This is a genomic window from Vibrio sp. J2-4 (genome assembly GCF_021728155.1).
GTDB lineage: Bacteria > Pseudomonadota > Gammaproteobacteria > Enterobacterales > Vibrionaceae > Vibrio > Vibrio diabolicus.
This window is the reverse complement of the sequence record NZ_JAKKCN010000002.1, coordinates 346,029-576,714: the sequence shown is the minus strand read 5'-3', so window position 1 is coordinate 576,714 and position 230,686 is coordinate 346,029. Positions and strand designations below refer to the sequence as shown.

General features: G+C 44.8%; 226 protein-coding genes and 3 pseudogenes (2 of these 229 only partly in view). 87 read left to right on the top strand and 142 right to left on the bottom strand.

The window, feature by feature from the left end:
• The 26 genes from fliR to L3V32_RS07950 all read right to left on the bottom strand — a co-directional run.
• Nucleotides 1-267: the 5' portion of a flagellar biosynthetic protein FliR gene (gene fliR / locus L3V32_RS08075; RefSeq protein WP_005384463.1), read on the bottom strand. Its footprint begins 516 nt before the window's first position; 267 of the gene's 783 nt are visible here — the first part of the coding sequence; it begins with the start codon at nucleotides 265-267; the stop codon falls past the left edge of the window.
• An 8-nt stretch (nucleotides 268-275) separates the two neighbouring features.
• Nucleotides 276-545 (bottom strand): flagellar biosynthesis protein FliQ, encoded by a 270-nt coding sequence (fliQ, locus tag L3V32_RS08070; protein WP_012841532.1) that lies wholly within the window; start codon nucleotides 543-545, stop codon nucleotides 276-278.
• Nucleotides 546-569: 24 nt separating this feature from the next.
• Nucleotides 570-1,439, bottom strand: a complete 870-nt coding sequence (gene fliP / locus L3V32_RS08065; RefSeq protein ID WP_237284091.1) for a flagellar type III secretion system pore protein FliP — start codon at nucleotides 1,437-1,439, stop codon at nucleotides 570-572.
• Nucleotides 1,426-1,839, bottom strand: coding sequence for a flagellar biosynthetic protein FliO (gene fliO / locus L3V32_RS08060; RefSeq protein ID WP_237284090.1), 414 nt, complete (start codon nucleotides 1,837-1,839; stop codon nucleotides 1,426-1,428). Before fliO ends, fliP begins: the two co-directional genes overlap by 14 nt.
• A 1-nt stretch (nucleotide 1,840) precedes the next feature.
• Complete coding sequence (gene fliN / locus L3V32_RS08055; protein WP_012841530.1) at nucleotides 1,841-2,251, bottom strand: flagellar motor switch protein FliN; 411 nt, start codon at nucleotides 2,249-2,251, stop codon at nucleotides 1,841-1,843.
• Nucleotides 2,252-2,310: 59 nt separating this feature from the next.
• Nucleotides 2,311-3,357, bottom strand: a complete 1,047-nt coding sequence (fliM, locus tag L3V32_RS08050; RefSeq protein WP_006741703.1) for a flagellar motor switch protein FliM — start codon at nucleotides 3,355-3,357, stop codon at nucleotides 2,311-2,313.
• Nucleotides 3,358-3,364: 7 nt separating this feature from the next.
• Nucleotides 3,365-3,868, bottom strand: a complete 504-nt coding sequence (gene fliL / locus L3V32_RS08045) for a flagellar basal body-associated protein FliL (RefSeq protein ID WP_012841529.1) — start codon at nucleotides 3,866-3,868, stop codon at nucleotides 3,365-3,367.
• A gap of 85 nt (nucleotides 3,869-3,953) precedes the next feature.
• Nucleotides 3,954-5,837, bottom strand: coding sequence for a flagellar hook-length control protein FliK (locus L3V32_RS08040; RefSeq protein WP_237284089.1), 1,884 nt, complete (start codon nucleotides 5,835-5,837; stop codon nucleotides 3,954-3,956).
• A 183-nt stretch (nucleotides 5,838-6,020) separates the two neighbouring features.
• Nucleotides 6,021-6,464: a flagellar export protein FliJ gene (fliJ, locus tag L3V32_RS08035; protein WP_012841527.1), complete on the bottom strand. Its 444-nt coding sequence runs from the start codon at nucleotides 6,462-6,464 to the stop codon at nucleotides 6,021-6,023.
• Nucleotides 6,465-6,470: 6 nt separating this feature from the next.
• A complete protein-coding gene (fliI, locus tag L3V32_RS08030; protein WP_006741701.1) occupies nucleotides 6,471-7,790 on the bottom strand; it encodes a flagellar protein export ATPase FliI in 1,320 nt (439 codons plus the stop codon).
• Nucleotides 7,791-7,793: 3 nt separating this feature from the next.
• Nucleotides 7,794-8,594, bottom strand: coding sequence for a flagellar assembly protein FliH (gene fliH, locus L3V32_RS08025; protein WP_006741700.1), 801 nt, complete (start codon nucleotides 8,592-8,594; stop codon nucleotides 7,794-7,796).
• A gap of 71 nt (nucleotides 8,595-8,665) precedes the next feature.
• Nucleotides 8,666-9,721 carry a flagellar motor switch protein FliG gene (gene fliG / locus L3V32_RS08020; RefSeq protein WP_012841526.1) on the bottom strand — a complete coding sequence of 352 codons (1,056 nt, stop codon included), beginning with the start codon at nucleotides 9,719-9,721 and terminating at the stop codon, nucleotides 8,666-8,668.
• Entirely contained in the window at nucleotides 9,714-11,456 is a 1,743-nt protein-coding gene (fliF, locus tag L3V32_RS08015; RefSeq protein WP_006741698.1) for a flagellar basal-body MS-ring/collar protein FliF, read from the bottom strand. Before fliF ends, fliG begins: the two co-directional genes overlap by 8 nt.
• Nucleotides 11,457-11,470: 14 nt before the next feature.
• Complete coding sequence (fliE, locus tag L3V32_RS08010; RefSeq protein ID WP_012841525.1) at nucleotides 11,471-11,782, bottom strand: flagellar hook-basal body complex protein FliE; 312 nt, start codon at nucleotides 11,780-11,782, stop codon at nucleotides 11,471-11,473.
• 122 nt (nucleotides 11,783-11,904) lie between these two features.
• The gene (locus L3V32_RS08005; protein WP_237284088.1) at nucleotides 11,905-13,314 is read right to left on the bottom strand and encodes a sigma-54 dependent transcriptional regulator; all 1,410 of its coding nucleotides are present in this window, start codon (nucleotides 13,312-13,314) and stop codon (nucleotides 11,905-11,907) included.
• 36 nt (nucleotides 13,315-13,350) lie between these two features.
• Nucleotides 13,351-14,382: a PAS domain-containing sensor histidine kinase gene (locus L3V32_RS08000; protein WP_046875535.1), complete on the bottom strand. Its 1,032-nt coding sequence runs from the start codon at nucleotides 14,380-14,382 to the stop codon at nucleotides 13,351-13,353.
• Between the two features lie 196 nt (nucleotides 14,383-14,578).
• On the bottom strand, nucleotides 14,579-16,045 hold the full coding sequence (locus L3V32_RS07995; protein ID WP_237284087.1) for a sigma-54 dependent transcriptional regulator: 1,467 nt from the start codon (nucleotides 16,043-16,045) through the stop codon (nucleotides 14,579-14,581).
• A 289-nt stretch (nucleotides 16,046-16,334) separates the two neighbouring features.
• Nucleotides 16,335-16,745, bottom strand: coding sequence for a flagellar export chaperone FliS (gene fliS / locus L3V32_RS07990; RefSeq protein WP_012841524.1), 411 nt, complete (start codon nucleotides 16,743-16,745; stop codon nucleotides 16,335-16,337).
• A 12-nt stretch (nucleotides 16,746-16,757) separates the two neighbouring features.
• The gene (locus L3V32_RS07985; protein ID WP_046875534.1) at nucleotides 16,758-17,063 is read right to left on the bottom strand and encodes a flagellar protein FliT; all 306 of its coding nucleotides are present in this window, start codon (nucleotides 17,061-17,063) and stop codon (nucleotides 16,758-16,760) included.
• A 3-nt stretch (nucleotides 17,064-17,066) separates the two neighbouring features.
• Nucleotides 17,067-19,058, bottom strand: a complete 1,992-nt coding sequence (gene fliD, locus L3V32_RS07980) for a flagellar filament capping protein FliD (RefSeq protein WP_237284086.1) — start codon at nucleotides 19,056-19,058, stop codon at nucleotides 17,067-17,069.
• A 21-nt stretch (nucleotides 19,059-19,079) separates the two neighbouring features.
• Nucleotides 19,080-19,514: a flagellar protein FlaG gene (gene flaG / locus L3V32_RS07975; protein ID WP_047008849.1), complete on the bottom strand. Its 435-nt coding sequence runs from the start codon at nucleotides 19,512-19,514 to the stop codon at nucleotides 19,080-19,082.
• A 92-nt stretch (nucleotides 19,515-19,606) separates the two neighbouring features.
• Complete coding sequence (locus L3V32_RS07970) at nucleotides 19,607-20,737, bottom strand: flagellin (protein WP_006741693.1); 1,131 nt, start codon at nucleotides 20,735-20,737, stop codon at nucleotides 19,607-19,609.
• A 288-nt stretch (nucleotides 20,738-21,025) separates the two neighbouring features.
• Nucleotides 21,026-22,159: a flagellin gene (locus tag L3V32_RS07965; protein ID WP_005393103.1), complete on the bottom strand. Its 1,134-nt coding sequence runs from the start codon at nucleotides 22,157-22,159 to the stop codon at nucleotides 21,026-21,028.
• Nucleotides 22,160-22,422: 263 nt separating this feature from the next.
• Nucleotides 22,423-23,556, bottom strand: a complete 1,134-nt coding sequence (locus tag L3V32_RS07960; protein WP_237284085.1) for a flagellin — start codon at nucleotides 23,554-23,556, stop codon at nucleotides 22,423-22,425.
• Nucleotides 23,557-23,699: 143 nt separating this feature from the next.
• Nucleotides 23,700-24,602 (bottom strand): Dyp-type peroxidase, encoded by a 903-nt coding sequence (locus tag L3V32_RS07955; protein WP_139060391.1) that lies wholly within the window; start codon nucleotides 24,600-24,602, stop codon nucleotides 23,700-23,702.
• Nucleotides 24,603-24,647: 45 nt separating this feature from the next.
• Entirely contained in the window at nucleotides 24,648-25,133 is a 486-nt protein-coding gene (locus tag L3V32_RS07950; RefSeq protein ID WP_012841521.1) for a DUF2919 domain-containing protein, read from the bottom strand.
• Between the two features lie 143 nt (nucleotides 25,134-25,276).
• On the opposite strand from L3V32_RS07950, the gene L3V32_RS07945 reads away from it, so the two are divergent.
• Nucleotides 25,277-25,630 (top strand): DUF2956 domain-containing protein, encoded by a 354-nt coding sequence (locus tag L3V32_RS07945; protein WP_134647219.1) that lies wholly within the window; start codon nucleotides 25,277-25,279, stop codon nucleotides 25,628-25,630.
• Nucleotides 25,631-25,633: 3 nt separating this feature from the next.
• Nucleotides 25,634-25,966, top strand: a complete 333-nt coding sequence (locus L3V32_RS07940; protein WP_237284084.1) for a DUF4156 domain-containing protein — start codon at nucleotides 25,634-25,636, stop codon at nucleotides 25,964-25,966.
• 34 nt (nucleotides 25,967-26,000) lie between these two features.
• Here the strand turns inward: L3V32_RS07940 and L3V32_RS07935 are convergent, their stop codons facing one another.
• Complete coding sequence (locus L3V32_RS07935; RefSeq protein ID WP_005380433.1) at nucleotides 26,001-26,288, bottom strand: helix-turn-helix domain-containing protein; 288 nt, start codon at nucleotides 26,286-26,288, stop codon at nucleotides 26,001-26,003.
• 291 nt (nucleotides 26,289-26,579) lie between these two features.
• Between L3V32_RS07935 and L3V32_RS07930 the strand changes: the two genes are divergently transcribed.
• From L3V32_RS07930 to L3V32_RS07915, 4 genes are read left to right on the top strand one after another with little or no spacing between them, the layout of a single operon-like run.
• Nucleotides 26,580-26,930, top strand: coding sequence for an ArsC family reductase (locus L3V32_RS07930; RefSeq protein ID WP_005380431.1), 351 nt, complete (start codon nucleotides 26,580-26,582; stop codon nucleotides 26,928-26,930).
• 18 nt (nucleotides 26,931-26,948) lie between these two features.
• The gene (dapE, locus tag L3V32_RS07925) at nucleotides 26,949-28,085 is read left to right on the top strand and encodes a succinyl-diaminopimelate desuccinylase (RefSeq protein ID WP_237284083.1); all 1,137 of its coding nucleotides are present in this window, start codon (nucleotides 26,949-26,951) and stop codon (nucleotides 28,083-28,085) included.
• A gap of 14 nt (nucleotides 28,086-28,099) precedes the next feature.
• A complete protein-coding gene (locus tag L3V32_RS07920) occupies nucleotides 28,100-28,798 on the top strand; it encodes a M15 family metallopeptidase (protein ID WP_237284082.1) in 699 nt (232 codons plus the stop codon).
• Nucleotides 28,795-28,998, top strand: a complete 204-nt coding sequence (locus L3V32_RS07915) for a DUF2897 family protein (protein WP_012841517.1) — start codon at nucleotides 28,795-28,797, stop codon at nucleotides 28,996-28,998. The genes L3V32_RS07920 and L3V32_RS07915 overlap by 4 nt, the downstream gene beginning before the upstream one ends.
• A 106-nt stretch (nucleotides 28,999-29,104) precedes the next feature.
• Here the strand turns inward: L3V32_RS07915 and bamC are convergent, their stop codons facing one another.
• Together bamC and dapA are read right to left on the bottom strand one after the other, a co-directional pair.
• Nucleotides 29,105-30,124, bottom strand: a complete 1,020-nt coding sequence (gene bamC, locus L3V32_RS07910) for an outer membrane protein assembly factor BamC (protein WP_237284081.1) — start codon at nucleotides 30,122-30,124, stop codon at nucleotides 29,105-29,107.
• A gap of 80 nt (nucleotides 30,125-30,204) precedes the next feature.
• A complete protein-coding gene (gene dapA / locus L3V32_RS07905; RefSeq protein ID WP_012841516.1) occupies nucleotides 30,205-31,083 on the bottom strand; it encodes a 4-hydroxy-tetrahydrodipicolinate synthase in 879 nt (292 codons plus the stop codon).
• 477 nt (nucleotides 31,084-31,560) lie between these two features.
• Between dapA and L3V32_RS07900 the strand changes: the two genes are divergently transcribed.
• Nucleotides 31,561-32,103, top strand: a complete 543-nt coding sequence (locus L3V32_RS07900) for a glycine cleavage system protein R (protein WP_012841515.1) — start codon at nucleotides 31,561-31,563, stop codon at nucleotides 32,101-32,103.
• 16 nt (nucleotides 32,104-32,119) lie between these two features.
• Nucleotides 32,120-32,590, top strand: a complete 471-nt coding sequence (gene bcp, locus L3V32_RS07895; RefSeq protein ID WP_005380418.1) for a thioredoxin-dependent thiol peroxidase — start codon at nucleotides 32,120-32,122, stop codon at nucleotides 32,588-32,590.
• A 76-nt stretch (nucleotides 32,591-32,666) separates the two neighbouring features.
• On the opposite strand, the gene L3V32_RS07890 is transcribed toward bcp, so the two are convergent.
• Both L3V32_RS07890 and L3V32_RS07885 read right to left on the bottom strand, forming a co-directional pair.
• Entirely contained in the window at nucleotides 32,667-33,740 is a 1,074-nt protein-coding gene (locus L3V32_RS07890; protein WP_006741685.1) for an AI-2E family transporter, read from the bottom strand.
• Nucleotide 33,741: 1 nt separating this feature from the next.
• Nucleotides 33,742-33,978 carry a sulfurtransferase TusA family protein gene (locus L3V32_RS07885; RefSeq protein ID WP_046875522.1) on the bottom strand — a complete coding sequence of 79 codons (237 nt, stop codon included), beginning with the start codon at nucleotides 33,976-33,978 and terminating at the stop codon, nucleotides 33,742-33,744.
• A gap of 257 nt (nucleotides 33,979-34,235) precedes the next feature.
• On the opposite strand from L3V32_RS07885, the gene L3V32_RS07880 reads away from it, so the two are divergent.
• From L3V32_RS07880 to L3V32_RS07865, 4 genes are read left to right on the top strand one after another with little or no spacing between them, the layout of a single operon-like run.
• Nucleotides 34,236-35,687, top strand: a complete 1,452-nt coding sequence (locus tag L3V32_RS07880; protein ID WP_046875521.1) for a M48 family metallopeptidase — start codon at nucleotides 34,236-34,238, stop codon at nucleotides 35,685-35,687.
• A 16-nt stretch (nucleotides 35,688-35,703) separates the two neighbouring features.
• A complete protein-coding gene (gene arsC / locus L3V32_RS07875; protein WP_005380410.1) occupies nucleotides 35,704-36,054 on the top strand; it encodes an arsenate reductase (glutaredoxin) in 351 nt (116 codons plus the stop codon).
• Nucleotides 36,055-36,624: an NAD(P)H:quinone oxidoreductase gene (wrbA, locus tag L3V32_RS07870; RefSeq protein WP_012841512.1), complete on the top strand. Its 570-nt coding sequence runs from the start codon at nucleotides 36,055-36,057 to the stop codon at nucleotides 36,622-36,624.
• Between the two features lie 22 nt (nucleotides 36,625-36,646).
• A complete protein-coding gene (locus tag L3V32_RS07865) occupies nucleotides 36,647-37,087 on the top strand; it encodes a DUF2069 domain-containing protein (protein ID WP_012841511.1) in 441 nt (146 codons plus the stop codon).
• Nucleotides 37,088-37,227: 140 nt separating this feature from the next.
• On the opposite strand, the gene L3V32_RS07860 is transcribed toward L3V32_RS07865, so the two are convergent.
• Nucleotides 37,228-38,436, bottom strand: coding sequence for a DUF2066 domain-containing protein (locus tag L3V32_RS07860; protein WP_237284080.1), 1,209 nt, complete (start codon nucleotides 38,434-38,436; stop codon nucleotides 37,228-37,230).
• A gap of 365 nt (nucleotides 38,437-38,801) precedes the next feature.
• Here L3V32_RS07860 and L3V32_RS07855 point away from each other — a divergent pair, with 365 nt between their 5' ends.
• Nucleotides 38,802-40,055 carry a uracil-xanthine permease family protein gene (locus tag L3V32_RS07855; RefSeq protein ID WP_053809782.1) on the top strand — a complete coding sequence of 418 codons (1,254 nt, stop codon included), beginning with the start codon at nucleotides 38,802-38,804 and terminating at the stop codon, nucleotides 40,053-40,055.
• Nucleotides 40,056-40,176: 121 nt separating this feature from the next.
• On the opposite strand, the gene upp is transcribed toward L3V32_RS07855, so the two are convergent.
• Nucleotides 40,177-40,803 (bottom strand): uracil phosphoribosyltransferase, encoded by a 627-nt coding sequence (upp, locus tag L3V32_RS07850; RefSeq protein ID WP_041852906.1) that lies wholly within the window; start codon nucleotides 40,801-40,803, stop codon nucleotides 40,177-40,179.
• Nucleotides 40,804-40,982: 179 nt separating this feature from the next.
• Between upp and purM the strand changes: the two genes are divergently transcribed.
• Together purM and purN are read left to right on the top strand one after the other, a co-directional pair.
• The gene (purM, locus tag L3V32_RS07845; RefSeq protein WP_054867197.1) at nucleotides 40,983-42,023 is read left to right on the top strand and encodes a phosphoribosylformylglycinamidine cyclo-ligase; all 1,041 of its coding nucleotides are present in this window, start codon (nucleotides 40,983-40,985) and stop codon (nucleotides 42,021-42,023) included.
• A gap of 151 nt (nucleotides 42,024-42,174) precedes the next feature.
• Nucleotides 42,175-42,837 (top strand): phosphoribosylglycinamide formyltransferase, encoded by a 663-nt coding sequence (purN, locus tag L3V32_RS07840; protein ID WP_237284079.1) that lies wholly within the window; start codon nucleotides 42,175-42,177, stop codon nucleotides 42,835-42,837.
• A gap of 365 nt (nucleotides 42,838-43,202) precedes the next feature.
• On the opposite strand, the gene L3V32_RS07835 is transcribed toward purN, so the two are convergent.
• Together L3V32_RS07835 and lpcA are read right to left on the bottom strand one after the other, a co-directional pair.
• Nucleotides 43,203-44,048 (bottom strand): class II glutamine amidotransferase, encoded by an 846-nt coding sequence (locus L3V32_RS07835; protein WP_006741678.1) that lies wholly within the window; start codon nucleotides 44,046-44,048, stop codon nucleotides 43,203-43,205.
• A gap of 51 nt (nucleotides 44,049-44,099) precedes the next feature.
• On the bottom strand, nucleotides 44,100-44,675 hold the full coding sequence (lpcA, locus tag L3V32_RS07830; protein WP_005380392.1) for a D-sedoheptulose 7-phosphate isomerase: 576 nt from the start codon (nucleotides 44,673-44,675) through the stop codon (nucleotides 44,100-44,102).
• Nucleotides 44,676-45,050: 375 nt separating this feature from the next.
• On the opposite strand from lpcA, the gene fadE reads away from it, so the two are divergent.
• On the top strand, nucleotides 45,051-47,495 hold the full coding sequence (fadE, locus tag L3V32_RS07825; RefSeq protein ID WP_237284078.1) for an acyl-CoA dehydrogenase FadE: 2,445 nt from the start codon (nucleotides 45,051-45,053) through the stop codon (nucleotides 47,493-47,495).
• 210 nt (nucleotides 47,496-47,705) lie between these two features.
• On the top strand, nucleotides 47,706-49,481 hold the full coding sequence (locus tag L3V32_RS07820) for a SulP family inorganic anion transporter (protein WP_006741676.1): 1,776 nt from the start codon (nucleotides 47,706-47,708) through the stop codon (nucleotides 49,479-49,481).
• Nucleotides 49,482-49,554: 73 nt separating this feature from the next.
• On the opposite strand, the gene L3V32_RS07815 is transcribed toward L3V32_RS07820, so the two are convergent.
• From L3V32_RS07815 to dnaQ, 5 genes are all read right to left on the bottom strand, one after another.
• Entirely contained in the window at nucleotides 49,555-49,965 is a 411-nt protein-coding gene (locus L3V32_RS07815; protein ID WP_237284077.1) for a GNAT family N-acetyltransferase, read from the bottom strand.
• Nucleotides 49,966-50,048: 83 nt separating this feature from the next.
• Nucleotides 50,049-50,441 (bottom strand): DUF1353 domain-containing protein, encoded by a 393-nt coding sequence (locus L3V32_RS07810; protein ID WP_237284076.1) that lies wholly within the window; start codon nucleotides 50,439-50,441, stop codon nucleotides 50,049-50,051.
• A gap of 51 nt (nucleotides 50,442-50,492) precedes the next feature.
• Nucleotides 50,493-51,050, bottom strand: a complete 558-nt coding sequence (locus L3V32_RS07805; protein ID WP_237284075.1) for a hypothetical protein — start codon at nucleotides 51,048-51,050, stop codon at nucleotides 50,493-50,495.
• Between the two features lie 204 nt (nucleotides 51,051-51,254).
• Nucleotides 51,255-52,505, bottom strand: a complete 1,251-nt coding sequence (locus tag L3V32_RS07800; protein WP_237284074.1) for a TIGR03503 family protein — start codon at nucleotides 52,503-52,505, stop codon at nucleotides 51,255-51,257.
• Nucleotides 52,506-52,513: 8 nt separating this feature from the next.
• Nucleotides 52,514-53,236, bottom strand: coding sequence for a DNA polymerase III subunit epsilon (gene dnaQ, locus L3V32_RS07795; RefSeq protein WP_005380385.1), 723 nt, complete (start codon nucleotides 53,234-53,236; stop codon nucleotides 52,514-52,516).
• 59 nt (nucleotides 53,237-53,295) lie between these two features.
• On the opposite strand from dnaQ, the gene rnhA reads away from it, so the two are divergent.
• On the top strand, nucleotides 53,296-53,760 hold the full coding sequence (rnhA, locus tag L3V32_RS07790) for a ribonuclease HI (protein WP_012841509.1): 465 nt from the start codon (nucleotides 53,296-53,298) through the stop codon (nucleotides 53,758-53,760).
• Here the strand turns inward: rnhA and L3V32_RS07785 are convergent.
• Nucleotides 53,757-54,503, bottom strand: a complete 747-nt coding sequence (locus L3V32_RS07785; RefSeq protein ID WP_237284073.1) for a class I SAM-dependent methyltransferase — start codon at nucleotides 54,501-54,503, stop codon at nucleotides 53,757-53,759. The genes rnhA and L3V32_RS07785 overlap by 4 nt on opposite strands.
• A 37-nt stretch (nucleotides 54,504-54,540) precedes the next feature.
• Between L3V32_RS07785 and gloB the strand changes: the two genes are divergently transcribed.
• The 3 genes from gloB to L3V32_RS07770 all read left to right on the top strand — a co-directional run bounded on the left by gloB (nucleotide 54,541) and on the right by L3V32_RS07770 (nucleotide 57,821).
• Complete coding sequence (gene gloB, locus L3V32_RS07780) at nucleotides 54,541-55,299, top strand: hydroxyacylglutathione hydrolase (protein ID WP_237284072.1); 759 nt, start codon at nucleotides 54,541-54,543, stop codon at nucleotides 55,297-55,299.
• 255 nt (nucleotides 55,300-55,554) lie between these two features.
• Nucleotides 55,555-57,138, top strand: coding sequence for a LysM peptidoglycan-binding domain-containing protein (locus L3V32_RS07775; protein WP_237284071.1), 1,584 nt, complete (start codon nucleotides 55,555-55,557; stop codon nucleotides 57,136-57,138).
• Nucleotides 57,135-57,821 (top strand): YIP1 family protein, encoded by a 687-nt coding sequence (locus L3V32_RS07770; protein ID WP_053809793.1) that lies wholly within the window; start codon nucleotides 57,135-57,137, stop codon nucleotides 57,819-57,821. The genes L3V32_RS07775 and L3V32_RS07770 overlap by 4 nt, the downstream gene beginning before the upstream one ends.
• A gap of 1 nt (nucleotide 57,822) precedes the next feature.
• On the opposite strand, the gene L3V32_RS07765 is transcribed toward L3V32_RS07770, so the two are convergent.
• The 21 genes from L3V32_RS07765 to rpsB form a co-directional block, all read right to left on the bottom strand.
• Nucleotides 57,823-58,668: an endonuclease/exonuclease/phosphatase family protein gene (locus L3V32_RS07765; RefSeq protein ID WP_237284070.1), complete on the bottom strand. Its 846-nt coding sequence runs from the start codon at nucleotides 58,666-58,668 to the stop codon at nucleotides 57,823-57,825.
• Nucleotides 58,669-58,807: 139 nt separating this feature from the next.
• Nucleotides 58,808-59,146: a nitrogen regulatory protein P-II gene (gene glnB, locus L3V32_RS07760; RefSeq protein WP_005436810.1), complete on the bottom strand. Its 339-nt coding sequence runs from the start codon at nucleotides 59,144-59,146 to the stop codon at nucleotides 58,808-58,810.
• Nucleotides 59,147-59,333: 187 nt separating this feature from the next.
• On the bottom strand, nucleotides 59,334-59,648 hold the full coding sequence (locus tag L3V32_RS07755; protein WP_012841507.1) for a cytochrome c: 315 nt from the start codon (nucleotides 59,646-59,648) through the stop codon (nucleotides 59,334-59,336).
• Nucleotides 59,649-59,718: 70 nt separating this feature from the next.
• On the bottom strand, nucleotides 59,719-61,029 hold the full coding sequence (tilS, locus tag L3V32_RS07750; protein WP_203343333.1) for a tRNA lysidine(34) synthetase TilS: 1,311 nt from the start codon (nucleotides 61,027-61,029) through the stop codon (nucleotides 59,719-59,721).
• A gap of 106 nt (nucleotides 61,030-61,135) precedes the next feature.
• On the bottom strand, nucleotides 61,136-62,095 hold the full coding sequence (gene accA, locus L3V32_RS07745) for an acetyl-CoA carboxylase carboxyl transferase subunit alpha (protein WP_005380365.1): 960 nt from the start codon (nucleotides 62,093-62,095) through the stop codon (nucleotides 61,136-61,138).
• A gap of 46 nt (nucleotides 62,096-62,141) precedes the next feature.
• The gene (gene dnaE / locus L3V32_RS07740; protein WP_237284069.1) at nucleotides 62,142-65,621 is read right to left on the bottom strand and encodes a DNA polymerase III subunit alpha; all 3,480 of its coding nucleotides are present in this window, start codon (nucleotides 65,619-65,621) and stop codon (nucleotides 62,142-62,144) included.
• Nucleotides 65,622-65,702: 81 nt separating this feature from the next.
• Entirely contained in the window at nucleotides 65,703-66,338 is a 636-nt protein-coding gene (gene rnhB, locus L3V32_RS07735; RefSeq protein WP_005380361.1) for a ribonuclease HII, read from the bottom strand.
• A 9-nt stretch (nucleotides 66,339-66,347) separates the two neighbouring features.
• Nucleotides 66,348-67,487 (bottom strand): lipid-A-disaccharide synthase, encoded by a 1,140-nt coding sequence (gene lpxB, locus L3V32_RS07730; protein ID WP_006741666.1) that lies wholly within the window; start codon nucleotides 67,485-67,487, stop codon nucleotides 66,348-66,350.
• A 119-nt stretch (nucleotides 67,488-67,606) separates the two neighbouring features.
• Nucleotides 67,607-68,395: an acyl-ACP--UDP-N-acetylglucosamine O-acyltransferase gene (lpxA, locus tag L3V32_RS07725; RefSeq protein WP_005380357.1), complete on the bottom strand. Its 789-nt coding sequence runs from the start codon at nucleotides 68,393-68,395 to the stop codon at nucleotides 67,607-67,609.
• Nucleotide 68,396: 1 nt separating this feature from the next.
• Entirely contained in the window at nucleotides 68,397-68,849 is a 453-nt protein-coding gene (gene fabZ, locus L3V32_RS07720; RefSeq protein ID WP_005380349.1) for a 3-hydroxyacyl-ACP dehydratase FabZ, read from the bottom strand.
• A 232-nt stretch (nucleotides 68,850-69,081) separates the two neighbouring features.
• A complete protein-coding gene (gene lpxD / locus L3V32_RS07715) occupies nucleotides 69,082-70,113 on the bottom strand; it encodes a UDP-3-O-(3-hydroxymyristoyl)glucosamine N-acyltransferase (protein ID WP_065645509.1) in 1,032 nt (343 codons plus the stop codon).
• Nucleotides 70,114-70,119: 6 nt separating this feature from the next.
• Nucleotides 70,120-70,629 carry an OmpH family outer membrane protein gene (locus L3V32_RS07710; protein ID WP_046875560.1) on the bottom strand — a complete coding sequence of 170 codons (510 nt, stop codon included), beginning with the start codon at nucleotides 70,627-70,629 and terminating at the stop codon, nucleotides 70,120-70,122.
• A 13-nt stretch (nucleotides 70,630-70,642) separates the two neighbouring features.
• A complete protein-coding gene (gene bamA / locus L3V32_RS07705) occupies nucleotides 70,643-73,057 on the bottom strand; it encodes an outer membrane protein assembly factor BamA (RefSeq protein ID WP_006741664.1) in 2,415 nt (804 codons plus the stop codon).
• A 44-nt stretch (nucleotides 73,058-73,101) separates the two neighbouring features.
• Nucleotides 73,102-74,460 carry a sigma E protease regulator RseP gene (rseP, locus tag L3V32_RS07700; protein WP_085344093.1) on the bottom strand — a complete coding sequence of 453 codons (1,359 nt, stop codon included), beginning with the start codon at nucleotides 74,458-74,460 and terminating at the stop codon, nucleotides 73,102-73,104.
• The gene (gene ispC, locus L3V32_RS07695; protein WP_170903199.1) at nucleotides 74,460-75,665 is read right to left on the bottom strand and encodes a 1-deoxy-D-xylulose-5-phosphate reductoisomerase; all 1,206 of its coding nucleotides are present in this window, start codon (nucleotides 75,663-75,665) and stop codon (nucleotides 74,460-74,462) included. The genes rseP and ispC overlap by 1 nt, the downstream gene beginning before the upstream one ends.
• 50 nt (nucleotides 75,666-75,715) lie before the next feature.
• A complete protein-coding gene (locus tag L3V32_RS07690; RefSeq protein ID WP_048625888.1) occupies nucleotides 75,716-76,558 on the bottom strand; it encodes a phosphatidate cytidylyltransferase in 843 nt (280 codons plus the stop codon).
• Nucleotides 76,559-76,570: 12 nt separating this feature from the next.
• A complete protein-coding gene (locus L3V32_RS07685) occupies nucleotides 76,571-77,326 on the bottom strand; it encodes an isoprenyl transferase (RefSeq protein WP_006741661.1) in 756 nt (251 codons plus the stop codon).
• 96 nt (nucleotides 77,327-77,422) lie between these two features.
• Nucleotides 77,423-77,980, bottom strand: a complete 558-nt coding sequence (gene frr / locus L3V32_RS07680) for a ribosome recycling factor (protein WP_005380330.1) — start codon at nucleotides 77,978-77,980, stop codon at nucleotides 77,423-77,425.
• A 99-nt stretch (nucleotides 77,981-78,079) separates the two neighbouring features.
• Nucleotides 78,080-78,805, bottom strand: coding sequence for a UMP kinase (gene pyrH / locus L3V32_RS07675; RefSeq protein WP_005380329.1), 726 nt, complete (start codon nucleotides 78,803-78,805; stop codon nucleotides 78,080-78,082).
• A gap of 147 nt (nucleotides 78,806-78,952) precedes the next feature.
• On the bottom strand, nucleotides 78,953-79,798 hold the full coding sequence (gene tsf, locus L3V32_RS07670) for a translation elongation factor Ts (RefSeq protein WP_012841502.1): 846 nt from the start codon (nucleotides 79,796-79,798) through the stop codon (nucleotides 78,953-78,955).
• Between the two features lie 132 nt (nucleotides 79,799-79,930).
• Complete coding sequence (rpsB, locus tag L3V32_RS07665) at nucleotides 79,931-80,659, bottom strand: 30S ribosomal protein S2 (protein ID WP_012841501.1); 729 nt, start codon at nucleotides 80,657-80,659, stop codon at nucleotides 79,931-79,933.
• A gap of 384 nt (nucleotides 80,660-81,043) precedes the next feature.
• Here rpsB and map point away from each other — a divergent pair, with 384 nt between their 5' ends.
• From map to L3V32_RS07650, 3 genes are all read left to right on the top strand, one after another.
• The gene (gene map, locus L3V32_RS07660; protein ID WP_005380326.1) at nucleotides 81,044-81,922 is read left to right on the top strand and encodes a type I methionyl aminopeptidase; all 879 of its coding nucleotides are present in this window, start codon (nucleotides 81,044-81,046) and stop codon (nucleotides 81,920-81,922) included.
• Nucleotides 81,923-82,030: 108 nt separating this feature from the next.
• Nucleotides 82,031-84,655 carry a bifunctional uridylyltransferase/uridylyl-removing protein GlnD gene (gene glnD / locus L3V32_RS07655; protein WP_237284068.1) on the top strand — a complete coding sequence of 875 codons (2,625 nt, stop codon included), beginning with the start codon at nucleotides 82,031-82,033 and terminating at the stop codon, nucleotides 84,653-84,655.
• Nucleotides 84,656-84,797: 142 nt separating this feature from the next.
• Complete coding sequence (locus L3V32_RS07650; protein ID WP_005380322.1) at nucleotides 84,798-85,181, top strand: DUF3461 family protein; 384 nt, start codon at nucleotides 84,798-84,800, stop codon at nucleotides 85,179-85,181.
• A 91-nt stretch (nucleotides 85,182-85,272) separates the two neighbouring features.
• Here L3V32_RS07650 and truC read toward each other — a convergent pair whose 3' ends face one another.
• Together truC and L3V32_RS07640 are read right to left on the bottom strand one after the other, a co-directional pair.
• The gene (truC, locus tag L3V32_RS07645) at nucleotides 85,273-86,043 is read right to left on the bottom strand and encodes a tRNA pseudouridine(65) synthase TruC (protein ID WP_237284067.1); all 771 of its coding nucleotides are present in this window, start codon (nucleotides 86,041-86,043) and stop codon (nucleotides 85,273-85,275) included.
• A 4-nt stretch (nucleotides 86,044-86,047) separates the two neighbouring features.
• The gene (locus L3V32_RS07640) at nucleotides 86,048-86,362 is read right to left on the bottom strand and encodes a YqcC family protein (RefSeq protein WP_005391784.1); all 315 of its coding nucleotides are present in this window, start codon (nucleotides 86,360-86,362) and stop codon (nucleotides 86,048-86,050) included.
• 76 nt (nucleotides 86,363-86,438) lie between these two features.
• Here L3V32_RS07640 and L3V32_RS07635 point away from each other — a divergent pair, with 76 nt between their 5' ends.
• Complete coding sequence (locus tag L3V32_RS07635; protein WP_109169607.1) at nucleotides 86,439-87,476, top strand: DUF3549 family protein; 1,038 nt, start codon at nucleotides 86,439-86,441, stop codon at nucleotides 87,474-87,476.
• Between the two features lie 13 nt (nucleotides 87,477-87,489).
• Nucleotides 87,490-87,789, top strand: a complete 300-nt coding sequence (locus tag L3V32_RS07630; protein ID WP_012841498.1) for a DUF3301 domain-containing protein — start codon at nucleotides 87,490-87,492, stop codon at nucleotides 87,787-87,789.
• Here the strand turns inward: L3V32_RS07630 and L3V32_RS07625 are convergent.
• Nucleotides 87,749-88,234, bottom strand: a complete 486-nt coding sequence (locus tag L3V32_RS07625; protein WP_080936742.1) for a GNAT family N-acetyltransferase — start codon at nucleotides 88,232-88,234, stop codon at nucleotides 87,749-87,751. The genes L3V32_RS07630 and L3V32_RS07625 overlap by 41 nt on opposite strands.
• Before the next feature lie 935 nt (nucleotides 88,235-89,169).
• Between L3V32_RS07625 and L3V32_RS07620 the strand changes: the two genes are divergently transcribed.
• The 8 genes from L3V32_RS07620 to L3V32_RS07585 all read left to right on the top strand — a co-directional run bounded on the left by L3V32_RS07620 (nucleotide 89,170) and on the right by L3V32_RS07585 (nucleotide 96,334).
• Nucleotides 89,170-89,463, top strand: a complete 294-nt coding sequence (locus L3V32_RS07620; RefSeq protein ID WP_012841496.1) for a hypothetical protein — start codon at nucleotides 89,170-89,172, stop codon at nucleotides 89,461-89,463.
• Nucleotides 89,460-89,909, top strand: a complete 450-nt coding sequence (locus L3V32_RS07615; protein WP_012841495.1) for a YaiI/YqxD family protein — start codon at nucleotides 89,460-89,462, stop codon at nucleotides 89,907-89,909. The genes L3V32_RS07620 and L3V32_RS07615 overlap by 4 nt, the downstream gene beginning before the upstream one ends.
• 194 nt (nucleotides 89,910-90,103) lie before the next feature.
• On the top strand, nucleotides 90,104-91,093 hold the full coding sequence (locus L3V32_RS07610) for a ketoacyl-ACP synthase III (RefSeq protein ID WP_237284066.1): 990 nt from the start codon (nucleotides 90,104-90,106) through the stop codon (nucleotides 91,091-91,093).
• Nucleotides 91,090-92,076 carry an NAD(P)-dependent oxidoreductase gene (locus L3V32_RS07605; protein ID WP_237284065.1) on the top strand — a complete coding sequence of 329 codons (987 nt, stop codon included), beginning with the start codon at nucleotides 91,090-91,092 and terminating at the stop codon, nucleotides 92,074-92,076. Before L3V32_RS07610 ends, L3V32_RS07605 begins: the two co-directional genes overlap by 4 nt.
• The gene (locus tag L3V32_RS07600) at nucleotides 92,045-92,908 is read left to right on the top strand and encodes an MBL fold metallo-hydrolase (protein WP_237284064.1); all 864 of its coding nucleotides are present in this window, start codon (nucleotides 92,045-92,047) and stop codon (nucleotides 92,906-92,908) included. Before L3V32_RS07605 ends, L3V32_RS07600 begins: the two co-directional genes overlap by 32 nt.
• Entirely contained in the window at nucleotides 92,896-94,164 is a 1,269-nt protein-coding gene (locus L3V32_RS07595; protein ID WP_237284063.1) for a F390 synthetase-related protein, read from the top strand. Before L3V32_RS07600 ends, L3V32_RS07595 begins: the two co-directional genes overlap by 13 nt.
• Complete coding sequence (locus tag L3V32_RS07590; protein WP_006742539.1) at nucleotides 94,152-95,264, top strand: ATP-grasp domain-containing protein; 1,113 nt, start codon at nucleotides 94,152-94,154, stop codon at nucleotides 95,262-95,264. The genes L3V32_RS07595 and L3V32_RS07590 overlap by 13 nt, the downstream gene beginning before the upstream one ends.
• Complete coding sequence (locus tag L3V32_RS07585) at nucleotides 95,261-96,334, top strand: hypothetical protein (RefSeq protein WP_237284062.1); 1,074 nt, start codon at nucleotides 95,261-95,263, stop codon at nucleotides 96,332-96,334. The genes L3V32_RS07590 and L3V32_RS07585 overlap by 4 nt, the downstream gene beginning before the upstream one ends.
• A gap of 107 nt (nucleotides 96,335-96,441) precedes the next feature.
• On the opposite strand, the gene L3V32_RS07580 is transcribed toward L3V32_RS07585, so the two are convergent.
• From L3V32_RS07580 to L3V32_RS07570, 3 genes are all read right to left on the bottom strand, one after another.
• Nucleotides 96,442-98,028, bottom strand: a complete 1,587-nt coding sequence (locus L3V32_RS07580; protein ID WP_006742541.1) for an AbgT family transporter — start codon at nucleotides 98,026-98,028, stop codon at nucleotides 96,442-96,444.
• 230 nt (nucleotides 98,029-98,258) lie between these two features.
• Nucleotides 98,259-98,384: a type B 50S ribosomal protein L36 gene (gene ykgO / locus L3V32_RS07575; protein WP_074191703.1), complete on the bottom strand. Its 126-nt coding sequence runs from the start codon at nucleotides 98,382-98,384 to the stop codon at nucleotides 98,259-98,261.
• Nucleotides 98,385-98,387: 3 nt separating this feature from the next.
• On the bottom strand, nucleotides 98,388-98,648 hold the full coding sequence (locus L3V32_RS07570) for a type B 50S ribosomal protein L31 (protein WP_012841491.1): 261 nt from the start codon (nucleotides 98,646-98,648) through the stop codon (nucleotides 98,388-98,390).
• Between the two features lie 123 nt (nucleotides 98,649-98,771).
• On the opposite strand from L3V32_RS07570, the gene tsaA reads away from it, so the two are divergent.
• The 5 genes from tsaA to L3V32_RS07545 all read left to right on the top strand — a co-directional run bounded on the left by tsaA (nucleotide 98,772) and on the right by L3V32_RS07545 (nucleotide 102,647).
• Nucleotides 98,772-99,467 (top strand): tRNA (N6-threonylcarbamoyladenosine(37)-N6)-methyltransferase TrmO, encoded by a 696-nt coding sequence (gene tsaA / locus L3V32_RS07565; protein ID WP_047008891.1) that lies wholly within the window; start codon nucleotides 98,772-98,774, stop codon nucleotides 99,465-99,467.
• Nucleotides 99,468-99,578: 111 nt separating this feature from the next.
• Nucleotides 99,579-101,294, top strand: coding sequence for a proline--tRNA ligase (locus L3V32_RS07560; RefSeq protein ID WP_104974883.1), 1,716 nt, complete (start codon nucleotides 99,579-99,581; stop codon nucleotides 101,292-101,294).
• A 175-nt stretch (nucleotides 101,295-101,469) separates the two neighbouring features.
• Nucleotides 101,470-102,138, top strand: a complete 669-nt coding sequence (locus L3V32_RS07555) for a tellurite resistance TerB family protein (RefSeq protein WP_046874978.1) — start codon at nucleotides 101,470-101,472, stop codon at nucleotides 102,136-102,138.
• 111 nt (nucleotides 102,139-102,249) lie between these two features.
• Nucleotides 102,250-102,456 (top strand): YaeP family protein, encoded by a 207-nt coding sequence (locus L3V32_RS07550; RefSeq protein WP_005391765.1) that lies wholly within the window; start codon nucleotides 102,250-102,252, stop codon nucleotides 102,454-102,456.
• Nucleotides 102,456-102,647, top strand: coding sequence for a DUF4250 domain-containing protein (locus L3V32_RS07545; RefSeq protein ID WP_109169594.1), 192 nt, complete (start codon nucleotides 102,456-102,458; stop codon nucleotides 102,645-102,647). Before L3V32_RS07550 ends, L3V32_RS07545 begins: the two co-directional genes overlap by 1 nt.
• Before the next feature lie 105 nt (nucleotides 102,648-102,752).
• Here L3V32_RS07545 and L3V32_RS07540 read toward each other — a convergent pair whose 3' ends face one another.
• Complete coding sequence (locus L3V32_RS07540) at nucleotides 102,753-104,117, bottom strand: sodium-dependent transporter (RefSeq protein ID WP_012841489.1); 1,365 nt, start codon at nucleotides 104,115-104,117, stop codon at nucleotides 102,753-102,755.
• Nucleotides 104,118-104,493: 376 nt separating this feature from the next.
• Between L3V32_RS07540 and L3V32_RS07535 the strand changes: the two genes are divergently transcribed.
• Complete coding sequence (locus tag L3V32_RS07535; RefSeq protein WP_237284061.1) at nucleotides 104,494-107,040, top strand: Ig-like domain-containing protein; 2,547 nt, start codon at nucleotides 104,494-104,496, stop codon at nucleotides 107,038-107,040.
• A gap of 134 nt (nucleotides 107,041-107,174) precedes the next feature.
• Here the strand turns inward: L3V32_RS07535 and L3V32_RS07530 are convergent, their stop codons facing one another.
• Together L3V32_RS07530 and L3V32_RS07525 are read right to left on the bottom strand one after the other, a co-directional pair.
• Nucleotides 107,175-107,918: a YggN family protein gene (locus L3V32_RS07530; protein ID WP_237284060.1), complete on the bottom strand. Its 744-nt coding sequence runs from the start codon at nucleotides 107,916-107,918 to the stop codon at nucleotides 107,175-107,177.
• A gap of 61 nt (nucleotides 107,919-107,979) precedes the next feature.
• Nucleotides 107,980-108,459: a GreA/GreB family elongation factor gene (locus L3V32_RS07525; RefSeq protein WP_237284059.1), complete on the bottom strand. Its 480-nt coding sequence runs from the start codon at nucleotides 108,457-108,459 to the stop codon at nucleotides 107,980-107,982.
• 76 nt (nucleotides 108,460-108,535) lie between these two features.
• Between L3V32_RS07525 and L3V32_RS07520 the strand changes: the two genes are divergently transcribed.
• Nucleotides 108,536-110,461, top strand: a complete 1,926-nt coding sequence (locus L3V32_RS07520; RefSeq protein ID WP_046875121.1) for an ATP-dependent DNA helicase RecQ — start codon at nucleotides 108,536-108,538, stop codon at nucleotides 110,459-110,461.
• On the opposite strand, the pseudogene dinB (L3V32_RS07515) reads toward L3V32_RS07520, so the two are convergent.
• Nucleotides 110,458-111,459 (bottom strand): annotated as a pseudogene (dinB, locus tag L3V32_RS07515) (DNA polymerase IV). The gene L3V32_RS07520 and the pseudogene dinB (L3V32_RS07515) overlap by 4 nt on opposite strands.
• 180 nt (nucleotides 111,460-111,639) lie before the next feature.
• Nucleotides 111,640-112,689, bottom strand: a complete 1,050-nt coding sequence (gene dinB / locus L3V32_RS07510; RefSeq protein ID WP_140391630.1) for a DNA polymerase IV — start codon at nucleotides 112,687-112,689, stop codon at nucleotides 111,640-111,642.
• Nucleotides 112,690-112,959: 270 nt separating this feature from the next.
• Between dinB (L3V32_RS07510) and L3V32_RS07505 the strand changes: the two genes are divergently transcribed.
• Nucleotides 112,960-113,124 carry a hypothetical protein gene (locus L3V32_RS07505; protein ID WP_158111749.1) on the top strand — a complete coding sequence of 55 codons (165 nt, stop codon included), beginning with the start codon at nucleotides 112,960-112,962 and terminating at the stop codon, nucleotides 113,122-113,124.
• Between the two features lie 194 nt (nucleotides 113,125-113,318).
• Here the strand turns inward: L3V32_RS07505 and avs4 are convergent, their stop codons facing one another.
• On the bottom strand, nucleotides 113,319-118,034 hold the full coding sequence (avs4, locus tag L3V32_RS07500) for an AVAST type 4 anti-phage nuclease Avs4 (RefSeq protein ID WP_237284058.1): 4,716 nt from the start codon (nucleotides 118,032-118,034) through the stop codon (nucleotides 113,319-113,321).
• A 504-nt stretch (nucleotides 118,035-118,538) separates the two neighbouring features.
• Here avs4 and L3V32_RS07495 point away from each other — a divergent pair.
• From L3V32_RS07495 to L3V32_RS07485, 3 genes are all read left to right on the top strand, one after another.
• The gene (locus L3V32_RS07495; RefSeq protein ID WP_237284057.1) at nucleotides 118,539-121,085 is read left to right on the top strand and encodes an S-type pyocin domain-containing protein; all 2,547 of its coding nucleotides are present in this window, start codon (nucleotides 118,539-118,541) and stop codon (nucleotides 121,083-121,085) included.
• Nucleotides 121,086-121,087: 2 nt separating this feature from the next.
• A complete protein-coding gene (locus tag L3V32_RS07490; protein WP_169629046.1) occupies nucleotides 121,088-121,324 on the top strand; it encodes a hypothetical protein in 237 nt (78 codons plus the stop codon).
• A gap of 111 nt (nucleotides 121,325-121,435) precedes the next feature.
• Nucleotides 121,436-121,702: a hypothetical protein gene (locus tag L3V32_RS07485; RefSeq protein ID WP_237284056.1), complete on the top strand. Its 267-nt coding sequence runs from the start codon at nucleotides 121,436-121,438 to the stop codon at nucleotides 121,700-121,702.
• A 141-nt stretch (nucleotides 121,703-121,843) separates the two neighbouring features.
• Here the strand turns inward: L3V32_RS07485 and L3V32_RS07480 are convergent, their stop codons facing one another.
• Nucleotides 121,844-122,095: a hypothetical protein gene (locus tag L3V32_RS07480; RefSeq protein WP_130545431.1), complete on the bottom strand. Its 252-nt coding sequence runs from the start codon at nucleotides 122,093-122,095 to the stop codon at nucleotides 121,844-121,846.
• Between the two features lie 507 nt (nucleotides 122,096-122,602).
• Here L3V32_RS07480 and L3V32_RS07475 point away from each other — a divergent pair.
• Nucleotides 122,603-122,779 (top strand): hypothetical protein, encoded by a 177-nt coding sequence (locus L3V32_RS07475; protein WP_153904563.1) that lies wholly within the window; start codon nucleotides 122,603-122,605, stop codon nucleotides 122,777-122,779.
• A 1,120-nt stretch (nucleotides 122,780-123,899) separates the two neighbouring features.
• Here L3V32_RS07475 and L3V32_RS07470 read toward each other — a convergent pair.
• From L3V32_RS07470 to L3V32_RS07435, 8 genes are all read right to left on the bottom strand, one after another.
• The gene (locus L3V32_RS07470) at nucleotides 123,900-124,916 is read right to left on the bottom strand and encodes an IS110 family transposase (RefSeq protein WP_025612881.1); all 1,017 of its coding nucleotides are present in this window, start codon (nucleotides 124,914-124,916) and stop codon (nucleotides 123,900-123,902) included.
• A 591-nt stretch (nucleotides 124,917-125,507) separates the two neighbouring features.
• Nucleotides 125,508-126,614, bottom strand: coding sequence for a hypothetical protein (locus L3V32_RS07465; RefSeq protein WP_069545939.1), 1,107 nt, complete (start codon nucleotides 126,612-126,614; stop codon nucleotides 125,508-125,510).
• Nucleotides 126,615-127,123: 509 nt separating this feature from the next.
• Nucleotides 127,124-127,720, bottom strand: coding sequence for a tyrosine-type recombinase/integrase (locus L3V32_RS07460; protein ID WP_237284055.1), 597 nt, complete (start codon nucleotides 127,718-127,720; stop codon nucleotides 127,124-127,126).
• A 223-nt stretch (nucleotides 127,721-127,943) separates the two neighbouring features.
• On the bottom strand, nucleotides 127,944-128,366 hold the full coding sequence (locus L3V32_RS07455; protein ID WP_025816239.1) for a hypothetical protein: 423 nt from the start codon (nucleotides 128,364-128,366) through the stop codon (nucleotides 127,944-127,946).
• Between the two features lie 2 nt (nucleotides 128,367-128,368).
• A complete protein-coding gene (locus L3V32_RS07450; RefSeq protein ID WP_025816241.1) occupies nucleotides 128,369-129,280 on the bottom strand; it encodes a hypothetical protein in 912 nt (303 codons plus the stop codon).
• Between the two features lie 248 nt (nucleotides 129,281-129,528).
• Nucleotides 129,529-129,783, bottom strand: coding sequence for a hypothetical protein (locus tag L3V32_RS07445; RefSeq protein WP_237284054.1), 255 nt, complete (start codon nucleotides 129,781-129,783; stop codon nucleotides 129,529-129,531).
• A 32-nt stretch (nucleotides 129,784-129,815) separates the two neighbouring features.
• Complete coding sequence (locus L3V32_RS07440; protein WP_237284053.1) at nucleotides 129,816-130,247, bottom strand: hypothetical protein; 432 nt, start codon at nucleotides 130,245-130,247, stop codon at nucleotides 129,816-129,818.
• Between the two features lie 651 nt (nucleotides 130,248-130,898).
• Nucleotides 130,899-132,959: a P-loop ATPase, Sll1717 family gene (locus L3V32_RS07435; RefSeq protein ID WP_213868173.1), complete on the bottom strand. Its 2,061-nt coding sequence runs from the start codon at nucleotides 132,957-132,959 to the stop codon at nucleotides 130,899-130,901.
• Between the two features lie 699 nt (nucleotides 132,960-133,658).
• Here L3V32_RS07435 and L3V32_RS07430 point away from each other — a divergent pair.
• Nucleotides 133,659-134,990, top strand: a complete 1,332-nt coding sequence (locus tag L3V32_RS07430) for a Fic family protein (RefSeq protein ID WP_213868174.1) — start codon at nucleotides 133,659-133,661, stop codon at nucleotides 134,988-134,990.
• A gap of 65 nt (nucleotides 134,991-135,055) precedes the next feature.
• Here L3V32_RS07430 and L3V32_RS07425 read toward each other — a convergent pair whose 3' ends face one another.
• From L3V32_RS07425 to L3V32_RS07355, 15 genes are all read right to left on the bottom strand, one after another.
• On the bottom strand, nucleotides 135,056-135,553 hold the full coding sequence (locus L3V32_RS07425) for a hypothetical protein (protein WP_042522736.1): 498 nt from the start codon (nucleotides 135,551-135,553) through the stop codon (nucleotides 135,056-135,058).
• A gap of 13 nt (nucleotides 135,554-135,566) precedes the next feature.
• On the bottom strand, nucleotides 135,567-136,175 hold the full coding sequence (locus tag L3V32_RS07420; protein ID WP_213868175.1) for a hypothetical protein: 609 nt from the start codon (nucleotides 136,173-136,175) through the stop codon (nucleotides 135,567-135,569).
• A 9-nt stretch (nucleotides 136,176-136,184) separates the two neighbouring features.
• On the bottom strand, nucleotides 136,185-136,853 hold the full coding sequence (locus tag L3V32_RS07415) for a hypothetical protein (protein WP_213868176.1): 669 nt from the start codon (nucleotides 136,851-136,853) through the stop codon (nucleotides 136,185-136,187).
• Nucleotides 136,854-136,875: 22 nt separating this feature from the next.
• Nucleotides 136,876-138,450: a hypothetical protein gene (locus L3V32_RS07410; protein ID WP_213868177.1), complete on the bottom strand. Its 1,575-nt coding sequence runs from the start codon at nucleotides 138,448-138,450 to the stop codon at nucleotides 136,876-136,878.
• Entirely contained in the window at nucleotides 138,443-138,874 is a 432-nt protein-coding gene (locus tag L3V32_RS07405) for a DNA-directed RNA polymerase subunit alpha C-terminal domain-containing protein (RefSeq protein WP_054577210.1), read from the bottom strand. The genes L3V32_RS07410 and L3V32_RS07405 overlap by 8 nt, the downstream gene beginning before the upstream one ends.
• 46 nt (nucleotides 138,875-138,920) lie before the next feature.
• Entirely contained in the window at nucleotides 138,921-140,570 is a 1,650-nt protein-coding gene (locus L3V32_RS07400; RefSeq protein ID WP_237284052.1) for a hypothetical protein, read from the bottom strand.
• 282 nt (nucleotides 140,571-140,852) lie between these two features.
• Nucleotides 140,853-141,203: a hypothetical protein gene (locus L3V32_RS07395; protein WP_140203487.1), complete on the bottom strand. Its 351-nt coding sequence runs from the start codon at nucleotides 141,201-141,203 to the stop codon at nucleotides 140,853-140,855.
• Nucleotides 141,203-141,754 carry an N-acetylmuramoyl-L-alanine amidase gene (locus L3V32_RS07390; RefSeq protein ID WP_140203488.1) on the bottom strand — a complete coding sequence of 184 codons (552 nt, stop codon included), beginning with the start codon at nucleotides 141,752-141,754 and terminating at the stop codon, nucleotides 141,203-141,205. Before L3V32_RS07390 ends, L3V32_RS07395 begins: the two co-directional genes overlap by 1 nt.
• A gap of 233 nt (nucleotides 141,755-141,987) precedes the next feature.
• Complete coding sequence (locus L3V32_RS07385; RefSeq protein WP_155396901.1) at nucleotides 141,988-142,149, bottom strand: hypothetical protein; 162 nt, start codon at nucleotides 142,147-142,149, stop codon at nucleotides 141,988-141,990.
• A gap of 230 nt (nucleotides 142,150-142,379) precedes the next feature.
• Nucleotides 142,380-143,135 carry a hypothetical protein gene (locus L3V32_RS07380; RefSeq protein ID WP_237284051.1) on the bottom strand — a complete coding sequence of 252 codons (756 nt, stop codon included), beginning with the start codon at nucleotides 143,133-143,135 and terminating at the stop codon, nucleotides 142,380-142,382.
• A 9-nt stretch (nucleotides 143,136-143,144) separates the two neighbouring features.
• Entirely contained in the window at nucleotides 143,145-143,429 is a 285-nt protein-coding gene (locus tag L3V32_RS07375) for a PAAR domain-containing protein (RefSeq protein ID WP_042522745.1), read from the bottom strand.
• Nucleotides 143,430-143,435: 6 nt separating this feature from the next.
• Complete coding sequence (locus tag L3V32_RS07370; protein WP_140203490.1) at nucleotides 143,436-144,206, bottom strand: hypothetical protein; 771 nt, start codon at nucleotides 144,204-144,206, stop codon at nucleotides 143,436-143,438.
• Nucleotides 144,203-145,180 (bottom strand): hypothetical protein, encoded by a 978-nt coding sequence (locus tag L3V32_RS07365; RefSeq protein ID WP_237284050.1) that lies wholly within the window; start codon nucleotides 145,178-145,180, stop codon nucleotides 144,203-144,205. Before L3V32_RS07365 ends, L3V32_RS07370 begins: the two co-directional genes overlap by 4 nt.
• Nucleotides 145,173-145,934, bottom strand: a complete 762-nt coding sequence (locus L3V32_RS07360; protein ID WP_237284049.1) for a hypothetical protein — start codon at nucleotides 145,932-145,934, stop codon at nucleotides 145,173-145,175. The genes L3V32_RS07365 and L3V32_RS07360 overlap by 8 nt, the downstream gene beginning before the upstream one ends.
• Nucleotides 145,935-145,936: 2 nt before the next feature.
• Entirely contained in the window at nucleotides 145,937-146,476 is a 540-nt protein-coding gene (locus tag L3V32_RS07355; protein ID WP_237284048.1) for a hypothetical protein, read from the bottom strand.
• Nucleotides 146,477-147,046: 570 nt separating this feature from the next.
• Here L3V32_RS07355 and L3V32_RS07350 point away from each other — a divergent pair.
• The 11 genes and pseudogenes from L3V32_RS07350 (at nucleotide 147,047) to L3V32_RS07290 (ending at nucleotide 157,714) form a co-directional block, all read left to right on the top strand.
• Nucleotides 147,047-147,292 carry a hypothetical protein gene (locus L3V32_RS07350; RefSeq protein ID WP_140203494.1) on the top strand — a complete coding sequence of 82 codons (246 nt, stop codon included), beginning with the start codon at nucleotides 147,047-147,049 and terminating at the stop codon, nucleotides 147,290-147,292.
• A gap of 1,326 nt (nucleotides 147,293-148,618) precedes the next feature.
• On the top strand, nucleotides 148,619-148,963 hold the full coding sequence (locus L3V32_RS07345; protein WP_237284047.1) for a hypothetical protein: 345 nt from the start codon (nucleotides 148,619-148,621) through the stop codon (nucleotides 148,961-148,963).
• A gap of 64 nt (nucleotides 148,964-149,027) precedes the next feature.
• Nucleotides 149,028-149,438 (top strand): hypothetical protein, encoded by a 411-nt coding sequence (locus L3V32_RS07340; protein ID WP_042522752.1) that lies wholly within the window; start codon nucleotides 149,028-149,030, stop codon nucleotides 149,436-149,438.
• A gap of 427 nt (nucleotides 149,439-149,865) precedes the next feature.
• The gene (locus tag L3V32_RS07335; protein WP_237284046.1) at nucleotides 149,866-150,873 is read left to right on the top strand and encodes a DNA-processing protein DprA; all 1,008 of its coding nucleotides are present in this window, start codon (nucleotides 149,866-149,868) and stop codon (nucleotides 150,871-150,873) included.
• 10 nt (nucleotides 150,874-150,883) lie between these two features.
• Nucleotides 150,884-152,155: a phosphoribosyl transferase gene (locus L3V32_RS07330; protein ID WP_237284045.1), complete on the top strand. Its 1,272-nt coding sequence runs from the start codon at nucleotides 150,884-150,886 to the stop codon at nucleotides 152,153-152,155.
• A gap of 413 nt (nucleotides 152,156-152,568) precedes the next feature.
• The gene (locus tag L3V32_RS07325) at nucleotides 152,569-153,276 is read left to right on the top strand and encodes a hypothetical protein (protein ID WP_237284044.1); all 708 of its coding nucleotides are present in this window, start codon (nucleotides 152,569-152,571) and stop codon (nucleotides 153,274-153,276) included.
• A 142-nt stretch (nucleotides 153,277-153,418) separates the two neighbouring features.
• Nucleotides 153,419-154,600, top strand: a complete 1,182-nt coding sequence (locus L3V32_RS07315) for a DUF6161 domain-containing protein (protein WP_237284043.1) — start codon at nucleotides 153,419-153,421, stop codon at nucleotides 154,598-154,600.
• 269 nt (nucleotides 154,601-154,869) lie between these two features.
• Complete coding sequence (locus tag L3V32_RS07310) at nucleotides 154,870-155,379, top strand: DUF4145 domain-containing protein (RefSeq protein ID WP_203513269.1); 510 nt, start codon at nucleotides 154,870-154,872, stop codon at nucleotides 155,377-155,379.
• A gap of 155 nt (nucleotides 155,380-155,534) precedes the next feature.
• Nucleotides 155,535-156,398, top strand: a complete 864-nt coding sequence (locus L3V32_RS07300; protein ID WP_237284041.1) for a hypothetical protein — start codon at nucleotides 155,535-155,537, stop codon at nucleotides 156,396-156,398.
• Between the two features lie 160 nt (nucleotides 156,399-156,558).
• Nucleotides 156,559-156,864, top strand: a pseudogene (locus L3V32_RS07295) (IS3 family transposase); the annotation flags it as partial.
• A 370-nt stretch (nucleotides 156,865-157,234) separates the two neighbouring features.
• Nucleotides 157,235-157,714: an Hsp20 family protein gene (locus tag L3V32_RS07290; RefSeq protein ID WP_237284040.1), complete on the top strand. Its 480-nt coding sequence runs from the start codon at nucleotides 157,235-157,237 to the stop codon at nucleotides 157,712-157,714.
• 232 nt (nucleotides 157,715-157,946) lie between these two features.
• Here the strand turns inward: L3V32_RS07290 and L3V32_RS07285 are convergent, their stop codons facing one another.
• The 6 genes from L3V32_RS07285 to L3V32_RS07260 form a co-directional block, all read right to left on the bottom strand.
• A complete protein-coding gene (locus L3V32_RS07285) occupies nucleotides 157,947-158,456 on the bottom strand; it encodes a hypothetical protein (RefSeq protein ID WP_237284039.1) in 510 nt (169 codons plus the stop codon).
• Nucleotides 158,453-159,604, bottom strand: a complete 1,152-nt coding sequence (locus tag L3V32_RS07280) for a phage tail protein (protein ID WP_237284038.1) — start codon at nucleotides 159,602-159,604, stop codon at nucleotides 158,453-158,455. The genes L3V32_RS07285 and L3V32_RS07280 overlap by 4 nt, the downstream gene beginning before the upstream one ends.
• 3 nt (nucleotides 159,605-159,607) lie before the next feature.
• Nucleotides 159,608-159,931: a hypothetical protein gene (locus L3V32_RS07275; protein ID WP_024703879.1), complete on the bottom strand. Its 324-nt coding sequence runs from the start codon at nucleotides 159,929-159,931 to the stop codon at nucleotides 159,608-159,610.
• On the bottom strand, nucleotides 159,924-160,556 hold the full coding sequence (locus L3V32_RS07270; RefSeq protein WP_140203156.1) for a hypothetical protein: 633 nt from the start codon (nucleotides 160,554-160,556) through the stop codon (nucleotides 159,924-159,926). Before L3V32_RS07270 ends, L3V32_RS07275 begins: the two co-directional genes overlap by 8 nt.
• 724 nt (nucleotides 160,557-161,280) lie before the next feature.
• The gene (locus L3V32_RS07265; RefSeq protein WP_237284037.1) at nucleotides 161,281-161,814 is read right to left on the bottom strand and encodes a PadR family transcriptional regulator; all 534 of its coding nucleotides are present in this window, start codon (nucleotides 161,812-161,814) and stop codon (nucleotides 161,281-161,283) included.
• Nucleotides 161,815-161,830: 16 nt separating this feature from the next.
• Nucleotides 161,831-162,466, bottom strand: coding sequence for a hypothetical protein (locus L3V32_RS07260; protein WP_237284036.1), 636 nt, complete (start codon nucleotides 162,464-162,466; stop codon nucleotides 161,831-161,833).
• 262 nt (nucleotides 162,467-162,728) lie between these two features.
• Between L3V32_RS07260 and L3V32_RS07255 the strand changes: the two genes are divergently transcribed.
• From L3V32_RS07255 to L3V32_RS07195, 13 genes are all read left to right on the top strand, one after another.
• On the top strand, nucleotides 162,729-163,097 hold the full coding sequence (locus L3V32_RS07255; protein WP_180790734.1) for a hypothetical protein: 369 nt from the start codon (nucleotides 162,729-162,731) through the stop codon (nucleotides 163,095-163,097).
• Nucleotides 163,098-163,099: 2 nt separating this feature from the next.
• Nucleotides 163,100-163,354, top strand: coding sequence for a hypothetical protein (locus L3V32_RS07250; protein WP_140203153.1), 255 nt, complete (start codon nucleotides 163,100-163,102; stop codon nucleotides 163,352-163,354).
• Between the two features lie 137 nt (nucleotides 163,355-163,491).
• The gene (locus tag L3V32_RS07245) at nucleotides 163,492-164,418 is read left to right on the top strand and encodes a hypothetical protein (protein WP_237284035.1); all 927 of its coding nucleotides are present in this window, start codon (nucleotides 163,492-163,494) and stop codon (nucleotides 164,416-164,418) included.
• Between the two features lie 87 nt (nucleotides 164,419-164,505).
• A complete protein-coding gene (locus L3V32_RS07240) occupies nucleotides 164,506-165,045 on the top strand; it encodes an AlpA family transcriptional regulator (RefSeq protein WP_024703888.1) in 540 nt (179 codons plus the stop codon).
• A gap of 119 nt (nucleotides 165,046-165,164) precedes the next feature.
• Nucleotides 165,165-165,413, top strand: coding sequence for a hypothetical protein (locus L3V32_RS07235; protein WP_237284034.1), 249 nt, complete (start codon nucleotides 165,165-165,167; stop codon nucleotides 165,411-165,413).
• 13 nt (nucleotides 165,414-165,426) lie between these two features.
• A complete protein-coding gene (locus L3V32_RS07230; protein WP_081048945.1) occupies nucleotides 165,427-165,675 on the top strand; it encodes a hypothetical protein in 249 nt (82 codons plus the stop codon).
• Between the two features lie 219 nt (nucleotides 165,676-165,894).
• On the top strand, nucleotides 165,895-166,143 hold the full coding sequence (locus L3V32_RS07225; protein WP_213963505.1) for a hypothetical protein: 249 nt from the start codon (nucleotides 165,895-165,897) through the stop codon (nucleotides 166,141-166,143).
• Between the two features lie 185 nt (nucleotides 166,144-166,328).
• Nucleotides 166,329-167,075 (top strand): hypothetical protein, encoded by a 747-nt coding sequence (locus tag L3V32_RS07220; RefSeq protein WP_213963504.1) that lies wholly within the window; start codon nucleotides 166,329-166,331, stop codon nucleotides 167,073-167,075.
• Nucleotides 167,076-167,087: 12 nt separating this feature from the next.
• Nucleotides 167,088-167,774, top strand: a complete 687-nt coding sequence (locus L3V32_RS07215) for a glycosyltransferase family 25 protein (RefSeq protein ID WP_213963503.1) — start codon at nucleotides 167,088-167,090, stop codon at nucleotides 167,772-167,774.
• Nucleotides 167,775-167,796: 22 nt separating this feature from the next.
• Nucleotides 167,797-168,156, top strand: a complete 360-nt coding sequence (locus tag L3V32_RS07210) for an ASCH domain-containing protein (RefSeq protein ID WP_045608339.1) — start codon at nucleotides 167,797-167,799, stop codon at nucleotides 168,154-168,156.
• 9 nt (nucleotides 168,157-168,165) lie between these two features.
• Nucleotides 168,166-168,408, top strand: a complete 243-nt coding sequence (locus L3V32_RS07205) for a hypothetical protein (protein WP_213963502.1) — start codon at nucleotides 168,166-168,168, stop codon at nucleotides 168,406-168,408.
• Nucleotides 168,409-168,476: 68 nt separating this feature from the next.
• Nucleotides 168,477-168,899, top strand: a complete 423-nt coding sequence (locus tag L3V32_RS07200) for a hypothetical protein (protein ID WP_213963501.1) — start codon at nucleotides 168,477-168,479, stop codon at nucleotides 168,897-168,899.
• A 177-nt stretch (nucleotides 168,900-169,076) separates the two neighbouring features.
• Nucleotides 169,077-169,499, top strand: a complete 423-nt coding sequence (locus L3V32_RS07195; RefSeq protein ID WP_213963500.1) for a hypothetical protein — start codon at nucleotides 169,077-169,079, stop codon at nucleotides 169,497-169,499.
• A gap of 201 nt (nucleotides 169,500-169,700) precedes the next feature.
• Here the strand turns inward: L3V32_RS07195 and L3V32_RS07190 are convergent, their stop codons facing one another.
• On the bottom strand, nucleotides 169,701-169,934 hold the full coding sequence (locus L3V32_RS07190; protein ID WP_213963499.1) for a ParD-like family protein: 234 nt from the start codon (nucleotides 169,932-169,934) through the stop codon (nucleotides 169,701-169,703).
• Nucleotides 169,935-170,170: 236 nt separating this feature from the next.
• Here L3V32_RS07190 and L3V32_RS07185 point away from each other — a divergent pair, with 236 nt between their 5' ends.
• Nucleotides 170,171-170,968, top strand: coding sequence for a hypothetical protein (locus tag L3V32_RS07185; RefSeq protein ID WP_064369710.1), 798 nt, complete (start codon nucleotides 170,171-170,173; stop codon nucleotides 170,966-170,968).
• 485 nt (nucleotides 170,969-171,453) lie between these two features.
• Nucleotides 171,454-171,768: a hypothetical protein gene (locus tag L3V32_RS07180; protein ID WP_237284032.1), complete on the top strand. Its 315-nt coding sequence runs from the start codon at nucleotides 171,454-171,456 to the stop codon at nucleotides 171,766-171,768.
• 628 nt (nucleotides 171,769-172,396) lie between these two features.
• Here the strand turns inward: L3V32_RS07180 and L3V32_RS07175 are convergent.
• Genes L3V32_RS07175 through L3V32_RS07165 form a run of 3 tightly spaced genes read right to left on the bottom strand, consistent with a single transcriptional unit; the run spans nucleotide 172,397 to nucleotide 176,281 of the window.
• Nucleotides 172,397-174,154, bottom strand: coding sequence for a GGDEF domain-containing response regulator (locus tag L3V32_RS07175; protein ID WP_213967112.1), 1,758 nt, complete (start codon nucleotides 174,152-174,154; stop codon nucleotides 172,397-172,399).
• A gap of 16 nt (nucleotides 174,155-174,170) precedes the next feature.
• On the bottom strand, nucleotides 174,171-174,599 hold the full coding sequence (locus L3V32_RS07170; RefSeq protein WP_140203496.1) for a response regulator: 429 nt from the start codon (nucleotides 174,597-174,599) through the stop codon (nucleotides 174,171-174,173).
• Nucleotides 174,596-176,281, bottom strand: a complete 1,686-nt coding sequence (locus tag L3V32_RS07165; protein ID WP_237284031.1) for a CHASE domain-containing protein — start codon at nucleotides 176,279-176,281, stop codon at nucleotides 174,596-174,598. The genes L3V32_RS07170 and L3V32_RS07165 overlap by 4 nt, the downstream gene beginning before the upstream one ends.
• Before the next feature lie 810 nt (nucleotides 176,282-177,091).
• On the opposite strand from L3V32_RS07165, the gene L3V32_RS07160 reads away from it, so the two are divergent.
• Nucleotides 177,092-177,496, top strand: a complete 405-nt coding sequence (locus L3V32_RS07160; RefSeq protein WP_237284030.1) for an EAL domain-containing protein — start codon at nucleotides 177,092-177,094, stop codon at nucleotides 177,494-177,496.
• 259 nt (nucleotides 177,497-177,755) lie between these two features.
• Here the strand turns inward: L3V32_RS07160 and L3V32_RS07155 are convergent, their stop codons facing one another.
• Nucleotides 177,756-179,099, bottom strand: a complete 1,344-nt coding sequence (locus L3V32_RS07155; protein WP_054868429.1) for a sigma-54-dependent Fis family transcriptional regulator — start codon at nucleotides 179,097-179,099, stop codon at nucleotides 177,756-177,758.
• Between the two features lie 498 nt (nucleotides 179,100-179,597).
• A pseudogene (locus L3V32_RS26225) lies at nucleotides 179,598-180,240 on the bottom strand (IS4 family transposase); the annotation flags it as partial.
• Nucleotides 180,241-180,902: 662 nt separating this feature from the next.
• Between L3V32_RS26225 and L3V32_RS07145 the strand changes: the two are divergent.
• The gene (locus tag L3V32_RS07145) at nucleotides 180,903-181,739 is read left to right on the top strand and encodes a hypothetical protein (protein ID WP_213963496.1); all 837 of its coding nucleotides are present in this window, start codon (nucleotides 180,903-180,905) and stop codon (nucleotides 181,737-181,739) included.
• 878 nt (nucleotides 181,740-182,617) lie between these two features.
• On the opposite strand, the gene L3V32_RS07140 is transcribed toward L3V32_RS07145, so the two are convergent.
• The 3 genes from L3V32_RS07140 to L3V32_RS07130 all read right to left on the bottom strand — a co-directional run bounded on the left by L3V32_RS07140 (nucleotide 182,618) and on the right by L3V32_RS07130 (nucleotide 184,535).
• Entirely contained in the window at nucleotides 182,618-183,139 is a 522-nt protein-coding gene (locus L3V32_RS07140) for a Fe3+-citrate ABC transporter substrate-binding protein (protein WP_212668980.1), read from the bottom strand.
• 308 nt (nucleotides 183,140-183,447) lie between these two features.
• On the bottom strand, nucleotides 183,448-184,077 hold the full coding sequence (locus tag L3V32_RS07135) for a tyrosine-type recombinase/integrase (RefSeq protein ID WP_054866453.1): 630 nt from the start codon (nucleotides 184,075-184,077) through the stop codon (nucleotides 183,448-183,450).
• Nucleotides 184,077-184,535: a hypothetical protein gene (locus L3V32_RS07130; protein ID WP_064369724.1), complete on the bottom strand. Its 459-nt coding sequence runs from the start codon at nucleotides 184,533-184,535 to the stop codon at nucleotides 184,077-184,079. Before L3V32_RS07130 ends, L3V32_RS07135 begins: the two co-directional genes overlap by 1 nt.
• Before the next feature lie 1,044 nt (nucleotides 184,536-185,579).
• Between L3V32_RS07130 and L3V32_RS07125 the strand changes: the two genes are divergently transcribed.
• Entirely contained in the window at nucleotides 185,580-186,467 is an 888-nt protein-coding gene (locus tag L3V32_RS07125) for a hypothetical protein (RefSeq protein ID WP_017634088.1), read from the top strand.
• Nucleotides 186,468-186,575: 108 nt separating this feature from the next.
• Here the strand turns inward: L3V32_RS07125 and L3V32_RS07120 are convergent, their stop codons facing one another.
• Together L3V32_RS07120 and L3V32_RS07115 are read right to left on the bottom strand one after the other, a co-directional pair.
• Nucleotides 186,576-188,072 carry a hypothetical protein gene (locus tag L3V32_RS07120; RefSeq protein WP_017634087.1) on the bottom strand — a complete coding sequence of 499 codons (1,497 nt, stop codon included), beginning with the start codon at nucleotides 188,070-188,072 and terminating at the stop codon, nucleotides 186,576-186,578.
• The gene (locus L3V32_RS07115) at nucleotides 188,065-189,459 is read right to left on the bottom strand and encodes a hypothetical protein (RefSeq protein WP_213967110.1); all 1,395 of its coding nucleotides are present in this window, start codon (nucleotides 189,457-189,459) and stop codon (nucleotides 188,065-188,067) included. Before L3V32_RS07115 ends, L3V32_RS07120 begins: the two co-directional genes overlap by 8 nt.
• Before the next feature lie 309 nt (nucleotides 189,460-189,768).
• On the opposite strand from L3V32_RS07115, the gene L3V32_RS07110 reads away from it, so the two are divergent.
• Together L3V32_RS07110 and L3V32_RS07105 are read left to right on the top strand one after the other, a co-directional pair.
• Entirely contained in the window at nucleotides 189,769-190,164 is a 396-nt protein-coding gene (locus L3V32_RS07110; protein WP_213963493.1) for a hypothetical protein, read from the top strand.
• The gene (locus L3V32_RS07105; protein WP_213963492.1) at nucleotides 190,161-190,676 is read left to right on the top strand and encodes a metal-dependent hydrolase; all 516 of its coding nucleotides are present in this window, start codon (nucleotides 190,161-190,163) and stop codon (nucleotides 190,674-190,676) included. The genes L3V32_RS07110 and L3V32_RS07105 overlap by 4 nt, the downstream gene beginning before the upstream one ends.
• A gap of 414 nt (nucleotides 190,677-191,090) precedes the next feature.
• Here the strand turns inward: L3V32_RS07105 and L3V32_RS07100 are convergent, their stop codons facing one another.
• From L3V32_RS07100 to L3V32_RS07050, 11 genes are all read right to left on the bottom strand, one after another.
• Nucleotides 191,091-191,279, bottom strand: coding sequence for a hypothetical protein (locus L3V32_RS07100; RefSeq protein ID WP_213963491.1), 189 nt, complete (start codon nucleotides 191,277-191,279; stop codon nucleotides 191,091-191,093).
• A 244-nt stretch (nucleotides 191,280-191,523) separates the two neighbouring features.
• Entirely contained in the window at nucleotides 191,524-191,790 is a 267-nt protein-coding gene (locus L3V32_RS07095) for a hypothetical protein (protein WP_237284029.1), read from the bottom strand.
• Nucleotides 191,783-192,268, bottom strand: a complete 486-nt coding sequence (locus L3V32_RS07090; protein WP_237284028.1) for a hypothetical protein — start codon at nucleotides 192,266-192,268, stop codon at nucleotides 191,783-191,785. Before L3V32_RS07090 ends, L3V32_RS07095 begins: the two co-directional genes overlap by 8 nt.
• A gap of 14 nt (nucleotides 192,269-192,282) precedes the next feature.
• Nucleotides 192,283-192,921, bottom strand: a complete 639-nt coding sequence (locus L3V32_RS07085; RefSeq protein WP_025558929.1) for a DNA N-6-adenine-methyltransferase — start codon at nucleotides 192,919-192,921, stop codon at nucleotides 192,283-192,285.
• On the bottom strand, nucleotides 192,899-193,141 hold the full coding sequence (locus tag L3V32_RS07080; RefSeq protein ID WP_017634081.1) for a hypothetical protein: 243 nt from the start codon (nucleotides 193,139-193,141) through the stop codon (nucleotides 192,899-192,901). The genes L3V32_RS07085 and L3V32_RS07080 overlap by 23 nt, the downstream gene beginning before the upstream one ends.
• Complete coding sequence (locus tag L3V32_RS07075; RefSeq protein ID WP_158159308.1) at nucleotides 193,134-193,430, bottom strand: HU family DNA-binding protein; 297 nt, start codon at nucleotides 193,428-193,430, stop codon at nucleotides 193,134-193,136. Before L3V32_RS07075 ends, L3V32_RS07080 begins: the two co-directional genes overlap by 8 nt.
• The gene (locus tag L3V32_RS07070) at nucleotides 193,430-193,753 is read right to left on the bottom strand and encodes an HU family DNA-binding protein (protein WP_052484255.1); all 324 of its coding nucleotides are present in this window, start codon (nucleotides 193,751-193,753) and stop codon (nucleotides 193,430-193,432) included. Before L3V32_RS07070 ends, L3V32_RS07075 begins: the two co-directional genes overlap by 1 nt.
• Nucleotides 193,732-194,001, bottom strand: a complete 270-nt coding sequence (locus tag L3V32_RS07065; protein WP_213963489.1) for a hypothetical protein — start codon at nucleotides 193,999-194,001, stop codon at nucleotides 193,732-193,734. Before L3V32_RS07065 ends, L3V32_RS07070 begins: the two co-directional genes overlap by 22 nt.
• Before the next feature lie 118 nt (nucleotides 194,002-194,119).
• Nucleotides 194,120-194,818, bottom strand: coding sequence for a hypothetical protein (locus tag L3V32_RS07060; RefSeq protein WP_017634077.1), 699 nt, complete (start codon nucleotides 194,816-194,818; stop codon nucleotides 194,120-194,122).
• A 26-nt stretch (nucleotides 194,819-194,844) separates the two neighbouring features.
• Entirely contained in the window at nucleotides 194,845-195,573 is a 729-nt protein-coding gene (locus tag L3V32_RS07055) for a VRR-NUC domain-containing protein (protein ID WP_237284027.1), read from the bottom strand.
• Between the two features lie 2 nt (nucleotides 195,574-195,575).
• A complete protein-coding gene (locus tag L3V32_RS07050; RefSeq protein WP_237284026.1) occupies nucleotides 195,576-196,040 on the bottom strand; it encodes a hypothetical protein in 465 nt (154 codons plus the stop codon).
• A gap of 525 nt (nucleotides 196,041-196,565) precedes the next feature.
• Here L3V32_RS07050 and L3V32_RS07045 point away from each other — a divergent pair.
• On the top strand, nucleotides 196,566-196,835 hold the full coding sequence (locus L3V32_RS07045; protein WP_024703886.1) for a hypothetical protein: 270 nt from the start codon (nucleotides 196,566-196,568) through the stop codon (nucleotides 196,833-196,835).
• 68 nt (nucleotides 196,836-196,903) lie between these two features.
• Nucleotides 196,904-197,998, top strand: coding sequence for an RNA-guided endonuclease TnpB family protein (locus L3V32_RS07040; RefSeq protein ID WP_213868156.1), 1,095 nt, complete (start codon nucleotides 196,904-196,906; stop codon nucleotides 197,996-197,998).
• 160 nt (nucleotides 197,999-198,158) lie between these two features.
• Here L3V32_RS07040 and L3V32_RS07035 read toward each other — a convergent pair whose 3' ends face one another.
• The 3 genes from L3V32_RS07035 to L3V32_RS07025 are packed head-to-tail and all read right to left on the bottom strand — an operon-like array spanning nucleotide 198,159 to nucleotide 199,413.
• The gene (locus L3V32_RS07035) at nucleotides 198,159-198,698 is read right to left on the bottom strand and encodes a single-stranded DNA-binding protein (RefSeq protein WP_213868157.1); all 540 of its coding nucleotides are present in this window, start codon (nucleotides 198,696-198,698) and stop codon (nucleotides 198,159-198,161) included.
• A gap of 3 nt (nucleotides 198,699-198,701) precedes the next feature.
• Nucleotides 198,702-199,004 (bottom strand): helix-turn-helix domain-containing protein, encoded by a 303-nt coding sequence (locus tag L3V32_RS07030; RefSeq protein ID WP_017634072.1) that lies wholly within the window; start codon nucleotides 199,002-199,004, stop codon nucleotides 198,702-198,704.
• A complete protein-coding gene (locus tag L3V32_RS07025) occupies nucleotides 198,979-199,413 on the bottom strand; it encodes a hypothetical protein (protein WP_237284025.1) in 435 nt (144 codons plus the stop codon). Before L3V32_RS07025 ends, L3V32_RS07030 begins: the two co-directional genes overlap by 26 nt.
• 136 nt (nucleotides 199,414-199,549) lie before the next feature.
• On the opposite strand from L3V32_RS07025, the gene L3V32_RS07020 reads away from it, so the two are divergent.
• Entirely contained in the window at nucleotides 199,550-199,783 is a 234-nt protein-coding gene (locus L3V32_RS07020; protein WP_206954369.1) for a hypothetical protein, read from the top strand.
• A 1,875-nt stretch (nucleotides 199,784-201,658) separates the two neighbouring features.
• Here L3V32_RS07020 and L3V32_RS07015 read toward each other — a convergent pair.
• A complete protein-coding gene (locus L3V32_RS07015; protein WP_054577229.1) occupies nucleotides 201,659-202,735 on the bottom strand; it encodes a replication initiation protein in 1,077 nt (358 codons plus the stop codon).
• An 89-nt stretch (nucleotides 202,736-202,824) separates the two neighbouring features.
• Nucleotides 202,825-203,742, bottom strand: a complete 918-nt coding sequence (locus tag L3V32_RS07010; protein ID WP_213868159.1) for a hypothetical protein — start codon at nucleotides 203,740-203,742, stop codon at nucleotides 202,825-202,827.
• Nucleotides 203,743-204,287: 545 nt separating this feature from the next.
• Here L3V32_RS07010 and L3V32_RS07005 point away from each other — a divergent pair.
• Entirely contained in the window at nucleotides 204,288-204,644 is a 357-nt protein-coding gene (locus L3V32_RS07005) for a hypothetical protein (protein WP_237284024.1), read from the top strand.
• Between the two features lie 91 nt (nucleotides 204,645-204,735).
• On the opposite strand, the gene L3V32_RS07000 is transcribed toward L3V32_RS07005, so the two are convergent.
• Nucleotides 204,736-205,689, bottom strand: a complete 954-nt coding sequence (locus tag L3V32_RS07000) for a hypothetical protein (protein ID WP_050550055.1) — start codon at nucleotides 205,687-205,689, stop codon at nucleotides 204,736-204,738.
• Between the two features lie 13 nt (nucleotides 205,690-205,702).
• A complete protein-coding gene (locus L3V32_RS06995; protein ID WP_050550056.1) occupies nucleotides 205,703-207,376 on the bottom strand; it encodes a portal protein in 1,674 nt (557 codons plus the stop codon).
• A 381-nt stretch (nucleotides 207,377-207,757) separates the two neighbouring features.
• Between L3V32_RS06995 and L3V32_RS06990 the strand changes: the two genes are divergently transcribed.
• From L3V32_RS06990 to L3V32_RS06970, 5 genes are all read left to right on the top strand, one after another.
• Nucleotides 207,758-214,477: an SNF2-related protein gene (locus tag L3V32_RS06990; protein WP_237284023.1), complete on the top strand. Its 6,720-nt coding sequence runs from the start codon at nucleotides 207,758-207,760 to the stop codon at nucleotides 214,475-214,477.
• 55 nt (nucleotides 214,478-214,532) lie between these two features.
• The gene (locus L3V32_RS06985; protein WP_054579116.1) at nucleotides 214,533-214,958 is read left to right on the top strand and encodes a hypothetical protein; all 426 of its coding nucleotides are present in this window, start codon (nucleotides 214,533-214,535) and stop codon (nucleotides 214,956-214,958) included.
• A gap of 574 nt (nucleotides 214,959-215,532) precedes the next feature.
• Nucleotides 215,533-215,772, top strand: a complete 240-nt coding sequence (locus tag L3V32_RS06980; protein WP_017634062.1) for a hypothetical protein — start codon at nucleotides 215,533-215,535, stop codon at nucleotides 215,770-215,772.
• A 3-nt stretch (nucleotides 215,773-215,775) separates the two neighbouring features.
• Nucleotides 215,776-216,549 (top strand): ParA family protein, encoded by a 774-nt coding sequence (locus L3V32_RS06975; protein WP_213868161.1) that lies wholly within the window; start codon nucleotides 215,776-215,778, stop codon nucleotides 216,547-216,549.
• A complete protein-coding gene (locus tag L3V32_RS06970) occupies nucleotides 216,546-217,463 on the top strand; it encodes a ParB/RepB/Spo0J family partition protein (protein ID WP_158159315.1) in 918 nt (305 codons plus the stop codon). Before L3V32_RS06975 ends, L3V32_RS06970 begins: the two co-directional genes overlap by 4 nt.
• 21 nt (nucleotides 217,464-217,484) lie before the next feature.
• Here the strand turns inward: L3V32_RS06970 and L3V32_RS06965 are convergent, their stop codons facing one another.
• The 9 genes from L3V32_RS06965 to L3V32_RS06925 all read right to left on the bottom strand — a co-directional run.
• Nucleotides 217,485-217,817 carry a hypothetical protein gene (locus L3V32_RS06965; RefSeq protein ID WP_079878982.1) on the bottom strand — a complete coding sequence of 111 codons (333 nt, stop codon included), beginning with the start codon at nucleotides 217,815-217,817 and terminating at the stop codon, nucleotides 217,485-217,487.
• 92 nt (nucleotides 217,818-217,909) lie between these two features.
• The gene (locus tag L3V32_RS06960) at nucleotides 217,910-219,355 is read right to left on the bottom strand and encodes a hypothetical protein (protein WP_213962029.1); all 1,446 of its coding nucleotides are present in this window, start codon (nucleotides 219,353-219,355) and stop codon (nucleotides 217,910-217,912) included.
• Nucleotides 219,356-219,719: 364 nt separating this feature from the next.
• Nucleotides 219,720-220,403, bottom strand: coding sequence for a hypothetical protein (locus L3V32_RS06955; RefSeq protein WP_176311782.1), 684 nt, complete (start codon nucleotides 220,401-220,403; stop codon nucleotides 219,720-219,722).
• A 68-nt stretch (nucleotides 220,404-220,471) separates the two neighbouring features.
• Entirely contained in the window at nucleotides 220,472-225,265 is a 4,794-nt protein-coding gene (locus L3V32_RS06950; protein WP_213868163.1) for a hypothetical protein, read from the bottom strand.
• Nucleotides 225,262-225,888 carry a hypothetical protein gene (locus tag L3V32_RS06945; protein ID WP_213868164.1) on the bottom strand — a complete coding sequence of 209 codons (627 nt, stop codon included), beginning with the start codon at nucleotides 225,886-225,888 and terminating at the stop codon, nucleotides 225,262-225,264. Before L3V32_RS06945 ends, L3V32_RS06950 begins: the two co-directional genes overlap by 4 nt.
• A complete protein-coding gene (locus tag L3V32_RS06940) occupies nucleotides 225,881-226,294 on the bottom strand; it encodes a hypothetical protein (RefSeq protein WP_136976912.1) in 414 nt (137 codons plus the stop codon). Before L3V32_RS06940 ends, L3V32_RS06945 begins: the two co-directional genes overlap by 8 nt.
• The gene (locus L3V32_RS06935) at nucleotides 226,291-226,614 is read right to left on the bottom strand and encodes a hypothetical protein (RefSeq protein WP_017634052.1); all 324 of its coding nucleotides are present in this window, start codon (nucleotides 226,612-226,614) and stop codon (nucleotides 226,291-226,293) included. The genes L3V32_RS06940 and L3V32_RS06935 overlap by 4 nt, the downstream gene beginning before the upstream one ends.
• Before the next feature lie 400 nt (nucleotides 226,615-227,014).
• On the bottom strand, nucleotides 227,015-229,642 hold the full coding sequence (locus L3V32_RS06930; protein ID WP_237284022.1) for a hypothetical protein: 2,628 nt from the start codon (nucleotides 229,640-229,642) through the stop codon (nucleotides 227,015-227,017).
• A gap of 90 nt (nucleotides 229,643-229,732) precedes the next feature.
• Nucleotides 229,733-230,686, bottom strand: the 3' portion of a protein-coding gene (locus L3V32_RS06925; protein ID WP_136976915.1) for a hypothetical protein. The gene runs 165 nt beyond the window's last position; only the last 954 of its 1,119 coding nucleotides appear in the window; its start codon lies beyond the right edge, outside the window; it ends in the stop codon at nucleotides 229,733-229,735.

Below are 230,686 nucleotides of genomic sequence, written 5' to 3'. Positions count from 1 at the left end.
AGTGACCATGCCCATCGCAATACCGATGATCATTTGCTCGGCAATGGTCATAAAACCCCGAAACGAGAGCAACTCAATGTCTTGAGGCACTGCAGGGATCGCTGGCATGACTGCAAAAGTGATGGCTAACCCGAGGTAAAGGCGGATTCGTGGTGAGACAAATCGAGCCCCAGTTACCGTCATCACCATCAGCATGGAAGAGATACGAACGTAGGGCCAGAAATAGTTTGCGATCCAATCTAAGACAACGCTAGTGGGGTACTCCATAGGCGCCTCTAATAAAGCACCTGAGGTAAGCGCTCAATCAAGCCATAGAAATATTCCATCAACATTTGCGTCATCCAGTGACCAAATAGCATTAGAGCCAAAAGAGTGACTATCAAACGCGGCAAGAAGCTCAATGTTTGCTCGTTGATGGAAGTCGCAGCTTGGAAAATCGCAACAATAAGGCCGATAAGCAAACTTGGGATGATAATGGCGCAGACCATGATAAGCACCATCCAAAGTGCTTCACGGAAAAGCTCGACAAACATTTCTGGTGTCATGTCTTATCCTCTATCTGCGCTTATCTAAAGGGCAAAACTGCCCGCGAGTGTCGAAAGTATCAAGTTCCAACCATCGACCAATACGAACAGCATCAACTTGAACGGCAACGAAACAATCATTGGTGACAACATCATCATACCCATTGCCATCAGTACCGACGCTACCACGAGGTCAATAATCAAAAACGGCAAGAAGAGCATAAAGCCAATCTGGAATGCAGTTTTTAGCTCCGAGGTGATGAAAGCAGGAATCAACACCGCCATCGACACGTCTTCTGGATTCTCGACTTGCTCTCCAGACATGTTAACGAACGTCTCCAAATCTTTGATTCGAGTCTGCTTAAGCATGAACGCTTTCATTGGCGCTTGTGCAGCATCAAATGCTTCTCGAGCCGTGACTTTCTCGTTCAAATAAGGCTGAACGGCTTTATCGTTGATTTCGTTCAGGACGGGAGACATAACAAAGAAGGTCAAAAACAGCGCTATACCAATGATGACCTGATTAGACGGCGTTTGTTGCAAACCCATTGCCTGACGCAATATCGACATCACCACAACAATTCGAGTAAACGACGTCATTAAAATCACCATGGCTGGCAAGAAGCCAAGCATGGTCATTAACGCTAAAATTTGCAGTGTAACCGAGTAATCTTCACTGCCATCTGGGTTCGTGGTCATGGTAAACGCAGGGATGCCACCACCACTAGAAACGGACATAGCACGACTGGCGCCAGTATCACTTTGCATCGCCTGAACAGTGACGCTACTTCCATCGGCCAAGTTGTCAGGCAGAGCAGACTCCTCTGCCTCAGCAAACGAAAATGAAGAAAACAGCACGCCGACGAAAAGCAACAACGTGCTCAGGAGCAAACGAATCGGGTTACCCTTTGTCATGTTTTTTGATCAGTTGGCTAAATTGAGTCGCAAAAGCATTGGTCGCCAACTCTTCCTCTTTCAGTGGCTTATCTAACTTGGCTAACGTTTGGATTGATTGGCTGGTAATTCCAACCAAAAACTGCTCTTCACCCACTTGAACTACGGCGATTCTTTCTTTGGTGCCCACTGGCAACTGACTCACAATACGCAAGCCTTTTTGTTGTCCCATCGCCGGCACTTGCATACGTTTAAGTAGCCAAGCCAACAAAAGAATCACGCCGATCACAAGCACAAGCGAGCCCAGTGTCGTCGCAAGATCCAGATTATTTGGTGCGGCAGCAAATGCATAAGGAGCACTCAGCATTAAGCCCAGTGCTCCAGTGATTTGCTTCAATCGCGTTTTGATTGAGCGGCTCATCTTAACGTAGCTTCTTAATTCGTTCAGTTTGGCTGATCACATCTGTCAAACGGATACCAAACTTATCGTTCACGACCACGACTTCGCCATGCGCAATCAGTGTACCGTTGACTAATACGTCCAATGACTCGCCCGCTAGACGATCCAACTCAACAACCGAGCCTTGGTTCAATTGCAACAAGTTCCGAATGCTGATTTGTGAACGACCGACTTCCATCGAAATCGTCACCGGAATATCCATGATGGTGTCGAGTTTACGGCGCTCATCTTCGGTAATTGGGCTTGAAGTGTCTTTTAGCTCTTCCAGTGGCGCGGCCAATACTTCATCTACGTCAACAGAAGGTGCAGACGGGTCTTCGCCAAGAGCGGCTGCCCATTCATCTGCTAGCTTTTGATCGTCACTTGGTTCCATTTTTCTATCCTGTGTTAAGCCTTATTTAATGCCAAAGCATGTCTGTTCAATAAGGTATCTTAATCGTCTATATCGTCTTCATTCTCAAGCTCAGACATGATGTCTTTGCCCAAGAAAGCTAAATCTGTTTTGACTACATGGGGGCGCTCAATTTCCTCAGAAATTTGCACCGCTAATTTGTCTTCCGAACGGCCCATTTTTACGCGATAGGTCGGCAGGTCTTCTACAAACATGGTCGCATGTTCTGGCATTTCAATCGGGATGATGTCACCCGGTTGCAATTCCATGAGGTCACGCAAAGAGATGTCTTTTTCAAGCAAGTTAACGCGGAAGTTAACCGGACAATCCATAATCTCTTCACGTAATGCTGAGCTCCAACGGACGTCTGTCTCCATCTTGTCGGACTGAACACCTGCATCCAACAGTTCACGAATCGGCTCAACCATGGAGTAAGGCATAACGACATGAAAATCGCCGCCGCCACCATCGACCTCAATGTGGAAAGAACTCACGACAATCACTTCTGTCGGGCTGACAATGTTAGCCATACTTGGGTTAACTTCAGAGTCGAGATATTCGAACTCCACCCCCATCACTGGCGACCACGCTTCTTTGTAGTCTTCAAATACAATCTTCAGCAGCAGCTGAATGATGCGGCGTTCCGTTGGGGTAAATTCGCGCCCTTCGATTTTGGCATGGAATCGACCATCCCCACCAAAGAAGTTTTCTACCAGAATAAAGACTAAGCGAGCCTCCATGGTGATCAACGCTGTACCTTTTAACGGACGAAAACGCACCATGTTCAAACTGGTTGGCACGTACAATGTGTTTTGGTATTCGCCAAACTTCATCATCTGCACGCCATTGATCGACACTTCTGCCGTTTTACGCAGCATATTAAACAGACTAATACGCATGTGTCGTGCAAAGCGCTCGTTGATAAGTTCGAGCGTCGGCATTCGACCACGTACAATCCTGTCTTGCGACGAGAAATCAAAATTGACGGCACCTTCGTTGTCGTTTTCTATCGGTTCATCGACGTCATCAACATCGTCAACCCCGTGCAATAGCGCATCAATTTCGTCTTGGCTTAATAGATCGGTCACGTTTTACCTATTGAATAACAAAATCTGTAAACAGTACTTTTTCAATCACTGGCTTACCGACCGCAGCGTTTAGCGCTGCTTTGATATCTTCGGAAGCACGATCGCGCAATTCCACTCGTCCCGTTGGAGAACGCAACTGATCAACCGTCGCCGAAGCAAACGTTGATAACAAAGAGCTCTCAATCAGTGGCGAATGGTACCGCGCCAACTCTTCATTCTCTGCGCCGCGAACCATTAACTGCGCTTTAATTTGTACCAGTCTGTCGCGACGGTCCCCAGTAACGTTAAATACAAATGCCTGAGGAAGATTCACGTAGGCAATGGGCGAGGCATCAGATGCCTTCGCTTGAACCTGTTGAGACGCTTCAGCCTGAGCTGGTTCATCAGAGCCCATGAGAAAGAACGCTGCTGCACCACCGCCAAGTAGCAATACCACAACAGCGATTATGATGATAAGTAACTTACCTTTTCCTTTCGGCGCATCGGCCCCTTGTAACTGTTCTTCTGCCATTGTTGTCTCTTATTATTCTTTTAGGTTACCGAGATGCTTAAGGAAGTCGTTTGGTAACCTTGTATTATTGCCTTTAAACGGCCTGTTATGCGTAAAAGCTAATTCCATCACGCTTTGAAGCCACATTCAAATCCAGATTGACGTCAGCATCAAAGCTCTCTTCTGGTTGTCCAGAAAAACCGCTGCCTTGAGCGCTTTGACCATGTTGCTCAGCAGTATACCTACCTTGCTGCTGCCCGCTGTTTTGTTGCTGAACAGAAGAATCAGCCAGTTGCATGCCCTGCTGCGCCAACATCTCTCTCAAGCGAGGAAGTGTCTGTTCAATGATGTCACGCGCTTGCGGGTTGTTCACCGTAAAATGCACATTAGCCACATCGTTGTTCATCGTCATACGAATTTGCATACGACCTAATTCTGGTGGATCAAGACGAATATCGAGGTTTTTTAGGTTCTTCGACATCATCATTTGCACTTTTTCCGCCACTTGCTCATTGGCTAGCTCTTTGGTCAGTTGCAACGGAAGCTGAGCTTGCTGCGCGGCATCAATACGCGCTTGTTGCTGCACGTTTGTTCCTTGTTGACCCGCCATCGCCTGAAGCTGCCCTGCTAAACCATGTTGAAGTTCTGGTTTATCTTGCTTATCCGCTGTCGCTTTAAGTGCACCAGCAGCCAATGCGGCATTCACAACTTTCTGGTTAATCTCTCCATCCTTCACGCCTTGAAGCGCAGTCGGCAAATGAGCTGCGGCCAACGCATCTGGCATCGGAGATAATGCGACTTTATCTGTACTCTGAACAGCTTGTGGCTGAGCTGATTGAGTCGTCAAATGAAGGGCTTGCTGAGACATCCCCATAGGTGTAGCCTGGCGAGCCAAATGCTGTTGTCCTTGCTGCTCGGCGAGAACCTGTTTAACGTCAGTAGGAAGCGCAACAAACTGGGCAAGATCTTGCTCAGGAATATCGGCAATGACCGTCCCTTTTTTCAACCCTTCTATGATCTCAGTTTCTTGCTGAGTCAGTGGTTTTCCCTGCGCCAGCTTGGTATCTATGAGTTCGAGTTCATCCAAGGAAACACGCTGAAGCACATCAATTTTAGAGCCATCCAAACCCACCTCCAGTGGCGATAGTTCATTGGCAACGTCACCACTGACCATGCCCTTCTCGGTTGGGTGACTGACTTGTTTAGCCATACCTTGCCAAGTAGCAAACTCAGACGAGAGCTTATCGACATCGATAGGTTGACCATTCTTATCTAAAATTGGCTCTAAGCCTTGCCCAGCCATTGCCTGCACTTGTTCAAGCGATTGAGCTAACGGCATGTCATTCAAAGCAAGTTCATCAATGTCTGTTGTTTGCCCGTTGAACGAGTGTTCTAAACCCGCTCGTTGAGGCAAAACTTTGCCACTATCGATGGATGCATTATTCGCTTTCAAGGTTTGATTCGCTTGTTCAATACGACCAAGCAGCTGTTGTCCTTCACCCATCGCGCTTTTTGCGCCATTAGCAACTGAAGGGGTGTTAGAGAGTGAACCTACTTTCTCAGAGACATCAGCATCATTTTGCGAGTGCGCGCCTTGTTTGGCTTCCAGTAGGCTTGCTTCATCACTTTGAATGGTGTTCGCATGCTCTGTCAGCATGTCGCCAGAGCGGCTTTGCTCTTGAATAGCAGTATCTTGGCTTTCTTGCGCCAGCAACTCTTTGGCGTCGTTACTGCTCGCTTGAGCCACATCTGTGACCGCTTCTTGACTATCAGCTTTGCCAGACGAAAGCTTGTTAATCTCGGCACTGTTTTGGTCTTCACCGTTTAGTGATTTCGTTGCTACTTTTTCTGACTTTTGTGAACCTGAAAATGCATCCGTCAAGGTTTCCAAAAATCCCTTGTTCTCCGCGTTTTCTGTAGGTGCTTGTGCGGCAGAGTCAGACACTGACGTCTTGCTCGTCGCAGAAACATTGGACAAATTCACATTCATATAGAAATTCTCATTATCAGCAGCTTCGAGCGCTAGGCCGCTGCTAAATTGCACACAGTGGCAAATTTAGGTTATTGGGATGATCATCTACAAAGATATTTGCAAAAATTACGCCAATAACAAGCTCATTGCTGCAGTGACAAAACGAGTGTTATAAGTGGAAGCAACATCAACTTTTAAACATTAAAAAGGCTTCGCTCGACGGCTGTAAAGCAACGTTGAAAACTCGTCCATTTGCTTTTGTTCCCGTTTGGCTTCCGCAAGCTGTTTCTCTTTCTCACGCTTTTCGATCATCCACTCATAGGATTTACGTTCTTTGCGTACTGTTAACCAGTATTCTTGACAGTTCTCTACCTGTTCTTTGAAATGACTTTCCGCTTGTTTCTGCTTAGATAACGTTTCGTCTAGCTGAGTGAGAAAGCGATTTAAATGCCCATATTCGCTTGCTGTTAAGCCTGCCTGCCCACGGTCGATAAGCTGTTGGCAATAATCAAGGCGATACTTTTCGATTTGCTCAACCTGACGGTAATAATCTTCAAGTTCAGAACGCGCTTTGTTCAGCGCAAGTACGGCCTGATCTTCACGCTCTTTAGTCTGCTCAAGTAGGAACTCCATCGCATTGTTCATGCGCTATCACCCGCCCAAAATGTTTCTAAGCATGTTGACGCACATATCGTATGGCACCGATTCTTTCATGCTCTGCTGTAAGTATTCGTCTAACTTTGGCTTCAATGTAAACGCGCCATCGATAGCAGGATCGGTGCCCGGCTTGTACGCCCCAATCGAGACCAAATCTTGGTTCTTGCGGCAAATCGACAAGACCTGACGTACAGCTTTCGACATCAGAACATGTTCTTCAGTGGTGATTTGCGGCATAACACGGCTAACCGACTTTTCGACGTCAATCGCAGGATAATGGCCTGCATCCGCCATTTCACGGGACAGCACAATGTGACCATCAAGAATTGCCCGCGATGCATCCGCAATCGGGTCTTGTAAATCATCGCCCTCGGTCAACACGGTAAAGAACGCCGTAATTGAGCCTTGTTCGGCGCTTCCGTTACCCGCACGCTCAACCAAAGCAGGTAGCTTGGCGAACACAGATGGCGGATAGCCTTTTGTCGCTGGCGGCTCACCAACAGAAAGGGCGATTTCACGCTGTGCTTGCGCAAAACGCGTCAAGGAATCCATCAATAACAGAACGTCCAAACCTTGATCGCGAAAGTACTCGGCAATGGTTAAGGCGGTTTGACAGCCTTTCAAACGCATCAATGGTGATGCATCGGCAGGCGCAGCCACCACGACAGAGCGACGTCGTCCATCCTCACCTAAAATCTCTTCGATAAACTCTTTAACTTCGCGTCCACGCTCACCTATCAGACCGACCACAACAACTTGTGCGGTTGTACCTCGTGTCATCATGCCAAGCGTGACCGATTTACCCACACCAGAGCCGGCAAACAGACCGATACGCTGACCTTTACCTACCGTCAATAATCCGTTAATCGCTTTCAAGCCCACATCAAGTGGCTCTGAAATTGGCTTTCGAGCCAGCGGGTTGATTGGCTCAGCATTAAAAGAGGCGCGATGATCGGTATACAACGGGCCAAGTCCATCAAGCGGATTACCAACCCCGTCAATCACGCGGCCAAGCAACTCCATGCCAACAGGCAAGCCAGCGTCACTGGTTAATGGCGTCACTCTAGCGCCAGGCAAAATGCCCGTAATTTGCTCGCTTGGCATCAAAAATAGGTTATCACCTGAAAAACCGACGACCTCGGCTTCCATCTGACCGGACATGGTTTCCACTAAGCATAAACTGCCAATTGGCGCGCGACAGCCTGTCGCTTCCAACGTTAACCCAACCACTCGAACCAGTTTGCCAGAGGCAACTGGGCGCGTCGTTAAGCCTTCAACTTTGTAGTTTCTTAAACGGTCAGCCAATGCTTGCATGGATTACTCACCCTCTTGATGACGGTTTGCACCACAAAAACTGTGCAACACGCTTTTGACGCGCTCTTCCATACGGTAGTTAATGCTTGATTCACCTGCCTCAATCTGGACGTCGCCTCGATTGAGTGATGGCTCAGCAACCAACGTCCAGTTGCGGCAATCAAGGTCTTCTTCGCCGTAAGCTGAGCGAATAATCGCAACGTCTTCTGGATTCAGGTGCAAGGTAATGGGATGACCTGATATTGGCAGCGCTTCAACCGACTGCTTAACCGTGTCCAAAATAATTTGAGGGTTGGTTTGTACTTCGACATGCACGACTTCTTTTACTAAACAGAGCACCATGTCTACCAGCTGCTTTTCAACCTGAGCATTCATTAGCTCTAACGGCTGAGCAAACTGGTTCGCTAAGTTCATAAAGGTTTCAACTTGCTGCTGAATATATTCTTGACCTGCGGTCACGCCTTCGGCTTTTCCAAGCTCCAGCCCTTCAGCATGGCCCGCTTGCAGGCCTTCTTCTTTGCCTTTGTCGTAACCTTGCTTAAAGCCGGCTTCTTGACCTTGATACAAACCTTCCTGATAAGCGCCTTGCTTGATCAGCTCTATCTGCTCTTCGGTTAGCTCAAGTGCTTGCTCTTCTTCTGGCTCTTCAAGATTCGGTACCCAACCCGGGTCATAGTTAAACGCGGTTTGTTTTGCTTGCTTGGCTTTGGGCTCGCCGTAATCAGGCAACCCCCAACGTTGTGGTTCGATCATCGAATCATCTTCATCAGGACGGATAAATCCACGTTTTCTTTCGCCAGCCATGGGTTACCTATTATGTATTCGATTAAGAAGTGAGGGTGCCCCGCAATAGGATAATCGCGGAGCAATAGAGATTATAAGAATTCGTCCGCACCGCCAGACAACATGAGTTCGCCTGCATCGGCCATGCGACGAGCGATCGCTAGGATTTCTTTCTGTGCCGCTTCGACATCCGCCACGCGAACTGGCGGCATCGCTTCGATGTCATCACGCATCATCTCAGCCGCTCGTTTCGACATGTTCTTAAATACCTTCTCACGCAGAGAATCGTCGGCACCTTTAAGTGCTTTTTGCAACACGTCTTGTGGTACATCACGCAGCAGTTTCTGAATACCTTGGTCGTCTACTTCGACTAAGTTTTCGAAGACAAACATCAAGTCTTGAATTTGCGTCGCCATGTCTTCGTCTTGATCGCGAATCTGTTCCATCAACAAACCTTCGACGTTGTTGTCTAGATAGTTCATGATCTCCGCTGCCGCTTTCAGGCCGCCAATCTTGGCTGCTTGAGCGCCAGCTTGACCCGCGAACTGTTTCTCCATGATTTCGTTCAGCTCTGCCAGTGCCGATGGCTGAACTTCTTCAAGGTTGGCAATACGCATCATCAGATCCAAACGCACGCGCTCAGGGAACTGAGACAAAATCTCCGCGGATTGGTCTGCTTCTAAATAAGACAATACGATGGTTTGGATCTGCGGGTGTTCGTTGACAATGATGCTCGCCACTTGTCGTGGGTCCATCCATTTCAGCGAATCCAAGCCTTTTGAACCCGTACCAAGCAGGATCTGGTCAACCAAGTTGTTGGCTTTGTCTTCACCAAGAGCTGCCACCAGCGCATTACGCATGAAGTCTTCGCTGCCCATGCCGATGTTGGTGTATTTCTGGATGTCCTCCAAAAACGCACGGTGAACGGCTGACACCTTGTCTTGGCTGAGATCTTTCGCCTTAGCCATCGCACTACCCACACGCTGGACCTGTTTTGGCTCTAGGTGACGAATAATGCCAGCGGCATCTTGTTCATTGAGGCTCAGTAGCAAAATTGCTGCTTTTTCTTCGCCAGTAATGGTTGAGACATCCAGCTCAACTGGCATTCCCGCGGCGTTGTCATCTTGAGGTACGATATCGTTAGCCATTGTCATTCATCCAGTTTTTCACTACTTGAGCAGCAAGTTCAGGTTCATTCGCAACCAGAGCGCGAACCGCTTTCAATACATCTTCATCTTTATGAAGGTTTGGCAAATCAATACTTGAACCAAACTCAAACAGTTCGCTGCTTTCAATGTCGCTGCCAATCAGGCTAGTTTCACCATCCGCGCCAATCGGCAAGCCGTCTGGTCCGTACATTTCGTCTTCGTCATCACTGGTAGGGTTAAGCAATTTCTTCATTGCTGGGCGAACCAGAACCAACACAACAACGATGATCACTAATGCACTTGCGAACCAACGAACCCAGTCACTGAAGTTAGGATGCTCCCAAATTGGTGGTTCTTCCAGCTGTTCAGCCTCAGGCTCTGCAAACTTCACACTCAGTACATTCAACAAATCACCACGGCCTTGGTCAAAACCGACCGTACCAATTAAGACTTGGCGAATAGCATTAATTTCCGATTCGGACATCGGGGTATAGGTCACTTCTCCCGTATCTGGGTTGACCTGACGACGGTCCTTAATCGCAACAGAAACCGTCTGACGAGCAACCGTCCCCGTCTGCTTACGCTCATGGCTGATGGTGGTATCAAGCTCAAAGTTACGCGTGGATTCTTTACGCACCGAACCCTGTCCCATGACAGAACCGTCTTTCATCTGAGCCACATCTTGCGGAATAGAGGCATCCGCTGGAGGCTGATTACTTAACGCCCCCGGAATACCCGCTACCATATTGCCGTTATTGTAATCTTCTAATGCGTACTCACTGCGGGTTGCAGGGGTATTGGGATCAAAGCGTTTGCGAGTTTGTTCAACCGCGCTGAAATCCATTTGGATATCGACCTGCGCCGTGTAGTTGCCATAACCTAAAATAGGTAATAGCACTGAATCAATTTTTTCACGCAGCGCTTGTTCCTGGCTACGCTCTAATTCTTGCTCTTTGCGTCGCGCAGCAGAAGCAGGGTCTTGAGAGCCTGAACTGAGCAAACGACCATGCTGATCTGTGACGGTAATGCGGGAAGTTTTCATTCCCGGAACGGCACTCGCCACCATGTCTACGATAGAATCAACTTCTTGCTGTTTGAGGTTTGTGCCAGTCGACAGTGTCAAAAATACGGACGCAGATGCTTCTTGATTGTGACGTACAAACACACTGTGCTTTGGCAGCGCCAATAAGACTCGTGCTTTACGAACTTGCTTCATTTCCTCAATCGCTTGAGCCAATTGACGTTCTCGACTGAGTTTAAGGCGCTCTTGCTCTAAACGTTGTGATACGCCAAAGCCCATATCTTGCAGCAAAATATCATCGCCCGCCTCTGTGGCTTGGTTTACGCCCGAGCGAACCATGCCAAGTTTGATCGAGTTGTATTCGCTCGATTCAACAGAAATGGTATTACCATCAAGCTTGTAATTGATTTTTTGCTGGTCCAGGTAATCCAGAACGGGGATTAACTCTTCGGTCTCATACGCTCCAAGCGGGCGCATCTCCGGCTCTTTGACCCAAAAGAACAGCATCACGATCAATGCAACACAGATGGATATTGACAGCACAAGTACAACTTGACGAAGTAAATCAAGGTCACCCACTGCCATATCAAATTTTGACGCACTGCGTTCCTCTAGATCTGGATTTTGACTCTCCACATCTACGTCGGAACTTGCTACCAGTGCACCATCTGAGCCGCCTTCAGTGACGGTTAAATCTGTAGACTTGTCTGCCACACTTATTACCTAAATTACACTGGCATGTTCATGAGGTCTTTATACGCCTCAACGAGTTTATTGCGAATTTGAACCGTCGCATCAAAAGCGACACTAGACTTGTTACGAGCAATCATAACGTCAGAAAGGGAAACATCGGCATCACCACGATCAAAACGGGTTTGTAAATCACCGGATGCTTTTTGAAGTGTGTTCACGTTATTGATGGCTTTAGTTAGGAGATCATTAAAATCTGCTCCAACTTTCGCCCCACTTGCAGTAGGAGCAGTATTGGTTGCTTCTACCATCATGGCGCGCATTTCTGCCTGAATACCATCAACTTTCATTAGCACCTCTAAGCCAAAAGATTGACTATTAACAAAACTGATTATTAACACAGCAATTAACGTGCCATAAGACATTAGTTAGCGGTTTGCTTACACTTTTTGTCTTATGGCGATTGCACATGTTAATTTGGGATATCTATACCAGCATCACGCATTTTGGCAAGTTTGTAGCGCAAGGTTCGTGGGCTTATGCCCAGTTTCTCCGCCATTTCTTTGCGTCGGCCATTACACTCCACCAAGGTTTCCAAAATAATGGCGTATTCTTGGTCACGCAGCTCGCTGCCCAAGCCTTCCCCGCCAGATACCGGACGGTTCACACTCTCAGGTTGAGCGACTGGCTTAACATTAGGTACAACCATCTCTGCATTTTGAACCACATGCTGCAAGCTGTTGGCATCTTGCCAATCCACCCCTTCTAGTAAGATGTGCTCAGCGTCGATATCACCATTCTCACTTAAGATAAGAGCTCGTTGCACCACGTTATCCAGCTCACGAACGTTACCTGGCCAAGGGTATTGCAGCAGTTTTTCTACCGCAACGGCTGAAAATTGAGGCACTGGCATCCCCACCTTGCTGCAATGACGCTCAGCAAGATGCTTGGCAAGTGGCGCAATATCGCCTTTGCGTTCGTTCAGTGCTGGCCACGCAATTGGGAACACATTCAGGCGGTAGTATAAATCTTCACGGAAGTTGCCTTCTGAGACGTACTGCTTGAGATCACGGTTACTGGTCGCGAGCACGCGTACATCCAGCTTGATGCTCTTACGACTGCCAAGGCGCTCCACTTCACGCTCTTGCAAAACACGTAATAGTTTCGCTTGCAGGTTTAAGTCCATTTCGCTGATTTCATCCAGCAAGATTGTGCCGCCTTGTGCTTGTTCAAACTTACCCGGACACGCTTGAACCGCACCAGTGAACGCGCCTTTCTCGTAACCAAATAGTGTCGCTTCCAGCATGTTGTCTGGAATCGCCGCACAGTTGATAGCAACGAATGGACCATCTTTACGGTTTGATGCGTTGTGAATATAACGCGACATCACTTCTTTACCTGAGCCACTCGGACCTAGCACCATAACATTCGCATCTGTACGTGCCACTTTATCGGCCAAAGCAAGTAGTCGCAGACTTTTTTCATCAGCCACGACCGCGTCACCATTGTCATCGCTTTTGATCGGTGCATATCGACTGACCATGTTCAGCAATACTTCTGGTGCAAATGGTTTCGCCATGTAGTCAATCGCGCCGTCTTTCATTGCCGACACGGCATCCTCAATGTTGGCGTACGCCGTCATTAACAGTACTGGTAAGTTAGGCCAATTCTGCTTGATGTTTTTGAGCAGAGCCAACCCGCCCATACCTGCCATTTGCACGTCAGAAACGACGATATCGACAGTATTCGATTTGAGTTTTAGTAGTGCGTCTTCCGCACAGTCAGCTTCTAACCACTCATACCCTGCCAGAGCCAGAGTATCCACTAGGGCTTCACGAAGACCTTCATCGTCTTCTACGATCAGCACTTTGCTTTGCGCCATTCTGATTCTCCAGTAATTGTTATTACCAGAAGCTGCTTACTGCGCTTCTGGTTGCACTCGCTCTAGCGGAATGCACATGGTAAAGCAGGCTCCATCACCCTGCTCTGAAATAAGTTCCAATCGACCGTCATGGGCACGGCAAACCATTTGAACAACAGCCAGCCCTAACCCGGTTCCTTGAGAACGCGTGGTAAAAAATGGCTCCATAATTTTGGCTTGTAGTTCTTCAGGTACACCCGGTCCGCTGTCTTGCACTGAAATGCGCAACTCGCCATTTACCGGGCGGAAAAAAATATCGACTTGCGACTCTTTACCAGACATCTGAATCGCATTCATGACAAGGTTGCTCAACGCGGATGCAATCGCATTCGCATTGCCTAGCAACTCAGTTTGTTCTTCTTCCACTTCTAGGCAGTAATCAATACCGTTATTTTTTAGCGCGGTTTCGACCATCGGCTGATATTCCGCCACCAACTGAGCAATCGTAAATGGCTTAATGACTTTATTATCACCACCTTTAGCAAAAAGCAGCATATCATTAACCTGCTTTTCCAAATCGTGCAGTCGATCCATTAATTTGGTTTGAAAGCGATCCCTTGTCGCTGGTGGAAGGTTTGGCGCTCCCAAATTGGATGCATATAGCATAGCGCTCGATAGCGGCGTTCTTACCTGATGAGCAAGCGACGCTACCATACGCCCTAACGATGACAAGCGTTGTAAATCACTCACACGAGCTTGAAGTAAGCGAGTTTCGGTTAAATCGGTAATCAGGATCAATTGACCTGTCGTAGAAGCCGAAATGGCTAATCGAACTTTACGACCATTCCGCAGGGAAACTTCGTGACCATCATCCTCACGAGGATCAAACACCGCCTGAATAATGTTGAACCATTTTTCATTAACCAGTGGAATCTCAAGAATTCGGTGCGCCTCTGGGTTTGCTTCACGCACTATGCCGTACGTGTCGAGCAGAATCACTCCGGCAGGCATCACATCAAGCACCTGCTTATAGCGCTCAACCTGATTTTCTACGGAATCTAAATGGGATTGGTTGGTGTTGTTATCCATTACTGCCTGTCGAAATATCGCCGCTAAAACTAAAATAGCTTGGTAAGCAATTAGCGTACCAAGCTATTTTTTATATTTATCATGACGTTAAGTCATCGACAATAAGTTGACACCCTCAGATAACGGTTTTTGGTGTCAGAAAAACGATGCTAAATAGCCCAAATGATTTAGATATCGTCTTAAATCTCAACGTTGCCTAGCGTTGTAAGTTGTACTTACGCATTTTTTCCACCAACGTTGTACGTCGCATACCCAGCATATCAGCGGCTCGTGCCACGACCCCACCTTGTGCTTCTAACGCTTGGCTGATCATATTAACTTCTAAATCAGCCAACAGCTCTTTCAGATTTACACCTTCAGGCGGCAGCGCTTGCGGAGCGTTCATGCTGTGGTCAAGATCGTCTTGATCATCAAAACTAAAGTCTTCTGAGAAGATGTCTTGGAACACATCACGCTCTTGTTCTTCAACCGAAATAAACGGATTACTTTCTGGTTGGAACTCCGGGATATCACTGTAGCGATATTTGGTTGGTAAGTGGTTTACATCGACCAAGCTATTTGGGTAAAGAATGATCATTCGCTCAACAAGGTTGGCTAACTCACGCACGTTACCCGGCCAGTTGTGCTCCATCAGTGAATTGATCGCACGAGGGGTAAAACAGATAGGCTGGCCACCCTCCGCCTCCAGACGCGTCATCAACTCTTGCAGCAGCAATGGAATATCTTGTTTGCGCTCTTTCAGCGCAGGCATCTCGATTGGAAACACGTTCAAACGATAGAACAAGTCTTCTCGGAACGTGCCTTCTTCAATCATACTTTCTAGATTACGGTGTGTTGCCGCGACAACTCGAACATTGACCTTGATGGTGCTATTGCCACCCACACGTTCGAAACAGCGCTCTTGTAATACGCGAAGTAGCTTCACTTGCATCGACATCGGCATATCGCCAATCTCATCAAGAAAGATCGTGCCACCGTCTGCGAGCTCAAATCGACCTTTACGTGCTGTTAACGCACCAGTAAACGCGCCTTTTTCGTGGCCAAACAATTCACTTTCTAGAAGCTCCGGTGGAATGGCACCACAGTTAATGGGCACAAAGGCACCACAGCTGTACGACGAATGATAGTGAATGTTACGCGCAACGACTTCTTTACCGGTACCAGATTCACCCAAGATCAACACGTTTGCCTCAGTGTCTGAGACTTGCTCGATCAGGTGACGAACTTCTTGAATACCTCTGCTTTGACCAACTAAGCTGCGAAAAAGCGTGTTTTTTCGTGCACTGGCAACGACATTGACCCCTTTTCGACCCAGAAAATCTTTGCAGTGGCGTAACGCCTCACTAAGCTGTGGGTAATTAAGAGGTAGTTCTAGCTCACCTACAAAATTTGGAAGATCATCCACGGGCAACGGAAATCGGCCCATGACTAAAAGTGGGATGTGGTAGGCGCTGTTTAAATGAGAGATAACCGTATTCGCCGCTTGACCTGCTGGAATGTTACCAACAATACAGCACGACCATACGCTAGACCAATCAACATCGCTGAGCTGATCAGAACTGACCGCTTCGCAATTTTCTCCAACAAATTCCAATATATTGCTTAAATTTAAACGACTTGATGCGTCATCATCAATTACAAGCAGCTTTGCCAAACCTTGCATAAGTAAGAATGATTGCCTTTATTTTAGGTGCGTTGCGGCCAAACCTTGATTTGCGCAATTGGGTGCTAAAAGAAGGCAGAACCACCACACTCAATTTACGATAGACAAAATAGGAAAATCAGCAACAAAAAAAGCCATTAGGGCTACTAATGGCTTCTATTTTATTTGAATATAAAAATAAGGCAACCAAGCAATAAAGAGGTGTGAGCTTGATAGAAACTTTGCTACACAACTCGTTGCGCAATTGACAAATATATTCCTCTAATATCTTAACGCGTTGTTTTGGTTATTAAATACCGACTTCAGCTGCTGTAAGATTATGAAACTCTGTAGGGATTTGGTCCCAAGCGGATTTGATCTCACGGATAATGTCGATAACGTCGTCGATCAGTTGAGGATCATTTTGATGGTTAGCAGCTGAAATTTGCGTGATCATAAACTCATAGAGTGAATCTAAGTTTGAAGCAATATCACCACCGTCATCCATCGATAGACAGCTACGTAGCGCAATGATGATGTCTAGCGCTTTACCTAAACGCTCACCTTTTGCTGGAATATTGCCTGCTTGCATGGCCGCTTTACCTTGAATAAGGCGCTCAATCGCACCAGCCATAAGCATTTGAATGACTTTGTGCGGAGAAGCCGCGCTTAGCTGGCTGTCGACTGATACCTTTTTGTATGCTTGCAAAGAACCGCGCATAGTAATCCTCTTTTAAATAAATTTTTTGTACTGCTGAAGCGAACGCTGGCCATAACGAAACTTATGAAGTTCTTTTCCGACCTTTGACGTTTCCGATTGCATCAGCTCGACAATTCTTTTGGTACGAGTAAGCAACGCTTGCCACTCTGCATCCTGCTTAACCAAAGGATTTTGATGAATAATTGGTAACAGGTTCTGCAATAACCGTTCCCTGATATCGACCAAGTGAAGAATTTCTTCAGTATTAAAGTCGACTTTTTCCAATTCTTGCGTAATTAGTTGATCTATATCACTAATATCTATGAGTTCTTTTTGCATTTATTAACCCAACGCACTCATTAAGGCACCTAACTGACCTTGCATTTTGCCAGTCGCATCTTGCATGGCGGTAAACTTCGCGTGAGTGCGCTTTTCTAGGCTTTCCATGCGGCGATCTAATGCCGCTTGATCATCACTCAAACGATAATTTTGTTCTGTGAGACTTTTTTCTCGAGTACGAATGCTGCCTGTAATGCCTGTAATACCATGAATCGCGTCTTCGACTCGTTTAGCAAAACCTGTGTTGCCACCGAAGAACTTTTCTAGCTCGTTGAAGTTGTTGTTCAACTGACGATCCAACATGTCATAGTTGATTTCTAAGGTACCTTGACGCGTGGTAGTAATGCCAAATTCAGTTAATGACTTTAGGTTTTCAGGCGCTTTATCAATTTGAGTGGAAAATACCGATTTTAATCGTGAGTCTGCGCTGCGTACGGTACTGTCACCCGACAACGGTCCTTTTTGACCAGTGACCGGATCCACACTCGCCAACGCTTGAGACGTTTGATAAAACGAGTTGTACGCCGCAACAAAGTTTTCGATGTCGTTACGCACACTCTGACGGTCGTATTCCACGCCAATTTCAGCAGGCGGCTTGTTCGGTTCTGATTTGCCTTTAAGTGTTAAATCAACACCTTCTATGGCATCTTCAATCACATTGTTGTGACTAGATAGCTTTGCTACTCCATCAAGCAGAACTTCTGAATCTTGCCCTGCTTGTACCTCTGTCATACCAAGGTATTCTTCAAAAGCAGATTGCGCTTTTGCGATTTTCGCTTCTGCTTCATCAATTTTTTCTAAACGTTCACGCTCTTGAGGATCCAGCTTAGCGCGATGAATTTGTTTCGCTTGCTCTTCGGTCAATTCACCACGTTCAACTTTTGCGTCTAGCGCTTGTTTTTCACTCGCAATTTTTTGCTCAATTTCAGCTTTTTCTTGCTCAAGAAGCTGCTTGGCCTCTTTCGTCGTAACGTAAGAGTCGGTTAATGTGCCTGATGCCGCATTGCTCCAACCCGGAACATCTGGTGCCTTCTCTATTGCTTTCTCGTCGAGTTCTAGCTCTGGCTCTTCATAAGAATCCAGCAAAGTGCCTGACGCAGTTTCTGTCCACCCTGGAATTCGGTCTTCAGGGCGCAAACTCGCGCGTCGGTTGGCTTCATCAATCGCTTCCTGCCCAGCTTTAGCGGCTTCTGCACCCGCAGCAGAGATTGGCTCTTGGGAGCCATCATCTTGTCCATTTTCTGCCGCTTTTTGCTCTTCTGGAGGTAGAGGATTGCCGTTTGCATCCAGTTCTACTGGTTGCTCTGGGAATTGAAGAGGACCTAACACTTCTTCCGCCGCTGAACGAGCTTCTTCAAGCGCGTTAACACGGTCTTCAAGTGTTTGATATTCGAAATACTTTAGAGGGTTGCCTTTGTCGGCCTCCACACTGACTCTGATTTGATGATCCTTACCAGAGAGATTTGAGGCAAGGATAAGGCGTGGTCCTTCAACGTCGTTAATGAGAGATGCTCGAACACCGGGGTTGTCTTTTGAGCCATTGATGCCGCGTACGACATCTGCGAGCTTGGAGCTCGAACGAGCGTTCACGTTGAAGGTGTCATCACCAAGCGAAATCTGCAGCTTACCAGGGCCAAACTTTGCGTCTTCTGGCAGTACGTCAGAAGCGACTTTGTGGCTCTGGGCAAGCTGCAACACATCGATAGCATATTTGCCAGCGATAGCATCTGTAGTTGCAGTAGCAGATACGATATTGTCGTCTGTCGTTTCAACAGTACGAACGGCAAACGCTTTCTCTTGACGAAAGTTCGCCATGAGATTTTTCATCGTATCCAGTGATTCTCTGAGTCGCCCGTAGGCACTGATACTGGCATTAATTGTCGTGCGCTCGTTGTCAATGCGTTGCTGCTTTGGTACGCGTTCGGCATCCACAATTTTGCTGACCATGGAATTGATATCCATGCCGCCAGACATCCCCAAAGGGCCTAAACTCATCAAATCACCTCTAAAAACGACTTACACTTTTTCAGTCAACAACCCGCTGTTGGCTGTGTGCTCAGCTAGGCGACGCAATACCACTAGCATTTCTTCATCAGGAATTTGACGAATCACGTCGCCCGTTTTGGCTTCGTAAATCGTCACCACATCTCTCCCGGATTCCTCATCCACTCGAAACGCGACTCCTTTGTTTATGGATGTCACAAACTCATTCATTTGCGCGACCAATTTTTCACGTTCTTCTTTGTTCAGCTCTTGACGGCTTTCTGCCATCTCGATCGCTGCTTGAACAGAGAAGTCGTATTCGGTGTCTTTCGCTTTTTGCGGCGAAACCTCACCATTTGAATTTGCTGGGCTAGACGTGCCTATATCATTGCCATTTTTATTTGCAAACTTTGTGCCACTTGGCGTGCCGTAAGGCTGGATGTTCGATGCGTAGGAGGATATATCCATTACAATCTCCCTTCCACCTTATGGGCTAACGATAGAATCTATCGCTTTGGTGCCCCAGCACTAAGGTGTTTACCTCAGGCTGGGTCAACCACTTAGCCCAACAAGCTTAGCGCTGCAGATGGAGACTGCTTCGCTTGAGCCAGGATTGAAGTACTTGCTTGCTGAAGAATTTGCGACTTAGTCATCGCAGTGGTTTCTTTCGCGTAATCAGTATCTTTAATACGGCTGTTAGACGCATTAACGTTCTCGTTAATGTTGTCTAGGTTGCTGATTGCGTGGTTGAAGCGGTTTTGGAAAGCACCAAGTGACGCGCGTTGGCTGTCTACTGACTTAAGCGCACCGTCGATAACAGCCACGGCTTCTTGAGAGCCTGCTACTGTTGTTACGTCGATGTCTTTCACTGTTACGTCTTTCGGGCCGCCAAAGCCGATCTCGTCCGCTAGGTTGCCAGAGAACTCAACATCACCTTGAACTTTTTGAGAAGAAGCAAATACTTGTAGCTTGCCATCTTCACCAACAGACGCTTTTACATCATCGTTTTGACCGTTAATGTACGTTGCTAGCTGCTCAATGTCGTCGCCTTGTTTTGCGCTGATCGATAGCTCTTTCTCTTCACCTTGTTTGTTGGTGTAGCTCATTTTGAACTCAGTTTTCTCACCAACAGTCCAAGATGCATCTTTACCCTCTTCTGCTGCGTAGCTCTTGCCACCCATTGCAGAAGTGTCTGAGCGCAAGCTACCCATAGAAAGCATCACTGCTTCACCTGAATCTGCACCGATTTGGAAAGATTGCGTACCGTATGTACCGTTCAGCAACTTGTTACCACCGAAAGAGGTAGTTTCAGCAATACGGTTTAGCTCGTCATTTAGCGCTGTTACTTCTTCTTGGATCGCAACACGTTCTGCTTTTGAGTTAGAACCGTTCGCAGATTGAAGCGATAGGTCACGCATACGTTGTAGGATGTTGGTAGATTCATTCATTGCACCTTCAGCAACCTGTGCAATAGAAATACCGTCGTTTGCGTTTTTCACCGCCATGTCTAGGCCACGGCTTTGTGCATTCAAGCGGTTTGAAATCTGTAGACCTGCAGCATCGTCTTTCGCGCTATTGATTTTATAACCCGAAGACAAACGCTCCATTGATTTTTGTTGACCGTCAGCTGCCTGGTTTAGGTAACGCTGTGCAGTCATCGCAGAAACGTTAGTATTAACGTTAATCGCCATAATTGATCTCCTTAAGGCTTTAGTGAATGTACCGTCGTGTCTCTCACCTCACTTAGGTACATCTCATTTCTCTCAGTCCCTTTAACGGCGACCGATGAATATCCTTTAGAAGAAATTTTCAATTTTTTGCGATTATTTTCTTTGGCTTACTGAAATGTGATGAAGCTCTAATGTCGTGATTCGCAGAAATTCTGAGTCTCCAAAAGACAGAAAAAAACCCAGCCGAAGCTGGGTTTACTCGCTCATCTCTCACCACGAGCCAATGAGGTTCTCGTCTTAGGTTTGAAATTAACCTAGCAGACTTAGCGCTGAGTTTGGCGCTTGTTTCGCTTGCGCAAGGATTGAGCTTGACGCTTGCGATAGAATTTGTGACTTGGTCATTTGAGTCGTTTCTTTCGCGAAGTCAGTATCTTTGATACGGCTCTTCGACGCGTTCACGTTCTCGTTGATGTTGTCCAAGTTGCTGATTGCATGGTTGAAACGGTTCTGGAATGCACCCAGCTCTGCGCGGTGGCTGTCTACGTATTTCAGTGCCGCATCGATGATAGCAACAGATTCCTGTGCGCCACCAACTGAGGTTACGTCGATAGTATCTACCGTTACTTTTTTACCTTCGCCCAAACCCAGCTCGCCAGATAGGCCGCCTGAAAACTCGACTTCGCCTTCGACTTTGTTGTTGCCAGCAAAGATTTGCAGTTTACCGTCTTGGTCTACTGAGGCTTTCACTAGGTCAGTTTGACCGTTAATGTAAGTCGCAAGCTCTTCGATATCGTCACCCGCTTTTGCGCTGATGTTGATTTCTTGCTCTTGACCGTAGCTGTCCGTTAGGTTGATTTTTAGGTCGTTCTTACCTTCAGCAACATTCCAGTCTTTACCTTTACCACTTTCAGCTTGGTAGCTCACACCGCCCATCATTTTGTTGTCTGAACGCATGTCTTTTAGCTCAAGCATCACGGCTTCACCGTTATCCGCACCGATTTGGAACGATTTCGCACCGTGTGTGCCGTTTAGTAGCTTGTTACCACCGAAAGAAGTGGTTTCTGCGATACGGTTTAGTTCGTCGTTTAGCGCGGTCACTTCTTCTTGAATCGCCACACGCTCTGATTTCGAGTTTGAACCGTTTGCTGATTGCAGAGACAAATCACGCATACGTTGAAGAATGTTAGTGGTCTCGTTCATTGCACCTTCAGCGGTTTGTGCAATTGAGATACCGTCGTTCGCGTTGCGAACCGCCACATCCAGGCCACGGCTTTGTACGTTCAAACGGTTCGAAATTTGTAGACCCGCAGCGTCATCTTTTGCGCTGTTGATTTTGAAACCCGAAGACAAACGCTCCATAGAAGTTTGTTGAGCTGAGTTTGCGTTGTTTAGGTAACGCTGAGCGGTCATCGCTGATACGTTAGTGTTTACATTCACTGCCATGGTGATTTCTCCAATTGATTTTCCGGTATAGCGGTTTCCGACGTCTCGGAAAACCAAGTAGTTCTCTCAAAGTTACTTTTATTAACGGCGCTCAAACTGATTTCTTTAGGGAATTTTTTGGATTTTTTTGGAAAAAGTTCGTTTGGAGAAGGAATCGTGATGAAGCAGATAAAAAAGCAAAAAAACGTCAAATTTTCGCTAAAGCTTCTTTTCGAGTTGTCGATACAGGCAGGTTTTACGTTAAATTCGAGCGAGATCGATCATTAGCCAAGTAAGGTTAATGCTAGGTTGGGCGCTTGTTTTGCTTGTGCAAGAATAGAAGTACTGACCTGCTGCAAGATCTGCTGCTTCACCATTTGCGTGGTTTCTTTCGCGTAGTCAGTGTCTTGGATACGACTGTTGGAAGCGGCTAAATTTTCGTGGATGTTATCGAGATTATTGATCGCGTGATTAAAGCGGTTTTGATACGCGCCTAACTCAGCACGATGGCTATCAACGTACTTCATCGCAGTATCTAGGACGGCCACGGCTTGTTGCGCACCACCGACAGACGTAATGTCGATGTTATCAACCGCATCGTAACCTTTTAGCTGTAACCCCAGTTCACTCGCTAAGTCACCTGAAAACGATAAAGTGCCTGAAGTTTCTTCTCCAGCCATAAATAGCTGTAACTGACCTTCTTCATTCACCGATGCCGTGACTTTGTCAGTTTGACCATTGATATAAGTCGCAAGCTCTTCGATATCATCGCCAGCTTTGGCATTAATTTGAATGGTTTCCGTCTCACCAAAACGATTCGTAAATGACATACTAAGATCATTCGCACCGTCTTTTACTTTCCAATCAGAGCTTGCACGTCCGTTTGCAATGTAACTAAAGCCGCCCATATCAATGCCATCACTGCGCATCGACTTTAATTCAACTTGCACAGCTTCACCTGACGCTGCACCGATTTGAAATGCCGACTTACCAAAGCTGCCATTGAGCAGTTTACGCCCACCAAAGGAGGTCGTTTCTGCAATACGACTTAACTCATCATTTAAAGCAGAAACTTCTTCTTGCAGTGCAGTGCGCTCCGCTTTGCTGTTTGAACCGTTAGCAGATTGAAGCGACAAATCACGCATACGTTGCATGATGTTAGTCACTTCATTCATCGCCCCTTCGGCGGTTTGCATTATAGAAATGCCGTCGTTCGCGTTACGTACCGCGACATCCAAACCACGCATTTGCGATTGCAGACGGTTGGAGATTTGCAGACCCGCAGCGTCATCCTTTGCGCTGTTAATACGCTTCCCTGAAGACAAACGCTCCATGGATTGGTTCAGCATGTCAGTTGCACTGGTCAAATGACGCTGTGCGACAAGTGCTGCAACATTGGTATTAACGGTGATCGCCACGAATAAAGGGTCCTAAAATTAAGGCTTTGAGTATTTATCGACCAAGTAACAGAAAAGTTTAGTGTTTTTTGAAAAGAGATTGGAATAGAAATAGAAAACAAAAGCCCTCCAATTGGAGGGCTTAAGAAATAAAGTCTGAGAACTTACTTGATGGCTAGCTCTGCTAGCATTTCTTGTGATGGAGCGAAGAAGTACGCACCAGTTACCGCTTTTGTGAAACGAAGCATTTGGTCTGTTTTACCATCTGTCACGCCGTACATACTTTCTAGCATCACTTTAATGTTATGAAGTGTATTGCAGTAAGAAATAAACAGCAGGCCATGAGGCCCTGTTACCGTCCCGTATGGCAAGCTATGACGAACAATCTTGAGACCTTTTCCTTCTTCTTTAATATCAACGCGACCAACGTGTGATGCAGCAGGAACGTCTTCTAGCTCGATAGAGTCTGGTTTGGTACGACCAATCACTTTTTCTTGCGCTTTGACATTCAAGCGATTCCAAGCGGCAAGGTTATGTTCGAAGCGTTGAGCCATGACATAACTACCTCCAGCAAATGGGCCCTCTTTTACTAGAGCCACATCAGCGCGAGCCTCCCCTTTCGGGTTTTCTGTCCCATCAATAAAGTCTGTCATATCACGAGCATCAAGGTAACGGTACCCATACGTTTCGTCCACAATGGTGACATCTTGTGCCGTCTCTTCTAGAAACTTACGCAGAACATAAAAGTGCAAGTCGTGACGAGTAGAGTGACAGTGAATCAGCACATCAACATCCGTTGCAGGCGCTACGATGTCTCCTTCGCCAAGTTGAGTAAAATCAATAAGCTCTTCTGGCGCGTCTACATTGAGGTGTTGCCAAAACGATTTTGTGAATGCGATAGAAAGGGTCAGCGCCGCGCCTGGCTGGGTAATATTTAACTCTTCCACTAACTTTGGTAGTGCTTTCAGCTTATCCAATACGTTTTCACGGTTTTGGTTCACTTTAAGTTGAGTGTACAGTGCAAATGGCCCTGCTTCTGGCACGATCGCCGTTTGAGCTTGTGACATTGAGGTTTCCTCTATACTTTGCCCCGGTGTGGGAAGTTATTGTTTTTAATTCTTCGAAGGCTGTTCTTCATTGCGCTCCAATTGTGGCACATGAAAACAGTCTTTTACCCATCTTCCATTTAGAAGATAGATCATAAACCAAGCTAATAAGGTAATGGTAAGGGCGTTTGCCCAGTTGAATACACCATGTTCCAGATACACATGATACATGGTCTGAGCCAGTTGGATACCGCACAAGATCAAAGTGATCTCTCGACCATAGCGAGTAATTCTGTTTACCCATCCTCTATCGGGGTGACGGAGCCCCATCAACCACATGAGAAGCAGGCTTGGAATGCCCATAGCCAAACCCAAATACAGCGTACTTGAGTCTGGATAAACAATAGCGAGTAGCTTACTGCCACTATCACGACTTACGCCTGCCATCGCAAACACAACCCATGAACGTACAAGAAACATCCATCCAAACCATAAAATAATCGGCGCTTTTAAAAATCCATGGGCGTCATATTGGTCAAACGAGTAGCGCACAACATCTTCTTCTTAATGTGATAAAACGCCACTTTAACCTATCATTTCAGAGTTGCAAGCCAGCAAAGATGAGAACTAAAGTTCATTTCATCATCTTACACAGGTAAACTAAACAAAGATTTACAATGACGTTGATGAGAAACATGAAAAAAAGAACTCCAGCTACCCCAGCGCCTTCTCAAGAAACTCAAGCCGAAGCGATGAGAATTGCCAAATCCACACAGAAGCCGGGGCAAACCAAAGAGCAAACCAAGCTGATCGCTCAAGGTATCGAAAAAGGCATCGCTCAATATAAGAAGCAGCAAAAAGAGCGCAATCGTCAAGCCGATAAAGCGAAGAAAAAACAGCAACGTGAAAAGCAACGTCAGCATGAAGAAGCTATCGAACAAGACAACATCACCGACGATGCGCCAAACCATGCATCAAGCAAACTGCCTTGGATACTGCTCGCTCTGAGCTGGATTGGCTTTGCTGCTTACATAGTATTGGGGAAATAGCTGATGAGACGCCTGTTACTTGGACTTTCTGTCGTACTTCTCTCTGGTTGCACGATGCCTTCTCACCTTACTCATGCTCAAAGTCAAGATGTTCATATTCGCATTGACGCTCAGTTCAACCCTGAACGATGCGAATACAAAGGCGAAGTCACCGGAAGCGAGGGTCATTGGTATAACTACATTTTCATGACCAATGACGCGATGATGCAAGGTGCGATGAATGATTTAAAAAACAATGCAGCGGCTATCGATGCGGACACCGTTTTTATGGTCTCCCCACAAGATTTTATCACCTCATTTAGCGTGCTGGGCTCCGCTTACCGCTGCAATGGATGACGCCTGAATATGAAAAAAGCCAGCAATTGCTGGCTTATGCACGAAATCCAAGACTGCTAGCGATATCTCTCTCCCGCTCTAGAACCCATTGGCTATCAAAAGGCCCCCAATCTGAAAGTTGATAATAGCCGTCATTATGACGTCGGCCATCTTGAACGAATATGAGTTCAATGCCGATCCCAGGTAACGCCTTGAGTACATCTTGAATTGTACGACGAGGCCACCCCGTTTTTTCGATCAACTTTGGCACATTCGGCCTTTCTAGGTTTTCCACCAACAAGGCCAAATATAGCCGCCTTGCAAAAACAGGACTCAATTCCATTGACACCTCCTAAAATTGTGCTGATTCATTATTTCGTTTTTGCTCAGCGAGGTGTTGCGTTTGATCAATAACTCGACTTTTCCATTTGATTTAGACGAATTTTTATTCGATTTATAGCGCATTCATCGTAAATAAGTTATGTGACATTAGTTATCTCAATCTATCTGAAAATATTTTCCACCGCATTTTGTCAGTTTGATTGCTTCTTGATAGGATGCTTTAACAGCCCAAATCACTTAAGTGCGTCTTAACCGCGCCAGTGAAAAATAGAACAAAGAAAAAGGAAACACTATGTCGATTACCATGTTTGGTATTCCCAACTGCGATACGATCAAAAAAGCCAAGAAATGGTTAGAAGCCGAGGATATTGCTTACGACTTCCATGACTACCGCAAGCAAGGCATTGATGCAGAAATGGTAAGTGAATTTTGTCGCGCTTTAGGTTGGGAACAGGTGCTCAACAAACGTGGCACAACCTACCGCCAATTAGCGCAAGAGCAGAAAGACACACTTAACGAGGAAAACGCCATCGCTCTTTTGGTAGAAAACCCTGCGATGATTAAACGCCCAATTTTAAAAGTGAATGATCAACTTCATATCGGTTTTAAAGCTGATCAATACGCTAGCATTTTCAACTCTTAAATAAAGGAATACTCAAGGATGACAGACAGTCCAGTATTGGCACTTGCTAAAGATCTGATCAGTAGACAGTCCGTAACGCCGGAAGACGCAGGTTGTCAGGATTTGATGATCGAGCGCTTAAAAGCACTCGGGTTTGAAATTGAAGTGATGGTATTTGAAGACACCACAAACTTCTGGGCTCGACGTGGTTCAGAAGCGCCGCTATTTGCGTTTGCTGGCCACACCGATGTGGTACCTGCTGGCAAACTGGAGCACTGGGATACACATCCGTTTGAACCAACTATTGTTGATGGTTACCTACACGGTCGCGGTGCAGCGGACATGAAAGGGTCGCTAGCTGCTATGGTTGTTGCTGTCGAACGCTTCATTGCAGAGAACCCAGACCACAAAGGCTCAATCGGCTTTCTAATTACGTCGGATGAAGAAGGACCATTTATCAATGGTACCGTTCGTGTTGTAGAAACGTTGATGGCACGTGGCGAAAATATCGACATGTGTATCGTCGGTGAACCATCCAGCACCGAAGTGGTTGGCGATGTGGTGAAAAATGGACGTCGCGGCTCTATCACTGGCGATTTGACGGTAAAAGGAACACAAGGCCACGTGGCCTATCCTCACCTAGCCAATAACCCTGTGCACGAGTCTCTACTCGCGATTTATGAACTCGCAACAACCGAGTGGGACAAAGGAAATGATTATTTCCCACCAACCAGCTTCCAGATCCCGAACGTATCGGCTGGCACTGGTGCGTCTAACGTCATTCCTGGCGAGTTCCATGTTCAGTTCAACCTACGTTTTAGTACTGAGCTTAACAATGACGCAATTGTTCAGCGTGTTACCGAAACATTGGACAAGCATGAGCTGGACTACGATCTAAAATGGACATTCAACGGCGACCCATTCCTGACCGATACAGGCGCGCTGCTAGATGCGGTTGTTGCTGCTGTTGCCGACGTGAATGATACGAAGCCAGCCCTACTTACAACTGGCGGTACGTCTGATGGTCGCTTTATCGCTCGAATGGGTGGTCAAGTCGTAGAGTTAGGCCCTGTTAATGCTACGATTCATAAAGTGAACGAATGCGTGAAAGTGGACGATCTAGAAAAGTTGACTGACATGTACGAGAACACGTTGAAACACCTGTTAGTGAAGTAATCAGCGAGAACACCATGACACCAGAGCAACTCACCGGCACCACAGATTCTCATCTGCAATCCACTTTAGTGGGTCAAAAAGCGTTTCTACTCCACCCTGAAGTAGCTGACGATCTGCTAAAGATGATTGAAGCGGCAACAGAAGCAGGTTTTAAAATGGAAATCGCCAGTGGTTTTCGTGACTTCAACCGCCAAAAAGCGATCTGGAACGGGAAGTTTTCTGGTGAGTTGCCAATTCTCGACGTCAACTCCCGCCCTTTAAACAAAGCAGAGTTAAATGACGAAGAGAAGTTGATGGCCATTTTGCGCTGGTCGGCACTGCCTGGAGGAAGTCGTCATCATTGGGGTTGCGATTTTGATGTCTATGCGCGCAATTTATTGCCTACTGACACCAAACTCAAGCTGGAGCCTTGGGAGTACCTTGAAGGCCACCAGCAAGCGTTCTACCAATGGTTAAAAGCCAACCTTGGTCGATTCGGCTTCTTCTTCCCTTATCAGCAAGATTTAGGTGGCGTTTCGATTGAGCCTTGGCACATCAGCCACCGCACTGTCGGGCAACAGTGCCTCGCGCAATTGACGCCTGATGTACTCAGAAGCCAGTTGATTCAGCAGAATCAGACCGACAACATTGCAGGGATTGACGTCATACTGAATAATTTAGATAACGTCGTTGCCAAATTTATTCACAATATCACGCCGCCGGAGGCTCTATGATAGAAATACTCACCAATCCTTGGGTCATTATCATTGTAGTGTTGAGCGTGGTCATTGGTAACATTGCCGCACTCAAATACACCGCAAAAATGAAGTTTGGTCAGATGGATAAAAGCCGTAAGAACGATTTAGATAAGCTGAACACGTTGGATAAACAGCGCTCCGCTGACGAGGAGAGCAACAAAGACGAGCCTCGTTAGTTAAACACCTACTTTATCCCGACACGCCGAATATAAGCATCAAAAAAGGGACCACTGGGTCCCTTTTCAATTATTGTGTAAACGTATCGCGTTAAGTTCGCTTTGGTTACTGCCTCACCGTCGCAGCCAATACAGGCGCTAGTGATTTCAAAAACTCTTCTTCTACTGGCTTACCAGAGGAATCCGTAATATTGATAGACGTACGGTTGCCTAAATCGCCAAGTAAGAATGTGTACTTACCAGCGTCTAACTCCACTGGTTTAACGCCGATATCGTTCCAGAATTCATCATCCGGAGACGCATATTTCGCAGTGATTGTGCCCTGAGACTGGCTACGCTCTTCAATCTTAAAGCCCATCTTAGGTAGAATATTAGGCAGACGTTGCCAAAGCATGTTGTATTGCGCGCGCGCGACAATCACAGGAAGCCCACTACGGTCTTTACCCATTGTAATTGGGATCTGTTTAACCAACTCTTGCGCTTTACGTTGTGCTTCTTCACGTACTTCTTGATCGTAGCGAGCGGTTACCAAGTTCGTCATGAACACATTGTAGCGCTCACGGTTGGTCGCCGTTACTTCTTTCACTTGATTGCCTTCACGCCAGTCAATAAGACTAACTTTAAAGCCGTGTCGACCATTTGCTTCAGCACGTACGATCTCATATCGGCTACCAATTTCCAGCTCTTCGTCTGGCGAATCCCACGTCACCCAACCCGTCTCGATGCGAGAATCTGTTTGGCTTTCAACTGGAATCTCGTTGGCCGCGACCATGTTTTGTACCGTTTGCCAAACTTTATCTAGTTCATCTTTACGAAGTAGCCAAAGTGTCACTTCACCATCACTACTGCGGTCCAGACGTGCACCAGGAATAAGCTCTAGGACTTGTTGAGGTGGACGAATGTCGACATCTTTACCTACACCACCAGCATAGTTACCCTGAGGGATCTCATAGTTCGGATAAAACTGTGGCTGTGCGCCTTGTGGGACATTCCACTCACCCAAATTGGGGGAGTTCAAATACTCGAAGTCATCTTTTGCTTGACGACGTTGATTGGCACCACCTGAACAGGCAGTCAATACGAATACAGCTAATGAACTTAACACTAACTGGCTTGAAAGCTTCATCTATACTCCTAAAACACCGAGGGCGCTTTGGCCCCCAGTATGAACTTCAATCCTAGTAACTCAATCTTAATAGCTCAATTTTAATAAATACCGGCGTCGGTTAACGCCTGTTCAACGATCGGCTGCGATTTTTCAGAAAGTGTGGTTAAAGGAAGACGCAAACCACCTTCTTCAATTAAACCAAGCTTTTGCGCTGCCCATTTTACTGGGATAGGGCTTGCTTCAATGAAAAGGTTTTTGTGTAGAGTCATCAAGCGTTGGTTAATCGCTTCTGCTTCTTCGTACTTACCTTCACTTGCCAAATGGAACATGTCTGCCATGTCTTTAGCTGCAATATTGTTCGTTACCGAGATAACACCATTGCCGCCAAGTTTCACAAAATCGAGCCCCGTCGCATCATCGCCACTTAGTAAGATAAAATCTTCGCCACAAAGTTCACGATGAATTGCAATTCGGTCCAAATCGCCCGTTGCATCTTTTAAAGCCACGATATTATCAAGCTTTGACAAGCGTGCCACTGTTTCTGGCTGCATATCAACAGCAGTACGGCCTGGTACGTTGTATAAAATTAGAGGCACATCACTCGCTTCAGCAATTGCCTTGTAGTGCAAGAACAAACCTTCTTGAGTTGGTTTGTTGTAATACGGTGTCACACTCAGGAAGCCAGCAATACCAGAATCAGCCAGTAATTTGCTAAATGTTACTGCCTCGTGGGTTGCATTTGCACCCGTGCCAGCAATCACAGGGATGCGACCGTCGGCAAACTCAACAGTTTTATTAACGACCTTTACATGCTCTTCAATGGTCAGTGTCGCTGACTCACCTGTTGTGCCTACTGCCACAATACCGTCTGTACCCGCTTCAACGTGGTACTCTACTAGCTTTTGCAGACTGTCAAAGTCTACTTCGCCATCTGCTTTGAATGGCGTAATCAGCGCTACGATACTTCCTGAAAACATGTTTATCTCCCTCATTTAACTCTTTCTGCATGGTACTGTAATGCGATTGAAAAACACAAGAGCGTAAACTCGCTTACAAAGTACAAATGAATGAATAATTATCAGTTGTTAGAGGTCTAGCAACTTAATTGCTCTATTTGGTTTGATTAGCGGCAATATTGATAATCGTGTTGGGCTTTCGAGTGACTTTAGAATCTATCAGTGATTTGGAAAATACTGAAGTGCACAAGCCAGGAAAATATACTCTTTGGTCGTGCTCACCAAGTCAGACCTGAGTGAATAAAAAGACCAAACAACACGCAAGCACATCATGCAAACGTTTTATTCCCCCAACTCCCTCGTTTACTGCTTGCCTCCAATCGTTCACCTCAAGAGCCAACCTGCTTTTTTGTAAACTAAAAAAAGAACTGACTCGATATTTCTCCGCAATATCTGTGCTAACATCTCTCTATTGAAGAAAGGACAAGAAGCTCATTTATGAAGCAACATCTGGTACTTACAGCAGTTGGAACGGACCGTCCAGGCATTTGTAACCAAGTCGTACACCTCGTTACTCAAGCCGGTTGTAACATAGTCGATAGCCGTATCGCTATCTTTGGAAGTGAATTTACCCTGATCATGCTCCTAACTGGGAACGCCAGCAGCGTGACTCGAGTTGAAACACAATTACCCCTGCTTGGCCAAGAGCATGACCTGATTACGATTATGAAGCGTACGTCGGCGCACGAATTGCTCGACAACAGCTACACAATGGAAGTGTTTATTGAGTCTGAAGACCGCCCAGGTCTGACTGAAAAGTTTACTAAGTTCTTCGCGGATCAACAGATTGGTTTGGACTCTCTTAGCGCCCAAACTATCAGTAAGTCAAAAATTCAACTTGATGCCGACCAATTCCACATTGCGATTACCGCATCAGTAAGTGCGGATTGTAACTTAATGCAATTACAAGAAGATTTCGATGAACTTTGTCAGTCGCTCAACGTACAAGGTTCTCTGAATTTCATTAAAAACACACTATAAAGTAAAGGAAATCACCATGAATACGCTGACAGCAGGCTCGCCAGCGCCAGCCTTCTCTTTGCTCGACCAAGACGGAAATACCGTTTCTCTCGAAGACTTTAAAGGCAAGAAAGTACTTTTCTACTTTTACCCTAAGGCGATGACGCCGGGTTGTACTACACAAGCAAAAGGTCTGCGTGACATCAAAGCTGAATTAGATGCGCACAACGTGGTTGTACTTGGCGTAAGCATCGACCCTGTAAAACGCCTAGGCAAATTCATCGAGCGTGATGATTTAAACTTCACCCTGCTTTCAGACGAAGATCATGCCGTTGCAGACCAATTTGGCGTTTGGGGCGAAAAGAAATTCATGGGTAAAGTATACGATGGTCTTCACCGCATTAGCTTCCTGATCAATGAAGAAGGCGTGATTGAACACGTGTTCAACAAGTTCAAAACCAAAGATCACCACGAAGTGGTATTAAATTACCTGAACGAAAACGCATAAGCGCGATCCGTTCTCAAATAACAAAAAGCCCAGCAAACTGCTGGGCTTTCTTTTGAGCATCGTACTTTGGTAACGCCTACTCTTGTTCGACTGGTTCGTTTTCTTCCGTACTCGGTAAGGCATGCCATACGGCTTTAACTAGTGTCGCCAACGGAATGGCGAAGAATACGCCCCAAAAACCCCACAAGCCACCGAAGACTAACACTGCCACAATGATGGCAACTGGGTGTAGATTTACCGCCTCAGAAAACAGAACAGGAACCAACACATTACCATCCAGCGCTTGGATAATACCGTAAGCAAGCAGCAACCAATAAAACGGAGGCGCAAGACCCCATTGGAACAGACCAACGATGGCGACAGGCACAGTTACAGCTGCCGCGCCGATATAAGGAATTAACACCGATAGACCGACTGCTACGGCAAGCAGCGCCGAATAGCGAAGATCTAAAATGGCAAAAGTTACGTAGCTCACGCCACCCACGATTAAAATCTCGAGCACTTTACCGCGAATGTAATTAGAGATCTGCTCGTTCATTTCATGCCAAACTTTATTCGCGAGTTTACGGTTTTTCGGCAAAACACCACTCGCGATTCTTAGCATCTCTTCTTTGTCTTTCAGTAAGAAGAAGATAAGTAGTGGCACTAAAATCAGGTATACCGCTAGCGTCGCAATACTGACTAATGACGCAAGTGAGCCTTTTACTACACTCTCACCAAGTCCCAACGCTTGGTTTTTGGCATTTGTCACCACGGTTTCTACAATTTCTAAGTTTGCTAACTCAGGATGACGTTCTGGTAGCGTGACAATAAACTTTTGTAACCCGTTGTACATGTTTGGAATATCGTTAATTAGATTACCGACCTGAGTCCAAATCGTCGGAACCAAACCAAACAAAGCGATCAACATCAATCCGACGAACATTAAGATCACGATGATGACCGACAAAGTGCGCGGCACGCCCATGCGACACATTTTTACGACTGGCCATTCAAGTAAATAAGCCAAAACGATCGCGACAAGCAATGGCGCAATCAAATGCCCAAAGAAGTAAATGGTGATAAAACCAAACAGCAAGATCGCGACGAGACTTACTGCATGAGGGTCTGAGAAACGTCGTTTATACCAACGACTAACCATTTCAAACATCTTATGCGGATTCCTTATTGAATACAGTCAATGTGTAGTGCTCTGATGTAGATTGGCAATCAACTGAGTACCCTTGGGCACTGAGATAGTTCACAATGTCTCGTTTAGAGCTGTTATCCACCACTTGAATAACAAGTTGATGATACTGCTGCGTTTCTCCTTGAAAGACTTCAGCAGCGTGACGCTTTGCAAGTAACAGTGCCATAGGGCAACGTTGTTCACGCAAATCAAGTAACATGGATTCCATTGTATTGCTCTGCACTTATGATAGGGTTGTATTGTAACGGCTTTTTGAGCTGGTGCTAGCACTTCTGACATGATTTAACCACATGCTGAAATGACTCGGATATAAAATAATTTACGAAACCAATTCATTTATTTCCGGTCTTATTGCTAGCTTATATCCTCTCGGATAACCAAAACGCATGTGGCGCTGTTGAGAGGTTCTCAGCCTCTAACCACATGCTTATGTATTTTGGAGAACCTTTTAAACGTATGTTAAAACGCACTCGCTCGCTAGTTTGCTTATGTCTTGCAGCTGCAATCAGTTCGCCGACAACTTATGCCAATAGCATTGACTTGCCAGACATTGGCACGGCTGCTGGTGGCACGCTCTCAATAGACCAAGAGTTGATTTACGGCGACGCCTATATGCGTATGCTCAGAGCCAGTAAACCTATCGTTAATGATCCTGTTATCAATGAGTATATTGACGCTCTCGGGCACAGATTAGTAGCCAATGCGAACGATGTGAAAACGCCGTTTCACTTCTTTATGATTCGCGACCGCAATATTAACGCGTTCGCGTTTTTTGGTGGTTACGTAGCGTTGCACTCTGGGTTGTTTCTTCATGCGCGTTCAGAAAGTGAGTTGGCCTCTGTTGTTGCTCACGAGATTGCGCACGTCACACAACGCCACCTTGCGCGCAGCATGGAAGAGCAAGCACGTCGCTCTCCGGCCACATTAGCTGCACTCGCTGGCGCATTACTGCTTTCGATTGCCTCACCAGAAGCGGGGATGGCTGCAATTACGGCGGCAACCGCAGGTAACATGCAAAGCCAAATCAACTACACTCGCGCAAATGAGAAAGAAGCGGACCGCTTTGGTATTTCGACACTGGCAAAAGCTGGTTTTGATGTTCAAGCAATGCCACGTTTTTTTGGCCGTCTTGCAGATGAATATCGTTATGCGAGTAAACCGCCGCCAATGCTACTGACTCACCCACTACCTGAAGATCGAATTACTGATAGCCGTGCACGAGCAAGGACCTATCCACCAATGCGAGTTGTGCCTTCGATAGACTATCACCTAGCGCGTGCGCGCATTGTGGCTCGTTACGCTGGCATTGATGGACAAGCTGCTTTGGGCTGGTTTGAGCGAACTCAAAAGAAAGCCTCTGCGGACATCACACCTGCTTTTGACTATGGGCGAGCACTCGTACATTTAGACAGCAAACGCTTGTCTCAAGCGGAACCTATTTTGAAAAAGTTGCTGGAGCAGGACCCAAGTAACCCGTTCTACCTGGATGCTATGACGGATTTATATATCGAGAAGAAGCAGCCAGAAAAAGCAACCGATATGCTCCGTAAGGCGTTATCTCGGAACCCTCAAAATAAAGTATTGACCATTAACTATGCCAACGCGCTACTTGAGGACAATAAAAACGATCAAGCCACGCGAGTCCTTCAAAGATACACTCATGATTATCCTGAAGATACAAATGGCTGGCACCTAATATCGAAGAGCTACCACGCGCTAGGACGTAGTGATGAAGAGTTGGCTGCGCGAGCGGAAATTTTGGCGTTGCGAGCAAACTGGAATAAAGCGATTCAATATTATAGTGAAGCAAGTAAAATGGCCAAGTTGGGCAGCTTAGAGCAAGCTCGATACGATGCCCGTATTGACCAACTCATGATCCAAAGAGATCGATTCATGGCATTACAATAACGAAATGGAGAAAACCATGTCAGTCGTGATTTATCACAACCCTCGTTGCTCAAAGAGTCGTCAAACACTTGAACTGCTTGAGCAAAATGGTGTTACACCGGAAGTCGTCAAATACCTAGACACACCACTTAACGTAGATGAGCTAAAAGCGCTGTACGCACAGCTTGGCTTTTCATCTGTACGTGAAATGATGCGCACCAAAGAAAGCGAATACAAAGAACTTGGCCTAGGCGAAGACTCTGTTAGCGATGAGCAATTGTTCGAAGCAATGGCGAAAAATCCAAAATTATTTGAGCGTCCGGTGGTAGTTGCCAACGGCAAAGCGAAAATTGGTCGACCACCAGAGCAAGTGTTGGATATTCTATAAATGGATTGCCAGATCCTTATTTTGTATTTCAGCCGTCACGGCTCGACAAAACAACTGGCAAGACAGATAGCAAGAGGAGTCGAATCGACTCCTCAATGCCAAGCAATTTTGCGTACAGTTGAAGAATTGTCACCTCACTCACACTCCCCTTCTGATCCAATTGTTACTCTAGAGGAACTGAAAACGTGCGACGGTCTAGCGTTTGGCAGTCCCGTCTGGTTTGGCAACATGGCTGCGCCTTTAAAGCACTTCTGGGATCAGACTACATCTTTATGGGTCAGTGGTGACTTAATCGATAAGCCAGCTTGTGTCTTTACCTCTTCCTCTTCGATGCATGGTGGTCAAGAAACAACGTTACAAAGCATGATGACCCCTTTGTTGCATCACGGGATGATGGTTTTGGGCATTCCTTATGCCGAACCAGAGTTACACACTACGCAGTCCGGAGGCACTCCGTATGGCGCCAGCAGTGTAGGCCATGAGGCAACCCTCAGCAGTGAAGAGATTCGTCTGGCACAACAACTAGGCAAAAGGCTGGCAACTGCAGCGTTAAAACTAAAAGTCTGTTAGTAAAATCAAGGATAGTTAATCGATGTCTGACTCTTTAGACCAAACACCACTCGGTACACAGGCTAAAACCTATCGTTACCTAGCTTTATTTGGCAACTTAGCCTTATTAGCCTGGGTCGCAATTTGGCAGCTTGCGTTGTCCCCTCACCCTCACCTTAGCAGCACAACACTTGCTATTGCTTGGTGTATTCCGCTATTACTTCCGTTGCCTGGTATTTTGGCTGGTAAGCCTTACACTCATGCTTGGGCTAACTTTGTTCTTATGCTGTATTTCTTGCATGCGCTGACCATCCTTTATGTGGATGGTGGAGAACGTTGGCTTGCGGCAGTAGAGTTGCTCCTGACTTCACTCGGTTTCGCTGGCAATATTTTGTTTGCTAGAGCGAGAGGCAAAGAGCTAGGTCTTAAGTTGAAGCGCCTCTCTCAAGTAGAAAAAGAAGAAAAAGCGAAATTCAATAAATAACGCCAATCGCAATCAATCACTGAGCATTGGTTCGAATACGAATTTAGAAAACAAAAAGAGTCGCTATTGCGACTCTTTTTTACGCTTACCACATTGGTGTTTGATCCTTGCGCTTTACGCCTGGAAAGCTATCAATGCGATTACGATGCCGAGCGCCACTCGTAGATCAAGTCATACTGTTCTCGGACAGGCTCCACAATCATAGGCTGAGTTGGTTGCGTTTCGTCCTTTGCTTCCGCCGCGATATCCGCAGGCACTTCAGACTGCACTTTTTCTACCATAGCTGTATCTTTAGCTTCATTCATCGGAGCAATTGGCTCTGCTTCTTGAGTTAAAGCTGGGGCATCAACTTCACCCAAAGGATCTTCAAAAACCATTAATTGAGAAATAGAAGAAGCTTCTTTCTCAAAAGCTTGTTGAGATGCCAAAAGATGGATGTTGAGCGTCAGCTCATCACCTTGGACACGCTTAATTTCCGTACCCGCAACCGAATTAAGTTGTTTTAACGCATTCTCTAAACGGAAGAAGTCCGTGGCAGACGTTACATTAAGGACTTTCACCGCCAACGCTTTTGAAGATTTTCCAGATACTACCACTGCGCTCTTACTCGCGTAGTAGTCAGCGATGCCATCAACCATCTCAGCAATGGCATTGGCGCCTGATGCTGAACCGTTACGCGGAGAGCGTTGTGCTTCAACAATTCTCATTGGTGATTGATCGTATAACGTCCAGCGAATTTGTTCACCTTGAGCGCGCACAACTAAAACGGCATCCGCTGGGTAGCGCTGGCTCGCTTGGCCAATTGGCTCAATAAAGCCGCCCCAAAGATCAGAAACATTAACACCAGTTACATCATCAAAATCACCAACCGGGATCGTGATCGGCAAGCCTCTCGATTTCGCAGCACTGCGAAGTGCTACAGCGTTTGAAGAGTCGGAATGCTCCCAAGCAATATTACGATCGTATCCCTGTTCTTCCACCATCCAAACCAAAATATTGGCACGATTTGACGACCAAGATGGCAATTGAGCTTGTGTTAAAAGCGAGCTGATTTGGTCGCTGTTAAACAACATTTTTAAGCTCGCTTTTCCATCAACCTGCCCATAGCTCAGTTGGGAAATGTAACGCGCACTTGAACCAAGTGCCTTTTTTATCACTGGATTGCTTAAAGAGGATTGAGAACCGGTCGCTCGAACAATCACATCCTGCATACCTTGTTGACGAGCCAGAGACTCACCGTCGTTCTGCTCACTGTCGATAACCACTTCGGCACGATAGATATCCACCTGAGTTAATGCATATACTGGTAGGGACAACCAACCTATCAGTAAGAGAGCTAAATAGCGCATAGTTTTTATAATCCTCTGAACAAGAACCCGAATAATAAGCAACTATCAAATCTTGAGCAAGGTAAGTACTGAGTAAATTGTCTGTATTATGACCAGCTTTGTTAACTCGGGCCTCAACCAGCGCTTCAGTGCTATTTTTTATAATAAACTCATTGCTTATTAAGCTATCTCAACGAGTTAGACAGTTCATTTTTCTTCGTCACGCAAGACTCGCAAAAGAGACCAATTTGCAAGCAACTAACTCTCAAAAGTGCTATTTATGGGAAAGATTCAATCGAAAGTTTGATCCATGCAACGTTGCAAACGATTGCAGGATGATAGTATTCGCCGGATTTGTCTGCGTATCTTGAAAATAGGGAATTATTATGAAAAACGCGTTACAAGGCGCTCAAATGCTCTTTGTCGCTTTTGGTGCTTTGGTGCTTGTGCCGCTGCTAACTGGCCTTGATCCAAATGTCGCCCTCTTTGGTGCCGGTGTCGGTACTCTCCTCTTCCAATTAATGACTAAACGTTCTGTTCCCATCTTCCTTGCCTCTTCTTTTGCGTTTATTGCTCCTATTATGTTCGGTATCCAAACTTGGGGTATCGGCGCAACGATGGGCGGCTTAATGGCAGCGGGCCTGGTTTATGTGGCTCTAGGGGCGATGATCAAAGTGCGTGGTGTTGGATTTATCCATAAAATTCTCCCGCCTGTTGTCGTTGGCCCTGTGATCATGGTGATTGGTCTTGGCCTTGCTCCAACAGCAGTGAACATGGCGGTAGGTAAAACCGGTGATGGTGCTGCACAGCTTGTTAATGGTGATGCTGCGATCATCATCTCGGCGGTCTCACTGCTCACAACCATTGTACTAAGCGTGTTTGCAAAAGGCTTTTTGAAGCTCGTTCCAATTGTCGGTGGTATTCTTGCAGGTTACTCTGTTTCTCTATTCTACGGGGTGGTTGATTTCACTCCAGTAGCACAAGCGGCTTGGCTAGCTATGCCAAATTTCACCGCGCCAGAGTTCAACATAAACGCAATCTTGTTCATGATTCCTGTCGCTATCGCACCAGCAGTAGAGCACGTAGGTGACATGCTTGCTATCTCAAACGTTACAGGTAAAAACTACCTGAAAAAACCTGGCCTTCATCGCACAATCGCAGGTGACGGGGTGGCAACTATCGCAGCCTCGATGGTGGGTGCTCCACCAAACACCACTTACAGTGAAGTAACAGGAGCGGTAATGCTAACCAAAGCATTTAACCCTGTGATCATGACTTGGGCTGCGATCACTGCAATCGTACTTGCATTGGTAGGTAAGCTAGGCGCGGTTCTTCAAACGATTCCAGTACCTGTCATGGGCGGTATCATGATTCTGCTGTTCGGCTCTATCGCCACGGTAGGCCTCAACACACTGATCAAGAATAACGTTGATTTACATAAGTCTCGTAACCTAGTGATCGTTGCCGTAACACTTGTATTTGGTATTGGCGGTATGGCTTTCGGTATTGGTGAGTTCAGCCTACAAGGTGTGAGCCTATGCGGTATCGTGGCAATTATTCTTAACCTTGTGCTACCAAACGATTTAGGTGAAAACCACGTTGTAGATAACGCACAAATGGAAGAAGAGAACGCGAAATAGTGCGTCTGCGCTGCTTTACTGAGTGGCGCATTTTATTCTTCTCGTATTATAGATATAAAAAAGGCTTGGTTTTCACCAAGCCTTTGTTTTTTCTGTTCAGTCGTAGTAATACATTAAAGAATTACTTAGTACCGAAGATCTTATCACCTGCATCACCTAGACCCGGTACGATGTAGCCTTTGTCATTTAGCTTCTCATCGATGGCCGCAGTGTATAGCTCCACATCTGGGTGTGCTTTTTCTAGCGCTTCAATACCTTCTGGTGCAGCAACAAGTACCAACACTTTGATTTGGTTACAACCTTTCTCTTTTAGAAGATCAATCGTAGCAATCATAGAACCACCCGTTGCAAGCATTGGGTCAACAACAAGCGCAATACGCTCATCGATGTTAGAAGCAAGCTTGTTGAAGTAAGGAACTGGCTCAAGTGTTTCTTCATCACGGTAAATACCAACAACACTGATACGTGCGCTTGGCATGTGCTCAAGAACACCGTCCATCATGCCTAGACCTGCACGTAGGATTGGTACTACGGTTACTTTTTTACCTTTAATTTGGTCTACTTCTACCGGACCGTTCCAACCATCAATGGTCACTTTTTCTGTTTCAAAGTCTGACGTTGCTTCGTAAGTAAGTAGGCTACCGACCTCAGTCGCTAACTCACGAAAACGTTTTGTGCTGATGTCACCTTCTCTCATTAGACCAATTTTATGTTTTACTAGAGGGTGCTTTACTTCAACAACTTTCATGTCCATCTCCGGCTATAGTTGGCAATATTTAAACAAACCTTCAGATTATACATGATTTTTACAGGGATATCAGGATAAATCACTAAAGAAAAAAACAGACGCAAACGTTTGCTATCTATGTTTAAGCACTGTTAGAATAGCGCCGTTTTCATATCCAACTTAATACCGAGGACTTCCCTGTGAGTGGTAACAACTCTTCTCTTAGCTATAAAGACGCTGGTGTAGATATTGATGCAGGCAACGCGCTTGTGGATCGTATTAAGGGTGCGGTAAAACGTACTCGTCGCCCTGAAGTTATGGGTGGTATCGGTGGTTTTGGCGCGCTATGCGAATTGCCAACCAAATACAAACAACCTGTACTGGTTTCTGGTACTGATGGCGTAGGTACTAAGCTTCGCCTAGCACTGGATATGAACAAGCACGACACTATCGGCATCGATCTTGTTGCGATGTGTGTAAATGATCTTATCGTGCAAGGCGCAGAGCCACTGTTCTTCCTAGATTATTACGCAACAGGCAAACTAGACGTTGATACCGCAGCGGATGTTGTTTCAGGTATCGCTGAAGGGTGTGTTCAAGCAGGTTGCGCCCTAATTGGTGGCGAAACTGCGGAGATGCCTGGCATGTATGAAGGCGAAGACTACGACGTAGCTGGTTTCTGTGTTGGCGTAGTAGAAAAAGAAGACGTGATTGACGGCACGAAAGTCGCTGCTGGTGATGCACTTATCGCTGTTGGCTCAAGCGGCCCACACTCAAACGGTTACTCCCTTATCCGTAAAATCCTAGAAGTATCTGGCGCAGATAAGAACGAAGAACTAGCAGGTCGCACTATCGGTGAGCACCTACTAGAACCAACGAAGATTTACATCAAATCAGCACTTAAGATGATTGAGAAACACGACATCCATGCGATTTCTCATATCACTGGTGGTGGTTTCTGGGAAAACATCCCACGTGTGCTGCCTGAAGGCACAAAAGCAGTTATCGATGGTAACAGCTGGGAATGGCCAGTGATCTTCAAGTGGCTACAAGAGAAAGGCAACGTCGACACACACGAAATGTACCGTACGTTCAACTGTGGTGTGGGTCTAATCGTTGCACTACCTAAAGACCAAGCGGAAGCCGCGGTTGCTCTTCTTCAAGAAGAAGGTGAAAACGCATGGGTTATTGGTCAAATCGCGCAAGCTGAAGCGAACGAAGAGCAAGTTGAAATCCAATAATTTGCAAATCGAGCTCACAAGATAAAAAGAATGAGGACACTAGATGACTAGGTCCTCATTTTGCTATCTAGAACAATAAAAACCATTCTATTAGTAGGTAGTTTAGAAGCTACATAACTCCAACCTACAATACCAAGGCACTCTCGACATCATGAAAAACCATACCCTAAAAAACATTGTGGTCCTCATCTCGGGTAACGGAAGTAACCTGCAAGCTATCTTGGAAGCTTGCGAAGACAGCATGCCAAACGCACGAGTGGCAGCCGTGTTCTCTAACAAAGCCGATGCTTTTGGTTTAGAACGTGCAAAAAAGTTTGATGTAGACGGTCACTTTGTCGACCCTAAAGCATTCGATTCACGTGAAAGCTTTGATGCAGAGCTAATGAGTCAAATCGATGAATACCAACCAGACGTGATTATTCTGGCGGGCTACATGCGTATTCTGAGCAGCGAGTTTGTTTCTCATTACATGGGTAAGATGATCAATATCCACCCTTCTCTTCTACCAAAATATCCTGGGCTACACACACACCAGAGAGCAATTGATGCTGGCGATAAAGAACATGGTACGAGTGTGCACTTTGTAACGGAAGAGCTTGATGGTGGCCCTGTCATACTGCAAGCAAAAGTTCCGGTATTCGAAGACGATAATGCTAGTGTACTTGCAGCGCGTGTTCAGGCTCAGGAGCACCGAATCTACCCTATGGTGGCTAAGTGGCTGGTAGACGAGCGGTTGATCATGAAGGATGGTAAAGCCTATTTAGATGGCGCAGAGCTTGGCACACACGGCTACGCCTCCGATGAGTCGTCCTGAATACCAAACTCCAAACACAAAAGAGCAGCCTGAGAGCTGCCTTTTGTTATTTTGAAACATATAAACTTGATTCAAGAAAGCCGTAGTGAGACTAGAAACCTAAAACCCAACATTCTAAAAAATCCCATAACCACTTGAGTAACACGACACTCGGAAAGTAGATTCTGAGTCTGGTTCGTTCCTCACCGTTCAGAATAACGTGGTGTTTTATGAGAAATTTCTATCAGTTACATCTTTCCAGCAAGCCTTAGCGAGACTAGGAAGCTAGAAAGTATGAGAGTTCACCAGTATCCGCCCTCGGTTGAAAACGTATAAAAATAAAGCTCGCGATTAAGCGAGCTTTACGAGTTGTTCCGAATTAACCGCTATTCTAACGGCTCAGTTGGCGCCTGATTGCCCGGTTTCGCCGCTGCAAACGGCACATTCACCAGTTCAGAGGCATTGTTTTTCACTAGTTCACCTAGGTGAAACAAGCCGTACTCGCCAGGTTTCATCCGCTGCCAAGCTTCGTTACCCGTTAAAGGTTGAGTCGCGATCACAGAAACAATGTCATGTGGCGTTGTTTCTTCTTGGAAGTTAATTTCCACATCTTCATCAAGCAAAGCGGCTTTACCAAACGGTGCGCGTCTTGTGATCCAATACAAATGATTGGTGCAATACGTCATTACATACTCACCATCACTCAGAAGCATGTTAAATACACCCTTCTCTCTTAGCTCATCACAACATTTAGCAACATATAAGAATACCGATTCCATATCCTTTGGTGGCTCAGGATATCGATCTTCCATTTGCTTCAACAACCAGCAAAATGCCAGTTCACTATCTGTCTCACCGACAGGTCGATGTCGGCCCGTATGCAAGTCTTGGTAGCCAGAGAGCTGACCGTTGTGCGCAAACGTCCAATACCTCCCCCACAGCTCACGTGTAAAAGGGTGAGTATTTTCTAAATTAACGCCGCCACGATTCGCCTGTCGGATATGGCTAACGACAGCGCGACTTTTGATGGGATAATTTTGCACTAACTCTGCAATTTGCGACTCACAACTTGGCTTGGGATCTTTGAAAGTTCGAAAACCTTTCCCTTCGTAGAAGGTAATTCCCCATCCGTCACGGTGTGGGCCAGTTCGACCTCCACGCTGCATGAGCCCGGTAAAACTGAAACAAATATCCGTCGGAACATTAGCGCTCATACCGAGCAATTCACACATGATTAAAAAAACTCCCTAACAACACAGCTCGAAAAGGTGGCTGTGAAACGACTATTCCATCTCTTTTTCAATCAACTGAATGATGATATGAATAATCTTAATATGAATTTCCTGAATACGATCCGCATAACCAAAGTGTGGCACGCGGATTTCAATATCGGCAAGCCCTGCCATTTTGCCGCCATCTTTGCCTGTTAGCGCAATCGTCTTCATGCCTTTCGCTTGCGCCGCTTCAATCGCTTTCAGGATGTTACCTGAGTTACCTGAAGTCGACAGACCAAACAGTACGTCACCTTTTCGACCAACGGCTTCTACATAACGGGAAAACACGAAGTCATAACCAAAGTCATTACTCACGCAAGAAAGGTGGCTTGGATCTGAAATAGCAATACCAGCATAGCCAGGACGGTTTTCTCGGTAACGGCCTGTTAACTCTTCGGCAAAGTGCATCGAATCACAGTGAGAACCACCGTTACCACATGACAGTACTTTACCATCTTGCTTGAATGAGTCAGCAATCATTTTCGCCGCTGCTTCGATTTGCGCAATGTTATGGTCATCGCTTAAAAATTTGTTGAGCACTTCAGCAGCTTCGTTTAATTCACTTCTAATCAGATCATGGTACATAAGACGTTCTCTTTATTATTTCGGCTTCAGTCAGTCCTAGATTCACTGAGCAAATTGTTCTGATACCAATTTGGTATCGGACATTTCATAAACCTGAACTCGGGTTTGATTACTCTGAGTTTACCCACAAACGAGAATTAGTGTCGATAGTGAACCAACAGATTTAGATTGGTGATGGTAATAAACTTGTCAACTTGCTCATGAAACCATCACTCAAATCGCACTTTAGAACTTTAACTCTACTTAGATCACTTTTTATCCAATCTTATGTTTTACATTTCCTTAATATTTTGATTACACTTAAACCAACTGGTTAGACCTCTTACCTAACATACAGACGTACAACACTTATAAAGTCTGAAAAGGAAAATACATATGGACATCTTGCTCTCAATCATCACGATGACGGTCGTGCTAGGCATTACGCTCTACCACCGCATGTCTCTCGTGAAATCTATTAGTTTACTCACAGCAGCTATGTTAGCGCTCACAGTAATAGGCGCGGTTGGCGTTACTGGTTGGGCTATTTACGTTCTTGCTGCCGCTGTATCCGCGGTTCCTGGCGTACGTCAGTCTTTGATAAGCCGCAAAGCATTAGCGCTTTTCAAGAAAGTGCTGCCAGCTATGTCTCAAACCGAAAAAGAAGCGTTAGACGCAGGTACCGTCTGGTGGGAAGCCGAGCTATTTAAAGGCAAACCAGAGTGGCAAAAGCTTCACGCAATTCAAGCACCTAAATTAAGTGCAGAAGAACAAGCCTTTTTAGACGGTCCAGTGAATGAAGTGTGTGCCATGGTGAGCGATTTCCAAGTGACTCACGAACTCGCGGACTTACCGCCAGAAGTATGGCAATACCTGAAAGATCACAAATTCTTCGCCATGATCATTAAGAAAAAGTACGGTGGTCTTGAGTTCTCAGCATACGCTCAATCACTAGTACTACAAAAACTAACGGGTGTTTCTGGCGTTCTATCGTCTACCGTTGGTGTTCCTAACTCTTTGGGTCCTGGTGAGCTACTGCAACACTACGGTACTGAAGATCAGAAAAACCATTACTTACCGCGCCTAGCTGAAGGTAAGGAAATCCCTTGTTTCGCCCTAACAAGTCCAGAAGCGGGCTCTGACGCTGGATCTATTCCAGATTACGGTGTGGTCTGTAAAGGCGAATGGGAAGGAAAAGAAGTACTGGGTATGCGCCTGACTTGGAACAAGCGCTACATCACCCTAGCGCCAGTCGCAACGGTACTAGGTTTAGCATTTAAACTTCGCGATCCTGAAGGTTTGCTAGGCGACAAAGAAGATCTTGGCATCACTTGTGCGCTTATCCCAACTGATGTCAAAGGTGTTGAGATTGGTAACCGACACTTCCCGCTCAATGTGCCATTCCAAAATGGTCCAACGAGCGGTAAAGACATCTTTGTTCCTATCGATTTCATTATCGGTGGTGAAAAAATGGCGGGCCAAGGTTGGCGTATGCTGGTTGAGTGTTTGTCGGTTGGACGTGGTATCACACTACCTTCAAACTCAACAGGTGGCATCAAAACTGCCGCAATGGCCACAGGTGCTTACTCACGCATTCGTCGCCAGTTCAAACAGCCAATCGGCCACATGGAAGGGGTTGAAGAGCCATTAGCGCGTCTAGGTGGTAACGCCTACGTAATGGACGCGGCAAGCAACTTAACCGTGGCAGGTATCGACCTAGGTGAAAAACCTTCGGTTATCTCAGCTATCGTGAAGTACCACTGTACTCATCGCGGTCAGCAAAGCATCATCGACGCAATGGACATCGTAGGCGGTAAAGGGATCTGTATGGGACCTTCTAACTTCCTAGCGCGTGGTTACCAAGGTGCACCAATCGCGGTAACGGTTGAGGGTGCAAACATCCTAACTCGTTCAATGATCATCTTTGGTCAAGGTGCGATTCGTTGTCACCCTTACGTTCTTGAAGAAATGAACGCCGCGTACTCTGATGCCAGTGACTCTGTAGAGAAGTTTGATAAAGCGCTTGCTGGTCACGTGAGCTTTACCATGAGTAACCTCGTACGCAGTATCTGGTTTGGTTTAAGCGACGGTTTAGGTTCTTCATCACCAACCAAAGATGCAACCAAGCGTTACTACCAACAATTGAACCGTTACAGTGCAAACCTTGCTCTGCTATCGGATATCTCAATGGCAGTGCTAGGTGGCTCTTTGAAGCGTAAAGAGCGTCTATCAGCGCGTCTTGGTGACATTCTAAGCCAGCTATATTTAAGCTCTGCGGCGTTGAAACGTTTCGAGCAAGATGGCCGCCCAGTCGAAGATTTACCATTAGTACACTGGGGTCTACAAGACAGTTTGAAACAAGCGGAAGTGGCGGTAGACGAATTCTTAGCAAACTTCCCGAACAAAGTGATTGGTCGTGCACTGCGCGTGTTAATCATGCCATTCGGTCGTGTACGCAAAGCGCCAAGCGATAAACTAGACAGCAAAGTGGCGCGCATTCTACAAACGCCTAGTGCAACGCGCTCACGCATTGGTCGCGGTCAGTACCTTGAACCAACCGAGCACAACGCAGCAGGTAAGATTGAGCTTGCCCTGTCTGTGATTCTTCAAGCTGAGCCTGTGTTTGACAAGGTATGTAAAGCGCAAGGTAAACGCCGTCCATTTATGCGTTTGGATATGATTGCTCAAGAAGGTCTAGAGCAAGGCTTTATCACGCAAGAAGAAGCCGACCTACTAAGAGAAGCTGAACAGCATCGTCTGGATACAATCAACGTTGACGACTTCGAGCCGGAATTGCTCGCCGCAAAGCCGCTATACCCTCAGATGGATAGCGTTGCCTAACTCTCTAATCTGAAACCATAAAACGGGAGTGACAACTCCCGTTTTTTATTGCTACCAGAATAGCGTTCATAATACCTCACACCACGAAGAACCTCTGCGCAAGCGCAATAAAATCCACGCACTCCGACCCTTCCCCCGATTTCCAGTGATAACTAACTCACAGACGTTCCAAGCAAGCGGTGTATACTTTTAAGTAACTCACTCACATATATGGTAAATCCGTTGGCTAAAATATTATTCGCACAGTGGTTCCCAGGGCTTGTTCAGCTTAAGCATTATCAAAAAGAATGGTTTGTTAACGACTTTAGAGCCGCCTTTTCTGTTGTCGCGGTTGCCCTGCCAGTCGCCATTGCTTATGCACAGCTAACCGGTGTATCCGCAATTGTCGGTCTGTACTCGTGTGTACTGCCAATGTTGGTATACGCCATGATGGGCACATCTCGACAACTCATTGTCGGACCTGATGCAGCAACCTGTGCAGTGATTGCCGCCGTTGTTACGCCGCTTGCCGCGGGTGATCCTACAAAACATTGGCAGTTAGTCATGACCATGACAGCGATGACTGGTATTTGGTGTGTACTGGCCAGTCGTTTCAAGTTAGGGGTGTTTGCAGACTTCCTTTCTCGCCCGATTCTTTTGGGTCTACTCAACGGTGTCGCTCTCACAATTATCGTTGGTCAGTTTGCCAAAGTGGTCGGTTTGAAATACGAACAACGTTATTTGCTGGAACGCTTATGGGAAGCTCCACAACGATTAACCGAGCTTCATTGGCCTACCGTAACTCTGAGTATCGTGACGGTTGTCGTTTATTTACTCACCAAACGCTACCGACCAACTTGGCCTGCTGCCATGCTGGCGATACTCGTGACTACCGCGTCAGTTTGGTTTTTCCATTTACAAGAGATGGGCGTATCCGTAGTTGGGCTCACTCAAGGTGGTTTCCCTCAGTTTCAAACGCCGGAGTTTGAGCTAGGTGAAGTTCGTGAGCTAGTGGTCCCGGCGCTCAACCTTGCGATTGTCAGCTTTGTTAGCATGATGCTCACCGCGCGCAGTTTCGCCGCTAAAAACGGTTATGATATTGATGCAAATAAAGAGTTTCAGGCGTTGGGCTTTGCCAACATTGCCTCAGCTTTTTCGCAAGGTTTCGCGATAAGCGGCGCTGACTCACGCACAGCGGTAAATGATGCAAATGGCGGTAAATCTCAATTAGTTTCGATTGTCGCCGCAATCACCATTGCCATTATTGCGGTATTTATTTATGAGCCTTTACAGTTTATTCCCATCGCATCACTTGGTGTCGTGTTGATCATCGCATCCTTGTCTCTGCTCGATCTCAAAGCCATTTGGAAATTAAAATCTCGTGACAAAGATGCGTTCTATCTAGCAATCATCACTTTTATTTCTGTTTTGATCGTAGGCGTAATACCGGGGATCACTTTAGCGGTACTGCTAGGGCTATTTCAATTTTTACGTATTGTCATGCGACCGAGTGATCAGCTACTTGGCTTGGATGAAAAAGGCACCATTCGGACCATCGACGACTCAGGAAAAGCTTCGCCTATTCCTGGAATGGTGATTTACCGCTTTAACTCGCCGCTGACTTACTTCAACGCACCTTACTTTAAACGCCGAGTGTTAGAGCAAGTAGAACATCACAAAGACGCAAGTTGCGTTGTCATCGACGCCGTATCGAGCTTTACTCACTTGGATCTCAGTGTGATGGCAACACTGTCAGATATTCACAATACTTTAAAAAAGAGAGGCGTACGCTTAATCCTCGCAGGAAGGAAACGACGCTTACGGCAATGGTGTGAGCTTACTGGTATCAGCACCAGTGAAGGAGGCATCTTACTGCGAGCCGATATGTACCTTGCCATTAAACTTAGTGGCTGTTACATCAGTGCTGTGGGTGAGGGACAAATTCCTACTGTTCAAAAAGAGCCTGATTTAGAGCAGCCACCCAAACCAATTCCAGAAGTGGCTTAAGTAGAAATTTAATATAGAAAACAGGAAATTAAACTCCTGTTTTCTATTGCTTATTTGCACAGCTGAATACGTGTTACACCTTCGGCTTAAACTTTTTTGTCATCCCTTGGCTTTTAGGAGCCACCAGCCTATAACCAAGCTTTTTGTAAAAGACCGGCTCATCAGCAATCATAGAAACGTAAGAGCCTTCAAGTGCAACAGAAGAAAGATAACCGTCGATGTATTCCATGACTTTTCTACCTAACCCGTTACCTTGATAATCAGGGTCAACGGCAACGTCGACAATTTCGAAGTTACACGCCCCGTCACCAACAATCCGACCCATTGCAATGAGCTTTCCTTCATCCCGGACAGATACGCCATATAACGAATTGGGTAGACCAATTTCAGCAGCTTTCAACGATTTGGGTGATAGCCCGGCTTTGACGCGCATATCACAGTATTCTTTCGGGCTTGGCACGTGCTCTTCATATCTTATTGTCATTATGTACGACTCCTTTGTATCACCTTGGAGCTTACATAACCAAACTGTATAAATAAACAGTTAAAATTGGAAAGATGTTCCCATTAAGCACACAAAATGTCGGGTCTCGAAAAGAAGCCACCGACAACTCTGACGCCATAATAGATATAAGTCGCTCTGAAGCTAGACATTCCTTTTTCTAAACATATTTCTCTCAGCAACATATCCGCATGCTTTCGAGCACTTTGTGGCAACACCTCTTCCCTCATGAGTTGGTAAAGAGCATCATGAACTAAAGAAGCTTTCATAATGTTTTTTGTGTCTAATGCTGGCCCACTCGCTCCATCCCATGCGTAGCCCTTTTTAATCGTTAACACGCCTTGTTTGGACAAACTAAGAAAAGGGCTGTCATACACCTGACTCACTGAAATGCGAGTCTCAATCTTTTCTTCAGAGTGGAGAGTGTATTTGTACTTCTGACGCTTTTTGTATTTCATAACCTAACAGCCTAGCTAACTTCAGTGGGAGGAACGGAGATGACTCTCAAATTAGAGTTTCTCAGAGAGTTTTTTCAAGTAGGACTTAGCAAGCTCATGGTTATCTCTACTCAACCACTTAATACAATCAAAGAGTTCCCAGATCAGGCCTTGATCACCACTGGTATAAACTGGGAAATCTTCATGCTTTGGCGCAGGTTCATCAGTAACCATGCCCGCAGTCACATCAGCTTTATCAAATAAAGTCTTAAATGGCTTAGAAAGTTTGAAGGGCTCACAGAGATCTAAACAATGAATCTCTGCACTGGTTAGGTCATTAAAAATGTATTTTTTGAAACACGCATTTTCGTTGTGCTCTCCCTCAAGGCGATAAAAAATATCTTTATTAGCTTCAAAGTGGGTAAAGCAAGGCTCTAAGGCTTTATGGAAGTTATTTTGAGTAAAGACAACAATATCAGCATCCGAAATGCGGTCACCTTTTCCTGATGACAATGAACCAAGCAATACCGCAGCAACAACGTCTTTTTCAGAATAAAAGGCATCATAAGCAGACTCAACCAAGGCCTTTTGTCGTGGTAGATGTTCTAGTTCTAACGCTCCAATTGTCATAACTCACTCCGTAGATACGCACTAAAATCAAGTCGAAACGTAAAGAGTATCATGCGAGCTTTATTATGATTAATCAACGTTAAATCATGGTGTTACTTTAAAATAAAATGATTAATGACCATGAGAAACATCAAATTCTGTCTCAAACTTAAACTGAAAAAAAACGGAGCCGATTGGCTCCGTTTCTAGGTTTATGTGTTACTACTATTTCTTTGGCACTTCTAACTGCATCTCTGGCATGGCATCGCGCTTCGCTTTAATTTTGCGCCAGACTATCCATGCAATGATCACAATCAGCAGCATTATCACGTTACCCACCGCGATAATAATCATGCTGCGCTTACGCTCAGCCTCCCGCTCAGCAATAATTTGCTTTTCCATTTCAATACGGCGCTGCTCGGCTAATTCAGCTTCTTTTGCAATTCGAGCGGCTTCTAGATCAACTTCATCAACAACACTGAAGGTTTGCTCTGGAATAGGAAACACCAGTGGACGTTGCGTCGCAAAATCAGTGGCAAAGATCTCGCCGCGCCATGCGTATTTACCAAGCTCAGCGTCGTTATTGAGGTTCAGCGTGGTTCTCATTCCATCTTTAGAAACCTGGCCTTGGCTGTAGCTAACAAAGCCATCAGGTGCATCTTGTTCCACCGTGACTGCGATTGAGCCTGGCGCGATCATACCTTGCTCACCACTCACCACCAATTGGTGTGGTTTGTCAGGATTGCGCGCCTGAATAAAAGTACGAGAAATTGGGTTCGGATAAACCAAGATGACTTGCTCTTGCGCTCGTAAGAATACGCCATTACCAGAGGTGATTCGCGCACGGTACTTACCGGGCTCAACGTCTATTGGTAGTTGGACAGTGAACACACCATCTCCTGCTTTTTCATCCAAGCCGCGGCCATCATCAGCAAACTCACCCACAACCATCGGCACTGGACGTGCTTCTTTGATCAACTCATCTTCATTTTCGACAAACTTGGTAAATGTCACGCGCAGATTCACGCGGTCAAGGAAGTCGCGCAGTACAAGAGGTTTGTCGTCGGAGGTTAGGCGAGCTGTAAACTTAAGCGCTTCCCCATTATATAATCGGTTTGGGAACACATCCGTGCTGAGCTTTAAGTGAGAAATTAAGCGGATGTTATTTTTAGGAGTGACTTTCCCCACAGCCTGCCATGGGCCTGGCATAGGGTTGTCAACGGAGATAATATCGAGTGAGGCTTCTTGGTACCAACGTACATTGTCGTAGGCGTCCCAAGCATAGTACTTTTTACCGTCAGGGCGGACTAAAACAACTGGCTGAGAACTTTGCTCACGATAAACTAAAAAAGTGATCTGCTCGATGGTTGGATCCACTCGAAAGCGATTGTCTAACAAAGACATAGCAGATTCACTCGATGCACTCGAGAGACTACTCCATATCGCTAAAAACGCGACCAACAAAGCCCTCAGCATAGCTTCTCCTATTGATGCCAAATACAGTCGTTCACCAACTCTAATCTTTTTTGGTGAGCTTCTAGTTCATCGGCACTTGCGCGCAAAACCTTTAGCGCTTTTCTTCCTTCAATACGGCGAATGGTTTCTACCCCACCCTCTTGTTTATTCGCGTTAAATTCTAGACTCGTTTGACCACCCGTCATAAAGAGGTAAACGTCGGCTAGAATCTCCGCATCGAGCAAAGCTCCGTGGAGTGTACGGTGCGAGTTATCAATACCGTAGCGTTCACATAAGATATCAAGGTTGTTTCGCTTGCCAGGGAAGATTTTCTTCGCCATAGCAAGGGTATCGGTCACCTTGCAGTAGTCGTCCGTTTTGCCGATGTTAGGATCGAGCATGCCAAACTCGTAATCCATAAAGCCCGTATCGAAGGGCGCATTGTGGGCAACAAGTTCGGCGCCTTTAATAAACTCAAGAAACTCTTGGTGCACGCTCGCGTATTCCGGCTTATCAACCAAGAATTCATCCGTAATACCGTGAACTTCAACCGCTTCTGGTTGGATTTCACGATCGGGTTTTAAATAAACGTGGAAGTGACGACCAGTCAGCTTACGGTTGATGATCTCCACGGCACCGATTTCAATAATGCGGTGTCCCATGTAGTGAGGACCACCCTCGCGGTTCATACCTGTGGTTTCGGTATCGAGAACGACAATGCGGTTATATTCAGAATTGCTGCTGGTATTCATAAGGTTATGTATGTCAGACTATGCTTTATTAAATGTTTCGGCTAATAGTACCAAAAAATATGACCAAACACGTTGAGATTTTCACTGACGGTTCTTGTTTAGGTAACCCAGGACCAGGTGGTTACGGCATTGTATTGCGTTACAAAGACGTAGAAAAGACGCTTTCCAAAGGCTACACGTTAACCACCAACAACCGCATGGAAATGTTGGCGGCTGTCGTCGCGCTGCAGACGTTAAAACAACCTTGCAAAGTCACTTTAACGACTGACAGTCAATATGTGCGCCAAGGTATTACTCAGTGGATCCATAACTGGAAGAAGCGTGGCTGGAAAACAGCGGATAAAAAACCCGTGAAGAATGCCGATCTATGGCAAGCTCTAGACAAAGAAACCGCACGCCATCAAGTTGAATGGCACTGGGTAAAAGGCCACGCTGGTCATCGTGAGAATGAAATTTGTGATGAGCTAGCCCGTACCGCCGCAGAAAACCCAACCGAGGAAGATACTGGTTACCAACCCTCTTAACGAGATTCTTTCCTCATAGTATTGCCCTCTCGATTCATCACCCCTAGTGGTGTGAGCTTTTTCTTCAAACGCCAATGCGGTTTGATAGGCTTGAGAGGGTATGTTCGTTTCCGTGCCACAATGTAATACAAACTCCCTGCAGGTGACGCCCAATCACCGAGACTGTTTTCCAACCATGTCCACATTGTGCGGTAGCGCTTCATCGGAAACAGCGCGTAACGATCGCAATGAATCACTTGATAATTAAGTAACCCTAACCAGTCGTTGATGCGGTTCGACGTAAACATTCGTCCACTCCAAGGCAAATTATGTTTACGCCAAGGAAGAAAACTCGCTAATCCAGTCAAACTTAGTGGGTTAAATCCAGTGATTATCAAATAACCATCATCCATCATCACTCTATCGACTTCCCGTAGCAAACGGTGTGGATCACTTGCATAGTCGAGCTGATGAGCGAGAATCACAACATCAAAGCTTTTTTCCAAAAAGGGCAATTCGTAACCATCTGCAATCACATTATGCAACGGGTTCTGGATATCTACGTTGACTTGGTGTTGAATGTTACAATTACAGCTGGTTAGCTCACAGCTCAACCCGCCCAGTTTGAGCATATGGTAACCGAAGAGTTTCGGACACCATTCATCAAGTCGGGTCTGGATTGACTCAAGCACCCACGGACCGTTGTTCATTGCTGACCAAGTCGACGGGTGTGGTATAGTTTTGTTGCTGAGTGCTGGTTTCATTAACCACCTGACTAAAATGGGTGACGGAGAACGAATCGTGTTAGAGATCAAAAGCATACCCGCATTTAATGATAATTACATCTGGCTGATACAAAATAGCGATAAACGTTGCGCAGTCGTTGATCCGGGCGATGCGAAGCCAGTGTTAGAATACTTGCAGGCTAACGAATTAACTTTAGAAGCGATTTTAATTACGCACCACCACAACGATCACATTGGTGGCGTTCCAGACTTAGTGCGTGCCTTTCCTGAAGTCGCCGTTGTGGGCCCGAAATCTGAACCAATTCCAACCCTAACCACCCCCATGGAAGAAGGCGACAAACTGGAGTTATTTGGCGAAATCTTTTTGGTGCTAGGTTTACCAGGCCATACCTTAGGTCATATCGGTTACGTTGGAGACGGAAAACTGTTTTGCGGTGACGTGTTGTTTTCCGCAGGCTGCGGTCGTGTTTTTGAAGGTACGCCAGAGCAAATGTTTGAGTCACTAAACAAGCTAACGTCTCTACCAGAAGAAACTCAAGTCTTCTGCGCGCATGAATACACCGCGAGTAACGTGGCGTTTGCTTTAGCGGTTGAGCCTGATAATGAGCAGCTCCGTCAATATCGCGATGATGTAAACCGACTGCGAGCTCTAAACATTCCGACACTTCCAACAACAATACGCAAAGAAAAGTGGATTAATCCGTTCTTGCGAACCACCAATCCTGACGTGGTTCAATCTGTTGCTAGTCGCATTAAAAATAGCGATCCATGCTCGGTTTTTACTGCTTTGCGTGAGTGGAAGAACGAATTTTAACCATTTTCTGCTTGTAAGTTTGCAAGACCCCAGTATTATCAGGGGCTGATTTTTCGAGAAGCGCCACTGGCGCTTCTCTTACGTTTGGGGTTGATATAAATCTATTTGAATTTCTCCCCATTGCATAATTTAGAAGCTCTTTGCCTCTATTAATTAGTTAGTGTTTAAAAGATGTCTATTATCTTGCGACTGCCACGCACATTGTGTTGCGCGACAGGCAGGTGAAGATAAAAAGGCCCTAAATAGGCTGAATCCATGCGTTTGAAGTATACCTGGGCGTTGGCGTTGTTATTATCTGGCTGTCAATTGACTCAGTCAGACTCAACGTCTTCTACACCAGAAGCCAATAAATCTGAGCAGACTGCAAAACAAAATGCAGCGAAGGCTCAACCGGGCAACACATCGTCTTTAGCAAAAAAATCCGCTAACGACGCGCCTAAAGTTCTTTCCCCTCAGGAACAAGAAGATGTATGGCAACGTATCGCCATGCAACTTGAAATGGATATCCCAAACCATAAGAAAGTGGACTACTACCGTACGTGGTATCTAAAGCACCCGAATCACCTTTACACGGTGTCTAAGCGTGCGACTCCTTTTCTATACATGATCACAAAACGTATCGAAGAGCGTGGACTTCCAATGGAGCTTGCTTTGCTTCCTGTGGTGGAAAGCTCATTCGATGCCTTTGCCTACTCACACGGTAGTGCAGCTGGATTGTGGCAATTTGTCCCTGGCACCGGAAAGATGATGGGACTAGAGCAAAACTACTGGTATGACGGTCGCCGAGATGTGGCAGCAGCAACGGATGCCGCGCTGGACTACCTTGTACAACTAAACGAGCGTTTTGATGGTAGCTGGGAGCATGCAATTGCCGCTTACAATAGTGGTGGTGGCCGTGTTTCTAGCGCAATTCGTAAGAATAAAAAGCTCGGTAAACCTATCGATTTCTTCTCATTGGACTTACCAAAAGAGACCAGCAGTTACGTTCCTAAGCTGCTAGCTTTGGCTGACGTCATCGCAAACCAAGACAAGTACGGACTTAATATTCCTGCGATTCCAAACAAACCTGTTCTAACGCTTGTCGATCCGAAAGAACAGCTTGATCTGGCCATTGCAGCAGATTATGCCGGCATTGGTGTGAAAGAGTTACAAAGTTACAACCCTGCATACAACCAATGGTCAACTGCGCCTGAAGGGCCGCACCAACTTTTGATTCCGGTAGAGAAAAAAGAGGCTTTTCTCACTAAGGTGGAGAAAAACCGTGGTAAAGGGATGAAGGTCGCTCGCTACAAGGTGAAGTCTGGTGACTCTTTAAGTGTGCTAGCTAATAAATACGGCACAACCACAAAAGTGATTCGACGTGCAAACGGTCTGTCGAATAACAATATTCGTATTGGCCAATACCTACTGATTCCGACGTCAACAAAAGACGATGCGAAATACGCACTAACGGCACAAAATCGATTAAGCAAGACTCAATCACGTGCTCGTGGACAACTCAAGCTCACTCATGTCGTTCAGTCTGGAGAAAGTTTGTGGTCAATCGCACGTGAAAATAAAGTGTCGTATAAATCGTTAGCAAAATGGAATGGCATGGGCCCTAAAGATCCATTGCGTGTGGGTCAAAAGCTCGTGATTTGGAAGGACTCAGACAAAGGTGCTGTGATCCGTACCGTTTTCTACAACGTTCGCTCCGGTGACACCATTAGCGGCATTGCAAGCAAGTTCAAAGTAAAAACAAACGACATCGTAAAATGGAACTCGCTACACAAGAAAAAATACTTACAACCAGGTCAAAAACTTAAGTTGTACGTTGACGTAACGAAGGTAAGTGTATGAACCCATCAAGCAACCCACTTGTGATGCTGTTGGACATTTTTCGTTCTCCAACATCTTGCTTTCTAGCGCTTTACCAACGCGGCGGATGGGGATGGCAACCGTTCATCTTCTTGATGCTTAGTCCGTTTTTATTCTGGGGCGCTTACTTTTCGAATGTCGATTTCACGTGGCTTAGTGACCAACTAGCCGCGCAGTTTCAGCAAATCGACCCAAAGCAGATTGAGCTATTAGAGCCAAACACGCTAATGGCAAGTGCGATCATCAATGATGTATTCAACCGCTTTGCCACCTTACTGTTGCTTGCGCTTTGGTTCTTTCTTGCAACGAAGGCAAGCAAGCAACAATATGGTTACTGGAAGTGGTTTGCCGCGTCGTGTGCAATCTTATTCCCAGCAGTATTGGGCGATATCGCAAGCTACGCGAGCCTATTGCTCAAGCATGGCCAGGTGATGACTTACGCAGCAGATTTAAACAGCCTCAATGGTCTATTAAAACTGCCGCTTACCAGTGAGTGGTCTCAGTTCGCTAGCTCATTGCCTTTGCTTCTACCTTGGTACATTGTACTCGGCTACGGTGTTGTGCTTACTTGGACTGAGTTTGAACGTGGGCAAGCCTTGGTGATTGCAAGCCTGCCATGGGTATTCTTCTACGTTATTTGGGCGCTTTATATTGTGGTGACCTAAGCTAGTCATCTAACGTAAATGACAGTAACAATGGGTTATGATCGGAAGCGTCGCTCTGCGGCGCTTTCGCGTATTTGAGGGTCAGTCCTCGGTAAAATACGTGATCCAACGGTAATCCCGTTATAAACTGGACTCGATAATCAGGCGAGAACGTCACTTCTTGCAAGTCCGCGGCTTTTAAGGCCTGTCGCATCGCATTAACGCGAGATTCACTCCAACTATTGAAGTCTCCAGCGAATAGGATCGGCCCTGTATGATGCTTTAAAAGCATTTCAAGAGCCGTTAACTGAGAGACATACTCTTGCGTGCCAACCGTGAAGTTAATCGCATGTACATTCACCACAGCGAGTCTCTCGCCATTGCTTAATTGATATTGGCTGTATAGTGCAGACTTGGGTAAACGCAGCCAAGGCTCTTTAGACGTATAAGCACAGGCTTTTTCTGGTTGCCCTTGAGCGATACTAATCACACCCGCACCGCTGCCCAGCGCCTTAAAGGCACTCACTTGGTTGCTGACCCAGTTGCCATCCACCAACCATTGCTTAAAAGATGGTGTCATGCTGGCTTCTTGCAATAACAGCAGCTGCTTATCAGCAGAGAATTCATTGAGTGCGCTTTGCCAATTAGTTCGGCTCTGTTTGTAGATATTCCAGACAAGTACATTGATTTCACCGCCCTGATCCAGAGCTTTTGAGCCGCTAAATTCGATACACCTAATATCCTGCGTCAGCTCTGAGCCTGTTTGAGTAATGATTTGCGGCTGATCTGGTACGGTGAAAATAACCTGGAAGCCGACCAATACCGCCATAATAAGAAAAGCTAACGCCAGAAAAAAACGCTTAAACATACGACAAACCTGAATATACGCACCCTAAAACTGGAACAACCAACCTCGGGTTATTTGATTTCACTGAAAGTAAAAAACAAAAAAGGAGCCACTTGGCTCCCTTTTAGCATAATAAATACGAGACAGGTAACAAGAAACCTTAGATCGCGTCTTCGTCTTCTTCACCAGTACGGATACGAACCACACGCTCAACATCAGTAACAAAGATTTTACCATCACCAATTTTGCCGGTTTGCGCGGTTTCAATGATCGTCTCTACGCATTTATCAGCCACATCTTCCGTTACAACGATTTCGAGCTTCACTTTAGGCAGAAAGTCCACCATGTACTCTGCACCACGGTAAAGCTCGGTGTGACCTTTTTGGCGACCAAAGCCTTTCACTTCAGAGACGGTCATCCCTGTAATGCCAACTTCAGCTAGCGCTTCTCGAACATCATCCAATTTAAATGGCTTGATAATCGCTTCAATTTTTTTCATGTTCATCCCTTAAGCTTCAATCGATTGCGCTTATTATCGTTTAGCGTTTCGCAACATTCAATGTTTGTCTCTGATCCACCAGCGAAAATCCAGATTGAGCAAATTAACATGGCGAATATCGTGAGTTGATAAAACCCCAATGAGGACAGCTCAATGCCCAATCGTCCAAGCTTTTTCAGACTCGCGTTTACTTCAAACTTGCGTAGTAAGCCGCTAGATTTGCGATATCTTCATCAGACAACAGTGAAGCTTGAGCTTGCATAACAGCAGCAAGACCACCTGTTCGCTCTTTGTTTTTATAGGCTTTAATTGAGCTGATAATGTATTGCTCGTTTTGCCCTTTCAGGTTTGGGTAACCCGGAATGACAGCAATGCCGTCGGCGCCATGACACGCAGCGCATACTCCTGCCTTTGCTTGACCTGCTGTGGCATCTCCCGCTGCTAGAGCCTGCCCACTGAGCATGGTTAGCGCCACCATTGCACCCATGATTGTTTTCTTCATTGCTTCACCTAATCAATTATTATTTAAGGATTTTTATATTTTATAATCGACATTGTGGCATGAATTTTCATTACCTGCGCCAAATAAGTTCACAATCTTGACCATTAAACGCCTGATCAACGAACAGATCTGCCACAGCAACGACTCGGTCTTGATACATCAAAATCGGAATTTGACGACGCAGCCAGCTTGGCACATTGTATTCTTGGAATAATTTCTTCAGTTTTCGACTGTGATTACGCGTGGTTGGATGCGCTGATAAGCCTTCCGGATTGAAGGTCACGCGAAGCAATTCTGGCTGACTCGGAAGCGCAATCGTTGCGTTACTAGAACTCGTCGTTAAGGTCAGTTCCCCTAGCCGCTCTGGAAGCGATAAAACGGTATCGACTTGAATCGTACTTTGCCACTCAGTGACGTCAGCGATTTCTGTTACCCAGTAGAGACGATTTCGAAAACGGCGCACTTCACCTTGTTTAAGTTGTAGTTTGGGGTTGGCATCTTGCTGAGCTAATGCGACTTCATTCCAGATAAGATTGAGTTGTACCTGAGTCGGCATACTAGTATTAAGCTTAGCCAGCCACATACGAATCAAGCGCGCACGCGCTAATTCACTGTGCTTAGCCAGTTCTTTAATACTTAAACTTAGATCCGTTTGTAAAGCGCGTTCAAACACCGCGCTCAATAGTTCATCCAATAGCGCTTCTTGTTGAGCACATAAGCTTGCACTGCGCTGAACCGCTTGATGGATACTAGGCCAGCGACCAGACAATTCAGGGATAACACAATGACGAAGAAAGTTACGATCATAACGAGTATCTTGGTTGCTTTCGTCTTCCACCCACTCCAAACCTAATTTAGTAGCCGCGTCTTCGATGGTCTTCCGCTTGATAGTAAGCAATGGTCGAACTAGGGATCCACCAGAAAACGGCATACTCTCCGCCATCGAAGATAACCCTTTTGGCCCGCTGCCTCGCTTAAGAGCAAGGAGAAATGTCTCTAGTTGATCATCAGCATGTTGGCCGGTCAACAGTATATCGCCTTCTTGAATGTACTTAGTTAAGGCTTGATAGCGAGCTTCACGAGCAAGAAGTTCAATACTTTCACCATTGCTGATGTCTAAGCTCACTCGCTCAATCGAGCATGATATGCCCACTTGTTTTGCCCAAAGTAAGCATTTATCGGCCCAATCATCGGCATTCGAGCTCAAACCATGGTGCACATACACAGCGTGACACTCTATCGAATGCGCTTGTTGATAGCGACTGAGTAATTCGAGTAAAAGACGTGAATCCACTCCTCCGCTAAACGCCAAGACAACCTTAGTGCCTGATTGATAGTAGCGGCCGAGAACTTGAGCAAAATGCGGGTAAAGCGATTCCATAAGCGATCCGATAGGTACAAAAAAGGGCTGGACTCTCATCCAACCCTTTCTATTTTAACTGTTATCACTTGAGATATCAGCTAACGCTTAATAGCAATCACCGAAATTAACAGTAACCGTAGCTCATTAGGCGCTGGTAACGACGTTCACGTAGCGTCTCTTCATCCAATTGCTCTAGATCTTCTAGTTGACGAAGTAGTGTCGCTTTCATATTCGCTGCCATTTGAACATGATCGCGATGAGCGCCGCCTAGTGGCTCTTCAATGATTTCGTCGATCAGTTCAAGCTCTTTAAGACGAGGAGCAGTTAGACCCATCGCTTCTGCCGCTTGCGGCGCTTTGTCAGAATCACGCCATAGGATTGAAGCACAACCTTCAGGAGAGATTACTGAGTACGTAGAGTACTGAAGCATGTTCACGTAGTCGCCTACACCAATTGCTAGTGCGCCGCCTGAACCACCTTCACCAACAACGTTACAGATTACTGGCACTTTAAGACCAGACATCACTTTTAGGTTTTTCGCGATAGCTTCAGATTGACCACGTTCTTCTGCGCCCACACCTGGATACGCGCCAGCCGTGTCGATAAATGTGATGATTGGCATATTGAAACGCTCTGCCATTTCCATCAAGCGTAGCGCTTTGCGGTAGCCTTCTGGTTTTGGCATACCAAAGTTACGTTTCACTTTCTCTTTGGTTTCCCGACCTTTTTGATGACCGATGATCATCACAGGACGGCCTTCAAGGCGAGCCATGCCACCCACAATCGCTTTGTCGTCTGCAAACGCGCGGTCACCCGCTAATTCATCAAACTCCTCAAAAGCGTGTTGGATGTAATCCAGCGTGTAAGGACGTAGTGGGTGACGAGCCAGTTGAGCTGTTTCCCATGCGCCTAGGTCGCTGAAGGTTTTTTTCTTCAGCTCTAAGCTTTTCTTCTCAAGCTGTTCGATTTCTTTATCCAGGTCAATCGCAGAATCACCACCGTGGCGAGAGACATCACGTAGTGCTTCAATTTTCGCTTCTAGTTCTGCAATTGGCTTTTCAAATTCAAGAAAGTTTAGGCTCATCTATGAATCCTTGTTTACTCAGCGCCTAACATATTGCGCTGAATTTTTAGTTAAATTCGAGTTCTACCTGGCTTTTGCCAAGTAACTGTTTTAAATCGTCGAGTAATGTATCACTTGGCGTTACTCGCCACTCGGTGCCCAATGTTAACCGCGCTCTGGCGTCGGCACGCTGGTAGTATACATTGACGGGTACGGTTCCGGCTTTGTGCGGTTCTAAAATACGGCTGAACTGCTCAAAAAACTGATCGTTGATCTGAGTTGTATCTATCGATACCGACAAACCACGAGCGTATTTTTCGCGCGCACTGCCGAGATCCATAACTTCACGCGCCGACATTTTAAGGCCACCGTTGAAGTCATCAAAGCTGACCTGTCCAGAAACGACCAAAATTCTGTCTTTTTCGAGAAGTTCAGCGTATCGATCCAGTGCATCTGAGAACAACATCACTTCCATACGACCACTTCGGTCATCCAGTGTCATAATACCAATCCGTGTACCACGCTTGGTCGTCATTACACGAGCGGCAATAACCAGGCCAGCCACCGTGACAGATTGGTCGCGACGCGTAGGTGTTGCGTCTTTTAGTCGACAACTGGTGTATTTGTTTAGTTCCTTTACGTAGGCGTTAATTGGGTGCCCTGTCAAATATAGACCTAGGGTATCACGCTCGCCCTCTAACCACACTTTTTCTGGCCAAGGCGGAACCTGCGTATACTTATGCTCTACTTCTTCAGGCGCATCCGTTAGCACACCAAACATATCCGTTTGACCAAACGCCTCAGCTTGGTGATGTTGACTTGCTGCTTTTACCGCATCATTGAGTGACGCCATCATCGCCGCGCGGTGTGGGCCTAGTCGATCCAACGCGCCCGCGTAAATCAGCTTCTCTATCACTCGTTTATTGACGCGTTTTAGATCAACTCGAGCACAGAAATCAAATAGGTCTTTAAAGTGACCACCTTTATTTCTCGCCTCAAGAATCGCATCGATAGGACCTTCACCTACCCCTTTTATCGCACCAATACCGTAAACAATTGCGCCATTTTCATCAACATTAAAGCGATATAGGCCAGAGTTGATGTCTGGTGGCAGCACGGTGAGCTTCATACGGAAACACTCATCGACCAAGCCAACGACTTTTTCCGTGTTATCCATATCGGCTGTCATTACCGCAGCCATAAATTCGGCAGGATAATGTGTTTTCAGCCAAAGAGTCTGATAAGAAACCAATGCATAAGCAGCAGAGTGTGATTTGTTAAAGCCATAACCGGCGAACTTCTCTACCAAGTCGAAGATTTTCATCGCCAACTCGCCATCGATACCGTTCTTTATCGCACCTTCTTCAAAGATAGCACGTTGTTTTGCCATCTCTTCTGGCTTTTTCTTACCCATTGCACGGCGGAGCATGTCCGCACCACCTAGCGTGTAACCCGCTAAGATCTGCGCAATCTGCATTACCTGCTCTTGGTACAGGATGATGCCGTAGGTTGGATCAAGCGTCTCTTTTAGCGACTCGTGTTGCCACTTTTCATCTGGATAAGAGATCGCTTCTCGACCATGTTTACGGTCGATAAAGTTATCTACCATGCCCGATTGCAAAGGACCCGGACGGAAGAGTGCTACCAATGCGATAATGTCTTCGAAACAGTCTGGCTGAAGTCGTTTGATCAGCTCTTTCATGCCCCGAGATTCAAGCTGGAATACTGCTGTCGTTTCAGAGTTTTGCAACAAACGGAAAGAGGCAGGATCTTCTAACGGTATGGATTCAATTTGAACCGGTTCTTTACCTTCTCGCTCTAGACGTGGGTTAATCAGCCCTAACGCCCAATCAATAATGGTTAAGGTACGTAAACCCAAGAAGTCAAACTTAACTAGGCCAGCGGTCTCAACATCGTTTTTATCAAATTGAGTAACCGGAAAGTGACCTTCAGCGTCTGCATAAATTGGTGCAAAATCGGTAATTGTTGTAGGTGAAATTACAACGCCACCAGCGTGTTTACCGGCGTTTCGCGTACAACCTTCCAAAATATGACACATGTCGATGAGTTCTTTAACTTCCTCATCGGCCTCATACAATTCAGGTAGCGCAGGTTCAGCTTTAAACGCCTTATCTAGCGTCATGCCTGGATCAGGCGGGATCAGCTTTGAAATACGATCAACAAAACCAAATGGATGACCCAATACGCGGCCAACGTCACGGATTACCGCTTTTGCCGCCATGGTACCAAACGTGATGATCTGAGACACCGCGTCGCGACCGTACATTTCCGCAACGTGGTCAATAACCTGGTCACGTTTATCCATACAGAAATCGACGTCGAAATCGGGCATCGAGACACGTTCTGGGTTCAAGAAACGTTCGAACAGTAAGTCGTATTCTAATGGATCCAGGTCGGTGATTTTTAATGCGTAAGCCACCAAAGAGCCGGCACCGGAACCACGTCCAGGACCTACAGGAATTCCATTATCTTTTGACCACTGGATGAACTCCATTACGATCAAGAAGTAACCAGGGAATCCCATTTGGTTGATAACATCTAGCTCTATCTGAAGACGTTCATCATATTCAGGGCGACGACGTTTCCTCTCTTCCTCATCTGGAAATAGGAACTCTAAACGCTCTTCCAAGCCCTCTCGGGATTTCATGACTAAGAACTCAGTCTCTTTCATCCCTTCAGTTGGGAAGGCTGGTAGGAAGTACTCCCCTAAGCGCACAGTCACGTTACAACGCTTCGCTATCTCGACACTGTTTTCTAACGCTTCAGGAATATCAGCAAACAGCTCGCACATTTCTTCTTCTGTACGAAGATATTGCTGCGGACTGTAGTTTTTTGGCCTACGCGGATCTTCTAATGTGTAACCATCGTGAATCGCTACGCGTATTTCATGAGCATCAAATAGGTCTGGACTCAGGAATACAACTTCATTGGTCGCCACTACTGGCAAGTCTTGCTGCTCTGCCAATTCAACTGCAAAGTGAAGATAAGTCTCTTCATCTGGACGACCGGTACGAAGTAACTCAAGATAAAAGCGATCTGGAAAATGCTGTTTATAAAAATCAACACACCCTTGCACTATTTGACGGTTGCCTTTCAAAAGGCCGCGACCAATTTCCCCGCTTTTACCGCCGGATAATACAATCAGGCCTTCAGACATTTCAGCCAACCAGGCTTTATCAATCACCGGGTGGTGTTGAACATGTCCACGTAAGTACGCTTTTGATATCAATAACGTCAGGTTCTTATAACCTACATTATCCGCCGCAAGCAAAGTCACTTGTGTCAGCTCTTCACCAAACTCGTCCGACTGCATTTTAAAGTCAGCACCAATGATCGGTTTAACACCACTGCCATGCGCCGTACCGTAAAACTTCACCAAACCACATAGGTTGGTAAAGTCGGTCAACGCCATTGCGGGCATACCGAGCTCAGCAACTTTCTTTACGATTGGCGGAACTTTGTTGAGGCCATCCACCATCGAGAAGTCACTATGAACACGCAGGTGGATGAATTTGGGATCTGACATTAACAGGTACCGTGTAACTCTATTTTGTTGGGGATTCTAACCTAAAGAGGTTGGGTTTATAACACCAATTAGATCGTTTGATTATTCTATGCCTAACGCTTTTTTTACTGGCTTGAAACTCTTGCGGTGTTCACTGATCACTCCGTGTTGCTCAATCGCTTCAAAGTGCGCTTTAGTTGGGTAACCTTTGTGCTTCGCGAAGCCAAATTGTGGATGAAGTTTATCCAACTCTTCCATCTCTTGGTCACGCACGACTTTGGCAATAATTGAAGCCGCACTGATTTCGGCAACACGTAGATCGCCTTTTACCACAGCTTGAGCATCCATTGGCAGCTCCGGACAACGGTTACCATCAATCAACACCAAATCAGGTTGAACCTGTAACCCCGCCACTGCACGCTGCATCGCAACCATAGTCGCCTGCAAAATATTCAGTTGATCGATTTCTTCAGGAGAACAACGCCCGACCGCCCACGCCAATGCTTTTTCTTTGATTTCAGGAAGCAGCGCCATGCGTTTCTTTTCGGTCAATTTTTTCGAATCGTTCAACCCTTCAATAGGATTGTTAGGATCAAGGATAACCGCAGCGGTGACGACGTCTCCCACCAAAGGGCCACGTCCGACCTCGTCGACTCCGGCCACAAGCTGGTAACCTTGCGGATATTCAAACGGAGGGAGTTCAACTTTGGTTTTGGTCGCTTTTGGTTTAACAGCCATGATAAATCTCTATTTTTCAATCAGTTTTAGAACCGCGTTTGCGGCTTGTTGGTCCGCATCTTTACGGATCCAATGATGCATTTCCGTAAACTTATCTAACATCGGTTTATTGTCGCTTTCCAATAAGCGAGAAACCTCAGTAAACAAATTGTCTGGTGTGCACTCATCTTGTAGATATTCTTTGACGAGCTCATCATCCGCTAAGATATTCGGCAATGACACATACTTCGTTTTCAATAGACGTTTAGCTAAGAAAGCAGTAAATGCATTCACACGATAACCCACCACCATTGGACGCTTGAGAAGCATACACTCCAACGCTACGGTACCAGAGGCCAGCATCACGGCATCGGATGCGGTGATGACGTTGCGTGCGGTGTCATCAACTAACTTGAAGTCCAACTCTGGTGCGAGTTCTTTCCAGGCTTGTTCAAACTGCTCACGGCGTTTTTGATTAACAAGCGCGACAACAAACCCCAGTTCTGGAAATTTTTTATGGAGTAACTTGCAGGTTTCAATAAATGGCTCAGAGAGCATTTTTAACTCGCTACCACGACTGCCTGGCAGGACAGCAAGCCACTTTTTATCTTGTTCTAAACCAAGCAACTCACGTGCAGGCGCTTGTTCTGATTCTAGTGGGATGGAATCAGCCAAGGTATGACCAATGAACTCGCAAGGTACATTAAATTTGTCGTAGAACGCTTTCTCAAACGGAAGAAATGCTAGCACCAAGTTCGTTGCCGCTTCTATTTTAAAGATGCGCTTCTGACGCCAAGCCCAAACAGACGGACTCACGTAATGAACGGTTTTAATGCCCGCTTGCTTGAGGTCAAGCTCTAGGCGTAAGTTGAAGTCAGGAGCATCGATCCCGATGAAAACATCAGGCGGATTCTGAGTAAAATACTGAACGAGCTCAGCTTTCACTTTAAGAAGTCTCGGTAAGCGGCCTAAAACCTCGACTAACCCCATCACCGCAAGCTCTTCCATATCAAACAGAGACTCGCAACCTTGGGCTATCATTTTCGGACCGCCAATGCCTACGAACTCTGCGTCTGGATATTGCTGCTTTACTGCTTTGATAAAGCCTTCACCTAGCGTATCGCCAGACAATTCTCCGGCAATGATGCCAATACGTAATGGTCTTTCCATATCTACTTCGCTATTTTTCCTGTGCGCTATGGATAACGGTTTGCCTTATCCATAAAACACAAAAAGATCGTAACCTCAAATTCGGTCACGATCTTTTTATTTATTGCTTCATTCGCCAATTAACGAATAATGCCACGTTCCGTCGTTTCCAGAATATCTGAGAAACGCTTCACAGCCGGCCACTCTTGAGCCATTTCAGCCAGAATAGGCTTCACTTCTTCTAGCGTCTTACCTGAACGATAGATTTCTTTATACGCTTTTTGCAGCGCACGAATCTCTGGTTTCTCAAAGCCGTTACGCTTCAAGCCAACAAGGTTCAAGCCGAAAGGAGTCGCGTGGTTGCCTTGCGCGAGTACGTAAGCAGGGACATCTTGCACCACTGCTGAGCAGCCGCCAATGTACGCGTAAGCGCCCACTGTACAAAACGGGTGAATCGCAGACAGTGCCATCACACCAGCATAATCATCAACAGTAACGTGACCACCAAGAATCGAGTTATTACCGATATGAGTGTGGTTACCAATAACAACATCATGCGCAACGTGTGCATTCACACACAATAAGTTGTCATCACCAATGATAGTGGTTGCTTTGTCTTGCACTGTGCCGCGGTGAACTTGGACCGCTTCACGAATGACATTACGGTCACCGATAACCACAGTTGTGTCTTCACCACCGTATTTTTTGTCTTGGTTTTCTTCACCAATGACAGCATGTGGGAAAATACGGTTATCTTTGCCAATAGTCGTGTGACCTTTGATTACAACGTGAGACATCACTTCTGTGCCTTCACCAATTTCAACCGTAGAGGTGATGTACGTAAAAGGACCTACTGTTACGTTAGCACCAATTTTGGCGCCCTCTTCTACCACCGCTGCCGGGTGGATTTTAGCGGTTTCATGAATCATATTAAAACTCTCGACGAGCACACTTCAGTTCTGCAGAACATACCACTTCGCCGTCAACTTTTGCTACACCGCTAAATGCAGCAATGCCGCGACGTTCTTTCAGAAATTCTACCTCAATAACCAATTGGTCGCCCGGAACCACTGGTTTACGGAATTTCGCGCCGTCTACGCTTGCAAAGTAGTACAGTTCATTTTCTGTTGGTGCGCCAAATGATTTAAATGCAAGTAAGCCTGTTGCCTGAGCCATTGCTTCTAAAATCAAAACACCTGGGAATACTGGTAGTTGAGGAAAGTGACCTGTGAACTGAGGTTCGTTAACCGACACGTTTTTAATCGCGTGAAGGTACTTCTCTTCTTGGAAGTCTATCACTCGGTCGATCAATAAGAATGGGTAGCGATGAGGTAGTAGCTCTTGAATTTCAGAGATGTTCATCGTTTTCTTTTCAGTAGTCAAAGTCGTCTTCCTATATCAATTTTTTGCCGCCAAGATGGCAAACGTGGCAACAGGTCGTAAAGCCGAATCGCTTTGCAATATACTAGCAAAATACGCACCATCTTGGAGTTAAATCTACTTAGAGCGCGTCATTATAGAAGAAAAAGACCCGCATTTCGCGAGTCTTCGTACAGAATATGGAACTAGAGCCTGTTAGCTTTCACGTTAAATACAGAGCGAAAGATAACTTGTTCTAAATTTCTTCTTTCTGTTCCAGCTGTTTTTCAACCGCTTTCAGGCGCTTATTCATCTCATCAATACGGTGAACTCGAGTTGCAGTTTTACGCCACTCTCTGTTCGTTTGTAGTGGAATACCTGATGAGTAAAGGCCTTTTTCTTCGATGCTGCGCATTACCATGCCCATACCTGTAATCGCCACACCATCTGCGATAGTGATATGGCCATTCAGTACAGACGCGCCGCCAATCTGGCAGTACTTACCAATTTTTGTACTGCCCGCGACAATAGTACCACCAGGCATCACGGTACCATATCCGATCTGCACGTTGTGCGCGATTTGAAGTTGGTTATCCAGAATGACATTGTCTTCAATGATTGTATCTTCGAGTGCACCGCGGTCAATCGTAGTACAAGCACCAATCTCAACGCGGTTACCGATACGCACTGAACCAAGCTGAGGAATTTTAATCCACTCGCCTTTGTCATTCGCATAACCGAAGCCATCAGAGCCAATGACGGTGCCCGATTGAACAAGACAGTCATCACCCAATGACACTTCATGATAGATAGTGACATTAGCCCAAAGCTTGGTGTTATTCCCTAGCTTGGCGTTCTTACCGATAAAACAACCAGCGCCAACGCTTACGTTGTCGCCGAGTTCCACGCCCGTTTCAATCACGGCGTTAGCGCCGATTGTAACGTTCTCACCCATCTTAACGTCAGCGGCAATCACAGCACTTGGTGCAATATCGTCTGCCGGTTTTGGTGTGGTATCCATCGCTTGGACCACACGAGCAAATGCGACATAAGGGTCCGAAACCACTAGCGCGTTTCCAACGCATTGCTCTTTATGCTCAGCCTTTACCATAACAACGGTAGCTTGGCACTCAGAAAGGTGTTTTGCGTATTTTGGGTTAGACAAGAAGGTTACATCACCTTCTTGTGCTTTATCCATTGGGGCAACACGGCTTACAACGAGAGACTCGTCACCAAACAGCTCACCCCCGGTAATTGTCGCCAATTCGGCTAATGTTAATGTCTTCATAACTTCTTATTTTAGAGCTTTAATTACGTCTTCAGAGATATTGAATTCTGGCTTGCCGTACTGCAAAGCAGAGATATCAATCACAAGATCGTAACCATTTTTGTCTGCGACTTTCTTAACTGCATCTTGAATCGTTTTGAAAAGCTTCGCTTTTTCTTCAGCTTCACGACGCGCACTTGCTTTTTCAAGTGCTTGTGCTTTCACTTTGTACTCGCTGTCTAGCTTCGCGATATCGATACGTAGCTTTTCAACTTCGTCTTGACCCAAAAGCTCGCCGTCACGTTGTAGCTTCTCAATCTTTGTTTTAGCTTGTGCTTGGATTGACTTCAGTTCATCAGCTTTGCTTTTGAAGTCTTTCTGCATTTTTTGTAGTACAACTTCACGTTGAGGAAGAGCTTGAAAAACTTGAGCTGTATTTACGTAAGCAATTTTCTGTGCAGCTTCTGCCGCATTTGCAAACATTGAAGAGCTCAGTACAAGAAGGCCAATCCCAGCCGCTTTGATCATTTTATTCAAAATATTTTCCTCTTTAGAAAGTTCTACCGATAGTGAATGTGAAGAACTCTTCATCATCGCCATCAAATTTCTTAATTGGTTTCGCTAGTGAGAATACTAGTGGCCCCATTGGAGACATCCACTGCAACGCCGCACCGTAAGAAGAGCGGTAGTTGGTTGGATCTGAGTAATCGTAGTAGTAACGGTCACCATATTCCGCACCTGAATCGCGATAGTCAAACTCAGTATCCCAAACACTTGCCATATCAAAGAAGATACTGGTACGAATTTGGTTTTGTACTTCCTCTGATGCGAACGGCGTTGGAACAATCAACTCGACACTCGCTAGCGCCACGGCGTTACCACCGACAGAGTCATCTGTTGCTGTATCTGCACCATTGTTTGAGCCTGATGTATCACGGTAAACCGCTTTAGGGCCAACAGAGTTTGAACCAAAACCACGAAGCGACGTAAAGCCACCGGCGTAGTAGTTTTCATAGAATGGGAACAAGTTATCGTTACCATCTGTTTGGCCGTAACCATTGCCGTAACCTAAGCGACCACGGAACAAGAGGGTAAACTCATGCTTCTTAGTCAATGGCACATACTGGCGAACATCGTACTGCATTTTGAAGTATTGAACGTCAGAGCCAGGTACGGTCATTTTATAGAACGCACGTTGGTGGTTACCTGCCGTTGGGAAGTAACCACGGTTTAAGTTATTACGTGTCCAAGAGATATTGAAGTCGAAGTCGTTCGTGTTCAACGCTCCACTAGAATCAATGTTGTCTGCTTGTGCTCGTAAGAATTGCTCTACCTGCAAGTAAGGCGATAAGTTACCGATCTTGTTGTGCGTATAACCGACACCAAATTCAAAACGGTTCAGCTCATCGAATGGGAAGCCCCACGTTAAGCTCGCACCATAGCTTTCGTTGGTATAGTCAACGATATTGGCTTCTTTCGCTTCAAATTCGTTGTAGAAGACCTTACCACCTAAGCTAACACCGTCTAAGTTCCAGTACGGGTCTCGGTAATCTAAACTGATGTTTTTCTGGTAGTCATTCATCATCGCGTTGATACCAACACGGTTACCGCTACCAATGAAGTTATCTTGTTGTAGACCGACCTGGAAGCTCACGCCTGATTCGGTACCGTAGCCAACACCGAAGTTAACGCTACCAGAGTTCGCTTCTTTGACAGAGTAAACTAGGTCGACTTGATCATCACTACCTGGCACTCGAACGGTTTGTACTTCAACGTTTTCAAAGTAACCCAAACGGTTTAGACGAGTTTTACCCGTTTCAATCGATTTCGAGTTTAACCAACTGCCTTCCATCTGACGCATTTCACGACGAAGTACTTCATCTTTGGTTGAGTTGTTACCCGTGAAGCGGATATCACGAACGTAAATTCGGTTACCTGGATCGACGTTAACGACCAAAGAAACTTCTTGATTCTCGTCGTCAAACTCAGGAATGGTATTCACTTGAGGATAAGCGTAGCCGGACTCACCAAGCACACGTTTAATACCCTCTTCCATTGAAGTGACCAACGAGCCGTTGTACGTCTCATTGTCTTCAAATGGTACAAGTCGTTCGAACGTCGCTTCCTCACCAATCAAATCACCACGGAACTTTACGTCCTTGACGGTGTAAACCTCGCCCTCTTCTAAGCCAAGAGTAATGTATACCCCTTTCTTGTCAGGAGAGATTGCAACTTGTGTCGAATCAACGTTAAATTTTAGGTAACCGCGGTCCAGATAGAATGATTTGAGCGCTTCAATATCACCTGCAAGCACTTGTTTTTGGTACTTTTCGTCAGACAGAAAATTCCACCACGGCACATCAACATTCAAGTTAAAACGAGAAAGAAGGTCCTCATCGCTGAAAACTTCATTGCCGATAAAATTGATTTGCTGAATTTTTGCCGACACGCCTTCAGTAAAGACAAACTTTAGGTCAGAGCGGTTACGTGGCAGTGGAGTCACCACCGCTTTTACTGTTGCGTTGTATTTACCTACGCTGTAGTAAAAGTCTTCTAAGCCTTTTTCAATGTTGCTTAGCGTGGTGCGGTCAAGCGCTTCGCCTTCACGAACACCAGATGCGTTCAGGTTTTCTTGTAGCTGCTCGTCCTTGATTGCTTTGTTACCAGAAAATGAGATGCTGGCAATGGTAGGACGCTCTTTGACTTGAACCATCAGAACGCCGCCGTCACGTAACACTTTCACATCTTCAAAGTTACCAGATGCATACAGTGCACGGATAATCTCTGCAACATCGCCTTGGCCAATGGTATCACCGACACGTACAGGCATTTTCAACAACGCAGCACCCAGTGCTACACGCTGCAATCCATCGATTTCAATATCTTGAACTACGAAGTTCTCTGCTCCATTTGCAGATACACTGGTCGCCAGTAAACTTGCAAATAGAATTCGCTTAATCGCCATACTTGTTCTAATTATTCCTTGCTACTGCTTTTGTCTCTGAACTATCACAGACGAGTAAAATCATTAAATAGCGCTAACGCCATGAGCGAGAAGATGATCGCACCACCAATTCTAAAACCCATTTCCTGCACTCTCTCAGGAACGGGACGTCGAATGACTGCTTCAATTGCAAAAAACAACAAATGACCGCCATCCAACATTGGTAAAGGAACGAGATTAATAATACCTAGGTTAACACTAATTAGAGCGAGAAAACCTAAAAAGTAGACCAAGCCATAATCAGCCGTCGCGCCTGCGCCTTTGGCTATTGATATTGGACCACTCAGATTATTCAGACCAACGTCACCAACAATCAATTTCTTAAGCATGCTGATTGTCAAGCCAATGACTTGGCCGGTTTTGTCTACCGCCTTACCTACTGACTCGAATACACCAAACTGAAGGTCGAAGCGATAACTTTCTGGCCATTCTGCGACTTTAGGTGCAATACCTGCAAAACCAACGACTTCTTTGTTAGCTAGCTCACGGCTACCAGGCGTCAGCGTTAATGTTTGCTCATAGCCCTGACGCAATACCGTTAATTCAATCGGTGTATCAGGATTAGAGCGAACCGCTTCAACAACTTGCTTCCACTCCGTGATGCGTTGTTCACCAATAGCGACAATCTCATCACCTGGAAGCACACCTGCTTTTTCCGCCGCTCCACCTTGCGAAACCTGTTCGATAACGCGATACACCTCCGGTGTATACGGCGCAAAACCTAATGACTGCATCGCAGACTGAGTTTCAGGGTCGAACTCCCATTCGCGCAGATCGAGCGTTTTCGTTACTTCTGAACCAACTTCATTCGCTGACGTCAGTGTTACTGTCATCAAATCATCGCCAATATGAGAAATCAATCCCATATTTACCGATTCCCAATCCGGAGTTTTGATACCAGATATCGATTTAAGTTCCATTCCAGATTCAATTCCGGCTTCTGCGACGATCGAATTGGGCGTAACTTCACCAATTACTGGCTTAACTGCTGGGATACCAATAAGAAATACGAGCCAATAGGCGAAAATTGCGAAAAGGAAGTTAAAGATAGGGCCTGCCGCAACAATAGAGGTTCGCTTCCATAGCGGCTTCTTATCAAACGCTAAGTGCTTCTCATGTTCTGGCACCTCATCAACACGGCTATCAACCATTTTTACATAGCCGCCGAGAGGGATCATTGAGATGCTGTACTCCGTTCCGTCTTTGCCTACCTTACTCCAGATAGACTTGCCGAAACCGATTGAAAACTTTTCAACTTTCACGCCGCAACGGCGAGCAACCCAAAAGTGCCCAAACTCGTGCACAGCGACAAGAATGCCCAGTGCGACGATAAAAGAAATGAGATTCCACAATATACCAGTCATCAGCTACGCTCGCGTATGGTTTCTAGGGCAATAGTTCGTGCCATTCTATCTAGCTCTAACAAGCTTTCCAAGCTATTCGCATTCTCAGCTTTGCAGCTTGCATTGATTTTATTCAACACAGACTCATTGATGCGAGCGATATCCGTAAAACCTAGGCTGTTATTTAAAAATGCATCAACAGCGACTTCATTCGCTGCATTCAGTGCCGTTGTTGCATGTTGACCTTCATAACAAGCGTCAATTGCTAGTTTTAAACATGGGTAACGAGCAAAATCAGGTTGCAAAAACGTCAATTCGCCAATTTTCGTGAAGTCTAGTGGCTTAACTCCAGCTTCAACTCTTGATGGGTATGACATAGTCAGTGCAATAGGGGTCGCCATATCCGGCTCACCCATTTGTGCCAAAACCGAACCATCGCGGTATTGAACCATTGAATGAATAACAGACTGCGGATGAATAATAACCTTTAGCTGCTCGCGAGCCGCATTAAACAACCATTTAGCTTCGATATACTCCAAGCCTTTGTTCATCATCGTGGCTGAGTCAACGGAAATCTTTGGTCCCATCGACCAGTTCGGATGGGCGATCGCCTGTTCAGGAGTCACCTTTTCCAGTTCTGCGATGTCAGTGTAACGGAAAGGACCACCAGAACCAGTCAGCAAAATATGAGAAATGCCATGTTCTTGTAAATTACAACGACCTAAATTGGTTTGTACTTGCTGTGGTAAGCACTGGAAAATAGCATTGTGTTCACTATCGACGGGAAGTAGCTCCGCACCAAACTCTTCTACGGCATCAATAAATAACTGGCCTGACATGACCAGTGCTTCTTTATTTGCCAACAATACTCGCTTACCAGCTTTCACAGCAGCCATGGTAGGCAGTAGACCAGCCGCTCCGACAATAGCAGCCATCACACTGTCAACTTCGTCCAATGAAGCAATATGGCATAGAGCATCCACACCACCTAATACTTCGGTGTTTGGCGAAACCAAATGTAACTCAGATTGGAGTTGAATCGCTGCGGCTTTGTCCGCCATTACCGCGTATTTAGGTTGCCACTGACGACATAGCCCGATCATCTTTTCAACGTTGGTGCTTGCCGCTAAGGCAACGACAGAAAACAGCTCTGGGTTTTGTTCGACCACTTTAAGCGTGCTTGCACCAATAGATCCAGTAGCACCAAGAATCGTTAACTTTTGCATGTTGTAAGACCGTTAGAAAGCTCAGGAGCGACAATGCCGCTCCTGATAAATTAGAATACGTAGTAAAGAAGAGCAAAAACTGGGAATGCTGCGGTTAGGCTGTCAATACGATCGAGCACACCGCCATGTCCTGGGATAATGTTGCTGCTGTCTTTAATGCCTGAGACACGCTTGAACATACTTTCCACCAGATCGCCGAGCACTGATATAACAACAGTAACCAACGTAATCAACACCATATGGACAGGACTGGAGAACTGAATATCAAACCAATCAGCAAATGCCCACGCCACGATCAATGCCGTGATAATGCCGCCAATAAGCCCTTCAATGGTTTTATTCGGACTGACATGTGGCGCCATTTTACGTTTGCCTAAGCTTTTGCCTGCAAAGTAAGCACCGCTATCTGCAGCCCATACCAAGAAACAAACGTATAACACGAGCTTTGCTCCGTGGTATGGATCTACCGTAATGTCATGAGCTCTAAGAATAACTACACTCCAAAGGAATGGAATTAATGTCAGAAAACCAAACACATGGCGTAAAACAAAATTATTTTGCCAAGATTTCGTCGTTTTGGGATAAGTAATCGCCATTAAGCTAGCAATAATCCACCAAACAAAACCAAGGCCCAGCACAACATAATGAGGCGTTGCTAAATGGTTGAGGCTATGTGCGTCAGGCGAAATATATAGAAAACTAAGTCCGGTAACAATGACTGCCGGAACGAGGGCAGCAAAGCGAGAGTTGCTTCCTGTAAATTGAGTCCACTCCCAAAAACCTAATAGGGTAATTGCAGTTAAAGCGGCAATAAAGCCCATTAGGGGTAATTTAAAAATGCCTAAAATAACCAGGGGAGCTAAAATTAGTGCTGTTATTATTCTCTGTTTCAAACTAACTAGTCCTTATTGAGCTGCCATCAATGCCTTTATTTGTTCACCTGTACAGCCAAAACGACGTTCTCGATTGATAAACCAAGTTACAGCTTCAACTAAGCTGTCTTCGTCGAATTCCGGCCAATACTCGGGTGTAAAGTACATTTCTGCATAAGCCATTTGCCACAACATAAAGTTGCTGATGCGACACTCTCCACTGGTACGAATCAAAAGATCCACTTCAGGTAAGTCTGCCATGGTCAAATGCTCAGTGATTAGCTGCTCATTGATATCCTCTACACGAATCTCACCGTTACGTGCTTTTAACGCTAACGTTTTGGCCGCTTCTGTGATGTCCCACTTACCGCCATAATTGGCTGCAATGTTGATCACCATCCCCGTGTTACCTGCCGTTAGATTTTCAGCTTCTACAATCTTCTTTTGTAGACGCTCACTAAATCGACTGGTATCACCGATCACGCGCAACCGTAAATTATTTTTGTGTAGTTTTTTTACTTCACTAGACAGGACCGTGATAAACAGTTCCATCAAAAGACCCACTTCTTCCTCCGGACGACGCCAGTTTTCACTACTAAAAGCAAATAGCGTCATGGCTTTAATGCCAAGCTTTGAAGCAGCAGCCACGGTCTTACGAACGGCATTAACGCCTTTTTTGTGACCAAATACGCGAGGTTTTCCTTTGGACTTAGCCCAACGGCCATTACCGTCCATAATGATGGCAATATGCTTAGGAAGGGAATCAGAGAAGGCTTGAGAATTTTGCATAGGGAGTTAATTGAGTTCCATCAGTTGGATAGACTAACATAAAAAAACGCTGAGCTGTGAGCACAGCGTTTTCCAACAGTGATGTGTGTGGGAGTATTAAACTTCCATCAACTCTTTTTCTTTTGCAGCAAGAACTTCATCGATCTTCTTAACTGCAACGTCAGTTAGTTTTTGAATTTCATCTTGTGCTTTACGATCTTCATCTTCAGAGATTTCTTTATCTTTTAGAAGCGCTTTTAGATCGTTGTTTGCGTCACGACGGATGTTACGAACAGCAACACGACCACCTTCAGCTTCACCACGAACAATCTTAACTAGGTCTTTACGACGCTCTTCCGTTAGTGGTGGAAGTGGAACACGGATGATAGTACCAGCAGACATAGGGTTTAGACCAAGATCAGACGTCATGATCGCTTTTTCTACTTTCGGAGTCAGCTCTTTATCGAAAACCGTGATTGCAAGTGTACGTGCATCTTCAGCAATAACGTTTGCTACTTGGTTTAGAGGTGTTGCTGCACCGTAGTATTCTACAGAAATACCAGATAGTAGGCTTGGGTGTGCACGACCTGTACGAATTTTAGAAAGGTTGTTCTTAAGCGCTTCAACGCTTTTATCCATGCGCTCTTGCGCGTCTTTTTTGATTTCGTTAATCACAGTTTCACCTTAAAAATGTCATCTTTCCTGAAGAAAGCCTAAAACGGTTGAGCAAAGCAAACGCCACCCTAACGCTTTGGGTGGCACCTTGGGACAAGCTTATTCGTTGATTAGCGTGCCTTCTGCTTCGCCCATAACCACGCGACGTAGTGCGCCTGGCTTGTTCATGTTAAATACGCGGATTGGCATTTTGTGGTCACGAGCTAGCGTAAACGCCGCCAAGTCCATCACTTTCAGCTCTTTATCCAGAACTTCTGCGTAAGATAGCTTATCATACAGCTCTGCGTCTGGGTTTGCTACAGGGTCAGCAGTAAATACACCATCAACTTTCGTCGCTTTTAGTACAACATCCGCTTCGATTTCAATACCACGTAGGCAAGCAGCAGAATCCGTTGTAAAGAACGGGTTACCCGTACCAGCAGAGAAGATGACAACACGGCCTTGGCGAAGCTCACGGATCGCATCAGCCCAATTATAGTCGTCACATACGCCTTTTAGAGGAATGGCAGACATAACGCGCGCATTCACGTATGCACGGTGAAGAGCATCGCGCATCGCTAGGCCATTCATTACTGTAGCAAGCATACCCATGTGGTCACCAACTACGCGGTTCATACCAGCTTCAGCAAGGCCTGCACCACGGAACAAGTTACCGCCACCGATAACTACACCAACCTGAACACCCAGTTCAACCAGTTCTTTAACTTCTTGTGCCATGCGATCAAGGACCGCAGGATCAATACCAAAACCGTCTTCACCTTGAAGAGCTTCACCACTCAGTTTTAATAGAATACGTTGATACGCTGGTTTAGGGTTCGTAGTCATGGAGTTTACCTTCCAAAGAGAGTTGTTGATTAACAGTCATGAATAGACACAAATTCAGTTATGGCTATTCATCACGGCTAATCGTTCACTGCTCATAAAAAGACCGCAGCCAAGGCTACGGTCTAATCTTTATACAGTCTCTAAGGATTAACCTTTTTGAGCTGCAGCAACTTCTTCAGCGAAGCTCATTTCTTCTTTCTTCTCGATACCTTCACCTACTTCTAGGCGAACGAATGTAGAAACTGAAGCGCCTTTTTCTTTCAGCATTTCACCTACAGTTTTCTTAGGTTCCATGATGAAAGCTTGACCTGTTAGAGAGATCTCGCCAGTGAATTTCTTCATACGGCCAACAACCATCTTCTCAGCGATTTCAGCAGGCTTGCCTTCGTTCATTGCGATTTCAACTTGAACCGCTTTCTCTTTTTCTACTACGTCAGCTGGTACGTCTTCTGGGTTAACGAACTCAGGCTTAGAAGCAGCAACGTGCATTGCAACGTGCTTAAGAGTTTCTGCGTCGCCTTCACCAGCAACAACAACACCGATTTTCTCACCGTGACGGTAAGAAGCAATTGCAGTGCCTTGAACGTATTCTACGCGACGGATAGTGATGTTTTCACCGATTTTAGCTACAAGAGCTACACGTGCGTCTTCGAATTGTGCTTGTAGCTCTTCAACAGTCGCTTTTGAAGCTAGAGCTGCAGCTGCAACTTCTTCTGCGAATGCAGTGAAGTTACCGTCTTTAGCAACGAAGTCAGTTTGGCAGTTAACTTCAAGAAGAACAGCAACGCCGTTTTCTTCTTTGATGATGATTGCGCCTTCAGCTGCAACGTTACCAGCTTTCTTAGCTGCTTTCGCTGCGCCAGATTTACGCATGTTTTCAATTGCTAGTTCGATGTCAGCGTTTGCTTCTACAAGCGCTTTCTTACATTCCATCATGCCAGCGCCAGTACGCTCGCGAAGTTCTTTAACTAGAGCAGCAGTTACAGTTGCCATTCTGTATTCCTCGTTTGATTCGAAATAAGGTAAAAAACAGGGGCCTAACATTGTCGGCCCCCATTGCTAACTATAACTTAGTTTATGCTACACAAAGGTTTCACATAGACCAAGTGTGACACAGAGCCGCTATTATTCAGCTTCTACGAAACCGTCTTTTTCAGCAACTGCAGCTACGTCTTTGTTACGACCTTCAGATACTGCAGAAGCAGCAGCGTTCAGGTATAGCTGTACAGCGCGGATCGCGTCGTCGTTACCTGGGATTACGTAGTCAACGCCGTCTGGGTTAGAGTTAGTATCTACCACAGCGTATACTGGAATACCTAGGTTGTTAGCTTCTTTAATTGCAATGTGTTCGTGATCAGCGTCGATTACGAATAGAGCGTCTGGTAGGCCGCCCATGTCTTTGATACCACCAAGAGATTTCTCTAGCTTCTCCATTTCGCGAGTACGCATTAGAGCTTCTTTCTTAGTTAGTTTGTCAAAAGTACCGTCTTGAGACTGAGTCTCTAGATCTTTTAGACGCTTGATAGACTGACGAACTGTTTTGTAGTTTGTAAGCATACCGCCTAACCAGCGGTTGTTTACGTAAAACTGGTTGCTTGCGATTGCAGCTTCTTTAACAGCTTCAGATGCAGCGCGCTTAGTACCTACGAATAGAACTTTACCTTTCTTCTCGCCAACTTTAGCTAGTTCAGCTAGAGCGTCGTTGAACATTGGTACAGTTTTTTCTAGGTTGATGATATGAACTTTGTTACGAGCGCCAAAGATGAATGGCTTCATTTTTGGGTTCCAGTAACGAGTCTGGTGACCGAAGTGAACACCAGCTTTTAGCATATCGCGCATTGATACAGTTGCCATTTTAAATTCCTCTATGGGGTTAGGCCTCCACATTCCCCATAACTCCGACCAAGCTTCTGCTCAGCACCCCGGAATATGTGACGGAATGTGTGTGATTTAAAGATAAAAGGTTATTCGGATGAAGCTTGCTTCGCCGCTTAGCTTTGCTAAACGAAGAGAACAGTCCTCTATTCCGGCGCGCTTTATACCATATTTTAGCTCACTGTGGCTAGTAAAAATTATTTCTTCACCGTGCCACTTTCTCCTATTTATAAGCAAAACTTTAAACATACGATCGAATTAAGAATGATGCATATTCCTATCTAACTTGGGTTAACGCCCCGATGTCTGATAGAATGCGGCCATTCGCACGTTTACGTGCTTAGGAATAAGTAGAGAAAGCCAATGTCAATCAAGATTAAAACTGCTGAAGAAATAGAACGCATGCGCATTGCGGGCAAGCTGGCCGCAGAGATTCTAGAAATGATCGAACCACACATCAAAGTTGGTGTGACGACAGAAGAGTTGAACAAAATCTGTCATGAGTACGCTCTAGAAAAAGGCGCATACTCTGCTCCGCTTGATTACCATGGTTTCCCTAAGTCGATTTGTACTTCAATCAACCATATCGTATGCCACGGTATTCCAGCAGAAAAAGACGAAATCGGTAGCAACGGCCAAATGAAGCCAGCGGTACTAAAAGATGGCGACATCTTAAACGTTGATATTACCGTAATCGTTCCAAATGATGAGAATGCCGATCTGAGCGTGCGTCCTCAGGGTTACCATGGTGACACTTCTAAGATGTTCCTAGTCGGTGATGTTTCACCTGCGAACAAACGTCTGTGCATGGTAGCTCAAGAAGCACTGTATGTTGGTATGCGTACCGTTAAGCCAGGTTCAACAGTTGGTGACATCGGTACAGCTATCGAGAAATACATCAAAGAGAACAACAAAAACAACCCTCGCAACAAGTTTTCTATTGTGAAAGACTTCTGTGGCCACGGTATCGGCGATGAGTTCCATGAAGAACCACAAGTGGTTCATTACAAGAACAAAGACCGCCGCGTACTAAAAGAAGGCATGTGCTTTACTATTGAGCCGATGATTAACGCAGGTAAATTTGGTTGCTCTGTTGACGCTCAAGACGATTGGACCGTTTACACAGGCGACGGCAAGAACTCTGCGCAATGGGAACATACCATTGTTGTAACAAAAGAAGGTTGTGAAGTACTGACGCTTCGTAGCGACGATACGATTCCTCGCCTAATGAAAAACGCGTAAAGCTAACGACCACTCGTTGTTTACTGTATCCCTGCTTCGGCGGGGATATTTTTTATCTGCCACAAATTTGTTAGATTGTAACTAGATTAGCTTGCACGGATGGCAAATATGACACTTCAGTCCCCTCTTACCTTTTCCGATGAACAAATCAATATCGGAGAACTCAAACAAGAGTTAGAGAAATTTAGCTCCGATCAAAACCAAGAGTTTCTCAATCATCATCCGGTAACAAGCTTGGTTTTAGCCAGAGCAGAATACATGGATCTGCTTCTGAATCGTTTGTGGCAACATTTTGGCTTCAAAGATATTTACAACATTTCCCTAGTTGCCGTGGGTGGCTATGGACGTGGCGAGCTGCATCCGCTCTCCGATATCGATATTTTGATTCTGTCGAACAATAAGCTGCCGACCGCACTAGAAGCAAAAATCAGCGAATTCATTACGCTGTTGTGGGATTTAAAACTCGAGGTCGGACACGCTGTTCGCACCGTTAACGAATGTGCGGAAATTGGTAAAGCCGATCTAACGGTCGCGACAAACCTTCAAGAAGCGCGACTGCTGTGTGGAAGCGAGGACACCTTTCAGGCACTGAAGAAAGTTGTATTATCAGACTCCTTTTGGCCAAGTGAAACGTTTTATCGCGCTAAAATTCAAGAGCAGAGAGAACGCCATGCGCGTTACCATGATACAACCTACAACTTAGAACCAGACATTAAGTCGACCCCTGGCGGGCTGCGCGATATTCATACATTAAGCTGGGTCGCCCGACGTCACTTTGGTGCCACGTCATTGCTGGAAATGAGCCGATACGGATTTTTAACTGACGCAGAATACCGAGAATTGGTTGAATGTCAGGACTTCCTTTGGCGAGTGCGTTTCGCTCTGCACATGGAGCTTCGCCGCTATGACAACCGCTTGACCTTTGCCCATCAAGCACAAGTTGCGGAAAATCTAGGCTACGTCGGTGAAGGCAACCGAGGCGTAGAAATGATGATGAAAGAGTTCTACCGCACACTTCGTCGTGTGGCAGAGCTCAATAAAATGCTACTCAAACTTTTTGATCAAGCGATCATTAATGGTGGGGCGACAGAAAGTGCCGAGATTCTCGATGCCGACTTCCAACGCCGTGGCTCTTTGATTGAAGCGCGGAAACCCGCATTGTTTCAAGCTCGCCCAGAAACTATTCTGGATATGTTCTTACATATCGCGAACGACTCAACCATTGAAGGGGTGAGTCCACCAACACTGCGTCAGCTGCGCACTGCGCGCCGTCGGCTCAACAAGTTTTTGCACACCATTCCTGCTGCGCGTGAAAAGTTCATGGCGTTATGTCGTCACCCTAATGCTCTGCATAAAGCATTCAGCCTAATGCACAGATTAGGGGTTATGGCGGCCTATTTACCGCAATGGAGCCAAATTGTTGGTCAAATGCAGTTTGACTTATTCCACGCCTACACGGTTGATGAGCACAGTATTCGCTTACTGAAACACATTAATACCTTTAGTGACCCAGAAAATCATGCGAAGCACCCTATTTGTTGTGACGTCTACCCACGGATGCAAAAGAAAGAACTGCTGATTATTGCCGCTATTTTCCACGATATCGGTAAAGGACGTGGCGGCGATCACTCTGTTATAGGCGAAGGTGAGGCTTACGACTTCTGTATTGAGCATGGCTTATCGAAGCCCGAGGCCAAACTTGTCGCTTGGTTGGTAAGACATCATCTATTAATGTCTGTCACCGCACAGCGCCGAGATATTTATGATCCCGATGTCATTACCGAATTTGCCAAAAAAGTCAGAGACGAAGAATCTCTCGATTATCTTGTATGCCTGACAGTTGCAGATATTTGTGCAACCAACCCAGAACTTTGGAATGCTTGGAAACGAACTTTACTTGCGGAGCTGTATTACTCCACACAACGTGCTTTACGCAGAGGCCTAGAGAATCCTGTCGATGTGCGTGAGAGAATTCGTCACAATCAACAAATGGCCTCCGCAATGCTGCGCAAAGAGGGGTTTGCCGCGCGCGAAATTGAAGTATTGTGGCAACGCTTCAAAGCTGACTACTTCCTTCGTCATACCCATACGCAAATCGCGTGGCACTGCGAACACTTACTTCGCATGGAAGATCCGACTAAGCCTTTGGTGTTGATCAGTAAAAAAGCCACTCGTGGTGGCACTGAGGTGTTTGTATATACGAAAGACCAGCCTGCTTTATTTGCGACGGTCGTGGCGGAGTTAGATAGGCGTAATTTTAATGTACACGACGCACAAATCATGACCAGCAAAGATGGGCACGTGATTGATACCTTTATGGTACTCGATCAACATGGCGAAGCGATCGATGAGTCTCGTCACGCCGCGGTGATTAAACACCTCACCCATGTACTGGAGGCGGGCCGACCAACCAAGATTAAAACGCGCCGTACTCCGAACAAACTTCAGCACTTTAACGTGAAAACCAAAGTCGACTTCTTACCAACCAAAGGTAAAAAGCACACTTTAATGGAGTTTGTCGCGCTAGACACACCAGGGCTGTTGGCCAAAGTAGGCCGTACGTTTGCTGATTTAAATATCAACCTTCATGGTGCAAAAATCACCACCATTGGTGAGCGAGCAGAAGACTTGTTTATTTTAACCAGTGATGCAGGGGGAAGATTAAGTGAAGAACAGCAAGATGAGCTAAGAGAGAGATTGATCGAAAAGTTATCTGATGAGGTCTCTGCTTAGATCAAACCTGCCAATCTTTTCGGTTCAGGGCGAGAGCGATCTTGCCCACAAGTTAAGCATTTTGGCTAAATATCAGCTATCTAGCTCATACATAGGCTGCTACAGTTATATCAATATCAATTCGATGTAATAGAGGTAGCCTATGTATCCCCACCTCACTGGTTTGGGTATTCACGACCCTAAGCAGATTGAACGTTATTCCCTACGCCAAGAAGCACACAAAGACGTACTCAAGATCTATTTCCACAAGCAAAAAGGCGAGCTGTTCGCCAAAAGCGTTAAATTCAAATACCCGCGCCAAATCAAAAATGTTCTTGTGGACAGTGGCAGTCACAAATATAAAGAAGTAACGGAAATCAACCGTAACCTCACATTGGTCATTGATGAACTGAATAAAATCACTAAGCCAACGAAACAACCTGAGGTTGATGTCAAAGAGAAAATTCTTTCAGACCTTCGTCATTTAGAAAAAGTCGTTTCGAGCAAGATCGCAGAGATCGAAGCGGATCTCGAAAAACTAAAGTAAAACGTTAAGTCTTAAATATTAAAAAAGGGTTAGCATTGATGCTAACCCTTTTTATTTGTACTCAATCATTATCTAGATCTAACTAATCCCATTATCGGTTGATCATTGATTCATCCCACTCAAAACGAGTAAACAATTGCAGCCAAGTCTCATCAATATTGGCAGTCATGACAACCTCTTGATCGGTAAATGGGTGGACAAACCGTAACTCTGAAGCGTGCAGTAGCAAGCGATGAGAATCAAACTCTGTGCGATAAAGCTTGTTGTGCTTGCCGTCTCCGTGCGTTGTATCACCCACAATAGGATGGCGTAGATGCGCCATATGACGACGAAGTTGGTGCTTACGCCCCGTTTTAGGTTTCATCTCAACTAAGCAATAACGCGTTGTAGGAAATTTACCCGTCGAATAGGGAACTTCCACTTTAGCCAACGGTTTATATTCCGTCACCGCTTCTTGCGCTTCTTTTTCTTGTGAAGCGAACTTATCCGCAATCTTGTCTAACTCGACTTTGAGCGCGTAATCCAAGACGCCCTCTTCCTCAATCCAACCGCGTACTATTGCGTGGTATGTCTTTTCCATTTTATGTTCAGCAAACATCGGCATGACTTGTGACGCGACTTCACTCGACAAAGCAAACACGAGCACACCAGATGTTGGACGATCCAGACGATGCAATGGGAACACATGCTGACCAATTTGGTCGCGCAAAGTTTGCATGACAAACTGAGTTTCGTGTTTATCTAACCAACTGCGATGCACCAGCATGCCGGCAGGCTTGTTAACCGCTACAAAATATTCATCCTGATAAACGATCTCCAGTTCCACTGGTTCTGAAGATCGCGCTATTTCTTGTTCTAGCATTCGTTTACTTACACAGTTCGTCAATGGTTCGGATTGTAACAAGCAGCTCTGCGAACTGCGGTTCCTGCTTCCACGCTTCTGAAAAATAGGGCTCGAGAGAAAACCCTCTTGGTAATGGTTGGTTGTTTTCCACTAGCACGTGCATTCTGTCTATAAAGATCCACTGCAACCACTCATGAGGATGCAACGTATCAATCGCAAATGGCTCCACGCTTTGTAAGGCTTGCTCTGAAGGCCTAGTGTGTTGCCACAACTTATGTTCTTTAAGCTGCGTTTCAAGTTGGTGAAGTAAGTCGACCAATTGAGTATTTGTTACCATTAATTCTATCTCGAACCTTGAATTAGCCGAGAATGATACCATTTCTTGTGAAAAGAACGTTAGGACGTCGTATTTAATGGAAAACATTCAAACCCTCACTCAACTGTTGAACAACAGCCGCTGTGATTATCAAATCTTCGATCTTGGTCGTCGTATCAAAACCATCGCTAAGAAAGAGTTTGCCGATGTAGAAAAAGGTCAAGCACCGTACCCATTTCCAATGCAGCGTAAAGCACACCTTGCCATCGCTTATTGGAATGAACAAAAGCAACCTTGGATTTGGTTTCTAAAGTTTGAATTGGACGAGCGCGGTTTGTTAAAGCAAGCGGATATCGGCAATTTCATTAAATACGTAGTGGAAGCCATGGGAACACGCCTCAATGATGATATCACTGAAGAGCAACAGCAAAAGCTGTCTAATAACCCATATACGTTCAAGCCTTCCGAAGACAAAATGGCCGTGTTCCATAGCCAGGTCCGCGCGAATCTCGATCTTCCTACCAGCCAATATTATGAGCACACTCAGCATTACTTTTCAGGTGGCTTAGGCTGGGATAATTGGCAAACCGTAGGTCTGCAAGGAATCACCGACATGGCCGCTCGTTTGGACAAAGAGCAAAACGGGGTAATGATACGCAAAGCATTGAACCACCTACCGAATGAACCACTTTATGCTCTGTTGGGTGCGCTTGAGCATGTAGAGTTACAAGAGCGTTTAGCTGAGCGTATCGCCGACAAAGCACAACAAGAAATCGCAAGTAGCGAACCGGATCTCTTCCTACTTTCAGCGCTTATCCGAGCTTTGGCTGGCGCACCAACAGCCATTGCCTCGCCAGTGTTAGAAGCGATTTTACAAAGCCCTCGTTTAAGCCATCAGGAAGTACTGATTGGCGTGGCTGGCCGAGCTTGGCACTTACTAGCCAATGAAAAGGTAGCAGAACAGTTTTTGCTGCGTTTAGCTCAAACCGGTAATCAAGCCCTATTTAATCAGTTATTTGCCGATTTAGTGATGCTACCAGAGTTAAGAATGGTGCTATTGCCCTTGCTACATTCAAATCCATCTGAAGAACTAGCAAACGCGCTAGTAAGCTTACAACAAGCAACAAAGGGATAATAAAGGTTCAGGGATGATTGGTGATCTTTTAGCAATTTTAGGGCTATGCTTTTTCTGTTATCTGTTTTGGCAACAACGTCGTCAAGCCGAACTCGCAAAAGTGGCAATCACGCGTAAATGTGAGCAATTGGATCTCCAATTAATCAGCATCGCCTTTGGTGCCCATAAACTAAAAACGCCAGACGGAGTCTGGCGTTGGCATACGGTGTATCAATTTGAGTTTTCATCTCTTGGTGACGATTGCTACCAAGGGGAGTTAACCATGGTCGGTTTCAGGCCGCAGAACTTTCACCTACCACCGCATCGCTTGTAAATTCCATTTCAAAGTAAGGGCCATATAGATCCTTACTTTCTTTTGTTTCAACAAATCCCAGTTTTTTCAGCACCGCCATAGAAGCTTGATGGTTGCTATTCACATTAGCTTTCACCTTATGTAGCCCCAGCTCACGGCACGCCTTTGGGAAAAACGCTTTTAGAGCTTCTGTCGCTAACCCTTTACCCCAATAAGATTTATCAAAAATAAACCCTAACTCAGGCTCGGAATCGAGATGGGAAATGAACACGTGCCCCATATAGTCACGACTGGTGCTTTCTAGCACCGCCATACTATAAATATTTTCATCATCCAGTATTTTCTCAAACATCTGTTTGGCAGACGCGACAGTATACGGACCGTTCATTTCAGCACGGTTTTTCGCACAGCAATTCAGCATGACGAACTCTAGTTGCAACGACTCATTGTAGGGTAGAAGAAGCATTCTTCTGGTTACTATGGCCACATCTGTTCCTTGATTACAACAAACTTTATTTATCCGCAGATCGCAAACTCGATGAGCTTGAATATGCTCAATAACTGCGGGGCATAACACCTTGTAGAGAAGCCGAAAGTTAAACCAACTGATTGGAAAGGATATTGATCTGGATTGTTTTTTATTAAGTGTTATTAGGAATTTATAAATTTTGTGATATTGATATACCCAAGCCACCTCTAGTGCTTAATTAAACGAGAACGACTAGGTATCTTTTTTTATATAAGAAAGACCCCGACACATAAGTATCGGGGTCATGGTCTTACTCGCAGCAGTCCGGCTACTAAAAGTGCTCCATGCATCATCCATAATAGTGGCTGATTCCGTCAGCTTATTCCTTACGTCGCCGTCCTAGCGGTGTCCTTATCATCCTGATAGCTAACATTCCCCGTTAGCACACATCACTTGTTCCTTGAGCGGTGTCCCTTGCATCTTCCTGACGCTGTCCATAACCTCTATCCTAGAGGGGTCCATTGTCTATCCTTAGTCATCAACATCCTATTGATGATAGTGTCCTTACAATGTCCTACGCTCCATGCTTGATTAATCATCCTGACCAACCAAATCGTCTTCCTGATGATAACCAAATCCTTGGTGCTTTCCTGTTCCATGTCTGCTTCCTGCTGACAACTCTCAATTTACGCCTTTCCTAAAAATTGACAATCTATACTAGATAAATATTTATACGCCACATTGGTTAAATAGTTGTTAAATCATTATTTATCAATAACTTGATGTTTGTAATTTCTATTTTTCCGCTCACGAAATCGTTTTCTCTCACAACCCATGTAAGAGATCTCTCACACCACACATTCCAAATTGCTATTCGCCAAATTAGGGGACTCAACGTATGATGATAGATATATCGTTGTTAAGGATTAAAAATGTTAACTCAAGACGTTACTAAAGAATTAGAAGCGGTAATGGAACAACTGCAACAACAAGGAAAAGAACCAACCGTAGCGTTAGTGAAAGCACGCTTGAAAACGCCCGTCCCAATGCCTGCATTAATCACCGCAATAAAAAGTTGGAAAAGCGCTCAGCGTGTTCCCAAGGTTGAAGTCGCAGCGCAAGCGCATACCGATAATGATCGTCTTGCAGCGCTAGAAAGCACGGTGAAAAAACTAGTCGCTCGCATTGAAGAGCTAGAAGCCAAGCTAAGTGAGAAGTCATCATGAAGTTATGGGTAGATGCAGACGCGTGCCCGAAAGTCATCCGCGAAACCATTGTGCGTGCCGCCGAACGCACGGGGATTGAATGTACGTTTGTCGCCAACCACGTTGTCCCGGTGCCCAAAAGAGACAACATCCACTCGCTGCAAGTTCCAGCTGGATTTGACATCGCTGACAACGAAATCGTTAAGCGTGTGGAGGCCAACGATTTGGTGATCACATCAGACATTCCGCTTGCAGATGAGGTCATCTCTAAAGGTGCTCAAGCCCTCAGTTCACGTGGCGAGCTTTATACGAAAGACACCATCAAAGCACGTCTAAATATCCGCGACTTCATGGAAACCATGCGTTCAAGCGGAATTCAGACTGGTGGTCCCGCTGCGCTTTCCCAAACCGATCGCCGCGAATTTGCGAACCATTTAGATCGTATTTTGGCTAAATTTAGGAAGTAATCCTCACTCTATTCATATTGAGCCAGCAAATCAAAGCCTGGCTCATTCCTGAAAATTCATTTTCAGCATTGCACCCAAAGCGTGCTCTTACTCCCATTTGTTTTGTTCTGTTTATTTTTCATCTCGCTCGCCATAGCTTCAATATGCAACGTGGTTTATTTTGAACGACGTTTTTAATAAATGTATAGAGAATAATGGGCTTTAACATCGTTTCTAGTGGAAGCTACCTGCCAACGAATCAATGGTCAGATCGAGAGATGGATCGCTTCCTAAAATTGGCGCCAGGGACCTGCCGAAATAAATTCGACGTTGAATATCGTCATGTAGCCAATACAAAAGAGACCGCTATTTACATGGCGGTGCAGGCGATAAAGCAGTGTTTAGGAAACATACATACCCTGAGCTCCGTTGATCTCCTTATCTACGCCAGTGGCACTCACCACCAGTCTCTGCCCTACGACGCCTCAGCGGTTCTCGCCGCGTTAGACGCTCCAACATGGCTAGAAAGTTTTGATTTGAACAGCACCTGTTTATCATTTCTTTCTGCGCTTGATCTTGCTCAGAGTCTATTCTTCGCAAAACGATACCGTCGGATTCTCATTGTTACCAGTGAGCTCGCCACTGGCATCACACTGAATCGAAATTTTACGCTCAAACCAGAAGTTGCAACCTTATTCGCCGACGGTGCCGCCGCGTTTTTGCTCGAAGAACAAAACGGTGATGGATTACTCACCAGTCACTTTGAAACGCATCATACCGGGTATTCATTTTGTCAAATTAAGGGCGGAGGTAGTCATGTCAACCCTCACACCTCAGAGCATCAAGCCTATTTAAAAAGTTGCCAGTTTGAGATGGAGGGCAAAGCACTCTTTAAACATGTGCGTAAAGCCTTACCAGCGTTTCTAAAAAAAGGCTTTGACGCCTCTCCGGTAACGCTCAGCGATATTGATTATTTTCTTCCGCATCAAGCCAGTGCGCACGGATTAAAAAAACTTCCATCACTCACCGGGTTACCAACCGAGAAAACAGTTAATCACTTTTCGACTTTGGGAAACCAAGTCGCCGCCTCACTCCCAATTAACTTACACTGGCTGCGTAATCAGCCAGAAACAGCAGGAAAACATGTGTTATTAGCTGGCACCGCCGCAGGGTTGTCACTAGGTATGGGAGTGCTAAAACTATGAAGATATTAGTCACTGGCGGCAGTGGGATGTTGGGTAGCGCAATTCTAAGAATGTTTCACCAGCAACATGAACTGCATTTTACAGCGCGAAATACAGTCATCGCCAAACAACTCGCTGAGCAATTCGATGTTATCCCACATTTAGTCGATTTGAGAGACCACTCTGCTGTTCATGCGGTATGCCACGGCATGGATGCAATCATCCATTGTGCCGCTCTCTCAAGCCCATGGGGCAAGTGGGAAGCGTTTTATCAAGCCAATGTAGATGCCACCAAAAACCTCGCCAGTGCGGCTAATTCGCATCAAATCTCGCGCTTTATCCATATTTCCTCCACCAGCGTCTATTTTGACCATCAAGACCGTTGGAATATTCGAGAAACCGACGCCATTGCTTCACACTGGTGCAATGATTACGCACACACTAAATACCTATCTGAACTTGAAGCCGTAAAAGGTCAAAGCAAAGCGATCATTTTAAGACCTCGTGGCATTTTTGGCCCCAACGATCGCGCGATTATCCCAAGAGTGCTTAAGGCGATAAAAAACAACACTCTGCTTCTGCCATCGGGTAGAAATCCAGTGGTTGATCTGACCTATGTCGACAACGTTGCCCATGCGGCGATGCTCGCTTGCACTCAGGCAGACCGACTTCAGCATGGTGATGTCTTCAATATATCCAACAACGAACCAATGCCAATTGAGACTGTACTGCAAGCTTTATGTGTGGGGTTGAACCTAAAAGTAACGTTACAATCACTACCATACGGTGTGGTATCACCATTATTAAAGCTCAGTGAGCAAATACGAAGGCGCTTACCACATCAGCCAGAGCCAAGGCTCACTTCATACAGCGCAGGATTGTTTAACTATCATCAAACTCTGGATATCAGCAAGGCGATAAAAAACCTGAATTACCAACCGCTTTTTTCAATTCAAGAAGGAATACAGCAGTATGCAAACTGGTCTAAAAATAAAAATCTTTGAGACTGGACACTGCGTACACCCAGGCTTTGTTGTCAAACCAGGCTCTGGTATCAAGCCTAGAGCATTTCCGGCAGCCGTTGCGTTAATTCAACACCCGACACAAGGCAACATCCTGTTTGATACGGGATATCACGAGCACTTTTTTAGCGCGACTCGTCCCTTCCCTGAACGTTTTTATGCTTGGACAACACCTTGCCGCTATCAACAAGAACATGGGATTGTTGCGCAGTTAGCAAAAGAAAATCTCAAACCTCATGATATTGAGCATTTAGTGCTCTCCCACTTCCATGCTGATCACATTGCTGCCGTGTCTGAGTTTTCCCACTCTCAATTGCATTGCCAACAAAAAGGGGTGGATGCAATTACTAAAAGTGGTCGAATTGGAGGCGTAAGAAAAGGATACCTAAAAGCTCTACTTCCTCCACAACTTGAATCTAACTTCATCATTCATGGTGATTTTTCTGTGCCAATCAGCCAAATTCTTCCTCAGTGCCAAGGGGTTAACTTGCTCTGTAAAGACATGTTCGACGATGGACTTATTTATATGGTTAGCTTGCCAGGCCATGCAGCTGGCCAAGTGGGCTTGCTGGTTAAAAGAGACCAAAGTTGGCTGTTCTTACTCGCCGATGCATGCTGGTTAATCGAGAGCTTGAGTGAAAATATCGATCAGCATTGGCTGGCGAACATGCTTTGCGATGATACAAAAGCCTATAAAAACACCCTCTCCGAGTTGAGAAGTTGCTACCAACAAACCCACCACGTTGTTCGCTTCGTACCTTCACATTGTCAGGAAACTATCCAGCAGCTAATCAAAGAAGGATGGATGAAGTGAGAACGCTTATCTCAGAATTCTGGCGAACCCGCTACCGCCCCTTCGGCTCAAGGGAACAAATCGAAACGTGGCAACAACAACACTTAACGCAACACTTGGATTGGGTATGCCGTCATTCACCGTATTACCGCTCTTTTCAAGGTGCACCACTCAGTGATTTCCCTATCATGAATAAGCAAACCATGATGGAGAGCCTTTCAGAGTTAAATACGAAGGGCTTAGATGCTGAACAGTTAATGCTGCAGGCACTCAAAGCAGAGCAGTCACGCAACTTTGCCGCTTCGAAAGTTGGCGATGTTACGGTTGGGCTTTCTTCGGGCACATCAGGCATGCGCGGGCTGTTTCTTGCTGACAAGCAGGAAACACAACTGTGGGCCGGCAATATATTGGCTCGCCTTTTGCCCAACCTATGGCAAAAGCACCGAATTGCACTAGCCTTGCGAGCCAACAGCCCACTGTATAAATCCGTCGCGAAAGGGCCTGTCACATTCTTTTATGCCGATTTAACCAAACCTTACCAAGAATGGATAAAAGAGCTGGATGAGTTCCAACCCACGCTTTTGGTTGGTAGTGCGCAAGCTCTTCAGCTCTGCGCCCAGTTCAGCGGTCAATTTGGTCAACCCGCAATTCAACCACAACGGATCATTTCTGGGGCAGAGGTTCTAACCGAGAGTGACCGTCATTATATTTCTCAACGGTTCGACAGCGAGCTCCATGAAGTCTATCAATGTACTGAAGGTTTTCTTGCATGTACTGATCAGCATGGCCAAATGCGCTGGAATCAAGATGTTGTTTATATCGAAAAACACTGGCTGAATACCGAACGTACTCACTACAGCCCAATCATTACCGATTTTCGTCGTAAAACTCAGCCAATTATTCGTTATCAGCTCGACGATATTATTGAGAATAAACAGGATAATGGCGTATTTGAACCTCTTGGCGCGATTGCCGGACGATGTGGTGATCGCCTCACGCTAAACGCAAACTACGTCCCAGTGACGGTGTTACCAGATCTCATCTACCGCGCTATAACACTATCTGCCAAAGGTCGCGTGGATTACCGAATCACCCAAACAGGGTCACAAACCATTCAAATTGAAGCGGATGTTCACCACCATCGGGTTATACATCAAGCCTTGATAAAGTTGTTTGACCAATTACGGCTTGATCCTGTCAGATTTAGTTACCGCCCTGCGCCTATTTGGACGCCAATGAATAAACAACGACGTGTGGTGAACATATGCGGGTCTTAATCACCGGAGCCCGAGCACCAGTTGCACTAGAGTGGGCAACCATGTGTATGCATCATGGGCATGAAGTAATTCTCACCGATTCGCTAAAAAAGCCTCTGGGATCATTTTTGCGAGGCATCGAGTCTTATATCCCCACCGCTTCACCTCGATTTGCGTTTCCCACCTACCAACAGCAGATCCTAAAAATCATTACTCAGATGCGTATTGATATGGTGATACCCACTTGTGAAGAAGTTTATTACTTGGCCCATGTTGCCAAGCAATGCCCAGAAGTAGATTTTTTTCTGCCCAATGTGGGACTACTCAATGCCCTGCACAACAAGTTGACCGTTTTTGAACAGCTTCAAGGCTTGCCAGAGATTACACTTCCAAAAACTCGTTTGGTCGCAGATAAAAGTGAGATTGAAATTAATAAGAGAACCGTTCTAAAGCCAGTTTACTCTCGGTTTGGCGGGCAAGTCATACGAGATGTGACTACTCAGTCTATTTCAGCCGCCACGATATCGACCCTTTATCCTTGGGTGCAGCAACAAAAAATCCACGGAACGCCAATGTGTAACTATGCGATTTTTGAACATGGTGACCTTAAAGCACACCAAGCTTATGTGCCGAAATACTGTGTAAACGGATCGGCCGCCAGTGCTTTTCAGCCGATCTCATGCGAACGACTAGATACTTTTATCGCAGCTTTTGGTGAGCGTCATACTTATCATGGGCAGGTGTCGTTTGACTTCATCCAATCACAAAATGATCTCTACGTGATTGAATGCAACCCAAGAGCCACAAGTGGTTTGCACCTACTCTCATCTCGATGCAATCAACTGCTTCCTAATATGGAGTTTACCAGTCCTTCCAAGCAGCGATTGCATCATTTAGGTCCAATAACACTCATCGCTGAAGGTGGATTATCCCTATTTAAGGCTCGAACTTGGCAAGATTGGTGGTCTGGAGTGAATGTAATGCAACAGCATAACTTGCCGGTAGGGAGCCAAATCCGGAGTGTGTTTGAATTACTCCGGTTAGCTAGGCAGAACAAGGCAAAATGGAGCGCCGCTTCTACCGTTGATATTGAGTGGAATGGAGAAGCGTTGCCATCATGACACTTTCCTCTCAAGAATGGCATAAAACCTTTATCACTCTTATGCAATCGAATCCTATTAATGAATGCACAGCAAGCTTTGGTTGCTACTATATCAATGATGTTGCCATTCCCTACTCCGTAACACCAAAAATACCAAACAACTGTTATGCCGTGTCCCCTATGACACTGCTTAGTGGCTACGCCGAAGAAGAGCTTCACAAAGTCAAAAATGTGGCTGTTCGATGGGTATGTAAGCTACTTATTAATATGACTAAACCAATCTTATCATTGGCTGGATTGGATCAAGTCCAAACGCTCAACAATCAGTGCTTGTCCACCAATATGTATAGCGAACAATGGGAATCCTTAAATCTAGATGAGCTGCGCCGCGTGGCACTCGATCAATATCCCACCTTTCCCTTGGTGCTTCGCTCCCTCAACCAGCGTCAGCACTCACACTTAATTCAGCGATTAGAACAGCAACAATGGCAAAGCTTGGTAACACGACAAGTGTATTTACTTGAGGATTGGCAAGCATTCAGCTTCAACCGAGATTTAACAAAAGATTTCAAGCTGTTTAATGATAAAGATTGGCAGTTTAAGCCACTGGCTACTGATGAAGAGTTTCAGCGCGCCAAAGTGTTATATGACATGCTTTACCTTGATAAATACAGCCGGAATAACATCCAGTTTTCAACCCAATATTTAAAACAGGCTAGCCAGAATAACTTAGTGCATTTAGTGGGACTGTTTTATCAAGGAGAGATGCTGGCTACGTTAGGCATAGTAGAAATTGATAACGACATGACTTGCCCAATTTTTGGCTACGATACCAATAAGCCGAAGAGTTTTGCGCTGTATAGAAGAATATCTGCTTATACCATCCGCCATGCAATGATATGCCAGCGTCGCTTTAATATGAGCTCAGGGGCTCCAGCTTTTAAACGCAACCGAAAAGCCCAGCCAGAAATTGAATTTAGCTATGTTTATATTGCGCACTTACCTTGGTACAAACGCGTAATTTGGAAAAGCTTGTGCTGGCTCACTCAGCACTTTTATCGCCCTTTGTTGATGCGTTTTCAGCTATAAAACGACATCGATAACCAAGCAAACCTGCTTGCACACAATCTGGATCGATAAAAAAGCCTGCGACGTTCGCAGGCTTTTGTAATGGAGCTGTGTGAGGTAACCGTTTTTTACGGTGTGTAGTATGTTGCTGCGCCAGGGCCTACTGGTAAACCAAATACGAATACCCATAGGTAGAACAGCACACTCCAACCTACAATGAAGCAGATTGAGTAAGGTAGCATGGTCGCGATCAGCGTACCGATACCTAAGTTCTTCATGTAACGAGTTGCTACGGCAAGAATCAAACCAAAGTAGCTCATCATTGGAGTAATGATGTTTGTCGTCGAGTCACCAATTCGGTAAGCAGCCTGAATCGTTTCCGGTGCATAACCAACAAGCATCAACATAGGAACAAAAATCGGTGCCGTCACTGCCCACTGTGCCGATGCCGAACCAATCATTAGGTTGATAAAGCCACACATGAGGATGAAGGCAAAGAACAACATTGGGCCAGTTAAGCCAATTTCTTGCAAGAAGCTAGCGCCAGCAACTGCGAATACCTGACCGAAGTTAGTCCATTTAAAGAAAGCAACGAACTGAGCAGCAAAGAAAACTAATACAATGTACATGCCCATAGAAGACATCGATTTCGCCATTGCATCAATTACATCGCGATCCGTCTTCATCGTGCCAACAACTTTACCAAACACAAAGCCTGGGATAGCAAAGAACACAAAGATGAATGCCACGATACTTTTCAGGAATGGAGAACCTGCAATTGTACCTGCATCAGAACGTAAGATGCCGTCAGCTGGAACAACCGTCCAAGCAAGCAACGCGGAAACAACCAGTACAGCAACACCTGCTAGTTTTAGACCTTTCTTCTCAATGTCTGTTAAGCCGCCCATTTTGTCGTTCGACAAATCTTCTGAGGCTTCTTCTTCACTGTATTTGCCAAGCTTTGGCTCAACAATTTTTTCAGTAACAAACGCACCAGTGATTGCAATGAAGAACGTCGAAACAAACATGAAGTACCAGTTAACTTCTGGACCAACAGTGTAAGTTGGGTCAATCATTTGCGCTGCTGTTTCAGTAATACCTGACAGTAGCGGGTCAACCGTACCGATAAGTAGGTTTGCTGAATAACCACCAGATACACCAGCGAATGCCGCAGCAAGGCCTGCAAGTGGGTGACGACCTAGAGAATGGAACAGCATTGCTGCCAGTGGAATAAGTACCACATACCCCAGCTCTGATGCCGTATTTGAAATGATACCAGCGAAAACAACAGTCACTGTTACCATGCGTTGAGATGCGCCCATGACCAAGCCACGCATAGCTGCAGATAGCAAACCAGAGTACTCGGCAATAGCAACACCCAACATCGCAACCAAAACCGTGCCTAAAGGCGCAAAGCCAACAAAGTTTTTCACTAAATTGGTAACGATAAGTTCGAGTCCATCAGCGTTAAGTAAGCTGACGACATGAATCATGCCATCTGCGGCACGACCTTTTGCGCCCTCAGGACGAGGGTCTACAACGGAAACTTCGAAGTATCCTGCAATGCCCGACATCACCAGAATGGCTAAACAGAAAATGGCAAATAGTGTGATCGGGTGAGGTAATAAGTTCCCCAAATATTCGACAGTATCCAAAAAGCGCGTAAACAGCGGCTTCTTAGGCGAGTTTTGTTTAATTGAATCAGATGAACTCATCTGTTCCCTCCTTGTTTTTATTCCTGTGCAAATGTGACAAAAATGTCAAAAAAGCGAGCGAAGGGTACTTGAGTAGAAGGTTAAAGAAAAGCCCTAAATGTTACAAACTGTGACCATTAGAGAGTTTTATAACCAATAACAAACAAAAATGTAGATATTTCATCCATGTAAAACAGTTAAGTCAAAATTATCAATTAAACAAAACCATAAGCCAGAAATATGCAGAACGATTACTTCTGCACTGCTTTAAACCTCGGATTCGCCTTACAAATGACATATAGACGCCCTCTTCGTTTTACGACCTGGCAATCCGGATGACGACTTTTTGCACTTTTTAATGATTTTACTACCTTCATGATTTATTCCTTTTCGCTCTTAAATTGACCAAAACGACGGTTGAAGTTCGCAATACGACCTTCTGTTTGAACCACTCGCTGTTTACCGGTGTAGTACGGATGGGATGCTGACGACACATCTAACGTAAAGTAAGGGTAGGTTTTGCCATCTTTCCATTCGATGGTTCTCTCTGTTTTCAACGTAGAACCAACAACGAAGTACTCATCTACGCTGGTGTCGTGGAACACCACTGGACGATATTCAGGGTGGATTCCTGGTTTCATAATACTTTTCCTCTCAATTGAAATGTTATGTTATAACGTTTTAATTAATAATCATTATCAACAAGAAAAGCAAGAGAAATTTGTGATACTTTTCATCTCAATGAATTCTTAAAGATGTCCACCATGTATTCCATTGAACCCATCGGCGTCATTGAGACACCGTACAAAGAAAAGTTTGCAGTACCGCGCCAGCCTCGCTTAGTACCAACAGCGAAAGCACGCGTAAAACTGTTAGGCGCAGCGAATAGCCCTGAAGCAGTGCGTGGGCTAGAACAGTTCTCTCACGTTTGGCTGTTATTTTTGTTTGATCAAAATCTGGAAGCAGGTTGGAAGCCAACCGTCCGTCCACCACGACTGGGCGGCAATGAACGAATAGGTGTCTTTGCCTCACGCTCGACTTTCCGCCCAAACGGAATCGGAATGTCAGCCGTTGAAGTGAAAGGAGTCACTAAGCAAGGCGATCAAATCTATCTTGATTTAGGCAGCGTTGATCTCGTTGATGGGACACCGATTGTAGATATTAAGCCTTATATCCCCTATTCGGATTCGATTCCAGAAGCACAAGGTGGATACGCAGACCAAGAACCAGAAAAGTCACAAGTCAACTTTTCTGCTCAAGCATTAGCAACGATAGAAAATCGATCCGATACTGACTATGTAAGGTCAGTCATTGAACAAGTTCTGGCCCAAGATCCTCGTCCTGCATACAAGAAAAGCAAGCCAGACGACAAAGAATATGCGGTAAATTTGTTCGACTTGAACGTAAAGTTCACAGCAACAAGCAACTTAATAACGGTTACCGCTATTGAAAGCTTTTGACAAACGCAATTGGCTGATATTATAGACGGCTAATAAATTTCCCTTTCGGGAACTCCTATACTCCAGCTTATTCAAGCTTGAGTATCTAACTTAAATAAACGGATAAATTTAATGCGTACCAGTAATTATCTTCTTTCTACTCTGAAGGAGACTCCAAACGACGCAGAAGTAGTGAGCCACCAGCTCATGCTACGTGCAGGTATGATCCGTAAGCTGGCTTCAGGTCTATACACCTGGCTACCTACTGGTCTACGTGTACTGCGTAAAGTCGAAAACATCGTTCGTCAAGAAATCGACAATGCAGGTGCAGTCGAAACTTTGATGCCCGTTGTTCAGCCGTTTGAACTATGGGAAGAGACAGGCCGCAGCGAAAAGATGGGTCCTGAGCTACTTCGCTTTACTGACCGTCATGTTCGTCCGTTTGTACTTAGCCCAACCGCTGAAGAAGTGATCACTAGCCTTGTTCGCAATGAAGTGAGCTCTTACAAACAGCTTCCGCTAAACCTGTACCAAATCCAAACCAAATTCCGTGACGAACGTCGTCCACGCTTCGGTGTAATGCGTTCACGTGAATTCTCAATGATGGATGCGTACAGCTTTGACATTGATAAAGACGGCCTACAAAAGTCATACGACGCAATGCACGATGCTTACTGCAAAGCATTCGATCGCATGGGTCTGGATTACCGTCCTGTACTAGCAGATAGCGGTGCTATCGGTGGTAGCGGCTCTCAAGAGTTCCACGTACTGGCTGAAAGTGGCGAAGACATCATCGCATTCTCTACCGAGTCAGATTACGCGGCAAACATCGAAAAAGCAGAAGCACTAGCTCCAGCCTCTGAAGCAGCTGCACCAACGCAAGAAATGACGTTGGTAGATACGCCAAACGCAAAAACAATCGCTGAATTGGTTGAACAGTTCGAGCTGCCAATTGAAAAAACAGTGAAAACTTTGTTTGTGAAAGCGTCTGACGAAGTTGATGCACCAATCATCGCGCTTATCATTCGTGGCGATCATGAACTGAACGAAGTGAAAGCAGAGAACCTTCCTCAGGTTGCAGCTCCACTGGAAATGGCATCTGAAGAAGAAATTCGTGAGCTTATCGGTGCTGGTCCTGGTTCTCTAGGCCCTGTTGGTCTTAAACTGCCGTTCATCGTTGACCGCAGCGTAGCGGTAATGAGTGATTTCGGTGCGGGTGCGAACATCGATGGCAAACACTACTTCGGCATTAACTGGGGTCGTGACGCAGAGCTTGGTCAAGTTGAAGACCTACGCAACGTGGTTGAAGGCGATCCAAGCCCATGTGGTAAAGGCACTATCCAGCTTAAGCGTGGTATCGAAGTTGGCCATATCTTCCAACTTGGCAACGCTTACTCCGCAGCGATGAACTGTGGTGTACTTGGTCCTGATGGTAAGAACGTCATCCTAGAAATGGGCTGTTACGGCATCGGTATCACTCGCGTCGTAGCGGCTGCTATTGAGCAAAACCATGACAAATACGGCATCATCTGGCCAGATGCAATCGCACCATTCCAGGTTGCGATCGTTCCAATGAACATGCACAAGTCAGAAGAAGTGAAAGAAGCCGCTGAGAAATTGTACGCTGAGCTAACGGCAATGGGCATCGAAGTGCTATTTGACGACCGTAAAGAACGCCCAGGCGTAATGTTCTCTGACATGGAGCTTATTGGTGTACCGCATACCATTATTATCGGTGACCGCTCAATGAAAGAAGGCAACTTCGAATACAAGAACCGTGCTACTGGTGAGAAAACAGCAGTCGCAATGACTGACATTGTTGAGCACGTAAAAGCTCAACTAAAGTAAGCACTAGACGAGTTCGCATTTGAAGTAGTTTCAAATAGTTAAAAAGGGTTGGCTTCGGTCAACCCTTTTTATTACTGGGCAACCTTACTACTCCCCTTTAGATCTATTCACTTTGTTAATCTTTGGTTCAGCTTCTTGCTATTAAACTGATTTCATCATCTAAAGGAGGTCAGTTATGGATTTAAAAAGTCTTCTAAACCAAGCACTCAAATCAGACTTACTCAAGCAAGGGGCTGATGCGTTAGGTAAACAAACTAACAACATCAAATCCTCATCAAACTCAAGTAGCCTGAAAACGCTAGGAGCAGGTGCCGTTGGCGGAGGCCTTATCGGTATGCTGATGGGCTCGAAGAAAAGTAAAAAAATGACCAAGAAAATAGGCTCGGGCGCATTAAAAGTCGGTGGCGCTGCTGCGCTTGGAGCATTAGCCTACAAAGTTTATAACGACTGGCAAGCCAAACAGTCCGGTCAAGGTGTTCATGAGACCTTTGACCCCGATGACAGCAAACACAGTGTACTAATTTTAAAAGCAATGATTGGAGCCGCAAAAGCCGATGGCCATGTCGATGAAGAGGAAATGGCCCGCATCGAGCAAGCCCTCGCGGATATGGGCGCAGATGAGCACGTACGTCAACTCGTTCAGCAAGAACTAAACAAACCGCTCGATCCTGCTGAAATTGCAAATCAGGCGACCTCTCCTCAACAAGCGTCAGAAATTTATCTCGCGTCTTTGATTGTTGCTGATGAGCAAAATTTCATGGAAAAAGCGTATTTGCAAGAACTGGCAAAACAGCTTCAGCTTTCACCAGAAGTTACTCAGCAGTTAGAAGTACAAATGCAGTGATTAAATCTCGCTCAAGCAACTCCTCAACTTGAGCCAAAACAACTCTGCACTTTGAGTTTCAAATCTGCTGTGTGTATATTGAGATAAGTTATCATTTAGTGGAAAGAAAACATGCAAGTATACGGCTGTTGTGAACTGGTTCGTGAGCTTTATGCTCAAATTGGTAGTGGCGATCAAGCTTACATTCCTCAGGCAATTTCATGTGCTGTTAAAGCGCTGAACGATGTTGCGGCGGATGAGTCTCTGCCTAAAGAAGTGCGTGAAAAAGCGGCATTTGCTGCGGCAAACCTACTGATTTCAGATTTTGAGGATAAGTAATGAATCTAGCGAACTTTGAATCCATGGATCCTGTCATGCTCATGAGCATTGTAAATATGAAGCTACGCGACGACTTCGGTGGTGACTTAGATAAACTGGCGGCTTTCTTCGATATCGATCGCGCGGCACTAGAAGCAAAACTGGCTTCTGCTGGTTTTGACTTTCTTCCAGAAGCAGGACAATTCCGTTAACCCGCAGCAATCCCCGCGGGTAACTGAAACGGGGAATAACCAACATTAAAAAGGGCTTGATGATCACTCATCAAGCCCTTCTCTTTTGTCCAATAGACGTTTCGATTAGCCGAATGAAGCCCAGATGACCGTAGCCACAAGAATTGGACATACAAACTTCACATACGCTGGCCATAACTTACCAAACCAACCTTGCGTAAACTCCGGGCAACCTTGCTCAAGCTCTTTGATTTTTGAGTTGCGATTCCATACCCAACCACCAAATAAGCAGAATAAGAGCGCAGCGGTTGGTTGTAGATACTGAGTAGCAACCGTCGCGACCATACCAAACAGAGCGCCAAAGTTATAAACAATCACCACACTGAACAAGGCGATGAGACCACCTAAAACCCAGCTCGTTGCGCTACGCTTGGTGTTGAAACGCTCACTCACTAACGCCACTGGACACTCTAACATTGAAATGGAAGACGTTAGCGCCGCAATCGTCAGCAATAAGAAGAACACAATAGAGAACAATTGACCAAGCAAACCTAAGCTATCAAACATCAATGGCAATACGGTAAATACCAACGTATCAGAGCTTAATAGAGAGCCATCTTCAGCATAGATTTGAACGCCTTTTTGCATCGCAACAAACATCGCTGGCATCACCACTAACCCTGCAATGAAAGCAACGGCAGTATCTACCATGGTCACGTTCATCGCCATCTTTGGTAGGTTCTCTTTCTTACTCAAGTAAGAGCCATAAATCAGCATTGAACAGCCACCGATCGTAAGCGAGAAGAAGCCCTGCCCCATTGCAGCAAGAATCAACTTGCGGTCCCATACCTTTTCGAAATCCGGTACCAAGTAATGCTTTAGCCCTTCCATCGCACCATTTTGCGTCATGATGTAAGCAAACAGCAGGGCAAACAGAACAAACAATGCTGGCATCAAGCGTGTTGACCACTTCTCAATACCTTGTTTTACTCCACCTTGTACGATGAGAATCGTTAGCACATAAAAAGTAATGGTTCCGAACAAGTTACGTTCAACGCTAAAGCCCTTTAGCCATTGAGTTGCAGCTTCTAACCCCATTAGATCTGTGATTGCACCCAGTAAAAAGCAGATCAACCAACCACCGACAATAGAGTAAAACGCTAAAACAGCGCTTGGTACGCTTAAACCAATCCAGCCCACAATACCGCCGAGCTTTTTACCTACCGGATGATTGGTAAGCGAACGCATACTATCCACCGGGTTGGCTTGACCATGACGACCAATCGCCATTTCAACCACCAGCATAGGAAATGCGACGATAAGAATCATCACCAAATAAACCAACAGGAAAGCACCGCCGCCATTACTGGCAGCTTGGGTTGGAAAGCCCCAAATATTGCCAAGGCCAACTGCGGCACCTGCGGCTGCTAAGATGAATCCGAGACGAGAGCCAAAATGCTCACGAGGCTGAGAAGAGGTTTGCTGTGTCATACTACTCACACAAAATATCATTGAACTAGCTAACTAGTACACTATAGCAATATTCACTATTCAACAAGAGCACTCCGGTTAAATACTCGACAGTTGAAACAATTCACAGTCATTCAGCTTGTAAATTTTAACGTACATCTCACATTCATCATTCTAAGACCTGGCGACTTTTGTCTTTTTCACATGCCTAGAATTTGTGATTCTCCCATCGTGAAGTGAGCCGAAAAATAATGAGCTTTGGTGTAAGGAACGAATAGTTCCTCGTGATACTGTGTCGAAAAGCAGAATATTGTGCTTCGCTTTTTCCCCCTTATGTCTATTTATCAGCTAGTTATTACTCTGTTCTCATTTATATCCATGACTCAAGGAGAGGAAAATGAAGGTCACTCTACTTCACGGAGCGATGGTTGCAGCACTCAGCGCCAGCTACCAAGCTCAAGCCTATAACTGTCAAAGTCTACCCGACTGGGACAGCACTGCGACTTATACATCGGGCGCTTTAGTAAAAACGCAAGGAGCCGCTTATGAGGCTGCATATTGGACGCAAGGCAATGACCCCGTGACCAACTCAGGATCTTGGGAAGCATGGAAAGCGTTAGGGCAATGCGATGGTGGAAGCAACAACTTATCACCAACGGTGTCGTTCTCCTCTCCAATAAACAACGCACAAATTCCCGAAGGCAGTGCGATCACTTTGTTAGCCAACGCAGCAGACGAAGATGGCCAAATCACACAAGTTGAGTTTGTTGCAGGCAACCAAACGGTTGCTGTGGTAACTCAAGCACCATTCGAAGCTTCTTGGACCGCTATTGAAGGGATCTCGCAATTGACCGCAATTGCGACCGATAATGAGGGAGCCGTTAGCACCACGACGATTTCTATCCAAATTCAACCACAAGTCGAATTACCACCACCAAGCATTTCATTGACCAGCCCAGTAGGCACAGAAGTGCTTAATGTAGGTGATAACCTAACCGTAGCCGCTCAAGCTGACGATATTGATGGTGTGGTCACACAAGTTGAGTTCTTCGTAAACAATCAATCTGTCGCCATTGATACTAGTGCACCTTACGAATATCAATGGACCGCGAGTCCAGGTACATACTCGTTCAAAGCACAAGCGACTGATGATACAAACCTCGCAACGATGAGCCAAGAAGTAGCGCTGGTTATTAGTAATTCAGAAACCGGAACGGGCGGATGTGCAGATGCAGTACCTTATGTGGCAGGCACAAGTTATCAAGCTGGCGACCTGGTTTCTCACTTCAACCAAAAATATCGTTGTGATGTTGCTGGTTGGTGCTCCTCGGATGCGACATGGGCTTACGAGCCTGGTGAAGGGCTATACTGGCAAGATGCTTGGAGTGGCCTAGGTGCTTGTTCGACGCCACCGCAAGTTACCATTACGGCACCAACGGATGGACAAGTCGTGCTCGCTGGCAGCAATAACGAAATCACGGCAAACGCAAGCGATGCTGATGGCACAGTCACGCAAGTTGAGTTTTTTGCGAACAACACCAGCTTAGGGGTCACCACTCAAGCACCATATTCCGTTACTTGGAACGCCACACTTATTGGCGCTAACCAGCTTAAAGCCGTCGCAACCGATAATGATAACAACACGTCAGAGTCCCTGGTTGGTGTGGAAGTCAGCGATAAAGATTTGGTCGTCTCTCTGACCTCACCAAGCAGCGGTCAAACCGTCGGATTAGGCAAAAGCCTCGCATTAAATGCCGATGCAACGTCTTTAACTTCAGGCATTAAGCACGTTGATTTCATGATCAACGGCTCTATTGTTGCAACCGATACCACGGCACCTTACACAGCCAACTGGACACCAACTGCACTTGGTAACTTTACAGTTAGCGCCCAAGCTGTGGATTTGTCAGGAAGCAATGCATTGTCTGACGCCGCAGCAATAACGGTGGTTGAGCAAGCAGAGAAACGTCATAAACTCATCGGTTACTGGCACAATTTTGTAAATGGAGCGGGCTGTCCAATTCGTCTAGCGGATATGGCTGATGCGTGGGATGTGATTGATATTGCCTTCGCCGAGAATGACCGTAACAGCGATGGTACCGTGCACTTTAATCTATATTCAGGCGATATTTACAGCGATTGTCCAGCGCTCGACCCAGCACTGTTCAAACAAGACATGGCAGCGCTTCAAGCTAAAGGTAAGAAGTTTGTTCTCTCTCTTGGCGGCGCAGAAGGCACGATTACGCTGAATACCGATCAAGACGAAGCCAACTTTGTCTCTAGCCTAACAGGTCTTATCGCTGAGTGGGGCTTTGATGGTCTTGATGTGGATTTAGAGAGTGGATCTAACTTGGTTCATGGCTCGCAAATTCAAGCTCGCCTTGGTCGTGCTTTGCTTCAAATAGAGCAAAACATGGGTGGCGATATGTACCTAACCATGGCACCTGAGCATCCTTATGTTCAAGGCGGCTATGTGGCTTACAGCGGTATTTGGGGAGCTTACATTCCTGTGATTAATGAGACACGCAGCACGCTCGACCTGCTTCACGTCCAGCTATATAACAACGGTGGTTTGCCAAACCCATATCTGCCAGGCAGTGCACCAGAAGGCTCTGTGGATATGATGGTAGCGCAATCTAAAATGCTTATCGAAGGCTTTGAATTGGCCGACGGCACTCAGTTTGCACCACTACGTGATGATCAAGTCGCAATCGGCTTACCTTCAGGTCCTAGCTCGGCAAATTCAGGTCAGGCTCCGACACAGAATATTATCAGCGCACTAGATTGTTTAACCAAAGGCACTTCATGCGGCACCGTTAAGCCAGCGTTCAATTACCCGAATTATGCAGGGGTAATGACGTGGTCTATCAACTGGGATCAGTATGATGGTTTTAATTTCTCAAAACCTGTCGGCGATAAGCTCACCGAGATGAACGCGCAATAAGCTATCAAAGAACAAGCGGGTAAAACGGAAATATCGTCTTGCTTTCATTACTTGTTCAAGTAAGTAAAAACGAAAAGAGAGCACAATTGTGCTCTCTTTCTTTATACCATTGAGTTCTACTTTTTGAAGGGTAATTAAATCGTAAATACTCGGTAATCTTTTAGCTCAGGGATTTTCTTCAACAAATCGTCTTCTTGCCCTGCCATGTCATCCAACGAGTCACACAAGTCTTCTGCTTGTTGCTCTACCTCTTTCGAATGCTCAGCTAAACGCTCTTCTACTTTCGCGCTGAGTTCAGCCATACTCTCCGATAATGCAGTGAGGTTTATTCCCCCCTCTTCCTTCATTTTTTTCGATAAAGCATCCAACGAACTGGCTAAAAACTCTTTATTGAAGATCTCTTGTGCTTTTGCAAAGTCTTCAGTCCACCCTTGTGTCATGGATTCAAAACTCTCCGCCGGCAGGATGAAATCACCATCTTTGTAGTAACGTGATTCAACATCAGCGAAAAAGTCCTTTACTGCGGCTTTTACATTATCAAACGCACTAGGTGCATCGAGGCTTTCCGCAACATCGTCAATAATATCATTCGCAAGCGCTAAACCATCACTCGCCAATTGCTTTGCTTGTGGAATATACGCGTTCATTTTTTCGCGATAGTCTTCAATTGCCGCTTTCTGGTCAGAATTGAGTTCAATTAGCTCACCTTTGATGAAGAGGTTGTTATCCTCATCCACGACAGCTTTATCACCTGTCGTTTGGCGAATTTCCAAGCTTTGCCCATCCATACGGACTTCATTATTGATGTCCACACGACACTGCGCTGCATAACCAGTAGCACTGACCATCAGCAATGAGAGTGTAAAAAGCTTTTTCATGTCATTCTCTTTTATTTAACATTACTCGTGTTAAACATAACACTGAGTGATACATGAGATGTCAGCAAACCGTCACGACTTCGTAACAAGTTGTTTTTTCTCCTATTTTCACATCAATCTCATCGCCTTCTTCTTTCCCGAATAACGCTCGACCAAGAGGAGATTTTGCTGTTAAGACAAAGACTTCCTGAGCCTGATGTTTAACAGTCAGACCACCAGAACAAGGGCCTACAAAGAAGTGCTTTTCAAGCAAATTCTCATCTGCGAGAACGACGTAAGCACCTACACCAACAGGTGCGCCTTTAAAGTCGCGAGTCACTAGAGCGCGATATTGACGCAGCTCGTCTTCACTCTCTTGGATTCGCATGGCTTGTCCATGAGCAAGATATGCGGCTTCAAGTGCTAACGTATCGTACTTATGCTCGGGAACAGTTTCTTCATCTGTCGCGGCATCAATGGCTCGCTGAGCCGATGCATGGGCCACTTGAAGTTTTTCTTCCAGATGTTGGATGATAATTTGGACTAAGTCAGCTTTGTTCATACTTTTAGGACGCGCGTTTGGCACTCAGGGTGTGTTAATGTACCTAAGTTTACCATCAAAGAAAGGTTTCCCTATTATGCAAAGTGACTCGCTGCATCAAACACTTCAATCCGTATTTGGTTTTGACTCATTACGCCAAGGTCAACAACCTGTTATTGAAGCGGTTATGAATGGTTACTCTGCTGCGGCCATCTTTCCTACAGGTTCGGGTAAGTCTCTCTGTTACCAATTGCCAGCAACCGTATTGCCCAATCTTACATTGGTGATCTCGCCGTTGTTGGCGCTAATGAAAGATCAGTTGAACTTTTTGCAAAGTAAAGGGATCCCGGCCGCTTCTATCGATAGCAGTCAAAGCAGAGAAGAGTCACAACGCGTCATGGCAGGGGTGAAAAATGGACAGATCAAAATATTGATGATTTCTGTTGAGCGCCTAAAGAACGAGCGTTTTCGTGAGTTCATTCGCCAAGTACCGATCTCTTTGATGGTGGTTGATGAAGCGCACTGTATTTCCGAATGGGGACATAACTTCCGCCCTGATTATCTCAAGCTACCGCAATATCAACGTGAACTGAACATTCCACAATCTTTGCTTCTCACTGCAACAGCAACGCCCGCAGTTATTGAAGACATGAAACAAAAGTTCGATATTGCCAGTGAACATATTACCGTTACAGGCTTCTACCGCCCCAATCTGGATATCTCGGTGATCCCGTGCGAGGAAGCAACGAAACAAGAAAAGCTAAGTGAGATCATCGCCTCTTCACCTAAGCTTCCGACTATCGTATACGTGACACAACAGCAGACAGCAGAGCAAGTAGCAAAGTCACTAATCCATATTGGCATTAATGCTCACGCATACCACGCCGGCATGAAAAGCGACGTTCGTGAACAAATCCAACAGCAGTTCATGGATAGCCAAATTGACTGTATTGTTGCAACGATTGCATTTGGTATGGGGGTCGATAAATCTGATATCCGCCGCGTCATTCACTTCGACTTACCCAAATCGATCGAGAACTACGCACAAGAGATTGGGCGTGCAGGCAGGGACGGGCAACGTTCTGAGTGCATTCTGCTAGGCAATACGTCCGGCTTAACGGTGTTGGAAAACTTTGTCTATGGTGACACACCTGAACTAACCTCTATTAACTATGTAGTCGAGCAAGCGAAAGAACATGCTCCACAATGGGAGGTAGTGCCACTGCGTTTATCGCGTGAAAGTAATATCCGCCAATTGCCACTCAAAACCTTGTTGGTTTATTTGGAGCTACATAAACTCATTGAAGCAAAATACAGTTACTTTGCGGAATATCGCTTTAAGTTTTTGCACGATCAGCAATTTATTGTGAATCAATTTCAAGGCGAGCGACGTCAATTCGTGGAAGCTATTTTCTCCTCCTCGCAAAAAGCCAAAGTGTGGTGCCAAGTTGACCTAGAAGCGTTATGGATGAACTATCAATCGGAACGCAGCCGAGTTGTCGCAGCCCTCGACTATTTTCACCAGAATGGTTGGATAGAGCTAGAGAGCAAACAACTGACCGACGTGTACTCTGTTTTGCCAACCACACAGAGCTCTGATATTTTAATCCAACAACTGTATGAACTGTTCCAATCCAAAGAAAGCAAAGATATCGAAAGAATTCACACCATGCTGCGCTTATTCCAGTCAGAGCACTGTTTGAGCTCACAATTGGCGAACTACTTTGCGGATCACAATGCACCAGAGCAATGTGGTCACTGCTCCGTGTGTCGTGGTCAAGTCGCTTCGTTCCCAACACCACAAGGTGAGGGTATTGAGCCACCTCAAGTAGCAATGTGGGTGCAGGAATTTATTCAGCTCTCCCCTTCAGCTATCAGCAATGATGCTGTCGCCCGCTTCTTGTGTGGCATTAGTACCCCTTTAATTAGCCAGCTAAAAGCTTCAAAACTGGCGGGTTATGGTGCGATGGCCAACACAAGCTTTGAACAAGTATTAGCTCAGGTAGAAGCAGTAAGAGCCTAGAAAAAGCTCAATTGACGCGCTTGGTTCTCGGGCTTGAGCATCACGTTCAAGCCTAAAAGGCGTATTTCCCGTCCGTTTTGGCGCTTAAGAATATCTCTTAGCAAGATCTTGAAGTCCTCAAGCTCTAATTGCGGATGGATATGCTCAATTGTTGTCAGTTGAAAGTCGGCAAATTTAACTTTAATACCTTGTTTAATAATCGATTTATCTGGGTTTGCACGCTCTAAGCGTTTCTCGAGTTCAGGATAAAGTTTATCCTCGATCACTTGCCAACATTCATCATAGCTCGAGATATTCTGGCTGAATGTCCGTTCCACACCGACGGATTTCCTCTCTCGCTCAACGACGACCTCTCGATTATCAATTCCATGGCTACGCTGCCATAAAGATGCTCCCTGACGACCAAACTGTCTCAGCAATTCACGATAGTCGCTGTTTTTAATATCCTCACATCGATAAAAGCCCGCTTGATGTAGCTTCTCAAGACTCACCTTCCCAACACCAGGAATGTTTTCCAGCGGAAGTGTATCGATAACTTCCTGGACCTTATCTGGCGGGATAACAAACTGACCGTTGGGTTTATTCATATCAGAGGCGACTTTGGCAAGAAACTTAATCGGTGCAATGCCCGCCGATGCCGTCAGCCCAAGCTCATTCCAAATGTCGCGTCAAATAGACTCTGCGATCAACGTTGCGGAGCCACGGCAAGCTGTTGAATCCGTGACATCGAGGTATGCTTCATCTAATGATAGAGGTTCAATGATAGGCGTATAACGCTCGAAAATAGCACGAATCTGCTGAGAGACTTGTTTGTACACGTGCATGCGACCGGGAACGACTAGTAAATGGGGGCAGAGTTGCAATGCTCGCGCCGTTGACATTGCACTACGAACGCCATATTTGCGCGCCTCATAATTGCAGGTGCTAATCACGCCACGCTGTTTTTCATTACCGCCAACGGCGAGTGCAATGCCACGGTAGCTAGGATTATCTCTCATCTCAACGGCAGCAGATCTAAACTCGTAGGTGAAAAATGTAAGTTTGACTGACTGAGTGAGTGAGAGCGCTTTTATAACTTAGGTTTAGATACAAGTTTTAACTTACACAAACCCCTTACAAAAAAATCCGAGAAATTTATGTAAAAAACGGGCATTTCGTTAAAAATTCACTTACAAAAATCACAAAGGGAGGTTTAACTGGTCTGTAGATACTTTGGGCTCAACACCAACATTTAAACCAATCAAACGAACCCTTCGCCCCTGTCTTCTGTTAAATGCTTCTTCACATAACCTAATAAAAAACTGCTTATCAAAAGTATCATGCCTATGTTCAACTGTTGTTTGCTGAAAGTCATTAAACTTAATCTTCACACCAAGCTTTGAAATGAGCTTTCCTTCAAGCGCTTTCTCCATTCTTTTTTCCAATTCTAAAAACAAGGGATCAATTGCTAAAAGGCATTGCTCTAAGTTATCAATATCACTGAAGTAAGTTCTTTCGACCCCTACTGATTTTCTTACCCTCTCAACAACAACAGGTCTATCATCTATTCCGTGACACCTATCCCAGAGAGTGTTACCGAATTTACCAAATTGACTAATCAGAATATTCCTATCGGCCTCTTTGACATCTTTACCTTTAAACAAACCAAGCTTATTAAGTTTTTCTAAAGTAACCCTGCCCACACCATTGATCTGGCCTAAGTCCAAATTATCAATAAATGATTGAATTTCATCAGGCGTAACAACGCAAATACCATTTGGTTTATTCACATCTGAAGCGACTTTAGAAACAAACTTTAATGGGGAAACTCCTGCCGAAGCCGTTAAATTCAATTCAGTTTGAATAGATTTACGTATGTCTTCTGCAATTAAAGTTGCTGAACCTTGAAACAGCTTAGAACCTGTGACATCTAAATACGCCTCGTCTAACGATAGTGGCTCTATTACATCCGTATACCGTCTAAATATTTCATGGATTTGCCTAGATACCGCCTTATACTTTTCCATATTTCCAGACACTACCGTTAAGCTTGGGCAAAGTTGCAACGCTTTTGCTGTAGACATAGCCGAACGCACACCAAAAGCTCTCGCCTCATAGCTACAAGTTGCAATAACGCCGCGACCATCTTTCCCTCCAACAGCTAGAGGGATTCCACGTAAAGAGGGGTTGTCCCTTGCTTCTACAGAGACATAGTAACTGTCGAGATCTATATGGATTATCTTTTTCATTAATGAAAGTTCACTATATCCCTGAAATGTTTAGTAAGGCGATATCATCACTGCGTGAAAACATCACCTCACTACAAGGGTATTTAAAAGAACGATGGTCAAGAAAAATCATAAATGCCTAGCGAGTAGTGAGCGGTGCGAGCGTAACGAGTGGCTTTATTATTATTCTTTACCATCACTGACAGATTTAATTGCTCAAAAAACCACCGTCGAACATGTGTATTTATACAGTATACTATCATAGCGTACCCATCACAAAGGAGGATTTGTATGCAAGAAGAATTGCTCTATTTAATCAATGCGAAAGCGCAGATTTTGGGCGTGTCGCCAAGTGCGATAAAGGCGGCTTTAGCCATGGAGTGCTTACTGGATGAAGAAGCTGCCGATGACCCAATTTCATTGATCAGAGACACCAGCATAAACGATATACGTTAATGCATAACGTTAATAGCAGCGCATCTTTGGACAAAAACACGTTAGAGTATGAATTCTAACGTGCTAATTTTGGATTAAAAAAGTATCTTGAAACCTAAAGCGTTTGTTATACGCCACAGGAAGCTTGGCTGTAGCATTGTGGTGAAGTTAACCTAGCCCATCAGCATTCATATGTCGGCTACAATGATTATTACCTAAGCTATATCTTCTCTAAGGAGGTAACCTGTAATGGAGTATTGCTCCACTAGAAAATCCAACACCACCATTGCCTGTGCCTTTAAGTTAGGTGTTTGCCTGACTCTATCATGATTTTTGAATAGATATCTTCTCATATATCTTTCCAAGTAAAATAGTGTATTTCCTGACTTATCTTGCGACAAATCGATGTCAAAGGTTTTTATTGCATTACTGATCCAGTAAATACCATCATCTAAAAATTCACTCCCAATGCCACAAAGGAGTTTGCTGATACTATAAATAAAAGAAGCTTCACTACCTATCTTACTGCTCAGGTCATTAAAAAATACTTTATTCTCCGGCGAAAATGTATGCCAAGCCATTGCATCGTCCTTCCAAGGAACTCTTGCAAATAAAAAGGATTCGATTATGCGCTCTTTATCATGCCGCCAACTTTGACTACTAATTGAATCAACGACGCAGCCTTTAAATCGGTTCCATACATACCAAAATGAGTCCGGCATGTTCAGCGAGTCTTCAGCGCTAACAAATTCATTTAATAAATCTGCCGTACCTTCGCTCAAGGTGAAGTCATCGGTAAAATATTTTAGGTATCTATCCTTTTTGCTATTATCTAGATGAAGAACAAATCGAGCATAGTGCTTTAAAAACTCGTATCTGAAAGCATAATCAAGGCGATTCTCTCTATCACGAGAGAGTAATTGCTGTGAAATTATCTTAATAATTTCCTCAACAAAGGGCACGGGGCTGTTGAGTTCGTTATCCAATGGCAGAAGCTGAAAAGCGGTTATCAATATATCGTTATCTATGCTTTCAATATTCTTTATTGCAGATTCCTCGATGGTTTCATCTTCGATACTCTTTGCTACATTCTCTAGTTCTTTAAAAAACTCCTGTTCAAAGTCATTTTTATCGATGTCATACTTTTTCGCTTTATACGCCTCTTGTCTTAAACGATCCTGTACATTTCTATGTTTTTGAGCAATTATCAAATAGCCAATGTACAGCGACTTCATGAACTCAGGTTCGTCTTTCCATAAGTGTTGAACAGATTGAATCGCTACTGAACTTATCCTATCCATTCCCATCATCGATATAGAGTCATGTCTCATTAAGGCTCTAATTAAGACAAACTTGATAGTAAGTCTTTCGTCTGCAAAGTCCTCTATCAACCTTGGAAGAACAAATAATGCAGGAACAAGGCCATCACCTATCTGATGTATATAATCATCATTGTTAACGATGCTGGCATAATCAAATATTACTTCCTTGCAAAATTCTAGCTCAGCTTTTCCTAATTTCTCTTTGAAGTCCCGTAACAGCACTGCGCATACATACGACGGTGTGGCTCGATCAAACTGCAATCCCAACGACATGCTGCCTCCTGAAAGATGATTCCATATTTCTTTTGCCTCACCCAGAGCAGTTAATGGATCATTTTCATAAGACTCATATTTATTGTAATTATCTCTATTGTAGAGCCTGCTATCAGCCCAATTATTTAAAGCTAAATGTTTAAAAGTCTCATTCGCTTCGCGCTGAGATGCTTCACAATATTCTTTAAGATCTGGTTCAATTTCTGGGTTGAGTTCTATTGTTATACCGTGTTCTATTTCTTTCGCTTTAGGTGACATTTCCCTTTTGTCCATGCGAGCTAAACATAAACGCCATGTTTTATCCTTATGATTTTCATGCTCCTTACTTGGTAAACTTCTGTAATGATGATCTAGGATTTTCCAAATTTCCTGAACCCTATTTTCTGATTCCTCACCACTTACTTCCTCAGTTCTAAAGAACTGATATTGAAGTGCTATGTCTTCTAACGAATGTTTCCTATGTTTTTGGTCACAAGCTCTTATTCTTTCATTCTCATGAAGTTCACTCGTTCGATTGACACTAAAACTTTTCAGCGAGATAAGTTGATTCTTATGTGTTTGATCTATTTTCATTCGAGTAGAATCATAATAGAAAAATTCTTTAGTTCTGAATAGAGTTTTGGCAACATTAAATGTCTTTTCATGAAACGCACATACTATGCTCGCAACAACAGCCACAAGCGCAGAAGATTCAGCTTTTTCTAAGATATAATTTAGATAATATTCAAGAGTTTCAGATTTAGTACTTTTTCCTCTCTCAAGAAAGAAACGCTCTAGCGACATTAATATTGATTCAAGTAGATGAGGACTGACTTGTGTTCCACGGTACATACACCAAAGACGATTTGAAACAGGTAGATTAGTTTTTCTACCATCATCTAGAAACAATGTTGTAGTTTCAACTTGGCCTTCATCAAGACTAGATTCAGCATATATTCTTGATGAAGAATTTAATAAGTCGATAATGAAGTTTAGTGTTAATTTTAAATCGGTTTTGAGCAAAGCATATATCGGGGTCTGATAAGCACTTGCTGGGTAAAAGTCTTGATGCCTATTCTCAACACCAAATTCGTGATCAATCTCTAGTCTTGATCTATAATAGTAACCGCCGTTTTCTGGTGGTTCATACGTCCAAAAACATTTGGCTAGAGTGATTACTTTTTCCGGGATCTCCATCGCAACATTGAAGCATTCCATTTTGGTTAAAATAAACTCACTCAGAAGGTAGTATGGATCGTTATGTCCTTTCCAATTGTTTAGAGTTACTTCATCAATGATCGCTTCCAGTTCACTTTTAATTTCACTTGCTCCATACAGAATCGTTAGGATCAAGTTTTTGGAAAAACCATCATCTCCAATATATATATCTTTTACGATTACCGACTTGTAAAATGATAGAGCAATTAGGCTAGCATATTTAGTTGTTTCTCTAGACTTATTGTTACTGTTCCAGTCGTAAAGAACGGGCAATACAAAATTGAGATTTTTCACGCCAATATTTTCGATATTTTCATAAATGAACTTAATTAGTGACATCCATCCAGTTCCTTTTGGCCTAGTCATCACATAATCCATTGATAAAATATCTGGTGCTCGCACTCCAATGCTATCAAAAAAACTATTATCTATTTCCTTGCATCCTATCCTTATCAATAGGCATATGCGCTTTAGAAGACTGAAGTCATCTTCCAATAATAAATTTTTACTAATGTTAAAAAAGTAATCAGAGTACTCGGACAGAAGCATAGAAACTAACACTTCATCTTTCCACAACTTGGCTATATTACTAGATGATAAGGTTTCTACAATAAGGTGACTAACTTCTTCATTTTCGCTGCTAAGCTTCTCTGATAGCCATCGTCTGAACACTCTTCTGATAGGTAAAGATTGTTGTATTTTATCAAAAAACATTTCCGCGTTTTCTGAGGATAAAAAGCTACTTTCAACTAATTTTTCCAGCGCCCACTCTTCATAAATATCATGAGTAATGAAATATCCTCTATTTGACTCATAACTGATTATTCCTTCAGAAACTAAGACTTCTTCTACTTTTTCATTGGAGTAATTAGTGTCAGGAATTACAAAAAACCTTCCTGTATTGGCTCTTTCTTCAGCTAGCCGAATAAAAAACTGCTCTCTTTGAGGGGATCTTTTTGTAATAACTCTCGGCCACAGAGATTCCTTGAATTCAAAGTAGCTCGCGCCTTTGTTGTCCTGATAATACTTCAAGAATTCTCTCAAATAAAATGGGGTCAATATGAGTTCTTTAAACTTCTTATCATCAGGGATAATAAATTCATGCTTTTTAGCAAGCTCGAATAACGTATCATCATCCAACTTTTTTATGTGTATGGAATTAAAGCTAGTTTTGTACACTTCATATAGTTGAAAAATCAAATCATCTAGGTAGTTATTTCTCGTGGTGAACAACACCTTCCATCCACTTTTGATTAGGGTGGATAGATACTCTTTAATAGGATCTGTATTTTCTAGAGTAAGCAAATGTTCCGCAGAATCAATAACAACTGTTTTATTGCCTGCCCCATCATGAGCCTCAACAAAATCCTTTATAAAAACACCTGACAAAAATTCCTTCAAACTGCTAACAGAGAACTCTGTCGCTTTATGGACATAAAACGCATCATTCCTCCCCTTATCTCCATATAGCTCTTTTATCAAGGCGGTTTTTCCTGTGCCACCTTCGCCACTTATAATTAGCGCACTAGAATTTGAACTTTTAATTTCGGAAATTAAATTAAATCGATTAATTGAAACTTTTTCGTCGCCAAAGGTTATAGTAGTTTCAATATCGTCTAGAATTGCATCCGTATGAGACTCAAACGAACTCAAAAGTGCAAATAAGTTATCAGATTGAGTGAAGAAATACGAAGCAATCCGGCTACAATCACCTACAACAAACGGTGACTCGAAAAAGCTACAGCATCTCCATTCAATTTCTAAGTTGTTTTCTTTTGCCTTTTCTTCTGCTTCTATTTTTCCTTTTGGTTCTTTTCCTTTATTTTGACCCCATTCTGAATTTGTGTAAAAAATTATTTTATTTAAATCAGGATAATCACGTTTCGCTTTTGTAAGAGTTTCTAAAATGTCATTTTTATGGTTAGATAATGCAACTTCATAAAACTTTGCTTGCCAACCAACATTAATTCCATCTTGGGAAATAGGATTGGTTTCTATTGCTGATTGATTTTTATATCGAAAAATGCCAGTTTTCACTCGGAATTCATTGCAAAAAAGGAGATAACACATCCATTCAAAAGCGTCTTGTGGATTTGTTGAAAACTTTGCTTTAAATACTTCCCAGTCTATCTTAATCAACTTTTCTCTACCCTTTTCAAGTACTAACAGATATTGAACGTTATCATTTAAATGACTATTGAGGCTTTAGTAGAACAGTAAAGCCACACTTTGGTTCAAATTCAGGTCTTCTCTACCCAACACACCATAGTAAACTGAGTACATAATTAATCATTATAAAAAGTAGGTCAACTAATGTCGAAAGAAGCAAGTCAAGATTGTTGCTCTACGCAACTTTGGGGCAAAGCCTTCTTAGAACTATTACATCCACAACGTGCCCACTACGAATGTATTCACGGGTAAAAACACCATATGTATCGCTTCAGCTAAACAGCTACCGTACACTAAGACCACAGCCAACACCAACCAACTTTTTGGATTTATACCCAACTTTTTGGCTCGATAAACAAAAAATTGTATCGGCATACACTACTATCATCCTACCTAGCTGATTTTGCAGAAGAAAGTTAATGGCATGCTTACTGCTTATTGCCGTGATAACTAGTATTCACTTTAGGTATTTGTGTGTCCTATAAAGTTCTTCCACTGTCGGAAGTAATGTCTCATGAATTTGGATTGATAGAGGGCAACTTCCATAATATTTCGGAAGCGGATATCGCCTCTGCTATTCCTTCACATCTTACTTTTGAACAGCTAAAGCAGCATCTCTACGAAGGTAATCTCGCACTCGTGAGTGATACGCCTCAAACTCCTGCTCTGCTTAGTTACAACGACCCAATAGGTCCTAAAACTTGGCGGCTGAATTCTGAGGTTATCTCTGAACTTTCGGATGATGCGGCTAATAATTTGTTAGCAATAACGAAAACCACCAGAGCAACGGGAGGTTACCGCTCTTGTATCAGGGAAACCTCGACGCCCGAACGAGTTTACACGCCGCAGCTAATCGCAACCGAAAGTGAAGAGGAAATCACCAAGGAATTTGAGTACAGCTTCGAAGTCGGATGCTCGGATATCACCATAAAGAAAATGGTGCACAGTGACTTTGCTTTAGCGAAAACTGAAAAAGAGAACGCGGTGACCCGTTGGGAGCAAGCCAATACCGAGCAAGGCACCCGCTACACAGCGTTATGTGTGTTTGATGAGCCAAAGCGTTTAAATATCCACATCGCTGATGACAATCTCGGACTGACACCATTGGAAGCCGTCACATTACAAAAAGCCGGCAGCCATAAAGCTGAGGAAGGTTTTATACCTGTTGTCCCTGCAGTGCGATTGGGTGAACGTTTAGGTTTGCCTACAGAAGGCTATTACTACCACTTTAATGATGGTGAACTTGTCCAAGAATACAAAATTCTTGGGGAAGAAAAATGGGCGTTTTACGCTACGCAATCGACACAAGACAAGCTCAATGACGAGCGTGGTTTTACTAAAGACCAAAGCGCTATTTTGGTGTATTGGAAATTAGCCGATCAAATCATCGAAAATCAATACATCATTTATCTTGAGCGACAAATCACGCGTGAAGAGCTCGATAATCTCAGTGAAGATTGGCTGTGTGAAAACGGGATAAAGTTGGATATCCCCGCATTGTTTGATGCGGTCAAACAGCCGGAAGCAGCGCGCTCAGAAGGTAACAACGATGAGATGCAAGCGGAACAAACCGCAGCGACGCACACCGTAACGGTAGGGGAAGACTGGCAAAGCATTGCTGAACTATATGGTATGGGAGCTAAAGCCTTGCTCTTGCTTAACCCAGTGTTTGAGGCCGACCCTCTGTCACTTGCGGTAGGTGATGAAATTATTGTTGCTGAGAAGCAGCAACAACAAGCACCGGACAAAAAGAATACCTTTCCGCCGCTGCGCCCACAAACTTACAACAACATCCGCAACAGTCATTATCAGCACAGTGATCCATTGCTCGGGTTGACCAAATATAGAGCCATTAACACTGCCGATTGCATAGAAGGCGATGTGGTTATCCTCAATTTAAAAGACGCCACAAGCTCGCTCGTGTTCGCTAAATCCTGCACCAGACCAGAGGGATGTATTGAAATTGGCGACCAACAAGAGTCAATAAGTAACTTTGGTCCTTGGTCATTCTTCTTTGCACAAGCCAATGCAAACCCAGCTGCTGTCATACCTGCCATTCAAGCGACACAAGCACAAATGGCTATGGGCAGTTCCGCAGCTGTCGCCGGTTCCCCAGAGCAAATGCAGCAAACCCAAACCGCAGCGATGCAGTTAGATAAACTGGCCGGCACATTGAAAGACAAAATCGTCGAGGGCTACCGCTGGCAGGTCGAAGGTATTGGCGCTTTGTTTGCCATGCAGCAAAGCTTATTTGGCGATAACACCCAATACACAGACCAAGATTTACGCCAAGTAACCACGGCGCAAAGCCGCGTTCGTGTCCACATTACCGAGCCCCAAGATGGTGAGTTTTATCCGCACGTACAGGGCTATCATGTAGATGACACACGAATCCCCATCAAATATGTGAAACAAGGGAACAATGGTCAGTTGTCCGTTGCGATTGAAGAGAACGGAGCAACCATATATTGGACTCCAGAAGAAAACGGTGAAGCAAGTTGGCAAACTACCCCCGATCATAGTGATGGGTTTGAAAAAGACGATATACTGGTCACGCCAATCCACTCGGATAGCGATGCGAACGTCACCGTTACGCCTGCGCCTGAAGAGAAAGACTGGCGTGATGCAATTTTGGTATTCCCTGAAAGCTCAGGTATCGTTCCTCTTTATATTGTATATAGTGAAAATGCTTACTCATCAGGATTTAAAACGTTTTTGTCACCGAATTCATATCCTGGTGTTTCGAGAGCTCGTCACTTTCAAGAAGCTAATGAGAACCTCTTGAAGATGATGGAAACAGATCCAGAATTTGCATCTCAGATGGAATCCTTGAATATAAAACTAGAGAGAACAGCTACAGGCTTAGCTCCTAGACGACCTCCAAAAGGTTGGACATGGCATCATGAAAGAGAAAAAGGCAGCATGGTTTTAGTCCCAAGAGAACAACACACAATTGGTAGTGAAGAGTGGAAAGTACTTCATCCAGATAACAAGGGGGGCTACTCGATATGGGGGAAATAAAAATGAAATTAAGAGAGTTAATGCTTGATGTTGCAAGCTTGGATCCTGATTTAACCATTTACATTGACAGTGCATGGAGTCCTGAATCCCATATTTTACTTTGCGCAGAGCCAGAGGATGGAAGCTCACCGGAAGGGTATGACTACTTTTTAGAGGTATTTATACTGCAAGAATTATTTGAAGATGTTCCCGAGATCACTGTCGAGCGAGTCATCAAATACGCTCAAGATGATGCTTAATATAAGCTTTACTTTGCTTATAAACATAAGGCGTTACAAGGACGCCTTTTCTCATTCCCATTTCTCAACCGGTTCTAAAAACCGCTCAAAGTCCTCTTCTGTCAGAACCTTATGGCTGCTCTCGGTGAACTCAATATTTTGTCCATCGCGATTGAAGATAACGTACCAACCATCAATTGGACGCCAGAAAAAACGGTGAAGCAAGTTGGCAAACTCCCGATTCAAGTCAATTTATACCTGCGAACCTTAAACGGACGATGGGTGGCAAAGCTCCTCGAGCAAGGTTTAAGGATACCGTTGGGGGAAGACGTTCTTTCTAAATGCACCATGTTGAATAAATACAACATGGTGGTTCTGTGTACGATGTTGACAACTTAAGAGCCCCCGTAATACAACACGAGGATTAACAACGAATAGCATTAGAAGAATGGATTACTTTTAGTAAGGCAAAACCCAATTAACAGGATATGAATGAGTATTTACTCTGTCTTATAATGGGGCAAAAGTGCGTTGGAGTTATTAAATGGGGAAGTGCTTTTCCTCATACTCTTCAACCAATGCAGCTAGCCTTTCAAGCTCGTCACCTTCAGGAGTGCCAGGTTCGGCTGCATCAAACAGTGATTCAATTCGCTTTAACGCAGCCTTGTAATCACTTTCAGAGATTTCAAGGCCCAACTCATCCAATGTTACCTCAGCTAGTTCATCACTATGCGCAGTATGGGGTGTAATCCCCTTGACCAGTTCTTTTTCAGATAACCGTTTTTTGCTCACAGCTCGTCTTTCCATTCAAAATGAGATTAGATAATTTATAGCATACTGCGTTATTAGCTACAGCGTAAGGTTTGTCCTGAAACACGCAATGGGGCATTAGTTAGTTCTATTGCCGAAGCGACGAGATCAGAAGCGGGTTGGAGCAGAGGTGATTTACGAAACAACCTGTTGGACAATTGGGAAACAGCTTGTTTCACAAATAAATCTCATGACGGCTTCTTGCGCTCTAAACACATCTTGGGGCAAAGAAGATTTACGAAAGACGATGCATGTACTACTGCATCAATAACTTTCACGCTGAATTAACAAAAAATCCAATTGCCGAACCTAAACTTAAGTGATGTAGATGAACTTTGACAAAAATGGTATATCACGGACTTTAAACTAATGGAGACGCTTCCTATTGAACCTGTTTAGATGAGTGTAGACACGTAACAATGTCAAAGCTATATTTACTTATCATCGTCATCGGATGAAATCCGCGGCTCACCATCTAAGATATATGACATGAAACAAGAAACTAAAAAAATTCACCTTTCCGACCAACAGCGTCGTGAAGCAGTTACTCGCTTGATGAGTCGAGTTATTGTCAGTGAGCATCGTGCCCCCAAGATCAAGAAAGTCCGCCGTAATGTTATACAACAGATGTGCGTTGCATTTACTAAGGCAGTTCACGCTGAATAGCAATCACTAGTAATTCTTTCACAGCCTTCAAAGGTGTTTTGTTATCTAGCCAAAAACTAGCGCTATTGTTGCGTTAGCTTCCTCTCTAGAAATTGAATGAAAATGTCATCTTCTATGTAAAATAGATCATAACCAACATGCTGAATACCCTCTTGCGAGATTTCCGTGATTTGCCCTTTACCATCGTTCTCGAGTGAAAACTCTCGTTGAAGGTTATATATCAACTGATTGAACCGAAGGTCAGTATTGTTGCTCCAAAGTTCCTTCAAAAGTGAAAGCGTAGTTTCTATTCTTTTAGGGTCGCGCATTGATGTGCTCCTTGTGGTCTAACGTCAAAATACATATTTGAATTAATTTTTATGATGTTAATTATCAGCGCCAAGGGGCAACACGTCTAGCGGACATACATCTTAATTGAGGTGTTCCCCAAAGTATTACTGTTTAAAACCAATACCAAAATTTAACTCTAGTTTTGGTATTTCACACTTTTCTGGTCGTGTATTTGAGCTCAAATACCAAAAGTAACGTTGAATTTAGTATATATACCAAAAATATGCATAAATTTTGGTATCGCATGTAGAAAATGCAGGATGCAATCTCCCTTCAACCAATTTGTATCAATTTTGTTTGTGCAGGAACCTGTTAGCACCTAAAGCGTTGGAGGCGCTTTAGTCTAGAGGACGAGCCCCATAGATAAAAAGACAATATAAACCTGATTGATTGGAACGATATCTTTACTTAGTTATTACTTGGTCTTTTCCACAAATAAGAGCAAACTCATCGCGCAAGTTGCGTCACGCAACCTGCGTGATGAGCTTTTTAGCTCGGAGAAGGAATCAAGAAAGGTTTGCCATTAATGCACAGCACACTCTTGGACAAAATGTATGGTACGCCCCGTTTTGCAAGTGAAAAATTCAAATAACGGAGTTGGTTTGCGCTAATGTATTCAGAGTCTAATTGGGGACACCTACATGCTACATAGCCCCAGCTCTACGATGAGATCCGCGCCAGATTGTCCTCAAAAATGAGAAAGCGTTCTATGTCGCTGTTCTGTCCACAAGGTCTTCAATCTGGTGGTCTAACCGTTTTGTCATCTTTCATTTTCATATGCAAACTTGATTTATACTCTTATTTCAAATGGTTTCTTCGTAGCCATAACAGACCAAGCTATCCTCGCTAACTTATTGGCTAAAGCTACTAAAGCAACATTAAAAGGCTTTCGAAGTTTTAAGTCTGTAAGCCACGAGCCAAAGTATCTCTGAGCAGTTTCATCTCGCCATAAAACAGCCCTAGCTGCATGGATAAAAAGCTCACGAAGTTCTTTGTTACCTCGCTTGGATATCCCTAGCATTCTTGGCTTTCCACCTGTTGAATATTGAAATGGTACTAACCCTAGCCAAGCTGCAAAGTTACGGCCATTGGAAAAGTCTTTAGGGTCGGAGACGGAAGACAGGCAGCAAGAAGCTGTCATAGGTCCAATGCCTGGTACGGTTTGTAATATAGTAAATAACTCATTGTCACGATTAAGAGTTTCCAGCTTCTTATCTTGCTCTTTAATTTTGTCATTAAGATCATTGTAATGACTAAGCTGATCTCGTAACTCAAAGACTAGTAAAGAAGGAACTGGCTGCCCTGTATCTGCCAACCATTGAAAAAGACGCTTCATATTCGCATGCCCGCGTGGAAAGCTGAAGCCAAACTCAGTAAGGATAGAACCAATACGGTTCATCGTTGCCGTTCGCTCTCGAATATAGCCTGTTCTAATCCTGCGAATAACTACTCCTAATTGTGCTTGTTCAGTTTTCGGTGAAACAAAGCGCATTCTTGGTCTGGTCGCAGCTTCGGCTATAGCATCTGCATCAATAAAATCATTCTTATGACTCTTCACATATGGCTTAACATATTGAGGGGGAATCAGCTTAACTTGATGCCCATATTCTTGGCATTTTCTTGCAAGCCAGTGAGCACCACAGCAAGCCTCCATTGCTATCAATGTTGGTTCATGCACAGAGATAAACTGTAGTAATTTACTTCTAGATAATTTGTGCCGATATTGTTCACGACCACTATAGTCGTGGCCAACTAGATGAAAAGTAGATTTACCTAAATCGATTCCAATAACTTTGATTGCCGACATGATGGCACCTCCCATATTCAGCGACATAGCTGAGTGTAGTGCAGGTGTGGGGCGTACCATCTTATTAGCGAGTTAGGGATTGCGCCCAAAAGCGTCTACTTCAGATAAGTAGAGATTGGGGTAGAAGGAAAAAACTCTAGTAATTCGCGATCATACTACGGTACTTCACGCATACCGAAAGATTGAACAAGGCAAAGCCAACTCATAAAATTGAGTCAACGTGAACCGTCATGAGATTCAGCACTTTAAGGACAATTCCGTCCAGTGCGTTTTTTTAAAATCAACGTGAGGTCGCCGTAATGACACAACCCCCAAACAGCAATGCCGCCCTGCTTATCGTGACACTGCCAGAGATGCTCGCGCAGCTATATCCCTACTTGGAATTGTTGCTGGCGTGCGCCCACTGACTAAGGAAAAGGCCGAGGCGGTCATGCCGCCTCGGTATTTCCCCAGCAAATAGTATGGTGCTGCTAATATCACATGACCACTGTTGCTGGCACAAGTGGCGACTCCGCCATGAATGAGCCTGGGACACAACTGTTTAGAATCCCAAAACGTAGGGGCTAAGTCAGTGTGGCTCAGCCCTTTGGTTTAATCCAGAATAGGGTAATCTGGCTGTATGTGGGCCTCCTCCCACAGCGGGTGGCCTGTATTCACGGGTAAAGGTTGCGGTTCGATATTCACATTGCCCCAAACACCGCCTTTGAAGTTATTGGAGAAACTCATGACTTCACTGCCAATATCCAGCACGACCGGATTGGGCGCTTGGCCGTGCTCGGGGACTGTATAGTGCAGCGTAAGGGATTTCGGCTCGCCTTCAAGAAATCGTGTCAACATCTCCGGGAGTTGCTCGGGTAAGAGGTAGCACTGCTCCAGCGCTGGGCACAGCAGGTGGATCTGATTCAGGGCAATTTGCAGCGTCGAAAGGGTAAGGACATTGTCGAGTGTGGCATGGATACGCAGTTTCCACGTCTTATTGTGCTCGTCGCGCCAGCGCCCGAAAAAAGCATCGGACTGGTGGAGGAAGACCGCACTGGGGCTAATGGCAACCTTATAGTCGGTCTCTGAGTTATGCTCCAGCCTCTCTTCCCCCTGATTGCGGGGTGACAGGAACAAGCCATGGCGGCGGATGTGATCCATCGCCAACTGTTCAGGATTGCACTGCTCAAAGCGCTGGGTCTCGGTGATCCGTACCCGGGGTGTAACCCCACAAAGTTGGCTCAGGTAGTCAGCCATAGCCTCGGCATCGGCCTGTATGTCACGGCGCCCCATGGCCTCACGCAGTCGCTTGGTCCACTCCAAATAGACCTCACAGAGCTGATCATTGATATGGTTATTCGGTCGGATGATTAGCACCTGATACATGCTTTTGTTATTCCGGTGGGTCTCGTCCAGTGTGAGGCGCAGCTCCTCCAGCTTCAGCTTGTCGATGGCCGCTCGCAGGGCGTGCTTGGCCTTGTAGTCCTTTCGGAACAGGCTGTGTTTAGGGTAGCCGAGTAAGGCGGCTGTTTTCTCTCGGCACTTGCCGTCATTGAGTGGGGTGCCCAGTTGGGTTTCACTAAAGTGGCGGACAAGGGCCATTAGATCGGCAAAGCCATCGGCTTCGGTCAGGGCCAACTCACGGAGCTGTTGCTGAGGGCGACGTAGATTACCCTTGCGGGTTGGTTTTTGGGGAGTACTAGTATGTAGTGGTTTCATAGGGATCTCCATCGAAACAGTCGCTGAATTGCTATGAGATGCTCGCTCGATTCATCCTAGCGTCAGCTTGGTTTCGTTGGGAAATAAGCTATGAAATACCTAACGCGAGACGCATTAGTACACTTCGGAGGTCTTACACATGCCTAAAGCATGTCGCAGTTTGCCTTGCCCTTCAACGGGCCTCCACAGGGGAGTAAGCGAGAGACAGGTCGTTCGCACCAGTGCTAACACACACCAACTGCTAACGACCTAAAAGGCTGAGTCGGGGGCCAACAACCTTAATCGTAAAGTAGGTTCTGGGGTGATGTCAAGAGGGCTGAAAGCCTTGCGGCCGAGCCCGTGATTTCTTAGGTGAAGTCGAATATGCGGTGTCAGATCTTGCATTGTGGATTTAACGCCTACATGGAAGACTCTTTCTCACTACAAAAATTTGGTTTCGGTAAAGCCACTTCTGGCTCACTTTGGGGCACAGGCTTTTCAGAAGAAAAGCCTGTAACAGATCCTGCCTGTCAGCAGTCTGTTTTCTCAGATAGCCTCAGAGCGTCTTCTAGCTCAACGCCAAGGTATCGAATTGTGTTATCTAGCTTCGAATGTCCAAGTAAGATCTGTACGGCCCTTATGTTTTTCGTTCTGGCATAGATTAAAGTGGCTTTAGTACGGCGCATGGAATAAGTGCCGTAATAGTCAGCATTCAATCCCAGTTTTTCAGCCCAGTTTCTGATAATAGATCGATAGAATGAGTAGCTGATAGGTTGCCCAGATCGTCGGCTGCTCGGGAATAGAAAACTGCTTGCCTCTAGGGATGCTGCAAAAACCCACCTGCTAATACTTTGCTGCGTTCTCGGAGTAATCTCATAGTGGACATCGGTGCCCGTTTTTTGCTGGATGCACTGAACCCTCTCATAGATAACTCCTTGCGAAGAAACATCGTAAACATGTAGCTTTAGCAAATCACTCGCTCTTAACTTGCTATCTATCGCTAGGTTCAGTAGTGCAAGTTGCATCAGATCGTTTTCAATCTCCAGCCTAGTTCTGATTCGCCAGATCTCTTCAAGCTTAAATGGTCTTTTAACGCCGCTGCATTTTCCAGAAGATAGCTTTCTCATGATGACCTCCTTTCAATGTTGTTGGTCAACATGAAGTTTGGCAGTCACGTTTAGTAGGGGTCAGGAAGAGCTGAAACGGCTATGGACAAAAGCTTGCTAGTGACTTTGTTAGATTGGCAAACTATCAATAACTACAGGTATGGTAAGTTTACTTATGAAGTCCTGATGCGATGAATAACATCGCACCAGAAAAAGTATTGGCTGGGTTCGCAGTAAAAAGTCTTTAAGTTAAATCATCGCACTTTGCAGGTGGAAGAACATAAATACGGCTTGAGTGCTTCAATGTAAGTTCTCGCTTAGATGTACATTCGATGTAGTTTGACGTTTCTATACCTTTTCTTAACGAGGTATCGAAATAGTGTCCGATTAAAGCAAAGATTAATGCTCCGAATAGCATTAATCTCAGAGTTAACTTTGGTAGTTGAATGCCATTGGCAATGTTGAGTAATGCCATTGGGATAGAAGGAAGAAAAAAACCAAACAATACAAATGACGACGTATTGTTAAGGTATCCCGATACTCTGATTACGGGGTTAATTCCTACATTTTCTACAGTATGAATTAAATTATAAGCTCCCAACCCGCACCATAACGCAAATCCTGTAAAAAATATTAAAAATGTAAGTTTCTTTAAAAAATCTAACATGATCAGTCAATTAATGCCTCTACAGTTTCTTTCATTGGCTTAGTGAATTTGTACTTATTATCTAATTCCGATACATATCCACCGATCTTAAATGCTGAATAAACAAACAAACCTAACCCAACTGCGGCAGGTAAAGAAAACCCAAACAAAATCCCAGCACCAGCACGAGCAACCAAAAGCACTCCCTGAGCGGCCACGCCAGCAACTACACCTTTAGCAACATCCGCCGTAAGTTGGCCTACGACTTCGCTTAGCGTCTTCTCATCGTGCAGCATGTAATCAACCGCATTAACCGCACTACTAAACACAAACTCTAAATAGATGTTGCCTCTCAAAAAACGGACATTACCTTGGACAGTATTCAATGCGTGACCAATCTTAAGCATTTTAGGCGTTGCTTGTTGCCAACGGATACCGAGATCTAAATATCGAGGCTTGTAGTTCTCAACCACAATATTCATTACACCATTGATATTGACGGCTTTGGCGGTTGCTCCCCATCCACCAAGCTCTTTAGCGACTTCATAAGCCCCTTTGAGTCCTACGCCAACGCCAGTGTAGTCCTTACCTGTAGAAAGCTGACCGTGTGTGTCTTTGATGAGCAAATCTAAATACTCGTTGGCTTCTTCAACTGTTAGTACGGCAATACTGACGTTCTCTTGCTGTGAGGTGTCCCACTGGTATTCTTTCGCTTGATCCTGTAAGTCCTTATTCCATTCTTCTTTCGTAAGGTCATACGCTTGTTGAGCAGGTTTTCGTTCAGCAAGAACGCGCTCTCTATTTTCAGCCCATCGTTTTTCATCGCTCGCGGTATATCTCAGCTCTTCCTGACGCTCTCGGCGTTGGTGAGCTGCTCTTTCTCTAGTGGTTTTTGGCCTTTCTACAGGGGTTACAGGAGCGGATTCATATCTCATAGAAGTCGGTTTTACTGATGAATAAGAAGGATAATAACAATATTTCCAGTAATTTATTATCCTCAACAAGATAACCTGACGATTTAACCAATTAAATAGGAAGTTTGACAGATTAAACAAACACAATGAAGGCTCATAGTGTTGGGTTACATTCTATCGGATAACTTTTCGTAGGGTAAAACGCAAGCACCAAATTTTGTAGAGTATTTATTCCAGCTTATTTTTGGGGGCGAAAATAAGCTATTTTGTTACAGCCCATCAATTAAGTAATTTGGAAAATGACCGATATCCCATGGCTTTTCATTCTTTGCTTCGAAGTCATTCATGACGCTCTCGAGCAAAATATCACATAGGTTAGCCAAAAATTGAGTAGGGTAAATAAGTTCTAGTTGACCGCCATTCTCAAGTTTATTCCAGAAAATGTAATGTACGTTTTCTTGTTCCTTCGGAAATAGAGGCAAGCCTTTAGCAGCATACTGTTGGTGTAACAGTCCATTTCTCATACCGTATAGTAAATTTACGTAAGTGAAATGACTTAGTGTTTTTTTATGATGTTTTTTTCTCCATTGTCCGGCCATAATTCCGCTATCTCAATTTTGGTCGGAGCTAAATCTAGAAAAATAATACCATCCTGGTTGCTTCTCCAATCATCGATTAAAAATGCCAAGTGTTGTGTTAGTTTGGGCAAGCCTGGTGAGATGTCCAAAAAACGATGTAGATGCATTGGGCATATTTTTTCAGCTTCGAGCCAATTGCCATGTTCTATGATTACACGAGTAAAGCGTTCTCGAGTGTCAACATTACTCCCATATCGTGTAGCCCCTAATGCATCTATAAAGGATGAGTACAATACAGCCTGTATTACGGGGAGGTTGTCCGGATGTGCTTGAATCTCATGTATATCAGTTAATCGTACTTGCAGAAAGTCGCGTACTTCTGTAATACGGTCTTGAATTGCCGCTGCCATAGCTACCTCTTTAATCGGCATTAAAGTGATATATAGTTGCATATTAAGTGTATTAGATAAATTGAGTCAAAAGAGAACTTTCGTAAATGTTGCAACCATGAGTTCGAACACACTTAGGGGCAGAAATGATTCAGCCTGAATAGGCTGAAACGAAGATGGACAAAAGCGAATTGGACTCTAAGCTCTAATTTTTGAGTTTTGGATTAAAACTGCTATGCAGATGACGTTTTACATCAGAGGCAGAAAAACGCAAAGCAAGGAACTAACGGCTCTTGTTGCTTTCGGAATGAATGCTATTAGCCCATAAGCTCATTCATCCGCTCCTGAAAGTAGCTTGGGTATTTTTCCATCACTGCCTTAGTTCTGTCCCGATCTTTTTTCAGTGCCTTCACGAGATTCTTCTTCTGGTGCGCATCTAGGCTTAAAGATGTGGTGAGATCCTGAGGGATGACCCGGTCCGAAAAGCCAAGTTCATATAGAATTTTTCGGCGTCAGAAATAATATAACTAAACACATAAGGAAACTAGGATAGACCGTTTGTTTATTTCCTCAAAGCTCTGATACGCAGTTAACTGCGTGTCACTTCCCTAAAGAAGGTTTAGTGCAGACCTGTTGTCGTAAAATTAGACTAGTTACTTATCAAGCAACATGCTATCTACATTTGTTAGGTAAGTATTGTCTAATGTACATATCTAAAAGAGAGTTCAATTCTTTGTCAGCCGCATTATGTTTTTGGGGGCTTCTCGCCTTCCTCAGGTGCTTTTCGAGAAACTTAAAGGAGAGTTTTATGACTATCTTTCGATGCTCAGAAAATAGTTCTCTCGTCCAATTTAGCCCTTTCCCATTAGATAGGTTGTTATCAAAATCCCGACAGATAATAAAAGCGATATTGCCATAGTCGTTAGCTAAGTACGAGTTGACCTGTCTATAATCCGTCGCTCCAAGCTCCCTATAGTTTTTTACTTCAAATATTACTTGGCGAGATTTGTAGTCCTGGAGGACTCTCATCCAAAATGCGGACTCGCCTAAGTTAGTCGCAACCATATCTCTTTGCTGTAAAGCATTTTTATTTGGGTGAGCTTCAATGTTTGTCAATGAGCCAGCAAAAACTATTTTTAGTGCCTTAAGTACCCAACTTTCGAAGTCATAGGCACCTGTTTTACCCTCAGAGATATGTTTAACTTCCTCTAATAACGACCCAATTCGCTGTTTACGTTGGTCATCTGATATTGAAGTGACTTCTATATCGTACTCATCATTGATATCCTCTGCCTCGTCTAATTTAAGTTCGGCTTGGGTGGTAGATAAAGATAGCCAGTAGCAAGGGTGGATTAGCAGCCGTATGTTTTCAGAAAACTCTCTATCAGGGTCTTTTCCATCATGACAAAACACGAAAGAAGCTGATTGTTCATTATGTATCCCAATAAACCCAACACTATAAAGTCTTTGAAGAACTTGACTTGAGTTTTCAAAAAGGAAGATCTCTCTCTGCTTCTCCCTACCTAAAGAATCTTTCTCTAATACGTTAGAAATAAGTTGTAGTGCGACATCCCCACTAACCTCAGAAGACGAGCCATAAAACGCTGACGTAAATTCTTCAAGAGATGGGAATATTTGCTCATACTCCTTGTGCAAATCATAAAGTCTATTTTGAGATATAGTCTTTGCTGTTGAATCAATATCTTCGAGTATTATCTCTTGCCTACCCTGAGAGTTGGCTCTTAGGAAAGCCTCATTTAGAAGTACTAGAATATCTCTAGGCCTATATAATGTGAGTTTTAGCGCCGCTCTAAAACCTTCCCTACCTTTTAATTCTCTTGCAGTAAACCGACCCCATATTTTGGTGTTGTTCTCTATATCTACTTTGTATGCTACTCTAATTCGATTGCACACCAAATTAAACAAGCTATATTCATCCCAGTGAAGTCTAAGCGATTGCCCTTCAATATTGCGAGTAAAATCAGGATCTAGTTTGGATATAGCTCGATAAATATTGTCACGCACAAAAGCAAAAGCTACGACTTTCTCTTCTAGTTTGGTTTTTATGTCAATTACTGATTGCACAAACCCATCAATAATGGCCACGCCGAGATTATCAGGGCTATAGCCCTCATCGAGCCTGTCAGCAAAAATAACATATTGGACTTTTGATTTATCAAGAGCATCTAAGATAACTTCTTCCAGCAAATCTAATTCTAACAAATCAGCTAAATCAGCTATCCGAGATTGCGGTGTTTGTTCCGTCTTAAGCAAAGATTGAAGTTTTTTTCTAATTTTTGACGAAATATTTCGGCGCTTGGGGCCCCAGCCTGCAATATGGTGCGCGATAGATTGAGCGTCTAGATTACTCTTAAACTTATAGTGATTAGCTAGGTCGGTCACTACCTCCATGTACATAGCATAACGCCAAGCCATCTTGGTCCCAGCCTTTACATGCAAATAATTATCTCCAAAAAGGTTGAATAAATCTCTCAACCCAATGATCTGCTCTTCGTCGGGAGATACAGATAAGGTAATAGTTCTAGGTTTCGACTGCCAATGCTTTTGCAGTTTGAACGCTAATGCACTTTTCCCTGTTCCCCTTCGACCAACAACTATCGGTCTGTCATAAGATTCAACCAACGCCTTGTAATCAGCGGATTCATAGTAAGCAGTTTCAAGCATCCTTGTATCATTTTCTGCCCGAATATCACCTAAAATATTCCCTTTCACTTTACCATCCTTCAAAGCTTTGACGCTGCGTCCATTGTTCTAAGACAATATCAAAACTGTTGAACAAGTTCGATTAAAGTCTTCAACTGAGGTTGTCAACCTTGAAGTGGTTAACAGTCCGTGTTCTGCTTAGAAAGCTCACTACGACTTCATACTCATGTCAAAGAACATATATCAGACCGATAAACTATTTGATCTATATAAACGCTTAATTAATCAATAAAAGTTCTATTTTAGTTGCAAGTTATAAAGTTTGTATTGAAGTCATTTAGGGAGGATTAGTGCTTTTTAAAGAGATAATTTACAGGTTAGAAATGCGGAGCCTCTACCGGTGACTTGGTGATAAGTTGCTTCACTAGGCTGGTTAATGGGTCAGTGCATTTTTGACCAAATGGATAGGATTTATTCCTAATTGACAACACGTTTTGGGGCACTTAGAGGTGTTACGAAGTGAATTTGAGAGTGACTTCCTGAAAAGCCAACTATTCGAAAGGTTTTGCACTTTACTGTCTACTGACAGCTGTTGGTCACTGGCATAAAATATTGATCGATTGGGGGGGGTAGTTAAGGAAACAACTGCACTATTGAAAGTATTCTGAAAAGCACCGCGCTACTTTTAACCCCCATATATAGGTAATTGACTCCTACTATCTGTGTGCCATACTGGTTTCATTAAACATTTTAAAAAAGTTTCACCGTATGAAAAAAAAGATAGCGGGAGTCAGCATCCCACCAGAAAAACCTACTGATTTTATGAAAGTAGTAGAGCTAATAGGTCAGCTAGACCCAATTGAGTACGGGTTTGATAGTAGCGGCAACTACTTGCACTGGAATGACTTCCAGTACCGTTCAAAAGAGTTTAAACGCGACCAAAAGGGCTACGCTTGGCATGCCCTAAAAATCAGACGTGGCCTTAACGACATTTCGCTTGTTGATGAAAAGGGCAATCCGTTCCAGCTTAGTGCCGCCAGTCTCGACGCTAAGCTATTCCGCATCGATAAACAGCTCAAACTAGAAGATTTGCCGCTATCTGCTCAAGATAAAAAGGCACACCTAGTGAAAAGCGTGATCATGGAAGAAGCCATTAGCAGCGCCCAATTGGAGGGAGCTGCCACAACGCGCAAAGTGGCCAAGGAAATGCTTGAAACAGAACGTGAGCCTAAAGATGACTCCGAACGGATGATTATCAATAACTGGCGTTTGATTATGATGGCCGATGATCTGAAGGATGTAGAGCTCACACCAGAATTGATTAGCGGATTTAATGAAATAGCCACCGATGGCGTGTTAGAGAATGAGCACGTTGCTGGCCAATATAGAACGGATGCGGTCATGGTTAGAGACGTGGCCACTGGCGATATTGTTCACGAAGCACCCGAACATGAGCACGTTTTGAAGCTCATTGAGCAATTATGTGACTTCGCCAATACCGACCATACCACCAACACCAATTTTATTAACCCAATCGTTAAGGCTTGTATTCTACACTTCATGATTGGCTACATTCACCCATTCATGGACGGCAACGGGAGAACGGCTAGGGCGATTTTCTACTGGTTCATCCTTAAGCATGGTTATGAGAACTTTAAGTACGTCTCGATCTCTGCGCCACTTAAACTCGCGTCAACCAAGTACGTTAGAAGCTACGTTTACACCGAAACGGACGACAACGACTTAACGCACTTTGTGGACTACCAGTTAACGGTCATCATTAAGGCGATTGAGCGCTTTAACGAGTACATTAAATCTAAGATTGAAGATACGAGAGAGGTGCGCGATCTACTCGATGAATCCAATCTTAAGGATGTGTTGAAACTGCCGCACATTGTGATTCTGGCCAAGGGATTAGAAACAGCCGGACGTGTCTTTTCAGTTAAGGAAATCCAGTCTGATTTTGACGTGTCTCATACCTCTGCGCGCAAGTATCTTGAGAAGCTGGTGGAGCTGAAATTGCTGTTCAAATCAAAGGATGGCAACGAGAATACCTACATTGCACCAGCCGACTTGAAAGATAGGCTAACCAAAGCTTAAGAGCATCAAAAAAGCCGCCAAACTGGCGGCCTTTTTGTAGGGAATAGAATAGGACTGGTTGGCGATTAGAAATCTACCCAGTTGTATTGCAGTGTGATAGCTGGCTTAACAAGTGCTGCTGAATCTTCTGTCGATAGGTCGATCACGTCTGAACGTACTTTTACGTGCTCCAAACGGAATCGATGCGAGGTTGCACCCTTACCCTTAGTTGATTCAGGCGTAGACTCGATAACGACAGTGACCATTTTCTTTTCACGAACGATCTCACGTAGCATTTCTAGCACTGTACCTGTGATCGTTTCTACGCACGTCACCGCGATTTCGCCTTTGTTCTCAAGCGCACCATTTTGGATGTAGCCCAAGCCCATTTGGCCAAAATCTTCTACGTCTGCACGACCCATTGCTGGAAACTGAGTAGAACGCACCAAAACGCTAAGATTAGGGTATTCTTCGATTTTCATCTCGAACTCTGTACCCATCATCTTTTCGCCAGCTTGGACGTTCTTAGTGAATTTCTGTTTTAAGAAATTCATATCGCCTTTTGCGTTAAATGCTCCGGCCATAATTACACCTATTCTATTGGAAGTGGTTCGGAATATGTGACTGATTAATCATTTGCTTAGGAGCGGCGGTAATAGTTACCGTGTTGTAAGCGAAATTCCCGTCTCGCGTCTTAGGTGCGTTAATGTCATAACTCACCTCGCTAATACGCATGGGTAGATTGAGCGCTTTGCCAATCTTGAATCGCGCATCACTTGGAACACGGCCACCAAGGCCATCGGAACTGACTGGAACAGTATTTTGGAGCTCGGGACTTATCATCTGAGCCAGGTATTTAATGGGATCATTGACCTCTGATTTGGCATTGGTGAACGCGACAAATTTCAGCGTTGCTGTGATTTCTGGCGGTTCGTTTCCTTGCCAAACTTGCTGACTGTTCCATAGTGTTTTACTCGTCTTATCCGACACGGTTTGCGCGATTGAGGACGTTTTATCTAGGGCGTTAATGTTACCCACGGAATCGCCCTCAAACGGCGCTTCCCATATCGCTCTAAAGGCAAGCTGACACTCATCAGTCATGTAACCAATGACCGTAATTTCTTGACCGCCTATGACTTGTGTAATGGCGCATTTATTGTGGATAGACACGCCATCATCATTAGGTACGCCGACAATTACAGCCATTGCTTATCCTTACTTGTCCATACCGCGAGAATCGCGCATGCGGTTAGCCTTTTTGCGAGCTGCTTTAGCCGATGAGCTGTGAGCTTTCGCGCGCGCTTTCTTAAGTGCTGCTTTTTGTGCGGCACTCATACGGCGCTTACGGCGATTCGTTTTGATGTAAGTTACTTTGCCATCACGGATCACTTTCTTAAGCGCTTCAAGCATCATGGATTCACGAACGGCGAACTCTGCGATCGCTTCGTCTGAGTCCACGCTGTCTAGGCCACGCTCTAGGGATTCAAAAATGCGATCTGCTGCTTCTGGATCTTCTAGTGCTTCTAGCATGTCGCCCTCTTTTGGCTGGCCAACTTGAGCAATGAACTCGCTAGCCGCTTCCTGTAGCGATTCGTATAGTGCTGCTTGGCCATCGGTTAGCTCGGTATCGTCATCGCCACCAGCCATGCCAAATAGCATTGCGTCTAGGTTGTCGATTGAGCTTTCACCACCGTTAACCCACTGAACACAAGCCGCTGCTGCGTCTTGGCGAGCCATGATGGTTGATGCACGATTGATGGACTCAAGAAGTTGATCTTCTGTGACAGACTCAAAAAATGCAGTTTCAGTTTGTTCCTGCTCGGCCACTTGTGGCATCACAAATGGGCGAGCAAGAACAGAACCCTCAGAAAACATTGATTTCATTCTATTCTTGCTCTTATGTTGATTAACGGATTAGTACAGGTTCACCAAGGATTCGACGCGCAGAGCCAGTTGGACAGAACGACCAAGTGACTTTCCAGTAGTCGATTTCGACTTGCTTGATTTCCAGTGTCCAAGCGCTTTCGCCGTCTTGTGCTGGATTACGAGGTGTCACTAGCGCACCAACGGCTTCATAGCCCTCTAGGATGCTGGCCATACCGTCAGTTAGACCCTCAAGCGTTGCACCGTCAGGTTGGTGTTTTAGGCGATTACCTAGTGCGTAGAAGTCGCGTGAGATAGCGTCAGCAATAGACACGACTTGCTCAAAACGTAGGTAGTTTTCAGCCGCAGATGACGTTAGAGAGTCATCAATGAACAGGTTGCCGTTTTCGTCTGTGCCTAGTTTGTTTAGACGTGCCTTGTACATTTCTTGGTAGTTAGGCTCGCCAGCACCTTGGATTGGTTTTAGGCCAGTACGCTGAATAACAGCACGTTCAACACCTGCTGGTGTGTAGTGCCAACCGCCGACCGGAGAGGTCTTAGCAACGCCAAGCGCTTTAGCTGCAAAGCCGATACCCGAGCCGCCCCATACCGCCATGTTGCCGTAGAAACGACACTTAGCTTGGTAAGGGATATGCACGAATGAAGCGCGATGGTTGTTGAAGTTCAGACCTTTTTTGAACTCCAATGCCGCTTCGTGCGTTAGGCGAGGATCAATATCGAAGTAGCCAGAAATGCGTTTGTCTTTACAGATTTGCGCAAGGTCAGTGATTACCGCAGTGTCGTAGCAGCCCAAACCACAAACGTAGTTAAAGCTGTAAACGGTAGTGCGTAGTGCTTTCACTGCTTTCTGGTAATCGTCAGCCGTAATGTCGCTAATATTGCCGTTGGTCGCGCCAGTGAATTTGGTTTTCGCAATTGCAGTAACTTCGCGTTTCGCTACTTCTGCATCGAGGCGACAGGTTAGGTATTGCGAACGTTCTTCAAGAACAGTCTCGATAAACGCAGCGCTACCCATTTGGTCTACTGCTGTTGGCTCTAGGGATACAACCCATTCTTCTAGCACTACAGAGCCACCAGCCGCCTGTTCTTCCTCTAGGGTAAGAGTGAACATGCCAGCGCCGTAAGTCGCTTCGTCTGCTTTCGCAAGCGTGATAGAGCGGTTATCGGATTGCGCACCGTCTTTGATAGCGATCGCTAAAAATTCGCCATCTTCAAGTGACAGGTCAGCCGAGTAGTTGATCGCTTCGTTAGTGATCGTCACTTCGTCTGCTGGTTTGGTTAGCTTGATAGCTGGATAGGTTGCCGTTTTTGGTACGACACGAACCACAAGGCCATTACCGCCGCGCAAGGCTTCATCAAGAACGCGCATGCCGTCAGCCAATTTACCAAGGCTTGAGTGGTAAGGCTTACCTAGCTTGTCTAGGAAGTTAGCCGCCGTTACCGGAATCACTTCGAACGGCTTACCTTTTTGAGACACAATCACACCGCCAAACACTAGCTGGTTAGAGCCAGTGCCTTGCTTAGTTGTCGAGTCAGCGTTAATTGGCGAAACCGCAACTTGTGAGACGTTATCCATTGAAAATTCAATCTTACTCATCTTCTGTCTCTTTCAGCGTTAGATCCTGTGCTGCAAGCTGGTCTACAATTTCTTGCAAACCCGCTTGAGCAATACCTTTCACCGCAATCACGTTGTCTTTCGTCATTTCGGTTAGTTGCTCAACCGTTGTCACACCGTGGTTAATCAGTGCTTTTTCAACGCTCGCGCTTAGCTCAAGTGCTGATAGCGCTGTGCCTTTGTCGCTGGTGGCTGTGTCTGGTTTCGTTTGAACTTCTGGTAAAACCGTTGGCTCAAGGCGAACCGAAACGAGGCCGTTTGGATAGGCCGCTTCCACTTCGTGTTTGAAGCGGTTCACGTTGAAAACTGAGAGAGGGAAATCTTTGGCCAGTGGCGGCATAACGCGACCCTGAACCGTGATTTCCTTTGGTGTGTGGTTGGTGATTAAAACGATCGTTTCTTTCATCGAATCCCCCAAGAGCGGCAGCCCGTAAGACTGCCGCTTACTTGCCTTATGCCGCTTCTGCTACAGGAGCTTCATCGATAAGTTTCACGCGGTAGAAGTAGTCTTCTCCGTCGAATGGATGGATTTCGCCGTAGGCCAGTTCGTATAGCGTGTTAGACGCTACTAGACCTTTACCGATTGGATGCGTGTACATGGTTGCTGCGATTGCATCACCTGCTACGTAGCCCGCTTCTGAGTGAGAAGAGCCGCGACCGTAACAAAGCATGTCGTTCGTACCGATCACTACCGGACACTCGAATACTTTCCACATGCCGAACAACTTACCTGCGTAGTGGATAGCGTTTTTCTGTTGATAATTAGCCGGAGCTACGAAATATGGAGCACCAAGAGACTTAAGGATTGTTGACGCGCCAGTACCAGCAAAGATACCTGTCATGCCAGTTGTGCGAGTCGCTTGTAGGATCTTCGTAGAAACGTTTAGAAGAACTTCGTTTAGACGTTCACGATGTAGACGCCAATCTTCACCAGCCGCTACGTAGATATTGAATGTTTCTTCGCGCGTACAAGCAAAGTCCATATCTACTAGATGACGAGTCGCTTTTTCCGATGCCAATGTGTTGCGCATGTGGCTCATCTGTAGAGATTTCAGATCTTGGCCAAACTCGCGTTGCATTGTGAACATCGCTTGAATAGTCGCGTCTGCTGCGATTGCATTTTGACGTGGGCGCAGTGTGCGAGAGTCCATATCATGGTCGATCGTTGGGATAAGGTCAGGGCGTCTTTCAATGTCTACTTCGAACTCGATGTGCAGAACCGTCCCTGCTGGTAGGGCTGATGTTGGAGTGACGGTAACTTTGCCTTTTGCATGGTCTATCTGACAGTTAATAACCATACCATTGTGAGTACCTGTCATTATTTGACTACCGTTGCTGTCTAGGTCGCGAGCCACACGTTTATGGTTAATAAATAGGGAAACAGATGTCTTCGTGAATGGGATTTCAAACTTGGTGTGTTGTAGGTCAGTCTTAGAGTCAAAGACGTGAGTTGTCTTAGTGCCGTCTGGTTGCTGTTCAGAGACAAACTTGTAGCGCTGACGCATAGACGAGTATTGGCCAACCGTTGCTTGGTCGATTTCAGTCCCCGCTGCGAAGTCACCAAAATTTGAGCCAGTGCGGCGGTAAACTTTGAAGATCTCAACTTCGTTCGCACCTGCTGGGATCATGGTTACAGCGTCAAGTGTTGCTGTCTCAAGGAGAACAGGAAGCACTAGGCCAACCATCTTCGCACGAATTTCAACACCCTCAGATGTTGATAGAGATTGACCGATAGACTCAAGCATCATTGCGCCTGTTGAGCCATCACGCTTAGCACCCTCTAGCGTCATCATGTTACGCATAGTTGCGTGAGCTGATGCCATTAGCTCATCGCTAGGTAGGTGGCCGTAAGTCTTTTCGTATTCACGTACCGCAGACTGCATGCCTGATACGATGCCAACCGCTGTTTCTTGAGACACTGACTCGAACATAGGCTCATTCGCAATGGCTGACAAAATAGCCGCGCCACGAGAATTGTCGTCAGTTAGAAACATGCCTGTTTGTGAATCGAATTGGGATTCGATACACAGATTACGCATTGCTTGAGCGCCTAAATGAATCGCCTCAATGCGTTTGTTGAAGTTAGAACGTTTATCTGCCATGTAAATAAACCTTAGTTATTAATTGGGTATGTTCGGAATCGTTAAGCCGCAGAAAAGCGGTAAAAATTCGCTCAATTTCGGATAGTAATTAAGATTTATTGCGAAAAAAATAGGGGTAAATTTTCGTTTAACTTATTGTTATATAATGAATTTGTGTCTTTTTGTGCGCTTTTGTGGGAATGGTAACGACAGGGGATTTCTATGTCGTTGATCGTGTGTTTTTGTTGAGAGAAAAGGGGATAGGAAAGGGCATCTAAAAAAAATTTAAAAAATTTTCAGTTGTTATAGGGTTCCTGCCAAAAAGCCGAACACGTTGCTTAGTAGCTCTTGTGTGTCAGTCTCTAAGCTTGGAAGCTCAACCCCATAGAAAACGGCCAAAAAGTCACGAACAATGAGTTGATAAATGACCACCAGCGCGATGCTCCACATCATAGCGGCGCGTCCAGTACGTACCAATGTGTTAGAGCTGGCCGCTTCAAGCTCTGCCAGTTTGTAGGCAAACTCTTTGCGTTCTTCGTCACTGGTAAACACACGATCACCAAACTCGGTCAGTTCGTGGATAGTGCCACCTACTTTCTCGCTGGTGGCGCTCTTAAATAGACTACTTGTAAACACTTTTGCTAGTCCCATCATTAGTTGCTCTCTTTAATGTGTTCTGCGAACGCTTCTGCCAGTGCTACGGCTAGCTTTTCGCGCAGTTCCAATCCCTTTTGTAACGACTCGTCGTTAGACAAAAAGAACGGCTCCAAAATCACGGCTGGCATTTTGGTTTTCATCAAGAAACGCCAACCGCGAGTATCAGTACCAGTGTTCGAGATAGGCTTAAGGCCACGATCACGCTGTCCGATAAGTCCAGCCACCGCTTTTTGTAGGCGCTGAGCAAGTGCTTGACTCTTGTCCGACTTATGCCAATGCAATGTCTCTGAACCTTGAACTGACTTATTGGTCACGCTGTTACAATGTAACTCGATGGCATAGTCAGCGCCCGATTCGTTCACATCACCGATCATCCGTGAGTAGGTGTCTCGATACATGATCACTGGAAGAATGTCTCGCTTATGTAGCTCGGCGGCCAATAAGCTGGCTAGGGGATGATTATAGCCATACTCATTTATTCCGAATGTTTCGTTGTAAGCGCCGCCATCTTTAAAACTATGGCCAACAACAATACAGACTTTTTTCATTTTATAAATTCCCAAACTTAGCTTAACTAATATGTGCTTAGGTGTTGACTATGTTCGGAATAGGAAATATATTTTCTTTACCAGTTCGGCATCCCAATCGACTGGTGTCAACTAACGTTGAAACTTCATTTTTAACCTTTGTAATAGCTTCTTGTGCCGCGAACACTTACCTCGCGGCTTTTTTTTGCCTGCAATTTAGAAAAAAACCAGCGCGAACGCTGGCTTTGCTTGGATTATGGTCGGTTTTGAACGGGCTCTATCTTGTTTGATTTGAAGTAATCAAGAACAGGATTAACTCGATAGGGTTCTACGTGGAAGCTGGCCATCACCTGATCTTTACGCATCAAGTAAAACTGATTTCCGCTGTATCGCACCGCATCAAATATCACGTTCATTCTGCACCCATCGTACATGTATTCTCCCTCAACACTGAGGCTTTTGCGTATCACAAAGGATAGTCGCGCCTTGGTGGATTTAAGCTCGTTTCGAGCTCTAAATAGGTTAATTGCTAGTACGATGATAAGCGACATTAATCCGCATAGTTCATATGCGTTTAAATAAACTGAATAATTCATTTTGTCTTTTTTGTAGTGCGAATAGGAAAGGGGTTAGCAACAAAAGCATTCTACAGTCTAAATACCTCTGCTGTCGCGTCTTTGATGCTCGTTTTTTTCGTCTGGTTGCTACAAATGGTAAATGAAATCGCCTTAGTGAAGTAGCCTAACGCTAAGGTGCGTTCCTCTTTCGACGCAATGATCATTGCGTCAATCACCGTGCTTGAGCTGGTCACGCCACCAGCAAGGGGAAGTATGATCTCGTTTAGCGCATTCGCTTGGCTTTCTAGTTCCGACGGCAAGTCTGGTGGCGGTAAGGTTGCACCGTTATCTGACTCACCGCCGCTTGTTGGTGGCGTTAATGCAGTATTGATTTGCGCCATAAGAGATACGGCTGCATCCACATGGCCGGAAAGACCGTTGATCACTGCCTCAAGCGCTTTCAGTTCTTCCTTTCTGGTAATTGGGAAGATACTCGGAGCGGGTACGTTGTCCTCTGTACCATCTACCTTGTGTTTGACGTTCACACCAATAGACACTTGTTCGAGGTCGGTTGGGTCGGTGATCAACACTAGGTGCTCATTCCATTGAGTTAACGTGGCCACCGTTGCGCTCACTGAGTCATTCAAACCCTTAAGCGTTACCACTAACTGCGATGCGCCTTGGTAGTCTTCAATATCCTCGCTCACGCAGCCTGATAGCTTCCCTGACAAGCTTTCACACTTCACCTTAAGGGATTTGCCTCGGGTAAGGTTCTCCGCTTCCTTAAGGCCGCCTACGTCTAAAAACTGGCGAAACTGTTCGATTTGCTCTTGTGTGTCTAACATCAAATTGCCTCAATCAATCGTCATCAAGTCGTTACCGTTTACCAGCGTAGCGCCACACCCAAGGGCATCGCCTACCACGGCGACCGGAACGCCATTAACAGTAAGTTTTGAACTACCAGTAATAACGCCTACGTGCGGCGGGTTATCTGGTTTCACGTGCATGACGGATATATCACCCGTACCTAATACATTGATTCCATTCACGGTCAGTAGTGGCTGGCCAGAAACAAAAACACCTGGACTAAAGCCACCATGACCACTATCCACACTCCCTACAATTCCTACGGCTGGCATAGTGCATTACCCTAATGTAAATGGAGCTGCGGCAGCCTTAACAGCGAACTGGCCACCAGCATCGATATTGACGTTACCACTCGCTTTAATGGTCACTTCATTGCCCTCTAGGTTGGCTTTACCGGAGGCTTTTACGGTTGCATTACCACCCGCTTCGATGTTCGCATCGCCTTTCACTTTGATAGTTAGTGCGCCTCCGATTTGCTCCAATGTGTTCCCTGTTGAGCTGCGAAACGCATTGCCCTCGACGTGGATAACACATTGGCCATCTGGTGTGATTTCAATGGCCGTGCCGCTTTGGGTATGCGTTACTGAGTAGCCGCCTTGATGCGTGATGAGCTCGCGCAAACCAAATCGCACAAAGAGCGCATCTTTGCGGTCATAGGCTGGTGGCTCGGGTTCTCCATCGGCTCGTTTAGGCTGATAGGCTTCGCCGTTCACCTCGCTTGGTAGGTACGACTCATAGTTAGGCGCGTAGTAAAGCGATCCGGTAATACGGGGATAACGGGTATCGCCATTACGAGGAAAATCCACCCAAACCAGATCCCCTTTTTCCACTGGCACTGCATGGCCACCACTCGGTTTTGCACCTAATGGCAGTAGAAACTCGGCAAAAGGTAAATCCTTATCGGGGATTGCATCCCAATAACCAAGCAAGCGAACGGAAACCATGTACAAGCCTTTCGGATGGACGGTATTTACCACTTCGGCCTGATAGCTACCAAACAAGCGGTTAGTGACGTTGGTGCGTGTTCTGTTCTCTGACGAATCGCTCATAGGTTGCGTACTCCCAACTCGATACGACACTGATACCGGTTCCCACGTTGGCAATGGGCGACACGGTTCATGATTTGTTTCTCTGGCATGGACTCATCCAGCTCGGTAGCGGGTAGCCGTTTATGGAATAGCACTGAGCACACCGAAAGAGGCGTAAAGGCAGTATTTCCGGTAAGTTCCACATCCAAAATAGGGATGATGGCCATGTGTTGATTATTCAGCGCCTTGGCTTGTGGAACGCTAACCATAACTATAGCGCCCGAACGTTTACCGTCTTGGAAGCCCTCGACGGTATCCCAAGAGGCATAGTTACGGTTAAGAACGCGCTCAAACAGGGCTTCCTCTCCGATAATGGAGTAGTTTGCAATGCTGTGCTCTGCTTCTTCTGGATTCGACTGTTCCAGCTTGAATTGCTCGCTCATATCCATGTTCTTGAGCGACTTAAAGTGCATAACACCACGGCAGATAAACGCCACTGAGCCGTAATCTCTGGCCATTGTTCGAATTAAGCGAGACTTAGTACCACCAGCATTTAAATGGTACGTAGCGCCACGCTCAAAGCTGTCACATTCGATTTTTAGCTCGGGTAACAGCTCGGCCAGAATGTCTTTAGGCTGCATTTCAACAAAGAATCGAGGCGTTGTGACTGGCTCTTTAAGTAGGTGCGCATCCTTTTGGAATGCTTGAACGGTAAGCGTACCGTCAGCGCTGGTGGACTTGGCCACAATGAATTTTTCAATCCAAACCTGATCGCCTCGCTCGTTCACATCGGCCATCGTGACCTCGATCTCTGAACCGCGCTTAATCCCGTAGTCATCCCGATAAACGGCAGCCTGATCCATGATTTCCATAACCAGCTTGTTGCCGTCCATCGAAGCACACTCAATGTAGGTAAACGAATGAATGTGCTCGATAGGGATGTCATTTTCGTTGGTGACAACTTTTTGGGCGAGAAAGTATTCTTTGTTACTCAATGACTCGACCTCCCACACCAATCGCACTCTGACGGACAGCGATCGACTCGGCCTCATAAACCTCTGCAATCACTTCAAAAGAGATTGAGGAAGCAAACAGGCGAGTATTTTCATGGTCTACTTCGGCGGGTTCGGTCATCGCATCTTTACGGCCACGTATCTCGATGCTGATTTCCATTTCAGTACCCGCGAGCATGGTTTTCGCTCTGAATACATGCTTACGCTTGCCCTTGGTATGACGTAGCCAAACCATTAAACCTAGCGCTAGGCGGCTAAGGGTAGACTGGTTCCAAGCTAGGGCATTAATGCGGTAGGTAAGCGCGACAAAGGACTTATTAATCACGGCATAAGGCTGGCCTTGTTCATTGGCCAGTTCGCCATAGTCAGCAATATCGACGTACTCCGCGCCATCAACAAACCCAATCACCGGATCGCGCGTGATGTAGCAAACAGGTAAAAGCTCATTACGGTTTGCTTTCACCTTGTCGCCCAACTTCGCCGTTAACTTAGATAGGAATGACACTGGCTCGTTAAAGTTGCCGTAGTAAATCTTTCTCGACTTATCACGACCAACAAAGCGAGAAAACTCACTGTTCTCTCGCCGTTTAGTGTCAGTCACAACTAAGGAATCAAGTACGTTCTGGAAAAAGGCAGCTACCGCACGGTCAATGTCGGTTAGCTCTGTGTGTTCTACCTTGCCATCTAATGTCACTACATCGCATGGGATTTCAAAGAACGTCTCATCCAGTTGCATGATTAGTCCTCCAAATCGTCCAGCTCGTAATACTTACGGCCTTTTACGATAGTGATGCACTTATCGCTTCGGTGTAAGGTCACATCGAACTTGTGGAAGTTGCTCGTTAGGATAGGGAGGTAAGCCGATACTGGCTCATTGCGCTGGTAGCCGTCTCGCGTTTTACGGCCTTTACCGGATCGGTTGCCCTCATAGATTTGAATGACCGCGCAATCAAAATCAATCTTGGCCATGTCTGCGATCGCTGCATCGAGATCTTTGCACATGTTAAGTACGTCCGCGCACAACATGACGCAAAAACGGCGTTTTGAGCTGTCAATTTCGGCAATATTGTTTACTACGCCTTTCGCTTTCGAGTTCGGGTCATAGTGAGTGACCGTCATGCTCTGCTTGTGGTAGTTGGTAAGGTATTCTTCTGTTAGGTCGGGGAATTTACCGTAACCAAAGCTAAGAATGCTGTTCGCGTATGACCAGTTAGGCGCAAGTCTGCTAAGGCGCTTTGCACTGGCTGGCACTTGCTTTCGGCTAGTCTGTAATGTCATGCACACTCCAAAATTGGAGTGGCGTTTTAAGGATGGGGTGGACTAGGGCTGATTTGAACGCAAATTATACACGTCGACGCTATTAAGCCTAAATAACCAAAGAGATGCATATAAATGCGACACTTGTCACATACATCTCATGAGCTCTTAAGTAAATTGCGCGCGATTAAAAATCATTATCATTTACATTAAAGTCAGTTAAGTTGTAAGGGCTGTATTATGCGTATATATACTTTGATATTTTTCTTCCTGTTTTCCACTATTACACCAACTCTCGCAATGGCTTAATATCCGCCTCTTTGTAATGTTGTAAAGGTAAAAGAGCACCATAAAATCCCTGATGAACGTCCATACTGCATTGAAACAGAAGATGCTCAGGTCACGTTTGTTAATCTATCGTCAAACCCCGTTGAGGTGGTTAGCTTAAAAGACTCTACTCATATTGTTTATCCAAATGAGTATGTAATTACTACAGGTAGGCTTGTAGTCGCAAACTCTAAAGGCGCTGTAGTTAGTAAAGAAGAACGAGGCATCGTTGTAGCTCGTGATTATGGTGGTAAAAAAGCAAACGTGAATCAAAGGATTGCACCTTTAGCCGTTTGGATTCCTAGTGCTATTGGTGGAGCAATCTTGGGCGGAATGGGAGTTGTAGCTTCGAACCCTAGCGCTGGCCTTAGACCTATTGTTATTGGAGCATTCTCAGGAGCGCTTGGTGGAGCATTGGGTCCATTGATGGGAGCTGGTCAGTTTGGAGTAGTTGCAGGTGGTGCTTTAGGTGTCTCTGCTGGTGGAGCGTGTAGCAGTTGTCATATTTAATCTGGACGTTGGCAGTCGCATCATACTTGGTGCTTTGCTTTACTCTGTTAAATGGGAAGAAAGAACGATTATTATATGGCTGCATAATAATCAGTTTGATTGTAGTGAACATCATATTTGACTTCCGAGAGCCTCATTTTTTTGATGTTTTGTCTGCGTTTATTATCTATGTTCTTTCTAAGTGGGTTAAAGCAGAACCTAAGTATTTTCTTATCACAACCACGGTCATATATTGGCTCTACCCTCTAGTGTTGAGTGTTACAACACAATAATGACGAATAAGTAATCATTATATGATTGAAAAGAGTCGCCGGAGAGGCGACTCTTTCTTTTAGAAACGCTATAAACAAGCCAATTGCGTTGTGTTTGGTGTTTAGGGTGGTATTACGGCGACTTCGGTAATGCGTTGCTTACACCTTAACGGTGGTAATGGGCAAAAACCTCTAGTAAACAGCAATGAACAAGAATGAGCGAGTGCCCGCCTAAAAACATGAGCTTATATGTATGTTTTTGTGCTTTGTTGTTCATGGGTATGTGTGTATGTACAATTATTTTGCTACATATACGCTACACAAAGGATTTTTGCATGCCCATTAAGAAGAAGATAACCAACACCTCAATCAAGGCGCTAACTGCCGCAAGAGTCATCCAATAAGTAGATAAAGGCAACTGGTATAACTTGTTAAACGACCATCTAGGGGAATGTACAGGTAAAGTGAGAGAGTGGTTATCCACCAAACAGATATGTGAAGTTATCAATGCTGCCACATCTAAAGGGAATGTGATTGGCAAAGCGCTCAACCAACTTATTAAATACGCTAAGTTAGAATAGAAAATGCCAAACGGCTTAAACCGCTATCGTTCGTCCTCAAACGTCATTTTGCTAAGTACTTAAACTTACCCCACTTACTCCACTTGAATCGATATTAAGTGGGGCAGGTGGGGTAAGTTGTTCTACTTTCAGAAAATGACGCATCACTCTCGGCATGTAATAGATAAAACATTCAGCTTTAAGGTCCCTAGTTGCGTAGTGAGGAATTGGTTTTGGCTTTACCCTAACTGGTATCGGCCCCCAAAAAAGAGAACTTAAAAAGGTAGCGTATCGCTTTGCAATGCGAGTGCTGTACAATTCGAGCTAAAGCCATGACTTGTCACTCAGAGAATGCTGCTCTCTGTCTATCGATATCGCGGACGTTGTATTACCAATAAAACAACCCGAAGTGCACTTTTTTATAGTGATATTAACTTTTTTGTCACCAATACATTAATAAAAGCCATTAAAAACAGTATGATACAATTGGTTTTTTTAAGTGGTAGGAAAAGTAAATGGCATCTTTGGGGTATTGTGATGTAAAAAATATGGCTCTTAGTCGTAAAAGTAAGGGAGCTATAGGAGATATAAAAAGCATCATGGAAAGTGGCAATCTTTTGTCAGGCGTACTAGCGGTTACTCCTTTTTATGCTGTTTTTGGAACACCCAGTGTCACCTCCAGTCCATTAGAAAAACTTGTCACCATTCGAGAGTATGACTGGGAAACGTTTGGTGATGCAATGTTGGCCACAAGCGCCGTTACTCGTAGACGAATTTATCAGGTTGCTGAGCCAATGACCTGGCAAACCAGCGGTGAAGAACAAAAGTTTTGGAAGTGTGTATCTAATGCGTCATTATAAATCTATTGGATTGTTATCCCTTGTTCTCTTTAGTAGCTCCAATGCTGTAGCGGAACCCATAAATATGGATTGGGTAACAAAATTCCATATGGATAAACAGACTAAAGAGGCGACTCTCAACTGGATTATTCAGAGAGAGAAATGCATCGCTAAAGAAAAGCAAAGCAAAGAGTTGTTTCCTCGTAACGAATGGTTTGACTCGTTATCTAAAGAGGACAAGGTAAAGGTTGTTCTCTATATTAACAACTTGAAGCTACAAGCGTGCTCTGAGCAAGAGTCGTTAGAGCTAGAACGTTTGGTCGATAAAGGAAAACATGCAAAACTGAATGAGACACTTACCGTGTTGGGTGCTTTTAACTGGCCAGATGAAGGTGAGCTAGAAGGTATCGATAAGCACAAAGTAAATCAAATCTCAGAACAAGTGGATATGTTCAACATCCAAGTTGTTGGAAAACAACTCAAGTTTAGAGACTAACCGCACCACAGGTTGGTTGCCGTAATATCATAGCCAACCTGACTGCCTTAGCTTAAATTTAGATAATAATATTACATGAAAGCAGGGATGTCTGGGGTCAGATATAACAGGTTACTCTAGCTCATTTATGCCCCATTCCATGTCAGCGATGCTCAGCCTCACAAACCACAGTGAGGTGGTTTGACCTACTTTTTCTCGCCAGTGTAATGTCTAACCAATTGGGGGCTTACCAACTACGTACACGGTCATCGACTGTATGACATTGAGCGGTGCCATAATCCAAGGGAGTGAAACTAAATAAATCGCTCCCTTGCCTACTCGAACTCCTAGAGTTCCTTTCACAACTATCATACTAAATTTAATACGCTTTTGGCGTCCTATGGTATGCTGATCTCATACAAGATTATTTATTGAGACTGACTTAACCGTGACCGAAGAACAAGAATACTGGAGAGCCGAAACTGTTGCGTTTTATGCGCTTCAGTCGCTTCATGGTGTTGGTTTCAGAACGCTGTACAAAATAGCAGTTCAAGGAATCAAGTTCAGAGAACTAATCAAGACCGAAGATCCTAAACATTTTGGCAAGATACTACGAGTCAAGCTGCCAAAGCCTATCTTTGATTCACAAGAGCAATGGGAAAACTTCAAGAAAGAGTTATGGGCTAAAGGCACATCAATAGCTCGTACCTACGCTCAGAAGCAAGTTAGGGTGGTTTTCCGCGATCATGAAGCATTCCCTAACAGCTTGAGAAACATAGAAGAGCCTCCAATGTGGTTATTCGTTCAAGGCAACCTGAATAACCTTCATACCAAGTCTGTAGCTATCATCGGCAGCCGAAAATCATCAGAAGATGGTCACTGGTTAACTAGGCTCATCGTTGCAGGTATGGCGAACAAGAATCTCGTATCTGTTAGCGGATTAGCTGACGGTATCGACCAACGAGCACACATGGAATCAATTCGCTTCGGTGTACCAACTGTGGCGGTCTTGGGTACGGGCATTGATAGCAACTACCCTAAAGGTTCTGAAACAGTCCGAGAGCAAATCATAAACGCTGGCGGAACAATCGTGACCGAATACTTAATAGGTCAGAGCTACAGCGGTCATAACTTTGTTCAAAGAAACCGTATTCAAGCGGGACTCGCTACATGTGTTATTCCAGTAGAATGGAAGATCAAAAGTGGTACTGCACACACTGTCAATTTCGCTAAAGACTTCAACCGTTTCTTGGTTATGCCCTACTTACCAGATTCGAACCCCGAAAGTAGCGAACTACAAGCTATTGCTTCATACAGGAAGGGCGTTGTTTTCAAAGTCCCAGAAAAAACGACCGAGCTACTAATCTTCCTAGAAACTTCAGAAATAGAACAAAAAGAAGAGTCATCAGTAACAGATTTAAACGATGGTGAACGTCAGATCTCACTTGGCTTATAAGGATGTCAGGATGGAAACAAAGCAATTAAAAGGCGTGATACTCAGCGTTGAAGATACCCTACTCTTCCGCATCGATCCTGCTAACGCTGATTACAATGAAATTGACGATATGCAGATAACTAAACTATTCAATTTCTTCAAGTCAAAGGGCATTAAACCTGTCTTATTAGCCAATCAAAGACGATGGGTGATAACTCCACAAGGCAAAGTGGACTTATACGACTATCTCGAAAAGACGTTTGACGATCTAATTATCTTCACCCGTATTCGTGATGGAAGAGTGCCATACAAGAAGACTCCTGACGCAACCAAATACGTACTAAATCAAATGGGATGGGAGCCGAACGAAACTATCTACATTGGCAGCAGTAAAGACGACATGATCACCGCTTGGCAGGGTGGAATCCTGTTCTTGAGAGCAACATGGTACGCTGACCATGAAGATTGTGCAGAGTATGGTTTCAAGTTTTCAGAGCCTAAAGAAGTTGCACGCTTCATTGATACCTTGTGTCTTCGTGAACACTTTTGGAGTCATGTAATCCAAGATGATGACTTTGAGTATTATGCTCTAGCCCCTTACGCAACCAAAGTAGAAAGGTTTGCTAAATACTCACGTAACGGATTTGCCGCAGCTAAGTTCGATGGTGGTGGTACTTTAGATTTCTGGCTTGGAGCAACTGTGACAAGTTTGTATTTCACAGGAATCTACCAACAAGTCAAATTCATAGCACCATACCCAAGTCACTCAGAAGGTGTAGATAGCGATGTTATGAGTAGTGATCTACTTACATTTACTCACTGTTTTAGTCATACAAAATACCTCCACAACTTAATAGAAAGACACAAGACAGCTAAGAAATGTGCTTTCGCTAGAGCTAGGGGTGAGTTTATCGACCATCACAACCAACTAAATACTATTAAGTTGAATGAGTTCCCTACATGGAATTACAAAAATCAGTACAAAACCAAGCAGATCAAAAAAGGGACAACTGTTCTGCTTGTCGATGACATTTGTACTAAAGGTTGGTCTTTAGACGCTGCTAAGAAGTATGTAGAAGCAGCGGGAGCAAAAGCCATCTTGGTTACTTGGATGAAGACTATCAACACCAACATTTCAACTATCGGTGACATGCCTGCTTTCAATCCATTTGAAGAAAACGCATTTGAAGGTATCCCTCAAGGCAAAACGTACAACTACAACGATTTTCATGTTGACCATGACGCATCAGATGAACTTGGAGATCAATTAGACAGCTACTTAGCTTGGGACTGGCCTCAATAACTTACAGGCACAAAAAAGGGAGGCTCAAAGCCTCCTGATCTGCACCAGCAACTTTGGACACTCCGTTAAGCGGCTTTCTGATACTAAAGGTTATCCGCATTTTCCTAATTTAAGTGATTACTCTAAAAAGCTTTTGTCCAAAGCTGTGCTAGCAAAGCACGTTTCTGGCCCACTCCTTCTCAGCGCCAAAGTTTTCTTACAACCTGTGATTTTACTTTTGCCTTACCTGTAGATATCCGACGGAGTGTCGAAGTAAGCTTTTTAAAAATTATGCGTCATTTTACATTCTAATCCCCAATACCTCTCATTAATCTATTGGTTATAAACTTAAACTGTGATTGGAAAGGTTGCATGATAGAAGTATGAAAGGCGGCTAAAACCCTTATAAAAAACGTTAGTTTTTAGAGACATTTATGAAAAATTTAATTTTGCTATTTGCATTCATATTTCCACTGTTAGCGAACGCTGAACTTCAGTGCCCTCCTAATTCTTCTTCTGATTACCTAGGGGAAAAGTGTTATTGCAATACTGGGTTTGAGGTGAAAAATAATCGGTGTTCAAAAATCGAAGTCCCAGAAAATGCAACGATCTCAATGTTAGGTGGTTGGCAATGTAACATGGGGTACAAGAAGACCGATAACAAATGTACAAAGATTGAAGTCCCCGAAAATGCCAAGTTAACCTATGGTGGCAGTTGGTCTTGTAACACTGGTTATCGAAAGGTGGAAAATGGATGTGACAAAGTTCAACTGCCTGAAAATGCAAAATTTACATATGGCGGTAATTGGTCTTGTAATACTGGATATAGAAAGAACAATAACCAATGCGACAAAGTAACGTTGCCAAAAAATGCACATTTCACTTTTGGTTCGACATGGCAATGTGATTCAGGGTTCAAACAAGCTGGTAATGCTTGTGTGTCGATGACAAATAGCGAACTAATTCAACAAGTAAACTTGTTAAATAGAATGTTAATGATGCAGATAGCTAAATCTGAAGGTGGTGACTGCTCTGCTGCATTTAGAGCTTGTGAGGATGAGTGTGATGACCAGTTCTCTTCATACCGTGATGAAGATATGTGCGTAGAAGCATGCGAAGAAGGAAAGCGTGCGTGTGAATAAAAACTAACAAAGCATTTAAGAGTGATTCTCAACGCGTGACATTTTTACTATGCGTTGGTTTTAGTGTTTAAGGTGGTATGCGGCGGCTTTGGTATTGCGTTGCTCACCCCTTAACAGGGCGTTATAAGTCATGGGAGGTTCAGTGGATACTAAAGAAAAATTTGAAATAATTAGTCAAGAATACAAAGTCTGGAATTGGTTATTGTCCCATGATAAAGAGTTGGGATATCTGAAGGCATATAGCGCTTTTTTTAGGTTTTATGATGAAATCGGAGTGGAAAATGAGGAGCAGGAGTTTAGTTCATCATTAGACTCTGACTATATAGAACTTGCATGGGATGTTACAAACAGGAAGGAATTCGTATCTTATGCGTCTCAGAAGGGAGCATTTATTCGCTCCTTACATGATGAAGAAGTTGCACTATATACGCTAATTGCGTTCTCTGAGGGTATAGATAAGCAAACCGAAGGAGCGATTCAAGCCCTTTTCTATAAAAAAGGCTTAAAAGCTGAAAAAGCAAAATATGAAGAGTTACTCAATAATTTCCGTACTGACAGTACTAAGATCACTGATGAATTTTCAATCTTAAATGAGCAACTGGCTAACGAATTGCGAAAAGGGCAGCATGCTGTTATTGAACTCCAATCTGAATGTAAAATATTGGATAAAGAGAGCAAAAAGCAGAAGCAAGCTGTTCTTGATATTGAAGAAATCAAGAAAAAGCTCGAAAGCAACTTAAAGATTGAGCTCGAAAATAAGCTTAAGCATGCAAATGAGAGTTATGATGAATCTGTAGATAATCTCAATGAAAGGTTCATTGAAGAACAGGAAGCGACGAAAAACCGCTTTGAAAGTTTTGTTGAAGCATATGAAACTCAAATGAAACTAAAAGCTCCTGTCCAGTATTGGACAGATAATTGCGATCATCATAAGGAATCGGCAAAGAAGTTTGGTATAGCAAGCGTATTGTTGTCATTACTTATTTTTCTTCCAATAGGGTATGTAGCATGGGAAATATTAGCTTCAGAGAAAGTTGTATGGGGTAAGGTAGGCGTGGTTGCCTTTACAACATCACTGGCAATTTGGTTAATCCGTGTATTGGTGCGAATGTATTTAAGCCATAATCATATGCAAATGAACTCTCAAGAAAGGGTTGTTATGACTCAAGCCTACTTGGCATTAATAAGTGAGGGCGGGGCATCTTCAAGTGAGGAACGTAATCTAGTATTACAAGCGATCTTTAGACCCGTATCTACAGGCATAATCACGGATGATGCTGCGCCAAACAACATAATCGAGCTAATAAACAAAGCGCGAAAATGACTTATAACAAAGCATTTAAGAGTGATTCGCAACGCTTGGCAGTTTCGCTTCGCTCAAGTATAGCCAAGCGCCGCTCACACCTTAATGCGGCGTTATGTTACTAGGAGAAAATTGTGGTAATAGAAAAGCGAAAATTAAAATGTAACGTTTGTCAGAACTATACTTTTCATAAGTTGATACATTGTTATAAGCAGGATTTAAGTGAGGAACATTTCTATTGTGAGCGCCGATACAGCCTATTTGAATGTTGCGGATGTCAAGATGTAAAAATGGAACGCGCTGAATATTCAGAATACTGCGAATACGATGATAATGGGATAATTCCTGATATTTCTATTTATCCTCCTTACACTTTACGTCAAAAGCCTAGTTGGGTTTCAAAGTTAGTATTTCCTTTCAATGCCGACACCGGTCCCGTGAATCGTGAACTAATGGAACTGATTAGTGAAATATATGTGTCATTGCAAAATGGATGTAACCGACTTACGGTTATGGGAATCCGAGCATTAATTGAGCATGTAATGATCCAAAAAGTTGGTGATAAGGGGCGGTTTGTCAAAAACATGGATGAATTCCAAAGTCAGGGGTATATCTCTAAAGTTCAACGTACTGCACTAGATCAAGTGTTGGAAGCTGGCCATGCTGCAATACATCGGTCATACAACCCAAAACAAAAAGAAGTGATAGCTGCTATGGACATAGTCGAGAATATTGTTGAGTCAATCTATGTGGTAGAAAAAAATCAACATAGCTTAAAACATGTTCCTAAGAAAAAGTAACATAACAAACTGTTCAAGAGGGATTCGCAACGCGTGGCATTTTTACTATGCGTTGGTTTTAGTGTTTAAGGTGGTATGCGGAGTCATCAGTATTGCGTTGCTCACCCCTTAGCAGGGCGTTATGCCTCCCCAATATTTTAACCTTTGGAGTAAGAATGAGAATAAAATCAGATTTTTTTGGTGATTGGGTCAATATCCAGAAAGATATTTTGATGAATCACTGGGGCTATGATGTTTCTTCTGTACCGGATAATGAGATCCCTTTTGTATACTTCAATGCTGAGCAGCGCCGTCCTGAAGCCAAAGTTCGGCAATTGCTTTTGGCTGATACTTTTTCTTGCCCTCAAAATTTAGAGTCCGGATGGGAGCGTTTAAAAGGCTTGATTGAATCAGGTCACGACTTAACCCCTAATCTGAGTAAATTGGTGAACAATTTGAACAACAAAGATTCCATGCTCAATGATTGGGGAGTTCACCATTTTCATTTAGGTGAAAATATGAAAGGTAACTTTATTGAACGTACTGGACCACTTCTATTTGCGCTACTCGCCGAGGATAAGTTTTATGCGATTGGTATCTTTAACCATGGCTCATGGGCAGACCAAGATATTGTTGAAATTATCCACCGTAATTGGTCGAACGTAGTCGAGCGGTACCAAATTAAAGACATAGTATCGTCGACTCCTTTAACCGAGCAAGAACGTTTAACTCTCCGCAAAAGAAATGCCAATAGCTTCGTAACTGTTCAGGATGGAACTGTCTATGCACCGATAGGTGGTGGAATGGCAAGTTCTGGTTTTAATATACAGGCTGTAACGAGAAAACATCGCCAAAAACTATTTCTCCGACACTTAGAACAACAACTAGATAGTCAGCTAGAGAGCCTGCGCGAGGTTTTTGAGAAACAAGGTTACAACGGTGAGCCCGAGCTTGAAGCAATCTTGGATATTACAGAAGAAAAATATACCGCTCTATTCCCTAAATATGGTGTGTCAGCAATTTTGTGGTCGAAGGCATAACAAAGCGTTTAAGGCAGATTCCCAACGCACAATGATTCGCCCCGTTAGTTTTGGACACCGAGTTAAGTGAGTACAATCACTAACGAGGTGAACAATGACAAACAAGAAGAAACGTATTATCCATTCTCCTGAATTTGAAGCCGAAACTCTGAAGCTAGCAGAGAAAGTGATTGTTCCTAGTGATCGTGGTAGCCAGTATTGCTCGAAAGATTATCGAGATATCATAACTGCTTATAATCTAAAACAAAGTATGAGCAAGGAAGGAAACTGCTGGGACAATGCTTGTGTTGAGAGCTTCTTCCATTCGATGAAAGTGGAAACGATTCAATACGAACCAATAAGGACCAGAGATGAGATGCGCCAAACGTTCTTCGAGTACATAGAGGTTGATTATAATCGGACGAGAAGGCACGGTGCTCTTGGGTATCTAAGCCCAGTTAACTTTGAACAACAAAATGTCGCTTAATGAAGCGTCCAGTCTGGCTGGTGAAGAGCACTCTCGATGGGACAAAGTTACAGTACATCGCACTAATATTCGGCGTTGTAAGGAAAGTAACTACTCTAAAGCATAACTAAAAGATAACAATGGAGAGTGTTATATAAAAGGTAGCCTAGGGGAAGGAGATTCGCTTTGATTTTATGAAGTTCAAAAATATAAAGCTTATTTTTATATAGCTACTACGAATAATAATATAATGCTTATAAATAAATTTTATAATTATATGCTTGAAATTAATCAGGTAAAAAACTAAAAAAACCAATGTAAAGGTTGTCTGTGCAGAATCGCTTTACATATATTGTTTTTATTTTGTATTGCTTCTTATGGAGGATATATTATGAATTCAATAGATCTAACCCCATTATATCGAAATAGTGTAGGGTTTGACCGCTTCGCATCACTGTTAGATCATGCACTTACTAGTGAAGCATCTATTAGCGGCTACCCTCCATACAATATAGAAGTTCTTAGTGAAAACCATTACGCTATTACTTTAGCTGTTGCGGGATTTGTTCAAGAAGAACTAGATATTCAAGTTGAGAAAAGTGTACTCACTGTGCGCGGTGATAAGAGCTCTGATCAAGAACGAACATATCTATATCAGGGTATAGCCAACCGTAAGTTTGAACGTAAGTTTAACTTAGCGGACTATGTTGAAGTTATTGACGCTAATCTCTCTAATGGCTTGTTAACTATTACTTTGGTTAAAGAAATTCCAGAGGAAATGAAGCCTAAATCTATTACCATAAATCATGGTGGTAATATTTTAGAGCATAAATCAGAAGGGATTGATCAAAGTAAAGTCGACAACAAGTAAATTACTGAGGGTGTTCATAACACCCTCTATGCTATATTTTTATTTATAAATCTTGTTTATTCGTTTGAGATGTGAACGTTGAAAAATAAACATGTTAACTAAAACAGTAATGTGCTTAGTTTGGTGTGTAAATAATTTGCACATGCCATTAAAGAAAGGTTAGCAACGCTTTACACATTGAGTTAAAATTATAACTTAATGTGTCAAATGGCATCGTGTGAGTAGACTTTGCTTAAAGTTTCTGATTAAAATCACGCATTGGTATGCAGATATAAATCACGCCCACGTTCGCCGTACCATAGCCAACGGCCTTGTGTACATACCACCACACGGTTCGTAATCCCTCGGCGGTTTCTTCGTCCCATTCCAGCACACTGCCGATAGGTACATGGTGCGAAGCAATACGCAGCATCAGCGGCTCTAAGGACTCGCCAAGGTTTTCGTCGCCATCGTCCATCATGAAAAAGTTCTCTTGCTCATCTGGACAATCCAACAAAGCCACCAGCTCTGGTTCGCTATAAGTGAGCGTATCTTGGTTGGTTTCTAGCTCTAACACTGATTCGTTTTGGTAGTTATCATCCGTTGGTGCCGATTCTGGCTCAACAGGGCGATACAGGGACGCTTCAAAGTGATCTGGTGATAGTTTGATAGCCTTAATCCAATCTTCCCTTAAAACGCGATTAAAGGGCTCATGGCCTTGGTATCGAACCTTTCTTACTACAGGTTTAACTACGTCACTCACTTGATGATTCTCTCTAATTTGCTTGGTGTTACGTTCATCAATTTTGCGAAGTCGGCCAGCGCTTCACCCTTAGTCTTTCCTTGCAGCTTGTAGCCGTCATGGAAGTTCTGGAAGCCGACCTTAATCATATCGATATAACCTTTCTTCTCGTTGGACTCCTTACGCAGTTTGCGCGCTTGGCGCTTGATGGTTTCGCTTTCCCGTTTCTGTTTGGCGATCTGTTTTTCCATTGCTTTCTGAGCGCGTAGATATTTCGCGTGTTCGCGCGTAGCGGCGGCCTTATCCACCACCGTTTTACGGTTACGTGCGGCAGCTTTCTTCTCGTTCTCGTTGAGCAAGTACGTTTTGTTATCTGAGCCAAAACCAACACGGCGCGCTTGCTGTTTCATTTGGTTGGCCAAGATGCGTTGCCATGCCAGCGATTGCAGCATGGTTGTTGCCTTGAGAACATGTTTACATGCCACGCCGGACAATTCAGGGTTTCGGATTTTCGGGAAAGCAAACTCTTTAGGCGGCGCTACGCAGTAGTTACCCATAGTGGCCAAGTATCGATACCAATACTGGTGACGGCCACAGTCGCAATCAAAGGAAATACGGCCAGCACACGCCAATTGCACCGCTTGGTTGTAATCCCCATTAGGCGGTTCGTGTAGTAGTTCATCCCACTGCTCAAAACGCACCTTTACTCGATGCTCTTCGTGCTTCGATACGCTTGATGCTCGGACACGAATAAGCGCGATATTGTTCTTAATACCGATCAACGTGGCCTTGTGAGTGCCTGTACCGTCATCGACACGGTTGTTTGCACGGTCTACGTCGATTTGACGCGAGTTCTTCACCAAAAAGGCGTAGGTGATACCCGCTGTCTTACTGTCATAGACCTCTTTGTGTCGCTGGCGAGCCTTGTCGAACTTGATCAGGTCTTCTTTGGTAAACCGTTGCCCTTTAGCCTTTTCGCCTAGCGCTTTTAATGCCTTATTAGTTGGCTTGGCCAGCGTTGAGGCGGTCAGCGTTCGCTTAGCATTACGGCGGTTTCTCTTTTGCGCCTGTTCAATCTTGTTGAATAGCTGGTTGAACTGCTTTTCATTGAGGCCAAGGCTGGCAAATGAGCCGTTATCCCGTTTCTCCGCTTCAAACTTCTTCGGCATAAGTTACAGTCCCATTTCGTCCATGAATTGACGCATGGAACGACGCACCCAAGATGCTGGTGGAAGCTTGATGGTTTCACCAACAGGTAGCGGATTCATTGGGTCGTCTACGTCACAGACCAGACTAACCAACCAATCAAGCTCAACCGTGGCGTAAGCTCTGTAAGAGACGAGATCCGCACGATAAACCTCATCAAGTCGAATGGTGTACTCAAAGAGATCGGTATTGCCCGAACGGTTGACGTATTCCATGACGATGGCAAAGAAATGCGCCCGTAGAATATCGTCCTCGATGTTCTCTGCTGAGAGGCGGGATAACTTACTCATAGTCGCCTCCCATACGATACTTACCGTCTGCGATTAGCCCTGTTTTAGCTTTGAACAGTCCCATTGCGCGCGAGGCCATTTCTGGCTCTTTCTTAGGTTTGCGTAACAGGTCAAACAAACTCTGAAGCGTTACCGTGTCGCCAATACTGTCTTGTGTGGCTGCATAGACCACAAACATGAGCGCGTAGGTGTCAGGGCGCAGTTCTGACCAGTCGATGTTGTACGTTGGCTTACCATCGGTTCCCCGTACTTCTTCCACGATGGATGGCGACACTTCGAAGCGGCCACCAGCGTTAGGTGGGTAGGTGATAGCGTTTAGGGATGTGAGATAGTTATAGGCTTCCATTGCCGACACAATGATCGGTCTGCCTTTTGCGTCCAGTTCGGACAGGCGAACGGCGCGCCCATACTTTGAAAAGTAGGGCGTAACCTCGTCCACCAGCACAATAAAACCGCCTTTTTTGAGCTTTTCTAACTTCTCGGGCAAAGTCAGCTTAAGACTCATCAATGAGCGCTCTAATTGTTGGCATTCGATGATATGGAGTTGACCATCATCTACACCAGCAAGCATAAGTCGTGGCTGGCCAGATGATAGAGTAAGTACAGCTATGCGCGTTCGTGCCATGTTGTGACCTCTAAGCGCGCTTTTTAAGATGGGGAGTCTTGGTCAGTTTAACACCATTAACTAGGCTTTTTAGCCCTGTTAATGGTTTTTATGTTGGTAAATATTCGGAACGTTTATAGTGGATCTTTTTTCGAGTGGTTCAAGTGGCAATTACGCTAGCTTATAGACCTTAAGCATGCGCCTGTTCTCCAACTCATAATACATGGTGAGCTACTATTGACATCCATGATGTGCTTTTACTCAGCAGTGGGCGTTCGACTTTTCAATTTCTTACTGGCGATCTTTTAGGTCGGTTTCTTCACTTCAGGCTTCGCTTTTTGGTGATTTGCTTAGCGTTCGAGCGCTCCATTGATTGTTTTTGCTTCTCTCGTAGTCTTTGAAGTTCCTCTGCTATTGTCAAAGCCATTAAAAACACATACTATTTGCTTGCTCTTGTTTCACATTTGCTGGTGGGACATGAAAAGGCTGGTAACTCGAATTTGCTGATTCGAACTGTTTGCTAAGGCCAGCTGCAAAAAAACCGCGTTTAGTCGCGGTTTTTTTGTAACTATCAAAAGTAACTCTCAATCAAAACCCATTGGCATGATTTTCCGTCATCATTACGCATCTTTTGCACCAAACTGACGATCTTCATGAGCTTGCTCTCGTAGTCCCAAGGCCGATTTCGAGTTAAACACTTTTTAGCTCGCTTAAGGGATGGCGAGCCAACTAAACGATCGAGGTTTCACGCAGCGCTCTCCATAGCAACGCTTGAGGAAGTGATCATAGATAACGAACGTTCGGCAAACTTAAGCTCTGCTTTGCGCATATCAATATCGCGCTCTACATGCAGTGTGAAGTTGTCACAGAACACGCCTTTCTCTTTCTGGTGCGCGTTCAGCTTCTCTTTAAGTTGAGTGATTTCTTGATTGAGTTTTTCAATGTATGACTTGAAGTAGCTCTCGCTGCCGATTTCTAGCATTACCGATGCCGGGCTACGAATAATAGACAGATCATTGCATATGGATTCGTTGCGTAAAAGGTTAAGAACACGTTTTCCGTCTTGAGTTAAGCTGTAATTTTTACGGTCTGGTTTACCGTCTTGCTCTTCAATTTCGTGTGACACTAAGCCCTTTTCCGTCATGCGACCGAGTTCGCGGTACACTTGCTGGTGGCTTGCTTGCCATGCTCCAGATTCTGGCATTGTTCGGTTTGTTAGGTCATAGCCTGTTTGTGTTCTCTGCTCAAGAATTGCTAGAAGTAGATTACCCAAATTCACAGTTAGTTACCTTTTGTTATTGATGCCAAATTTTGCCCGAGTCATCGTCAATAAATCCATGACATAGATACTCATATCTGGCAGTAAACGCATATTGGTTGTTGTAGTCTGCATAATGCAGATCTGAGCCGTTGCGAGCCTCACTCACTCCCGCCGACCAGCTTGCTAGAAAATCGTCACGCTCATTGAGTTTGATAGCTTGTCGCTCATCATCATGCACCCCAAGTAACGTGATAATTCCTAGCCCTTGCATGCGGTCAATGACGGTCGTATCGAAATAGCCGATGTAGATTTCATCGTGCGGGATAAACTCTACTTGTAGTGGCATTTCGTAGACCGTTCCATCTAGCGGTAGAGCTTCCATAAGCTCTATGAGTAGGCTCACTGGTTTTTTGGAATTGCCATTGGCCAGTGCCTTGTCTAGTTGTTTAACCACATCTGCACACATGGAAAAGCGAGGCATTTCATTTCGTATCGCTTTTTCGTCTGCGCCCTCAATAAAGGCTTTCGCCTCATCTGCACTCCCTAACACCCAACTCACACACACGTTCGCTACCGCGCTAGCGTTGCGGCTAATGGCCATCGATACTGTTGCTCCGTGGTTAGACAGGGCAATAGTGCCTTTGCTGGTATTGAACGTTTTTATGGTCATTTTCTACAAATGATTAAGCGTGTTCGGAATGGTGCGTGAGACTATCACATCAAAATTAAGATATGCAATAGCTAATTTACCTCTTAATATCAAAAAAATACATATTGATATTGATTTTCGTGTTCGGAATTAAAGGTTGTTGCCACAATCCAAAAATGGGATTAGATTACGCCACAAGCAAACAGTCGGATCCGTTTAAGAAATGAATCTAATTCACGGATTTTGCAGCACTAATCCACTAATTAACCCTGATATGGTGCTAATGCAGAGAGGTACATACGCCCACCAGCTAAAACGACTTTTCACTGACAGCAAACTACGTGTCGGTCATCTTTATGAGATGAAAACGACAGCAAGTAGCAGTGTTAAGTTTTGGGATTCACTCTCTGCTTATTTTGATGAGATTACTTACAAAGCAAAAGAAAGCTACACGGAGATTGATTCTCAATATCAATTTTTAACCTATCTAGCTGATGCGGTTTACTTGATTGAAAAAAAGGGCATTGATTGGGATGTCTCCATCCAGTCATTGATTTTGGACGATGACCAAACGCAAGAAACCCACGATCAACAGCTACGCAATATTAGCCACCTTCTGAAGATGACAAAGCTGTACGCAGAACAGTTTTAACGATGCTGACGATCTACCCATTGGACGAATTTATTAAGGCAAATTTCCGAAGCAATTCGGAGTTTGCCAGGATACATGGCGTTGTTACTGACCAGCTCAAAGAGTGGCAAGAATGCTGCAAATTGGCTCGGGATATTCGTGACGTTCGCCACCTAGTGAACGTTAACGACATTGACCCTATGAAGATGACCCAAGCGCTATGTGATGAAGTGTTGGCGGTGATTGCCAAGCTACCACGAAAAGCAAACGGCTATTAACTTTCCATTGGCTGCCAGTTAGCTGGTGGCCATCCCTATCCTGATTTACGGCCACTTTAGATGAACGCCAACGGATAGATGCAGTTATAAACTCTGGTGTATTATGCACACCCTAACTACCCAAAAGATATACAGAAATGACGCCCTACAAAACTAAACTTGCTTCGCTTTTACTGTTAGTGCCAGCTTTGGCAATGGCTAAGACTGACGTTATCGATATACCCGCAGAACAGAACCGCTCATCGTCTTACAGCTGGAAGATAGATGAGGATACGACATTGACTATATCTCGATACTGCGCCCCTGAATGGGATAAGCTCCGTATTTTCGCATCTTACGAGGAAAGCAACTGCGACAACAGCGCCTATGTTCGTAGCACTATGGCAGATGACTCAAGAACGCGCTTTGGCCATAGCTATACCGTTACGATTAGCTATGGAGAAACGAGTGCCAAGTCTAACAATTATTGGAATACGTATAGTCGTAGAGAAAAGGAGACGTTTGTTCGCTCGCTATCTCAAGAGTCCGATCCTGTTGTTAAGGTGAGTGGGTATGGTCAAATATCCGATGACAAGCTAATTAAACTGGATGGCCTTAAACAAGTTAAGGTTCCAAAAGGTCTGATTGAGAGCGACCCAACATATTCAATTGTTAAGTCCGTTCGTTTGGTTGGATACCGTGATGCCTACAACGCTATTCATGATGGCGCGAAAGCCGAGTTCAATGTTAGGTATGATGCTCAGAACCAAAGAAATGCTCTAATACTGATTATGGTTGTCATAGCGGTTCTTGGTGGAAGCTATGTGACTTGGAAGTACGTATTAAAGCCAAGTGCGAATAAGCTAAGTGAAAAGCGCAAAGAAGTGGCTGATAAGCTTGAGAAAAGCAAGGTTAGAAGAATTGCCAAAGAAGAAGCGATTCGACAGACCGTTCGTACCACAATCGAAAACGACAATGCTGCGATTACTGCACTAAAGGCTCAGATTAAAGAAGCTCTTGATAACAATGACGCTAAGACAGCAAAAATTCTGATGGAAGCGTTAGATGAGGTGGAAAACAGTTAACCATTAAGCCACCAGCACGGTGGCTTTTTTGTGTCTAATTGGTAGTATAGGCACAATTGTATACATGGATAGAGAGCAGAGAGTTCGATGAGCATTTATGAGTTCACCTTGAATATCGGCAATATCAATATCACAAACGATAACGACCTACTTGATGTATCGCGCAAACTGTATGAGGGCGCTTGCTCTGACGCTGCGGTTATGTCTGTTGATGAAATGCTATATATCGAATTTGAGCGAGAGGCAGATTCCTTTGCTCAAGCTGTAACACAAGCAATCAAGGATGTGGAGTCGGTAGATGGCTACAACTTGCAGGTTATCTCTATTGAGGGCGACCTTGTGAGTTTGGGCGAAGCTGCGGAGTTCACCGGAGTTAAGAAAAGCACACTAGCAAAATACAAAAAGGGCACATTTGGCGGCGGCGGCTTCCCTGTGCCAGTACGCAAAGCTTCAAAGAAAGATCCTCTTTGGAGGCTTAGCGACATAGCAGATTGGCTATACCAAAAGGGCAAAGTTACTAGCGAGCTAGTAGAACGCGCTCGTATGATGGATGTAATTAACCATCACCTAGAAACCAGATTGATGAAGAATAGCGATAAGTACGCAAACCTACTCATCAATATCTAAACTAACCTAATAATACCCATAAAGTAATAAAGTCTCAGTTGCCACCAGCGTATCGCTGGTGGCTTTTTTTTATGGTTGAAGCTAAAATGCCACTAATTGCTTAAAAAGAGGATTGATGATTGAAAGAGTTTGATTTTGCACTGGTGGCCAAGTTCCAAGGCGACATGAACGCAGACACGCTTTGCGAGCTATCTAATGCGCTGTTTGAGGTTGGTGCTAATGATTGCACTGTATCGGCATCTGGCAGCGAAATTCGTATCGAGTTCGACCGAGAAGCTGACTCATACAGTGAAGCCGTTCAAAGCGCAATGCAGCAAGCTAATCAGGTTAGCGGTCTTACCGCGCTCAGTGTGGCCAATAGCCAATAACGAGGTTGATCTTATGACGACTCAATTAAAAGAGTTTGACGCATCCGACTACCTAACCGACCAACAGACTATCCAAGCCTATCTCGATGAAGCAGCAAGCACTGGCGAACCCGAGATAATTGCAGATGCCTTAGCCGCTATCGCCAAGGCCAAAGGCATGGATAACACCTTACAGCCACCTAATGACCCATCTTTATCCTCGCTTATCTCGCTGGCGAACGTGTTAGGCGTATCAATTAAGCTTGGCATTAACGGGGAATAATATATTCCACTTGTTCGGCCAAACCGAACTGCTCATTGATTATCCTGTTCGGAATTCACCCAATTTAGTTTCATTTCTCTATAGAACTGAAACTAACCCACCAATTTTTGATTTTTAAGGCACTTTTGACCAGTGCTGGACACTTTTTTTCAACTATTTTTGCTTGGCCATTGACGCGCGTATTTCGATTTTCTAACTTTAGATTAAAGAAAGAAAAGCATGATAACTATATCAAGTCTTATCGCGATGGCCATTGCGGTTTATAAGTTGGCCACACCTGAACGCATTGAAAGAATTAAACTTTCTATCGAAGCATTCAAAACCTCCAAAGAACTGGTTAGTGACCTGACCAAGTTAACCAAACAACTGCGAAAGCTAGTGTTATACGTTGATCTTGGCCTGTTCCTAATGGTTCTAAGTGACTACGCCGAGTTAATAATCCCAATCGTGGTCAACTTCCCAACCTAACCCACACGGCGCGCCTTAATGGTGCGCCTTTTTTTGGCTCAAAAATAGACAGAGATTTATAAAATGAGCATATTTTATGCCTCTTTATACTAAATGTGTTCGGAATTTAAAATTGAAGTGGTATATTAATTTCGTTCCTAATCCCTTTGTAGTTAAAGGGGATGTTTAGAAACGGGAGTTACCTAATGATTGTCTATAAAGTTGGACGTTACACATTTTCTGCTGACCTACGCCGATACTCCAAACAAGTCGGCCAAGAGGGCAACTACACACTAGGCTTTTGCACGGTCGAGTACCTACCTAAAGGCAACAGCCTTTACCATCCAGAGCCGAAGTTAATCGACAGCAACAAACCATATGACATTATCGAGTTTGACCCTAAAGCTAAGATCAACGGTAGCCTGGCAATTCAGTGCGAACCTGATAAGCACAACGCAACACAAGCCGAGGAAATTAGCTGGATTGCTATTCAAATTGACGCACCAGATGGCGACTTAGACGGGCTAATCCGAAGAATCGCAGCGGAGGGCGGTGTAGAGCTTAATGAGCAAATCTTGAATCAAACCCGAGAAAACATATACATGCGCTACTCAACGCCAACTCAAAGCGATCCTGCAACGGTTGGCGCGCTTATTCGCAACACATCAACCCTTAAGGCCGACTTCTATTACAAAACCCGTATCGAGTCGCTAGCGAAGCATTTCAACACCACCAGCCGACAAGCGGAATGGTTGGTGTTTATCGATAACGGTTCAAAGATGGCTAAACGTGACGATGGCTGGCACCCAACATTACTCGACCTAGACGAACCCGCTACAGAGAAAGAGCTTAATGAGCTGGTGGACGCTGGCGCAATCGCCTTTGATGCAGAGAGCAACACGTACACCAATACCGAAAAAACAACCTTAGCACTGAGAGAGAACTACCTGTAAGAGAGCATCACCGTGAATAAGCAAATAAAAATTTACGTACTAACGACCATGAACAAGGAAAGAGTTAAGTTCATGAAACAGTTACTTAAGGACGTTAACTTTGAATTTGTGGAATCACTAGGCACGGAAGCCTTAAAGGAACTAGAAGCGAAATACGCCCGTAAATCGCTGCGCTATAGAAAGAAAGCGTTAATGCTTGGCGAGTTCGGCGCATTCAAAACACACGCTATGGCTTGGGAACGCATTGCCAAATCTGGTGAAGCGGGGATCATCATCGAGGATAGCGCTGATTTCGTTCGTGACGCATCGATATTACTAAGCGACGAAGTGCGCAACCAAATCAACAATTGCGGCCTCGTTTCCTTTACCGACTACGAGTTCAAGCTGCATCCAGATAGACCAACACTGTTTAGCGATATTCCATTGCGAAAGGCGTTTCCAATTCGCTGCTATGGCATAACTCCGCGTCGAGCCAACGTATTGCTATCGATGCTCAACAAAACGGGCATGGTTTTACCTGTAGACCGCTGGATGGGTACGCCTAAGTTATCCGGCCTGTTTGGGTTTGTCAGCAATATTGGCGTAGCCATAAGACGTAGCAACGCAACAAGCATAGCGAACGTGAGGCGAGGCAAAGCGTCTTACAATCCGCTTAATCTGCTATTCAGAGCAATCAACAAAATCAAGTACCAATACTAACGGAAAGCTTCAAAGACCAATCATGTTAATCAACGGCATTGAAGTTACACGCGCATTGATCATAAGAAAGCCGTGGATTCATCTTATCCTCGCTGGCTTAAAGGTTTGGGAAATGCGCTCTACCAAAACCAAAATCCGAGGCACCATTGCCCTAATTGAACAGGGCACTGGTTTAATCGTTGGCCTAGCGAACTTAACCGACTCTTTAGAGCCTCTATCGCATGCAGAATTGATGGCCAACTTTGATAAACATAAGGTCGATTATGACGCTATGCCTGAGCTGGCTAAATGGCGTTGCCCTTGGGTTTTGGAGAACGTACAGCGCATTGAACCAATTCCTTATGAGCACAAGGTAGGCGCTGTAATTTGGGTAAATATCTAGGAGTTGAAAATGGCTCGCTGGTGGAAGAAATGCAAATACATGATCGAGTACAAAGGCTATGTGTTTGAGTACGACACAGCCGAGGAACTAGGGCGCATGGTGGCGCAATCTGGCTGCGGTATGGAAAACCCTTTCGACCCTAACACCGTGGAATTTGACCAGTTCTATGACAGCTACGCGACAACTAAGGAAGAAATGGCCAAGGCGGTCAAGAGAGCAAGAAATAGCGAAGTGTCGGTCGCTCTACTTTAAAATCCAAGCGCCACCAGTGGCACTATGCTGGTGGTCATATCAATAACTAATCAGTGACAAGGTAAACAATGAAGAAAACCAAATTACTCTTATCGTTGGCTATGTTATTTCCTACGTTAGCCAATGCAGCAGATATAAACCCACTTACTTGGGAGCGCAAGAATGCAATGATCATAGCTGCATCGGCAGACTTAAACATAACAGCTAATGTAGGCGAGCATGACTTGGCTTTTGGTCGCGCCGAGGATTGTTTTGATTTCGACGATGTGGACATGAAATTGGAGATTAACGGCAGACTGGTAAACATGATTAAGTCATGCCCTAGTGCGCGGGTAGCGGTTTACGCACCCAAAACAAAAGCGGGCAAAGAATACCTACTAAACATATTTAAATCAGAAAAACCATTTGAGATTCTAGGTAGTCAATTTACGGCCACCAAATTCAATGAGAGGTATAAAGAATTATTAGAAATGACCTCAAACGCACTATAAGCCAAATAGCAAAACACCGCCCATCGAGGCGGTGTTATTTTTTAACTTCACACTTAACGGTAGTGACTCTCCGATATTTGCTATTATTACACCTATAACCCTGATTCAACAACTACTTTTACCCGCCAATTGCTGTTAATGTGTAGCTCAAACAACGCCACCAGCAAGGAAAACAACGTGAACGACAAGATTGATTTGGACAAGGTACTCGACAAGCTAACCAGCATGACACCTGACCGCCTAGAAAAAGTCATGGACAAGTTCAACCTAGCCCAAGAAAGACAACGGGCAGCCCAAGAAGATAGAGAGGCCAAGGAATCAGGCATCGAGCGCATTACTCTGTTCTTTGCTGGTGGCCATAAGGCACTACTGGTGAAGCCTAACCCATTAACAGGAACATGGCTGCTGAATCTATACGGAGCTGGCACAGTTACCGCGCCGCAGGATGTGAACGTAGAATTTGAGGTAACAGACCACTTTACTGAGCTGTTTCGTTTCTCGATGACGTTCAATGGATTTACCTATTGGCATGACCTTGTTGATGAGCAAATGGCGCAAGAGCTGGCTACGTTCCTTAATGTACCGTTACAGATTCAATAATGACGATGATTCAATAATGACGATGAAAACAGACCAAAAACTCCAAGAAAACCGAGCTCTGCTTGCGCTGGTGGTGATATCTCATAGTGACGTGAACAATGGGCGCACTATGACCTCAAAAGCGCTAAAATCGCGTCTGACAGCGCGAAAGAAACATTAACAACCCCACAAAACAAAAGAGTCGCACCAAGGCGACTCTTTTTAGTATTTATATGGTTTGTTGGTTTTACGATGATAGACGGTCACATCACCGTTCTTCACTTCGTCTCGCGCCACCAGCGACTCGCGTACAAACTCATAAGGCAAATCTTGGTTTTCTTCCATCACCTTCCCTATATTCGCCCAATGCTCGATTTGTTCTGCCACACTGCGGTTAGCTGCATTAGCCTGAGCCGAAGCGACCAATTGGCTATCTAGATTTACAGTCGTCGTCACTTAAACTCGCCTCCATTCGTCAAAGGTGCGCCAATTATCTTGCGGTTTAACTGGTGTATCAATTGGTTAAACACTGATTTCCCGCGACATATCTGTCAAGTGAATTATTGTGTGACCATTAACATGAATTTCAATTAATTAAGTTTGTGCTGTTGCATATCCATCATTAATTGATAACAATACTCATTTGCAATTGCAATCAATGATTTAATACATATCTATAAAAGGAAAAGTAAGTGTTAAAGCAAATTTGTGTTGTTTTGTTTTTAATATTGTTCGCAGGTACTACCCAAGCAGGAAAACAGTTTTTTGAACCTAATGGGCCATTATGTAATGTAGCTCCATTAGGCTGGAAAGATCGTAAAAACCATGTCGCAAGAGGTTATGAATATTGTGTTGTAGGAACCGCGTATCAGAAAGTGGTAAACCTTATGCAAACGCCAATTTACGTATCTGTTTTAGGCCCAAATAAAGGAAAGGTCTTTAAGATAGAAGGGCAGAGTATCTTTGAATCATTTGGAATTTCATCGACGGTATTTCTGTTAACTGAGACTGATGGAGCGTTCTATCGCACGAGCAATGCATTGGTAGTGGGTAGCGAGAGGAATGGGAAAGAAACCAAACGTAATTATCAATCTAACCTCTCAAACTTGCCTCAAGTAAAGGGGAAGGAAGTGCCGCCATTTAGGGTTAAAGAAATAACATTTGAGTCTTCTATTTATATGGGAGGGATTCTTGATGACTTTGGCTCTAAATACAATCAAAGAGCTTGGGGAACCGTTTTGCCAGCAATTATAGGTGGTGCTGGAGCTGGTGGATTAGGCGCGTGGGATGCAGACAAAGCATGTGGTGGTGACATCGTGAGAGGGATGTTTATTGGTGGTGTGACCGCTGGATTAGGCGCAACTATATTCGCAACTGGCGCGGGAGCCATTGTAACGCCAATTGCAATGGCAGCCGTCAACAAATCGCTGACAGCAGTTTGCTCCCAGTGTCACAAAAGTACCTGCGAAACCGACAGTGGTAGGCACTAATGCACGTACAATTTTTGCTTGCCTGTTTGATTGTAGTAATACAGTTTATTTGCCTACGTCATAATGACTACTTTAAGAAAAGAGCGTGGTTGTTCTTATATTTGGCGATAGTCCTAATAATGTTTTCATTAACTCGCTTAGATACAACATTACAAGCTTTGGTATGTTGCGCTTTAGTTTCCTTGTTTGAACTGCCTTGGCTTAAGAGGAAGTTAAGCGCAAGGTTTGATGTTTCGTTTTCTGTATTAAATGGCTTCTATTTGATTTTTTTGATAAACAATTATTTGCCTACCTTCACGAAGTGATTTGCTCCTTGACCTTAAATCTCGTCAGACAGTACGAATGAAAAGCTAGCAAAGCCATAAAACAAAAGAGTCGCACTAAGGCGACTCTTTTTAGTTACACATAAATTCGTTGGGATACGTTACCCGAGCCAGTGTTAATGACTTAGGTTTAATAATTGGGCAATGGTTATGGGAAAAAATATGGAAGAGATTGCCGAGACTCAAGTTGATATTGCTGAAGAGCGAGTAGAAGTGATTTCAGAAGCTGTATCTTACGCTCCATTAGTAAATGCTTTGACAGTTGCTGACCTAGCAAAAGACATGGCAAATGGAGATGTATGGCAAGATGACTCCGCTTCACTCATTGGTGGGAAAATGTCTGATATAATGCTTGCGAGAGCCTTCGGTAAAACCTTTGGCCAAGATACTCTTGAGACATTGAAAGCATTCGCAGGTAAGCATGCTGATGATTACTCTCCAAGTGCTGTAAGTCAGAAACTAGACTGCCTAGGTTAGGCAATTATAGCTAACATATATGAACGTACGAAAGATACTACTTTTTTTTACATTTATATTTTTCATTCTTTTTCTCATTAGAAATGAATTTTCTGATATTTTCTTATATCTAGCGATAATTTGTTGGTCTATTGAAATTATATATTGTTGGCATAATGGGTTATCAATGCATATTACGACATTAATTGAAATAGATACTCAGTATAAATTGCTCCGATTATGCTTGGTTTTGATAGTCTCTATTGCTCTACTGAAATCTTTGATTAGTATTTTTGGATACATATTGTAAGGCGTCCAACCTGTGCCTAAGACGTATGATGCTCAAGCTAAAAATTACCGACAAAATCAGCGAGCAAAAACAAAGTCACCGCATGAAATAGAGGTTTGGTTTAATCTGGATGACAATCTGTCACTGTTCGACTCAAGGTCTAGCCAGGCTAGGCTCTAACTCTTTTATGCCCCATTATTTGGTAGACCTTTCACTCGTTCACATCTTTTTCATGGGCTTTTCCCCTACAAAAACTTATCCATTCTTCTAGGTAACCCCCCGTGTTGTATTACGGGGGTATTACGGGGGTAAATTCCAAGAATAGGCGAAATTTGTCTAGGAGATCGGTGGCGGTCCAACTTACTTAACTCGGTGTCCAAAACTGACGGTGCGGATCTCTTTTCCTACCCCCTCTCTCCAAACTTTGAGTAAATACCTCTTTTCAAAGCTCTCTACGGTAAGTGGTTTGGAGTATTTAAATCCTTGAACTCTTGACACATTCATAGAGTTACAAGCTCTGTGTTGCTCAGGAGTTTCTATTCCCTCAGCAATAATCTCATAGTTAAGTGAGCGTGCAAATGCACAGATGGCTTCAAACAACTGCCGAGAAGTGTGAACTTCGATATCCTTTAAAAAGCTGCGATCAATTTTGATAATATCGATTGGAAAATATTTGAGATGAGATAAGGATGAATAGCCAGTACCAAAATCATCAATGGCGATTTGAATACCTAACCGACTGAGCTCGTTTAACGTTTTCGAAGCGTTGCCTTTCGGGAGTAAACAGTTTTCAGTAATTTCAAACTCAATGTGAGAAGCACCGACTCCATACAAATGCAAAAATGCAGCAACCCTTTCGACCAGTTGAGGAGCGGATAGTTGTTTCGGAGAAAGGTTCACTGCTAACGTAAAAGACTCAGGAAAGAAGCATGCTGTTCGCCATATCGACATTTGCCTAATCGCCGTTTCAATCACCCATTCACCAATATTCTCAATGAGCCCAGACTCTTCTGCAATTGGAATAAATACGTCTGGTGGGACGAAGCCCAGATCTGGATGATACCAACGAATCAACGCTTCGGCGCCAACAAGTCGCATTGATTTGTCAAATTGAGGTTGATAATGTAATTCGAATTCCTCTTTTTGTATGGCTTGCTTAAGGTTACTTTCAATGCGTAAACGTTGATCAACCGTATCATGAAAGGCTTTAGAATAGTACTGTGCCTGTTTTCGACCTTTCTCTTTTGCCCTGTATAGCGCGATATCCGAACACTTTCTCAATTCTAATGAGTTTGAAGCACACTCAGGATAACTGGCTACCCCGATGCTAATAGAAACTTCAATACATTGCTGGTCAATGTTGAAATTACTTTCAAACGCAGAGAGTATACGTCGTACAATTAAGTCAACCTGCCCTTCAGACGCTAAGTTAGTTGCAATCACTGCAAACTCGTCACCTCCTATACGAAATAAAGAATCACTATCTCGAGTGTTGCTTTGAAGTCTTTGTGCTACTTCCTGTAAAACATGATCTCCCGTGACATGTCCATATTGGTCATTGATGTCTTTAAAACGATCCACATCGATGAGCAAGAGCGCTAAAGGTGCTTGACTGCGTGAAGCCATGAGTAAAAATTTCTTTAAGCGCTCATCAAAAAAGTGTCGATTAAATACCCCTGTTAACGTGTCAGTCTCAGCCAGTTGTTTTAGCTGAGTGTGAGTCTCGAGTACCTTTTGCTCTAAAAAGTAGCGCTCTGTTGCGATGATAATCGCTCTTCTCAAGCGGATCGAAGAAATTTCATTTTTCATCACGAAGTCTTGAGCACCCATCTCAATACATTTCAAAGCCAACTCTTCGTCATTACTATGGCTGAGCATGACAATAGACGTGGAAAAATCCGAATTTGATTTGAGTGCAATGAGCACTTCCATCCCCGTTGATGGTGGCAGTTGATAGTCCAGTAAAATCATATCAAAAGATTGTTTAAGGGCTTTGTCTAACCCTTCATGAGCAGTTTGCGCTTCTTCTATTATCGAGATAGGCAAATCTGTACTACGCAATGTTTTCTTAATTGCAAGTCTATCGATGGTATCGTCATCAATAATTAATACTTTCATATGCTGCCGCCATGAGTCATTGAACTGGTAATTCTACGATGCGCCAGTAGTTATCTAAAAAAGCAAGAACTTCATTAAAGTCCTGGCTCACCGAAGATTTGACCATGTAACCTGCTATATTTTTTTTATACGCTGCCGTAATTTCTTCATCTCTTCTCGAGGTGGTTAGCACAAAAATCACTAGAGAGCAGAGCTCATCATCTCTTCTCACTTCACCAAGAAATTCAAGTCCATTCATTCGAGGCATGTTTAAATCGAGAAGCACAATACAAGGGGGAGGTATTTCCCCATTTCGCAAGCATTCTAAGGCTTCTATTCCATCTCTAGCTCGGTAAATAGGGTTAAGTAACTTCAAAGTGTTGAGTGCTCGCTCGATGCCCATTGCATCAATATCATCATCTTCAACTAAGAGAATATTAACAGGTTTACATTCAGGGGATGTCATGAGGCTTCCTTAACGAGTACGGGGTTATTTTTGGGCCATGAGAAACGAAAAGCACATCCTCCGAGTGAGCTAGAGTCAATAGAATAATGGCATGAGTATAAATCCAGAACTTTCTTAATAATAGAAAGACCTAAACCACTTCCCTCAACAGTGTCTCTCGGTTGTAAGGTATGGAACAATTCAAACACTCTCTCCCTGAATTGTTCTGGGATCCCTGGTCCATCATCTTCAACCACAAACTGATACATGTCTCCGATATCCTCTCCTGAGACATAAATGGTTCCTATTTCCTTGTGGTGATGTTTGACGGCGTTGCTGATTAAATTACGAAGTATTAATTCAAGAGGTGTCGTTAATGTCTCAAACTCTCCGATATGGTTGTGGCAAACCAAAGAGATCTTACGTTGGGGAGAAATCAGTTCTAATGTCTCTTCACAGTATTGCTCGAGATTAAATGTCGTTAGCTGACCAGGCTTACGCCCCACACGAGAGTAGGCGAGCAAATCATCCAACAGTCTTTCCAACCTATGCACGCGGTTGCTCAGCAAAGATGCATATTGTTCTGTTTGAGGGGTTAAAAACTCCGATAACTCCTCGATTAACCAAGTCACTAGTTGGGAAATGCCGCGTAAAGGGGCTTTCAGATCATGAGAGGCCACGTAGGCGAACTGATCAAGTTCTCTATTTGCCTCTTGCAATGCTTGATTCCTGGCTTGAAGGTCTTTTGTGACCGTTTCTAACTTGTCAGTGCGCAATTGCAAGTCTTTCGTTAAATGCTTTGCATACTCATCGACTCGCTCTTTTTCACGAACCAACATGAGAAATAGTATAAATAACAAGACATCCACGATAATACCGAAGATAAGAATAAGCAGAGGTTGAGTGGTATTTTGCTGCGCTTCAAACAATGGCGAACTTTGAATAACGAAGGTCCAAACTCTACCGTATATATTCAACTCTAGAGTTTGTGTAAAGTGCGGATCTGAATGATGGCTCACGTTTGACACATTAAGATCACTGTACAGCAATTCTTGATTGTCATAGAGACTGAAGTTCACGAGTCGTTTGTCTCCAGAGAGAGTCCCGTTCATCAATTTATTTACAATAAATGGGGCGTAAACTAAACCTAAGAAACCATCTTTTGCATCACCGTAGTACTCAGGAACTTCATCAGAAAACCAGGGGGCATAAAACAGAAACCCCGGCGCCTTTTCTGAGTCTTGAACTAAGGTAATTGGAGCAGTGATGGTGGCTGTATTTGTTAATCTGGCGTTTTTGGCTGCGGTGTATCGGTTGTTTTCATGTGCCATGTCTAGTCCCACGGCCTTTAGGTTATTTTGCATTGGTTCAATGTAGGTAATAGGCCAATATTCGGAAGCAGTTCGAGCTGGATGCGGCACATATTCAGACAGTTGCTTTCTTTGCCATTCTAAATACCGCTTTATTTTGTTATCAGGAACGTAGTGAATAACACCAATACCGTTGATGCCTGGAAAGTGTCGAGGGACATCAAACTGGTCAGCAAAAATTTTCCAGTCTGCTCTTGAGGCAGGCGCTTGATACATATGTAAGGCGGACACTCCTGCGAGCAGTGCCTCCTCATATTTCGACATCCGCTCTTGTACGAGTTCGACCAACTGATGGGCTTGAAAATCAAATTGAGTTTTTGCTTTTTGTTCCACCTGACTCGAGATTACCGCCCAAGCGGTAAGAGTGAGCACGGCTGACAAAAAAAGTACAAGCCAATGATACCAATGGAGTGTACTTGCCCGTTGAGTCAATAAAGTTATCGTCAAAATTTAACTGACCTTTGTAATTATTATATGTAAATCAACATAATTGATTATTAAATTATATGCAAATATGTTTTTTTTATGTTTTCTTGTTTGGTTTTATGGGTGGTTTCGTTTCTTCAATAGGTTACGCGAAAACAAGTCGCCATGGTCTGAGCAGTCTTATCATTAGTGACCACGGTTTCATGATTAAAAAATAAGTGACTAGCGGGCTTGCAACCGTAACTCTCTGAGCTTTAGGGGGGATGAGGAAGGGATAGTCGAACATTGACCACGCCGATTCTGTCTTCCTCTTAGTACTGAATACCGCACTAAATAAATTTTTTAGGCCTCTACCTTAGCCTTGAGGTTTAAGGCTAAGGTAGAGGTAAGGGAAGGTAAAAAAGAGCGATACAAACAAGAAGCGTAGACTTTGACATAGTTTGAAAATAACTGTAGCAAAGTCGGGGGTATCTAACTTAACTTCTACAGAAGTACTTTCCAACCGGCTTAATCAGATACGTCGTTATAATTTTTAGTTATTGATCACAAAGCTTAATATACAAGGAATTGAAATGAAGTTATACGAAATTAGTGGAGAAGTATTTTTATTAAAAACCAATTATGAGATCTCAATGTACCGTAGTTAACGTCATAGGCTGATATATTACCCTTAGTTTACCCAAAAAGGGCGTTAAAATCGTGAAGGTTTAAAGGGATATGGTTCAAGAGATGGATATAAAGCCCAAAGCTAAATGTGATGATACTCAACATCTGAAAAATATTGTCGAGTACTATCAAAAGCTTGGTTTTTTAACCGCCATTGATGACTTTGGTGCTGGTCATTCCGGTTTAAGTTTATTAGCAGACCTTCAACCCAATGTTGCTAAGCTTGATATGGGGTTAATTCGTGACATTAACTCTTCTGTTAGTCGTCAAATTATTGTTAAAAACTGCGTCAGTATGTTTCAGCAGCTTGGAGTTTCCGTATTGGCTGAAGGAGTAGAAACTCTAGAAGAAATGACATTTCTCCAGTCCTTGGATATCGATTTAGTTCAAGGTTATTTGATTGCATCGCCAGGTTTTGAATGCCTACCGCCGCCTAATTTTAGGTTGCTTATCTAGGTAATAGGAAAGCCTTATTCCCCCGATGACTAAGTGGCATCCAACACTCGAGGGGCAATAAAAAGTCACTAAGCCTATGATTGCTGTTGGCTACGAGCAACGTTACTGGAATTTCTATTTTTTCGGGTTAACGATTGATAAATAGTACTCAAACGCTCTACAGACCCTTTTAAACTTTTAAATTGCTGAAGTGTCGTCTTAGTTCGACACCTACCATAACAATACAATGGTAGGTGTTTCATAATTTGCTCACAGTAAATTACTCGTCTTGATACTTTTCGAGTTTGTTATAGAGTGTTTTCACGCTAATGCCTAACTCCTGCGCTGATTCCGTTTTATTGCCTTGATTCTCTTCAAGGGTATTGATAATGGCAGCTTTCTCGATCTCCTCTAGCGAGACGCCCGCCGGAACAAGGTCTTCGATGCTGGTGCCTGTTTCCAATGGTGGTGTGTCGAAGATCAGGTGTTCATCTCTGATAGTGTCATCAGCCAAAATAAAGGCGCGCTCGATCGTGTGTTTGAGCTCACGGACATTACCTGGCCAATTGTGTACAGCGATTTTTTGGATCGCAGAGTCAAGAATCGTTTTGGTTTTTGCCTCATTGGCGTTGCGGTGCGCAATAAAGTGCTTGGCCAGACCGACGATATCACCGCCTCGTTCTCGCAGTGGCGGTATCGTTAATGGGAAATGCGATAACCGGAAAAACAGATCTTCACGCAGGAACTGCTCCTCAATGGCGATTTTAGGATCACGGTTTGTAGCAGCAACGATGCGAGTATTAGCGATATGAACCGTATTACTGCCAACTGGGCGATACTCTCCGGTTTCTAGCACCCGCAATAACTTCACTTGATGCTCGATAGGCATCTCGGTGATTTCATCTAAAAACAGCGTGCCGCCTTCTGCCTGTTTAAATACACCTTGGTGAGTTTTATTCGCTCCGGTAAAAGCGCCTTTTTCATGGCCAAACAGTTCACTATCGACCAACTCTGGACTAATCGCACCACAGTTAATCGCGATAAAGGGTTGTTGCTTACGATCGCTGGCTAAATGGATGGTCTGTGCCACTAACTCTTTACCTGAGCCACTTTCTCCGACAATGAGGACGTTAGCTTCTGTTTTTGCGACGCGTCGGATCATGCGATAGAGCTGATGCATTGGTGATGAGGAACCCACCAAAAGGCCAAATTGGTCGAGATCGCTAGTGGACACTTTACGTCCTTGATCTTGTTTTTGCTGATAGTACTGGCTGACTTCGCCTAGGGTGTCCGTCAAAATAGCAATATCGACGGGTTTTCTATAGTGAAAAATTGCACCTAAGTTCATCAGCTTATCCAAATTTTCGTTTGGAGCACCAGAGCTAATGATGATCAAGTCCATATCGTAGATGTCTTCGATATTAGAAAGGCGCTGGTAATCTGCGCTAGTAAAGTGGGTGGCTTCAACAATCGCAACTTCCGGTTTGAGTTGTAGGAAATCTTCAATCCATTGGTCTGCGGCATTGATGTCATGCAGACGAAATTTGTTCAGTTCCTGGCAAGAAGCGATGGCATTTTTAAGTGATGGATCTTGTATTCTTAGAAACAGGCTTGGCATCGACACATAAATGTCCTCTTTACTGTGATGAGGTAATATAGTTGGATTGCTCTAAGTGCACAAGACGATGTGCATGAATGCTTCTGATATATTTTGGAGATGATCGGTAGTATGGTAACTAATATAATGTTGCCACCTCCCTAAAAAGCGGCGTTATGCGAATGTTGTATTACAATTGGATATAGAAGGTGTGAATCTAAGTTAGTATTGTAGTGCCTTTATTGGGTAAAGATTTATGGGTTCATTCTTAAATGAGTTGGTCCTTGCAAGAAAAACAAGTCCATTTTACGCCGTAGAAATCTTATATTTAACCCAACGTGATCGTACAAAAAGTTTAGTACTCGCAGTTGGAAAAATACGCATGTAAAGTCGTTTAAGAGTGAATTAAAACGCGTACAGCTTTGCCTTCGCGTAGAGTTTAGTTGTTGGAGTGATAAGCCGTAGCATTAATATTACGTACCTCACATCTTAACAAGGCTCTGGCGGATCCCCTCGAAATTACCCCCACATGATGATTTCGGTCATCAATGCCATGAGCAACAAGATATCTATGCGTTTGGTGCAACGTGTCCGGTTATGACGTAGCGCCAACCCGTAGGCTGGACTTTTTAAATCTCGGAACGACTCTTCAATTTGCATTATTTTTGCGTACAAACGGGTGATATGAATGCCGTTAAGCACATGATGGGAATGTTGGTCACCAGAAGCCAAGGTTCTTTCACTCCTTTATAGAACACTTTTCCTGCCGAGTGTTTTTGGCAGGTTCGACTATGGCGATGGGCTTTTCTGCCTTTGGGGCGACTTTTGTATAAGTAAGCAAAGTGCTGAAGCGGTGAGCGCTTAGCAAGTTGGTTTCCTCCTAAAAATAGCGACTTATCTGTTGCTTGGGGATAAAACGTTTTATTCCATTGTCAAGAGCCCTCATTACACTTAATCGATACTTCACCACATACATCTCCAAGCCAGAACCAACATTTGTTGGCGACTTGCCTGAACCATGTATTTCTAAAGCCAGCGTCGGGGATAATGATAGGCGTGCAGCCTTGGAGTTGCAGAGATTGAAACTTATCAAGAAAGTGCTGATAGGTCTTGGGTGAGTTGTAGTTTTTGTACTCAAATACTGCTCATAAAGCGTGACGACACGACCTGCTCTGATCCAGTGATATTGAAGACTCTCGTAAGAGACTTTTTCCATACTTTTAGTAATTCAAACTTTGCTAATTTAGCAATATTTCTAAAACGTAAATGTCCAAAACTGAGTTTTGAGGCCAATTTCACAAGTGTGTTCACCAAGCGATTTTGTCGTATGTTCGTATTTCAGAGGGCTAAGAAAGAAAAGGAGGAGTGACGATGCCATACAAGCAAGTCACTTTACCGCCGATGTACGCCTAGTCCATTTGTTCGGAAAAGCTAGACGCATTAAATTCGCCCGTCGGTCAAATGGTGACCGTGTTGAATGAGAACAGCGAGAAAATAGTTACCAGAGAAGATTTTGATATGCTCTTAGAACAAATTGATGTGCGGGAAAAAGCATCTTCATGACACTTTAATTCACATTAATATCTGCCACGAAGGCTGTGCAAGCAACATTGAGATAAGTGTGTCATAACCATTTTTGAAATAGTTAGTGCCCCAAGAATCCCTTATTTTCTTGACGGCTCCCATTACCGTTCTTTATCTTCAAGTCAATAATTTAAATGAAAATGATTATCACTCATTTTTAAAACTTTAGTTTGATTTTATATAAATTGAATTGTTTATGTAATTGGTTTTATATGATGACATCTTGTCAGCATATGGAGCTTTAGGGTGGGGTCTTACAAAAAATACGTTGGAATTTTATTCGTTTTATCAATGTGTAGCTTTAACAGTTACGCCGGAGCAGACGCTTTTAATAATGAGCTTTGTAATTTATCTCATGCCGGCTGGAAGAACGATAAGAACTTGAGTGCGGCTGGGTATGAGTATTGTGTAACCGGGACTGTATTTGACCAAGTTATTAACCTAACTCAATCCCCTATTTACGTTTCCACACAAAAGGGGAAGGTGAAAAAGGTACAGGGCGAGAGCAAATTTAAACTAGCCTTCTCTCGCCGTGTACATTTCCTTTCACAAGAGAACGTTCGGTTCTACAGAATATTCACAAAGTTGGTGATCGCTGACGATAGTTCTGCAAACTCAGCAAAAGAAAGGTATAAATCCTTGATGCAGAACATTTCATTTGATTCTGGTGAGGCAGTGCAGCCATTTCGAGTAAAAACCATCGGCTACGAAGCTCCAATTTTTATTGGATCGTTCAATGAGAAATTTTCACAAAAAGGTTTGCAGTTAGCGAGCTCATCCCCAATGGCAGTGGGACCAGGAGTAATCATAGGAACTGGAGCAGCAACAGGGTCTGGCAACGCATGGGATAGCGATAAAGCATGTGGCGGTGACATTGTAAGAGGTGGCATTGTTGGGGGATTGACGGCAGCTGCTGGCTTGGCTTTAGCATTACCAGGAGGCGTGGGATTCATTGTTGCAGCTGCGGCTACATGGGCTGTAAATCGCTCATTAACAGGCATATGCGCTTCATGCCACGTTTCGTACTGTGACAATACTGAAGAAAGCAAACACGGTATAGGAGGAGGTAGTGGGAGATTTTAACTTAACGAGTGCGACTCTTATCACTATCATTTTGTTCGTTAACTTCTTCTTAACAAGAAAGCAAAAGCACCTTGATGGGTTCTATTTGAATGCCTACATACTGGTGATGGCAATAGCGCTAACAAATTTCGACATTATCACTATCGCACAACTGCTTGGTGCAAGTCTGGTATTTTTGATTGCTAGTTATGAACCGATAAGAACGAAACTCCCACTGCAGGGAAAGCCGTTATTCATAACGCAAAATGGTATATACATAGCGCTACTCTTAAGTAGTTGCATCGGTTGATGTCGAGTATGTGTTCTGTAAAGACAACTTGCCTCGCCAAGTGCGAGGCTTTTTATTGCGGCTTTCGAAGCCGGTAGGATGGCTCTAATTGTGGGTCATGCATCAGCCTCAACGTATAAACTCTACGCACCATATTAGAATAGAGCTTTTTCCTGAAAATGAACGACTTTTCCTTCTTTGATGTTCAGCAACTACTTACTTTTCAACAAGTCGCCCTCTCTAAAGTAAAATTCTTCCCTATTATGGTCAATACAAGCAAAGCTCTTCCCCTTTTTGAATTAACTTTTAAGTGATGCGGATTGGTAGTTTCTTGAGTCAAAAGCACTATCTAGTTGTTGGGCTTTTCGCTGAAACGGGCGCCCCCTCCAAAAAACCGCCGCTCGCTTGCTGTTGAGCAACGATATTGAGCTGGTGGCCATGTTCCACCAGCCGTTTGAACTCACATAATTTAATCGGTGTAATCTGTGCCATGATGCAAACTCGTCGTTTTTGTATGTTTAAAACGTCACGTTTTAAATTAGGAGTAGATTATAACCATAGATTAAATAGTTACAAGTCGTGTTCGGAATGTATATGGGCGAAAGAAAAACTATTTAAGTTGTACGCTGCTGACCTTTTCAATGTGTAACAATACGTCCATCACATCACTGTGAGCTTTGAGTAACTTTCTCTTAGCAAGAGTCCATGCCGCCAATTTCCCATGAGCGCTCACACTTACCTTAATGAAATGCTCGCGCTTCTGGTCGTTCTCATCGTACTTGGTGTACCGCGCCACATAGTATTGCTTACCATCAATGGTAGTTAACCGTGGATCGAGACTTTTCGGCAATCGCGCCAGTAAGTTGAATTGCTTGCGAACGCGATCCCAACAACGCCCCCATAGTTCCTTGCCGATTTGGTTGCGTATTTTGGTTGCCTTGCGTAGTCCTTTCTTTTCACCAATGCGAACAAACCCGACAGAACGACGAATATAACCACCCTCCGGCTTAGGTACACTAACGGCGTAGCAAGTCTTTTTCTTGGTGATAAATCGATAGCCTGTGTTAGATACGAAATAAGCATAAGCGTTACGACACTCTGACACTCTATAACCCTCAAAAAAACAAAACATGCGATTCCTTTCGGTTGGATTTAACTGGCCATTGCTGCCCTTTCTTGGCCAAATGAATAACGTTACAGCGTAACTATGTTTTTTATATTCCTAATTAATGCGACAGATTGATAGTCTTTAGGTCATCATAGCTGAAACCAAGCACTAGCTTGATTGCCTTTTTACTGAATCCTTGCTTCATTAATTCTCTTACCTTGGCTTGAGTTCATTCGGAATCGGGGTTCGGGAAAGTTCCTGTTGTCGAAGCTTAAATTCGTTCACTCGCAAGTTCGCGTTCATCAGAGCTTTACACATAATTTCCCCTCCCTTTATTCTGCCTTTGGTTTTAATGAAATGCCTGTTGTGTACTCTTTCGCTTCATCGTGGAACGTTCTTAAGTAGTGGTCAGTCACGGCAACACTAGAATGACCAAGCGCGTCCTTAATCACTTTCAAAGAGGCTTTCTTTTCAAGCAGTAGCATGGCGTACATTTTTCGCATCGAGTGTGTTGATAGCTGGTATGGCAACCTCAACTCCATTGCTATGCGCTTATACGCTCGGTTGATGTACTGGATGCTGATCGCATTGCCCTTTTTGGCCAAGTGGTGGTTGGATTGAAACATCAACTCATTATGGCCATTGTGTAGGTAGATACGCTTAATAAGTTCTTCCAGTTCGGCGTTAACGTGGATGGTGATTCGGGCGGCTTCTTTAGCGGCCTTTTCACTCTTACCTCGGGTCATACGACCTTTAAAGCCTTTTGACTGCACAATGGTAAATGACGACCTAATCACGCCATTTATCATCACATCGCTGAATTTTAGCTTCGAAATGTCGCAATAACGTAAACCTGTACGCACCTCCATTTCAATCATCATCGAGATAAGCGGGTTTATGTCATCCATTAAACGGATGATTTTTTCCAATTCGTCTAAGTCACGCGCAGGGAAAGCAGCCATTAGATCAACTCCACTTCATTAGCATTAACCGTCTTAAACTCACCACCAACGAACACCTGAATTTGCAGGGTTCGAGATAGCAAGCCAAAGCCCAAGAACAAGCCGAGCTCCCCATCGACACACACAAAATCGTGGTGAACAGGTAGGCGGCCAAAGTGGTTAATCATCTTGGTTTGTGCTTGAACACTTTGAGGCTCTTTAATGGTATTGATAGCAAAGCGAAGCTGAGAGCGAATCTTTAGGGCATTGGCACCTTTTCGCGCCTTGCTGATCGTGCCTTGCACACAAGGCAAGCCGTAGAAGTTGCGAATGACAGCGGCGGCTTGCTCTTGGCCTCCACACTCATTAATTAGCTCATCCAGAGAGATAAGAATAAGGTCATGATGACGCTCTTGGATGGCACTGCGTTTGCTCGCCCATTCATCCGAAAGCGACACCAATTCATTTTTTTTAAACATTTTTGCTGATCTTTTTTGGCAAAATGCCAGTGTTTGCTCAGAACATAATATATTCCACCGGAATATATTTTGCAACCATGTTCGGAATAATTCTATTGTAAGTACAAAGAGTTCCAAAAGCGGGCGATTCATCAACTTTTGACAAATAACGCAACAGTGCTCAAAACACCACCAGCAAAAAGCCATTTTTTATCAATATTCCTATGGAATATTTAGGTTCATTCATACAAAATGCCAGGATTAGAAAGCAATCTTAGACATTTGATAAGTTATTGTTTTTATTGGATTTCATGTCTTTTTGTGTCGATGGGCAGCGACAAAACATTGTATAAGTTAGTTTCAGTTCTGTGTAGAACTGAAACTAAAAGAGGTTTTTTTGAAACTAGCCACGACAATTACCCGTCTGTGGCAATGTAATGACGGTGTTACGGCGTCACGCGACACGAACAAACATGCATATCCTCAATTATTATGCGGTATAGGTCACGTTCTCAAAACCTAGCTGCTAGTAACGATATGTTTGCATTATTTTGCATATCTAGACAATCAAAGATCACAGTCTCATAATACTCCGCGAACATCAGCTCGGTTGGCGAGAATCCCCTAAACTCTTTCCAAATCAGAGCTATATACGTATTGGCTATCCAGTCAATTGGCTTAAGAGATATAGATATGCATTGCACGTTGAATCAATTAATTCCAGTCGAAATACTAGATAAATGTGACCTATCCCTAGATGTATTTAGCAGCTCGTTCCTCGATGACGCGACCGACATTTGCATGATGCATCTTATCCAATCGCATCCGAACGCACTATGCAATTCATCCATTAATCGTGATGACGTATTAAACTTCGTTCGAGATCACTTCTCCGCTTAAAAAGCAACACTTATAACGTTCTTCTGTTCGTTTTTTATTTAATTCCGAACACAAAAACGGTATGCTACGCATCAAGGATAAAGGTAGGGTTTTTCGTTACTCGCATACGCTCAGGGATGGAGTGTAACCTTTATCCTCCAATGTGATTTGGAGCAACCGTTCACCATGATTAATAAAAAAAATACTGAAATTAAAGATTTAAAAGCTATTGATATAGAAACACTTAATCAATTACTTGCAAACAAACAAACGGCAGATGCGCGCCTAAAACGTGCCTTGAAGCACCGCGCGACTTTTTCCGAACAAATAGATGGCAAGGAAGATAGTGGACTATTCAATGATCGCATCGTAGCTGTAGTAAAACGTGGTAATCCGACCACTCGTTTACTTGAGTATATTGAGGCCGCGAAATCAGCCAATAAAGAGCTTTTAGAGCGCGCACCTCAATACTTCAACAGCTCATCTAACTCATTTAAAGAGACGACCGTAATTGAGAACGTCCGTCGCGTTAACATCACAATTAATAAAGCAGCTAGCAGCCAGAAAGTCACTGGTGCACGTCTAGCCAAAAGACTTGAAGCATACCTACGCGACCTCGACCGTAAACTCTCCTACGATCTTCCAGAAGATGAGAAAGAACAGCTCACTAACAATAAAAACACTGCATTGAATGAATTGAAATACTTCAAAGACAATGCAGACGTTGAGTTTAGAAAGCGCGGTCAAGAACACAATGACATTGTCGCTATTATCCATACCTATGATGGCAACAATGGCGGCATTTCTCGCGTAGCTAAAAAGGTTCACGTTAACGCTGGTGGCCTTGTTCTAATTAGGCATCGCTCTTGTAAAGATCACGATGTGCTAATCACAAACAACACCACTGAGGGACGTTCGATATTCGATGAAGCGAATGCTTTTAAGTCGGTACTGTACCCTAACGCTAATATGTATATAGAAAGCGAAGTTGACGCTATTCGTGAAGCCAGAAAAGAGCTTAGAAGCAAGAACGAAAGCAAAGCACGTTCGCAGTTCGATGGATTAGTGAACTAAGGTTTTAAGCTAAATTATTGTTGTTCCGCTTTGATTGGTGATTTGGTGGCGATATTTAGCGGTATCGCCACCTTTTCATATTACTTTTATATGTTGGCACCAACGGAATTAAGCATCGTCCGATTCAAGCGCTTCCAGTACCCATTGTTCTACGGAACTGCGAGACTCTAGCATGCTCTCTGTTACTTCCATTTCGTGCGGCACATAATCTACCAATTGAGAAAAGCAGTATGTATCCCAACGGTCAGGTGATGGGATGTTCATTTTCTCTTTCATCATCGGTTTTGGCATCATTACCCATTGGCCTGACTCGTTGATTGCACAAGGTATTTTACTGCCTTGTTCTGCCGTCTTGACGTTCTTATCTATCTGCATGCGGCCTTGGTTTATCGCATCCCGAGCCATAACATTGGCATACGCACGCTGGTTAAAGAAACGCTGCTTATCGCTGGTGGAGTGCATCTTCTTACCCCAACGAATGCGCTGTACGCGCCGTCCGTAGCGTTCTAAGCAAGTCGCCGTGTCATAACCTACACCGTCACTATCCACTGCTATCGTGATGTTTGGGTACAAGTCCTCACTACACTCTGCATGGATAATGTCAGCGAACCGAACCGGATCGACCGTGCTTGGTTGTTCAAGCAATTTCACGCTCTTAACGATGCGCTCCATGCGTTGACCCCAAACCTTGCAGATATTGAGTATCGAGCGGTCACGACCATTACCCACGTCCACCAGCGCAGCCCAACCCCAACCATCGGGCATATCGAGGTTGAGCCTTGCGCTTTTGTCCAGTGCATCCCGACTAAGCAGCATGCCAGCAATGGAACTTGGGAACTCCCCACGTACTTTAATCAGGTATTCCGGTGCCTCTCGACCGCCATACTCCAATCGCTTATCGAGGATAAATTCCACGGTTACGAACGGAGATTCCTCGGAGTTAAGCCGGATGGCTCGCCATCGACCACTAGGCTCGGCTAATCGGTGATGCGTATCGTAGAAATAACCGCTAGGGCGCGTTGGCTGGCTCAATAACAGCATTCGGTTATCTTTCTCGGTCAATGCACCCGCTAACACACCAAAAGCCTTGTCAGAGACGCCTGACGCCTCATCGACAATAACAAACAAGTGTTTAGCGTGTTCACCCGCTAGCGCTTCCTCGTTACCAATACGGCACGATTTAGCACTGGTTTGCCAGATACCTTTTGCTGAGTTTTCAAAAAAGGCTGTCTCGGTAATGGTGAAGTATTGCTGCAACCAACCATGCTTTTGTAAGAGCGTGTTCCAGTTGGATTTTAGGTACTTCCATACACCGATTTGTACCTGTCTCGCGTTGTTCGCCACCAGCACAACACGCGCATTGGGGAAGCAGAGCATGAAAGCAATGATCATGATACTGGTCATGTCTGACTTGCCTGTACCGTGGCCAGAGCTGACAGTCGTTCGCGCACCAATACGCTGAGCACTATCAATGATTTTGCGCTGCTGCCAGCTCGGCTTCTTACCGACTAGCTCAACAGCGAGGCGTTTCCAGTCATAGCGATACCGCTTAACTAGGGCAGGGTAACGGGGATCTTGTGTTACGCTCTTTATTCGTCTAGCCACCAAGTACCTCGAAGCTGTCTACATCGTCAAACCCCGACACTCCCTCGTTATCGAGGTCATCATAGGCTTGCTCTTTAGCGGCTTCGTTTTGTATTTGGGATGGGGATAGGGTAGGTTCTACGCCGTTCTCTAGGTCTTCGGCTTCTTTGATTCGTCGGTTTACTTCTTCTTTGCGCGCAGGTAGCCAGTTATCTTGCTGCTCAATCTGCTCTAACGTGTAGTCATCAAACAGTTCATCCAGCTCTTGCTCACTGATACCAGTGTCGTCTACTTCTGGCTCTAGGTTCGCTAGTTCTACCTTAGCTTCATGCAATAGCGTTGCTGGTGGACGTGCGCCTAACTTCTCGATTTGCTGACACGTCTCTAAGGCTGTCCAGTTGTTCTTAGTGCGCAGAGAAAGCATTTCTATTACTAGGCTGGTTTCTTCCGCTGGCAGTAAGTGTGGCATCATCAATTCAGCGTATTCCTGTTTACGCAAATCGATATAGCGCTTGGCCTCTTGTTTGGCCATCGTGGAAATACTTAATTCCAGTTCACGCAATCTGGTGCCATAGCCAAAGATGAGACGGTCACGCATGGCGTTTATGTCTACTGGCTGGTTTTCGTCATCGAGCGGAATGTCTCCGCTTTCTTCCATTTCATCGATCTCTTTAAGGCGTTTAGCTAACGTCTCATTCATTCGGTAATACTGCGAACGGGCAATAATCAGTTCGTTGCAAACCGAAAGCGGATCGGTATCCATGAGAATATCCATGATTTCGCCAGTAATACCCGCACTACGGGCATAACCACCATGCACAACAGGGCGACCCACTTGAGCACTGGAATACTGCGAAAGTCCCTCAACTGATCGCGGCTTGCGCAGTGATCCAATACCCCCTGTTTTCGCGCGATCGCCTTGCGCACTTTGCGCTTGCGCAGTTGCCCCCGCTTCTTTGGACTTTGATTTATCGCCCCTTTTTTTCTTCTTGTCGTTTTTCGCTTCTTGAAATTTCGCTAATTGCTCATCGTAAAGATCAAATAATCGATCAAACTCGGGCAGCGATCGCATGGAATTAAACTGGCGGCGCAATGTCGCACCGTTCACCCCTTTATCTTTCGCAAAAGCGGCCATCGTGAGCGTTGGGTTTTGAGCGCCACGCACGAGAAATTCTTTCAAAAGGGAATGCCAGTCATTGCCCTGACTGGTCTTTTTCGCTTTGATTTTTGGCATAACGGACGGTTGGAACTTGCCGCCCGTTTTGGCTGGCCGTTTTATATATCGCTTAGCGGTGCCGTACTTCAATCCGTTGGCTTCGCAATACTCGGCCAGCGTCAAAGTCGGCTGCTTCTCTAACTGCTCCCAAAACTGCTGTTGGTGAGCCTGATAGTCAATCTTGCCGGACACGGTTAAACCCCATTCATTTTGTTACATTCGGAATAATACAGAGTTTAAACAGGTAACAACAACACGAACGAGGCCATTTAAAACAATCATTTTATCATCAATATGGCTTTAAAGACAAAATCTAATAACGCGACATTAAATAGTATTTACAGTAACGATTTTCTGCATATAATCATGGCCAGCTAGTGAGTAACGCTACTCATGTACAATTGATTCTGCGGCACGATATAGTAATTGGCTGCGTTATCTCACTAGCCACCTTTCCCCCATACCCAAGACAACGCGCTACGTGACAAAAGGAATACCCCCTTGAAAGCATCCGAGCGCATCAAATTCAGACACAAAGCCAAAACCAAAGCACGACAAGCCATGTTTAGAACCCGCCAACGGGAAAAGAGATTAGCGCTACTTCAAGTGCGAATTTCACGCCTTGCTCACGCAAAAGCATGCGAACAATGCGAACAGAACGGGACTACCCTGACCGAGCTGTATCAGTTGGCCATCAACAACACCGATCCAAACCAACTACCAGAAAAGCACCCAGAAGTAATCGAGGGCGACCTAGTAGGGACACGCCAAATCAGTCCTTGGATTGATCCCGAAATTGCAAAGACGTTTGAGAAATTGGCCACCAACTACCGCAATCGAACCATAGCGATGAGTGCTATCGTCTATGCGTATTGCGCTCGATGCGAAGCTGAATGAACCGAACTGGACACGCTTGGGGCGCACTGTGCTTTGCGCCCGTTCCTCTCGCCTTAATGGCAGACACAACACCACTGCATTCAATCCTGGCATTTCTTGGTTGCTTAAGCGGTTCGAGCGCACCGGACTGGCTTGAATTTGACAGAATCCCGCACCGAACTTACACCCACATCCTTTCGATATGGCTCGCTGTAACGGCTTATGGCTATCATTTGGCAATAGGGGATACATTCATACCCATTGAGGCGCTAAAAGCCACCAGCACGATTCTAGGTGCGATTCTGTGTGGATTTGGATGCGGTTGTGTGTCGCATTGGCTTGGGGATGTGTTAAACCGCCAGCCAGTGCCGATTTTTACCCCATTTGATAGGTACTGTTTGAATCTATTCGCTTCGGGGAGCCACCAGCGAATCACATGCGTATTCATTTTCTCGGTAGCATGTATTTTAGTTGGCTTTTTACGGCCTTTGTCATTCCGAATAGACTTGTTAAAAATGGCGTTTTTTACATAAAAAAAGGCCACGTTTTACCGTGGCCTTTTGATTTTGAGGAGTTGTCAATAACAGGTAATTCAATAACCAATCAATTGGCCATCTATATTTTGGAGTATCCACGTCCATTTTCTTGCGAGCGAGGTAAATATAGGACACTCAAAACGCCTTTTCAATAGGTTGAAACGCGACACATAAAAAAGAGCCAGTATTTCTACCAGCTCTTTAACTCTCTTTTGCAAACCTTCTTTGAATCACTCGCCGAAGCTGTACGCTTCACACGAAAACAAGGCAATTATATTGATACTTACCTCGAAAAATCAAGAAAAAAGCGCCAATGGAATAACCAAAGGCGCTTGAGCACAGTTGTCTAAGATTTTTAAAGGAAAACACGGTCGTCACAATGGCAACCATGTAACTCGCGTATGAATAAATTTATCTGTTCGGAATTATCAGTTCAAGTATTTTTTCGCTTTCAGTTTGCTTTAGATGATTGTTTGTCTCGTGAATCATCTTGCGTAGGGCGTTATCCAGCTCTTTGGTGTACAGCTTATCCTTGGCCAGTTCTCGCTTAAGGATGCGATCGTGTTTGCGATACCAGAATAGTTCGTGGACTTTTCTCATGATACCTACTCTCATAGGCGTTCTTTGGTAGGGGATAGATAGAACAAAGGGCTGACCCTCTTTCGAAGATCAACCCTTTGCCCTCTTTGGGAGCCTGTAGGTTTTACCCTACAACGCTTGCACAACCTTATTAAACAAGCGCACCGTATAGGAAGTCGTATCCGTCACTGTCCTATGGGGAAGTATACTAAACCCATTCCGAACACAGTACAATATTAGTTTATAAATTGACTTTTGATATTGCTCAAGCTTTTGATTTATTTTGTCGCTTTTTGCTGGTGGCTTTCTTGAGTGTTTCATAGTAGCCAATCTTTATCAAAAATAAGTACCAGAGCGCATTAAGAGGCGTGATTTGCCTAAACTGTAGGTCAGCAAACCAGAATCGCTTTTTCAGATGCTTAATGGCCATGTAGGCTAACCATTGGTGTTTGAATCTAAGTACCGTCACTAGGCGCGCTTTCTTCACCTTAAGCGTGAATACATAGGCTCTTGTCTTTCCTGTCTTACTCATTGCTTGCTTTCCCCTCTAACTGGTATCTAAGCGGAGCAGTAAGCCATCCCCAACGTTTATGTCGCCATATGTCGCTAATCGTGGACTGGTGAACGCCATATTCCTCGGCTAGCGTGTGTTGGTATACCTGTTTAGTGAATAACAGCTCGTAGATGCGTAGAACTTCACTAGGGGATAACTTGGATGCGCAGTTCTTTCCTCGGCGGTCTACGTTGTCCTTTACGGCCTTTTCAGCGGGTACACCAGCCTTAAGGCGTCTTAGCACTCTGCGGTAACTGGTGTCGGTAGCGGCGCATAGCTGTCTTGCGGTCATTACCTTGCCTTGGTAGGTCACAAGGTGCTTGGTAGCCTCGGCCAGTAGTTCCTCTCCGGTTCGTAGTCCTTTGTGATACGCGCGATAAAGGGAAGTCATTGGATAGCCAGTTAACTGAGCGAGACGGTACACGCTCATCGATTGACCCTGATATTGAACACTCATAGTAGCTCACTCCCTTAAGCCACTTTAGCGATTTGCTCATAGATACCAGTAAGGTGCGTTCTGCCTACCTTACGGTTAAAGCGCATGGATGGTGTTTGTAGACCTTTCTCGGTAAAGAGCACTAATGCACTGCCGAAGTTCACACCTTGCTTTTTGGTGTGTCCATCTGTCTCATAGAACGGGTAACGACCATCCGGCTTGTAAATCATCGTGGCGTAGCCCTCTACCAAGTCCAGCCACCACGTTGTGAGTTCTTCATGTGGTAACAGCATCATGCCGTCACGGCCTTTTCTGGCTTGTTCTAGCGCCTTTTCCAGAAACTCAAACTTAAGGTCGAACGGAGGATTGCACCACCAGCCATCTTCCCATTCGCCTTGTAGGCCATCGAACCCCACACAAACAGGGTTTAGGAGTTGAGCTGCCTTGTGTTTTGGCTTAAGGCTTGGGAATCCACTCGGCTGTTCGTTAATCCAGTCAGGAGCCACGTAGAAGCGGTTCACCTTGGCGGTTTGTGGCTCGGCGGCCACATCTAAAACAAACTCTTTTCCGGTATCACGTCGAAAGAGGAATTGAGCATCAAAGAAACAATCCCAACGAGTCGCCCATTTGTTCTTTGCGCCCTCGACGGTCTTACTTTTGACTAGGTGCGCCATTCTCTGACTTCTCCCCACTCTTGGCCGCTACCGTAATGCGCTCGATGCGTTCTGCGTCCAAATCAATCTTCACTCGCTCTATCTTTGGATAGACCACCAATCCATAAAAGCTGTATGTGCCAATACCGACAACAGCCACCAGCGCTAACACAATGGTTATGGCCAGTAGTCGAACAGAGCCGATAAAGACACGTAGCCCAATTGCCTTGCTATCATTCATGGACGCGTACCATGCCCTTGTAAGCAGAGAACAATACGCTGTGCTCGGTTTTGACACCTAAGCGCTCTTTCGTCGCCGGATTAATGGTTGTGCGTTCACGCTCTATGTGACGGAAACGGCCAAAGCCTCGAATTTGCACCTCACGGCCTTTCGCAATCTCAACCAGAATGTGATTGATCATTGCGTCCAGACAGTCGCCCACCAGCTCTGCATCATCACCAGTAAGCTTTAAGCCAAGGCGTTTAGAAATGTTTCTTTCAATGTCAGTTCGGTTTAAGCGTGTGCTCATTAATGTGCCCCCTTGATCTCGTTTACCTTGTTTGCCAGCTCATCGCGGAATACATCCGATGCACTAAAAGTCAGCTTGTCTCGCGCAGCTACAATCGCTGGTGCTCCCGTTTTTGGATTACGGCCAGCTCGCGCTTTCTTAAGGCGAGGTGCGAACGTGCCGAAACCACTAAGCAATACAGCATTGCCCTCAATCATGGTTTGAGTTGAGATTTCTTCGATAAAGGCATCAAAAACCAGCTCGCATTCTTCACGTAATGCGCCCGTTTCTTTTTTCATTGCTGAGATCAGTTCGTGCTTACCTACGGCTTTTTGTTTAGACACGCTAAGTCCTCTTGAATATCTTTCAGATAAATTCCGTGCTGTTGGCCTAGAAGATTGATGGCATAAAGAACCAGTTCTTCTCGACTGCTACAGCCAAGTTCTATTTGGAGTCGCCTAATTTGCTCTCGTTGTGTCGCGCTGGCGCGATAGTATTGACGTTTAATGTCAAACCTAGCCATCTTGGCAAGATGACGATTCCAGCGCTGCTGAGGGGTTAAGGCGTTCTTCTTGGTTTTACGTCCTGCCATGAGACGATTATAACCATTCCGAACACGCCGTAAATATTCCGAACACGATTTCTGTTTTTAATACAAAAAAATACCGCCCATATAGGCGGCATTTGTGGAAAGATGATCAAGGATTTGATTAAGCTCGTTTGAACTCCGAAAAGTGGCTGCGCATGCCATCACGAACTTTGAGAGGCGTTTTGCGCAGCTTGGCGCGTGTCGCTGTGTCGTATAAGTATTGTTCCCATTCCCAATAGGACATATCACGTAGTCGGCCTACTGGCTCACCAACACTGTTCATGAATATGTAGGTGTTCTTGGCTTGGCCGTTCGGGATTGAGTTGCCATTACCATCCAATATCTCAAAGACCCCTCTCGCACCGACAAACGTCACGGTCAGACCATATTGTGCCGCTGTAGCATCAATCATTGCGCTAGTGAGGTAAACATTCTCGCCAAAGATTTTAGTACGGAGGATTTCACGACGATATTTCTTAATGTCTCGAACCCATTCAAAGATAACGCAGCGAGTATGTGGCGTTCGGATGTTGGTTTTTACTTTGATTAGACCAGCATCGAATAGCATTCTAATGACTCGATAGTTGATCTTCTCTCTTGGTGCAATTGTGTCGCCAGTAGCATCGTAGTCACAAATATGACCACCAGTAAGCCAGCGATACGCTTGAGCGCTACCAAATTCCCCTGCGGGAGCATAGCTTAGCAACAACTTGTCATAGTAAAGGTAATCGCATAGGAAGTTACGGACTACCTTTGTTGCTTCTAACACGTCTAAATCAACTGGCTTTTGGCCAATGCTGTGATATTCACTCGCTAACATGAGATAACTAAGCCCTTTTTATATACTTATGCGGCTAGTCTAGTTTTGTTATCAAATGTTGGCAATTGGAGATAGCTATTAATTTGACAAATGCACTCACCAAACCCCTTAGCCACAACCACGTAATACCCTAGATTTTGGAACATTTTTATCTTTTCCTGTTGTTCCTTACTTGGGCGACCTTTTTCCGTTTTTACCTCCAAAAAGAACCCGTGATACACCCCTCTCGGGATAGGAAAAAATATATCTGGCACACCTTTCTTTTGTCCCTCATAGCTCATCATCGAAGCCGCTTTAGGTGTTCGGTAGCCACCATTAGGGATTGAGAAAACCAGCGGGTAAATGTCCTTGTACTGCGTCTCTAACGTGTAGAACAAACGCACCTGTAACCAGTGTTCGGCCAGTTTCGTGTCGTTAAACTCTTTCGGGCGCTTAATCCCTTGTGCAAGGCGCGTTTTGTGTGGTGAATCCAGTTCCACTTTCTTCTGTGTTGCAGCGCGCGCAACGTCAATGTCTTTCTCAAGAATACGAATGAGCCAGGCTGGTAGCTCTGACTTGTCCACCAGCGCAGTATTTGGGACGTTTATCGATACCGGATTGATGATGTGATTAACAGAACGGTTAATCTCGTTAAGTGCTGCATCGATATTGAAGTCGCCGCCGTGGCCAGCTTTCACGCCTTTGCTTTTCCACTTCTTGCGCTTAGCGACTTGGTTTGCGAGGAAAGAGTGATCGAATCGTGGTGCCTTGGCCATAACTAGATAAGCCCTTGTGTTACTAAAATCTCTTGTTCCTTACGGCGGTTAAAGTAGGCAAATACCTCGTCCTTGGTGAATTGCTTAGCTACCACTTTGCGGCGGTCACCTTGCGAGAAAACACGCTTAGCAATGTCCTCAGATAGCGTCCAACAAAGTGCGGTTTCGATTTCGGATTCGTCATTGATAGCTCGGTAGGCCGTGATCACCTTGGGTAGCTTGGCGAACGCCTTGCGCTCTGACGATTTCATCACCTTGTGCTTGTTGCGTCTCGGGCACGTAAACAGGGACGACCACACACATTGATGTTGGTGCGAGCCTTGCGCTTTCCATAGCGTTCCAAGTACGTCCCAATAGGTTGAGTCGTCTTGGATAGCTGGCGCACTGCGAACAAAGAAATCGAGCTGATAACACTCAGGAATAGATAACAGGCGGGAAATGATATTGGAGTCGTTAACGTTAGCCACTTTGTACCTCTTTTTTGCCGCCTCACGCTGCTTGGCAAGGCGGCCTAACGTCATCTAAATGTTTCAGCGTGGATACCCCTCCCGAAAGAGGGAGGGGAGGAACGCTGCCCTTTGTGGTTAATTCTATTGTGGTTACGAGGGGATTATACGACAAAGCTTGCTAACTATAAATTCCGAACACAGCATTAAAATCAACGTTTTCATACTTGCCAAATTACATATAAAAAATTATAGTTAAAAAACGACTTGCAAAACCTATTTTTTCGGAGTTAATCTATTTGGGCACTGGCAAAATCCAGTTTCGAGATTAGCCTCTCGAAACTTACTAGGCGCAAGTCGCCAGCATCCCATCTTGCTGGTTTTTTATTGCGTAAAATCTGCACATCCTAATTATGGTGGGCTGGTTTGGGAGCACTTCGGTGCGCCGTTTCCTAGTAGGCGGTAAGGCTAATCCCGAATCAGCTCACCACCACTGGTTAGCCTCGGTTTTGGTGAGTTAAACATCAACTTACTAGGACAAAAATCATGATTGGTACTTCTACAATCAACATGCGCGCCGCACTTCAAGCTGCGCAAGATTACCTCTCCCAAGATCTAAACGCGCCTGTAGAGCTTCTTTGTCAGATCTACAACGCCTTACAACCTGTCGATTGGAACGACTCACCAGAACAGCATTTTCAAGATTGGCTGCTTTGTGGTGGTGATCTTCGCGTTGATTCAATTCTGGACGCTCAATATCTGTTTTGCTCGGGGTTTGAACTTGCCCTAGAAAAAATGGACTTCCAGACAAATTAAATCGGGAGAGAAAGCCCCGTTTATTGCGGGGCTAACTCAATGAGTTAAGTCAAAAGCGTTTGTAAGACATGAAAGAGATCGCAATCAAACAACGGTTTTATCCAACTGATGAGCAAGCTGAACTTCTAGCAAGAACGTTCGGTTGTGTGCGAACTGTTTACAATAGAATCCTACGTTGGAGAACTGACGCTTATCGTAATGACAAAATTAAGGTGAACTACAGCGCAGCATCAAGCCGATTAACCGAGCTTAAGAAAGATCCGGAGTTAAGCTGGCTTAATGATGTTTCTTGTGTGCCTTTGCAACAATCACTACGTCACCAGCAAGCTGCTTTTAAGAACTTCTTTGAGGGTCGAGCAAAATACCCTGTCGAAAAAAAGAAACGTCACAAACAGTCTGCTGAGTTCACTAAATCTGCATTTAAGTTCCGCGATGGACAGCTATTTATTGCCAAGTCCAAGCAGCCACTTAATATCCATTGGAGTCGTGAACTACCTAGCGAACCAACCACAGTCACAATCTCAAAAGACACCGCAGGCCGATACTTTGTGTCTATGCTATGCCGTTTTGAGCCTAAACCAATGCCTGTAACCGCTAAAACGGTTGGTATTGATTTGGGTTTAAATAACCTGTTCATCACAGATAGCGGTGAGAAAGTCGATAATCCTCGCCACTTCAAACACTACCAAAACAAACTGGCATACCTACAGCGTCAACTCGCCAAGAAAAAGAAAGGCAGTAATAATCGCGCTAAGGTGCGCCAGAAAGTAGCCCGTCTACACGCGAAAATTGCTGATAGTCGATTAGATAACTTACACAAGTTGTCTCGCAAACTGATAAACGAAAACCAAGTTGTTTGTGTTGAATCGCTACAAGTGAAGAACATGCTCCGCAATCCAAAACTAGCAAAACACATCGCTGATGCGAGTTGGGGCGAGTTCGTTCGCCAACTCAAATACAAAGCAGAATGGGCTGGACGAACTATCGTTGAGATAGAACGCTTCTTCCCTAGTTCAAAGCGTTGTAGCTGTTGTGGGTTCGTACACGAATCAATGCCGCTTAATATCCGAAACTGGACTTGTCCAGAATGCAATACGCACCATGATCGTGATATTAACGCAGCGAAGAATATAAAAACCGCTGGACTGGCGGGGTTAGCTTAGGGAGCGACTGGATCGGGGATAGCCTCAAAAGAGGCTATCTAGTGAAAGCGTGTTGAACTAAGAATCCCCTAGCGAATTAGCTAGGGGAGTATGTCAATCGACGCAGTACAATCAGTAAGTCGTCTTGAGTTGCTAACGCTAAATTTTGTTTACTCATCGTTTAAGCCGCCACGTAACTCAGCATCTTGTAATGACGGAACTCGTTCTGGAACGGTATTTCATCGTCAAAGTCCATTGGTGGCTCGCCGTATTGCTGTTGAGATTGATCCCAACCACCCTGTTGCTGTGGTGAATGCTGTGGTTGTTGAGGTTGACCCCAACCGCCTTGTTGCTGCTGGCCACCAGCTCGGTTATTGCCAAGCATTTGCATCACGCCATTAAAGCCTTGAACTACTACCTCTGTGCTGTAACGGTCTTGGCCTTGCTGGTCTTTCCATTTGCGAGTCTGCAATTGACCCTCGATGTAAACTTGTGACCCTTTGCGTAGGAACTCCCCCGACACTTCGGCCAACTTGCCGAACAACACCACTCGATGCCACTCGGTTTTTTCTCGGTTCTCGCCTGACGCTTTATCGCGCCAAGTTTCGGATGTAGCGACCGTGATATTCGCTACTGCGCCGCCATTTGGTAGGTATCGGATTTCGGGATCTGACCCCAAGTTACCAACCAGAATGACCTTGTTAATGCCTCTTGAAGCCATTCGTTATTCTCCGGTATCTCTCTTTACCGCTTCGTCTCTGTTAGAAATCGCATCACCAAAGAACAAATAACCCACGTCTGTACTTGTGTAGACCGCTATCAGTTCTAGGTTTTGCACCCTTGGGTTCACTTCGCCATTCTCGATTTTTCGATAAGTGTCTGGTGATAACCCGATTAACCTGCTCATTTCGAGTATGGTTAAATCTGCATGCCGTCTCGCTCGCTTGATTCGCGCTGCACGTTGCTGTCGATACTCAAGCGATTGGATTCGAGCGGCCTGTTTAGTCTTTGCGTCTCGCATTTTCATAGAAGCTCTCCACTTCACTTGCTAGTCGTTCTTCCTCGGTTGTGGTCGCCTTAATCAAGGCAACGCGATATTCATGTAACCGATTCTTTGACCAATCGAGGCAGAGCTTTTGCCACTTGATAACGGCAACCGGATCGGAAAGGTCGTAACCCGTCCCAAAACAGCTACAGCACTCCCACTTGCTAAATAACGACTTGGTGTAACCTGTGCCATTGCAAGTCGGGCAGCGATCCGGTTTGTCGTCCAATGTCACATCGGCATCTTGTAACCGGTTCGCCAGAGCTTCGCGTTCGTCCGTAAGCTCTATGCCCTCGAATGTATCCAGGATTGATGGTGAGCTTTTGTCTCGCTCTCTTTGCCGTTGTTCCAGTTGAGATCGCTTAATTTCAGAAATTTCCTCACTCACCATTCATTCCGAACACATCAATTTTATACGGAGTATAAGCCCACTTAAAAAACAATGCAAAAAGTATTGATACAAAAACCGAAACGATGTATTTTTGTCTCAGCAAACAGGCAAATAGACTCATATGAGGAATCAGCAAATGTCAGAGAACAACAGCAAAAAAGTTCACGACCAAATCCAAGCAGACGTTAAAGAGTACATGACCAACACCTCGAACAGCGTCTTAGACTTCGCTTTGGCCAATGCAATTAAGAGCGGTCAGAACAACCTATATGACTTGTGTAAAAAGTGGAAAATCCCTGTAGATAAGCTACTTAGCAAGATAAACACTTCTCTTTTCAAAGTGGATGATGATAAAATCCACCTCGCATAGACGGATACGTTTAGCTATCGGGATAAGAGTAATGGAAAGCTTCGGGGAAACTCGAAGCTTTTTTTATCTCAATACTTAATCCGAACACTCAAGAATTTAAGGCACAAAAAAAGCGCCTACTCATAGAGCAAGCGCTTATCGTTCGGAAACCCACTAAAACATCCACCAGCAACAAAAACAAACAAAAACCAACCAAATTAAACAACAACACTGTCGCTTTATAAAAGCAAAATAGAAATTAGAAAGCATCAATCGCGAAAGATAGTTTGAACTGATTCATCAAGAAACCTCGTCCGTAAGGTTCTGTTAGCACGCATTCCATTTAAAATAGCGGTATAGTGAAAAATAAACGCCTTATGTGATACCGGATCGTTTAGCGTCTTATCACCGTCAAATAGTTGTGTTTAATACTGTCAACACTTAGGCTATTTGGAAGAAAAAACACTGTAAAAATAGTAGCTAAACCTATACTTTTGGCCCAATTAGTTTGTACGGAGAAGCATTTTAATTTTTTACAGGATAAGATGGCTTAACAGCAATACATTGAATGCGCTAACCCACCTGCTGGAAGCGGCAACTTTCTTTTGATTTCTTTTGAGGTTGGCATCAAGCAGAAAGGAAAAATGAACATGAATTATTGGATAAAAATCTTGCTCATATCCCGATTCATGTAGAGAAATGAATATTTTTCAAAGCGTTCCTTTATGAGAGGGGAATTATCTGATAACAATGGGACATAAGGACTTGGGAGTTTTCATGCGCCTAAACCTGAAAGAGATAACCAACTCGTTTGGGCGTTTGCAAAATTAGCAAAAAGTCTGGAATACTAGGCACAGCAAGACTTGGAACAAAACGTTCCCCAATAACCTTGATTGTGTGAAGAATATAAAAAAAGGCTGGATTCGAAGAACCCAACCTTTAGTTAACTAGGAGGTAATTATGTAATCACCAACCAAGCTCGAAGCAGCTAAAAGCTTCACCTCAAGTAATGCGCATTAGGTGAGTACCAGTCACTTAATACGACTTACATAGCTACAACAATCAAAACCGTCGGAGGTTATATGAGTAAGCTCATTGAGCTTGTCATAGCTGTTATCAACCTAGTAGCAGCTATTATTCAAGCACTAATAGGTTAATTAACCGCGCTAGGGGTACATGTTGTTGCCCCTAGAGCACACTTACAACTATCCAATAATTAATATTTCCTGTCAATTCGTGTTTTTATCAAGAACTCACACAAATGCGATCGCTATTCGACTCTGCCTGCCAAATTTACCTTTCATCGCCCATCTATCAGTTAGATTGAAAATTGACCTACCACAATTAGTTGTAGCACGCAGTTGTCTATAGCCAGGATCATTCACTCATCTAAACAACAAAAACTTGTTGTGTATGTGGGAAACTGTGTAAATCTTTGATTTTCCAGTTATCCACATACGCTATAAAGATCTATATTTAACTATATCAATCTATGGAAACTATAGAACTATAAGATCTATAGGAACCGTAACGTATTGATTTCAATTGGTTTTAACTCGTTTAAAGATCTTTTTTTAGGTCTTTAAGTAACAAGATCTAGGTTTAATTGATCATTTATTAGGTGTTTGTGATCTTCTTACAGGCTTTAGTGCTACATAATCTAGGTGAAAGTGATCATATATCAGGTGATTGGATAACAGGTTTTAGGTGTTTCTGTTCTTAAATGACATATTTTAGGTGTGTGAGATGGTTGTATAGGAGTCTTGTCCGGTTTTTTCTACTTTCGAGTCAATGATCACGTCGAATTCCCTCCCATATACCTAAAATGTGTCACATAGCTCATTTCAACCTAGAAAATGTCATCTATCGAGCCCATGACCTAAAACTTGTTAGCTATCAGTAATCGTGTGTATCGGTTAGTTCTGAAAGGGTATCTATCTTTTCCATTAACGACTCTAATTCATGCATTCCATCATCATGCTTTTGTTGCTCTTTTTCTGAGTGTCGCTTTGACAAGCTAGCTTCAACTTTAAGAGCGTGGTCTTCTTTACCCACATAGCGGTACGCGATGGCAAGTGATTCTAGTTCAGACTCGGTGAGTCTGACTTGGTTTTGAAGCCTTTTCAATTCAAGTTGTCGAATTGTCTTAAGAGCATCGTGTTGATTTAGTTCATCAATTGAACCTAGTTTAACCCACCGAAAGAGAAACTTGATTCCAGTAATGGTTCTACCTTTCTTTACAACCTCAAAACCCTTATCACCTTGGCTGCTTTCTAAAAATAGAAGCTCTTTGCTAATCTGAGGGTGTTCAGAAAGTTCTTTAATGCTTTCCCTGATACAACGTTTCATAAATACGCTGTTGTTTTTGAAGGAACTTTTATCTTTTTTCAGCTTCCCTGATTCGTCCAAAAGCCCAAATATTCCTTTCAGTTCACTAAGCTTTTGCGCATGCATTTCAAAGCCCTTGTCTTTGAAGCGACTAAGCAGTTCGTACAAGCGCTTAGAATACTCCTTCTTTACCTCAAAGAAATTGCGAGTATTAATCAGAGCAAATCCTTGATTATATTCAATATACTCAGGTTTTAGCATATCGTTAGGAACCATCGTAAGTATGCCGTGTTTATAAGCGATATGTTTAAAAAGAGGTCTATAGTCGAATTCAATATCACCTTTCGGGGTTTCCACCTTTATCCCGATTTTTCGACTAGCTAGGCGGTTCGCTACTGGACTTAAGTTGCTACCGATATGTTTAGACTCAACACCTAACCACTCTGATAATTGATGTGAAGTAAACTCATAGTGTGGTGTTTTCTGTTCCCAATCACTTGGTTTCATATGTGCAATCATCAACGCAAACATATCTGCTTCCCTAGCGGATAGATCTTGACGACTAAAGACCAGTTGATGGCCTTTTTTGATATGTTTCGGGAGGTTATCGCTTACCGCAGGGTAGAAATATTCTTCATCACTCATGCAAATGCACATCCATAAATAACAAGATTTAGGTAATTATGACACATTTTAGGTCACGCATGTATAGAAATACTCACATCAAGCAGTGATTACAGATACCTGACTTGTACTCGCCCGACTGCGTCACGATAGTATTCAACTAAGCCTTGAGACTCTTTCTCGGAAATGGTGTTCATGTACTCTGCTAACATGGTGGCTGTATCACGAACCTTGTTCACGCTAGCTTTCACGGCGCTTGCAGCCTTGTTGTGCCAGCTAGCAATCACAAACTTAAGGTATGACACGAACTTAGGCGCTAAAGGCTGTTGGTGCTTGTTGTACAGCTTGATAACACGACGAGCTCCACTAGCTGATAGGCGGCCTTGCTTAGCTGCTAGTTGAAGTTGTTTTACTTCGTCAGCGTCACGTTTGAAGATCTTCAAAAACCAAGAATCAGACGGGACACCGTTATTAATTTTATTTTTACTCTCTGTAGAGAGATCTTTTGTATTTATAGTGCCATTTTTGTTTTTGTCTGATTGTTCGCAAGCCTTGTCAGCACTGGCCTCAAGAGGTTTTTCCACAGAAGCCCCCCCTGAGTGCCGTTTTTGTCTATTAAAACGCTTTTGTGCAGCTTGTAGCGCGTATTTGTATGCGCCAGCGAACATTTCTTGGATGGCGTCTACGCATAGAGTGATGTGACGTAAATTCTGACCTGTTGCATTGTTTGGCTTCTGTTCTCGGACAATTAAGTTCAAGTCTTCTGCTGTTTTCAGTTGTTTTTTGAGAGTGTCAAAAGTGGTTCGACGACAATCATAGCGATCGCAGTTCTCGTTGTAGACCTGTACCAATCGAGTAGTTGATGCAAAGCAGGTATGGCCATGCTTAAGAATATGGCTTGAGATAGTTTCTAGTAGGCAAGCAAGTTTACGTTGTGCCGACGGTTTATTGGCTTTGATATTGGAGGCTTGGGTTCTGAATCCTGACTTCCAGTAGCAAGGATGCAGTAAAAGCGGTGTGTTTTGCATAAAATTTGATCAAAAAAAGGCGTAAAAATTTGCCACCGATCTCTTTGAACGTTATACTTACACCTGCTTTAGTGTGGTGTAATTTGTGTTAACGTTCGCTGAGATTGATGCTCAATCTAAACTGTTAAACTAATTACTAACCATTTGAGGCATTAGTCGCCAACTAAATGTCTCGCCTGATTAGGCTTCGGTCTAATTCATTACGGCATAATGACTTTCCTTAAGTTCGTTTGTCGTGACGCTTTAAGTTAGCCGCTTAAAGCTCGATTGCAGTAAGAAAGCCCGCTCGCCAAAGCGGGCTTTTTTATTTTCTGTTGCCCGAAATCGAATCACTTTCTCTCTATCACGGTATCGCCATGATCTAATTACAGAAAAACTCCCCTATTATTGATCGTAAATGGTTGATCAAACAAGTCCCTGTATCAAAGCGATTCCGAACAAGGTGCGTTACCATCTGGCGCTAGAGTTTACCAAAAATTTTATCTATTTAAACTCCTTTTGGACGTGTTAATATTCCGAACACGCCGAATTTTGTGGATAACTCTGTGATGAAATTTACTCCCCCACTAAGTGCTGAACAGCAATTGGAAACTCAAGTTAACCAATTAAAACAACAATTTAATCGCCGTCAGTTCCCGAAAAAGAACGCACCAGCGCTACCGTTGGATTTGTTAGTAACAATCTCAGGTTGCACCTTTGGTTTGCATAGCCAAAAAGACGGTAGACTCGTTCTAAAGGCCGATAAGGCGATTAACTTTGATAAGGGTGTCAATGTGTTGCGCTCAGTGTCGTATATTGCTGGCGCGCGAGATAGCGTATCTATCGCTGGTTGGGACTGGCGACCAACGCACTTCAAGAAAGATAAACTCTATTTGCGTCCTGTCGCGCCTAGTGATTTATAAAATTCCGAATTGGCCACCAGTATTTTCGATTTGATTGAGTGTTTTTTGTACTTAATTACTAATCGCTGGTGGCGCTTTTTAATTGATCAACTTATTGGAATTTTCGTGATGAAGATCCGAAGTTGACGAATTGCTGTTTAATTTGAGGCGCAACACTCACTTTTTGCTCTACTGGAACGTAGCTATTTGTCGGTAAAGTTGCCATTTTTCGGGAACCTAGCGACTCAAACATAGCTCGCACCACTTGATGATCTTCCTTGGTGGCCATGTTGGCGATCGCTTTGCGCTGCGCATCGGTTACATAGATAGGTAAAGAGTCCACAACATCAAGCAGCATCGAGGTTGCCTTAGCGTTTTGCTCTACCTGTTCACGCAATTCTGCGTTCACGCTTTCTAGGTACATAAGCTGGTTAGTAAGATCACCGACAAGCTCAACATTGGTCTGTTGAGTCATGTTCGCGTAGATATTACGCGCGGATTCCTCATCAAAACCTTGTTCCTGTAGCGATTCGAGGATCATTTGCTTGCTGTTCGCACTTTCCATCATCATGGCCGGATGGTCTAGGCTGATATAGTTCGGCTGCAACACGTAGTCCATACCGTGATATGAAGTCGTGATCGATGCCTCGCGTGTATCTTGGCCACCAGTCGCCCAACTCCAACCACCAGCACGGCTATTGTGCAAACCTAAAGCGATACGGCCTGTATCGGTATCTAAAAACTCTTGAGTGTGTTCAACAATACCGTCATCTGAACAGGTGATAGAGACTGTGCGGTTAGATGGCACGTTTTCTACCACAACCGGACGACCATTAATCATGATCACCTCAGTTTCACCGATTGAGAGCTTATTAGCGCGTTGGCGGGATTGATGGCCATAGTAACCATACGCTTCGCCTAGTCGTAGTAGCTCTTGAGTTCGTGGGCTGTTGATCATCGCTTGCACGGCTTTGATGATGTAATTGCGCTTGTTGGCGCTAAGCTTGCGACCGTCATTGAATAGGCTGAAACGGTCGGATACTTGTTTAAGTGCTTTTGCTGTCACTTTCTTTTCTCCATTAATGGCTTTGGATTTCGGTTAGTAGGTCGAGAACTACGTCTCTAACGAATCGTTCCGCTTCGCTTTGGTCAGTCATGCCAATGGATTCCATCATTTTGTCGTTCTTGGCCACTTGAGCCGCGAGCTCGGAAATGACTTCATTGGCCAGCTCGGAATCGAGGCCAACAACGGACGTGTAAAGATGGTTTTTGAGTTTCGGAGACTTGCCGATTGGGGATTGCTCGATAAGGTCAAGCACGGTGGCCAGCATGGTTGCGTAGTTCGCTTGAGATTCCATTGCATCGGCTTTCTCTTGCTCAATAGCGGTATTGAGAGAGTTAAAGCGGATCTCGAATGGCATATCGTTATCGTTCCACACCTTGCCGTCTCGGTAGATGGTGTGAATATCGATAGCGCGCTTAACGAACGCCACCACGGCTGCGCGGATTTGGTTGGCGCGTAGTGCAGATTGAATCGATGTGCGGAAGAAGCCGCCCTCGCCTAGTCCACCAGAAAGAAGATCACCAAACCCAAGCATGGATGGGTCTACGCCAAGCGTTCCGGCTAAGCGTTTAAGGTGAAACATAATGTCTTCGATGTGGGAGATATTCGGGTCAGTGGTAAAGGTATCGATCTGCAAGCCACCTTTAGCGCCGCCCATAAATGGCAATAGCGTGTTGATAACGGTTGGAATGAAACCTAGCTTGCGGGAACGGTCTACCACCTCTTGACGGTCTTGCTTCATCTGGTCAGCGACCATGTTGATGTATTCCGCAGCTCCGGCCGCATCTAAGCCGTCAGTGTTTACCGCTATCATGCGATCGATAAGTGAAGCATTCACACGACTTGCGCCGAGCGCTGCAATGGACTGGCGAAGCATCGACCAAGCCTCAAAACAGGTCAGAAGAATGGATGTGCCGTAGTTCTGCGTCTCGATTGGCATGCGTGAATACGCATCGTCATAAAGTGAGTAGCGCTGGCCAGTGTAGTTAACTGGCGGTATATCCATATCTGGTCGCCAGATTGGCATTTTTAGTGGGATAAGCGCCCAAGGCTCGGCAAGGCGTACCTGTTCGCCGTTCGCTCGGGTTTGTAGATATTCCGCAGTAAATCCCGCTAGCTCGCCCGAACGTTCGTACTCACGAATTTGGTTTGGCAACGTGTAGTAGTTGGCCTCAAAGTGAGTAATACCCACGCCCTCTTTCGTGTATGGGCGAACATAGTTAACCCCATAAACCAGCGTTGAATACGTCCAGTTCATTAGGTTTTCGTTGATTGGAGTTAGCAGCTCTCGGTTAAGACGGCCTACGTACTCGGCGTACTTCTCATCGGTTGGATGAAGATACACAGCCATGCCATTGTCGTTTGATACCGAAAGAGCGTGACCAAGGTGCAGATTGAGCGCGGCATCAATCGTGCTGTCCTCGGCCATTTCCTTGAGTATCGGATATAGCATGAAGCGATCTTTCGGCAGCTTGTGCAGAAAAAAGCGGTCTGAGCTTTTTCGACCGTCATTGGTCAGAGCGCCGTTGCTTTCATCTAATTGGTGTTCGCGATCGTGGAATGGCGATCCCGTGTATCCAGCGCCAGATTCAAAACTTATCCCACTCTCTTTATCGTCATTCTCGTTAAAGAAAGGGAACGCTTGTTTTAAAGCTGCCGCTAGCCCAATTGATGCCTTGTTTTGCGACATGTGCGACCTCGGTAATTTGAGGCGCTTTTTACAGGGATGGGGATGATCTTGGATGATAGCGCATCGCGTCAATGTGACCAATACGCTAATAAATCATTGATTTTCTATGCGTTAATTTTTTTTAGTCAAAGTTCAATTGCTTGCCTTTGAATCTTGGTTACTCACCAAAAACACTAATTTTTATTCTTGATGATAATAACCGTGTTCGGAATAATTCTCTCGTCCCTAAAAATCTACTTACTTAGATATTTTAGATTATTCATTAACTTAAATTGATATTGATAGTGGCGTTTTTTTGGGATGGGGAATAGGAAAGGAAAAAGTCGGGCGAAAGCTCGACTTTTTTTTTGGCTTTTATCCAAAGAATAAAAGGCACGTTCAATGAACACTGATTTAACCCGCAGTATTGAACAGGCGACAACAATCGATGAACTGGTACGCCAGTTTGAAGCCTTGCTCGCTGTCGATATTAGCGACACTCCAAAAGGCCACCAGCGCCTTAAGGCTAACCAACTAGCCAAAGATATTCTCGCCAAGTACAACGGCGACTACTCCAACGTTTCACCCGAAGATAAAGCAGCTCTGCGCGACTACACAGGTTTTGGCGGTATCGGTGGCTCCACCAACGAATACTACACGCCCAAATGGCTGGCGAGCGCGACTTGGGATGCAGTTCGTTCCTATGACTTTACTGGCGGTAGCGTACTTGAACCAAGTTCGGGCGTGGGCGTATTTAGCGAAACCAAACCTAAAGGCACCCTGACTACATCCGTAGAAATGGATCAGACCTCAGCGGCCATCAACCAAATTCTTCACCCCGAAGACCATGTAATCCAATCGGCATTCGAAGCGGTAGCAACTAATCCTGGCATTGGCGACTTTGACCTAGTGATCGGCAACCCGCCTTATGGTGTTCGAGACGCTAGCGCGATGAAAGACAAAGCGTACAAAGACATTAAGTACGCTGATCAGTATTTCGTTTCTCGTTCTATCGATAAAGCGAAAGCTGGTGGCTTGATTGCCCTAGTGCTGCCAACTCGTATTTGTGATGCGAAAAACCTTGAGAAGTGGCGTACACAACTCGCGCTTAAAGCGGAGTTTTTGGGCGCGCACCGACTACCAACGGGCACGTTCGCTGATACGGGCGTAGTAACTGACCTTGTTATCTGGCGCAAACACAGCGACCAAGCGAAAGCACTGATTGATAGCGCCGACCGCGACACGCTGATTGAATCTAACGTACTTTGGGACACTTGGCTCAAAGGTAAGTGGTTCGAGCGCGAGGGTAAGAAATTCATCAACGGCGAACAGACTGTTGAGGGCGTAGGTAAGTTTGCGCGCAAAGTCGTGAAGCGTGGCAACCGTTCTAACGATGATATTAAAGAGTCGTTAATGCGCCGCTTTGACAGTCGCATTGATTGGATGTTACTCGATGAAGCGGTTAGCGAGCCAGTGAGCGCGAAATACTCCGATGGAGACACGATTTTCCGCAATGGCCAGCAGTACGAAATGATCGATGGCGAATGGGAGCTATCTGAAAGCAATGCGAAAACAGGCGTTATCAGTAAGGCGACCTATGGCGTAGATAACACCGATGAGATCGGTTCTATCACCTACTCTACTGAATCGATGCTTAAGCTATCGGCCAGCCAAGCGCTCAAGCTTTTCGAAGATTACGGTTACTTGTGTCATGACGACTTTAAAGCCCTAATGCGCGAGATTGCCAAGCTGCCAAAAGCAAGCCAAGAACACGCTTACAAAGGCATTCTACTTGGCATGAAAGTTCAAACACTTGCAACGCTGGTTGCTGGTAGCCGAACGACATCCAATAGCAACTTGGCCAACATGGCAATGGGCGCGGAGGACTTCCAGACCGAACAATATCGCGTGAAGTTAAGCGGCGAAGTGTTAGAGCTGAACGCACTAATGGGCGGCTCTAAGGTATCGAAGAAAGCGCTAAGCAACTTAAGCGAGAAGTACGTCTCTGCATGGAATTACTACCACTCATCGATCGATTCTAAGGGCAAACTGTCTGACCTACTCAAAGGCGACCTTAAGCGTGAGCTGACCGTTCAATACAGTTCGTCTCGCATTGGTGACGTGTTCCATCTATGTGACCGTGAACTAGGCATAACCACACTGACACTGCATGACGTTCGCACGTATTACACCGCAAGCGGTATCGATGCGATGAGCGATGAGCAGTTGCTTGATTACCTAGCGAACATGGATGAGGTAGCGGTAAACCCTGACGGTACGGTGACGGCATTCCATAAAGCGACGACTGGCCTAGTCGGTAAGCGCATGGATCAGCTGACCGCACAATTAGTATCGGCCACCAGCGATACCGTGAAAGCTAACATCATGCGCCAAATCCAAGCCATCGAATCTAAGCGAAACAAGATCTCGATTGCCGATGTGAAGATGAAGCTTACCGATAAGTGGATTCCTAAAAACATCATGCTTGAGTTCCTGCATGACCGTGGCTACACGGAATTTATCTTGGGCGACTTTACCGAGGATAAGGACGGCTTTGAGGATTTCGTACAAAGCGAATCCGGCCAATACCTTACTGGCTACCGTTGGCGTGATGGCGAATGGATTGATGGCCTAACTCGTAATGGCGTGAAAGGTAAAGCAGCGAACAGCGATGAGCGATTTGAGCGTCAAATTGAATCGTACATCAACTATGGTGCGGTTCGTGGCGGTAGTAAGAACGAAGATAAATCACTTATCCGTGAACAAATGCGCCGCCTCGATGATGAGTTTTCCACATGGATTGCATCATCTGACCATTCAGAATACTTGGAACAGGTTTACAACAATACGTTTAACGGTTGGATTAAGCCGGAGTTTGATGACTCACCACTAACGCTAAATGGCGTATCTGGTGCGATTGAGTTCCTACCTTACCAAAACTCAACGATTCGCCGTCACAGTGCAGACGGTAACGGCATTATTGCCTTTGGTACTGGCTTGGGTAAAACGCTCACTGGCCTTGGCCTCGTGCAGCACAACCTAGAAACCAAACGCGCTAACCGTGTGGCCATCGTTGTTCCTAAATCCGTGTTAGAGAACTGGTTCTATGAGTCCGACCTGTTCTTTGGTGAAAGCAATCTATCTGACAAGGTATTTATCGGCCTTGAAGTTCACAAAGACGATGACGGAAAAATCATTCGGGAACCGGTATTAGATGAAACGGGCGAACCGAAGTTAGACAAGAAAGGCGATCCTATCTTGCGCGCCAAACTGACCGTAGACACAAACGGCAAGCGCGTAGCAGAACAGCTCCACCAGCTTACACAGTCAACCGCTCGCATCGTGGTAATGACAAAAGACGTGTACAACCGCATTCCATTGAAGCCGGACACGATTTCGGCCAACGTGCTTGAAATGCGCGATGCTGGTTTGATTGCTGGTTCAAGCAAGCTAGTTAAGGAAGCGGAAAGCCACACAGAGCAAGCGAAGAACGCGCGCTTTGAAGCGAAATATGCTGACGATGGTACGGCCAAAAACGAAGAACTACCGTACTTTGAGTACTTGCTATTCGATTCGGTTATGGTCGATGAGGCGCATGATTTCCGCAACTCGTACAAGGGCGGCTCATACCGAAACAATCTGGCATTCTTGCCTAGCCAAGCGCAAGCCGATCGCGCTATCGATATGCAGCTTAAGAACAACGTCATTAAGGCTCGCAATGACGGTCGAGGCGTTTACTTCCTAACGGCTACGCCAACCGTAAACAGCCCTGTTGATATGTTCAATATGCTGTCCCACATCATTCCGGCAGACACGTTTGCCAAGATGGGGATCTTTGACAGCGACGACTTTATCCGCATGTTTGGTAAGACTGGCGAAGCGCTGGTTACTAAGATTTCGGGCGAAGTTGAACAGCGTGAAGCCCTACTCGGATTCCAAAACCTAGACGCACTTCGAAACATCGTTAACCGCTACATGACGATCGAGGATGCTAAATCCGTTGGTGCCAACGTTCACATTCCTGACCTGATTAGCCAGCAAAGCGTTGTCCAAATGAATGGCGAACAGGAAGCGCTATATGAGGAACTACGCCAGCGCGCTGACGCAATCAGTAATCCAGACAAAGACGAAAACCAAGAGATTGTAGAGCAATACCCTAACGACACGGTTTTCGGCCTAATCCGTAAAATGGACAAGGTAAGTACAGACCTTGATTTGTACTATGAGCGTGTTACCTACCGATTCGCCAAGGACAACAAAAAAGAGGTTGAGGCGGCAGTCGCTAAGCTACCAAATACCGTCACGGTCGCTTTTGAGGATGTGGCACCAGACGGCACGGTTAAGCTAAGCAAAATCCAAGTTAAGGTTGATAAGAGCGTTAAGGTCGAGGGCGATCACTGCGTGGTTCAGCTCCACCAGCAACTTGATGACCGATTCACAAACATTTGTGACAAGGCCAAGTTGAAATTTACGCACCCTGTCTCCCCTAAGTACGCCAAGTTCCTTGAGAACGCGCGCGAGATTTATCTGGCTGGCGGTAAGCAGCTTGTCTTTACCGAAGAAAAAACACAGCACAAGAAAGTCGCGCGAATCATTGCGGATTTTGTTGGTTGCAAGCTGTCTGAAATCGGTATTTTGAACAGCGATACCGTTGCGGGTAAGAAAGGCTCTAAAGCGACTGAGGACGATGAGGAAGCGGGTTTGGAAGCAATGGCCAATGCTTACAACACCTCGAAATACAAATTCATGATCCTCAATAAAAAAGGCGAAGTCGGCATCAACCTGCATCATGGCACAACCGATATTCACCACTTAACGCTACCTTGGACTCCAATGAGTATCACACAGCGTAATGGCCGTGGCGCGCGTGTTGGCTCTAAACAAAACAGCGTGAACGTTCACTACTACACGTCGAAAGGCTCATTCGATGATTTCCGCTTGGCCACAATCCAACGCAAAGCCACTTGGATTGAGACAATGTTCAAAGGTGATGAAAAGTACATTGCGAACGCCGATGCAGACGCAGCCGACGAAACTGCAATCATGCTGGCAGCAAATCCAGAAGAAGCGAAAGCCCGTATCGAAGCGGCTAAGCGTCAAGCTGAGCGCAAGCGCAAATTAGAGGAACGCCGACTAGCAAGTATTAACGTCAGCAAGTACATCAAAGCCACCCAAATGCTTGCTTTGGATGTGAGTGCAGTTGAGGGCGAGCTGGCCGAACTACGCGAGAAGTTAGAGCCACTACGCAAAGAGGTGGAAGAAGATCGCCTACGTGCAGAGGGCGAGAAGCGCGGCAGTTGGCAGCACAAAAACTACCAACGCACCAAAGGCAGACTGTTTGCGCTAGAAAGCCAAATCAAAACCTATGAGGCAGCGATCAAAAACCGCGACAAAGCGAGCGATACCATCAAGAAATTGAAACCAGCAATGGAGCTGGCCATCAATGACGGTGTGTTAAAGGATTACCCTGACTTCCTAACTCATCCAGAGTTATACATTGTTCGCAACGGTGTGATTGTGCGTAATGGCTACACCTACAAAGCCGAAGTTAAGAGCCGTTCTTGGAGCGCCGAGTACGATTCAAAAGCAACAATCATGATCACCAACTTCGACCGTAAATCTGGCACGGTGGACGGCTTTATTACTGAAATGGACGGCGAACCAGCGTCACGCAACTATGTCGATCTACCTGTTGAGCGCATCATTGAAATTGCGCCAGTGAATCAGGATAGAGCTGCGCTAGAAGCAAAAGCGCTCCAAGGTGTACCACTAAGTGAAGTCGCTCATACGTTTGACCGTGAGACGTTCTTTGAACTGGTCGCAGAAAAGAAAATGAAAGCCTACGGTAACAGCCGCCGTTGTTTGGTGCGCAATGCTGACGGCTCATTCTCTACGCCGTGGGGATTGGATGTTGAACCAGACCAAACGCTGATTTATCCAGATGCGAGCGATAAAGCGATCGTGAAAGCCCTACTCGACCAAGTAACCAAGCAATTGGAAGATAAAGGTCGCGTGATGTTGGAACACGACATTCTAAGTTTCTTTATCGGTAGCGATTGGGACAAACAGGCGATGGAAAACGGCAACCAAGTGAGCGAACAGGAAGTTGTTGGACTGGTGACACTTGAGATCAAAGCATTCGAGGAAAAATACCCTGAGCTTTATCAAGAAGCGTTACTGAAAGCAGAGACGACTTACAAAACGTCTATCACTTTCCTTAAAGAGCTAGATAACCATCTAAGCAATTTGAAATGGACAGGTTACACCAACGCACACGAAGCTCGCCGCCTATCGGCTCGTGAGTTCACTCGTTACACCGATATTCTGACCGAACGCTCTAGCGAATACCGCACAGAGCTGGAAGATAAGCTATTCGCTGACTTCACTAAGCTGGTGGCTAACGACCCTGACCGTGCGAAACGTCTATCACAGATCGCGTACTGGATGACGCAATACAAACCAACGACCGATACTCACCTACTGAAAAAGGTCGATGCGATTTACGGCGAAAACTCACAAGAAACCATGCTTAAGGTATGTGCTGACCTACACGCTATTGGCGAACGTGAGTTCCTATCCGGTGATGGCCTAATCTTCTCGGATGACTGGTCATTGAATCGCATGAAAGGTGCGTATGGTTCGCTATTCACTTATCGCAGCGCACAGCGTGAGGAATTTATCGAGAAGTACCTAAATGCGGATAAGCCGGAAAAGGCCGAGGTTAAAGTGACCGAAACGCAGAAAGTGAAAATCGATAATATCTCTGCCATTAACGTAGAGAGCATCGAGAAGTTTAGCGAACTAATGTCAGGCATTGGCATCGACGTTAAAATGGTGACTTCACCAATTAGCTGGAAGCCTAAGCGCGGTCGCAACCGAAAAGAGATTGTTGTAGAGCCATACGAACGCATTGGTTTGATGGACAACAATGGCCTTAAAGGTTCGCTTAAAGTGATGTTCGCTGGTGACAAGGAAGCTAAGGCCGAGTACGGCGCTGACTTCGCATCAAACGCAAGCAGTGAATTTAATGGCGGCTGGTGGTTTATCTCTGCGAAAGCGGATTTGGAATTGCTAGCGAAATCGCTATTAACCATTCATAACACAATGGCCGAAGCTGCCTAACTCAAATTTTCGCATGCGAAAAGTTCTCGCATGCGAAAACTTTTTGGAGACAACAATGATTACCCAAGTGAAATTGCCTACCGTTGAAGATCTACAGCCCTTACTCGATGAGGCGCTAGAAACAGCGCAAAGCAAAGAAGCATTTATCCAAGCTCAAGTAGATGGCATTTACAAAACACTTAAAGCCAATCCGCTCATGTACCGTCACTATGGCGCTTATTGGTGGGCGGTTAAATCGCTCATGGCCAAGCATGGTTATGACCTTGGCAGCGATTCAGAAGTGATCACAGAGCAACACTTCAATTTCGAAGACCCTGCGATTTTGTTGTGTGCTGCGTGGGCGTACCAGCAAGAGCAAGTTGATAAAGGCTACTGGCAAGCAAACCTACATACCTACTACGTCGATGATGAAGAATTTGAATATTCTATCGAGGACGTAAATCTCGAAGCGTGGAGTGTTAACAGCAAATCGATGCGTTAAGTTTTCGCATGCGAAAACTTTTTCTCATATGCCCGTCATTTTTGGCGGGTATTTTTTTGCATGGAATTTGGTAAGAAGTTCTCGCATGCGAAAACTATACGGAATGGGATGTTTTAAAGTTCTCGCATGCGAAAACTTTTGAGATAGAAAAAATAAACCCCGCCACTGAACAAATGGCGGGGATTGCACGTTGAACAGATAAGCTTTGATGCAATCAATCCTACCCCTAATAGTTTTGTTGCCGCCTATCTGTAATTTAATTTATATGAAATAATTTTCATATTCAACGGGTTTTTCAATATTTTTTTATTAAAAACAATAAATTATGCAACTAGGTGCTTTTCCCTTCTTATGCCTGTTGACGCTGCTCTTTGTAACCTAGTTAAGTAATAGAATTGTCAAAAAGTTTTCGCATGCGAAAACACATGGAATCAATCTCACAATTTATCTAATGTTCTCGCATGCGAAAACTTGTGCAATCGGTTCTGTTTGTTACTTTTTTTTCTTGTGCTGTTGCTACTGGCAACGTATAGTGTGTGCCTGTTGCCAGTGACAACAATCGAGAGGCATTGATATGGCATCCAAGGAACGATGCGAAAGATTAAATCAATTAGTCCAAAAGGCAGGAAGTACCAGAAAAGCCAAGCAGCTCATTGATGGCGTTAAGGGTGTAAGCCCTTGCCACACTGCTATTTACAAAGCAATGCACGGCGGCGGTACAACTGATTACGTAGTTCAGTGCTATATCGAGGATCTTGAGGTAGCACTGAGCAAACCAAAACAGCAAACAAATTCCACCAGCAAAGGAAATTAATTAATGAGCATTATCATGGCGATTGCCAACCAAAAAGGCGGCGTTGGTAAAACAACTTGTACTTACAACTTTGGCATTAGCATCGCTAGCCAAGGCAACAAATGTCTATTCCTGGACTTTGACCCACAAAACAACTTAGGCGGCTCAATCGCACCGGAAATGGTCGAGAATCCAGAGTACACATCTGCGAGCTGCCTACACAACGCTTACAACCTTTTTGAAAATCCAGTAAAGGCTAAACCTTTCGAAGTCAGCGAAAACGTACACGTTATTGGCGGCGATAAGCGCATGGGTAACATTACTCAATCACAAATCTTAAACGTGGCTGAGTCTATCGACCTTATCAAAGACGACTACGACTATATCTTTATCGACTGTCCACCAGCGGCGAACGCGCTACAGCATGCAGCGCTACTTGTGGCCAGTAAGCTACTTATCATTAGCCAAGCACAAAAAATGTCGATCAAAGGCGTTAATGAGCTGGTTAAGACCTCGCGCCAAATCCGTCGAATGAACCCTGACTTGGAAGTATTAGGCATTGTCCTAAACCTTATCGAAGCCAACATTACAAACGACCAGCGCGAACAGGAAGCGGAACTTCGTAAAGAGTACGGCAACCTAGTTTTTGAAAACAAACTGATTAAAACAACGCGCGTAAGTGAAGCTCTAAACCAAGGCAAAGCACTGATTGAAACCAACCCTAAAGCGGCTGATAAATTCGGCTTTACAGCGGTTTGTGAGGAACTTTGCAAGCGCATGGTAGAGGTGACAGCATGACCAAAAGCTTAAGAGATCGAATCAAGCTTAGCGACCTAGATAATCTCTTGGATGAATCAGCGGTAGAAATCCGCGATGCAGCGAAAGTGCTGGCTATCCCTAAAGACTCTTTGTATTCAGTTGAGCAAGTTCGTGAAGAATTTAACGATGAATCACTACTTGAGTTATGCGAAAGCCTAGAAGAAAACGGCCAAATTCAACCTGTCGTTGTTTACCCGTTCGATGGCAAGGGATACAAAATCCAAGAGGGTGAACGCCGTTGGCGCGCCACTATGTTGAGCGACAAGCTAACTCACGTTGAATGTATTGTCCGTGAAAAGGGCGATATTTTTGGTCAGCTCATCGAAAACATTCAGCGAGAAGATTTAACGCCAATCGAATTAGGTAAGGCGTTTGACCAAGCAAAGAAAAAGCACAATCTGGATAACCGTGGCTTGGCTAAGCGCCTTGGCAAATCAGACGGCTACATTTCGAAATACCTAAATGTACTTAAAGCCCCTGACTTTGTTTTGGAAGCATTCCAAAAAGGGATTATTGGTGATGTAGAGTCCATCAACGAACTACGCAAAGCAACCGTCGATAACTCTGAGCGCGTTCGTGAAGCGCTGGAAAGCGGCGAGAAGCTAACACGCCAAGATTGTGTAAAACTGCGCACTGGCGAGCTAGATAGCAAGGTGGAAGTTGCACCTCAACCTAGCAAACCAGAGAAAGCAGAAAAGACCGATAAGACACCAGTAAGCAAAAAGCCTACGGCAAACCAAAAGCCTACCAGCATTTGTGTGATGGTTAATGACCGTCATGGTTTGGTGTTCGCATCTGGTAAGCATAGCGACAAGCTAACGGTACTGTTTGATGATGGCGAACTTGAGCAAGTGCCAGTTGGTGAAGCTCAATTAGTTGGGTATCGTGTGTAAAGTTCTCGCATGCGAAAACTTTTAAAGCGGGTGGCTAATTAGCTGCCCGTTTTTCGTTAGGACGTAATACCCGCCGTCACGGTAGACACCAACCACATAGTGATCGAGCGGCACGTCTTGCCAGCCAAATAGCCCTAGTTCGTCATCGCAATAAGCGACGATATTCACCAGCTTTACCTTTTGGACATGCAGTAGATAGATATTATCTAGCGCCCCTTTAAATGGCCTGTAGATATACTCGCCATCTTTCCTTAAAGCGGGGATCTCATTCCCTGCGACTGAATGGCCATCGGCAACGCCGTCTTCGTTTATGTCGATTAGCCCGTAGTGATAACGATGCCTGATAGTAAACATCCCCTACTCCCAAATGCAAAAACGCCAGATTTGACAATTAAATCTGGCGTTTTTGTGTCTATAAAGGTTGTATAGGCAATATATGCCAAGAACTATTTTATAGCATGCCTCGAAGCGTTTGCAAGTTCGTCCAGTTGCACACTAGACTCGAACATAAAGCCTGTTTGTACCCCCTCGTTTTCTAGCTCTTGATTCACACGCCCAAGAATATCAATAAGCGATGCACCGCCGCCGCCAAACATATCCCCGAGCGCTTGGCCTTGGTGAAGCAGCTCACTATTGATTGCCTCGGCCATTGCCTTAAATGCCAGTGTCATGCGTTTTGCGCTTCGGTTGTTCGCAGCAATGAATCTCGCCAGCGCTTCGGCCTCGGGATCGTTGTCGCCAAACAAACCGGACTGAGCTAATAGCTCATCGATGTGCTGACCGGAATCTTTGGCCTGTCTTACTAGCTCGGTTGCTTGCACCAGTGAGTCAAGTGCTGACTTAGCGAGGTCAGGTTGTGAGGCGTTAATTTCCACGGCTTCTGCCAGCGTTCCAGACGTGTTTTTATGCACCTCTCCGCTAAGGTATTGCATCTCAACAAACGCGCTTGCTGCGCCGTTTAGCGCGCTCAAAATGTTGCGAATTTCGGGATCGGCTTCCTCGGCTACCAGCTTCACCAACTTCTCGTTTTTGTACGCCTTGGCAAACACGGCATTTTGCATGCGCTCAATCAGTTGCTTGGTTGGTCGGCCATCTTCGGTAAGTAGTCCGGCGGTTGAGTTATCCCCAATTTCAGTTAAGAAACTGTTTATAAATCCTTGGTTAGACTTGGCCAAAAGGTTGCCTGTTTCGCTCGGTTGGAAAAGGGCAATCATGCGGTCATCGATGCGCTCTGCGTCAACCCAAGCCGTTTCGGCGGCGCTCATCTGTTGCAAGTCAGAGAGGTTGGAATCTCGGGCAAACTTAGCACGGTTAACTTTGGTGACACGTTCTCGAACCAACACTGGCTCGCGCATGCTCTCAACTTTCTCCGGTGATAGGTCGAAGCGCTCCGCATTGTCGATTAGGAACTGGCGGTACTTATCAGCCTTGCCCTCTCTATACGCTTTGATGATAGCGATGGTTCGACCGTTCCCCGACTCCACCACATTATCCGAGCCAACAATCGGTGCGCCGTGGCTAGATAGTCCAGAATCGGTTAATTGTTGTGGACGCAAATCGTTGGCCATCTTTGAGATCTGCAATTTTGAGGATACGCGAGTACGGTCGCGCGGTTGCAGTTCTTGCGGGAAGTTCGGATTGATTCGACCGTCTAAGTCGTTCGATGGAATAAGGTCGCTGGCTTCCACGACTTTAAAGCCTGTTTCCACTTCGTCGCCTTTTGCTGTCACAACGTAGCTGGTGCGACCTAGCTTGGGTTTTGGATTGTCTGTTGCGTACAGTTGAACAATCTCGGCTAGGTCATTGATGTTTTTCGCCTCTTTGATTTCGGCGCTAATTGATGTGAGTTGGTTCAATTTGACCGCTCCGGTTGGAGTGGCGAGTTTTCGCATGCGAAAACTTTTGGGACAGGGAAAAGGATTAAAGGCTCTTAAGCAATGCGAAAAGCGCCTTGGCGTAGTTATGACGTTCGCTGGCTGCTAGTGCAAGGTTTAAAGATTGCTTGTAGTAATAGTCTGCTCGGATTTTAGTGAAAACATTCATCGTTTTTTCTCAAGTTCTCTGAAAAGTTTTCGCATGCGAAAACTATATCGAACGAGATTCTTTAAAGTTCTCGCATGCGAAAAGTATATAGAATGTCATGTTTTAAAGTTCTCGCATGCGAAAACTATACGGGGTGGTGTTTCATAAAGTTCTCGCATGCGAAAACATCCGTGTCTTTCGCGCTCCATGCAAAAAGTTCTCGCATGCGAAAACTTAAGCGGCCAGTTTGTCAGGATTGTGCTCGAACCATTCAATCGCTTTTTGCTTGATGCTATCTAGCTCCAAGCCCTCTGAGTGAACGTCTCGCATTACATCAACAAACAACGATGGCTTGGCTGTATTAAACTCCCCTGCAAGGAATCTCGCAACCAGTTCGCTTTGTTCAACTGGACGTTCGCCATTGTCGCGCCCATTCTGCTCAATGTGCTTAGTGATGGTCTTGATAGCCTTGCTACGGTCAGCGCGCGACCAGCTACCAAAACCACCATTTTTCTTGGCTGAGCCCGCATCGTTTTTCCAGTAGTCCAAACCTCGCGCAATATGCCCTTTGAAGCCAAACTGGAAGTTTTCGCCATCCTTGTAAACAACGTAGTTATCCCCCTTTTCAACCATTTGGTAGTTAGGGAAAAACGCCATTTCGTATTCGTACCAGTTAGGCAGAAGTAGCACTTCATTGAGCTTTTCAATCTTATCGGAGCGGCCTAACTTGGAAAATTCTTCTACCGATATTGGCTCATCCGAACTTGATACCGGTTCCTGCTCAACCTTTTGGTTAGCCCCTGTCAGTTTATTAAGAATTTCCACCAGCTCACGGTTCTTTTTGATGCGTTCACCAATCGATAGCTGGCCACTCTTAAGCTCTTTCAACAAACCCGCAGCATCGCGGTTGAGCGTCATTTTTTCTCTTAAGCTTAACACTTGATTCTCTCCGGTTTAGGCCGCCGATGTGGCGGCCTTGGTTGTGATTAGATTTGCGCTTGGATCATGCTGGTGATGTTGCTTAGAGCAGCATCCATCAACGCTTCGTTCTCTGCTATTTGGTCGTTAGCTTCGAAGTGGGCGTAAGCCTGTTCTAGTGCGGTTTGGAACTCATCAACCAATTCCGGCGTAGGTTCACCAGTGAAATCTCGGATTTCCTTTAGTTTCTCTACATGTTCCATTTCTTCGTTATTGCCCTCTGTTTCAGATTGAGGCGCCTCACTACTTAGATTGAACGCTTTCACTAATAGCGCTTCCATTTCCGCTGTATCGTCAAATTCACCGATCAAGTCGTTGCCTTGGTATAGCGCGAACTTGTACTCGCCATCTTTAGCGATCGGATAAATGTCAGCGTGGCTTTCATTTAACCATGAACGGGCGACTAGCGGAGCGTACACGTTCGCTGGCACTGAGCCATTTACTGAGTGGATACCTGCCGCAACACTTGGTTGTACCAATGCGCCTTTTTCGTTGTAGTAGGTATCCGCAGATTGCCAGTCCTTAATCGTCTCAAGTTGAGCTTTCGCTTTTTCGCTTAAGTCGGTCGCTAGAATGTCGAATAGAACGTCTAGGCTGTAAGTGAGTCCGTCCTCATCTTTCGCATTAATCGACTTCACTCGGCCTGTTGGGAAAGTCACTTCCTGCTTACCAAGTTTTAGCTCTAGGTTGGTAAAGGCTTCTAGCTGCTCAAGCGCTTTCGCTTCTTCTTCATCTAGGCTTTCACGGAATGAGGTAACGTCTAATACGTCATCCTCTGCCTGTTCGCCTTGCTGGTGCATTTCAGTTAGAGACGCGAGCTCTACCACTTTGCGCTCTTTACCAAAATCAAAGTCCACGGTTAGGCGGCCACCAAAGAAATTGCGATCGTGGTAATCGGTCATCGTGTCGCTGTTGTTGTAGTCGTATTGGCCTACATAAGCGTTAACGAACTCGATCAGCTGATCTACTGCTTCGGTATAACGGCTCATACCGTGTGGCGCTGGCGAGTTAGGGTTATCAATCTCGAACTGTAGGTAAGCTGGATTGTAGAGCATGACGTTTCTTGGCAAGTCAGTCAGCGTTAGGTCTAGTGTGCCGTAGCGAGGCTTGCGTACTGAGATTTTAACGTCATTACTGATCTTGCCAGCTTTCTTAAGCTGAGCGATAAAGGCGCGGATTCGCTTAGCGATTTCACCCGTATCTCGAATGCCCTCGCTCTCATAGATTGAGCCAAATGAATATTGAGTTGGGTCTAGTGCGAGAAGTTGTTTTTCTTCCTCGGATGCACCCTTGCTCACTTCATCTGCTGTGTCAGATTCTACGGCGTTCTTAGCACCCAATAGCTCAAGCAGTTTGTTAGCACCGTCAACCGTTAGGTAGCTGCGAGAATTGGTGTTAGCGATAAAGCGTAGCTCTTTACCCTTGTTCGACTTCGCAGAGAAGAAACTGTAGCCAAATGTATTTTCCATTTGGTTCTCTTGTTCTTCGGTTAGCGCAATATCGTTAATCTTGCCGTCAGCGTCCACCTTAGCCAGTAGCTTGTCGGCGTTCTCGCGTAGTGTTGGGCGCGAGTGAAGCGAACCCGAGCCGTTAATGGCTAACGTTGAATACAATGATTCAAAGCCGTTGATTGTGGTGAACATGGCCGGACTGACAGGCTCTAGTGGTGCGCTGTATTCCGTCTCTGCAATTTGCTCAAGCGTTTTGCCGTCCTTAAGCATGTTAAAGATTGCAATAGTGCTTTCTTTCACTGCTTGGTCGTTTAGTTGAGTCGCTTTTTGCTGCGCTGCTGCGCCCTCTAGGCCAGTTTCTAGCACCTTGCCTGTGTACGTATCGATAACGCTAAAGTTAGCTTGGCCAATAGTGCCTACTGGTGCGTAGCGCTTCTCGCGTGTCGCCTTGAATTGGCCTTTGTGGTTCAAGTCAGGCAATGCAGCAAGGCTAGGGAAGCCACGGCTTTCGTATTCCGCTTCGATAGCTTTTGTGTACCACAATGGCATGACTGAGTTATGGATAGCGCGCGCCATCTGTTCATTGTCGATCTGCTCATCGTTATCCAAGTATCTAAAACCATGAATTGCCAGGATGTCTTGGTTGGTAACACTTGCCATTGCATAGTGCTGAGCAAAGAGCTCATCTGAACTTAGTTCGGATAGGTCAGGGTAGATACCGTCATCAATCGCCTTAATGAAGCGCTCAACTTTTTGGTAGTCCTCGCCTTGGTCTGCCATTGCTGGAATGACGGTTTCACCTTTTGCCTTGGTGTAAGCTACGTCTCCCTCATGGTAAACCGTAGTCGCGCTAAACGCTTTTTCTACGTCATCCAGTGCTAACGCTTCGCCGTTCTCAAACTTCTCGTATAGGTCGCCACGTAGCGCGCGTAGGTCGAACATTTTCGCCGTTGCACTAAAGAATCCGTCACGGTAGTTCAAGATAGCTTGCAGTAGGTCAGCGCGTTTCGCACGGCGGTTAAATGGAATGCGATGAGCCGTTAGGAAATCAGTGATCTCTTTGCGGTTCTTAAATTGCGCTTCCAGTGACGCTAGGGTTTCACCTTGTAGTGATTCCACTAGGTGCGCTTGTTCTGAAATACGCTTAGCTTGGTCATCCACTTTCTCGCCACGTTTTAGTGTTTTACCAGTACCTAGCGTTAGGTCAGCTAGCATAACAAGACGTTTGCGATCGCTTGGGTTTACTGACTGCATATCCTTAAGTTGGGATAGAGCTGCTTCTTGGAAGCGCATGCGGCCTTGCGTGTGTTCTGCTTGGCGCTGTAATTCAGCATCGCTTTGAACCAGCATTAGGTCTTCGGCAATCTCTTGAATCATGTCCGGCGTCACAAGGTCAATCGATGCGCTCCATAGCTTGTACGCGTTTGGATTTTCCTTGCGGTTCTTCATTTCTGGTTGCTGGCGTAACTGCTTAGCGAACGCTGCTTTGAAGCCCACTTGTTTTAGGGTATCGAGCGTAGACTGAGGAATTTCATCAACGCCTTTGTCCTCAACCCATTGGTCTAGCGCTTCGGTTGCGATGCGCTCCGCTTCTTCTAGGTCGCCCTCAACCATGCCAAATAGCGGCTCTAGGTCAAAGTTACTTACTAATTCTGGTGGCAGTTTTTGGTCATAAGCGATCGCACCGTGGCGAATGCCATTACCAGCGTCAGCGAATTGCTCTTTGGCCGATTCTGGATCGAGGTACTTAACCACTTGATGTTGTGGCGGCGTCGTACCCAAGCCATAAGGACGTAGACGTAGGCCATACCAGAATAGGTTATCCGTGGTTTCGTCTTTGTCTTGGTCGTTCGCGTTTGGCTCGTCGTTCTCAATTGGTTGCGGTTCTTCGTTGCTGTCATCGGTATCTTGAAGCAACTTAGATTCGCGATCGTAGTCAGCCAGAATAAGTGATTTAGCAGCTTCCCAACCTTGTAGATCGTCGCCACCAGCAAGCGGTGAACCCTCGCCGTAAGTGACAGCCAAGGTTTGGTTATCGCGCGCGTGGATCATGTACTGGCCAAAGCTATCATCGTCGTTCGCGTCAGGCGATTCGAAGTAGACAAACGGCTCGCTATCTTCGCCTTTATCCATCTTCCAGCCCTTAGCAATGGTCTTGCGACCAATAAGAGCCAATAGCCATTCTTTGCGCTCGATATTCGCTTTTCGTTCCCGTTCTTCGTCTGACAACTGAGGAAAATCGTTTTCAATTGAATCACGGATGTATTCTTTAGCCTCGGCAAGCTCTGATACCGTCATAGCACCTTTATCGAGGTCATAAATCACATCATTGATATACGACTCTGAATAAGTGCTAGGAACGTTTTGATTTGCTGCACCTGCAAACTCTAATGAGTCTTTAAACTCTTGGCTTAGCTGCTTAACAAAGGCATCAAGATCGCCATTGAAAGCACGGTTAATGATGAAGTCGCGTTTCTCTTGCTTAGTCCATGAAGCGTCCCATTGCTCGATCACTTGAGACGAACTACCACCAGCGTTTACATTTGTCGTTGCTGTATTTGCTGCTGGCTTGATAGCAGCAAGCTGTTTGCGTAGTTCTTCTTGGATTTCGTTCTGCGTAGCGATCTGAGTTTCTAAGCGCTTCTCTTTCTTGGCCAGCTCATCGAGCTTTTGTTCCAAGTCGGTAGCTTCTTCGCCTAGTTGCGCAGCTTGTTCATCAAGTTCTTGTGCCTTTTGTTGCGCTTCTTCCAATGCTTTCTTGTCAGCGTCTTTCTTGGCCTTAGCAGCGACAAATTTCTCGCTGTTGTTTTCAAGCAACTGCGCTAGCTTGTTGGTCACTTCCTTAAGGGATAAATCCATATTGCCCTTTGGCGCGACTACGTGAGTAATATCGCGCGAGTTCATTAGAAAGCGGAACGCGATTAACGTGTCATCTGGATTGATTTTTAGCGGATCGTTATCCGGCGCATGGAACGCAATAGAAATGCTCTGGCCATCTGAAAACGGGATTTTCACCATTTGGACAGCAACCGCACCAGACTTGCGCGGTTTGCCTACTTCTACGGCTTCTACCGATAGAGTAGGGGTTTTACGTTCCAAGTGCTTACCAAATTGCTGAGCACGAAATTGAAGCCTTGAGGCTTTCGATTTGAACGCCTCTAACATCATTTGTGGCACAGGTTTGCACTGATACAAGTAGGTGTTCTCCAAATCCTCAAGTGACAATGCCTCTAGGATTTGATCGGCGTTTTTACCTTGCAGCACCGCTTCAATCTGCTCCGGCGTGAGTTTCTTGGCCAGATGGTCGATGCGATCCACAATCTTGATTTGATTTTGACTGGTAAACATCATGACTTTGCCGCCTCTAATTGTGCTTCAAGTTCTTTGGTTTCTTGCTTCTCTTGCTCTAATGCAGTTTCGAGATCTGCTATGCGGCGTTGTTCTTCTTCCAACTTAGTGCGAACGCTATCCCGAGCGGCTAGGGCATTGGTGTAATTGGACTGAGCGACTTGTTCAGCCGCTTTGGCTTCTTCAAGTCGCTTAGCAATAGAACGTGTAGCTGGTTGAATGTCTGAGGTGTCTTTAACGGCTTTAGCCGCTTTACGTGCAACTTGCTTGTCAAACTTGCTTTGGTTGCGCTTCATTAGGCGAACCATTTCACGCGCAAGCTCGCGCTCGTTCTTCACGCTAGGGATAGGCTGTTTAGTGCTGTTGAGTGTCATTTGGAAAATATCACCCTCATCACCAATAAACAGCGTCATTGACTGGCCATTATCAAAGAATAACTTGGCGCGTTTAACTGTCTCGCCGTCTCGTCTCGTTCTCTTGTTCGAGGCTTCTACGTCTGTAACAGTCGCACCAGCTTGTTTTAACGCAGTGAGCAGACTCTTAAGGCCGCGTTCGGTCACGTTGTCAAAATCGACCACCACATAGTTATGTGACTGGTCTAGTGCAAACTTACTGTTGTTACGCAATTTCAAATTCCTCTGAATATGTCGTACAGGTAGGAAAGATTTTGTACAGCGGATTGATTAGGGAACAGGAGCGCTCAATCTTAACGTCCAGAATCCACTCGCCATGCAGCTTTTCCCCCGCTTCGAGTTCGAGTAACTTGCGATCGAACGTCAGGTATTCGCTGTTATGTCCGGCGTGTGAAAAGTCGAGCTTACGTGTGCGAGTAATGACGGCTTTTGGTCGTTTTTTACTGCGCAACGAATAGGTTAAAGTCCCACTCGTTATGGCTCGCTGAGATTGATAACCAAGAACGAATCGAATCACATCGGGATCGTCCATCTGGTTTGCATGCAGTATTTTTACTGCGTTTCGTTTAAGCAAAAATCGGTCAGCAATGGCTAGGCCAATTACTGCAAATTCCATCATTTGCCTTGCCCTCCGGTATTAAAAAATCTCGCTAACATTTGGCTAGCCAGCTTGCGGATAAAGTTGATCGAGTCTGCTCCGTTGTTCGACGCAATGAGGACAAGCGCGCTGGTATAACCAGCCTCCACACCCTCGCTTTCACACAAGTAAGCGACTATCAAACCGACCACCAACGCCAGCGTTAGCTCGGTTAAAAAATCAAGGAATCCACCAGCTAGACGTTGCTCGCGTATGCCTTGGAGATATGACCCAACACCACTGAGGACAGATAGAGCCAGTACGCTAATCGCAAAGCTCTCACCAACAACTGACACTGGCATTAAATCCCCCTTTTATATATTACCTAGCGAGTTTATTCGGAATGGTGGCTTTTGCTCAATAGACGGGCGTTACTTACTTTTGAATGGGTATTAAATAGGGCTGTTTTGCGGAAAAAAGTTAGATTTCAAGAGCCTATATAAAAAAGAAGGCTCTCACCCAAAAGGCTGGTGAGAGGCTAATCCAAGCGTTTTGTTGCGCGGCAACGCATACAAAACTTCCAACGAGGATAGTCGAGTCGAATCGATATTTGACGAGGAAGATTATATAAATATTGGTTTTCGCATCAATATGCGCCCATGTTTTCGCATGCGAAAATTTTAGGGGATGTCATGTTTTAAAGTTCTCGCATGCGAAAACTTTTGCAAAAAAGGGACAGCATCGTGTCCCTTTGGTTGATGGTTATGGTTTGATGTAGCGGATCGAGAAATGCGAACCCCGAATAGGCGTGGATGCACCTCTGTCTAAGAATTGAATAAGCTCACCGTAGTATAATTTTCCTACCCATCGACAAGTCGTTGGCACGGCATCGAAGTCGTTGGAATCACTTTGAGCCTCCGCTATAATTTTATTGCTTTTGGCGATTGCAGAGTACACAGCCGATGAGTTTGAAGCATTGCGGCGTCGTATCGCAGTCCATTCAATTTCGTAATACCCCTCAACACGAACATCAAAACCAGCAACCGGAGCGTTGTAGTTAATCAAATCAAACGGATCGAGGAAACATCCGATCCAATTCTTGAACTCCCATGTAATGCCATCTATCGTAAGGTTGCCCTCTCTTAGCCCCGCATTACAGCCCAAGGCAACCTCTCCAGCGCGTGATGAAACACCCGCTAGTTTACTATCAACGTAGTCTTTACGTGCGAGAGAGTTGCCAGCCGAGCTCTGAGGCGAACCTGCATATACATTGCCGTCCTTAATGTCTACATACTTACTGCGGCGGTTAGTGTAGAAGCGCATCCGACCCTCTGAGTTAGATAGGATCTGAATACCAGAACGGATATTGGTGCCATCATAGTAAGAGGCTAACGCCCAATGCGCACTTGAACTATCTTTACAGTTGATACTGAATCCCGCACGGCCATTCGTCGCCCATGATGAATCCATAAAACTATTATCCATACGAACGGCATCAGTCGAACCACTCCATGCACCAACTGTTATTTCACCCTCAGTGCGAACCAATGAGCTACCGAAATAGACACCAGAAGTAAACTTTCCTAAATCATTGATGCGAAGCCAGTTGCCGTCTGTATTACGAAATGCAGCTCGCCCACCTAATGAAATGCTCTGATTGAGCATTACATCAATCCCTTTAGCAAAGGTGAACGAGGAGTAAGAGTAAAAGCCGCTGGTGGCCTCTGTCTCCATGTGGCACCAAGATGAATTACGAGAACCAATCCAAGTTTGCTTACCGCTATAAGTCAGCTTGATACCCTTAGCTGCCTCTATATCGACACCATCTAAAGGCTTATTGTAAGACGTGTAGTTAGTCACCATTAAACCTTTAACCAGCCCCGCTGGTTGAGTTGCACCTTTGTTGCTAACGTATGGCGTTATGGTGTGACTACACATGTATCGAATAAGAATGTTCGTACTGTAGGCACTACGTGTTTTTACATAGATGGCGTAATTGTCACCGCTAGTATTTACCCAACCAAACTCACTAAATGGTAAGCCGCTAGGATGGTCTGTAATAACCTGACCATTTAGACCTTTAGGGTTTCCGTTACTGGCTCTCAGTATCATTTGATGTCGTGACGACTGATAGTGCAAGTCAGTGTTAAAGCCAGCACCACCAAAGAACTCAATAACCGCAGTAGAGCTTGATTGAGGCATCGTTACATTGGCAACCAAACACCAAGAGTTGTCACTACCTAAAGAGTTGCGCACAACCTCTGTACGGTTAAACGCCTCTGTAACGACTTTATTCCCTTGTACTTCGATAGGGACACTGGAACTAAGCTTTGATCGAGTCAGCTCTAACTTGGCGTCCCCTCCATTATGAGCACCACCCACCGCGATTTGAACGTAAGCATCCGACGAATTAGAACCGTTCGTTAAGTAAACCGCCCGACGATTACCAATCAACCCGTACCCGTCCAGCTTAACTTGCTCGCTCGATGGAACGTTATTACCAGCGCGAGTGCCTTGCACTTCAACACTACGATTCGAAGATACCGACTCTGTAGCGTTTAGGGAGCCGTATAGTGTTGATTCACCACCTTTGCGGATCTTTAATCGACTTGAAACGTCACTCTCTACAACCTCAAAGGTGCCATCGGTTTTCGTTTCAACATGAAAGCGCTTACCTGCATGACCTATGTGCAATTGAGAAACATTGGAACTGCCCTCATCAATGAGTAGGCCACCAGTCAGTGTGCCACCAGACTGTTTTAGGTAGCGACCATCGGCTTGCGCTTGAGTCATCTTTGAAGCTGCAAGGTCATACGCCTTCTTAACGGCACCTGCCGCCGCAAATTTCACATCGCTAGCATCATCAACCGCTGCTGTGAATGCGTAGTTAGGCACGTTTGATAGACCAACTTGAGCTTTCGTAACCTTGTGTGGGTTCGAGTTGTCTGATTTGTGTTGAGCAATGTTGGTTGTAATCGCTGCTACCGCATCTTCTTGATCCATGAGCGCGTCACCAAGCTCTTTGATTGTATCGAGCGCTTCTGCTGGTGCACCACCAATCAAAGTGCTGATACGTTCGTCGGTGTGCTTGTTCGCGTTTGTCTCTGCTTGCTCTGCGCGGTCATAAGCTGCGTTACCGCGATTTAAACCCTCAACGCCTTTGTCGTATGCTTGTTTAACAGCACCAGCGGTCGCAAGTTTACTGTTGGACGTGTCTGATACCGAGCTGGTGGCCGGATAGTTTGGTACGTTACCTAAGCCTACTTGTGCCTTTGTGACTCCGTGCGGGTTCGTTTTATTGCTAGCGTGCTCATCCACTTTTGTCGTGATTTCTTCACGCAATTTTCGAGCTGGACTACCACCAACTTGAGTCAATTTTTTTAATGCCATTCAGAAATATGCCTTTCTCAATTCATTGACTAGCAACTCCGACAAAGCGCCGGAGCACATCGTTAATGGGGAAGTAGGAAAGGTCATGGCTTACTTGAAGCCGATAACAGTCACAATGTCACCAGCTTGTAACTGCTCACCAAACGTAATTGTGTTGCCAGATAGACTCCATACACCTGCGTTCTGCATTACACCGCACACGCTTAGAACAAGGATTGCTGACACTGTACCTGCTGGCAGAGCCACCGTAGTTGATGCAGATTCGACAGTAATATCTACCGTTCGGATCGCGTCTTTGATTGAAGCGCCTAGACTATCCTTGGTGGCATACTTACCGTCAGATTCCGCTTTGGTGTATGACGCGCCGCTAGCTGCTAGACCGCTACGCGCTTGTGAAATGATTTGCGATTTAGTGGTGTTCTCAAGCTTCGCTGCGTTAACGGCAGTTGCGCCAGCGTCTAGTGCGCCCACGTCTTCTGCGGTTAGCTCGACGTTTGCGCTTAGCGCGTGACCGTTGATGGTGCGAGTCTTTGGCACTGCATTCACAACGCGAGAGTCGTTACCCTGCATAACAGTGCCAGCGCTAGTGCCGAAGTTTTTGTTAAATGCTGTGTTTTTGCTAAACGCTGGTTCAGCGCCAACGTCTGTAGCCTCAAGCACTACGTTACCGCGCTGACCATTAACCGATGAAACGGCGTCAGTCGGTGTTAATAGTTCTTGCCAGTTCGCTAGTGTGCTCGCTGGTTGGCGCATAAGAACGAACGATTTACGCAGATCCGAACGGATTGCCATATCACCCTCTTGCGCTGTAAGAGCAAGCATTTCCGCTTCTGACTTAACAGGGAACGTTTCTTTGATAGCGATAGCTGGCAATTGGCCTTGTGGGATCTTACCAGTGCTATCTAGTGTAGCCACACCCTCTGCAACGCCTTTCTTGTTGTTAGGGATGTAGTCGTGCGTGTGGCTTGCTGGCGCTGCGCCCACATCTGAGTGAGTCAGAGTCACATCGCCCGTTAGTGGTTTGTTATTGATAGTGCGAGAAGT

Excerpts from the sequence above, each read along its gene's own strand:
- L3V32_RS07130 (WP_064369724.1), bottom strand. The coding sequence starts at position 184,535 with ATGTTTAAAAAAAATGAATTGGTGTCGCTTTCGGATGAATGGGCGAGC.
- L3V32_RS07250 (WP_140203153.1), top strand. The coding sequence starts at position 163,100 with ATGCTGACGATCTACCCATTGGACGAATTTATTAAGGCAAATTTCCGA.
- L3V32_RS07520 (WP_046875121.1), top strand. The coding sequence starts at position 108,536 with ATGCAAAGTGACTCGCTGCATCAAACACTTCAATCCGTATTTGGTTTT.
- L3V32_RS07765 (WP_237284070.1), bottom strand. The coding sequence starts at position 58,668 with ATGTTTAAGCGTTTTTTTCTGGCGTTAGCTTTTCTTATTATGGCGGTA.
- L3V32_RS07930 (WP_005380431.1), top strand. The coding sequence starts at position 26,580 with ATGTCGATTACCATGTTTGGTATTCCCAACTGCGATACGATCAAAAAA.
- L3V32_RS07800 (WP_237284074.1), bottom strand. The coding sequence starts at position 52,505 with ATGCTGAGGGCTTTGTTGGTCGCGTTTTTAGCGATATGGAGTAGTCTC.
- lpxD (WP_065645509.1), bottom strand. The coding sequence starts at position 70,113 with ATGAAGACATTAACATTAGCCGAATTGGCGACAATTACCGGGGGTGAG.
- L3V32_RS07060 (WP_017634077.1), bottom strand. The coding sequence starts at position 194,818 with ATGTTAGCGAGTGAATATCACAGCATTGGCCAAAAGCCAGTTGATTTA.
- rnhB (WP_005380361.1), bottom strand. The coding sequence starts at position 66,338 with ATGGCTGTTAAACCAAAAGCGACCAAAACCAAAGTTGAACTCCCTCCG.
- L3V32_RS08005 (WP_237284088.1), bottom strand. The coding sequence starts at position 13,314 with ATGGCGCAAAGCAAAGTGCTGATCGTAGAAGACGATGAAGGTCTTCGT.
- L3V32_RS07415 (WP_213868176.1), bottom strand. The coding sequence starts at position 136,853 with ATGAAATCAATGTTTTCTGAGGGTTCTGTTCTTGCTCGCCCATTTGTG.
- bcp (WP_005380418.1), top strand. The coding sequence starts at position 32,120 with ATGAATACGCTGACAGCAGGCTCGCCAGCGCCAGCCTTCTCTTTGCTC.
- dnaE (WP_237284069.1), bottom strand. The coding sequence starts at position 65,621 with ATGTCAGATCCCAAATTCATCCACCTGCGTGTTCATAGTGACTTCTCG.
- L3V32_RS07355 (WP_237284048.1), bottom strand. The coding sequence starts at position 146,476 with ATGACATTACAGACTAGCCGAAAGCAAGTGCCAGCCAGTGCAAAGCGC.
- L3V32_RS07040 (WP_213868156.1), top strand. The coding sequence starts at position 196,904 with ATGAAAGAGATCGCAATCAAACAACGGTTTTATCCAACTGATGAGCAA.
- L3V32_RS07135 (WP_054866453.1), bottom strand. The coding sequence starts at position 184,077 with ATGGCTGCTTTCCCTGCGCGTGACTTAGACGAATTGGAAAAAATCATC.
- L3V32_RS07200 (WP_213963501.1), top strand. The coding sequence starts at position 168,477 with ATGAAGAAAACCAAATTACTCTTATCGTTGGCTATGTTATTTCCTACG.
- L3V32_RS07455 (WP_025816239.1), bottom strand. The coding sequence starts at position 128,366 with ATGTTAGATTTTTTAAAGAAACTTACATTTTTAATATTTTTTACAGGA.
- L3V32_RS06990 (WP_237284023.1), top strand. The coding sequence starts at position 207,758 with ATGAACACTGATTTAACCCGCAGTATTGAACAGGCGACAACAATCGAT.
- L3V32_RS07390 (WP_140203488.1), bottom strand. The coding sequence starts at position 141,754 with ATGAAAAAAGTCTGTATTGTTGTTGGCCATAGTTTTAAAGATGGCGGC.
- L3V32_RS07225 (WP_213963505.1), top strand. The coding sequence starts at position 165,895 with ATGATAACTATATCAAGTCTTATCGCGATGGCCATTGCGGTTTATAAG.
- L3V32_RS07865 (WP_012841511.1), top strand. The coding sequence starts at position 36,647 with ATGTCTGACTCTTTAGACCAAACACCACTCGGTACACAGGCTAAAACC.
- L3V32_RS07625 (WP_080936742.1), bottom strand. The coding sequence starts at position 88,234 with ATGCTTCTTCTACCCTACAATGAGTCGTTGCAACTAGAGTTCGTCATG.
- L3V32_RS07640 (WP_005391784.1), bottom strand. The coding sequence starts at position 86,362 with ATGGTAACAAATACTCAATTGGTCGACTTACTTCACCAACTTGAAACG.
- L3V32_RS07140 (WP_212668980.1), bottom strand. The coding sequence starts at position 183,139 with ATGTTTTGTTTTTTTGAGGGTTATAGAGTGTCAGAGTGTCGTAACGCT.
- fliP (WP_237284091.1), bottom strand. The coding sequence starts at position 1,439 with ATGACAAAGGGTAACCCGATTCGTTTGCTCCTGAGCACGTTGTTGCTT.
- tsaA (WP_047008891.1), top strand. The coding sequence starts at position 98,772 with ATGTATTCCATTGAACCCATCGGCGTCATTGAGACACCGTACAAAGAA.
- rnhA (WP_012841509.1), top strand. The coding sequence starts at position 53,296 with ATGACCAAACACGTTGAGATTTTCACTGACGGTTCTTGTTTAGGTAAC.
- L3V32_RS07885 (WP_046875522.1), bottom strand. The coding sequence starts at position 33,978 with ATGTTACTTGATTTGCGTGAACAACGTTGCCCTATGGCACTGTTACTT.
- map (WP_005380326.1), top strand. The coding sequence starts at position 81,044 with ATGTCAATCAAGATTAAAACTGCTGAAGAAATAGAACGCATGCGCATT.
- L3V32_RS07920 (WP_237284082.1), top strand. The coding sequence starts at position 28,100 with ATGACACCAGAGCAACTCACCGGCACCACAGATTCTCATCTGCAATCC.
- L3V32_RS06930 (WP_237284022.1), bottom strand. The coding sequence starts at position 229,642 with ATGGCATTAAAAAAATTGACTCAAGTTGGTGGTAGTCCAGCTCGAAAA.
- L3V32_RS07340 (WP_042522752.1), top strand. The coding sequence starts at position 149,028 with ATGGATTGGGTAACAAAATTCCATATGGATAAACAGACTAAAGAGGCG.
- L3V32_RS07345 (WP_237284047.1), top strand. The coding sequence starts at position 148,619 with ATGGCATCTTTGGGGTATTGTGATGTAAAAAATATGGCTCTTAGTCGT.
- L3V32_RS07445 (WP_237284054.1), bottom strand. The coding sequence starts at position 129,783 with ATGAGAAATGGACTGTTACACCAACAGTATGCTGCTAAAGGCTTGCCT.
- L3V32_RS07915 (WP_012841517.1), top strand. The coding sequence starts at position 28,795 with ATGATAGAAATACTCACCAATCCTTGGGTCATTATCATTGTAGTGTTG.
- L3V32_RS07020 (WP_206954369.1), top strand. The coding sequence starts at position 199,550 with ATGTCAGAGAACAACAGCAAAAAAGTTCACGACCAAATCCAAGCAGAC.
- upp (WP_041852906.1), bottom strand. The coding sequence starts at position 40,803 with ATGAAAGTTGTTGAAGTAAAGCACCCTCTAGTAAAACATAAAATTGGT.
- L3V32_RS07095 (WP_237284029.1), bottom strand. The coding sequence starts at position 191,790 with ATGAGTAAGACAGGAAAGACAAGAGCCTATGTATTCACGCTTAAGGTG.
- fliL (WP_012841529.1), bottom strand. The coding sequence starts at position 3,868 with ATGGCAGAAGAACAGTTACAAGGGGCCGATGCGCCGAAAGGAAAAGGT.
- L3V32_RS07160 (WP_237284030.1), top strand. The coding sequence starts at position 177,092 with ATGGTTCAAGAGATGGATATAAAGCCCAAAGCTAAATGTGATGATACT.
- L3V32_RS07330 (WP_237284045.1), top strand. The coding sequence starts at position 150,884 with ATGGAAACAAAGCAATTAAAAGGCGTGATACTCAGCGTTGAAGATACC.
- L3V32_RS07360 (WP_237284049.1), bottom strand. The coding sequence starts at position 145,934 with ATGCAACTGGATGAGACGTTCTTTGAAATCCCATGCGATGTAGTGACA.
- L3V32_RS07075 (WP_158159308.1), bottom strand. The coding sequence starts at position 193,430 with ATGAGCACACGCTTAAACCGAACTGACATTGAAAGAAACATTTCTAAA.
- L3V32_RS07835 (WP_006741678.1), bottom strand. The coding sequence starts at position 44,048 with ATGTGTGAATTGCTCGGTATGAGCGCTAATGTTCCGACGGATATTTGT.
- L3V32_RS07010 (WP_213868159.1), bottom strand. The coding sequence starts at position 203,742 with ATGCAAAACACACCGCTTTTACTGCATCCTTGCTACTGGAAGTCAGGA.
- L3V32_RS06985 (WP_054579116.1), top strand. The coding sequence starts at position 214,533 with ATGATTACCCAAGTGAAATTGCCTACCGTTGAAGATCTACAGCCCTTA.
- L3V32_RS07080 (WP_017634081.1), bottom strand. The coding sequence starts at position 193,141 with ATGAATGATAGCAAGGCAATTGGGCTACGTGTCTTTATCGGCTCTGTT.
- L3V32_RS07775 (WP_237284071.1), top strand. The coding sequence starts at position 55,555 with ATGCGTTTGAAGTATACCTGGGCGTTGGCGTTGTTATTATCTGGCTGT.
- L3V32_RS07475 (WP_153904563.1), top strand. The coding sequence starts at position 122,603 with ATGAAACAAGAAACTAAAAAAATTCACCTTTCCGACCAACAGCGTCGT.
- L3V32_RS07610 (WP_237284066.1), top strand. The coding sequence starts at position 90,104 with ATGGGCTTTAACATCGTTTCTAGTGGAAGCTACCTGCCAACGAATCAA.
- L3V32_RS06995 (WP_050550056.1), bottom strand. The coding sequence starts at position 207,376 with ATGTCGCAAAACAAGGCATCAATTGGGCTAGCGGCAGCTTTAAAACAA.
- L3V32_RS07810 (WP_237284076.1), bottom strand. The coding sequence starts at position 50,441 with ATGAAATACAAAAAGCGTCAGAAGTACAAATACACTCTCCACTCTGAA.
- L3V32_RS06955 (WP_176311782.1), bottom strand. The coding sequence starts at position 220,403 with ATGACGCTCAACCGCGATGCTGCGGGTTTGTTGAAAGAGCTTAAGAGT.
- L3V32_RS07430 (WP_213868174.1), top strand. The coding sequence starts at position 133,659 with ATGAAAAAAAAGATAGCGGGAGTCAGCATCCCACCAGAAAAACCTACT.
- L3V32_RS06960 (WP_213962029.1), bottom strand. The coding sequence starts at position 219,355 with ATGCGAAAACTCGCCACTCCAACCGGAGCGGTCAAATTGAACCAACTC.
- fliG (WP_012841526.1), bottom strand. The coding sequence starts at position 9,721 with ATGGCTAACGATATCGTACCTCAAGATGACAACGCCGCGGGAATGCCA.
- L3V32_RS07280 (WP_237284038.1), bottom strand. The coding sequence starts at position 159,604 with ATGCCGAAGAAGTTTGAAGCGGAGAAACGGGATAACGGCTCATTTGCC.
- fliJ (WP_012841527.1), bottom strand. The coding sequence starts at position 6,464 with ATGAACAATGCGATGGAGTTCCTACTTGAGCAGACTAAAGAGCGTGAA.
- L3V32_RS07940 (WP_237284084.1), top strand. The coding sequence starts at position 25,634 with ATGAGACGCCTGTTACTTGGACTTTCTGTCGTACTTCTCTCTGGTTGC.
- L3V32_RS07530 (WP_237284060.1), bottom strand. The coding sequence starts at position 107,918 with ATGAAAAAGCTTTTTACACTCTCATTGCTGATGGTCAGTGCTACTGGT.
- L3V32_RS07630 (WP_012841498.1), top strand. The coding sequence starts at position 87,490 with ATGATTGGTGATCTTTTAGCAATTTTAGGGCTATGCTTTTTCTGTTAT.
- L3V32_RS07090 (WP_237284028.1), bottom strand. The coding sequence starts at position 192,268 with ATGAGTGTTCAATATCAGGGTCAATCGATGAGCGTGTACCGTCTCGCT.
- L3V32_RS07270 (WP_140203156.1), bottom strand. The coding sequence starts at position 160,556 with ATGGCACGAACGCGCATAGCTGTACTTACTCTATCATCTGGCCAGCCA.
- L3V32_RS07945 (WP_134647219.1), top strand. The coding sequence starts at position 25,277 with ATGAAAAAAAGAACTCCAGCTACCCCAGCGCCTTCTCAAGAAACTCAA.
- rpsB (WP_012841501.1), bottom strand. The coding sequence starts at position 80,659 with ATGGCAACTGTATCAATGCGCGATATGCTAAAAGCTGGTGTTCACTTC.
- rseP (WP_085344093.1), bottom strand. The coding sequence starts at position 74,460 with ATGACTGGTATATTGTGGAATCTCATTTCTTTTATCGTCGCACTGGGC.
- L3V32_RS07175 (WP_213967112.1), bottom strand. The coding sequence starts at position 174,154 with ATGAAAGTATTAATTATTGATGACGATACCATCGATAGACTTGCAATT.
- L3V32_RS07560 (WP_104974883.1), top strand. The coding sequence starts at position 99,579 with ATGCGTACCAGTAATTATCTTCTTTCTACTCTGAAGGAGACTCCAAAC.
- flaG (WP_047008849.1), bottom strand. The coding sequence starts at position 19,514 with ATGGATATATCCTCCTACGCATCGAACATCCAGCCTTACGGCACGCCA.
- L3V32_RS07605 (WP_237284065.1), top strand. The coding sequence starts at position 91,090 with ATGAAGATATTAGTCACTGGCGGCAGTGGGATGTTGGGTAGCGCAATT.
- L3V32_RS07380 (WP_237284051.1), bottom strand. The coding sequence starts at position 143,135 with ATGTTAGACACACAAGAGCAAATCGAACAGTTTCGCCAGTTTTTAGAC.
- L3V32_RS07300 (WP_237284041.1), top strand. The coding sequence starts at position 155,535 with ATGAGAATAAAATCAGATTTTTTTGGTGATTGGGTCAATATCCAGAAA.
- L3V32_RS07065 (WP_213963489.1), bottom strand. The coding sequence starts at position 194,001 with ATGGCAGGACGTAAAACCAAGAAGAACGCCTTAACCCCTCAGCAGCGC.
- L3V32_RS07375 (WP_042522745.1), bottom strand. The coding sequence starts at position 143,429 with ATGCCAGCCGTAGGAATTGTAGGGAGTGTGGATAGTGGTCATGGTGGC.
- L3V32_RS07600 (WP_237284064.1), top strand. The coding sequence starts at position 92,045 with ATGCAAACTGGTCTAAAAATAAAAATCTTTGAGACTGGACACTGCGTA.
- L3V32_RS07220 (WP_213963504.1), top strand. The coding sequence starts at position 166,329 with ATGATTGTCTATAAAGTTGGACGTTACACATTTTCTGCTGACCTACGC.
- lpcA (WP_005380392.1), bottom strand. The coding sequence starts at position 44,675 with ATGTACCATGATCTGATTAGAAGTGAATTAAACGAAGCTGCTGAAGTG.
- L3V32_RS07230 (WP_081048945.1), top strand. The coding sequence starts at position 165,427 with ATGACGACTCAATTAAAAGAGTTTGACGCATCCGACTACCTAACCGAC.
- L3V32_RS07085 (WP_025558929.1), bottom strand. The coding sequence starts at position 192,921 with ATGGCGCACCTAGTCAAAAGTAAGACCGTCGAGGGCGCAAAGAACAAA.
- L3V32_RS07585 (WP_237284062.1), top strand. The coding sequence starts at position 95,261 with ATGACACTTTCCTCTCAAGAATGGCATAAAACCTTTATCACTCTTATG.
- L3V32_RS07245 (WP_237284035.1), top strand. The coding sequence starts at position 163,492 with ATGACGCCCTACAAAACTAAACTTGCTTCGCTTTTACTGTTAGTGCCA.
- L3V32_RS07420 (WP_213868175.1), bottom strand. The coding sequence starts at position 136,175 with ATGGCTGTAATTGTCGGCGTACCTAATGATGATGGCGTGTCTATCCAC.
- L3V32_RS07450 (WP_025816241.1), bottom strand. The coding sequence starts at position 129,280 with ATGAGATATGAATCCGCTCCTGTAACCCCTGTAGAAAGGCCAAAAACC.
- L3V32_RS07970 (WP_006741693.1), bottom strand. The coding sequence starts at position 20,737 with ATGGCGATTAACGTTAATACTAACGTTTCTGCGATGACTGCACAGCGT.
- L3V32_RS07485 (WP_237284056.1), top strand. The coding sequence starts at position 121,436 with ATGGCTGCTCTCGGTGAACTCAATATTTTGTCCATCGCGATTGAAGAT.
- L3V32_RS07860 (WP_237284080.1), bottom strand. The coding sequence starts at position 38,436 with ATGCGCTATTTAGCTCTCTTACTGATAGGTTGGTTGTCCCTACCAGTA.
- L3V32_RS08040 (WP_237284089.1), bottom strand. The coding sequence starts at position 5,837 with ATGAATGTGAATTTGTCCAATGTTTCTGCGACGAGCAAGACGTCAGTG.
- L3V32_RS06980 (WP_017634062.1), top strand. The coding sequence starts at position 215,533 with ATGGCATCCAAGGAACGATGCGAAAGATTAAATCAATTAGTCCAAAAG.
- L3V32_RS06940 (WP_136976912.1), bottom strand. The coding sequence starts at position 226,294 with ATGATGGAATTTGCAGTAATTGGCCTAGCCATTGCTGACCGATTTTTG.
- L3V32_RS07405 (WP_054577210.1), bottom strand. The coding sequence starts at position 138,874 with ATGAAAGAAACGATCGTTTTAATCACCAACCACACACCAAAGGAAATC.
- L3V32_RS07620 (WP_012841496.1), top strand. The coding sequence starts at position 89,170 with ATGTTAACTCAAGACGTTACTAAAGAATTAGAAGCGGTAATGGAACAA.
- L3V32_RS07545 (WP_109169594.1), top strand. The coding sequence starts at position 102,456 with ATGAATCTAGCGAACTTTGAATCCATGGATCCTGTCATGCTCATGAGC.
- L3V32_RS07370 (WP_140203490.1), bottom strand. The coding sequence starts at position 144,206 with ATGAGCGATTCGTCAGAGAACAGAACACGCACCAACGTCACTAACCGC.
- L3V32_RS07395 (WP_140203487.1), bottom strand. The coding sequence starts at position 141,203 with ATGATGGGACTAGCAAAAGTGTTTACAAGTAGTCTATTTAAGAGCGCC.
- L3V32_RS07275 (WP_024703879.1), bottom strand. The coding sequence starts at position 159,931 with ATGAGTAAGTTATCCCGCCTCTCAGCAGAGAACATCGAGGACGATATT.
- L3V32_RS07540 (WP_012841489.1), bottom strand. The coding sequence starts at position 104,117 with ATGACACAGCAAACCTCTTCTCAGCCTCGTGAGCATTTTGGCTCTCGT.
- L3V32_RS07900 (WP_012841515.1), top strand. The coding sequence starts at position 31,561 with ATGAAGCAACATCTGGTACTTACAGCAGTTGGAACGGACCGTCCAGGC.
- L3V32_RS07385 (WP_155396901.1), bottom strand. The coding sequence starts at position 142,149 with ATGAACGTGATATTTGATGCGGTGCGATACAGCGGAAATCAGTTTTAC.
- L3V32_RS07615 (WP_012841495.1), top strand. The coding sequence starts at position 89,460 with ATGAAGTTATGGGTAGATGCAGACGCGTGCCCGAAAGTCATCCGCGAA.
- L3V32_RS07535 (WP_237284061.1), top strand. The coding sequence starts at position 104,494 with ATGAAGGTCACTCTACTTCACGGAGCGATGGTTGCAGCACTCAGCGCC.
- L3V32_RS08000 (WP_046875535.1), bottom strand. The coding sequence starts at position 14,382 with ATGGATAACAACACCAACCAATCCCATTTAGATTCCGTAGAAAATCAG.
- accA (WP_005380365.1), bottom strand. The coding sequence starts at position 62,095 with ATGAGCCTAAACTTTCTTGAATTTGAAAAGCCAATTGCAGAACTAGAA.
- ispC (WP_170903199.1), bottom strand. The coding sequence starts at position 75,665 with ATGCAAAAGTTAACGATTCTTGGTGCTACTGGATCTATTGGTGCAAGC.
- L3V32_RS07890 (WP_006741685.1), bottom strand. The coding sequence starts at position 33,740 with ATGTTTGAAATGGTTAGTCGTTGGTATAAACGACGTTTCTCAGACCCT.
- bamA (WP_006741664.1), bottom strand. The coding sequence starts at position 73,057 with ATGGCGATTAAGCGAATTCTATTTGCAAGTTTACTGGCGACCAGTGTA.
- truC (WP_237284067.1), bottom strand. The coding sequence starts at position 86,043 with ATGCTAGAACAAGAAATAGCGCGATCTTCAGAACCAGTGGAACTGGAG.
- fliO (WP_237284090.1), bottom strand. The coding sequence starts at position 1,839 with ATGAGCCGCTCAATCAAAACGCGATTGAAGCAAATCACTGGAGCACTG.
- fliH (WP_006741700.1), bottom strand. The coding sequence starts at position 8,594 with ATGGCTGGCGAAAGAAAACGTGGATTTATCCGTCCTGATGAAGATGAT.
- L3V32_RS07180 (WP_237284032.1), top strand. The coding sequence starts at position 171,454 with ATGGAAGAGATTGCCGAGACTCAAGTTGATATTGCTGAAGAGCGAGTA.
- L3V32_RS07815 (WP_237284077.1), bottom strand. The coding sequence starts at position 49,965 with ATGACAATAAGATATGAAGAGCACGTGCCAAGCCCGAAAGAATACTGT.
- L3V32_RS07035 (WP_213868157.1), bottom strand. The coding sequence starts at position 198,698 with ATGGCTTCAAGAGGCATTAACAAGGTCATTCTGGTTGGTAACTTGGGG.
- L3V32_RS07880 (WP_046875521.1), top strand. The coding sequence starts at position 34,236 with ATGTTAAAACGCACTCGCTCGCTAGTTTGCTTATGTCTTGCAGCTGCA.
- bamC (WP_237284081.1), bottom strand. The coding sequence starts at position 30,124 with ATGAAGCTTTCAAGCCAGTTAGTGTTAAGTTCATTAGCTGTATTCGTA.
- L3V32_RS07055 (WP_237284027.1), bottom strand. The coding sequence starts at position 195,573 with ATGGCCAAGGCACCACGATTCGATCACTCTTTCCTCGCAAACCAAGTC.
- L3V32_RS07555 (WP_046874978.1), top strand. The coding sequence starts at position 101,470 with ATGGATTTAAAAAGTCTTCTAAACCAAGCACTCAAATCAGACTTACTC.
- L3V32_RS07410 (WP_213868177.1), bottom strand. The coding sequence starts at position 138,450 with ATGAGTAAGATTGAATTTTCAATGGATAACGTCTCACAAGTTGCGGTT.
- L3V32_RS07045 (WP_024703886.1), top strand. The coding sequence starts at position 196,566 with ATGATTGGTACTTCTACAATCAACATGCGCGCCGCACTTCAAGCTGCG.
- L3V32_RS07210 (WP_045608339.1), top strand. The coding sequence starts at position 167,797 with ATGTTAATCAACGGCATTGAAGTTACACGCGCATTGATCATAAGAAAG.
- L3V32_RS07015 (WP_054577229.1), bottom strand. The coding sequence starts at position 202,735 with ATGAGTGATGAAGAATATTTCTACCCTGCGGTAAGCGATAACCTCCCG.
- L3V32_RS07995 (WP_237284087.1), bottom strand. The coding sequence starts at position 16,045 with ATGCAAGGTTTGGCAAAGCTGCTTGTAATTGATGATGACGCATCAAGT.
- fliN (WP_012841530.1), bottom strand. The coding sequence starts at position 2,251 with ATGGAACCAAGTGACGATCAAAAGCTAGCAGATGAATGGGCAGCCGCT.
- L3V32_RS07310 (WP_203513269.1), top strand. The coding sequence starts at position 154,870 with ATGGAACGCGCTGAATATTCAGAATACTGCGAATACGATGATAATGGG.
- L3V32_RS07205 (WP_213963502.1), top strand. The coding sequence starts at position 168,166 with ATGGCTCGCTGGTGGAAGAAATGCAAATACATGATCGAGTACAAAGGC.
- L3V32_RS07855 (WP_053809782.1), top strand. The coding sequence starts at position 38,802 with ATGAAAAACGCGTTACAAGGCGCTCAAATGCTCTTTGTCGCTTTTGGT.
- L3V32_RS07935 (WP_005380433.1), bottom strand. The coding sequence starts at position 26,288 with ATGGAATTGAGTCCTGTTTTTGCAAGGCGGCTATATTTGGCCTTGTTG.
- L3V32_RS06975 (WP_213868161.1), top strand. The coding sequence starts at position 215,776 with ATGAGCATTATCATGGCGATTGCCAACCAAAAAGGCGGCGTTGGTAAA.
- fliD (WP_237284086.1), bottom strand. The coding sequence starts at position 19,058 with ATGAGTTTAGGCCCTTTGGGGATGTCTGGCGGCATGGATATCAATTCC.
- fadE (WP_237284078.1), top strand. The coding sequence starts at position 45,051 with ATGGACATCTTGCTCTCAATCATCACGATGACGGTCGTGCTAGGCATT.
- L3V32_RS07470 (WP_025612881.1), bottom strand. The coding sequence starts at position 124,916 with ATGTCGGCAATCAAAGTTATTGGAATCGATTTAGGTAAATCTACTTTT.
- fliQ (WP_012841532.1), bottom strand. The coding sequence starts at position 545 with ATGACACCAGAAATGTTTGTCGAGCTTTTCCGTGAAGCACTTTGGATG.
- L3V32_RS07240 (WP_024703888.1), top strand. The coding sequence starts at position 164,506 with ATGAGCATTTATGAGTTCACCTTGAATATCGGCAATATCAATATCACA.
- wrbA (WP_012841512.1), top strand. The coding sequence starts at position 36,055 with ATGGATTGCCAGATCCTTATTTTGTATTTCAGCCGTCACGGCTCGACA.
- L3V32_RS06970 (WP_158159315.1), top strand. The coding sequence starts at position 216,546 with ATGACCAAAAGCTTAAGAGATCGAATCAAGCTTAGCGACCTAGATAAT.
- L3V32_RS06965 (WP_079878982.1), bottom strand. The coding sequence starts at position 217,817 with ATGTTTACTATCAGGCATCGTTATCACTACGGGCTAATCGACATAAAC.
- tilS (WP_203343333.1), bottom strand. The coding sequence starts at position 61,029 with ATGGAATCGCTTTACCCGCATTTTGCTCAAGTTCTCGGCCGCTACTAT.
- tsf (WP_012841502.1), bottom strand. The coding sequence starts at position 79,798 with ATGGCAACTGTAACTGCTGCTCTAGTTAAAGAACTTCGCGAGCGTACT.
- pyrH (WP_005380329.1), bottom strand. The coding sequence starts at position 78,805 with ATGACTACGAACCCTAAACCAGCGTATCAACGTATTCTATTAAAACTG.
- L3V32_RS07255 (WP_180790734.1), top strand. The coding sequence starts at position 162,729 with ATGCAGAGAGGTACATACGCCCACCAGCTAAAACGACTTTTCACTGAC.
- L3V32_RS07125 (WP_017634088.1), top strand. The coding sequence starts at position 185,580 with ATGATTAATAAAAAAAATACTGAAATTAAAGATTTAAAAGCTATTGAT.
- L3V32_RS07105 (WP_213963492.1), top strand. The coding sequence starts at position 190,161 with ATGAACCGAACTGGACACGCTTGGGGCGCACTGTGCTTTGCGCCCGTT.
- glnD (WP_237284068.1), top strand. The coding sequence starts at position 82,031 with ATGACACTTCAGTCCCCTCTTACCTTTTCCGATGAACAAATCAATATC.
- L3V32_RS07030 (WP_017634072.1), bottom strand. The coding sequence starts at position 199,004 with ATGAAAATGCGAGACGCAAAGACTAAACAGGCCGCTCGAATCCAATCG.
- L3V32_RS07580 (WP_006742541.1), bottom strand. The coding sequence starts at position 98,028 with ATGAGTTCATCTGATTCAATTAAACAAAACTCGCCTAAGAAGCCGCTG.
- L3V32_RS07820 (WP_006741676.1), top strand. The coding sequence starts at position 47,706 with ATGGTAAATCCGTTGGCTAAAATATTATTCGCACAGTGGTTCCCAGGG.
- purN (WP_237284079.1), top strand. The coding sequence starts at position 42,175 with ATGAAAAACCATACCCTAAAAAACATTGTGGTCCTCATCTCGGGTAAC.
- L3V32_RS07260 (WP_237284036.1), bottom strand. The coding sequence starts at position 162,466 with ATGACCATAAAAACGTTCAATACCAGCAAAGGCACTATTGCCCTGTCT.
- L3V32_RS07985 (WP_046875534.1), bottom strand. The coding sequence starts at position 17,063 with ATGCAAAAAGAACTCATAGATATTAGTGATATAGATCAACTAATTACG.
- L3V32_RS07650 (WP_005380322.1), top strand. The coding sequence starts at position 84,798 with ATGTATCCCCACCTCACTGGTTTGGGTATTCACGACCCTAAGCAGATT.
- fliI (WP_006741701.1), bottom strand. The coding sequence starts at position 7,790 with ATGCAAGCATTGGCTGACCGTTTAAGAAACTACAAAGTTGAAGGCTTA.
- glnB (WP_005436810.1), bottom strand. The coding sequence starts at position 59,146 with ATGAAAAAAATTGAAGCGATTATCAAGCCATTTAAATTGGATGATGTT.
- fliS (WP_012841524.1), bottom strand. The coding sequence starts at position 16,745 with ATGCGCGGTTCTTTGCAAGCATACAAAAAGGTATCAGTCGACAGCCAG.
- L3V32_RS07505 (WP_158111749.1), top strand. The coding sequence starts at position 112,960 with ATGCAAGAAGAATTGCTCTATTTAATCAATGCGAAAGCGCAGATTTTG.
- L3V32_RS07170 (WP_140203496.1), bottom strand. The coding sequence starts at position 174,599 with ATGACATCCCCTGAATGTAAACCTGTTAATATTCTCTTAGTTGAAGAT.
- L3V32_RS07100 (WP_213963491.1), bottom strand. The coding sequence starts at position 191,279 with ATGAGAAAAGTCCACGAACTATTCTGGTATCGCAAACACGATCGCATC.
- L3V32_RS07290 (WP_237284040.1), top strand. The coding sequence starts at position 157,235 with ATGAATTCAATAGATCTAACCCCATTATATCGAAATAGTGTAGGGTTT.
- L3V32_RS07460 (WP_237284055.1), bottom strand. The coding sequence starts at position 127,720 with ATGAGAAAGCTATCTTCTGGAAAATGCAGCGGCGTTAAAAGACCATTT.
- L3V32_RS07325 (WP_237284044.1), top strand. The coding sequence starts at position 152,569 with ATGAAAAATTTAATTTTGCTATTTGCATTCATATTTCCACTGTTAGCG.
- fliE (WP_012841525.1), bottom strand. The coding sequence starts at position 11,782 with ATGAAAGTTGATGGTATTCAGGCAGAAATGCGCGCCATGATGGTAGAA.
- L3V32_RS07595 (WP_237284063.1), top strand. The coding sequence starts at position 92,896 with ATGGATGAAGTGAGAACGCTTATCTCAGAATTCTGGCGAACCCGCTAC.
- L3V32_RS07025 (WP_237284025.1), bottom strand. The coding sequence starts at position 199,413 with ATGGTGAGTGAGGAAATTTCTGAAATTAAGCGATCTCAACTGGAACAA.
- L3V32_RS07550 (WP_005391765.1), top strand. The coding sequence starts at position 102,250 with ATGCAAGTATACGGCTGTTGTGAACTGGTTCGTGAGCTTTATGCTCAA.
- L3V32_RS07400 (WP_237284052.1), bottom strand. The coding sequence starts at position 140,570 with ATGGCAGATAAACGTTCTAACTTCAACAAACGCATTGAGGCGATTCAT.
- dinB (WP_140391630.1), bottom strand. The coding sequence starts at position 112,689 with ATGAAAAAGATAATCCATATAGATCTCGACAGTTACTATGTCTCTGTA.
- L3V32_RS07525 (WP_237284059.1), bottom strand. The coding sequence starts at position 108,459 with ATGAACAAAGCTGACTTAGTCCAAATTATCATCCAACATCTGGAAGAA.
- L3V32_RS07425 (WP_042522736.1), bottom strand. The coding sequence starts at position 135,553 with ATGGCCGGAGCATTTAACGCAAAAGGCGATATGAATTTCTTAAAACAG.
- L3V32_RS07805 (WP_237284075.1), bottom strand. The coding sequence starts at position 51,050 with ATGACAATTGGAGCGTTAGAACTAGAACATCTACCACGACAAAAGGCC.
- L3V32_RS07440 (WP_237284053.1), bottom strand. The coding sequence starts at position 130,247 with ATGGCAGCGGCAATTCAAGACCGTATTACAGAAGTACGCGACTTTCTG.
- L3V32_RS07570 (WP_012841491.1), bottom strand. The coding sequence starts at position 98,648 with ATGAAACCAGGAATCCACCCTGAATATCGTCCAGTGGTGTTCCACGAC.
- L3V32_RS07965 (WP_005393103.1), bottom strand. The coding sequence starts at position 22,159 with ATGGCAGTGAATGTAAACACTAACGTATCAGCGATGACCGCTCAGCGT.
- L3V32_RS07955 (WP_139060391.1), bottom strand. The coding sequence starts at position 24,602 with ATGTCACAAGCTCAAACGGCGATCGTGCCAGAAGCAGGGCCATTTGCA.
- L3V32_RS07755 (WP_012841507.1), bottom strand. The coding sequence starts at position 59,648 with ATGAAGAAAACAATCATGGGTGCAATGGTGGCGCTAACCATGCTCAGT.
- dnaQ (WP_005380385.1), bottom strand. The coding sequence starts at position 53,236 with ATGAATACCAGCAGCAATTCTGAATATAACCGCATTGTCGTTCTCGAT.
- lpxA (WP_005380357.1), bottom strand. The coding sequence starts at position 68,395 with ATGATTCATGAAACCGCTAAAATCCACCCGGCAGCGGTGGTAGAAGAG.
- dapE (WP_237284083.1), top strand. The coding sequence starts at position 26,949 with ATGACAGACAGTCCAGTATTGGCACTTGCTAAAGATCTGATCAGTAGA.
- ykgO (WP_074191703.1), bottom strand. The coding sequence starts at position 98,384 with ATGAAGGTAGTAAAATCATTAAAAAGTGCAAAAAGTCGTCATCCGGAT.
- L3V32_RS07590 (WP_006742539.1), top strand. The coding sequence starts at position 94,152 with ATGCGGGTCTTAATCACCGGAGCCCGAGCACCAGTTGCACTAGAGTGG.
- L3V32_RS07490 (WP_169629046.1), top strand. The coding sequence starts at position 121,088 with ATGAAATTAAGAGAGTTAATGCTTGATGTTGCAAGCTTGGATCCTGAT.
- L3V32_RS07785 (WP_237284073.1), bottom strand. The coding sequence starts at position 54,503 with ATGAAACCAGCACTCAGCAACAAAACTATACCACACCCGTCGACTTGG.
- L3V32_RS07635 (WP_109169607.1), top strand. The coding sequence starts at position 86,439 with ATGGAAAACATTCAAACCCTCACTCAACTGTTGAACAACAGCCGCTGT.
- L3V32_RS07465 (WP_069545939.1), bottom strand. The coding sequence starts at position 126,614 with ATGAAACCACTACATACTAGTACTCCCCAAAAACCAACCCGCAAGGGT.
- dapA (WP_012841516.1), bottom strand. The coding sequence starts at position 31,083 with ATGTTTTCAGGAAGTATCGTAGCGCTGATTACGCCATTCAAAGCAGAT.
- arsC (WP_005380410.1), top strand. The coding sequence starts at position 35,704 with ATGTCAGTCGTGATTTATCACAACCCTCGTTGCTCAAAGAGTCGTCAA.
- lpxB (WP_006741666.1), bottom strand. The coding sequence starts at position 67,487 with ATGGAAAGACCATTACGTATTGGCATCATTGCCGGAGAATTGTCTGGC.
- L3V32_RS06950 (WP_213868163.1), bottom strand. The coding sequence starts at position 225,265 with ATGATGTTTACCAGTCAAAATCAAATCAAGATTGTGGATCGCATCGAC.
- L3V32_RS07770 (WP_053809793.1), top strand. The coding sequence starts at position 57,135 with ATGAACCCATCAAGCAACCCACTTGTGATGCTGTTGGACATTTTTCGT.
- L3V32_RS06935 (WP_017634052.1), bottom strand. The coding sequence starts at position 226,614 with ATGCCAGTGTCAGTTGTTGGTGAGAGCTTTGCGATTAGCGTACTGGCT.
- L3V32_RS07685 (WP_006741661.1), bottom strand. The coding sequence starts at position 77,326 with ATGCAAAATTCTCAAGCCTTCTCTGATTCCCTTCCTAAGCATATTGCC.